Here is a 225,224-nt window from a genome sequence, read left to right on the forward strand (position 1 = left end):
GAGGCGGAGATCCGCGGCCACCGGCGTACGTACGTGGGCGCGCTCCCCGGCCGCATCGTCCGCGCGATCAAGGAGGCGGGCTCCATGAACCCCGTCGTCCTGCTCGACGAGATCGACAAGGTCGGCTCCGACTTCCGCGGCGACCCGGCCGCGGCCCTGCTGGAGGTCCTCGACCCGGCCCAGAACCACACCTTCCGCGACCACTACCTGGAGGTCGAACTCGACCTGTCCGACGTCGTCTTCCTGGCCACGGCCAACGTCCTGGAGTCCATCCCCGAGGCCCTGCTCGACCGCATGGAGCTGGTCCGCCTCGACGGCTACACCGAGGACGAGAAGGTCGTCATCGCCCGTGACCACCTGCTGCCGAGGCAGCTGGAGCGGGCGGGCCTGACGGCGGACGAGGTCGTGGTCACGGACGACGCCCTCCGCAGGCTGGCCGGCGAGTACACCCGAGAGGCGGGCGTCCGCACCCTGGAGCGCGCCCTCGCGAGGCTGCTCCGCAAGGTAGCCGCCCAGCACGAACTGGGCGCCCAGGACCTCCCGTTCACGATCGGCGCGGACGGACTCCGCCCGCTGATCGGCCGCCCGCACCACACCCCCGAGTCCGCCCAGGACCCGGCCGAGCGCCGCACGTCCGTCCCGGGCGTCGCGACGGGCCTCGCGGTCACCGGCGCCGGAGGCGACGTCCTCTTCGTCGAGGCGTCCCTCGCCGACCCGGAGACGGGCGCGGCGGGCCTGACCCTCACCGGCCAGCTCGGCGACGTGATGAAGGAGTCCGCGCAGATCGCCCTCTCCTTCCTCCGCTCCCACGGCGCCGAACTGGAGCTCCCGGTGGGCGACTTCAAGGAGCGCGGCGTCCACCTCCACGTCCCCGCGGGCGCCGTCCCCAAGGACGGCCCGAGCGCCGGCATCACGATGACCACGGCGCTCGCGTCCCTGCTCTCCGGCCGCCGGGTCCGCCCGGACGTCGCCATGACCGGCGAGGTCTCCCTGACGGGGCGCGTCCTGCCCATCGGCGGCGTCAAGCAGAAGCTCCTGGCCGCGCACCGGGCGGGCATCACCACCGTGATCATCCCCAAGCGCAACGAGCCGGACCTGGACGACGCCCCGGCGGAGGTGCTGGAGAAGCTGTCCGTCCACCCGGTGTCCGACGTGCGCCAGGTGCTGGAACTGGCGCTGGAACCGGCGGGGGTGGGGGTGGAGGTCGCGGTGGCGGCGTGAGTTCCCCTCCCGGCCCGGGCTCCGACCCCGCCGAGGGACGGGCCCGGGCCGGCACGGCTCAGTCGAGGAAGATCACTTTGCGGATGTAGACCCGTTGGGAGCGGGGGATCACCTGATAGGTGAGCACCCCCGACGCGTCGATGGGTTCGTTCTGCATGCGCGGCGAGAGGCCCTCGTACTTCGTCCCGTCGAGGTAGAGCGCGGACGCGGCGCGCACCAGTTCATCGGCTCGTTCCTCGACCTTCGCGATGAAGGCGAGGCTGTCGATGCCGCCGATGACGTACTCGGGGTCGGGGTCATACTCCCATCCCCACGCGTCAGTCATCGGTCACCGCGGCTTGTGCCTCTTCGTAGATGGCCAGGCAGTTGTCCATGGCTTCGCGCCACTTCGGGTCGTCGCGGTCGAGAGTGTTCGCGGCATCCAGGGCCGCCTGGTACCGCGCCGCCAGGTGAGGCAAGCGCTCGATCTCGATTTCCGTCGCCCACTTGATCTGGAAGAGGTGGATCGGGCGGAACGAGTTGTGCTGGGTGGCCGAGGTGAAGGCCAGGTCGCGATCCGCCTGGAACTCGGCCAGCCGGGAAGGGGCGACACGGGCGAGGGCGGCCCGCAGAGAGGGAAAGGTCTTCTCCGGACGCGGGATCACCTCGGGGGGGTGCTCGTGGTGCTGCGCGGTCATTGGTCCTCCGTCCGTGCGGCGTACTCCGGCCCGTGTCGCCTCAAGGTACCGGGTGGCGGCCTCCGCATGGCCCCGGCGGAGTGCCGGGGCCGGGTTGCCGTCAAGGCGCTTCGACGGCGCGCCACGTGCGGTGGATGACCTCGCGGTAGTCGGTGTGTTCCGGGTTTCCGGCGACGTGCCGCAGGGTCCAGTGGTGCATGGGCTCGAAGTCCGCGTCGGGTGGCGACGCGGCGTCGCAGGTCGTGCAGCGCATCGAGAAGATGACGGGCACGGCCGGGCCCAGCTCGGGCTGGATCACCCAGCTCGGGGCGGTCATACGGCGGCCCCGGCAGGGGAGTTGACGGCGGCCGTCACGTCGTGGACGGCGCCGGGGCAGGTGCAGCGCGGATGGGGGCCGCGGCGATGGATGTTGATGCCGTGGGCAGTGAAGACCACGGTTGTGGTGGGAGTTGTGTACGTGATGGGGGTGGGCGGCGGGGCAGTCGAGGCCTGGGGGACAGCTTCGGATTCGTGCCTGAAGGAGGCTCTCGTCCAGGCGAGCAGGCGGGAGATAGGGTGGCGCATGTCGTCAGCTCCTTGGGTAGCTGGTGGCCGTGCCCCCGGACCGGTTGGACGGTCGCGGGGGTCTTCTGCGCCGCCACGGTAGCGAAGGTCTTTCACACATGTCCATGGTCGTCCAAGGATCCTCAGGTCTATGAAGGCCTGAATATCAGTGCGTACAGTCACCCGGATGGAGTTCGATCCCACGCGCCCCAAGTGGGTGCAGATTGCTGATGTGATCCGTAAGCGGATCGAGAGCGGTGAGTACCCGACGCACTACCTGCTGTCCGAGGTCCTGATCGAGCAGGAATTCGGCGTTGCACGAGGGACGGTGCGCAAGGTGACTGCAGCGCTGAGGGACGAAGGGCTCATCGTCACCACCCACGGCATGGGCTCCTTCGTCGCGAAGCAGGAGCAGTAGCGGGCCTGAAACCCGTGGGGCGACATGGTGCTTGCTCGGCTCACCGTCTCGTCTCGGGCCCTCCGGGCCTCAAGAAGCGGGCCACAGCGAGGGTGGAGCACACCGGTATCCCGGGACGGGTACCTCGACCGAGCGACGAAGCGTCAGTTCGGCTTGCTCGGGGCGCCCGGATCAGCCGGATCGGCGGATCGCTTTGTCCAAGGTGAGCTCACCGGCGGCGTTCCAGCGCCTTCTCGTCATCACCCGGCCGTGCTCGTCCAGGACGACCAGCTCCGACAGGTGGCCGTTGGCGTGCCAGTACCGCCACTCACCCACGGCGGCGCCCATCCTGGTGACGCCCTCGATCCGCTTGGTCCCGTCCGGCCACCACGCCCGCTGCGGCCCGTGTTCGACGCCGTCGGCGTAGCTGAAGAGCATCACCAGCTGCCCGTTGTCCGCGTGCTTCTCGACTTCGCCGGTCAGGAGCGCGTCTTCGTAGCAGGTGCGCCCGTACTCGTCCAGGTGCACCTGATCGCCGCTGATGCGCATCGCCTGCTCCGTCACGGGGGTCATGGCCGGTCTCTCAGGTCATCACGGGTTCTCGCCCTGCCTCCAGCATCGCATGGTGGCTCCCGGGCGGCCGGGCAAGTGCCATGCCGTCCCACAGGTTTGGCGCGTCAGCCCCTCACCCCGTCGCGCCCGTGACGCGCCAGCGCCCCACCTCCCCGTACGCCGAGTCGTGGATCGCCTCCCCGTCGCCCGGAGCGAGGGCGTAGTGCCGGAGGTTTCCCGCCCAGTAGCGGAGGATCCTGCTCAGCTCGCCCGCCGCGTCGTCCGCCAACGCATCGCCCGTCATATCGACTTCGAGAACGAACTTCATGTACGTCGTCGCCTCCTCGGCTTCCCGGTCATTCAGGTATCAATGGTTTCATTGAAGTGCTTCTGGGGGCTTTTGCCGCCCATTCTCCAGGCCGGCCTTGAAGCATGCCCGAGAAGTCTCAAACGAGAGTGAAACGATGACGGCGCAGGAGCGGGTGCGGGCCGGTGTGCTGGCGCGTTCGGCCGGGATCTCGGTGCAGCAGCTGCGGAACTATGTGGAGGCCGGGGTCCTCCCGCCCGTCGAGCGGACTCCGTCCGGATACCGGGTGTTCACCCGGGCGCACGCCGATGCCCTCGTCGCCGTACGGGAGCTGGCCGTGGGGCATGGCTGGCCGGTCGCCCGCACGGTGATGCGTGCCGTCCACGCCGGCGATCTGGCGGCCGCGCTGGCCGCGATCGACGGCGGGCATGCGGAACTGGCCCGGGAGCGGGCGCAGTTGGCCGCTGTCCGTGAGGCCCTCGCGGGACGGCCCGCGACACCTGACGGCCCCCGCCGCCCCCTCCGCATCGGCGAGGCCGCCCGCGCCGTGGGCGTCCGTCCGCCCGTCCTCCGCCTCTGGGAGTCCCGAGGCTTGCTGCGGCCCGAGCGTGAACCCGGCACCGGGTACCGGCTGTACGGTCGCGCCGAGTTGCGGACGGCGCACATCGTGGCGTTGCTCCGCCGGGGCCACCAACCGCTCGCGGCCATCGGTGCCGTCCTGGACGCGCTGCGCGCCACCGGCGACCCGGACGACGTTCTGGGGGAACTCGCTGCACGAGAGAAGGAATTGGACGAACGCAGCCTGCGCCGGCTCAGGGCCTCGGCCGCGCTCCACGCCTACCTGGGCGCGGCGGGAGCGGTGCCGTCGCGGTGATCAGTCCTCTTCTCCGGGCAGCCGGAGGCCGAGTTCCTGGGCCAGCAGGGCGGCCTGGGTGCGGTTGTCGACATCCAGTTTGGTGAGCGAGCGGGAGACATAGGTCTTGACCGTGGAGATCCCCATGTGCAGGCGGGCGGCGATCTCGGAGTTGCTCAGGCCTCGCCCCAGCAGCGCGAGGACCTCGCGTTCGCGTCCGCTGAGCCTGCCGAGCAGCGCGCGGGCCCGGTCGTCCTCGGCGCGGCGGTCGCGGGACCGGGGGGCGTGGGCCAGCAGCTGTTGTGCCACCGCACCCGACAGCACCGTCCCCCCGGCGGCGACCGTCGAGACGGCGTGGATGAGCTTCTGCGGGCTGAGCTGCTTCAGCAGGAATCCCGAGGCCCCTGCGTGCAGGGCGTCGACGATGTGCTCGTCGAGACCGAACGTGGTCAGGACCAGGATCTTGGGAGGGACGGGCTCGGCGAGCAGCCGGCGTGTGGCCGCCAGCCCGTCACAGCCCGGCATGTCGAGGTCCATCAGCACCACGTCCGGGCGGTGCTGCCGGGCCTGAGCGACGGCCTCGGCGCCGTCGCCGGCCTCGCCGACGACCGTGATGCCGGGCCCGGCCTGGACGATGGCGCGGATCCCGGCGCGCACCAAGGCGTCGTCGTCCGCTATCAGTACGCGGATCACACGGTTCTCCTCGGTTGTCGGGACGGGCGTCGGGACGGTCACCGGGACAGCCGGGCTTCCAGGAGGAAGCCCCCGCCGGGCTCCGGGCCGGAGTGCAGGATGCCGCCCATGGCCTGGATCTCCTGCCGGAGCCAGGTCAGGCCGTTGCCGGTGCCGGGAAGGCGGTCGCCGTCCCGGCAGGGCGGACCGTTGCGGACGGAGACCAGCAGACCGGTGCAGGTCTGGGTGATGCGGATGTCCACGGGGGCGCGGGGGGCGTGCCGGACGGCGTTGCTCAGGCCCTCCGCCACGACCTTGTACGCGAGGTCCTGGGCGGCGGGGTCCAGGGAGGCGGAGGTGGTGTGGGCGTCCACCGTGATCTGCTGGCCGCCGTCCCGGTAGCGCCCGACCAGGGGTGCCAGATCGGCCAGGGTGCGGCGCTGCTCGCCCGGGGGTTCGTGGCCGGTGGCGGAAGGCCCCGAGCCGTGCGTGACGTTGACGATCTCCCGCAGGGCGTGGACGGCGTCCTCGCCCGCGTCGGCGATCAGTTGGCACTGTTCCTTGACGGGCTCCGAGACGTCGGGGCGGATGGCGATCGCCCCGGCCTGCAGCACCATGAGCGTGACCTGGCGTCCGACCCCGTTGTGGACGCACCTGACCAGCCGCTCGCGCTCCTCCAGCGCCTGGCGCTCGGCGGCCAGCGCGGCCTTCTGCTTGTGCGTCCTGGCCAGGAGCCCCAGCAGGACCGGGACGATGACGATCACCGCGCTGTCGGTCAGGGTCGCTCCCGGGTGCGCGGCGTGCGCCATCAGCGCTTGGGGCGCGACCAGGGCGAACATCAGGGGGAGCAGGGCGAGTGCGGTGGCCAGCGCGTAGCGGCCCTTGCGGACGGCGGTGTAGCAGGCCACGGTGGTGCTCAGCAGATGCCCGGTGATCAGGACACCGGCCGCGGAGACGACGGCGTACGGCAGCAGGAAGCGGGTCCGCCAGACCGTGGCCACGGCGATCACCACGGACACCGCGACGCCCGCGGCCTGGTCGTCGACCAGCCCCGCCTCGGGGGTGGTCACGGCGATCCCCACCAGCAGGATCCCGTAGACGACGGCCAGCAGCACATTCCGCCGCGGGCTCGCGTGCAGCGCGCCGAACCACTCCATGACCGTGTCACGGGGGCTGGCGGCGGAGGCACGGCCCCGCTCGGAATTCTGCTGGGCTATGGCCACGCTGTCGCCTTCCTCGGTGCTCTCGCTGCTCGCCGCCTTATTACTCGCTGTGCGCTCCCGGTCACGACCGGCGTGTGGGTCGTAACCATCTACTGAATTTTATCCGCGATGGGATGTAGTCCGAAGTTGATGTAGTTGTCGTCCTTCGGCCGAAAGTTCGGCCGGCGCGTGTCCGGCCTCCGGGAATTCGTAAATGATCCCGGTCCACGCAGCCGGGGCTTTGGCATGAAGTCGGCCACGAAAATGCGCAGTTGACTTCTCTTTTGAAGTTCCCGCCCAAGCGGCGGAGATCACGTCGGTGCGCCCGTCGGGCATTGCACCGGCAAATCGAGGAGAGCAAGAACTGTGAACACACCATCGCCGACCGTGAACGCGGCGGCCGCGCCGGCCCGGCCCCTCGGCGGCGGGCGTCGTCGCCTCGCCCGGACCGCGGCCTTCGTCGTCACCACCGCCGTGGGCACGGCCCTTACCTGGACCGCCGCCGCCCCGGCCTTCGCCGCCGCCCCGGCGCACCACGCCGTGGCGGCTCCCGCCGCCGACTCCGGCTCCGCGACAGTGCCGGTGAAGGGCGGCGAGCTCGTCTGGAGCGTCTATGGCCAGCTGAAGGACCCCAAGAAGGGCGACAAGGTCAAGGCCTTCGGCGGGGCCAGGCAGAGCCGGGCGGGAACCGGTCCGTTCACCTTCACCGGCGGTACGGGCGTGACCGACGCGGAAGGGAATCTTCTGCGGATGACCTTCAAGGGCACCGTAGAATTCCGGTCCGCCAAGGGCTATACATTCGGGCTCGGCAATCTCAAGATCACCCAGGGGCCCAAGGGGCCGGGAAATATTGACCGGTACCTCACGGCCGATGTCATGGCGTGGGGCAAGACCCGGAAGAATGTGCGCCTCGCCGATCTCTCCTGGGACAAGAACGGCTGGGCAACCCGCCTGACGATAGAGGGTGCACGCGCCCTGGGTCATCCCGCCTTCGAGGCGGCCGATTTCCTGGAGGACCTCACCTTCTCCTACAAGGACATGAAGCTGCCCTCCCAGCGGTGGGCGTGGCCGTCCGAGAGCAACGCCCTCAGCTGGGCCGTGCACTCCCGGTTCGACCCCCGCACAACCCAGGTCGACGGGGGAGAAGCCAGGGTCACCGACGGTGCGAAGCTGGCCGACTCTCTTGAGCGGTACGTCTTCCCGGTCGGCGAGGCGACGGCGAACGGATCGGGCTCCACCACCATCGCCTTCAAGGGCGCCGTCCGGCATGTACCGGGAAGCATGAGCGGGGCAGAGGGGCACATCACGTTCTCCAACCTCAAGGCGGTCATCCAGGGTGATACCGGCTACCTCACCGCCGATGTCACCTCCTTCGCCCGCAAGTTCACCGGGATGAAGGTCGCCAAGGTGACCAAGACGTCCCCCGGCGTCCGCCTGGCCGAGCTCGATCCGGCCAAGGCCGAGCGGCGCCCGGGCAAGGGCGGCGGGACGACGCTCCGGGACATCCCGGCGACACTGACGGCCGAGGGCGCCGAGGCCCTGGACCGCGCCGGCTTCAAGGAGGGCACGCCCCTCGCCCCGGTCACCCTCTCCTACGGGGCGCGCTGAGGAGCGCGGGCGTGGGGGGCGGGCTGAAGTCCGCGGCGGCACCGCCGCGGACGTATGGGCTGCCGATACCGGGCATGCCCACGCGAGGTCGTCCGGGCCGGGATCGCGATCCCGGCCCGGACGACCGGTTCAGTGGTTCCCCGGCCCCTTCGTAGGCATCCGGGCGCGGCCGAAGGGCGGCAGCGGCGCCCTGTACCGGGAGCCGGGCGTGTCCAGGGGCCCGTACGGATCGTTCTACTGCGCGGCCCCTCGCGCCTGCGGGCGGTGGGGAGGAGCGCACGGTGCCCGTCATGCTGACCGACAGGATCGAGCTGATCGAGATGGCCGAAGGCGACGAGCTCAGTCTGGACATGCTGTTCGACTGGCTGGAGCGGATGCCTGTCCCCGAGGGATACAAGGTGGAGATCGTCGAGGGGGCCATCTATATGGCGCCTGTCCGGGACAATCACTGGGACGTCATTATGGCCGTTGTCGAGCAGCTACGGACCAAGTACCCCAGGCAGCGGTTGAAGTCCGACGTCCGTGTCGACTACCCGGGGCATCTGAACGGCCTCTGCTCGGACGTCACTTTGGTCAAGGACGACGCCTCCAAGAACGACAAGGGCCTCTGGGAGTACCCGGACATCGAGTTCGTCGCGGAGGCCATCTCGCGGGACACCCGGAGGAACGACTTCGGGCCCAAGAAGGACGCCTACGCGGCGGCAGGCGTACCCGTGTACCTGATCGTCGATCCGTACCAGGGCGAGTGCCATCTCTACACCGACCCCAAGGACGGTTCCTACCGGCTCGCCCCCGCCATCAAGTTCGGCGACCCGATCGATCTGACCGACACCGTCGTCGGACTGACCCTGACCACGGACGAGTTCGGCCGCGACTGAACGGTTGTCGGCTGAATCACAGCCGCGAGAGACGTAGTCCGAAGTTGATGCAGGCGTCGTCCTTCGGTCGAATGCATGCCCCAGGTGTTTCCGCCCCCCGGGTATCCGCGAAGAATCCCGGGTCCACCGGCCCGGGACTTCGGCATGAAGTCGGCAGCGGACTGGTGCAGTTGACTTTTCTCCAGGAAGTCCCCGTCAAAACGACGGAGATCAGGCCGGTCCGCCCGTCGGGCGTTGCGCCGGCAACTCAAGGAGAACGACATCGTGAACGCACAACCGCCGACCCGGCCCCTCGGCCGAGGGCGCCGTCGCCTCGCCCGGACCGCGACCTTCGTGGTCACCGCCGCGGTCGGCACGGCCGTCACCTGGACGGCCGCCGCCCCGGCTTTCGCCGCCGCTCCGGTACGCTCCGCCATCATCGCTCCCCCCGAAGACTTCGCGACCGTGCCGGTGAACGACGGCAAGCTCGTCTGGGGCATCCACCCCCAGATCCAGAAGCCCGGTGAGGACGACGACCTCTATCTGCGCGGCGACGTCAAGCAGGGCCCGGACGGCGCCCTCACCTTCACCCATGGCGCGGGCAAGGTCGACGCGGACGGAAACGTCCTGTCGATGAATTTCAAGGGCGAGGCCGCCTTCTTTTCCTCCCGCGGCTACTCCCTCAAGCTGTCGAACCTCGGGATCGGCCGAGTGGGCGAGGGGCAGCAGAGCACCATGTTCCTCTACGCCGATGTCAAGACGCGTGGGGGCGTGAACAAGCACGTGGGCATCGCCCGACTCGACAAGAGCGGTGACGGCTGGACTCCGGTCGTGACGAGGGACGGGGCAACGGTGCTGGACCACGCCGCCTTCGGGAAGGGCGCGCGCCTGGAGAAGCTCACCCTCTCCCACGAGAGGACGAAGACGCCCGCCCCCAAGCCGGCGCCGTCCCCCAAGGAGGCGCCGCTGCCCGAGCGCAACGCCCTCAGCTGGGCCGTGGACGGTGGCTTCATGCCTCCTGCGATCGATCTCGGGCCCGACGGGGGAAGCGCCGAGTTCACCGGCGGCGCGAAGATGGCCGACTCCCGCAAGCAGTACGTCTTTCCCGTCGGCAAGGTGACGTCGAAGGGGTCCGGCGCCGCCGCCTCCACCACAGTCACGTTCGCGGGCACCGTCCAGTACAGGACGGGAGCCATGGTGGTGATGGGCGACCTCAAGTTGTCCGGCATCAAGGCCGTCATCCAGGGCAAGACCGGTTACCTCACGGCCGATGTCACGACCACCACGCCCAAGGTAACGGAGGAGAACGGCGTCAAGAAGGCCACCGAGGTGCACAAGACGTCCTCCGGCGTCCGTCTGGCCGCGCTCGACCTGGCGAAGGCCAAGCAGCGCTCCGGCAAGGGTGGTGGGACGGTGCTCCAGGACATCCCCGCGACGCTGACGGCCGACGGTGCCAAGGTCCTGGGCCTCTACGGGTACAAGGAGGGCAAGACCCTCGCCCCGGTCACCCTCTCCTACGGGGTGCGCTGACCGGACCTGTACCGAGGCGTTCGCTCGCCCTGACGAATGTCGGCAATATATTGCACCGGCTGAACAGGGCGAGCCTGCCCCGGTCAAGGGCCAGCAAATTTCCCGCCCCTCATTCCGCGCTGCGCCCGGCGCGGTCCCATCATGGTGTGCCACCGGTCCGGTTCCGGAGTTCACGGAACGGATACATCAACGTCGAGAGGAATTACGGTAATTGAGCATGGTCGGAGGGGCGGGTGTGGGGGATCGGGGACGCTCCGGGGGTACGGTCGGCCGAGCCGCCGCCGTGGATTCCGTGTTCCTCGGGAGCACTTCCTTCTGTGATGCCGGAGCCGAGGGCGTCGTCCGTACGGCTGCCGAGGTCACCGCCGGTGCGGAGGGTGACCGGGAGAAGGCGGTACGGCTCTTCCGGTGGGTACAGGACGAAATCCGGTACGCCATTCTGCACGACTGGACGCATAGCGCCTCGGAAACCCTGGAGTTGGGGCGCGGGACCTGTTCCAACAAGGCGAATCTGCTGTGTGCGATGCTGCGGGCGCAGCGCATTCCCGCCGGCTTCGGGATCCTGGTCGTGAACGGCAAGAAATATTTCGGGCCGGGCTGGTTCCCGGCGTTCCAGGAGAAGTGCGACGACCGGTCGCGTCACTTCTTCGGTGCCGTCCATCTCGACGGGAGATGGCTGCGTTGCGACCCGAGTGACGACGGCGAACTCTCGGCCGGTACGGCCCACTTCAACCCGCCCTCCAGGCGCGTCCGTTTCAGCGGTACCGGCCATGCCGACATGCAGTTCGATCCGGTGCATGTGCTGTCCTCCTCGTGGCCGCTGCCGGACATCGACCGTTTCCTGGAGCGGCGCACGGCGAAGCCGGAGGAGGACTTCGAACTCATGGACTCGGCGGTCCGGTTCGCCCGACTCCACGGTGCCGAATGCGCCGGACCGCGGGAGTTCGAGGACAGGTTCTGGGCGTGGCGGCGGGAGGGGGCCGCCGGGGGAGCCCCGGGCGGCGGGTGAGGGCGCGGACGTCCCCTGTGCGAGGGGTCACCTCCCGGTCACCCCCCGGCCACCGTCCGGGCCAGGAACAGCCCCGTCCGGGTGTCCAGCCGCAGACCTCCGCCGTGCGCGTCCACGGCCCGCGCGGTGTCCGCGAGGAGCGCCTCGCGCGTGGCCGGCCGCAGGGCGCGGTAGAAGGAGAGCGAGGAGAGGACGTCGACGAGGCCGGCCGTCGAGCGGTGGTGCACGGAGGGGTACTGGCGGTGTGTGACGTCCGTGAAGCCGCCGTCGGCGAGGAGTTCGCGGGGCACCCATGAGTCGCGGGCCATGACGGAGTCGCGCGGGACCTTCTCCAGGATGGAGTGCGGGGGCCGGTCGGGGAGGTGGCGGTCGTGCACGGCGGCGACGGCCTCGCGGAGGGCGTCGTCCGACACGTACCAGTCGTTCCAGAACAGGGCGATGGTCCCGCCCGGCCGCAGATTCTCCCTCGCCAGGGACCAGCGCACCTCCGGGGCCGTCCAGTGCCACGCCTGGGCGGAGAGGAGGAGATCGAAGCGGTGCCGGTCCGGCGGGCGCCAGGTCTCGAAATCCGTCTCCACGACGGTGACATGGGGGCGGCCCGCACAGGTGCGGGACAGGACGGCGGCCATGCGCGGGTCCGGTTCGAGGCACGTCAGCGTGACGCCGGGACGGGCGGCGAAGGCCCGCGTGGCCTTGCCCGTCCCGGCACCGACCTCCAGGGCCTCGACGGCGGGAAGCCCGGTGAACTCCAGTACGTCGCTGACGAGTCGGTCCGGATAGCCGGGGCGGCCGGCGTCGTACTGCTCGGCGACCTCGCCGAAGACGGTGCGGTGCCGGTCGCGCTCCAGCGGTCCGGTGGTGTCGGTCATGGAGAAACGCTAGGGCGTGGACTCCGCCCGTGCCAAGGGCCGTTGGGGCCTTGCGATCGTCCGGGGAGCACCGGGTGCGTCCGCGTCCCGTCCGGGCTGTCGAGCTCCGGGCTCTCCAGCTCCGAGCGGTCGATCAATTCCTCCAGCAGCTCCAGCGCGGAGGCGAGTTCGCCGATCGTCGACCGGATCCGGTCCCGCTCCCGGAGCACCTCCTCCGCCAGCGGGGCGCACCCCGGCAGCAGCAGTCCGTCCGCCTCGGCCGTGCACGGCAGGACCTCGGCGATCGTCGCCGTGCCCAGTCCCGCGGCGAGAAGGGTGCGGACGTTGCGGACGGTCCGTACGTCGTCCTCGCCGTACTCGCGGTAGCCGCTGGGGCGGCGTTCCGGCCGGAGCAGGCCCTGCTCCTCGTAGTAGCGCAGGGCGCGCGGCGTGACGCCCGAACGCCGGGACAGCTCTCCGATGCGCAAAGTGACCCCCGTCACGGCGAGTTGACCTTCACGTCGACGTGAAGGTTTAGCTTCGCCAGCATGACGAATTCCCTGGACAGCAGCAATCACGTTTCACCCGTCTCGCCCATCTCACCCGTCTCATCCGTCACTGTGCTCGGGCTCGGGCCCATGGGGCGGGCCCTCGCCGGCGCGCTGCTCTCGGCCGGGCACCGCGTCACCGTCTGGAACCGGTCGCCCGGGAGGGCCGACGACCTGGTCGGCCGCGGCGCCGTCCTCGCCGCGACGGTCGAGGAGGCAGTGGCCGCAAGCCCGTTGGTGATCGTGTGCGTGATCGACTACAGCGCGGTGCACGCGATCGTCCGGCCGGTGGCGGAGACGCTGCGCCGGCGGACGCTGGTGAACCTCACCGCGGACTCCCCGGACCGGGCCCGGGAGGCCGCCGCGTGGGCGGCCGCGCACGGCATCGGCTACCTCGACGGTTCGATCCTGACGCCCGCGGTGTCGATCGGGACGGACGGCGCGGTCGTCATCTACAGCGGTCCGGAGGAGGAATTCGCCGCGCACCGGGCCACGCTGGCGGCCTTCGGCGGGCGGGCCGACCACCTCGGCACGGACCCCGGCCGGGCCGCCGCCTTCGACGTGGCGGTGCTCGACTTCTGCTGGACGGCCGTGAGCGGCTACCTGCACGCGCTGGCCCTTGCCCGGACGGAGAACATCCGGGCGGCGGAACTCGCCCCGTACGCCCTGGGGATCGGCGATCTGCTGACCCATATGGTGCCCCTGTTCGCGGAGCAGGTGGACGCCGGCGAGCACCCGGGCGACCAGTCCACCGTCGTCTCGCTGGCGGCGGGCATGGAGCATGTCGTCGAGGCGTCCGAGGCGCGCGGGCTCGACACGGGCGTGATCGGCGCGGCCCTTGCCACGGCCCGGCGGGCCATCGCGGCCGGGCAGGGGAGGGACGGCATCTCCCGGCTGGTCGACGCGGTGTGACGTGATGTGACGCGGTAACGATCGTGTTGCGGGTGGTGCCGAGTCCGTCACATGGGGATCGATTCCGGGCACGGGACGGTTGCTTCTGCGGCAGAGTGATCGGGCCCGGTGGTCCGCCGGGCCGTACAGGGCGCGTCCCGCGCGCCGGAGAGCAGAGGTTCCCTTGTCCCGAGTCATAGCCCGCCTCGCCACCGCCGCCGCCTGCGGTGTCGCGCTCGCCTCCGTGGCCGTGCCCGCCTCCGCGGCCCCGAAGAACCCCGTGGTGTTCGGCAAGATCCAGTACGACAGCCCGGGCAAGGACGACCGTTCCCAGAAGAGCCTCAACGCCGAGTGGGTGACGATCACCAACACCGGCAAGAAGGCGGTGGAGCTCAACCGTTGGACGCTGAGCGACACTTCGCGGCACGTCTACACGTTCGGCAAGGTCCGCCTCGCGCCGCACGCGTCGGTGCGCGTGCACACCGGCAAGGGGAAGGACACGGCCAAGGACGTGTACCAGAACCGGCGGGCGTACGTCTGGAACAACACCAAGGACAAGGCGACGCTGAAGGACGCGGGCGGGCGGACGGTCGCCACGGCGTCGTGGGGCCGTCGTTGACGGCTGTCGGTACTGGGGACTACTTGGCGTAGCTGCACTGCCTGGTGTACTCGGCTTCCTCGCAGGTCCCCGAGGCCGTCGCGCCGCCGCGGAAGCCGTCCCGGGGGAGGCGGCGACGAGTGGAGCGGCGGCGGCCGGAGCCGTGGCGGCGAGGGGAGTCCGGCTTCCGGGGCGTCATCGGTCTTCGGTCAGCGAGGCCCGTACCAGGGCCAGGACGTCCTCGTCGGACATCCCCAGCCCCCGCGCCTCCACCACCAGATCGCGCGCATGCGCCAGCAGGCGCGTACGCCCCGGGGTCGCGGACTGCGTCACCACCGCGCCCCGGCCGCGCCGCAGTTCGATCAGGCCCTCGTCGCGCAGCTGCTGGTAGCCGCGGAGCACCGTGTGCACATTGATGCCGAGGGACTCGGCGAGGCGGCCGGCGGCGGGGAGGCGCTCGCCGGGGTGCACCGTGCCGTCGCTGATCGCGCCCCGGACGCAGGCGGCGACCTGGTCGGCCAGCGGCAGTGGGGAGTTGGGGTCCACCCGGAACAGCATCATCAGCCCTTGGCGGTGCGCTCGCGGGCGGCCAGGGTGTTGAGCAGGGCCGCGGCCGTCGCCGCGTCGTCCACGGTGACGACGAACTCGCTGCCGGTGGTGAGGCGTACGGACAGGGCCTCGCCGGAGCGCAGGATCAGTCCGCTCGCCCCGGGGACGACGCGGTAGCCCCAGCCCCCGAACTCCCGCCAGGGGTTGACCTCGCGGCGGGACGCGTCCACCACCCGCTCCAGTGGAATGGTGACGCGGAGGCGGGGGAGGGAGACCGGGGCGATGGTGATGCCTCGCCGGTCCACGGTGACCCGGGCCTTGGTCAGGGCGGTCAACGGCAGCCCGATCGCGAGCGTCAGGACGACGGAGGTCAAGCCGACGGTCAGTCCGAGCACCACGGCCAGAGCGAGCGTGCCCGCGCCCGCCAGCGGCAGCACACGGGAGCCGACAGCGTGCGTCCACACGGCCGACTCACCGTCGGCCAGCGGGAGTTGCTCCACCGGCCCGGCGGGGCCGCGCCCCACAGTGTCCGGCGCGCCCTTGCCGGACAGCAGCCAGCCGGCCGCGCCCGTGACGGCCCCGGCGCCGAGGGCGGTGAGCAGCCGCCACACGGGCAGCCGGACATCCGCGGGGTCCGTGGCGTCCGCGTTGACGAGCAGCACCGACGTGAGCCCGTAGCCGACGATCCCGGCCACCGTGCAGCCGAGGACGGTCAGTCCGCGCTGCTGCGCCGGTGTCCCGCGGAGTGCCGACACGCCGCCGAGCAGGGCGCCGAGGCCGCCCAGTGTGCCGAGGGAGGCGGCGAGGAAGGAGCCGCGGCTGGAGTAGTCGTCCGCGCTGGTGCCGTCGAAGTGCGTCGCGAGGTGGTCGGGGAGCCGGTCCCCGAGATGGAGGTAGACCGCCAGGAAGGCCGCGGCGGCCAGCAGATACATGAGCAGAGTGACGAGTGCGCGGCGTATGCCGGACATGGCCCCACCTTCTGAACTTCTCCGAACCCTCTGAACTTCTCCGAGTTGTTTGCATAGTAGTAGAAGAATGCCCACCCGTCAGTACCCCGATGGGTCCCGCTCCACACCGCCCGGCCGAAAGTAACCCCCCGGCGCGAACCCGCCGTTGAGCGCCGAGCATCACTACCGCTTGCATTGCCCTGCCCAAAGGAGCCGGTCGTCGACCGGTCGTGGAGCATGCCAAAGGCATGCCCATGGGGCATGACGTGGAGGGGATACCTTGCGCAATCCCAGTGCACGTTCCAGAAGATCCGGAGCACGGAGCGGCATCACGGGTGCGGCGGCGCTGATGGGCGCCGCCGCACTCGTCGTATCGGCCGCCCCCGCGCACGCGGCGGATCCGGCCCCCGGCGCCGGTCCCGGCCAGGTGATACCGGGGCTGAGGACCGCAACTCCCGCGCTGGTGACCGGCATCCGGGAGCCCGTCAGGGCCGACGGCAGCGCGGCCGACGCCGCGCGCGGGCACCTGGCGGCCAAGGAGGGGCGGTACCGCATCGCCGACCCCGGCCGCGACCTCAAGCCCGTACAGACGGTGAACTCCGGTGCCACCGAGACCGTCCGCCTCCAGCAGAAGCACAAGGGCGTCGAGGTCCTCGGCGGCCAGTACGTCGTGCGCATGGAGCACAAGAACGGCAAGCGCGTCGTCACCGGCACCTCCGGCAAGTACTTCACCGGGCTGACCGCCGGCACCACCCCCGAGGTCGACGAGGAACTCGCCGTCGACCGCGCCGTCGAGGCCACCGCCACCGGCCTCCGCGCCCACAGACCCGGCGCCCGCGTCCAGGCCGACGACGCGGAGTACCCGCTCGCCGGCACCGCGCGCGGGCTGGTCGTCCTGCCCAAGGGACAAGGCGTCCTCACCCAGCACGTCACCGTGCACGGCACGGACCCGGCCACCAAGCAGCCGGTGCTGAACGAGGTGTACATCGACGCGAAGTCCGGCTACCCGGTGCTCCAGTACAGCGGCATCAAGACGTTCGGCGCGCCGAAGGCCGTCGCTGTGAGCGGCGACGGCAAGCAGGCGGAGCGGAGGTCCGCGAAGGCCGCCGACGCGCCCGCCGAGCAGCCCACCGTCAACGGCTCCGGCGCCCGGCTCGACGGCAGGAACGTCGACCTCCAGCTCTCCTACCAGGAGCAGCGCAAGCAATACGTCATGGTCGACCACTCGCGCATGCGCGACAGCAGCAAGAAGGACATCGCCACCTTCGACGGCCGCAAGCTGACCGTCGCCGACGTCTCCGGGAAGTGGCCCTGGGGCGTCGAGGTGTTCGGCTCGGAGACCCCCGCCTTCGGCAAGGAGGCGACCGAGGCCGGCGCGGTGGACGCGCACTGGGCCGCGGGCAAGGTCTACGACTACTACCGCACGCAGCACGGCCGCAACAGCCTCAACGGCCACGGCGGCGAGCTCAACTCCATCGTGGGCGTGACCTTCTACGGGATGCCGTACGTCAACGCCTTCTGGGACGGCACCAAGATGGTGTACGGCAACGGGGACCAGGAGTACCGGCCGATGTCCTCGGGCCTGGACGTGGTGGGGCACGAGATGACCCACGGCGTGGTCGAGAACTCCGCCAACCTCGTCTACGCGGGCCAGTCCGGGGCCATGAACGAGGCGATAGCCGACTACTTCGGCAACGCCATCAAGACCGACACCCTCGGCATCTCCATGGACAGCCCCGACTCCGGGCTGCTCGGCGACACGCTCTGCCGCACCAAGTCCCCGCGCGAGTGCGCGTTCCGCGACCTCAACGACGGGAGGACCACCTCCAAGTCCTTCCTCGGCGTCGCCTTCGGTACCGACAACGGCGGCGTCCACCTCAACTCCACGATCTTCTCCGGCGCGCTGTGGGACATCCGCAAGGACGTCGGCCGTTCGCTCGCCGACAAGGTCGTCTACAAGGCGCTCACCGAGTACATGACCCCGCTCGACGGCTTCACCGAGGGGCGCGCCGCGGTCCTCGCCGCGGCCAAGGACCTCAAGCTCGACGCCGGGCAACTGCGCGCGGTCGAGCGGGCGTTCAACGGCCACGGCATCGTCCCGGGCTGGGAGCTCGCCCTCGGCGTGGACTCCGACCAGCTCTTCGGCCGGGTCAACACCGACTCGACCCACCCCGGCGCGGGCGGCGGCTGGTGGGCCGCGTCCAAGTCCAACGACGACGGCACCGAGGCGTACTCGGTATGGGCCGGGCGCATCGACGGCTCGGGTTCGCCCAGGCTGATCAGCCCCAACGACGGCCGCTACCACGTCAATCCGGTCACCGACGGCAAGACCGTGGTCTGGGCGGCCTACAAGGCCCGCAACGTCGAGCTCCTCGCCCGGTCGCTCTCCGGCGGTCCCATCAAGACGCTGTACTCCAACCGGTACGGCTATGGGCCGGTGAGCGTCGAGGGGAAGACGATCGCCTTCGAGGTCAACGGCCGGCGCAGCACGCGTGTGGCGTATGTGAAGCTGGGCGAGACGGACACGGTCTTCGTCGACCCCGCCGGGGCCGGCCGCTTCGCCTCCACGAGCTATCCGTCGCTCAGCAACGGCCGGATCGCCTTCGTCGACGCGTACCGGGCAGGGGCCACCGCGCCGAAGCTGGCCGTCGAGGTCCTGGACGTCGCCACCGGCAAGCGGAACGTGGTGCAGGACGTGGATCCGGACCGGTACCTCGGGCGGACCGCCGTCACCTCCAAGTACGTGTACTGGCTGGACGGCAAGGAGTGGAACGCCCCGACCGCGGTGCGCCGGGCCAACCTGGACGGTACGGGGGTCGTCGACGTCAGCCCGGCCGAGGGCAGGGACGCGCTGACCGCCGTCTCGTTGTCGGCCTCCGAGGACGCGGTGACCGTCACGGCCCAGACGCCGTCCGCCGAGCCGCGCAACGAGAGCCTGGCCAAGATCTGGCAGTTCACGCCGGACGGCGGGCAGAAGGCGCGGGTCTCCTGCAACCGCGGTGAGCAGCTGGGCGGCGTGGCCGAGAGCGGCCGGCGGGTGGTGTGGCTGGACGCCACCACCGGCTACACCGACCTGGTCACGCGGCACCGCCCGGCGGGCAACTGCGGCTGATCCCCTCCGTGTTGTGACCGTGCCCCCGGCGCCGACGGGCCGGGGGCACGGTCGTGTCCGTCATCCGTCATCCGTCATCCGTCATCCGTCGGCCAGTGCCTGGAGGCGGGACATCGAGCCGTTGAAGCGGTTGTGGTCGCCGACGGTCGGGCCGGTGTCGGTGTACTGCCAGAACGTGTGGAAGCCCCAGCCGTTGGGGAGTGTCCCGGGCGAGGAGCCGTACCGCGGGATCCACAGCGGGTTCACCGAGCCGAACGAGCCGTTGTCGCCGGTGCACTGCCGCCACCAGGCGGTGGCGGTGTAGATGACCGCGTCGCGGCCGGTGCGGGCCCGGTAGGTGGCGAAGAAGTCCTTCGTCCAGGAGACGAGGGAGCTCGCGCTCATCCCGTAACAGGTGCCGCCGTAGGGGTTGTACTCCATGTCCAGCACGCCCGGCAGGGTCTTCCCGTCGCCGGACCAGCCGCCGCCGTGGTCCACGAAGTAGTTGGCCTGCGCGGCGCCGGAGGAGTGGTCGGGCAGGGCGAAGTGGTACGCGCCGCGGATCATGCCGGCGTCGTAGGAGCCGTCGTACTGCTGGGCGAAGTAGGGGTTGGTGTAGCCGGTGCCCTCGGTGGCCTTGGTGTAGGCGAAGCGGACGCCGGAGTCCCACAGGGTGCCCCAGGGGACGTTGCCGTTGTGGCTGCTGACGTCCACGCCCTCCACGGACGCGGCCACGGGCGGCGGGAAATTGGGGCTGCGGCCGCCCTCGTGGGCGCGGACGGTCGAGCCCAGCCAGTCGCGCTCGGGGTGGGCCGGGCGGGGCGGGGCGAAGCCGGACGCCCGGGCGGTGCCGGGGAGGGCGAGGAGCAGGGCGAGGAGGGCGAGTAGGGCGATCGCGGCGGTTCGGGGTCTGGATCTGGGCATGCTGCCGCCTCCGGATTCCCGTGGGGATTTCCCGTGGGGTGGTGTGTCCATGTCATACCCGGATGGCGGTGCTGTAGCTGGTCCGAACCTGCGAAATACTGTCGGGGCCTTCAGACCCCTGCCGAGCCGGAGAGGGCCACCGTGCACCAGACCGCCGCCACACCGCCGCCAGCCGACGGCGGGGACCAGTCGTTCCTCGCCCTGGAGCGCGAGCTGTCCGTGTTCCTGCGCCGTGCGCGGGCCACCTCCGGCGAGATGGCGCGCGAGGTCCACCCCGAGCTGGAGCCGGCGGCGTACGGACTCCTCGTCCTCCTCGCCGACACGGGCCGCCAGCGGGCGACGGACCTCGCGTCGTACATCGGCGTCGGCAAGGCGACGATGAGCCGGCAGCTGCGGGCGCTGGACGAGCTCGGACTCGTGACCCGCACCCCGGATCCGGCGGACGGACGGGCGTCGCTCGTCGAACTGACGGAGGAGGGCCGGGCCCGTTTCGTACGTGTGCGGGAGGCGAGGCGGGGCGAGTACGTGCGGCGGCTGGAGGGATGGGACCGGGGGGAGATCGGGGAGCTGGCGCGGCTGTTGCATCAGCTGAATGTGAGTCTTGGGGGGTAGAGAGCCCCTGGCCCGCCCTTTCACCGTTTCTTTGCGCTCCGCGCGGGGTGCAACGCGGCTGCGCCGCGTTCGTCCTCAAACGCCGGACGGGCTGGATCGGCGCGCCATTTCAGCCCGTCCGGCGCTTGAGGACTTCGCCCGAAGGGCGAATGGGGGTCCGGGGGTCTCCCCCGGAAGAAACGGTGAAAGGGCGGGGTGGGGGACAAATCCGCCGCGAACGCGGCGGCTGCTACAACTCCACGTACACCGCCGACGCGTCGTCATGCGCCTTCCCCCGTCGGAACGCCGCACACTGCGGATCCGCCAGCTCCGCCGCCCGCACCCGGTCGATCAGGGCCGAGGGCCCGGACTTCGCGAGAAGGCCAAGGCACTGCGCCCAGTCACCGGCACGGAACACCTCCACCCACCGCGACGCCCCGTCGCTCAGCGCCGCCAACGCCCGCACCTCGGCCCGCGGCAGCACACCCGTGACCGCCCGCGAGACCACCGCCGGATCCGCCGCGGCCGTGAAGAACCCACCCTCCGCGTTGCGTTGGGCGTCGGTGACCGGCCCGCGCGCGGCGAGTCGTGCGATGCGGTCGTCCAGGACGGCGGTGACGGCCCCGTCCGCGGCCTCGACCAGGAGCACGGAGTCGGACAGCACCAGATGCTCCACCCGCGTACCGTCCCAGCGGGCCAGGACGACCGTGGCCTGCGGGGTGCGGCGGTGCGCGAGGTCGCACCCGTCGCCGTGGGCGGCCGCGGTGCGGACGATCGCCTCCGCCAGGCACGCGCGCAGGCTCATCTCCCGCCGGGCGGCGCACAGTTCCACGAGTGCGCCGCCCAGACGCGCCGTGAACCAGGCGACCGAGTGCACGCAGCCGTCGTCGCCGTCCGGCGGCGGGGTCACCCCGTCCAGCAGGACCAGCGCGCCGCCCCGCCCCGAGGAGGGCAGGACGGCGGAGACGAAGTCCTCGTTCGGCCGGGACGGGTCGCCCGGCAGCCCGGCCAGTTCGATGCGCATGGGGCCAGTGTGCCCGAGCCGCCGCACGAGCCGTGATTTCCACGGAGGTTGGCGCGCATCCTTCCGGCGTGCCGGGCGGTTTATCAGGTGGCGGTTGCCGGGGGAGGGAACGACACCGACGATCACGGCAACTTCCGGGACGGAACCCCACTCCTTCGAGTGGGCGGGCCGGTGACGGCCGCATGCCCCGCTGCCGTGCTGACAAGGTCCACTTCAGCGCCAGGGGGTGGACGGACGGGACCGACGAGACCACACAGAGCGGAATGTGAGCACCGGTGCGGAAGAAGCGGCTTCGGGGCGGACAGAGAGAGCAGCAGACCACGGGCGTGCCCGAGCGCACCGCGCGCGCCCGCAACCGGCTGGCCCTCTCCGTCGTGCTCGCCTCCCTGGCGGTCCTGGGGGCGGGGGCCCTGGGCGTGGCCGACGCGTCGCGGGACGCCGGTGACTCCGGCCGGCTGGTCCCGCTGGCCGGGGCGGCCGACGACGCGGTGCGCCTCGCCCACTCCCTGGCCGACGAGCGGGACGCGACGACGGTGTACGTGGCGGGCGGGCGCGGCGGCGTGCCCGGCGCGCTCACCGCGCGGCGGGCCGCGGTGGACCGCAGGCTGGGCGCCTTCCTGACGGCCCGTTCGTCCCGCACGGCCCTGCCCGCCGGGGTGCGCGAGCGGCTGGAGGAACTGACCCGGCAGCGGCGCACGGTGCTGACCGGCAACGCCGACGCGCTCACCGTCTTCCGCCAGTACACCGCCACCGTGCAGGCCCTGCACGGCGTCGCCGGCACCCTGGCGGCCCGGCTCCCGGCCCGGGCCGGGACGGGGGACGCGGAGGCCGTGGCCCTGCTCGGGCGCGTCGCCGAGGAGGCGTCCGCCACCCGCGGCCTGCTCCTCGCCTCCTTCGCTGCCCGCGGCGACCGGCCCGCCCTCGCCGCCGCCGCGCAGCAGACCGACACCCGGGAGCGCGCCGCCCTCGCCGACTTCGCCCAACTCGCCCCGGCCAAGGCCAGGGACGCCTACGCCCGGGCGGTGGGGACCCCCGGGGCCACCGCGGCGGAGAGCAGGCTGACCGCCCTGTTCGCCGGCCCGCAGCCGCCCTCGGCCACCCCGGCGGAGGCCGAGGCGCTGCGCACGGCGCTGACCCTCCGGCTGGAGAGGACGCGCGGCGTCGAGTCCGACCTCGCCGCCGCCGAGGCCGCCCACCTGGGGCGCGTGCACGACCGGGACGTCACCGCGCTGCGCACCCGGGCCGCCCTCGTCGGCGTGTGCTTCCTCGTCGCCCTGCTGGCCGGGGTGCGCTCCACCCGCTCCGTGACCCGGCCGCTGGCCGCCCTGCGGCTCGGCGCCCGCCGGGTCTGCGCCGACCCGGCGGCCCGCGAGCCGGTGTCCGTCAAGGGCCGCGACGACGAGTTCGCCGAGATCGCCCGGTCGGTCAACGTGCTGCACGGCACGGTCGTGCGGCAGCGCGAGCGTGTCGACCTGCTGGAGGGCGAGCGGGCCCGGCTGGACGGCGCCCGCCAGGACCTGGCCGCGGAGCGGGACGCCCTGCGCGAGCGCGACCGGCAGCGCGAGGCCGAGGCCGTCCGGAACGCCGGGCGGGCGCACAGCACCTGCGCCAGCCTGTCGCTGCGCACCCTGGGCCTCGTCGAGCGGCAGCTGACCGTCATCGAGGCCATGGAGGCCCACGAGGCGGACCCGGACCGGCTGGACGTCCTCTTCAAGCTCGACCACCTGGCCACGCGGATGCGCCGGCACAGCGAGAACCTGCTGGTCCTCGCCGGTTCCGAGCACGCCGGCGGGCACGCGGGGGCGGTGCCGCTGCTGGACGTGCTGCGCGCCTCCGTCAGCGAGATCGAGCGCTACGAGCGGGTGCGCATCCAGTCGCTGCCCGCCCGCGCCCAGCTCGCCGGCTTCGCCTCGGACGACGTCAGCCACCTGGCGGCCGAACTCCTGGAGAACGCCACGGCGTTCTCCCCGCCGGACGTCCCGGTGCAGGTTTCCGGCTGGCTCCTGGAGAACGGCGATGTGATGCTCTCCATCCAGGACGAGGGCATCGGCATGGCCCCCGACCGCCTGGAGGAGATCAACTCCCTGCTGGCGCAGGGCGATCCGGAGCCGCCGGGCGCCGTGCTCCCGGGCCACGCGGACGAGCCCGTGATGGGCCTCGGCCTGTACGTCGTCGCCCGGCTCGCCGCCCGGCACGGGGTCCGCGTCCAGCTGCGCGAGCAGCGGCCCGGCGGCATCACGGCCGTCGTGGTGCTGCCCGCCCGGCTGCTGCCCGCGGCCCCCCCGGCCGTCACCGACCCGCAGGCCGCGCCGCCGGTCCCGGGCACCTCGACCGCGCCTCCCGTCCACCTCCCGGGCGCGGCGGCCGAGGCCAACTCCCATCAGCTTCCCGGACGTTCGCGGCGCATGGCGGGCTTCTCCCCGCAGCCCGTGGCGTCCGGCCCGCCGGACGAGGCGACCATCCAGCTGATCGTCCCGCCCGGGGTGCGTCCGGCGGTGCCGGAGCAGCGCCCCGCCGGGTCCGGTCCGCAGGCGGCCGTCGGCCGGCACGCCCGGCCGCCGGCCCCGGAGCCCCCGCCGGCCCACGGTGCGGGCGGCACCACCGGCAACGGCCTGCCCAAGCGCACCCCCCGCACCGTGCCGCAGCCGCCGCCGGTGCAGCGGATGCGCCGGGGCGTGGACGCCGAGGCGCTGCGCGCCAAGCTCGCCGGCTTCCAGCAGGGGGCCCGGGAGGGACGGCGCGACGTGGCGCAGGAACTCGCCGGGCAGCGGGACAGTGATCGGCGCCGCCCCGGGGCGCCGGACCAGGGCGGCGATGTCGAGGAGGCACGCGGTTGACTGCATTTTCCGGAGGGGCGACCCCCGTCACCCCCATCGACACCGGCCCGCACGGCGGCGCCGGGTACGGGCTGAGCCACGAGGCCCGCAACCTGCACTGGCTGCTGACCGACGTGGTCGAGGAGGTGCCCGGCGTCCGGTCGGTCGCCGTCGTCTCCTCCGACGGTCTGCTGCTGCTCTCCTCCGACCCGGAGGGGCAGCGCGTCGGCGGGAGCCTGGCGGAGGGCCCCCGGCATTCCACGGCCGACCTGGCCACCATCGTCGCCGGCCTGGGCAGTCTGACCACCGGGGCCGCGGCGCTGATGGACGGCGGCACCGTCAAGCAGACGATGGTGGCCATGGAGGAGGGCAGCCTCTTCGTGATGACCATCAGCGACGGCTCGCTGCTCGGCGTCCACACCGCCCCCGACTGCGACATGAGCGTCGTCGCCTACCACATGGCGCTCTTCGTCGGCCGGGCCGGGCATGTGCTCACCCCCGAACTCCGCAGGGAGCTGCGGCAGTCGGTGGAGGCCGTACGGTGAGCGGCGCACGCACCGCGGCGCGGGTGCGGCCGTACTCGTTCACCGGCGGACGCGCCCCCTGCGGACACGTCCTCCAGCTGGAGACGTTCGTCCAGACGCCGCCCGGCGGCGAGGCGGACGCGGCGGGCCGGGGGCTTCCCGAGATCGGTGCGATCGTCGGCCTGTGCCGGAAGCTGCGCTCCGTCGCCGAGGTCTCCGCGCTGCTCAAGATGCCGCTGGGCGTGGTCCGGGTCCTCCTCGGCGACCTGGCCGACCAGGGAAGAATCCGCGTCTACGGCCCCGGTCACGGCACCGGCCGGCCCGACCGCGCGCTGCTCGAAAGGGTGCAGTGTGGACTTCGCAGGATCTGACACCATAGCGGGACCGGAACGGGGCCGGGAGAAGCCGGAGCAGCCGGAGCGGCAGCCGCCCGGCCGGACCCGGGCCCCCGCCGCCACGAAGATCGTCGTCGCGGGCGGCTTCGGGGTCGGCAAGACGACGTTCGTCGGCTCGGTCTCGGAGATCACCCCGCTGCGCACGGAGGCCGTGATGACGGTCGCCGGCGAGGAGGTGGACGACTCCGTCGCCGTCCCGGAGAAGGACACCACCACCGTCGCCATGGACTTCGGCCGGATCACCCTCGAACCGGACCTGGTCCTCTACCTGTTCGGCACCCCGGGCCAGAAGCGCTTCTGGTTCATGTGGGACGACCTGGTGCGCGGGGCCATCGGCGCGGTCGTCCTGTGCGACACCCGACGGCTGGAGGACTGCTTCCCGGCCCTCGACTACTTCGAGAGCAGCGGCCTGCCGTACATCGTCGCCGTCAACCACTTCGAGGGCACGCCCCGTTACGAGACGGAGGCGGTGCGCGAGGCGCTGTCCCTGGCCACCGGCGTACCGGTGCTGATCATGGACGCCCGGAAGCGGATCACGGTCGTGGAGTCCCTGCTGACCCTCGTCGGCCGGGCCCTCGACATCACCCCCGAACCGCGCTGAGCGGGGGCGGGACAGGGAGTCATGCGACGGATCCTCATAGTCGGGGCCGGTCAGTCCGGCCTCCAGCTCGCCCTCGGCCTCCAGGCCCGGGGGTACGACGTGACGCTCGTCTCCAGCCGCACGGCCGACGAGATGCGCTCCGGCCGGGTCACCTCGACCCAGGTCATGTTCGCCTCCGCCCTCGGGCACGAGCGCGCGCTCGGCCTCGACTTCTGGAGCGGCCGCGCCCCGCGCATCGAGGGGCTGGGCGTCTCCGTGGCCGGTCCGCCCGGACCGGGCGGGACCGGGCGGGTGCGGCGCATCGTCGACTGGGTCGGCCGGCTGGCGGGCTGTGCCCAGTCGGTGGACCAGCGGCTGAAGATGGCCGGCTGGCTGGAGACCTTCGCCGCGCGCGGCGGCCGGCTCGTCGTGCACGGGGTCTCGGCCTGCGACCTCGACTACTTCGCGCGCCGCTACGACCTGGTGCTGGTCGCCGCGGGCAAGGGCGAACTGGCCGGCCTCTTCCCCCGGGACGCGGCCCGCTCGCCGTACACCGCCCCGCAGCGCTGCCTCGCCCTGGCGTATGTGCACGGCCTGGGCCCGCGCCCGGAGCACCCGGAGTACGACGCGGTGCGCTGCAACATCGTGCCCGGCGTGGGGGAGTTGCTGGTGATACCCGCGCTCACCCTGTCCGGCCGGGCCGACATCCTCTTCTGGGAGGGCCTGCCCGGCGGGCCGCTCGACGTCTTCCGCGGGGCGGACGGGCCCGCCGAGCACCTGGCGCGGATGCTGGCCCTGGTGGAGCGGTTCACACCGTGGGAGTACGGGCGGGCCACCGAGGTCGAACTGACCGACGCGGGCGCCACGTTGGCCGGCCGCTATACGCCGGTCGTCCGCGACCCGGTCGGGCGGCTGCCGTCCGGCGGGCTCGTCCTGGGGGTCGGCGACGCCGTCGTCGTCAACGACCCGGTCACCACCCAGGGCGCCAACTCGGCGTCCCGGTGCGCCGCTTCGTATCTGGCGTCGATCGAGGAGCGCGGCGACGCCCCGTTCGACGAGGTGTGGATGCGGTCCGCCTTCGACCGCTGGTGGGCGGCGGACGCCCGGCACGCCACGCGGTGGACCAACGCGATGCTGGCGCCCGCGCCCGGCCATCTGCGGCGGCTGATCGGCGCCGCGGCCGGGCTCCAGCCGGTCGCCGACCGCTTCGCCAACGGCTTCGCGGAGCCCGCCGACTTCGAGGACTGGCTCTTCGAGGCGGAGGCCGCGGAGGCGTATCTGAGGGAGGTGGTGCGGGCGGTCAGTCCGTCCCCGGCCGGCGCGTGAGGGCGGGGGAGCCCGCCGCACCGCCGAGGAGGACGGGCAGGGGCGGGGCGAGCGGCTCGTCGCCCGCGTCCGGTCGTACGGCCCCCAGCAGGGGGTTGGCGGTGAGCGGGGAGACCTTCACCACCGTGCCCGGCCGGGGCGCCTGTATGACCCGGCCGGCGCCGACGTAGAGGGCGACATGGGTGGCGCCCTGGAAGTAGACCACCAAGTCACCGGGGCGCAGCCGGTCCAGCGGCACCTTGGGGAGGGCGCGCCACTGCTCCTGGCTGGTGCGCGGGATGGCGCTGCCCGCGTGGGCCCAGGCCTGCGAGGTGAGGCCCGAGCAGTCGAAGGAGGAGGGGCCCGCCGCGCCCCACACATAGGGCTTGCCGAGCTGCTGGTAGGCGAAGTCGACGGCCATCGCGCCGTGCTGGGTGGGCGGGGGGCTCCCGGCGAGGAGCGGTTGCGCCGGGGCGGTGTCCTTCTCCTCCAGGCGCCGCAGCTCGGCCAGTTGGCCCGGGGTGAGCGCGGCCAGCAGCTTCTCGACCTCGTCGAGCCGGTCCCGGGCGGTGTCGCGCTGCCGCTGCTTCTGCGCGGCGAGGCTCAGCTGGACGTCGAGGGCCTCGCGGGCCCGGTGGGCGAGCGCGGAGATGCGCAGCGCTCCGTCGGCGAGCCTGCCGAGCGTGCCGGCCCGGCGCCCGGCGGCGCGTCTGAGCTCGTGCCGGCGGTCCAGGGCGGGCCGCGGGTCGGCGGTGAACAGGAAGGTGACGACGGGGGAGAGGGCCTCGGTGGTGCCCCGGTACTGCTCGCGGGCCAGCCGGCCCGCCTCGTCCCGGCTGTCGGCCAGCTCGGTCCTGGCCCGGGCCAGCTCCTCCTCGGACCGGGCCACCGCCGAGCGCTGCAGCCGCAGCTTCGCGTCGGTGGCGTCGTACGCCCTGGTGGCCTCCTCGGCGGACCGGTGGAGGGTGTGCAGCCGGCCGAGCAGGGCGCTGACGGGCTGGCCGGGCGGCGGGTCGGCGTGGGTGCGGGGGACGGGGGCGGACAGGGCGACGGCGGCGGCCAGCAGCACGGCGCACGAGTGGCGCACCAGCCGTCCTGACACGGGTTCACCTCCGGGGCCCTGGTCCGGTCGGACCTCGGGAGGATCGTGTCATGCGGCAGTAGCATTATTGGTGCGTATTGGCCACGTCCGGGGCTGAAACCGCCCAATGCGGTCAATTCATAGGACGGTTGGTTGCCGGATCTTGCGCGCGCCGGATCTTGTGCGCAGGACGGTGTGCACCGGACGGCCGGTGGTCAGCCGCGCGGCCGGGACCAGGGCCACCGCGGGCCCGTGCGCCGCCCGCCCTCCGGGTCGTGCACATACTTCCAGCCCCTCGGCAGCCCGAGCCTGCGTGTCACGCCGGCCTGGACCCGGCGGTAGACCAGGACGGTGGGCGGACCGCCGTCCGCGTCGGGCACCGGCACCTCGTAGACCTTCGGCGGATGTCCCGTCGGCCCCAGCAGCACCGGCAGTACCTGGCCGTCCAGGGGCCCGCCCTCGAAGGGCACGTCTTCGCTTCGCACGCCCCGAGCCTACGGGGACCCTAGGGGGACGGAAGCAGGTGCTCCGCTTCTGTGAGCAGCTCCACCGTCCGGCGGGCCAGGGACGCCACCGCCCCCTCGGCCGGCTCCAGGGCGAGCGCCGCCGCGGCCACCCGCGCCGTCTGCCCGTCACGTGCGGCGGTCGCCAGCAGCAGCGCCACGAAGTGGTCCACGAGCCAGTCGCGCAGCTCCTCCACCGCCGGCTGCTTGCCCTCGTCCAGCCAGGTCAGCGACGCGCCCTCGACCGCGGTGATCCAGGTGCGGACCGCCATCCGCAGCCGCACCCCCGGCTCCGGCACCCGCAGGTGCGTCAGGATGTGCCCCGCGGCGCTGCGCCGCACCCCGTCCACGATCGCCCCGGTCCGGGACGTCGCCACGACGCTGCCGCTGCGCAGCAGCGCGCTGAACCCGGCGTCGTGCTCGTCCACGAAGGCCAAGTAGCGGTCGAGGGCCGCGGCCAGCCGGACGGTGAGCGGGCCCTCCTGCGGCACGGCGAAGCACTCGGTGAGCTCCGCCGCCGCGCTGCCCAGCGCCGCCTCGTACAACTGCGTCTTGCCGCCCGGGAAGTAGCGGTAGACCAGCGGCCGGGAGACCTCGGCGGCCACCGCGACGTCGTCCAGGGAGACGTCCTCGGGCGGCCGGTGCGCGAAGAGCCCGAGCGCGGCCCGGATCAGCTGGGCGCGGCGGCGGGTCACGTCGAGGCGGCGGTAGGAGGCGGTTCCGCTGTTGCTGCCGGTCATGCGGGCAGGGTAGTGGGTGGGGTCCTGCACGCGGGCGGCCGTCTACGCCAGCAACCCCGAACTGCGCCAGAGCCGCCGCCCGGCGCCCCGCAGCACCCCGATCTCGTCCAGGAAGTCCGTCAGCCGCTTCGCCCCCGCCTGCATGACCTCCCGCCGGTGGCCGCTCGCCTTCACCTGGGCCATCGCCTCCCGCCGGTCCAGCCCCACGTTCGTGTACACCGCGGGGTTGATGAACGCGACCGAGAACACCCGCGCCGCCTCCCCGCAGCTCAGCCGCGTCAGCTCCGCCTCCCACCGCGGGCAGCCGCGCATCTGCCGCCGCAGCTCCTCCCGCGCGTACCGCACGTGCCGCGCCTCCTCCACCACATGGATCCGCGTGACACCGCGCACCAGCGTCTGCACCCGCTCGTCGGGGAACGTCAGCCGCTGCATGAAGTCGAGGATCTCCTCGCCGAGCAGCGTGCAGGCGAAGGAACCCGGCGTCGTCGAGACGGTCTTGAGGATCCGTGCCAGGTTGTGGTGCAGCCGCGGGACGGGGTACGTGGGCGCGCCGCTGCGCTCGATGAGCCGGGCGAACATCTTCGAGTGCCGGCACTCGTCCGCTATCTCGGTCAGCGCGTACCGCACGTGCGCACTTGTCACGGGCTTGTCGTAGATGTGCCGGACCAGCAACTGCATCAGGATGATCTCGAACCAGATGCCCAGCGAGGCCAGCGACGCCGCCTCGTGCCGGGAGAGCTCCAGGCGCTGCTCCTCCGTCATCCGCCGTCACAGCGGCGTCCCGTAGAGGGAGACGAGCTCGGGCGGCCAGTACCACTTGCCCTCCTCGGGCGGCGCCTCCCAGTCGAGTTCGGTGTCCGGGTCGAAGGAGTGCCGGGCCGAGGACTCCAGCAGTCGCAGGGCGATCTGTTCGCGGTCCTTGAGCGGCCCGAGCGCGTCGGCGTCCGTCACGGATGTCCCGTGCGTCCGTTCTGCCATGGCCGATCCCACCTCACTTACGGGTTACCCGGGGTCAGCGCTTATGAGACTACTTGTCAGCAAGCTCGTCAATCCCTTGCGCCGGTCCAGGAGTTGTCGTCCGGCGGAATCGTGCCGTGCGTGAAGGGTGTTGCCCTGTGGGGTGGAACGGCTTCAACGGGCCTGTACGGACAAGGGAGTCCTGTGCGGGAGTTCTGTGCGGGAGTCCTGTACGGGAGTTCCGGAACCGGCGGAGGGCGGGCGCTGGAAGGGGCGGCTCCGGGGGAAGATGGAGCACGGAAGCCGGAAGAGTGAGCGCCGTACGGTGATTGAGGACTTTTCAGGCACTTGGTGCCTGCTTTGTCACTGTTTTGTGAGCGATACCGCATAAGGGAACGACTTGCGGTACAAGCACGTCTTCGCGGGCAGGGTACAGACAGGCGTGCGAGGGAGTGGATCGTTCATGACGCAATCTACCGGGCGGGGGCGGCACATCACGGTTGCGGCCGCGTCGGGACTGGCGCTCCTCGGGGTGATACTGGGCTCGGTGGCGATGGCCGGCCAGGGATCGCACGACGGGGGCGGCGGGCGGGTCGCCGCGGACGCGCCGGTCGCGAAGGTCCCCCGCGAGCGGGGCAAGGCCGCCGAACCCGACGCGGGCGGGCCGGTGTCGGAGGAGATCTCGCACGACAGCGAGAGCCCCGGCAAGGTCGTCAACATCACCATCGACGACGGCCCGGACCCCGTCTGGACCCCCAAGGTGCTCGACCTGCTCCGGCGCAGCAACGTCAAGGCGACGTTCTGCATGATAGGTCCGCGCGCCAAGGAGTACCCGTCGCTCGTGAAGAAGGTCGTCGCCGACGGCCACCGGCTCTGCGACCACTCCATGAACCACAACACCGCCATGGACAAGCGCCCCGAGTCCTACCAGGCGAGCGAGATCCTCGACGCCCAGAAGCTGATAGAGGACGCCGCCGGCGACGGGACGAAGGTCCGCTACTACCGCGCCCCCGGCGGCGCGTTCACCCCCTACAGCCGCAAGGTGGCCGCGGCCCACGGCATGCGCCCGCTCGGCTGGCAGGTGGACAGCCGCGACTGGCAGCGCCCGGGGACGGCCCGCATCGTGGCCAACGTCAAGCGGGAGGTGGCCGACGGCCCCACGATCCTCTTCCACGACGCGGGCGGCGACCGCAGCCAGTCGCTGGCCGCGCTGGAAGAAACGCTTCCCTGGCTGAAGCAGCAGGGCTACGGCTTCAGCTTCCCCAAGATCTGAACCCCGGGCACGGCGAACTCCCCCACCGTTCCGGCGCCTTCGGGCCGCGGCTCCCCCAAGCCCGGCCCGCGCGCCGTGCGTTGGCGCCTCCGGGTACGCAAAAGGCCCGCTCCGATCGGAATCGGAACGGGCCTTCACAGTGCGCTCGGCAGGATTCGAACCTGCAACCTCTTGATCCGTAGTCAAGTGCTCTATCCGTTAAGCTACGAGCGCCGGCTGCGAGAACAACTTTACATGCTCTTCTGACCTGCGATGACCACGAGCGGGGCGAGCGTGGAAGCGAATGCTGTGATTGCCGTCACAGGCGTGGATGGGTCTCAGGCGTAAGCAGTCTCAGGCATAAGCACTCAGGCATAAGCACTCAGGCATAAGCAAAAGACCCCGCATCAACCTTGCGGCTGATTGCGGGGTCTTCCGGCACTTCTTTGTTTCGAAGTGCCCCCGGCAGGATTCGAACCTGCGCACACGGCTCCGGAGGCCGTTGCTCTATCCCCTGAGCTACGGGGGCGCGTCTTCCGTTCGCGATCTCGCTCGCGGCGACAGGAAGAACAGTACCAGCTCCGGCCGGGTGATCCGTAACGGGTTGCCGGGCGGGGCCGGGGCGCTCGCCCGCGGGGGTCGGAAGTGCGGAAAAGCCGGACGCGGCGCCGGTCGCGCGCCTACTCTCGGGGTGTGCCTGGCTTGTCCGGCCGGGTCCTTGTTGTCGACGACAACAGGGTCATCCGGCAGTTGATCAGGGTCAATCTCGAGCTCGAGGGCTTCGAGGTCGTGACCGCGGCCGACGGTGCCGAGTGTCTGGAGATCGTGCACAGCGTGCGCCCGGACGTCGTGACTCTGGATTTCGTCATGCCCCGGCTCGACGGGCTGCGGACGGCCGCGCGGCTGCGGGACGACGCGCGCACACGGCACATACCCGTCGCCCTCATCAGCGCCTGCACCCAACTGGAGGTGGAGGGCGGGCGGTCGGCGGGGGTGGACGCGTTCCTGGCGAAGCCGTTCGAGCCCGCGGAGCTCGTGCGGATGGTGCGCAGACTGCGGCGCGGCCGCGGGGGAGCGGGGAAGGCGGTGCCGGCGGAGGGCGCCGCGCCGGGGGATGCGGAGCCGGTCGTACGGCCGGCGGGGTAGCCGGGCAAAAGGAGAGGAAACCGGTTGGCGGAGTGACCCACCTCCTCCCCTAGGGTGGACCCCGTGACCCCCGCCGATCTCTCCCGCACCGTGCTGCACACCGTGCGTCGCGCCGTCGAGGCCGACGAGCTGTGCGCCGTGGTGCCGGCGACGGCCGGTGTGCGGGTGCCGCCCCGGCCGGGATGCGGCGACTACGCCACCAACATCGCGCTGCGGCTGGCCAAGGACAGCGGGCGGCCCGCCCTGGACGTGGCCGAGCTGCTGCGGCGCCGCCTGGTGCGGGAGCCGGGCATCGCCCGGGTCGAGATCGCCGGGCCCGGGTTCCTCAACATCACCCTCGACGGCCCGCACGGCGGACGGATCGTACGCGAGGCGCTCGCGCGGACGGCGGGGAGCGAACCGCTGACGCTGCGCCCCCCGGACGCCCTGGTGCAACGGCTCGGTGCCGACGCCGCCCGCTGGAGCCTGCTCTGCCCCCCGGGCCTCGACCGCGACCTGCTCCTCGTCCAGCGCGAGAGCAACCCCCTCTTCCGGGTGCGGTACGCGCACTCCCGCTGCCGCGCGCTGCTGCGCAACGCGCACGACCTCGGCTTCGGCCCGCAGGTGCCGGAGGCCGCGGAGATCTACGACGACGAGGACGCCCCCCTGCTGGCCGCCCTCGCCGACCACCCCCGCATCGCCGCCGCCCGCGACCCCGAGCGGCTGGCCCGCGCCCTGGAGCGGCTGGCCGACACCGTCCTGCGCTGGCAGACGACGTGTACGCCGCTGCCCCGCGGCGACGAGAAACCCTCGGTCGTCCACCGCGCCCGGCTGGCCCTCGCCGAAGCCACGGGAACGGTGCTCGCGGACGGCCTGCACCAGCTCGGCATCACCGCACCCGCACACCTCTGAGCACCTCCGAGGGGATCGCCACCATGAGCCGCTCCGCCCACCCCGCCGGGCCCCGCTACGCCGACGTCCTGCCCGAGGGACACCACCCCGCGCCGCCCGCCGACCTCAACGCCCTGGACCCGCGCGTCTGGTCCCGCACCGTCGCCCGCGACGCCGCCGGCACCGTCACCGTCGGCGGGCTGGACGTGGGGCACCTGGCCGAGGAGTTCGGGACGCCCGCCTACTTCCTCGACGAGGACGACTTCCGGGCCCGCTGCCGCGCCTGGCGCGAGGCGTTCGGCCCGGACGCGGACGTCTTCTACGCGGGCAAGGCGTTCCTCTCCCGCGCCGTCGTGCGCTGGCTGGCCGAGGAGGAGCTCAACCTCGACGTCTGCTCCGGCGGCGAGCTCTCCACCGCGCTCGCCGCGGGCATGCCCGCCGAGCGCATCGCCCTGCACGGCAACAACAAGTCCACCGAGGAGATCGCCCGCGCCGTCGAGGCCGGCGTCGGACGGATCGTCGTCGACTCCTTCCAGGAGATCGTGCGCGTCGCCCACATCGCCCAGAAGGCCGGGAAGCGCCAGCGGGTGCAGATCCGCGTCACGGTCGGCGTCGAGGCGCACACCCACGAGTTCATCGCCACGGCCCACGAGGACCAGAAGTTCGGCCTCCCGCTGGCCGGCGGGCAGGCCGCCGAGGCCGTGCGCCGGGCGCTCAAGCTCGACGGGCTGGAGCTCGTCGGCGTCCACTCGCACATCGGCTCGCAGATCTTCGACACCTCCGGCTTCGAGGTCGCGGCCCGCCGCGTCGTCGGACTGCTGGCCGAGGTCCGCGACGAGCACGGCGTCGAGCTGCCGGAGATCGACCTCGGCGGCGGTCTGGGCATCGCCTACACCTCCGAGGACGACCCGCGCGAGCCGCACGAGATCGCGACCGCGCTGCGCGCCATCGTCGAGCGGGAGTGCGCGGCCGCCGGGCTCGCCGTGCCGCGGCTGTCCGTCGAGCCGGGGCGCGCCATCGTGGGCCCCACCGCCTTCACGCTCTACGAGGTGGGGACGGTCAAGGAGCTGCCCGGACTGCGCACCTACGTCAGCGTCGACGGCGGCATGTCCGACAACATCCGTACGGCGCTCTACGACGCGGACTACTCCGTGGCGCTGGTCTCCCGCACCTCGACGGCGGAGCCGATGCTCTCCCGCGTCGTCGGCAAGCACTGCGAGTCCGGTGACATCGTCGTGCGCGACGCCTTCCTCCCCGCGGACCTCGCCCCCGGCGACCTGATCGCCGTCCCCGCGACCGGCGCGTACTGCCGGTCGATGGCGAGCAACTACAACCACGCGCTGCGCCCGCCCGTCGTGGCGGTCAAGGACGGCACGGCGCGAGTGATCGTCCGACGCGAGACCGAAGAGGACCTGCTCCGGCTCGACGTCGGCTGACAAAGCCGCTGATGGCCGCGTCGTAAAAAGAATGGTCTCGGATGCTGGACGGGCTGGGGAACCACCCGTCCGGTGAGTGAGACTGTGTACCACCCAAGATGTATGAGAAACGAGGTCGGATGATGCGTACGCGTCCGCTGAAAGTGGCGCTGCTGGGCTGTGGAGTAGTCGGCTCCGAGGTGGCGCGCATCATGACGACGCACGCGGACGACCTCACGGCGCGGATCGGGGCCCCCGTCGAGCTGGCCGGCATCGCGGTCCGCCGCCCGAGCCGGGTGCGCGCCGGGGTCCCCGAGGAGCTGATCACCACCGATGCGACGGCCCTGGTCAAACGGGGTGACATCGACGTCGTCGTCGAGGTCATCGGTGGCTTGGAGCCGGCCCGCACGCTGATCACCACCGCCTTCGAGCACGGCGCGAGCGTCGTCTCCGCCAACAAGGCGCTGCTCGCCGAGGACGGCGCCGCGCTGCACGCCGCCGCGGAGAAGCACGGCGTGGACCTCTACTACGAGGCCGCCGTCGCCGGTGCCATCCCGCTGGTCCGGCCGCTGCGCGAGTCCCTGGCCGGCGACAAGGTCAACCGGGTGCTGGGCATCGTCAACGGCACCACCAACTTCATCCTCGACAAGATGGACACCAGCGGCGCGGGCTACTCCGAGGCGCTGGACGAGGCCACCGCGCTGGGCTACGCCGAGGCCGACCCCACCGCGGACGTCGAGGGCTTCGACGCCGCCGCCAAGGCCGCGATCCTGGCGGGCATCGCCTTCCACACCCGGGTCCGGCTGGACGATGTCCATCGCGAGGGCATGACGGAGGTCACCGCCGCGGACTTCGCCTCCGCGAAGCAGATGGGCTGCACCATCAAGCTGCTGGCGATCTGCGAGCGGGCCGCCGACGGCCGCTCCGTCACCGCCCGGGTGCACCCGGCGATGATCCCGCTGACCCATCCGCTCGCCTCGGTGCGCGAGGCGTACAACGCGGTGTTCGTCGAGGCCGAGGCGGCCGGGCAGCTGATGTTCTACGGCCCGGGCGCCGGCGGCTCGCCGACCGCCTCCGCGGTCCTCGGCGACCTGGTCGCCGTCTGCCGCAACAAGCTGGCCGGGGCCACCGGCCCGGGGGAGTCGGCGTACGCGGCGCTGCCGGTGAGCCCGATGGGCGAGGTGGTCACGCGCTACCACATCAGCCTCGACGTGGCCGACCGGCCGGGCGTCCTCGCCCAGGTCGCCACGGTCTTCGCCGAGCACGGCGTCTCCATCGACACCGTCCGCCAGCAGGGCAAGGACGGTGAGGCGGCGCTGGTCGTCGTCACCCACCGGGCCGCCGACGCCGCGCTGTCGGCCACGGTCGAGGCGCTGCGCAGGCTGGACACGGTGCGCGGGGTCGCGAGCATCATGCGCGTTGAGGGCGAGTAGGGAAGCAAGAGGAACCATGAGCGTGAACAAGCCCACCCGTCAGTGGCGGGGCATCATCGAGGAGTACCGCGACCGCCTCCCGGTCTCGGCGGACACGCCGGTGGTCACCCTGCGCGAGGGCGGTACGCCGCTGGTGCCCGCGCAGGTGCTCTCCGAGCGCACCGGCTGTGAGGTCCATCTGAAGGTGGAGGGGGCCAACCCCACCGGCTCCTTCAAGGACCGCGGCATGACGATGGCCATCTCGCGCGCCAAGGAGGAGGGCGCGAAGGCCGTCATCTGCGCCTCCACGGGCAACACCTCGGCCTCCGCGGCCGCCTACGCGGTGCGCGCGGGCATGGTGTGCGCCGTCCTGGTCCCCGAGGGCAAGATCGCGCTCGGCAAGATGGGCCAGGCGCTGGTGCACGGCGCGCGCATCCTCCAGGTCGCGGGCAACTTCGACGACTGCCTCGACCTGGCGCGCGGGCTGGCCGACAACTACCCGGTGGCACTGGTCAATTCGGTCAATCCGGTGCGTATCGAGGGCCAGAAGACGGCGGCCTTCGAGATCGTCGACGCGCTCGGCGACGCCCCCGACATCCATGTCCTGCCGGTCGGCAACGCGGGCAACATCACCGCCTATTGGCGCGGGTACCGGGAGTACGCCGCCGACGGCATCGCCTCCCGCACCCCGCGCATGTGGGGCTACCAGGCCTCCGGTTCGGCGCCGATCGTGCGCGGCGCCCCGGTGAAGGACCCGCACACCATCGCCACGGCCATTCGCATCGGCAATCCCGCCTCGTGGCAGTTCGCCGAGCAGGCGCGCGACGAGTCGGGCGGCCGGATCGACGAGGTGACGGACCGTCAGATCCTCGCCGCCTACCGGCTGTTGGCCGCGCAGGAGGGCGTCTTCGTCGAGCCCGCCTCGGCGGCGAGCGTCGCCGGCCTGCTGAAGGCGGCCGAGGCGGGCCTGGTGGACCCGGGCCAGCGCATCGTCTGCACGGTGACCGGCAACGGGCTCAAGGACCCCGACTGGGCGGTGGCCGGTGCCCCGCAGCCGGTCACGGTCCCGGTGGACGCCGCCATCGCCGCGGAGCGGCTCGGCCTCGTATAAACGAGCCGGGGCACGCGCCCCCGGCCGCCCGGACCGCCCGATGGCGGTCCGGGCAGGTCCCGCTGATACCGCCCCGCGCACAAGAAGGGGCAGGATCAGGGAAAGACCATCCCAAATCCGGCGCGCCGCAGGCGACACGCATCGCGCGCCTCCTGTGCGCCCTATGTCGCCACAGAACCTTCCTTCGATAGGCTGTCCTCACTCCGCCCCGTCGCAGAACCGAGCCGCCCCCCATGCGGTCTCGCCGTCGCGGCCCTTGCGGATGTCGCACGCCCTACCAAGGCCACACCAAGGAGAGTCATCGAGCGATGGCCGGTCCCGCCTTCCGCGCCGCCGCCGTCCGAGTGCGCACCCCCGCCACCAGCGCAAATCTCGGTCCCGGCTTCGACGCCCTCGGTCTGTCCCTGGGTCTCTACGACGACGTCGTGGTCCGGGTGGCCGAATCCGGGCTGCACATCGACATCGCCGGCGAGGGCGCCGATTCCCTCCCGCGCGACGAGAGCCACCTGCTCGTACGGTCCCTGCGCACCACCTTCGACCTGCTGGGCGGCCAGCCGCGCGGCCTCGAGGTGGTCTGCGCCAACCGCATTCCGCACGGCCGTGGCCTGGGCTCGTCGGCCGCCGCCATCTGTGCGGGCATCGTCGCCGCCCGGGCGGTGACGATAGGCGGGGCCGAGCGGCTCGACGGGACGGCGATGCTGGAGCTGGCCACCGAGATCGAGGGCCACCCCGACAACGTCGCCGCGTGTCTGCTCGGCGGCTTCACCCTGGCCTGGACGGACGGGGGAGCGGCCCGGGCCATTCGGATGGACCCCGCTAGTTCCATCGTTCCGGTGGTCTTCGTCCCCGGCCGCCCGGTGTCCACCGAGACCGCGCGGGGGCTGCTGCCGCGCCAGGTCCCCCATGTGGACGCCGCGGCCAACGCCGGACGGGCCGCACTGCTGGTCGAGGCGATGACCCGGCGCCCCGAACTGCTGCTGCCGGCCACCGAGGACCGGCTCCACCAGGAGTACCGCGCCCCGGCGATGCCGGAGAGCGTGGCCCTGGTCAACCGACTGCGGGCGGACGGCGTGCCCGCGGTCGTCTCCGGTGCGGGCCCCACGGTGCTCGCGCTGGTCGAGGACGCCGCGGCCGACAAGGTCGCGCGACTGGCGGGCGAGGGATGGGCGGCCAACCGGCTGGCCCTCGACGCCGGGGGGACGAGCGTGCTGCCGCTCGCCGCATGAGGCAGGCGGCGGCGGCCCGCGCGTGACAGAGGAAGGGCCCCGTGGAAACGCGGTTGCCGGTCTTTGAGAGGGGGAATGTTTGTGGGATCCGGTAGTGTTAACCTCAAGTCTGCACCCGAAGCCACATCGGCTCGGTGCTCTGTGTCCCGATCAGGGACCGCTTTTCTTCCGGGAGCCTCCCAGACTGCCTGAGCAGATTCGAGCACGCTCCGGAATAGGCGTGGGCGACATGAGTGAAGTGATGCGTCATGTCTTCACTGATTTCTTCACGCCGGCATCAACGCACTGATTCTTCCGCCGTACCGCGGCGGACCACCGCCCCGGCCCGGTTCGCAAGCAGGACCGCAGCCGGACAGCACAACCGGTCGCCGAGCCAGACAGGCCGACGCCCGCTCCAGGGAAGGACCCCTTCGTGAGCGACACCACCGATCTGATGGGCGTGAACGCCGCGGGCACTGACAAGAGTGCCTCCGCGCCCGCCACGGACGCTCCCGCCGCCCCGCGGCGACGCCGCTCGGGCACCGGCCTCGACGCCATGGTCCTGGCCGAGCTCCAGCAGCTCGCCTCCAGCCTCGGCATCAAGGGCACCGCGCGGATGCGCAAAGGCCAGCTGATCGAGGTCATCAAGGAGAAGCAGGCCGCCTCCGGCGGTGCCGCCAAGCCCGCGGCCGAGAAGAGTGCGGAGGCCCCGGCGGAGAAGCCCAAGCGCCGTGCCACCTCGCGGGCCCGTACGGGTGAGGCCGAGAAGGCCGCCGAGCAGGCCACCGCCCCGCAGCAGATCGAGATCCCGGGCCAGGGCGGCAGCGACGAGGCGCCGGCCGGCGAGCGCCGCCGCCGTCGGGCCACCGCGCCCGCCGGCAGCCCGGAGACCGCCGCGGCCGAGGCCGCGACCCCGGCCCGCACCGAGGTGCTGACCTCGGAGAAGCCGGAGGCCGAGGCCGACGGCGGCCGCAAGGGCGACCGTCAGGACCGCGGCCAGAAGGGCGACCGCCGGGAGCGCGGCGAGCGTGGCGAGCGCGGTCAGCGCGACCGCCGCGGCCGTGGCGAGGAGGGCGCCGGCCAGCAGGGCGCGGGCGGGCGCCAGCAGCGCGAGCGCGCCGGCCGCGCCGCTGAGGGCCCGCAGGACGAGGACGACTTCGATGGCGGCCGTCGTGGCCGGCGCGGCCGCTACCGCGACCGTCGTGGCCGTCGCGGCCGCGAGGACTTCGCGAACGAGCCGCAGGTGTCCGAGGACGACGTCCTGATCCCCGTCGCGGGCATCCTCGACATCCTGGACAACTACGCCTTCATCCGGACCTCCGGCTACCTGCCCGGTCCGAACGACGTCTACGTCTCCCTCGCCCAGGTCCGCAAGAACGGCCTGCGCAAGGGCGACCACGTCACCGGTGCGGTGCGCCAGCCCAAGGACGGCGAGCGCCGCGAGAAGTTCAACGCCCTCGTGCGCCTCGACTCGGTGAACGGCATGGCGCCCGAAACCGGCCGCGGGCGGCCCGAGTTCCACAAGCTGACCCCGCTCTACCCGCAGGACAGGCTGCGGTTGGAGACCGACCCGGGCGTTCTGACGACCCGTATCATCGACCTGGTCGCCCCCATCGGCAAGGGCCAGCGCGGTCTGATCGTGGCCCCGCCGAAGACCGGCAAGACCATGATCATGCAGGCGATCGCCAACGCGATCACCACCAACAACCCCGAGTGCCACCTGATGGTCGTCCTGGTCGACGAGCGTCCGGAAGAGGTCACCGACATGCAGCGGTCGGTCAAGGGCGAGGTCATCTCCTCGACCTTCGACCGTCCGGCCGAGGACCACACCACCGTCGCCGAGCTGGCCATCGAGCGCGCCAAGCGCCTCGTCGAGCTGGGTCACGACGTGGTCGTGCTGCTCGACTCCATCACCCGCCTGGGCCGCGCCTACAACCTGGCCGCCCCGGCCTCGGGCCGCATCCTGTCCGGTGGTGTCGACTCGACCGCGCTCTACCCGCCGAAGAAGTTCTTCGGCGCCGCGCGCAACATCGAGGACGGCGGCTCGCTGACCATCCTGGCCACCGCGCTGGTCGAGACCGGCTCGCGGATGGACGAGGTGATCTTCGAGGAGTTCAAGGGCACCGGCAACATGGAGCTCAAGCTCGACCGGAAGCTCGCCGACAAGCGCATCTTCCCCGCGGTGGACGTCGACCCGTCCAGCACCCGCAAGGAGGAGATCCTGCTCGGCGCCGACGAGCTGGCCATCGTCTGGAAGCTCCGCCGCGTGCTGCACGCCCTGGACTCGCAGCAGGCCATCGAGCTGCTCCTCGACAAGATGAAGCAGACGAAGTCCAACGCCGAGTTCCTGATGCAGATCGCCAAGACGGCGCCCGCGCCGGGCAACGGCAACGACTGACGTCCGACGGCAGGCGGAACCCCCTCTCGCACCGCGAGAGGGGGTTCCGCCTTTTTGCCGTCGTGCGCCGCGTCGCCGTTTTCGCCGTCGTGATCTTGTCGAGTCCTCCCCGTGACCTTCTGAGACTTCCGCCACAGGCACCCCGCTCCGCACACCCCTGCGCAAGTCCTGGCACAACGGGCGAAAACGCAGGTGGCAGGGGGTGCGCACGAGATCGGGACGGCGCGTCGCGCGGACCGTTCCTAAGAAAGCCCTCACACGGCGCCGTGCAACCCTGTCGCAGACCTCGCCGTCTGAGTTCCACGACGGCAGGGGGGAAGCCGAACCAGCGGAGGACTGAAAACGTATGGCGGACGAGAGCAGGGGTACGAGGGCCGGCGCACGCCGCCGGCGTCCCGGCGGGCCCCGTGGCCGCCGGCGCAAGCCCCGCGAGCGCCGCAAGGGCTGGCGAATAGCCCTCTGGACGACCACGGCCGTGGTCGTCCTGGGCGGCTCGGGCGTCGGGTACGCCTACTTCAAGCTCAACGGCAACCTGCACGGTGTCGACATCAACTCCGCCCTCGGCACCGACCGCCCCGACAACGTGGACAACGGCTCGCAGGACATCCTCGTCCTCGGTTCGGACTCGCGGGCCGGGGCCAACGGCCAGTACGGCCGCGACGAGGGCAGTGCCCGCTCCGACACCGCGATGATCGTCCACGTCTACGCGGGCCACAAGAAGGCCAGCGTCGTCAGCATCCCGCGCGACACCATGGTTCCCCGGCCCGAGTGCAGGACGCTCGACGGCAAGGTGAGCCCGGCCGTCAAACGGGCGCAGTTCAACGACGCCTACTCGGTCGGCGGCGCGGTCTGCGCGGTCAAGACCGTCGAGGCCATGACCGGGATCCGCATGGACCACTACCTGGAAGTGGACTTCGCCGGCTTCCAGAAGCTCATCGACAAGCTCGGCGGCGTCGAGGTCACCACCACCAAGCCGATCCGCGACAAGTGGAGCCACCTCAACCTCACCGCGGGCACCCACCGGCTCGACGGCGAGCAGTCCCTGGGGCTGGTGCGCACCCGGCACGGCGTCGGCGACGGCAGCGACCTGGGCCGCATCAAGCTCCAGCAGGCCTTCATCAAGGCACTGATCGACCAGGTCAAGTCCGTCGGGCTGTTCACCAGCCCGACGAAGCTCTATGGGATCGCCGACACCGCCACCAAGGCGCTCACCACCGATTCCGACCTGGCCTCGGTCGACAAGCTGCTCTCCTTCGCCAACGGCCTCAAGGGCATCGGCTCGGGCGACATGCATATGACCACGCTGCCCGTGGGGCCCGACCTGTTCGACAAGAACCGGGTCGCGCCGCTGCCCGAGGCCAAGCAGGTCTGGCAGGCGCTCCACGACGACAAGCCCATCCCCGAGTCCGCCCTCAAGGGCGGCGAGGGGACGAAGACCGACGCCGACGGCGTGGTCAAGTAGCGGCCGGGGGTCCCGGGAATACCGGGGCCCCACCCCCCGTTTTGGGGGATACGGCCAGGACTGGCAGACTGGTACGTCGGCCCCGGTTCACGGAGGGCAATCCCGCCCTGCGACCCGGTGCCCTCCCCGAACTAGGAGATCCCTTGAAGCGCGACATCCACCCGGAGTACGTCGAGACCCAGGTCAGCTGCACCTGTGGCGCCTCGTTCACCACGCGTAGCACGATCGCCGGCGGCACCATCCGTGCCGAGGTCTGCTCCGCGTGCCACCCGTTCTACACGGGCAAGCAGAAGATCCTCGACACCGGTGGCCGTGTGGCGCGGTTCGAGGCCCGCTTCGGCAAGAACGCCGGGTCCGCCAAGAAGTAGCGGCCCGCTTGCGCCGGTCGGCCCTCCTCCGGGTGCGGGGGAGGGCCGCACCGGCGCTTTGTCGTCCAGCAGGTCCGTCCGTCACTCAGCCAGGGAATCAAGATGTTCGAGGCAGTCGAGGAACTGGTCGGCGAGCACGCCGGCCTCGAGCAGCGGCTCGCCGACCCCGCCGTCCACGCGGACCAGGCGAACGCCCGCAGGCTCAACAAGCGCTACGCCGAGCTGACCCCGATCGTCGGCACCTACCGCACCTGGAAGCAGGCCGGCGAGGACATCGAGACGGCCCGCGAGTTCGCCGCCGACGACCCCGACTTCGCCGCCGAGGTCAAGGAGCTGGAGAAGCAGCGCGAGGAGCTCACCGAGAAGCTCCGCCTGCTGCTCGTCCCGCGCGACCCCAGCGACGACAAGGACGTCATCCTGGAGGTCAAGGCCGGCGCCGGCGGCGACGAGTCCGCCCTCTTCGCCGGTGACCTGCTGCGGATGTACCTGCGCTACGCCGAGCGCGTGGGCTGGAAGACCGAGATCATCGACGCCACCGAGTCCGAGCTCGGCGGCTACAAGGACGTCCAGGTCGCCGTGAAGACCAAGGGCGGCAACGGCGCCACGGAGCCCGGCCAGGGCGTCTGGGCCCGGCTGAAGTACGAGGGCGGCGTGCACCGCGTCCAGCGCGTGCCGGCCACCGAGTCCCAGGGCCGCATCCACACCTCCGCCGCCGGCGTGCTCGTCACGCCCGAGGCGGAGGAGGTCGACGTCGAGATCAACATGAACGACCTGCGGATCGACGTCTACCGCTCGTCCGGCCCCGGCGGCCAGTCCGTCAACACCACCGACTCGGCCGTGCGCATCACGCACCTGCCGACCGGCGTCGTGGCCTCCTGCCAGAACGAGAAGAGCCAGCTCCAGAACAAGGAGCAGGCCCTGCGCATCCTGCGCTCCCGGCTGCTCGCCGCGGCCCAGGAGAAGGCCGAGGCCGAGGCCGCCGACGCCCGCCGCAGCCAGGTGCGCACCGTGGACCGGTCCGAGAAGATCCGGACCTACAACTTCCCGGAAAACCGCATCTCGGACCACCGCGTCGGTTTCAAGGCGTACAACTTGGACCAGGTGCTCGACGGCGACCTCGACGCGGTCATCCAGGCGTGCGTCGACGCCGACTCGGCGGCCAAGCTCGCCGCCGCCCAGTAACCCGCGCACGGAGCGCACGGAAGCGTACGGAATTGGTCATGGAGCGCTACAGGAGGAAGGCCCAGTGAACCTGCTGCTCGCCGAGGTGGCCCAGGCCACCCAGCGGCTGGCCGACGCCGGCGTGCCCTCCCCGCGCTTCGACGCGGAGGAGCTCGCCGCCTTCGTCCACGGTGTCAAACGCGGTGAACTCCACCTCGTCGCCGACGCCGACTTCGACGCGCGCTACTGGGAGGCCGTCGCACGCCGCGAGGCCCGCGAACCGCTCCAGCACATCACCGGCCGTGCCTTCTTCCGCTACCTGGAGCTCCAGGTCGGCCCCGGCGTCTTCGTGCCCCGGCCCGAGACCGAGTCGGTCGTCGGCTGGGCCATAGACGCGGTGCGCGCCATGGACGTCGTCGAGCCGCTCATCGTCGACCTGTGCACCGGCTCCGGGGCCATCGCCCTGGCCCTCGCCCAGGAGGTGCCCCGCTCCCGGGTGCACGCCGTCGAGCTCGACGAGGACGCCCTCGCCTGGGCCCGCAAGAACGTCGAGGGCTCGCGCGTCCAGCTGCACCACGGGAATGCGCTCACCGCGCTCCCCGAGCTCGACGGCCAGGTGGACCTGGTCATCAGCAATCCGCCGTACATCCCGCTCACCGAGTGGGAGTACGTCGCCCCCGAGGCCCGCGACCACGATCCGCAGCTCGCCCTCTTCTCCGGCGAGGACGGCCTCGACACCATCCGCGGCCTGGAGCGCACCGCCCACCGGCTGCTGCGCCCCGGCGGTGTCGTCGTCATCGAGCACGCCGACACCCAGGGCGGCCAGGTGCCGTGGATCTTCACCGAGGAGCGGGGCTGGGCCGACGCGGCCGACCACCCCGACCTCAACAACCGGCCCCGGTTCGCGACGGCCCGGAAGGCGATGCCGTGACGACGGCGACGACTGACACAGATTTCCCGTTCGAGGAGGTTGGCTAATGGCTCGGCGATACGACTGCGGCGACGCGACCGACCGCAAGACCGGTCTGCGCGAAGCGGCCGCCGCGGTCCGCCGCGGAGAGCTGGTCGTGCTGCCCACCGACACCGTCTACGGCATCGGTGCGGACGCCTTCAGCCGCGAGGCCGTCGGTGACCTCCTCACGGCCAAGGGCCGCGGCCGGGGCATGCCCTCGCCCGTCCTGGTCGGCTCCCCGAACACCCTGCACGGGATCGTCACCGACTTCTCCGAGCAGGCCTGGGAGCTCGTCGACGCCTTCTGGCCCGGCGCGCTCACCCTGGTCGCCAACCACCAGCCCTCGCTGACCTGGGACCTGGGCGAGACCCGCGGCACCGTCGCCGTCCGCATGCCGCTGCACCCGGTGGCCATCGAGCTGCTGACCGAGTTCGGCCCCATGGCCGTCTCCAGCGCCAACCTCACCGGCCACCCGGCCCCGCAGACCTGCGACGCCGCCCAGGAGATGCTCGGCGACTCCGTCTCCGTCTACCTCGACGGCGGCCCCACCCCGGCCGACGTGCCGTCGTCCATCGTCGACGTCACCGGCAAGGTGCCCGTGCTGCTGCGCGCCGGCGCGATCACCGCGGACCAGCTCCGCGAGGTGGTACCCGACCTCGAGGTGGCGAATTGATCGCCCCGCAGGGGCGTGGCATAGCGGGACCGGAGACGAGCACCGACATCTTCCGCATCCTCCACGTCAGCACCGGCAACGTCTGCCGCTCGCCCATCACCGAGCGGCTGACCCGCCATGCCCTGACGGAGCGCCTCGGCGACCCGGGCGCCGGCGGCCTGGTGGTGGAGAGCGCGGGCACCTGGGGCCACGAGGGCGCGCCCATGGAGGCGCACGCGGCGACCGTGCTCGCCGACTTCGGCGCCGACGCGCACGGCTTCATGGGCCGTGAGCTGCTGGACGAGCACGTCATCCGCGCCGATCTGGTCCTCACCGCCACCCGCGACCACCGCGCCCAGGTCATCTCCATGGGCCACTCGGCGGGGCTGCGCACCTTCACGCTCAAGGAGTTCACCCGGCTGGTGCGGGCCATCGACCCGGTCACCCTCCCCGACCCCGTCGACCCCGGCGGGGTGGTCGCCCGGGCCCGCGCCCTGGTCCAGGCCGCGGCCGCGCTGCGCGGCTGGCTGCTGGCGCCGGACGCGGAGGCCGACGAGGTCCACGACCCGTACGGCGCCCCGATCACCTTCTTCCGCTCCATCGGCGACGAGATCAACCAGGCGCTCGACCCGGTCCTCACCGCGCTCACCGGCATCCCCGCCGACCGGCACCCTGCATAGCCCCGGGCACGGGCCTACATTGGGTGGTGAGCACGGCTCACCCCCCACCGCACGGAGCCCGCGATGTCCGTCACCTCCGTACCCCCCGGCGCCGCCCGGACGGCGTCCGAGGCGCTGCTGCGGCAGGATCCCGAGATGGCGGGCATCCTGCTCGCCGAGGCCGAACGCCGGGCGAGCGGCCTCCAGCTGATCGCCGCGGAGAACTTCACCTCGCCCGCGGTCCTCGCGGCGCTCGCCTCGCCGCTGGCCGACAAATACGCCGAGGGCTATCCCGGCGCCCGCCACCACGGCGGCTGCGAGGTGGCCGACCTGGCCGAACGGGTCGCCACGGACCGGGCCAAGGCGCTGTTCGGCGCCGAGCACGCCAACGTCCAGCCGCACTCCGGCTCGGCCGCCGTCCTGGCCGCCTACGCGGCGCTGCTCAGGCCCGGCGACAAGGTGCTGGCCATGGGCCTGAGGGAGGGCGGGCACCTCACCCACGGCTCCCCGGCCAACTTCTCGGGCCGCTGGTTCGACTTCACCGGCTACGGGGTCCACCCGGACACCGGGCTCCTCGACTACGACCGGCTGCGCGCCCTGGCGCTGGCGCACCGGCCCCGGGCGATCGTCTGCGGCTCGACCTCGTACCCGCGCCACCCCGACTACGCGCTCTTCCGCGAGATCGCCGACGAGGTGGACGCCCATCTCATCGTGGACGCCGCGCACCCCATCGGCCTGGTCGCCGGGGGAGCGGCGCCCAATCCGGTGCCGTACGCCGACGTGGTGTGCGCCACCACGCACAAGGTGCTGCGCGGGCCGCGCGGCGGGATGCTCCTGTGCGGGGCGCGGCTGGCGGACCGCATCGACCGGGCGGTGTTCCCGTTCGTCCAGGGCGGCGCGCTGATGCACACCGTGGCCGCCAAGGCCGTCGCCTTCGGGGAGGCGGCGACGCCGGCGTTCACCGCGTACGCCCATCAGGTGGTGGCCAACGCCCGGGCGCTCGCCGCCGCGCTGGCCGACGAGGGCCTGGCCGTCGCCACCGGGGGCACGGACACCCATCTGGTGACCGCCGACACGGGTCCGCTCGGCCTGGACGCCACGGCGGCCCGGGGCCGGCTGGCGGGCGCCGGCATTGTCCTCGACGTCTGCGGCCTGGGCCGGGGGTCGGCGCGCGGGCTGCGGCTGGGCACCGCGGCGGTCACCACCCAGGGCATGGGCGTACCGGAGATGGGCCGGATCGCGGCCCTGATGGGCGCCGCGCTGCGGGGCACGGAGCCGGCGGGCCGGCTCCGGGAGGAGGCCGCCGCACTGGCGGCGGCGTTCCCGCCCTATCCTGCGCGGGACTGATCGTTTGCAACCATCAGGGGGTGGTGAACGTCTTCCTCTCCATTCACCGATCACGACCGCACACGCATATGGTGGTGGGCTGTGATGTCCAGCGAGATCCCTGGGGCAGCCCGTGCGTGAATACCTGCTGACGCTGTGCGTCACCGTGGCGGTCACCTATCTGCTCACGGGCCCGGTGCGGAAGTTCGCGATCATGGCCGGCGCGATGCCGGAGATCCGGGCGCGCGACGTGCACCGCGAACCGACGCCGCGGCTCGGCGGGATCGCCATGTTCGGCGGCCTGTGCGCCGGCCTGCTGGTCGCCTCGCACCTGCCGAACCTCAAGCCCGTCTTCGAGACGTCCAACGAGCCCAGAGCCCTGCTCTCGGGAGCCGGGCTGATCTGGCTGCTGGGCGTGCTGGACGACAAGTGGGGCGTGGACGCCCTGGTCAAGCTGGGCGGCCAGATGATCGCGGCCGGTGTGATGGTGCTCCAGGGCCTGACCATCCTCTGGCTGCCGGTGCCCGGCATCGGCACGGTGGCGCTCACCCCCATGCAGGGCACACTGCTGACCGTCGCCCTGGTGGTCATCACCATCAACGCGGTGAACTTCGTGGACGGCCTGGACGGCCTCGCCTCGGGCATGGTCTGCCTGGCGGCGGCGGCGTTCTTCCTCTACGCCTACCGGCTCTGGTACGGGCACAACGTGGAGGCGGCCGCGCCCGCGACGCTCTTCGCGGCGGTCCTCGTCGGCATGTGCCTGGGCTTCCTGCCGCACAACATGCACCCCGCGCGGATCTTCATGGGCGACTCGGGGTCGATGCTCATCGGCCTGGTGCTGGCCGCGGGCGCGATCTCCATCACCGGCCAGGTCGACCCCGACCTGCTCGGCTCCTTCACCGGTTCGGAGAAGGCGACCGTGCAGGCCACGGTGCCGGTCTACATCCCGCTGCTGCTGCCGTTGACGATCATCGCGGTGCCGGTGGCCGACCTGCTGCTGGCGGTCGTGCGCCGGACGTGGAACGGCCAGTCGCCGTTCGCCGCCGACCGCGGCCATCTGCACCACCGGCTGCTGGAGATCGGCCACTCGCACAGCCGCGCGGTGCTGATCATGTACTTCTGGTCGGCGCTCATCGCGTTCGGCACGGTGGCGTATTCGGTCAACTCCGAGGCGAGCGGCCGGATCCTGCTGGCGGTCGTGGCGCTGAGCGCGGTGGGCCTCGTCCTGCTGCTGATGCCGCGGTTCACCCCGCGGGCGCCCCGCTGGGCCGAGCACCTGGTGCCGCCGCGCTACCGGCGCAGGGGCACCCCGCCCGTGGAGCTCCCGGCGGCCGCGAAGGAGCAGGACCGGCCGGAGGAGCGCGAGCCCGTCCCCGCGGGGCTGCACGGGGCCACGGCGATCGGCGACCGCTCGCGGTTCCGTGACGTACGGAGGACCGGCGGCCGCGGTTAGCCGGTAGCAGAGAAGAAGCCGCTCGTCAGCCCGCTGACGGGCGGCTTCACACTTGCGTGTGATGGGCAGCACACGATATAGGTAAAGGCCTCATCAAATAGTTTGTGATACCGTTCACGAAACCGGTGGCAGAGCCGAAGGACCGTAGTGCGGCGGTTCTTCACTGCGCGTGAACGCGCCGAACCCCGGGATACGCTCGTCCCCGACGAATCGTTGCTTCCGACTCCGCCGGAGAGACCCTTCATGCAGGCCAACGACGCCCGAACGCTACTTCAGTGCGCCGTACCGACCGCTGTCGCGGGGGTCGTCGCCGTTGCCGTCGCCTTCGCGCTCGCGGGGGGCAAGGGTGCCGTCGGAGCGGTCGCGGGCACCGCGCTCGCCCTGGCCAACATGTCGCTCGGCCTGTACATGCTGCAGCGCACCGCCCGGCAGTGGCCACAGCTGTTCCAGATGATGGGACTCGCGCTCTACGCCGTGCAGTTCCTCGTGATCGCCGTACTCCTGGGCCTCTTGAAGGACACCACGCTCTTCAACGTCCGGTCCTTCGCCTTCTCGGTGCTCGCCGGGACCCTCGTCTGGGTCGCCGCACAGCTGCGGGCACACATGAAGATGAAGATCTTCTACATCGATCCCGAGGCCGCCGCCGACGCGAAGAAGCCCGCGCCGGCGGAGTCTCCGTCATGACAGGTAGGGCCGGAATAAGTGCTCGTGTGCTCACCTGCTATCGTCCGGTGCCATCTGAGGTGCAGCGGACGCAGACGGCCGGAGCCCCGCTCTTCGCGGGAGCGCATCGGCGGTCCGCCCAGCTGATGCCTGCGGTGGCCACCGGCCACCGGCCGACCTGCCGCACCCCTAACCGTAAGACCAGTCCAGTGCCGTTCCGTGGCTGCTTGCCGCGCCGACACAACGAGGTTGCCGTACCTATGCGCCATGTTGAAGGAGCTCGCGGTGAGTGCTGACCAGATGCTCGCCTTCGAGACCGATTGCCACATCTTCGATGGGTGCGGCTTCCCGACTCCGGGCCTTCACTCCTTCGTCTTCGAACCGCTCTTCACGATCGGCGGCATCGAGGTCAACAAGCCGATGCTGCTGGCCGTTCTGGGCTCGGCCGTCGTGCTCGTCTTCCTCTGGGCCGCCTTCGGCCGGGCCAAGGTGGTGCCGGGCAAGCTCCAGATGGTCGGCGAGGCGGGCTACGACTTCATCCGCAAGGGGATCGTCTACGAGGCCCTGGGGAAGAAGGAGGGCGACAAGTACGTCCCCCTCATGGTCTCGCTGTTCTTCTTCATCTGGATCATGAATCTGTGGTCGATCGTCCCGGTCGCCCAGTTCCCGGTGACCTCGGTCATCGCCTACCCGGCGGGCCTCGCCCTGCTGGTGTACCTGATCTGGGTGCCCCTGACCTTTAAGCGTCACGGTTTCATCGGCGGCATCAAGAACATCAGCGGTTACAACAAGGAGCTCGGCTGGGTCCTCCCGCTGGTCATGCTCCTGGAGCTGCTCTCCAACCTGCTGATCCGCCCGTTCACCCACGCGGTCCGGCTCTTCGCCAACATGTTCGCGGGCCACGTCCTGCTGCTGATCTTCACCATCGCCAGCTGGTACCTGCTGAACGGCATCGGCATCGCCTATGCCGGCGTCTCCTTCGTGATGGTCATCCTGCTGACCGCCTTCGAGATGTTCATCCAGGCCCTTCAGGCGTACGTCTTCGTCCTCCTGGCCAGCTCCTACATCCAGGGCGCTCTCGCCGAGCACCACTGAGCAGAGCCCTCCCCCCGCAGACCCCCAGACGTCCGGTGGCCAACCCCCACCGGTCCGTGAAAGAGAAGGAAGTAACGGCATGTCCGCTGCTCTCGAAATGGTCAACCTCGCCTCCAAGGACGCCTTCACCGGCAGCGCCAGCGCGATCGGCTACGGCCTGGCCGCCATCGGCCCCGGCGTCGGCGTCGGCATCATCTTCGGTAACGGCACCCAGGCCATGGCCCGTCAGCCCGAGGCGGCCGGTCTGATCCGCGCCAACCAGATCCTGGGCTTCGTCCTCTGTGAGGCGCTGGCCCTGATCGGCCTCGTCATGGGCTTCGTCTACAGCTGATCCTGTAGACGACCACCCATCAAGCGACGAAAGGCACTGATGTGATCGCCCTGGCAGCATCGCTGGCCTCGGAGAAGGAGCCCGCGCTCCTTCCTCCGGTGCCGGAGCTTGTCATCGGTACCCTCGCCTTCCTCATCGTCCTCGTCTTCCTCGGCAAGAAGCTCCTCCCGGGTCTGAACAAGACGCTGGACGAGCGCCGGGCGGCCATCGAGGGCGGCCTGGAGAAGGCCAAGGCCGCCGAGGAGGAGGCCAAGCAGGTACTCGACGACTACCGGGCTCAGCTCGCCGAGGCACGCACCGAGGCCGCGCGACTGCGCCAGGAGGCGCAGGAGCAGGGCGCCGCGATGGTCGTCGAGATGAAGGCCGAGGGCGAGCGGCAGCGTGAGGAGATCATCGCTGCCGGTCACGCCCAGGTCGAGGCCGACCGCCAGGCCGCCGCGGCCTCGCTGCGGCAGGACGTCGGCAAGCTGGCCATCGACCTGGCCGACCGGATCGTCGGCGAGTCCGTGAAGGACGCCGCCCGGCAGGAACGGACCATCGACCGGTTCCTCGACGCGCTCGAGGCCAAGCCGGCCGACACGACGAAGGCTGAGGTCACCCGATGAACGGAGCGAGCCGCGAGGCCCTGGCCTCCGCACGCGAGAACCTCGACGCGCTGGTGGACAGCGCCTCGGCCGACGCCGCGGGGCTCGCCGAGGACCTCGCCTCCGTCACCGCGCTGCTCGACCGCGAGGTGTCGCTGCGCCGGGTCCTCACCGACCCGGCGCAGCCCGCCGAGGCCAAGGCCGAACTGGCCGGACGCCTGCTGCGCGGACAGGTCGGAAGCGACGCGACCGACCTGGTGGGCGGCCTGGTCCGCTCCCGCTGGTCGTCCTCGCGCGACCTGGTGGACGCGCTGGAGGAGCTCGCCGCGAGCGCCGACCTGGCCGCCGCCCAGCGGGCCGGCCAGCTGGACGACGTCGAGGACGAGCTGTTCCGCTTCGGCCGCATCGTCGAGTCCAACCCCGGTCTGCGCGCCGCGCTGACCGACAAGGTTGCCGCCAAGGCCGCCAAGGCCGAGCTGCTGCGCACGCTGCTGGGCGGCCGGGCCAACCCGGTCACCGAGCGGCTGGTCACCCGGCTGGTCACCGCGCCGCGAGGCCGTAGCCTGGAAGCGGGGCTCACCGCCCTCTCCAAGCTGGCCGCCGACCGCCGTGGCCGCGTCGTCGCGGAGGTCACCTCCGCGGTGCCGCTGAACGACCGGCAGAAGCAGCGCCTCGGCGACGCCCTCGCCCGGATCTACGGGAAGCACGTCCACCTCAACCTGGACGTCGACCCGGAGGTCCTCGGCGGCATCCAGGTGCGCATCGGCGACGAGGTCATCAGCGGCACCATCGCGGACCGGCTCGCCGACGCGGGCCGCCGGATGGCCGGCTGACCAGCCACCAACTCAAGAGCATGACTGACGGCCCGAGTTGGGCCGACGGTGTCCCACGGGGCAGGCCCCCTGGGGAAGAAATACTTCGGGCCCAACAAGGAGAGCAGGGAACCCAGATGGCGGAGCTCACGATCCGGCCGGAGGAGATCCGGGACGCGCTGGAGAACTTTGTCCAGGCGTACAAGCCGGACGCGGCCTCGCGCGAGGAGGTCGGTACGGTCAGCCTGGCCGGCGACGGCATCGCGAAGGTCGAGGGGCTGCCCTCGGCCATGGCGAACGAGCTGCTGAAGTTCGAGGACGGCACCCTCGGCCTCGCCCTCAACCTCGAGGAGCGCGAGATCGGCGCGATCGTCCTCGGCGAGTTCAGCGGCATCGAGGAGGGCCAGCCGGTGCAGCGCACCGGTGAGGTGCTCTCCGTCGGAGTGGGCGAGAAGTACCTCGGCCGCGTCGTCGACCCGCTGGGCAACCCGATCGACGGCCTCGGCGAGATCGAGACCGAGGGCCGCCGCGCCCTCGAACTGCAGGCCCCCGGCGTCATGGTCCGCAAGTCGGTCCACGAGCCGATGGAGACCGGCTACAAGGCCGTCGACGCCATGACCCCGGTCGGCCGTGGCCAGCGTCAGCTGATCATCGGTGACCGCCAGACCGGCAAGACCGCCCTGGCGATCGACACGATCATCAACCAGCGTGCCAACTGGCGCACCGGCGACCCGAAGAAGCAGGTCCGCTGCATCTACGTCGCCATCGGCCAGAAGGGCTCCACCATCGCGTCCGTGCGCGGCGCGCTGGAGGAGGCCGGCGCCCTGGAGTACACGACCATCGTCGCGGCCCCGGCGTCCGACCCGGCGGGCTTCAAGTACCTGGCCCCCTACACCGGTTCCGCCATCGGCCAGCACTGGATGTACCAGGGCAAGCACGTCCTGATCGTCTTCGACGACCTGTCGAAGCAGGCCGACGCCTACCGTGCCGTCTCCCTGCTGCTGCGCCGCCCGCCGGGCCGTGAGGCCTACCCGGGTGACGTCTTCTACCTGCACTCCCGTCTGCTGGAGCGCTGCGCCAAGCTCTCCGACGACATGGGCGCCGGCTCGATGACCGGTCTGCCGATCGTCGAGACCAAGGCCAACGACGTCTCGGCGTTCATCCCGACCAACGTCATCTCCATCACCGACGGCCAGTGCTTCCTGGAGTCCGACCTGTTCAACGCCGGTCAGCGCCCGGCCCTGAACGTCGGTATCTCGGTCTCCCGTGTCGGTGGCTCCGCCCAGCACAAGGCCATGCGCCAGGTGTCCGGCCGACTCCGCGTGGACCTCGCCCAGTACCGCGAGCTGGAGGCGTTCGCCGCCTTCGGTTCCGACCTGGACGCGGCCTCCAAGGCGGCGCTGGAGCGCGGCAAGCGCATGGTCGAGCTGCTGAAGCAGACCCAGTACGCGCCGTTCGCGACCGAGGACCAGGTCGTCTCCATCTGGGCCGGCACCACCGGCAAGATGGACGACGTCCCGGTGGAGGACATCCGCCGCTTCGAGCGCGAGCTCCTCGACTACCTGCACCAGGCCCACAAGGGTCTGATGACCAGCATCGTCGAGGGCGGCAAGATGTCGGACGACACGCTGCAGGCACTCGGTGACGCCGTCGCGTCCTTCAAGCAGCAGTTCCAGACCGCGGACGGCAAGCTGCTGGGCGAGGGCTGAGCATGGGTGCCCAGATCCGGGTCTACAAGAGGCGGATCAAGTCCGTCTCCGCGACCAAGAAGATCACCAAGGCGATGGAGATGATCGCCGCCTCGCGCATCGTCAAGGCACAGCGCCAGGTGGCCGCGTCCACTCCGTACGCCAGTGAGCTCACCCGGGCCGTGACCGCCGTCGCCACCGGTTCCAACACCAAGCACCCGCTGACGACCGAGGTCGAGCAGCCGGTGCGGGCCGCGGTGCTGCTCGTCACGAGCGACCGCGGTCTGGCGGGCGGTTACTCCTCCAACGCCATCAAGGCGGCGGAGCAGCTCACCGAGCGGCTCCGTGCCCAGGGCAAGGAGGTCGTCCACTACATCGTCGGCCGCAAGGGCGTCAGCTACTTCGGCTTCCGGGAGCGCCCGGTCGCCGCGTCGTGGACGGGCTTCACGGACAGCCCGACCTACGCGGACGCCAAGAAGGTGGCGGACCCGCTGATCGAGGTCGTCCTTGCGGACACGGCCGAGGGCGGCGTGGACGAGCTGCACATCGTCTTCACGGAGTTCGTGTCGATGATGACGCAGACCCCGGTGGACAAGCGGCTGCTGCCGCTGACCCTCGAGAAGACCGAGGACGAGGACGGGGCGGCGAAGGACCAGATCCTTCCGCTGTTCGAGTTCGAGCCGTCGGACGAGGCGGTGCTCGACGCGCTGATGCCGCGGTACGTCGAGTCCCGTGTCTACAACGCCCTGCTGCAGGCCGCCGCTTCCGAGCACGCGGCCCGCCGCCGGGCGATGAAGTCGGCGACCGACAACGCCGAAGACCTCATCAAGTCGCTCACGCGGCTTGCCAATGCGGCCCGACAGGCCGACATCACCCAGGAAATCAGCGAGATCGTCGGTGGCGCGAGCGCCCTGGCCGACGCGACCGCGGGGAGTGACCGATAAATGACCACCACTGTTGAGACGGCCGCCGCGACGGGCCGCGTCGCCCGGGTCATCGGCCCGGTCGTCGACGTGGAGTTCCCCGTCGACGCGATGCCGGAGATCTACAACGCCCTGACCGTCGAGGTCTCCGACCCGGCCGAGGCCGGCAAGAAGAAGACCCTGACGCTCGAGGTCGCGCAGCACCTGGGCGAGGGCATGGTCCGCGCCATCTCCATGGAGCCCACCGACGGCCTGGTCCGCCAGGCCGTGGTGACCGACACCGGCGACGGCATCACCGTCCCCGTCGGTGACGTCACCAAGGGCCGGGTGTTCAACACCCTGGGCAAGATCCTGAACGACCCCGAGGCCGAGTCCGAGGTCACCGAGCGCTGGTCCATCCACCGCAAGGCCCCGGCGTTCGACCAGCTCGAGTCGAAGACCGAGATGTTCGAGACCGGTCTGAAGGTCGTCGACCTGCTGACCCCGTACGTCAAGGGCGGCAAGATCGGTCTGTTCGGTGGTGCCGGTGTCGGCAAGACAGTTCTGATCCAGGAAATGATCATGCGTGTGGCCAAGCTGCACGATGGTGTTTCCGTGTTCGCCGGTGTCGGCGAGCGCACCCGTGAGGGCAACGACCTCATCCAGGAAATGGAAGAGTCGGGCGTTCTGGACAAGACCGCGCTGGTCTTCGGTCAGATGGACGAGCCGCCGGGCACGCGTCTCCGCGTCGCGCTGGCCGGCCTCACCATGGCCGAGTACTTCCGTGACGTCCAGAAGCAGGACGTGCTGTTCTTCATCGACAACATCTTCCGCTTCACCCAGGCCGGTTCCGAGGTCTCGACCCTGCTCGGCCGCATGCCCTCCGCGGTGGGCTACCAGCCGAACCTGGCCGACGAGATGGGCCTCCTCCAGGAGCGCATCACCTCGACCCGTGGTCACTCGATCACCTCGATGCAGGCGATCTACGTCCCCGCGGACGACCTGACCGACCCGGCCCCGGCGACCACCTTCGCCCACCTGGACGCCACGACCGTTCTGTCGCGTCCGATCTCGGAGAAGGGCATCTACCCGGCGGTCGACCCGCTGGACTCGACGTCCCGCATCCTGGACCCGCGTTACATCGCGCAGGACCACTACGACGCCGCCATGCGCGTCAAGGGCATCCTGCAGAAGTACAAGGACCTCCAGGACATCATCGCGATCCTCGGTATCGACGAGCTGGGCGAAGAGGACAAGCTGGTCGTCCACCGCGCCCGTCGCGTCGAGCGCTTCCTGTCGCAGAACACCCACGCGGCGAAGCAGTTCACCGGTGTCGACGGTTCGGACGTTCCGCTGGACGAGTCCATCGCCGCGTTCAACGCCATCTGCGACGGTGAGTTCGACCACTTCCCGGAGCAGGCGTTCTTCATGTGCGGTGGCCTTGAGGACCTCAAGAACAACGCCAAGGAGCTGGGCGTCTCCTGAGCATCCCGATGCTCGTGGTCCGGGGGCGGGGCACTCCCGCCCCCGGACCGCACGTCCCCTATTCTTTGACCCAACGCCCGCCGGACCCGGCGGGTGGAGACCCGAGGAGCCACGTTGGCTGCTGAGCTGCACGTCGAGCTGGTCGCGGCGGACCGAAGCGTCTGGTCCGGCGAGGCCACTCTGGTCATCGCGCGTACCACATCGGGTGACATCGGCGTCATGCCCGGCCACCAGCCGCTGCTCGGTGTGCTGGAGACCGGCCCGGTGACCATCAGGACCGCCGACGGCGGGACGGTCGTCGCCGCGGTGCACGGCGGCTTCATCTCCTTCGCGGACGACAAGCTGTCGCTGCTCGCGGAGATCGCCGAGCTGGCGGACGAGATCGACGTCACCCGTGCGGAGCGGGCGCTCGAGCGCGCGAAGTCGGAGGCCGACGCGGCCGCCGAGCGCCGCGCGGAAGTCCGGATGCGTGCGGCCGCGGGCCCTCACTAGGCCGCGGCCCACTGAAGTACGTCCCTCAGCCGCGGACCGCCTGGAACAAACCAGGGCGGTCCGCGGCTGAGGCAATACAGGTGCGGTTGCTCTAGATGATGCGAGGAGGTCGGTCGTGATGGTCCTCGCTCTGCTCGTGAGCGGCATCGTCGTGCTGCTGGTCCTGTTGGGGCTCTTCGTCTTCGGGCTGCGCAGGCGGCTCATCCAGCGGTCCGGGGGCACCTTCGACTGCAGCCTGCGGTGGGACGTCCCCGCCGAACGGACCGGTGAACCGGCCGGCAAGGGGTGGGTGTACGGCGTCTCCCGGTACAGCGGTGACCGGATCGAGTGGTTCCGGGTCTTCTCGTACGCGGTGCGGCCGCGTCGGCTGCTGGAGCGGGCGTCGATCGAGGTGCTGGAGCGGCGGGCTCCGCTGGGGGACGAGGAGTTGGCGCTGCTGTCGGACGCGGTGGTTCTTCTCTGTTCGCACCGGGGGACGCGGCTTGAACTGGCGATGAGCGAGGATGCGCTGACGGGGTTCCTGGCGTGGCTGGAGGCGGCGCCGCCGGGGCAGCGGGTGAATGTGGCGTAGGGGTTTGCTCCCCGCCCCGCCCTAATCCGTTTTCGCAGGGGCTGCGCCCCTGCGGGACCCCGTCTGCGCGCTGCCGCGCGCGGGTGGGCGGGGCTTCGCCCCTGCGCCCCACCGGGGGCTGCGCCCCCCTGGACCCCGCTCGGGTTGCGCCCGTCGGGCCCTGACCGGGGCTGCTCCCCTGGACCCCGTTGTCGCGGCTTCGCCGCTCGTCCTCAAGCGCCGGACGGGCTGGATAGCCCGTCCGGCGCTTCGGGGGTCCAGGGGGCGGAGCCCCCGGTGGGGTGCTGGGGCGAAGCCCCGCCCTCCCCGCGCGGAGCGCGGGCGGGGTGGCGCAGGGGCACGGCCCCTGCGGAGAAGGGGAGAGGGCGGGGCGGGGAGTGATACCGGCGAACTGCCGCGTCAGCGGAGCCCGTTGTCCAGGGCCGTCATCAGCGTGCCGCTGTCGCCGGACATCTCCCAGATCATCGCGCCGCCCAGCTTCTTGGACTTCAGCCAGGCCGTCTTCTTCCCGATCGACCAGGCGTCGTCGAAGGTCCACCACTGGCCGTTGTCACCGGTGAAGCCGTACGTCGCCACCGTCGCCTCGTCGTGGTAGATCTTCAGGCCGGAGACGGACGCCAGCAGGTTGTCGTAGCCGCGGGTGCCGGATTCCTCCGGGAACTGGCCGGGGGCCGCCCCGTTCGCCTTCTGCCAGACGCCGTTGGCGCCGCCGTCCGTGACCTGCTGCCAGCCGCGGCCGTAGAACGCCAGGCCGAGGACGATCTGCCGCGGGGCGACGCCCGCGTCGAGATACGTCTGGACGGTCTTCTCGACGCTGAACTTGGTCGAGTAGGGGTCCTTGGGGTCGGGGTAGAGGTTCCCCTGGTGACCGGTGAGCTTCGGTTCCCAGCTGTTGTCGCTGCCGGAGCCGTGGAAGTCGTAGCCCTGGACGTTCGCGTAGTCCATGTAGTCGAAGACGCTCGGCGTACCGTCCTTGGTCGTGATGTCCCAGCCCGCGTCTATCTTGGCCGGGTCGGCCGGGGTGAAGGCGGTCAGGAGGTACTTCTGGCCGCCGGAGCCGCTCAGCGCGTCCAGCTGGCGGCGGAACTCGGCGAACAGCAGCAGGTTGTTGGCCTTGTCGTCCTTGGAGACATGGTTGCCGGCGTGGCCGTCCGAGCCCGGCCACTCCCAGTCGATGTCGAAGCCGTCGAAGATCCCGGCGGCGACTCCGGCGCCACCGCGACCGTTGGTGACCGGCAGGTTCCCCTTGATGTACATGTCGATACAGGACTTCACGAACTTCTGTCGTGAGGCGTCCGTCTTCGCGACGTCGGAGAAGTACTTGCTGTAGGTCCAACCGCCGATCGACATCAGGACCTTGAGCTTGGGGTACTTGGCCTTGAGCTGCTTGACCTGGTTGAAGTTGCCGGCCAGGGGCTGGTCCCAGGTGTCGGCGGTGCCGTTCACGGACTCGCCGGCCGCGAAGCCCTTCTCGTAGTCGGCCCAGGAGTCGCCCGCCCCGTCGCCCTGGCTGGGGTCCTGGGGGTTGGACCCGGTGGCCTTGGTGACGCCATTGAGACAGGTGAGGTTGTTCGGGTCGATGTTGGAGAAGGCGTAGTTGATGTGCGTGAGCTTGGCTGCGGCGCCCGTCGTGTCCAGGGACTTCACCGTGTAGCCGCGCCCGTAGATGCCCCACTGCACGAAGTAGCCGACCTTGGCGGCGGCCGCGCCGGGCTGCGGGTCGCCGCCCCCGCCGGTGGTGCGGATGGTCAACGGGGCGCTGGCGGGGCCGGTCTGGCCCGCGGTGTCCCGGGCGACGACGGTGTACGTGTAGTCGGTGCCGGCGGTCAGCCCGGTGTCGGTGTACGCGAGCTTGGCGACGGTCGCCGCCTTCACCGTGCCGCGGTAGACGTCGTACTCCTTGATGCCCTTGTCCGAGGTCGCCGCGGTCCACTTGAGCGCGACCGATGTGTCGGTGACGGCGGTGGCCTGCGGGGTGCCGGGCGCGGACGGCGGCTTGTCCGAACCGCCCTTCGTGGTGCGGAAGGTGGCCGCGGGGCTCGCCGGTCCCGTTTTGTCGTTCACGTTGCGGGCGACGACGGTGTACGTGTACTCGGTGTCCGCGGTGAGGCCGGTGTCCGTGTACGCGAGCTTGGCCACTGTCGCGACCTTGTCCTTGCCGCGGTAGACGTCGTAGTTCTTGATGCCCTTGGCGTCCGTGGCGGCCGGCCACTTCAGCGAGATGCTGGAGGCGGTCACCCCGGTCGAGACGGGCTGCCCGGGCGCGCTGGGCGGCGTGTCGGTCGAAGAGCCGTCGCAGGCACCGCCGTTGAGCTTGCAGCCCGCCGGTGCGCCGTCGCCCGCGGCGACGAAGCCGAAGGTGACGCTGGCGCCGGGGGGAACGGAGCCGTTGTACTCACGGTTCTTGGCGGTGTAGTGCGAGCCCGAACTGGTGATCAGGGCATCCCAGTAGGCGCCGACCGTGGTGGTGGAGGGGAAGTCCCATTCGACGGTCCAGGCGTCGATCGTCGTGGTGCCGGTGTTCTTGACGGTCCACTCGCCCTGGTAGCCGCCGCCCCATTCGGAGGTCTTGGCGAAGGTCGCCGTGGCCGAAGGGCCATCTGCGGAGGCCGAGTTGGCCGAGCTGGCCGGTGCGGCGAGGCCGACGAGCGCCGCGACCGGGAGCAGCAGTGCGCCGAGCGCCGCGGTGATCCTGGTTGGCGAGAAACGCAGTAACCGGGAGGTGTGTCTGTTCAAGGGTGCTCCTCGGGTGAGGGGTGAGGTCAGGAGGGGTGGGGTGTGGGGGGTATCCGTGACCTGGGTGCAGCCGAGGTGGGCATGCGAAGTGAGGGGTGCTGGTGGGAGGTTGGGGGGTTGGGGGGTGTGTTCCGCGTGTCGCTCACCACAGCTGTGAGGGGAGCGTAAGAAGGTCCGTACCAATGGTCAAGAGGTCTGGACCAGACCCCATTCCTGGGCCAGCACCGCCGCCTGCACCCGGCTCCGCAGCTCCAACTTCCCCAGCAACCTGCTGACATGGGTCTTCGCCGTCGCCTCGGCCATGCCGAGCCGCACCGCGATCTCCGCGTTGGACAGCCCCTCGCCCAGGCACACCAGCACCTCGCGCTCACGGCGGGTGAGCGTCCCCAGGGCCGCGGTGTCCGGCGCGGGCGCGGGGGAGCGCCGGGCGAACTCCGAGATCAGGCGCCGCGTCACGGCCGGCGAGATCAGCCCCTCGCCGCGCGCCACCGTCCGTACCGCCGCGACCAGGTCGGCGGCCTCGCTGTCCTTGAGGAGGAAACCCGCCGCGCCGGCGCGCAGCGCGCCGAAGACATACTCGTCCAGGTCGAAGGTGGTCAGCACCAGGACGTCGGCCAGCCGCTCGCCGGTGATCTGCCGGGTGGCCGAGATGCCGTCCAGGCGCGGCATCTGCACGTCCATCAGGACCAGATCCGGCCGGAGTTCGCGGGTCAGCCGTACGGCCTCCTCACCGTCCGCCGCCTCGCCGACGACCTCGAAGCCGGGTGCCGAGCGGAGGATCAGCACGAGGCCGGAGCGCACAGCTGCCTGGTCCTCGGCGACGACGATCCGTACGGTGGTGGTCACTTGCCCTCCTCGTCCACGGGCAGCACCGCCCGTACGTGCCATTGCCCGCCCTCGGGGCCCGCCGCGAACTCCCCGCCGAGCAGGGCGACGCGCTCCCGCATCCCGATCAGTCCCGCGTGGGAGCCGGGGGCCCGGGGCGAGCGGTCGCCGTCCCCGAGGGGGCTGGTGACGCGTACCGTCAACGCCCTGTCGTCGCAGGTCAGTTCCACGGTCACCGCGCCGGGCGCGGCGTGTTTGGCCGCGTTGGTCAGCGACTCCTGGACGACGCGGTAGGCGGCCAGTTCGACGGGGGCGGGCAGCGTGCGGGGGCCGCGCCCGTCGTGGAGCGCGAAGCTGAGGCCGGAGCCGTGGGCGGTGGTGCGGGCCTGGTCGAGCAGGGCGTCCAGGCCGTCGAGAGTGGGCGTCGGCGCCGGTTCGTCCGCGTCGCCCGCCCTGCGGAGCAGGCCGATCAGGCGGCGCATCTCCGCGAGGCCCTGGACGCTGTTCTCCCGGATCACGCCGAGCGCCTCGCGGGACGCCCGCTCCTCGTTGATCGACAGGGCGGCCGTGGAGTGGATCGCGATGGCCGACAGATGCCCGGCGACCAGGTCGTGCAGCTCGCGCGCCATCCGGGCGCGCTCGGCGCCGACGGCCTGGCGCCGGTCCATCTCGGCCAGCAGGACGGTCCGTTCGGCCGCCAGCCGGGCGGCCTCGGCGGCGTCGCGGTGACGGCGGACGCCGACGCCGGTCCAGGCGGGGGCGATGGTGACCACGGCCAGGGCGAGGCCGAGGAGCACCGCCTCCGGCTTCCGGACGATCGCGACGAACAGCAGCGTCCCGGCCACGCTGAGCACTTCGCAGGCGCGGGGGAGGAGGCGGTACGCGGCCGGGGGCCCGTACAGCACGGCCGCGTACACCAGGTCGGTGAACATCACCGTGGTGGTGACCAGATTGCCCGAGCACAGGTCCAGCGTCAGCGCGGGCACCCCGACGGCGAGCCCGGCGAGGGGCTTCCGGCGGCGCAGCAGCTCGGCCCCGGCCATCACCGCCAGCGACAGCAGCGCCAGGCGCTGCGGCAGACCGGCCGCGACCGGCCGGCTGGCCAGCCCCAGCGCGTAGAGCGCGAGGCCGCCGGTCAGTCCGGCGGCCGCGATCAGCAGGTCGTCGCGGTGGGGGAGCAGGCGGGGCATGGGTCCATCACAGCACGTGGGACGGGGTGCGGGCGTCCACCGGCCGGGCGCCGGGCGGCGGCCGCGTACATCGAAGGATGCAGTCGGGAATCGCCGTCCGCGACGACGAAACGGCCGCCGGGCGCGGAGAGCCTGGAGGGGAGGGAAGGAGAGGTCCGTGATCGTCACGCTGGTCGTCGCCTGCGAGGTCGGCTTCTGGATCCTGCTGGCCGCCGGACTGGCCCTGCGCTACGTGGCGAAGATGCCGCGCGCGGGGGCCGCGGTGCTGCTGCTGGAACCGCTGCTGGAGGTCGTCCTGCTGATCGCCACCGCGATCGACCTGCGCAACGGGGCCGAGGCGAGCACCAAGCACGGCATCGCGGCGGTCTACATCGGCTTCTCCGTGGGCCTGGGCCACTCCACGATCAAGTGGGTCGACCAGCGGGTGGCCCACCGCTTCGCGGGCGGCCCGCCGCCGGTCAAGCCGCCGAAGTACGGCAGGGCCCGGGCCGTCCACGAGTGGCGGTCGGCGGGCAGGTGGATCCTGGCGGCGTCGGTGGCGCTCGCCCTGCTCCAGGCCGCCATCTGGTACGTCGGGGGCTCCGGGGACACGAGTTCCCTGCGGGGCTGGCAGAGCTCGATGCTGATGGTGATCGGCATCAATGTCGTCATTGCGCTGAGCTATACGCTCTGGCCGAAGCGGGGGGCGCTGCGCTAGCCCTGCCGGATGCACGGTCAGTCGGCTGCGGGCCGTCGTGGCCGGTCGCGCCCACGCGGCGGAGCCGCACATCGGAAACAGCCCCGCGCCCCTTGCGGGGCGCGGCCCCCGGGGCAGCCCGTCAGCGGTCCCCGCCCGGGACCCAGAGGACGTCGCCGATCTCCTTGTTCGCCGTCCTCGCCAGGATGAACAGCAGGTCCGACAGCCGGTTCAGATACGTCGCGGCGAGCGGGTTCATCGTCTCGCCGTGCACCTCCATCGCCTTCCAGGTGGACCGCTCCGCCCGTCGGACGACCGTGCACGCCTGGTGCAGCAGCGCCGCCCCGGGCGTACCGCCCGGCAGGATGAAGCTGCGCAGCTTCTCCAGACCGGCCAGGAAGCGGTCGCAGTCCGCCTCCAGCCGGTCGATGTAGGACTGCTCCACCCGCAGCGGCGGGTACTTGGGGGCCTCGACGACCGGCGTCGCCAGGTCGGCCCCCACGTCGAACAGATCGTTCTGCACCCGTACGAGCACCGGAACGATTTCCTCCGGCAGCTGCCCGAGGGCCAGCGCGACCCCGATCGCCGCGTTGGCCTCGTTCGCGTCCGCGTACGCCGCGATGCGCGGATCGGTCTTGGCGGTCCGGCTCATGTCGCCGAGGGCGGTGGTGCCCTTGTCTCCGGTGCGGGTGTAGATGCGCGTCAGGTTGACCATGGGTCCGAGCGTAGTCCCCGTCGGCGGGCCCGGCCCGTCCGTGACGGGCGGTGCGGAAGTGGCGTGAAGACGACGTGCGTTCCTCTCGGTAGCACTGTCCAGTGTGATGTCCGTCATTTGGGACGTGACGCGTATCTCTAACCCTCCTCCAGCGCGCGGGCGGGCGCTAAGGTCCGCCGCAGAGCCGTGTGTGAACAGCCGTAAGTGAACAGGGAGAAGGGGACACCAGTGGCCAAGAAACTCGCCGTCGTCGGGGCCGGGCTGATGGGTTCCGGCATTGCTCAGGTGTCCGCCCAAGCGGGCTGGGACGTCGTGCTGCGGGACGTGACGGACGAGGCGCTCAAGCGGGGGACCGACGGGATCCGGGCGTCCTACGACAAGTTCGTCTCGAAGGGCAGGCTGGATTCCGCGGCGGCGGATGCCGCGTTCGCGCGGATCACGGCCACCACGGACCTGGACGCGGCGGCCGACGCGGACGTCGTCGTCGAGGCGGTCTTCGAGGACGTCGAGGTCAAGCGGGACATCTTCCGGACGCTGGACGGGCTGGTGGGGGAGGGGACGGTGCTCGCCTCCAACACCTCCGCCATCCCGATCACCAAGATCGCGGCGGCCACGACCCGGCCGGAGCGGGTCGTCGGCGTCCACTTCTTCTCCCCGGTCCCGCTGATGCAGCTGTGCGAGCTGGTGCGCGGGCACAAGACGAGCGACGAAACCCTCGCCGCCGCGCGGGAGTTCGCCGAGGGCGTCGGCAAGACCTGCATCGTGGTCAACCGGGACGTGGCGGGCTTCGTGACGACGCGTCTGATCACGGCGCTGGTGGGCGAGGCGGTCAAGCTCTACGAGTCCGGGGTCGCGTCGGCCGAGGACATCGACGTCGCCTGCCGGCTCGGATTCGGCCACGCCATGGGCCCGTTGGCCACCACGGACCTCACCGGCGTGGACATCCTGCTGCACGCGATGGGCAACATCTACACCGAGACCCAGGACGAGAAGTTCGCACCGCCGGAGATCATGCGCCGCATGGTCGACGCGGGGGACCTGGGCCGGAAGAGCGGTCAGGGCTTTTACCAGTACTGACCGGTGAGCACCAAAACCTGTTCACTCCACCGTGTGAATTGGGTAATGGTTTGCTTACGGGCGGCAACTTTGTTGTGCGAGAGGCAGTCAGTTCCTTAGAGGCACCGCCACATCCCACCGCACTGCAGCACCCAGGGGAGCGCATATGCACATCAGGGGCGACCACGCCGAACTGGTCGTCGGGGGCCGCCTCGACGTCCGCAACGCGGCGGACGCCCGAACGGTCCTGCACTCCGCCCTCGACGCCGGCCGGGGCGACCTCGTCCTCGACCTGACCGAGCTCGACTCCTGGGACGCCACCGGGCTCGGGGTCATCATGGGGGCCCACCGCCGGGCCGGGCGCACCGGCCGGCGGCTGGTGCTGCGCGGGGTGCCGGACCGGATGCAGCGGGTCCTGGTGGCCACCCGGCTGCACCGCATCCTCGCCTTCGAGGACGGCGCGCAGCCGGGGCCCCCGGCCCCGCTCGCGGCGGGCGACCGCGCGCGCTGACGCCGCGTCGGGGCGAGCGCCGGGCCCGCGTCGAGACGGGATCGGCACACCTCATGAGCCCGGGGTCCGCAATCCTCACGAGACTGTGACGCCCGGGGCGCCGTGCCGCCCTTCCCGTCGGAGATACTGTCCCAAGGTCTGTTCGGTTTCCCGTCCCTCCATGAGCCCGTGGAGCCCGTGACGGAGCGCCGGACCCGAGGTCGCAGCGCCCGGACAAGGCCGGGAGATCACGACGGCACGCCACGCGACTGGGGGCTTGGACCATGGACCCGACGAACCGGGAACCCGAGGCACCGCGCACGGATGCGGACGCCCCCGATTCCGCGTCCGTTTCCGGCGAGGACGCCGCGCGCGGGCCCGTACCCGCCCGGGTCGTCCAGCTCGTCGCCGGTGACTACCTGCTGACCGTCAACCCCGTGGACGGCAGCGAGATAGAGCCCTGCCCGCCCGGCCGGCTGCCCGCCCCCGCGGAGCGCCGCGCCGCCGCCGACCGCGCCGAGCGGGACCGCGCCGCCATGCCGCCGGAGCCCGCCGGGGACTCCGGCCCCGCCCTGCCCCTCGTGGGCCGCGGCGAGGTGCGCGGGAGACTCGGCCAACTGCTGTCGCGCGGACGCTCCGTACGCCTCACCGGACCCGCGGGCATCGGGCGCACCGCACTGCTCGACGCCGTGGCCGCCGACTGCGCGGACCTGGCCCCCGACGGGGTCGTCCGGCTGAACGGCCGCCACCGCACCGCCGCGGACCTCCTGCAGGAGCTCTTCGCCGCCGTTCACCACGCGCCGCTGCACCGGCCCGACCGGGCCGGACTGCTCGCCGTCGTACGGGAGATCGGCGCCGTCGTCGTCCTCGACGACCTGGAGTTCGGCGGTGCCGCGCTCGACGAACTGCTGGACGCCACCCCCGAGTGCGCCTTCCTCCTCGCCGCGACGCCGGGCGTCGCCGCGCCCTCCGCGGAATCCCACGTGGAGGAGGTCGTCCTCGGCGGGCTCGACCGCACCGACTGCCTGGAGCTGCTGGAGGCGGCCGTCGGACGGCCGTTGACCGACGAGGAGGCCGACTGGGCCGCCGACGCGTGGGTGGAGTCCGACGGGCTGCCGCTGCGGTTCGTCCAGGCCGGTGCTGTGCTGCGGCTGCGGGAGGCGGACGTCGCCGAGGCGGGCGCCGCCACGGACGAGCGGCCGTTCAGCATCCCGGAGGACGGCGCTCCCGCGGAGGAGCCGGCCGTCGGGCTCGCCGGGCTGCCCCGGGGCGTCGACCCGGCCGTGCCGCTCGCCGCCCGGCTCGGCCCGGCCGCCCGCGCCACCCTGCGCCTCGCGCTCGCGCTCGGCGGCGAGGTGCCCCACCAGGCGCAGCTGCCGGCCCTCGTCGGGGACACCCACGCGGACGCCGCCGTGGGCGAGTTGCTCGCCGCCGGGCTGATCACCGCGGTGGGCGCGCACTACCGGCTGGCGGCCGGGGTCGCCGGACAGCTCTCCGGCGCGGGGTACGACGACGGGGACGCGGCCGGCCGTGTGCTCTCCGTCGCCCAGCACTACTCCTGGTGGGCCGGGCATCCGTCCGTCACCCCCGAGCGCGTCGCCGCCGAGGCGGACACGGTCCTCGCGGCGCTGGCGGCCCTGGTGTCCGGCGGCGCGCCCGGACAGCCGGCCGCGGCGGTGCTGCTCGCCCGCACCGCCGCACCGGCCTTCGCCGGCGCCCTGCACTGGAGCGCCTGGGAGCGGGGGCTGCGGCACGGGCAGGAGGCGGCGCGGCTGGCCGGGGAGGTCGGCGAAGAAGCGTATTTCCACCATGAGTTGGGCGTGCTGGCGCTGTGCACCGGCAACCTCGACCGGGCCCGTGCCGAGCTGGAGGCGTCCACCGGGCTGCGGGGGGTCCTGGCGGACAAGCGGGGCGCGGTCGCGAGCCGGCGGGCGCTGGCGCTGGTCGCGGACCGGTCGCGGCCGGTGGCGCCGCCGGTGGCCGCGCCGGGGCCCGTTCCTTCGCAGGGTCCTTCGGGTCCTTCGGGGCCGTCGGCGGCCCGGCCGGTGATGCCGTCCCCCCGTACCGCGCGGATGCCGCAGACGCCCGGGGGCGAGGAGGTGCCGGCCGCGCGCAGCGAGCAGTCGGCGACGCCGCCGTCCGTCGGGCGGCCCGTGGCGGCGGCCCAGGCTGCGTTCGGGGCTCCTGCCGTCGACCCGGACAGCGTGACCACGGCGGCCTTCCGCAAGGTCCCCGCGGCGGCGGTGGGCGGATCCGGCGCCGGGCGGATGGCCGGGGTGCAGTCCTGGGCGCAGAAGCTGACGTCCGGTGGTGCGCGGCGGAACCTGGTGGCGGCGGGGGCGGGTGTGGTGCTCGCGGCCGTCCTCGGCACCGTCGTCACGCTCGGTGCCACGTCCGGCAACGGGAGCCAGGGCGGCGGGGATTCGAAGGACGTCAAGCCCGGGCCGTCCGCGTCGCAGCAGGACGGCGACGGCGGGGTGGGCGCCGACCGGCCGCAGGTCGGGCACGACGGGCCCGCGCCGGTGTCCGGCGGGCGGTCGTCGGCCCGGCCGGAGCGGTCCGGAACGCCCGGGGAAACGCCGGAGCCGAGCGGGACGCCGTCCGGTACGGGGACGCCGTCGCCCTCGGGGAGCGGGACGCCGTCCGGGACGCCGTCGCAGACGCGGACGCCGGGGGACGGGGATTCGACGTCGCCGAAGCCGACGGGTGACCCGGAGCCGACGGGGAAGCCGAAGCCTTCGGACGACCCGAAGCCGCCGACTGGGGATCCCAAGCCGACCACCGACCCGAAGCCGACGGGGGACGGGCACGAGACGCCGGCTCCGCCGTCGTCGCACTCGCCCGGGGGCGGGAGTGGGTCGGCGAGTGCGGTGGGTTCGGGGGCGGGGAGGTAGTTGCCCCGGTCCCGCCCTTTCACCGTTTCTTCCGGGGCTCCGCCCCGGGGCCCGGCACCGCGGCTCCGCCGCGGTGGGCGGGGCTCCGCCCCTGCGCCCCGGCGGGGGCTGCGCCCCCTGCGCCCCTGCTTCCGGGGCTTCGCCCCTGGCCCCCGTTTGTCGCGGCTCCGCCGCTCGTCCTCAAGCGCCGGACGGGCTGATATTCAGCCCGTCCGGCGCTTGAGGACTCCGCCCGAAGGGCGGACGGGGTCCGGGGTCTCCCCGGAAGAAACGGTGAAAGGGCGGGTCCGGGGCATACACCCAGCCTGTCCGGCGTTTGAGGACAGCGCCCGGAGGGCGCTTCGGGGACCCCGGCCCCGCGCCCGCGGGGTCGCGCAGGGGCGGCAGCCCCCGCGGAAGAGGGTTGGGGCGGGACCGGGGCCAACAGCCTCAGAACAGGCGGAGCTTGTCGTCCTCGATGCCGCGGAGCGCGTCGTAGTCCAGGACGACGCAGCCGATCCCGCGATCCGTCGCCAGCACCCGCGCCTGCGGCTTGATCTCCTGGGCCGCGAAGATGCCGCGCACGGGCGCGAGATGCGGGTCGCGGTTGAGCAGCTCCAGGTAGCGCGTGAGCTGCTCGACGCCGTCGATCTCGCCGCGGCGCTTGAGCTCGACGGCCACCGTCCGCCCGTCCGCGTCACGGCAGAGGATGTCCACCGGGCCGATGGCCGTGGGGTATTCGCGGCGGATGAGGGTGTAGCCCTCGCCGAGGGTCTCGATGCGGTCCGCGAGGAGCTCCTGGAGGTGTGCTTCCACGCCGTCCTTGATGAGCCCCGGGTCCACGCCGAGTTCGTGCGAGGAGTCGTGGAGGACCTCCTCCATGGTGATGATGAGCTTCTCGCCCGCCTTGTTGATCACCGTCCAGACGTCCTCGGCCTCTTTGAGGGTGCACGGCGGCGACATCCAGTTGAGGGGCTTGTAGGCCCGGTCGTCCGCGTGGATCGAGACGCTGCCGTCGGCCTTGACCAGGATCAGACGGGGGGCGGAGGGCAGGTGGGCGGTGAGCCGGCCCGCGTAGTCCACGGAGCAACGGGCGATGACGAGACGCATGGTGGGCCACGCTACTCGACTCGCGGCACCGGACGCGATTCGCCCCGGGCCGTCCCCTTCGCCGTTGGCCAGTTGTCGGTACGTTCTCCTGGTGGGGCAGCAGTGGCCGGATTACCGTTGAAGCGGGCGGTCGTCGTACGGGCACAGGGCGTCGTCGTCCGCTCGCCCATCCCGAAGACCCCGCCCCGCGGGGTCGCGAGAGGAGACACCCATGTCGCTCGACGTCTCACCGGCCCTCCTTGAACAGGCCGAGCGAGGCGAGGTCGACGAAGCGGCCTTCGTCGACTGCGTCCGGACCTCCCTGCCCTACGCATGGGAGCTGATCAGCTCGCTCGTGGCCCGGCTCAGGGAAGACGGTGGTGAGTTCGCCGACAACCTCACCCCGCCGCCTTCCGAACTCGACCGGGGCCAGCTCCTCCGGGTCCTGGCGAGCGATGCGATCCGGGGGGCGCTGCAGCGGCACTTCGGGGTCCGCCTGGCCTTCCAGAACTGCCACCGGGTGGCGGTCTTCCCGCTCGACGCCTCGGTGGACGCCCGGCTGGAGCGCTTCACCTCGGTGCGCAGCCAGGTGCTCAACCAGTCCCCGGAGCTGCGCGACTGCTGATCGTTCGGCGTTGCTGCCGCCCCGCATGCGGGGGTCGCGACCGTACGGGAGCGGCAGCTCCCCGGAGCCTGTGAGTCCGGGGAACGGCGGGGTCGGGAGAGGGATCAGGAAAGGGGTCAGGAGAGCAGCGGGAGCACGTCGGTGCCGAGGCGGCGCAGATTCTCCTCGGTGGCGGCGAGGTCGCCCGAGCCCTCCGCCAGCAATGCGAAGCGGCTGATGCCGGTGTGCTCGGCGGTGGCCGCGAGGCGGTCGGCGCACAGCTGCGGCGGGCCGACCGGGTGGATGCGGCAGAGCAACTCGGTGTACTCCTGCGGGTCCCGCATCCGGCGCTCCCGTCCGTCGACGGTGACGTGCGCCCCCAGCCCCTGGCGCAGCCAGCCGGGCATGGCCTTCAGCAGGGTCTCCGCGGCCTCCGGCTGCCGGTCCCCGATCTGGACGATGCCGGCCGCCACATGCCCGGGGTCCGCGGCCTCCTCGGGGGAGGCGCCCGCCTCCAGGGCGCACCTGCGCCACAGGGCCACCATCCGGGCCTTCTCCTCGTCGGTGCTGTGCATGCCCAGCAGCATCGGGAGGCGGTGCCGGGCGGCCAGCCGGACGCTCGCGGGCGAGGTGCAGGCGACCATGACCGGCGGTCCGGGGTGGCCGAAGAGGTCGTCGGCGCGGGGGACGACGGGGACCTCGCGGAAGGCGAACCGCTCGCCGGCCGAGGCCACCCGGGGCTCGCGCAGCCAGCGCATCAGCAGTTCGAGGGATTCCGGAAACGCTTCTTCGTAAGCGGCGAGGCCCGCGTTGAACACTTCCAGGTCCACCCAGGGGCCGCCGCGGCCCACCCCGAGGGTGAACCTTCCTCCGGAGAGCAGGTGCAGCAGTGCCGTCTGTTCCCCGAGGGCCACGGGGTGCGCGGTGGGCAGCACGCTCACGGCGGTGCCCACCCGGATCCGCCGGGTGCGGCCCAGCAGCAGCGCGGCCAGCGTGACCGCGGACGGGCAGACGCCGTAGGGGACGAAGTGGTGCTCGGCCACCCAGACCGCGTCCAGCCCGGCCTCCTCGGCGACCTCCGCGGTCCGCACCGCCCGGTGGAGGGCCTCGCCATGGCCCTGGCCCGGGAACTGCGCGGCCAGGACGAACGCTCCAACGCGCATCGTGTGTCTGCCTCCTGGCGGTCTTGCCGATGCTCTTGCGCGGATCCGTCACGTCTCCGTCGACGGAGCCTTCGGCGAATTAACGTTTGACCGCGGCCGGAAGGTACGGGCGTTCAGGAAGTTTTCATGATGATCGGAGGTGGCGGGTGGGTAGGGGGCCGGTACGACCCGGCCGGGGCCGTGACGGTGACGCGTACCCTGGTCACGGCCCGTAGCCCGCCCCGACCTCCGAGGTGACCCGTGTCCCCGCGCCGAAACCGCCCGCGAGGCGGTGCCTTCAGCCGAGCCGCAGCACCGTCCCCGTACGAGACCGGCGCGGTGCGCTACGGCCTGGAGCAGACGGAGAGCTGGCAGGGCGAGGAGTGGTCGGTCCGCATGATCGGCGGGGGTGCCGCCGCCAAGCACTACCGCTGCCCGGGCTGCGACCAGGAGATCCCGCCCGGGGTGCCGCACCTGGTGGTGTGGCCGCAGTACGGCGCGGGCGTCGAGGACCGGCGGCACTGGCACAAGTCCTGCTGGAACGCGAGGGACCGCCGGAGCGCGAGGCTCCAGCGGTCCCGTAATGCCCCGCGTTACTGACGGGGGGCGCTATGCGTCGCGCTTGGTCATCGAGGCGTACGCGCCGCCCAGGGCGACCGCGGTGACGCCGATGACGATCCACAGCGGCGTCCAGCCGGTGGGGCCGTCGTCACCGAGCTCGGCGCCGTAGAAGACGGCGAGCTGGCTGGGGATCGAGTAGGTGATCAGCGCCTTGCCGACCGGCCGGACGGCCTCGGACATCATGAACAGCGACAGCAGCGGCGGCAGCAGCACCAGGCCCAGCATGCCGGTGATCGCGCCCGCGGAGTGCCGCAGCAGCGCGCCCACGGCCAGCGACAGCAGGCCCAGCGTCGCCACGTAGAGGCTGACGCCGAGAGTGGCCTTGATCCACTCGGAGCCGCTGATCCCGTCCGTCGTCCGGTCGCCCATCAGACCGGCGTCGAGCATGGCCACCAGCGTGGTCGCCACCAGCGTCAGCACGAAGGTCAGCCCGAAGAACACGATCGCCTTGGCGCCCAGCACCCGGCCCCGGCTGGGGCAGGCGGTGAGCGTGGTGCGGATCAGACCGGTGCCGTACTCGGAGGAGATGGTGAGCACGCCCAGGGTGAGCAGCGGGATCATGCCGAGCAGCACGCCCACGAAACCCATGCCCAGGATGTCCCCGTTGACGTCGTTGTCGTCGGTCACGTTGTAGGTGACCACCGCAATCAGCGTGCCGATGCCGATGACGACGGTGAGCATGGTGCCCAGCGTCCACATCGTGGACCGCAGCGACTTGATCTTGGTCCACTCGGCGGTGATCGCATCGCCCAGGGTGGCCTGGCGCACGGGGATCGGCGACACATAGCCGCCGGCCGGGGCCTGGCCCGGCCAGTACGGCTGCGCGGGGGCCTGGCCCTGCGGCGCGGGCGCGGCGGGCGGGGGTGTCATCGGGGCGGTCATCGGGCGTCCTCGCTGTCACGCTTGGTCAGGTCGGCGGGGGCGGGGGCGGCCGCGCCCTCGGGCGCGGCGGCGGGGGCCGGGGGAGCGGCCGGGACGGCCGGGGCCGGCGGGGCGGCGACCGGCGCCTGGTACGGCGCGGGCTGCTGCGGAGGGACGGGCGGCTGCTGCTGCGCGTACGGGTTCGGCTGCTCGCCCGGCAGCACCGGGTAGCCGCCCGGCCCGCCCCAGCCCTGCGGCGCGGGCGCGCCCGGCATCCCGTACCCCGGCGCCGGCTGCTGGAAGCCGGCGCGCATGTCCTGGGTCGAGCGGTAGTCGACGGCGGCCTGCGTCATGCGCATGTACGCCTCCTCCAGGGATGCCTGGTGCGGCGAGAGCTCCCACAGCCGGATGTCCGAGGCGTGCGCGAGGTCGCTGATGCGCGGCAGGGCGAGACCGGTGACGCGCAGCGCGCCGTCCGGCTCGGGCAGCACCTGGCCGCCCGCCTCGACCAGCGCCGAGGTGAGCTTCTCGCGCCCCTCCGGCTCGCCGTCCGGCGTACGGACCCGGGCGAAGCCGGCGGAGTTCGCGGCGATGAAGTCCTGGACGCTCATGTCGGCCAGCAGCTGTCCGCGGCCGATGACGATGAGGTGGTCGGCGGTCAGCGCCATCTCGCTCATCAGGTGCGAGGAGACGAAGACCGTGCGGCCCTCGGCGGCCAGCCGCTTCATCAGATTGCGGACCCACAGGATGCCCTCGGGGTCCAGGCCGTTGACCGGCTCGTCGAAGAGCAGCACCTGCGGGTCGCCGAGCAGCGCCGCGGCGATGCCCAGCCGCTGGCCCATGCCGAGCGAGAAGCCCTTGGAGCGCCGCTTGGCCACGTCCTGGAGGCCGACGACGCCCAGCACCTCGTCCACCCGGGTGCGCGGGATGCCGGCGAGCTGCGCGAGGGAGAGCAGGTGGTTGTAGGCGCTGCGCCCGCCGTGCACCGCCTTGGCGTCGATCAGGGCACCGACCTGCCGGGCGGCGTTGGGCAGCTCCCGGTAGGGGCGGCCGCCGATGGTGACCCGGCCCGAGGTGGGCACGTCCAGGCCGAGGATCATGCGCATGGTCGTGGACTTGCCGGAGCCGTTGGGCCCCAGGAAGCCGGTGACCGCGCCCGGCCTCACCTGGAACGTCAGGTTGTGCACGGCCGTCTTGGCGCCGTAGCGCTTCGTCAGACCGACTGCCTCGATCATTCTCCGCCCCTCGCGAGATGGTCGGGGCACGTGCCCCCGTTCGGGTTAGAGGTTAACGAGAGGGTGACGGAATCGCGGAATGTGGCGGTCGCTGCCGCGGTGCTCCCGGGGACGCCGTCGCGCCGTTCACACCGGCGCCGCCGGAAGCCCCTCCTCCGCGCGGACCCAGCCCTCCTCCGCGAAGATCCGGGCTCCCCGCTCCCGCACCGCGTCGTCGCCGCGCGCCCGCTCGGTCCAGGTCACCGGATCCGGTCCGAGCAGCGCGCGCAGCCGCGGCGAGGCGGCCAGCAGCGCCCGCAGCAGGGCGGCCTGATCGCCCCCGCCGGGCCGGGGACGGCCGGTCGCCGGGTCCAACAGGACGCCGTGGCGCGAGACGTACACCTGGGCGCCGCCCAGCCGCGCGCCGGACGGCAGCGTCATCGGGTACGCCGCCCCGGGCAGCGGCACCCTGCGGTAGTGCACCTCGGAGGCGTCCACGACGGCCAGCTGCGCCGGGTCCAGCCAGCCGACCACCAGCGGCCCCTCGGCGTCCGGGTCCGCGTACGGGGCCGCGGCCACGTACCCGGCGCGGCCGATGTGCGCCGAGCAGCCGACGCCCACGCCGCGGACCGTCACCGGGACCATGGGCACCACGGCCGGCAGCCCCGCCCCGACGAGCTTGTGCCGGATCTGGGCGGGAGAGGCGTTGGAGCCCACGGCCACCACGGGCAGGCGCCGGCCGGCGGGGGCCGCGCCGAGGGCGCCGAGCACGGCGTCGAGCGGATCCGCGCCGTCCACGACGGGCCAGGTGCCCAGGGGTCCGGCCCCCGCCCGCAGCGGCAGCAGCTCGTCGCCGAGCAGCAGACAGGGCTCCGGCGCCGGGCGGCCGGGATACTCCAGCGGCCGGAGGAACGGGACGACGTGCAGGCCGAGGTCGCGCAGCCTGCGGCCGGTCACGGCCGGTCCGGCGGACCGTGCACCCGGTGCTCCGCCGGATGCGCGGTCGGTCGGCTGCGGGCCGTCCGTGGCCGGTCGCGCAGTTCCCCGCGCCCCTTATGGGGTGCGGTACCGCACCGGACTTCCGTGAAGATCCGCCGGAGGGGCATCACGCATCGCGCCTCTTGATCACCAGATAGCCGCCCGCGAGCGCCGCGACCACCCACAGCACCATGATCCCGAGGCCGCCCCAGGGCCCGTACGGCGCCTTGTCGTCGGTCAGCACCACCTGCATGACCTTCTGCCCGGCCTTGTCCGGCAGATACTCGGCGATCTTCTCGGTCGCCGAGACGGTGGCCAGGATGCTGGAGATCAGGAAGAAGAACGGCATCAGGATGCCCAGCGAGAGCATGGGCCCGCGCAGCATCGTGGCGACGCCCATGGAGAACATCGTGATCAGCGCCATGTAGAGCCCGCCGCCGACCACGGCGCGCGCGACCCCGGGATCACCGAGGGAGGCGCTGTGCCCGTCGAGCATCGCCTGGCCGACGGAGAAGGTCAGAAAACTGGTGGCCATACCGACGACCAGGGCGAGCGCCGCGGCAATTGCGATCTTGCTGAAGAGAAAGACGCCGCGCTGCGGAACGGCGGCGAGCGAGGTGCGGATCATTCCGGTGCTGTATTCATTGGAGACCACCAGCACCCCGAAAACGATCAATGCGAGCTGGCCGAGTCCCATACCGGCGAAACTCACATACGTCGGATCGAAAGTCAGCCGCTCCTTGAGCGAGAGATCGCCGTACTTGTTGTTCACCAATGCGCTGATCAGCGCGCCGAGAGCGACCGTGACGACAAAACCGGCGCCCAGCGTCCACACCGTGGAACGCACCGATTTGATCTTCGTCCATTCCGAGTTCAGGACCTGCGCGACCACCGCCATCGTCAGCCTCCCTCGCCCCGGCCCTCGCCCCACCGGGCGGCCCGGTCCGCATGCGCGTGGTACTCCACCGAGCCCGCCGTCAGCCGCATGAACGCCTCCTCCAGCGAGGCCCGCTGCGGGCTCAGCTCGTGCAGGACGATCCGGTGCCGCGCGGCCAGCTCGCCCAGGTGCGCCGCGTCCTCACCGGTCACTTCCAGCGCGCCCTCCGCGCCCGGCACGGCCGTGATCCCCGCGCCCGACAGCACGTCCTTCAGCCGCTCCTGCTCCGGCGAGCGCATCAGCACGAAGGGCCGGGAGTTCTCCGCGATGAAGCCGGACATCGAGGTGTCCGCCAGCAGCTTCCCCTGGCCGATGACGATCAGGTGGTCGGCCGTGAGCGCCATCTCGCTCATCAGGTGCGAGGAGACGAAGACCGTACGTCCCTGTGCCGCCAGGGACTTCATCAGCGTCCGGATCCAGTGGATGCCCTCCGGGTCCAGGCCGTTGACCGGCTCGTCGAACATCAGGATCCGCGGATCGCCCAGCAACGCCGCGGCGATGCCCAGCCGCTGGCCCATGCCCAGCGAGAACCCCTTCGAGCGCTTCTTCGCCACCGACGTCAGACCCACCACGTCCAGCACCTCGGCCACCCGCGACCGCGGGATGCCATTGCTCTGCGCCAGGCACAGCAGATGGTTGTAGGCGCTGCGACCGCCGTGCACGGCCTTGGCGTCCAGCAGGGCGCCCACCGTCCGCAGGGGGTCGTGCAACTGCCGGTAGTGCTTCCCGTCGATGCGGACCGTGCCGCCGGTCGGGTTGTCGAGATCGAGCATCATCCGCATCGTCGTCGACTTGCCGGCGCCATTGGGGCCCAGAAAGCCCGTGACAATACCGGGGCGGACGGTGCAGGTGAGGTGATCGACGGCGAGCCGGTCGCCGTAGCGCTTGGTCAGATCCTCCAGCTCGATCATTCACTCACGGTACGAGGCCGGGACCCGCCCCGCCACCGGAGGCGGGCCCTCCCTCCAGGGGCGCGCCTCAGCGGCTCTGCTGAGCCGGAACACCGCGCGAGATCGGCTCGTCGTCGCCCGGCACCCCGGCCGCGGCCACCGCCGCGCCGGTCAGCGTGGCCAGCATCTCCCGGACGTTGGTCAGCTGGGCGTTGATGCTGTCGCGGCGGTTGGTCAGCGCCGCCAGCTCGCGCTCGGACTCGCTGCGGATGCGGTCCGCCTTGGCGTTGGCGTCGGCCACGATGTCCTCGGCCTGGCGCTGCGCGGTCTCCACCGTCTGGCGCGCCCGGCGCTCCGCGTCCGTGCGCAGCTTCTCGGCCTCCAGGCGCAGCTGTTCGGCCCGGTGCTCGATCTCCGCCAGCCGCTTCTCCGCCTTCGCCTGCCGCGAGGCCAGGTCGCGCTCGGACTGCTCGCGGCGCTTGGCCAGATTGGTCTCGAAGTCGGCAGCCGCCTGGGCCGCCTTGGCGCGCGTCTCCTCGAAGAGGGCGTCCGCCTCCTCGCGCTTGGACTGCGCGTCCTTCTGCGCCTCGGCCCTCAGCTGCGCGGAGTCCCCCTTCGCCTTCTCGACGATCCGCGCGCCCTCGTCCTCCGCCTTGGCCTTGCGGTCGGAGGCGAACGCCTCGGCGTCGTTGCGCACTTGCTGCGCCGCCGACTCCGCCAGCTCACGGTGCTGCTCCGCCGCCCGACGGGCCTCCTCCCGCAGGTCCTTGGCCTCTTCCTCGGCCAGCCGCAGGATCTTCTCGACCCGCGCGCCGAGCCCCGCGTACGACGGCTCCGCGTCATTGATCTGTGCCTGAGCGTTCTGCGTCTCGAGATGCAGCTCCTCGATGCGCTTTTCCAGGGAGGTGATGCGCGAGAGCGCGCTGTCACGGTCGGCGACGAGCTTGGTAATGCGGTCGTCCACCTGGCCGCGGTCGTATCCGCGCCGCACGAGCTCGAAGCCGAAGGGGGAGGAAGTGTCGCTCATGAGGTTCCTGTCGAAAGAGACCGGTGAGGTGATAAGGGAATCCTAGGGCGGTGAGCGGCGTCGTATGGTGCGGATTCGCGTACTGGGTTGGGGGATTGGGAATTTCTCCCCCCGAATGAGTGGCTACTTCCGGTCCTGCTTGCCACCCGAACGAGTAGCGCCGGCACCGGCCGTCGCCTTCACCCCGCCCTCCTTGTGAGAGCCGCCTGCCCCGGGGGACTCAAATGATTCCAACGCCTCCAACACGTCCTGGACACGGGAAATCTCCGCCTGGATGTCCTCGCGGCGCTTCACCAGTGCCTCCAACTCGCCACGGCCGCCCTCGACAAGACGCCGGGCCTCCTGCTCGGCCTCGGTGCGCAGGCGCTCCGACTCGCGTACGGCCTCGGCCCGCATCCGCTCCGCGTCGCGCACCGCCGTGGTCTTCTTCTGCTCCGCCTCCTTCAGCAGCCCCTCGGCCTTCTTCACCGCGGCGATGCGCACCTTGCTCGCCTCGCCGCTCGCGTCCGACAGCAGCTGCTTGGCCTTCGCCTCGGCCTCCGCCAGCTGCTCGGTCGCCGCCGCGACCAGCTTGTCGCAGCGCTCGCCCGCCGACTGCATCGCCTCCGACGCCTCCCGGCGCGCGCGGTCGTGCAGCTCCTCGACCTCGCTCTCGATGCGGGCCCGCAGCTCGTCCGTCCGCTCCCTTATGGCCGTCGCGTCGGCGCGGGCCTCGGCCAGCAGCGTGTCCGCGTCCGTACGGGCCTGCTCCACCAGCGCGTTGCCCTCGCCCGTGGCCTCCGCCACGATGCGCTCGGCCTCCCGGCGGGCGGCACCGACCATGGTGTCCGCCTGCTCCTCGGCCGCGGCGGCGGTCTTGACCGCCTCCTCCTGTGCCTTGCCGATCAGCGCGTCCGCCTGCTCGGCCGCCTCGGTACGCCGCTGGGCGGCCGCGTCCCGCGCCTCGTCCACCGTGCGCTCGGCCGCCTCGCGGGCCTCCGCGCGCACCCGCTCGGCCTCCAGCACCGCATCGGCCTTGACCTTCGCCGAGTCGGCGCGCGTGCTGTTGGCGTTCTCCTGCGCCGCCGCCAGGGCCGCCTGCGCCTCGGCGGCCATCCGCTCCGCCTCGGCCGTCGCCTCCGCGATCAGCTCGTCCGCCTGCTGCGCCGCCTCCCGGCGCTGCCGGTTCGCCGCGTCCCGCGCCTCGTCGGCCGTCCGCGCGGCCTCCTGACGGGCGTCCTCCAGCGCCTGGGCCGCGTCCGCCCGCAGCCGCTCGGCCTCCGCCTTCGCGTCCGCGACCGTCCGCTCCGCCTCGGCCGCGGCCCGCGCCCGGTGCTCGTCGGCCGCCAGCCGCGCCTCCTCGGCGTTGCGGGCCGACTCGGCGCGCGACTTCTCGTCCTCGGCCCGCGCCTCGGCGGCCATCCGCTCGGCCTCGGCCGTCGCCTCGGCGACCAGCTCGTCCGCCTGCCGCGCGGCCTCGGTGCGGCGCTGGTTGGCCGCCTCCCGCGCCTCGTCCACGATGCGGTCGGCGTCGTCCTGCGCCGAAGAGGTCAGCTCCGCCGCCTCGTTGACGATCCGCTCGGCCTCCGCGCGGCCGTCCGCGCGCATCTTGTTGGCGTCCTCGCGGGCCTCGGCCTTGGCGCGCTGCGCGTCCTGCTCGGCCTGCGCCAGCGCGTCGGAGGCATCGGTGCGCATCTGCTGCGCCCTCGCCGACGCGTCCGAGACCAGCCGCTCCGCCTCCGCGGTCGCCTTCGCCAGCAGCTCGTCCGCCTGCCCGGCGGCCTCGACCCGGTGCGCGTCCGCCGCGTCCCGCGCCTCGTCCACCAGGGTCCGCGCCTCGGCGCGCATCCGCTCCGCGTCCGCGGCCGCCCGGTCGCGCTCGGCCTCGGCGGTCTCCTCCGCCTCCTCCAGCGTCCGGCCCGCCTCGGCGCGCAGCCGCTCGCCCTCCGCCGTCGCCTCCGCGACCAGCGCGTCCGCCTGCTCCGCGGCGTCCGAACGGCGCTTGTTGGCCGCCTCCCGGGCCTCCTCCAGCACGCGGGCGGCCTCCGCCTCCACGCGCTCGCCCTCGGCGATCGCCTCGTTCACCGTGCGCTCGGCCAGGTCGCGCGCCGCCTCCGCGGCCGACTGGGCCTCGGCCCGGATGCGCACCGCGTCCTCGCGGGCGCCCTCGCGCTCCTCGTACGCCTCGGCGCGGACCCGGTCCGCCTCCTCCTGCGCCTCGGTGACGGTCCGCTCGGCACTGTGCTCGGCCGCCGAGCGCAGCCCGGCGATCTCCTCCTCGGCCTGCTCGTGCAGGCCCGCGACCGACTCCCGCACCTGCTGGGCCGTCTGCTCCGCCGCCGACACCAGCTCCGCGGCGCGCTGCTCGGCCTCCTCGACCAGGCGCTCGGCCTCCTCCTGCGCCTCCGCGACCCGCTTGCGCGCCGCGGCCAGCAGCTCCTCGCTCTGCTCGTGCGCCGCCGCACGCTCCGCCTGGGCCTCCTCGCGGGCGTCGCCCAGCAGCTCCTCGGCCTCGCGCCGGCGCCGCGCGGCCTCCTCCTTGGCCGCCTCCAGCGCCTCGGCGGCCTCCGCCGCCGTCCGCTCGGCCGCCGCGTTCGCCTCGGCCCGCAGCCGGTCGGCCGCCTCCTGGGCCTCGGAGCGCAGCAGCTCCGCCTCTTCCTCGGCCTCCGTACGCAGCAGCTCCGCCGCCGCCTCGGCCTCGGCCTTCACCGTGGCCGCCTCGCCCGCGGCCTCCGCGCGCTGCCGCTCGGCCTCCTCCTCGGCCTGCGCCCGCACCGCACGCGCCCGCTCGGACGCCTCCGTGCGCTGCCGCTCGGTCTCCTCGGCCGCCTCCCGGCGCAGCCGCTCGGCCTCCGTACGGGCCTCGCGCAGCGCCTCCTCGGCGGTCTCCACCCGCCGGTCGGCCTCGGTGTGCAGCCGCTCCAGTTCCTCGGCGGCCTCCGCCCGGCGCTCCTCGGCGGCCCGCTCGGCCTCCTCGCGCAGCGCCGTCGCCGCCGCGTCCGCCTCCGCGCGGACGCGCTCGGCGTGGTCCTCGGCCTCCTCGGCCATCTCCTCGGCCTCGGTACGGGCCCGCTCCAGCAGCTCCTCGGCCTGCTTGCGCAGGGCGGCGGCGCGCTCCGCGGCCTCCGCCCGCACCCGCTCGCCCTCGGCGGTGGCGCTCGACCGGGTCTCCTCCGCATCGGCCTTGGCCTCGGCCAGCAGCTCCTCGGCGGTGCCCGCCGCGGCCTCGACCTTCTGCAGCGCCTCGCGGCGCGCCTCGGAGCGCAGCCGCTCGCCCTCGGCGACCGCGTCCGCGCGCAGCTGCTCCGCCTCGCCGCGCAGCCGCCGCGCCTCCTCCTGGAGCTCGACGGTCTTGGCGCGGTACTCCTTGGTGTCGTCCTTCGCCCCGGCCTTGAGCTGCTCCGCGGACTCCTCCGCCTGTGCCCGCAGCCGCTCGGCCTCGGTCTCCGCCTCCGTGCGGATCCGCTCGGCCTCCTCGGCGGCCGCCTTGGTGACGGCCCGGGCGTCCTCCGACGCCTTGGAGAGCACCTCCTCGGCCGCCCGGGCGGCCTTCGCCAGCCGGTCCGCCGACTCCTCGGCCGCCTTGCTGCGGGCGTTCTCCGCAGCCTCGGCGACCAGCCGCTCGGCCTTCGCCGCTGCGTCGTCGCGCAGCTGCTCGGCCTCGGCCCGCAGGGCCTCGGCCTCCTTGGTCTTCTCGCTGACGGCCCGGGCGATCTCGGCGCGCGTGGTGCGGGTGCGCTGCTCGTTCTCCGCCTCGGCCTCGGCCAGCCGGCCGGCCGCGGTCCGCTCGGCGTCGGCGACCAGCTTCTCCGCCTCGGCGCGCGCCTCGCGCAGCGCCGTGTCCGCCTCCTGGATCCGCGCCTCGGCGGCCCGGGTGAGCTCGGCGGCGGCGCTGCGCGCCTGGTCGGACTCGGTGCCCGCGTCCGTGCGCAGCCGCTCGGCGTGGTCGGTGGCCTCCTGGGCCTGCTGGGACGCGGCGGTCAGCAGCCGCTCGGCGTCCGTGCGGGCCCGGCGCAGGATCGCTTCGGCTTCGGCCCGGGCCTCCTCGGCCGCGGCCGCGAGCCGGGTGCGCGCCTGCTCGGTCAGCCGCTGGGCCTCGGCGCGGGCGGCGCCGAGCGACTGCTCGGTCTCGGCCCGCGTCTCCTCCATCAGCCGGCGGGCCTGCGACTCGGTGCGCGAGCGCAGCTGCTCGGCCCAGGCCACGTTCTCGTTGACGTGCGACTCGACGGTCGCCCGGCGTTCGTTGAGCTCCTCGTCCAGCCGCTGGCGCCGGGCCACGGCCTCGGCGTGCAGCTCGGCCTCCATCCGGGCCTGCCGCTCGGCGTGCTCCTGGAGGAGGCGCTGGGTCTGCGCCCGGGCCTCGCGCAGCTCGCGCTCGGCGTCCGCGCGCAACTGGTCGGCCTGGATCTGGGCATTGCGCAGCAGCTGCTCGGCCTGGTAGTCGAGACCGGCCGCGTCGTACGCGGGACGGTGGGCCAGCGCGCGGCGCGCCTCATGGAGCTTGGCGCGCAACACCTCGACCTGGTACCCGAGGTCGTCGGCGTGCTGAACCGCCTTCTCCCGCTCCTTCTTCAGCCGCTCCATCTCGGCCTCGAATTGCGAGAGGTGGTCGGTTTCAGCCCGCTGGCTGTCCTGGCGCTCGTAGCCCCGCACTGCGCGGTCCATCCGTCCCCTGGTCGCGTCGGTGGCCGGCCCCGTGCGTGGTGGTGGAACCCGGAGCCCGCCCTTCCGAAGAAATGGTGTCAGATCATCGGCACAGCCTGGGCCGGGCCCCACCCGTACCCCGGCCGAACCTGCACTCTACCGGCCGGGGCAGGTGTGGGTCAGTGCTCCTCGGCCGGACGGGGCGCCGAGGTGACCAGTTCCGTCAGCACCCCGTGGCAGTCCTTGGGGTGCAGGAAGGTGATGCGGGATCCCATCGATCCGGTGCGCGGGGCGTCGTACAGGACGCGTACGCCCTTGTCCCGGATCGCCTCGGAGTCGCCGTCCACGTCGGCGGTGCCGAAGGCGATGTGGTGCACTCCCTCGCCGTTCTTCGCCAGCCACTTGCCGACCGGCGAGTCGTCGCGGATGGGCTGGAGGAGCTGGAGGTACGAGGCACCCCCGTCCGAGGTCTCATTGATCTTCAGCATGGCCTCGCGGACCCCCTGCTCCTCGTTGACCTCGGTGTGGAACACCTCGAAGCCGTAGGTGGCACGGTAGAACTCGACGGTGGCGTCGAGGTCGGTACAGGCGATCCCGATGTGGTCGATGCGCGTCAGCATGGAACCAGTGCACCGCCGCGCCGAGCGGTCACGCAACGTGCGCGCGATCACACCTACGGGCCGGTGACCGAGTGGAGTACCGCTCAGTACATTGACGAAACCACCCCGACACCGACGTCAACCCCCGCCCGAAGGAGCCCCGTCCATGTCTGGCACGAACGGTTCGACCGGCACCACCTCAGTGATCGTCGCGGGCGCGCGGACGCCCATGGGCCGGCTCCTCGGATCGCTGCGGACGTTCTCCGCGGCGGACCTCGGCGGCCTGGCCATCAAGGCAGCGCTGGACCGGGCGGGCATCGGCGGCGACCAGGTGCAGTACGTGATCATGGGCCAGGTCCTCACGGCCGGCGCCGGGCAGATCCCCGCCCGCCAGGCGGCAGTCAAGGGCGGCATCCCCATGAGCGTCCCGGCGCTGACCGTCAACAAGGTCTGCCTGTCCGGCCTCGACGCCATCGCGCTGGCCGACCAGCTCATCCGCGCGGGGGAGTTCGACGTCGTCGTGGCCGGCGGCCAGGAGTCGATGACCAACGCCCCGCACCTGCTGCCGAAGTCGCGCGAGGGATACAAGTACGGCGCGGTCGAGATGCTCGACGCGATGGCGTACGACGGGCTCACCGACCCCTTCGAGGGCATCGCGATGGGCGAGTCCACCGAGAAGCACAACACCCGCCTGGGCATCCGCCGGGCCGAGCAGGACGAGATCGGCGCGCGCTCCCACCAGCGGGCCGCCGCCGCCCAGAAGAACGGCCTCTTCGAGGCGGAGATCACCCCCGTCGAGATCCCGCAGCGCAAGGGCGAGCCGGTCGTCTTCAGCAAGGACGAGGGCATCCGCCCCGACACCACCGTCGAGGGCCTGGGCAAGCTCAAGCCGGCCTTCGGCCGCGAGGGCACCATCACCGCCGGCACCGCCTCGCAGATCTCCGACGGCGCCGCCGCCGTGGTCGTGATGAGCAAGGCCAAGGCGCTGGAGCTGGGCCTGGAGTGGATCGCCGAGATCGGCGCCCACGGCAACGTCGCCGGCCCCGACAACTCCCTCCAGTCCCAGCCCTCCAACGCGATCCTGCACGCCCTGCGCAAGGAGGGGCTGACCGTCGACGACCTCGATCTCATCGAGATCAACGAGGCGTTCGCGGCCGTACTGGTGCAGTCAATCAAGGATCTGGGCGTATCCCCGGAAAAGGTGAACGTCAACGGCGGCGCCATCGCGCTCGGCCACCCGATCGGCATGTCCGGCGCCCGCACCGTCCTCCACCTCGCCCTGGAGCTCAAGCGGCGCGGCGGCGGGACCGGCGCGGCGGCGCTGTGCGGCGGCGGCGGACAGGGCGACGCGCTGATCATCCGCGTCCCCGGCGCCAACGGCTCCGCCAAGTAAGGGAGGCCGCTGATGGTGGACGTCCCCGCCCTCGTCGAGCAGGCCCGAGCCGGCCGGCCGCGCGCCGTCGCCCGGCTGATCTCGCTGGTGGAGGGGGCGTCCCCGCAGCTGCGCGAGGTCATGGCGGCGCTGGCGCCGCTCACCGGCGGCGCGTACGTCGTCGGCCTCACCGGCTCGCCCGGTGTCGGCAAGTCGACCTCGACCTCGGCGCTGGTCTCCGCCTACCGGCGGCGCGGCAAGCGGGTCGGGGTCCTGGCCGTGGATCCCTCCTCGCCCTTCTCGGGCGGGGCGTTGCTGGGCGACCGCGTCCGGATGTCGGAGCACGCGTCCGACCCCGGGGTCTATATCCGCTCCATGGCCACGCGGGGGCATCTGGGCGGCCTCGCCTGGGCCGCCCCGCAGGCGATTCGCGTCCTGGACGCGGCGGGCTGCGACGTCGTCCTCGTCGAGACGGTCGGCGTCGGCCAGTCCGAGGTGGAGATCGCCTCCGAGGCCGATACGACGGTGGTGCTCCTCGCCCCCGGCATGGGCGACGGCATCCAGGCCGCGAAGGCCGGAATCCTGGAGATCGGCGACGTCTACGTCGTCAACAAGGCCGACCGGGACGGCGCGGACGCGACCGCGCGCGAGCTCAACCACATGCTCGGCCTGGGCGAGGCCCGCGCCCCCGGCGACTGGCGCCCGCCGATCGTGAAGACGGTCGCGGCGCGGGGCGAAGGGGTCGAGGAGGTCGTCGAGGCGCTGGAGAAGCACCGGGCGTGGATGGAGGAGCGGGGGGCGCTCGCGTCGCGCCGGTCCGCTCGGGCTGCGCACGAGATCGAGCGCATCGCGGTGGCGGCTCTGCGCTCGCGGATCGCGGATCTGTCCGGGGACCGGCGGTTGGGGGCGTTGGCGGCGCGGGTGGCTGAGGGTGGGCTGGATCCGTACGCGGCTGCGGACGAGTTGGTGGCCGGGCTTACGGAGGGATAGGCCCCGGTCCCGCCCTTTCACCGTTTCCCCGGGGAGACTCCGGACCCCATTCGCCCTTCGGGCGAAGTCCTCAAGCGCCGGACGGGCTGAATTAGCCCGTCCGGCGCTTGAGGACAGCGCGCGCAGCGTGCTGCTGCGTGGGGGCACCCCCTCTGGGGGAGGTGAAAGGGCGGGGCGGGGTCACTTCCCCCGCGCAGAACGCAAGTGGTCCGCCACCGGCTTCAGCGAGGCGTGCAACGCCTTGAGATCCTCGGGCGAGAGGAGATCGATGAAGTGCTCGCGCACGGAAGCGACATGGTGCGGCGCAACCTTCCGCATCGTCTCCCACCCCTGCTCCGTCAGCACCGCGAACAGCCCCCGCCGGTCCGACTCGCAGTTCTCCCGCCGGACCAGCCCGGCGTTCTCCATGCGCGTGATCTGGTGGGAGAGACGGCTCTTGGACTGGAGGGTCGCCGCGGCGAGGTCGCTCATCCGCATCCGGTGGTCCTCGGACTCGGACAGGTTGACGAGGATCTCGTAGTCGTTGTTGGTCAGGCCGAACGGCTGGAGATCCCGTTCGAGCCGGTGCATCAACAGCCGGCTGACGTCCAGATGGGTCCGCCAGGTGCGCTGTTCCTCGTCGCTGAGCCAGCGTGTGCCGTTCTCGGTGTCCATAGAGAAATTCTACCTAAGGATGTTGAAAAGCGAACCAATTGGGGTAAAGGAAGCCGGAACGAGAGGTCAAGCGTTCGACGTCACACTCCGCAGGGTACCGCTCACAGCCCGAAGCGGCGCTGGAGGTCCCCGAGCTGGCCGGGGAGACGCGGTGCACTTGGCTGGTTCGCGGGGGTTGACGGCGTTCCCCCATGCGGCACACCCGCCTCGTCCGGCGGCGTCCCCGTCGGCCGCTCCGCCATCAACTGCTCGCTGGACTGCAGCAGTACGGTCCCCGCGCCCACGAACTCGAACTGGTGCTCCTCGCCGGACGCCCCGCCGAAGCCGGTGAGCATCCGCACCCCGCCCAGCACGCCCCGCATGTACTGATGGTCGTAGTGGTGGCAGGGGGACGGGCAGTCCGCCCACCCCACCAGCGCCTGCGGGTCCACCCGGATCGGCGGCTCGACGAAGACCACCGGCCCGTTGGACGCGGCCACGAACTTGCCCGTGCCGATCAGCGTCACAAAGCCGGGGATGATCGACTGCTTGAGCGCCAGCGACGGCTCGAACGCCAGCAGGTTGCCCGAGCGGACGGTGAGGTTGCCGTCCTCCAGGTCGTAGGAGTTGACGTCGAACGCCCGGTCCGCGAGCACCATCTTGCCGTGGCCCTCGGCCACCACCCAGTCCTGCGCGTGCAGCGGGGAGTGGAAGCTGGACTGGATGATCCGGTCCAGCGGTCCGTGGCCGATGCCATGGAAGCTGATCTGCCCGAAGTAGGCGACCATCTTCCCCTTCTGCAGGAACCACTGGCCGTTCAAGTCCACGCTGAACGCATAGGCGTTGACGTTGTCGTTGACGGGCAGGGTCTGCGCGTCATGGATGACCGGGCCGTTCACAGCTTCTCCTCCGACGCCTGCACATACACCGTCCCGTTGCCCGACAGCTCCAGCTGGAACGCCTCGCCCGAGCCGCGGCCGACGAACTCCCGCCAACCGAGCGCCGTCGACAGCTTGTTGCGCACGTCGCCGCGGTGCGCGACATACGCCTGCGGGTCCACATGGACCGGCCGCCCGGGGTGGATCGGCAGCTCGATGAAGCCGCCGTGGGCCATCACCGCCACCGCGCCGTGGCCCTTGAGCGTGGTGGTGAACAGGCCCTGCCCCGTCACCTGGCCGCGCACCATGCCCATCACGCCGCCCTGCGACCCCATGAACATCGTGCCCTGCTGGAGCGAGCCGTCGAAGGCCAGCAGCCGGTCCGCCTCCACGTAGAGCGTCTCGCCGGACAGCTCGATCACATGCACATGGTGGCCGCCGTGGCCGAACATCACCGAGCCGTTGCCCTCCACCGTCATCAGCGGCGTCGCCTCGTTGGCGACGCGGCGGCCGATCATGCCCATCACGCCGCCCTGGCCGCCGGTGATGCTGGGCGTGAACGACACGTCGCCGGTGTAGGCGATCATCGCGCCGCGCTGGCTGAACAGCCGCTGCCCGGGCACCACCTGGGCCTGCACCATCCGCGAGTTCAGCAACCGGAACCCCGACATCACACGTCACCCCCGAACGTGGTCCGCTCGCTCGGCTGCACGTACACCAGCCCGTCGCCCTCGAAGCGGATCTGGAACGCCTCACCCGAACCCTCGCCGAGGAAGGTGCGGAAGTTCACCCCCGACTGGAAGTGCTGCCGGAGCCGGCCGGTGTGCGCGATATACGCGCCCGGGTCCACCGAGAGCGGCGTCTGCGGCGTCACCCGCAGCACGATCGCCGTGCCGTCGGAGAGGAGCGCCGCCTGCCCCGTGCCCTCCACGGTGGTGGTGAACAGACCGTTGCCCTGCGAGGCGCCCCGCAGGCCGGTGAACGAGGTCCCGGTGCGCAGCGTCGCCTCCGTGCACAGCAGATTGCTCGCCTCGACGTACAGCGTCTCGCCGTGGAGGTTCACCAGATTGATCTCGCTGGCCTTGTCCGCGAAGTAGCAGGTGCCGTGTCCCTTCACCTCCATCACGGTCATCTGTTCCCCCGTGAGGCGGCGGGTGACCATGCCCCGCAGGCCGTCGCCGCCACCTGTCATCTTCTTGAACGTCATGTCCCCCTCGTACGCGACCATGGACCCGTTCTTGGCCTTGACCGCGTCGCCCGTCATGTCGACGGCGAGGACTTTGCTCCCCTGGAGCCGAAACTGTGCCACGGAGCGGAACGTTAGCGAGCCCCACCGACAATCCGACAGGGCTTCCGTCCGCAGCCGCCCCCGGGGTCCCTCGGTCCACACCGGGTGCGACAATGGTCCGACTTATTTGTGAAAGCGATCACAAGTCGTGGTCGCGCCGCCACTCCCGAGCAAAGGTGTGCTTCCCCGTGGACCTCAAGACCGCCTCCGCCCTGCGCCGGCTCCGACTGGTCTCCGCCCCGGAGGCCGTTTCCTTCCTTCTGCTGATCACGTGCTCGGTCCTCAAGCGGACCACCGACTTCAACGCCGTCCCGGCGATGGGCATGATCCACGGCGTCCTGTTCGTCATCTACGTGATCTTCTGGGCCGACGCCTGGAACCGGACCAAGTGGAGCGTGAAGACGGCCGCGCTGTACATCGTCCTCTCCGTCCTGCCGACCGGCGGCTTCTTCGCCGACCGCATGCTGCGCCGTGAGGCCGAGGCCAGCGTGATGGCCGCCCGCGCCCGCAAGGAGGGTGTGGTCAACGCATGATCGCCGCCTTCTCGATCACTCCGATCGGCGTCGGCGAGGACGTCGGCGCGTACGTCGCCGAGGCGGTCCGCGTGGTCCGCGCCTCCGGCCTGCCGAACCGCACCGACGCGATGTTCACCTCCGTCGAGGGCGAGTGGGACGAGGTCATGGACGTCGTCAAGCGCGCCGTCGAGGCCGTCGAGGCCCGCTGCGGCCGGGTTTCCCTCGTCCTGAAGGCGGACATCCGGCAGGGCGTGACGGACGGGCTGACGAAGAAGGTCGAGACGGTGGAGCGCTACCTCTCCTCCTGACCCTCGCTCCGTGCCAGGTCGCCGCCCAGCCGCGTCCGCTCGTACAGCACCTGGCGCCCGTGGCGGCGCGACGTCAGCAGGCCGGCGTCGCGCAGCACGGACAGGTGCGCCGAGACCGACGACAGGGCCAGTCCGTGCCGGTGGGCGAGGGCCGTCGTGGAGGCCGGCTCGTCGAGGCCCGTGAGGAGCGCCGCGCGGTTGGTGCCCAGCAGGCGGACGAGCGCGTCGGGCGACGGGGGCCGGGGCGCGGACCACAACGCGCCGATGCCGCGCGCCGGATAGACCAGCGTCGCCTGCCACGGAGGGTCGAAACCCGCGATCATCTTCGGCCAGGTGAATGCGGACGGCACCAGCAGCACCCCCTCGCCGTCCAGCGTCCGCTCGTGGTCGGCGCGGTGGTCGACGGTGAGCGTGCCGTCCGCCCACGACAGCGACGGGTGCAGGCCGGCGAGCAGCCGTTCCAGACCGCCGTCCGCCAACTGCCGCGTGCGGAAGGCGACATCCGCCTCCAGGACGGACCGCAGCCGGGGCCATTCCGGCAACAGCAGCTCCCGCCAGGCGCGTTCCAGGAGTCCCGTCAACTCCGTCACGGCGGCGGCCGGATCGGCCAGCATCGCCCGGCCCCGCGCCGACTCCCCGGCCCCCGGGGTCTCGGCCAGCGAGCGCGCCAGCTCCGCCCGCGCCAGCCCGGGATCCGTCGCCCGCACCCGCGCCAGCTCGTCCTCGAACGATGCCAGGGGACCGGCGGGCGGCGGGCACAGGAAGTCCGGCGCGTACCCGCGGCGCGGGGTCAGCAGCCGCAGCGGCGCCAGGTCGAGCCGCGCCGCGGCCGCCCGGACGCGGCGCAGCCACGGCAGGTAGTAGCTGTGCCGGTGCGGCTGGAGCAGGATGCGCACCGCCTCCTGCGTCTCCCACAGCGGTGACACCGCGAAGCGGCAGCGGAGCAGGTCGTCCGCTCCGAAGTGCAGGTGGAACGGCACGAGGGCTCCTCACTTTCGGCTGGCGCCGAAAGATTAGAGGCGGCCCGCCCCGGCCGGGATCCTTCCGATCATGACCGCCGCAACCGACGCCCCGCCGCGTGCCCGGGGCAGCTACGCCGCCGTCCTCGCCGTCCGCGAGTTCCGTGCCGTCTTCGCCGCGCACCTCCTGTCGCTGCTCGGCGTCGTGGTCTGCGAACTCGCCCTGTCCGTCCTCGTCTTCCGGCTCACCGGCTCCCCGCTGCTCAGCGCGCTCACCTTCGCCCTCGGCTTCCTGCCGTACCTCGTCTCCGGCACGCTGCTCTCCGGCGTCGCCGACCGCTTCCCCGCGCGGCGGGTGCTCGTCGTCTGCGACCTGCTCTGCGCCACGGCCGCCGCCGTCATGGCCCTGCCCGGCATGCCCGTCCCGGCCCTGCTCGCGCTGCGCTGCGTCAGCGCGCTGGTCGCACCGGTCTTCAGCGGAACACGGGCCGCGACGCTCGGGGACGTCCTCGGCGACGGCGACCTCTTCGTCCTCGGACGGTCGCTGATCCGGCTGATCTCGCAGGGCGCGCAGCTCATCGGCTTCGCGGCCGGCGGCCTGCTGCTGACGGTGCTCGCGCCGCGCACCGCGCTCGTCCTGACCGTCACCGGCTTCCTCGCCTCGGCGGCGCTGCTGCGCCTCGGCACGCGGCGGCGGCCGGCGCGGGTCCGGCGCGCCCCGTCCGCCCCGTCCGTACCGGGCGGCCCGGGTGGCACCCGCCGGCTCCTCGCCGACCGGCGCATACGGGCGCTGACGCTGCTGGTGTGGACGCCGCCCTTCTTCCTGGTCGTCCCGGAGGCGCTGGCGGCGCCCTACGCGGACGCGGTCGGGGCCGGCTCCGTCGGCGTCGGTCTGCTGATGTGCGGGACGCCGGTCGGGGCGGTCGTCGGCGAGGTCCTCGCCGGGACGCTGCTGTCCCCGCGCGCCCGCGAACGCGTCGCCCTGCCGGCGGCGGCCCTCTGCCTCCTCCCGTTCACCGTCTTCGCCTGGCGGCCCCCGCTGCTCTGGGCGCTGCCCGCGCTGGTGCTGGTGGGCGCGGGGATGCTGTACACGCTCGGCGTCGACCGGTGGTTCGTGGACGCCGTCCCCGAGGAACTGCGCGGCCGCGCGATGACGCTCCAGGTGTCCGGGCTCATGACGGTCCAGGGGCTGGGGATGGCGGCGGGCGGGGCGGTGGCCGAGTGGGTGCCGGTGCACTGGGTGATCGCCGGGGCCGGAGCGGTGGGTGCGTTGGTGACGGGGCTGGTGGTGCGCTGGGTACGCTCGGCGCGTACATGACCGGATCAAGGGGGACGCGGGATGTTCGGCAAGGACAAGGGCAAGGGCGGGAGCACGCAGACGCAGGTCGTGGTGGTGCGCGACGCGCAGGCCGTCGCGGAGGCGATCCGGGAGGCGCTGACCACCGCGAGTCCCGAGGAACGGCCGGGGCTGGAGCGTGCCGCCGCCATCGTCGCGGAGCGGACTCCTCGTCCGGACGCGGAGGTACGGGGCGAGTGGGCGCGCGCCATCGTGACGGCCGCGGGCTTCGACCCGCGCACCCAGGAACTCCACGCGATCCGCGCCCTGCGGCGGGCCGAGCCCGGGCTCGGCCTGGCGGCGGCGGTCCAGCTGGTGCGGGAGGCCGCGGCGGTGGAGTGAGCCCGCGGCGTACGCGCTCACGCGGCCCGGCCGCGCTCCTCCTCGTGCTTGCGTGCGGCCCGCCGGACGGCTTCCTTGAGACTCCCCGGCGGCCCACCGGCGGGCTCGGCGGTGCGGGGGCGCACCTCGTCGGCGTCGGCCTTCTTCCGCCCGTCCCGCGCGCGGTCCTCGTCCCTGTCGCTCATGGCCACCTCCGGGCAGGCCGGCACGGGCTTTCCGGCCCTCACTCCTCAGTGTCCCCCTCCCCGCCCGCCCGGGCATCCGTCAGCGGGGTGCCACGGGGGCGAAGCCTCGGCGGAGACGGTGAAGGGGCGGGGCGGGGAGCGAACCCCCACCGCGCACCCGTCGCGCACCCCCACCCCACCCGTCCCGATCCCCGAGACACCCCCGACCGCGATATGACCTGACGGTACGCTCGTCCCGTGTCCAAGCCCCTCAGCCTCCCCTTCGACCCCATCGCCCGCGCCGACGAGCTGTGGCAGCAGCGCTGGGGCTCCGTGCCGTCCATGGCCGCGATCACCTCGATCATGCGGGCGCAGCAGATCCTGCTCGGCCAGGTGGACGCCGTCGTCAAGCCGTACGGGCTGACCTTCGCCCGGTACGAGGCACTCGTCCTGCTCACCTTCTCCAAGGCCGGCGAGCTCCCGATGTCCAAGATCGGCGAGCGGCTGATGGTGCACCCCACCTCCGTGACCAACACCGTCGACCGCCTGGTCACGGCCGGTCTCGTGGACAAGCGGCCCAATCCCCGCGACGGCCGCGGCACCCTCGCGTCGATCACGGAGAAGGGCCGGGAGGTGGTCGACGCGGCCACCCGCGACCTGATGGCGATGGACTTCGGCCTGGGCACGTACGACGCCGGGCAGTGCGGCGAGATCTTCGACATGCTGCGCCCGTTGCGCGTGGCCGCCGGGGATTTCACCGATCCGGAGGAGTAGGACACCCGGGGGCCGCCAAGATCGCCCCGGAACGTACCGCTACGCTCGACAGCATGAAAAAAGCCGTGCTGACCCGCTACCGCGTCCTCGCGTACATCACGGGTGTCCTGCTGATCCTCCTGACGTTGGGCATGATCGCCAAGTACGGGCTGGACATGGACGGCGTCTCGGGCCTCGTCCGGGTCGTCGCCATCGCGCACGGCTGGCTGTTCGTCGTCTATCTGGTCCTCGCCTTCGACATGGGCTCGAAGGCCAAGTGGTCCTTCGGGAAGTTGGCCTGGGTCCTGGTCGCGGGCACGATCCCCACCGCCGCGTTCATCGTCGAGCGCAAGGTCTCCCGCGAGCTGGAGCCCCTCTTCGTGGACGGCGCCGTGGCCACGGCCAAGGCCTAGGGCGGGTCCGACGGGTCGGCACAGGCCCTGGCACCGCACCACCGACAACGCCCCGGACGCAGGCAGACCCTTGTGTCCGGGGCGTTCTTGCGCGACCATTTACTAGGACGTCCTAGTAAATTCACGGTCGCGCGACGGTGCGCGGAGAGGCGGACGGCACCACCATGGACGCAGCATCCATCGACGCGGGGCGCACCCGCTGGCAGGCCCGCTACGACGCGGCCCGCAAGCGCGACGCCGACTTCAGCACCCTCTCGGGCGACCCGGTCGAGCCGCTCTACGGGCCCCGCCCGGGCGACACCTACGAGGGATTCGAGCGGATCGGCTGGCCGGGCGAGTACCCCTTCACCCGCGGCCTGTACGCGACCGGCTACCGCGGACGCACCTGGACCATCCGCCAGTTCGCCGGCTTCGGCAACGCCGAGCAGACCAACGAGCGCTACAAGATGATCCTGGCCGCCGGCGGCGGCGGCCTCTCCGTCGCCTTCGACATGCCCACCCTCATGGGCCGCGACTCCGACGACCCCCACTCCCTCGGCGAGGTCGGCCACTGCGGCGTCGCCATCGACTCCGCCGCCGACATGGAGGTCCTCTTCAAGGACATCCCGCTCGGCGACGTCACCACCTCCATGACGATCAGCGGCCCCGCCGTGCCCGTCTTCTGCATGTACCTCGTCGCCGCCGAGCGCCAGGGCGTCGACCCGTCCGTCCTCAACGGCACGCTCCAGACGGACATCTTCAAGGAGTACATCGCCCAGAAGGAGTGGCTCTTCGGCCCCGAGCCCCATCTGCGCCTGATCGGCGACCTGATGGAGCACTGCGCCCGCGACATCCCCGCCTACAAGCCCCTCTCCGTCTCCGGCTACCACATCCGCGAGGCGGGCGCGACGGCCGCGCAGGAGCTGGCGTACACGCTGGCGGACGGCTTCGGCTATGTGGAGCTGGGGTTGAGCCGGGGCCTCGACGTCGACATCTTCGCCCCCGGCCTCTCCTTCTTCTTCGACGCCCACGTCGACTTCTTCGAGGAGATCGCCAAGTTCCGCGCCGCACGCCGGATCTGGGCCCGCTGGATGAAGGAGGTCTACGGCGCGAAGACCGACAAGGCGCAGTGGCTCCGCTTCCACACCCAGACCGCCGGCGTCTCGCTCACCGCCCAGCAGCCGTACAACAACGTCGTCCGCACCGCGGTCGAGGCCCTCGCCGCGGTCCTCGGCGGCACCAACTCCCTGCACACCAACGCCCTCGACGAGACCCTCGCCCTGCCCAGCGAGCAGGCCGCCGAGATCGCGCTGCGCACCCAGCAGGTGCTCATGGAGGAGACCGGCGTCGCCAACGTCGCGGACCCGCTGGGCGGTTCGTGGTTCGTCGAGCAGCTCACCGACCGCATCGAGGCCGACGCCGAGAAGATCTTCGAGCAGATAAAGGAGCGCGGGCTCCGGGCGCACCCCGACGGGAAGCACCCCATCGGCCCCATCACCTCCGGCATCCTGCGCGGCATCGAGGACGGCTGGTTCACCGGCGAGATCGCCGAGAGCGCCTTCCGCTACCAACAGGCGCTGGAGAAGGGCGAGAAGCGGGTCGTCGGCGTCAACTGCCACGAGGGCTCGGTCACCGGCGACCTGGAGATCCTCCGCGTCAGCCACGAGGTGGAGCGCGAGCAGGTCCGCGTCCTGGCCGGCCGCAAGGCCACGCGCGACGACGCGAAGGTGGAGGCCGCCCTGGCCGCCATGCTCACCGCCGCCCGTGACGGCTCCAACATGATCGCCCCCATGCTGGACGCCGTGCGCGCCGAGGCCACCCTCGGCGAGATCTGCGACGCGCTCCGGGAGGAGTGGGGGACGTACACGGAGCCGGCGGGCTTCTGACGCCTGTCCTGTCGAACGAGTGGAGGGTTGCAGTCATCCGCACGATGTGGCGGTGACTGCAACCCTCCACTCGTGCGTCGGCCCAAATTGCGTTGCGCGGGTCCGGGGCGGGCGCCTTAGGGTGGCCCGGTTCTTGGATCTTGTTTGAGGGGGCTGGGACCCGTGCATCACAACGGATGGGTCGACGAGGGGTACGGAGCCGTAGCGGACGCGTTCGCGCGCAACTTCGCGGAGACGCCGGAGCTGGGCGCGGCCGTCACCGTCCACGTGGGCGGCCGAAAGGTCGTCGACCTTTGGGGCGGCGTCGCGGACGAGCGCACGGGCCGTGCCTGGGAGGAGCACACCCCCGTCCCGGTGATGTCCGCGACGAAGGGCGTCCTCGTCCTCTGCGTCCACCTCCTCGCCCAGGAGGGCCGCCTGGACCTCGACGCGCCCGTGGCCCGCTACTGGCCGGAGTTCGCCCGCAACGGCAAGGAGGGGATCACCACCCGTATGATCCTCGCCCACCGCGCGGGCGTCCCCGTCCTCGACGCCACCCCCGCCTTCGAGGAGATCCTCGACTGGACGCCCGTCGTCCACGCCCTGGAGGAGCAGAAGCCGCTCTGGGAGCCGGGGACGGCGCACGAGTACCACGGCCACACCATCGGCTGGCTCGCCGGCGAGATCATCCGCCGCGTCACGGGCCTGACGCCGGGCGCCTACTTCCGCTCGGCGATCGCCGACGCCCTCTCCCTCACCACCTGGATCGGCGTCCCGGCGGACCGGCTCCCGGGCCTGGCCCGCCTCGCGGCCGACGGCCCGGCGCCGCAGCTGCCGCCGGACTCCCTCTTCGCCCGCATCCTCACGATGAACGGCGAGTTCGTCTTCCCCGGCATCGACGACCCCCGCGGCTGGAACTCCCCGGCGATGCTCACCGCCGAGATCCCCGGCACGGGTGGCGTCTCCACGGCCCGCGGCCTGGCGACGCTGTACGCGGCGGCGGTGACGGGCGTCGACGGCGGCCCGCGCCTCCTCTCCTCCGACACCGTGACGGACGCGCTCCGCGTCCAGTCCTCCGGCGTCTCCTGGTCCGGCTTCCCGGACCTGGGCGTGAGCTGGGGCAGCGGCTTCCACCTCGACTCCGGCTCCCAGGTCCCGATGCTCGGCCCGCGCAGCTTCGGCCACGACGGGGCCGGCGGCCATCTCGCCTTCGGCGACGACGAGTTCGGCGTCGGGTTCGGCTACGTCGCCAACCGCATGATCGGGGCGGACGACGAGCGCGCGGTGCGTCTGGTGGCCGCGTTGAAGGGGTGTCTGGCGGGCTGAAGGACTGCTTCAATCGTGCCCGGGAGGTACTCATGGGTACGGAACAGCAGTGGGACATCGTCTCGGGAGTCGGCATCACGGCACTGGCGGTCGCCGCCGGCAGAGCCGTCGAGGCAAGCCGCCCCGAAGCCCTGGCAGTTGACCCGTACGCGGCCCGCTTCGTCGAGGAGGCCGACGCGCCGATACCCCTGGTGACGACGCTCGCCGAGGCCGAGGCCACGGACCCGACGGGGAATTGGGCGGCCTTCGCCACGTACGCGGGTGTCCGCACCCGCGCCTTCGACGAGCACTTCGAGCGGGCCGCGGCGGCCGGCGTCACCCAGGCGGTGGTGCTGGCCTCCGGCCTCGACACCCGGGCGTTCCGCCTCAACTGGCCACCGGACACGGTCCTCTACGAGATCGACCAGCCCCTCGTCCTGGACTTCAAGTCCACCGTCCTGCGCAAGCACGGCGCCGCGCCCACCGTCCCTGCCCACCACTTGTTGGGCCTGGACCTGCGGAACGACTGGCCGGCGGCGCTGGAGACCGCGGGCTTCGACCGCACCCGCCCGACGGCCTGGCTCGCGGAGGGCCTGCTGCCCTACCTCCCGCCGGAGTCCGAGGAGTCCCTGTTCGGCGAGATCCACCGGCTGTCGGCCCCCGGCAGCCTGCTCGCCGTGGAGTACTACCTCGACCTCCAACAGGCCCTGGACGGCGCGGCGGAGCGCTCCCGCGAATGGGCCGAGAACCTCGAAATCATGATCCACACCGACCGGCGGCCCACTCCGGGGGAGCGCCTGTCGGGCATCGGCTGGGAAGTGCGGGACATACCGGTGACGGAGGCGGCCCGGGGGTACGGGCGGTCGCTGGACGTTCCGGTCCCTCTCTCGGGCAACGCGGTGTTCGCGTTCGCGCGGCGGGTGTAGGTGCAGGTCAGGGAAGGGGGACGAGTTTGACGACGGTCACCGTCACCACGGACCGGCTGACCAGGTAGGTCACGAAGGCGACGTTGCCCACCGTCGCGTCCCGGCGATCGTGGTCGCCCCGGACGGGGCCGGAGCCGCAGCCGTAGGGGTCCTGCGCGAGAGCGGCCATGCCGTTCTCGAACAGCTTGCGCCGTTCGGCAGTGAGGCTCCGGCGCTCGGCCTCGGCGTTGTCGGTGTAAGCGATGCGGTAGGTCAACCGGCGCTCCGGTACTCGTCGTCCGACCCGTCGGCGAAGTGAAGGCCGGAGAGATCCCCGGCCTTCAGCCGGGCGATCAGCGCCTCCTCGTCCGGGTCGTACGCCTGCGGCGTGCGCAGCGCCCAACGGGCCAGGACCCCGCCGATCTCGTCCGCGCCCGCCTGCTCCGCCTCCTGCTCGAACTCGGCGCGCTGTTCCTCGGGCAGTACCTCACGGATGGAGCGAATGGTGCCGGGCAACTCCACTCTCCGGCCGCCGATGGTGGTGGTGAAGGTCTTCGCCATGCCCACTCCTCTGCTCGATGCCGCTGGCTGGTGGCGGTCATCTCGACTATGCCCGGTGCGGGCGAGCATGCGTCCGGATGGCCCCTCCCGAGTGCCCTGGGCGCGGCGTTCACCCGTACGTGCGACGAGATTTCGGACGTGGCTCGTTCGCGGCTTGCCCGCCCTAGCCTCCGCAAGTACCGGAAGAGGTACGGGAGGGTGAGCAGTAGTGGCGAGCGAGACGTCCCAGCCGCCGATGGCATGGCGGTTGTGCGGGAATCAGGTCAAGTTGTGGCGGCAGGACGCGGGTGTCAGCCGTGAGGAGCTCGGCCAAGAGGCCGGGTACGGGTCGGAGACCATCAGGGCGATGGAGCAGGGGCGACGGCGGCCGACCCAGCGTTTGCTCGACATTGCGGATGAAATGTGCGGGGCGCGGGGGAAGTTGCGGGCGGCTTCGGCTTATCTGCAGCCGGAGAGCGTACCGGAGCGGATCGAGGCGTTTCTGGATGCAGAAGCAAGGGCGATCGCTCAGTGTCACTACCAGACACTGCTGATTCCCGGTCTGCTTCAGACCGAAGAGTACGCACGCGCGTTGCTCAGCGCACATTGTCCTCCCGTGGACGACAGGACGGTTGAGGAACGCCTATCGCTTCGGATGAGCAGGCAGGAGCGTCTGAGGAAGCAGGATGTGCTGTTCAGCTTCGTGCTCTATGAAGCTGCTCTGCACACCGGTGTTGGCGGGCCTGAGGTTATGAACGGTCAGCTGAGCCGCCTGCTTGATGTCGGCGGGCTGCGCAACGTGTCCGTCCAGGTGCTCCTCACGGAACACGGTCGTCATGGATGGCTGGATGGCCCATTCACCCTGTTCGAGACGGATGAGCGAGAGCGGTATCTCTACATGGAGGCCCCTGGCATGAACGGCTTGTTCGAGGAGCGGGGGCACGTCGGCAACTTCTCGCAGCGGTTCGGCATGCTCCGTGCACAGGCCCTCAACTTCGAGGATTCGGCGGCGCACATCAGAAAGTTGGCGGAAGAATGGCGATCGACGAACTGACCTGGTTCAAGTCCACCTACAGCGACGGCGAAGGCATCGAGTGCGTCGAGGTCGCGACTTCGACGCACTCGGTCCTCATTCGCGACTCCAAACGCCGGAACGGGCCCTGCCTCTCTATGCCCCGTGCCGCCTGGATGGAATTCGTCGCCGACGCGGGCGAGTAGAGGGGATCGCCTGCACTCACGATGGAGGCAGTGTCCCCATCCTCAGTCGTTTCTGGGGGGTGTTCGTCAGGCGTTCAACTGTCTGCTCTGAGTGACGAACGGGCGCTCACCAGATCCATGGGGTGTCCTTTGGCGGTTCCCTTGGTCAAGTGGCCCATGCGTCTGGGCGTGCTCGGCAAGGGGTGCTCGCAGATGACAAGGAGGCGCCGCCGGGGGCGGCACTCGGGTGCTGCCGGCTAGGCGGCCAGCGGTCGACCAACACCAAGCTGCGAGGCGCTAGTTACCCCTTGTATGAGCCACTTGCCTGTGCGTAGGGTAACTCCAGTGCCTGGCGGGCCTTCAGTGATCCGTCAGTCTGCATGCCAGCTATTGGATGACCAGGCGGATAGCGTCGCCGCGGGGCAGGAACACGTCATGCCGTGACACCGGCCGTTCGTGCGCATCACCGGCCTGGGCCAGCACAGTCTTCCTTGAACTCGCTCTGAGGCAGCAGGTTCCCTCTGCCCCGCAGGACGTGCCATCCGTCCGTCCTACCGAGAACAGGGGATGCACTCTTGCGTGCCAGACAGGGGTTCCTCATACCCCCATCACGAAGATCCAGATTCATCGCTTCTGTCGTCATGGCGACGGTCCTGACCATGGCTGTTCTAGCTGCCTTGGTTGTACGACCGAGTTCGTTCCGCGGGCTTACAGACGCCCAGCTGGCAGACGACAGCTACGACGGCTTCGATGTCGGTGCAGCTGAACAGTTGAGGCAAGATCAGTGCCTGATGGCCGGCGTGTTGCGTATGGGCGGCCCAGCCATTTTCACCTATGCGCAGGACGCGCTGAATCAACCACCAGACAAACTTCACTCGGCGGCCGACCAGCAGTACTGGGAGCACACGCCGCTTTCCAAAGCGCTCGAAAAAGATAGGGGAGTTGCCGATAAGGAAGGGTCGGCTCTCTATGACCGCCTCCAAGACTGGAAGAAGCCACTGGACGGTCTGTCCACACCAGGCGGGTTCAGTGAGTCGGGGTTCCACTGGCCCCCTGGAGTACCTGCAACGGAAGACAACTTCTTTGACCGGACTGGCCTCTCGAAATGGATCGGACAGCAGTTCTGGAAGGAGGAAGGCGAGTTCTACAAGGACCCGACTCCTCGGGCTGACGACGTCACGGTCAAAGCCGTCAAGGACCTGGGCACCCCCCTCTATGATCAGGCCCCAGACCCGGGGCTTCCGGCTCCTGAATGGCAACGAGCATTCGCTGAGCATCAGGCGTGGGGGACCCTGGCGAATTGGTCGCTGCAGCCGACGGGTGCGGACAACGCTCGTATCTTCCTGTCTTCCGGTGGATTTCCGCGCACTGCGCCTGAGCCGGACAGCCTTGAGTTCCGACTTGCGGTCGAGGACCTGAAGTCCCGTTTCGCCACCTGTGCCTGGCGCAACCCACCGGATCCGAGCAAGGTTCTCGGGAAGGAGGCTGCAGCGGCAACACAGGAATGGCAGCAGGAGGTCGTCTCGCAAGCACTCCAACGCAACCAGATCCTCGATGCTAGCCGTGATTCCGCCAGAGCTCTGACCATTGGCGCAAAATCGCTTGGGGAGATGCTGGGGCAGTCCTGGATTGCTGACCATTTGGCGCGCTGGCAGGACTACTGGTCCGCTGGTGGACCTGGCTGGATCGGGGACAGCCCGGTGATTGTGCACGCGCATGGCTCTCCCGAAAAGTGTCTGGACGTCCAAGGAGGAAAGTCCTCCAATGGCACCCCGGTTCAGCTCTACACCTGCAATGGCACTGGGGCGCAGAAGTGGGTTATGCAAGATGATGCGTTGCGGAACCTGGACTCCGGTAAATGTTTGGATGTCAAAAGCTCTGGAACCGAAAATGGTACGGCGGTTCAGATATGGTCGTGCAACGGCTCCAGGGCGCAAAACTGGCGGTACTCCACGCACGGCACGACTAGCCTGCGCAATGTTGGCACGGGTAATTGCCTTGACCTGCACACCTTTGACAACGGCCGTGATGCGTGGGTCTGGGACTGCAACGGCAGCAGTGCGCAGAAGTTTGACATCGTCCCATCTGGCCACAATGGCGCCGACAACGTACTTCGCTACCCGCAGAAGGGCGAGTTCGACCAGGCGAAGAGGGGAGTGGCAGGTACTCAGGCTGAGGCGAAGAAGCAGCTGGACCTGATCAAGTCTCAGGCATCCGTTGCCAAGAAAGCCGCCGCCGACGCAGAAGCTGCCAAGCAAGCCGCCTATGCGATCGCTGACAAAGCAGGCGCTCCCAGGGGGCGCGGTCTATTGGTAGGGCAACAGAAGGCACAGGTAACCGAGGCTTCTGCTGCTGCGCTTGAGGCACTCGCGAAGGCCGGCGAGACTGCCTACGCCGCAACCCGTGCCTCTGCTGGCGACAGCGAGACCATTGCCGCCCGCGCCCTGACACAAGCCGCTGCGTCGAAGGCTGCGTTCCGTACCGCCGCCGCACAGGAAGCAAAGGTGCAGGCCAAGGCTGCCGCTGATGCCGCAGCAATGCAGGCCAAGAATGCGAAGGACGCCCGCGACACCGCCAAGGCCAAGCTTGCCGAGACAGAGAAGGCCGAGGCGGATGCGAAGGCAGCAGCCGCCACCGCACATGCCAAGCGGCTCGCGGCGGAGAAGGAAGAGGCAACGGCCCGGGCGGAGAAGGAGACCGCTGCGCAGAAACAGGCCGAGGCCGCCGAGCACAAGAAGAACGCCGAAGGGTACGCAACCACGGCCAACGAGGCCAAGGGCAGGGCGGAAGCCGCCGAATCCACCGCAACAGAGAAGCGCAAGTCGGCAGAAGAAGCGCGGGACAAGGCCAAGTCCAAGCGGGACGACGCATGGGACGCGGCGCAAAAGGCTGATGCTGCCAGGGCCAAGGCCGATGCCAAGGACGCCTACGCCCAGGCCCACGAGTCCGACGACAACGCCAAGGATGCTCGGGCGGCTGCCGATGAGGCGGACAAGGCCGCCGGCGATGCGGAGGCCGCGGCGAAGTCAGCACGCACAGAGGCGGATGCGGCAACGCAGGCTGCTGCCGACGCCGATGCCGCCGCGACACGGGCCGAGGCGGCCGCGAAGCGCGCTCGCTCCAACGCCGATGCAGCGAAGTCGGCCAAGCTGAGGGCGGACGCCGCGGTGAAGACGGCGACGAGTACGGCCGCCGACGCGATCCGGGCGTCCCAGGAGGCGTCTACGGCGGCTCGCGCTGCGGTCAAGCTGGCCGACGACGCCGAGAAGGAAGCTGTCAACGCCAGGAAGCAGGCCGATGCGGCCAAGGCGGAGGCGGCCAAGGCAGTAGCGGGCTCGGCCGAGGCCGCCGGCCATGCGCACACCACCGCGCAGGCGGCGGAGGACGCCCGCAACGCAGCCAGGCAGGTCGCTGCCCCGGCCAATGATGCGATCCAGCTCGGCTCTCCCTATGTCACCACCGACTCCGTCGCCGGTCTGGCGGTGCTGACAGGACAGTCGTCGAAGGCCATCGCGGAGCAGCAACTGGCCGTCGCCGATGCGCATGCCCAGAACGCCCAGAAGGCTGCCGAGCAGGCGCAGAGCGTTGCCAATGCCGCGACCGGCGATGCGAAGGCCGCGTATGTGCTGGCTTCCGAAGCAGCCGGATCCGCTGCGGATGCCCGCAAGTCGGCGAAGGAAGCCCTGGGTTACGCCGCGGAGGCGGCGAAGGCCGCAGCGGACGCGGCGAAGTCGCTCGCCCGCACGATCGAACACGACCGGCAGGCGGCTGAAGACGCCGATGCTGCGGACAAGGCCGCAACTCGGGCCGAGGGCCACGCGAAGGACGCCCGTAGCTCCGCCGACCAGGCAGCACTGGATGCCGAGGGCGCCCGCAGGGCGGCGAGCGAGGCGGAAGAGGCGGCGAAGGACGCCCGCGCCGCTGCCGACCGTGCCGACGCGCAGGCCACCGCGGCCGAGGAAGCCGCCAAGGATGCACAGAAGGCAGCCGAGGATGCGCAGAAGGCTGCGGAGGAAGCTGCACGGAAGCAAGCGAACAAGCAGGTCTCCACAGGAGCGGGGACCGGTATCGCACGCACCTTCTATGTGGTTGACAAGGTCACACCGAATGGCGATCCCGAGTCGACCACGTGTGTTCTGGGCATGGGCAACAGCGGCTGCGACGTCACCTTCACCCTTCGCTTCGACGCAGTCGTCAGCTTCTACTTGTGCAGCAACCCTGACGTCCCTGCTACGGAAGCCGGCTGTCCGAAGGCCGACACAGTTTTCCTCGGTACGCAGACCCAGAAGGGCCTCACCAAGCAGATCACCAAGCACTTCTCGAACTGGGACATCGTCAAGGAAGTCGACAAGGCGTTCCTCAAGGGAATCTGGACTGCGCTAACCCAGGACTTCGTCGACTGTTGGCACGGCAGTGCCTCCGGGTGCGCCTGGGCTGCCGTCGCGTTCGTACCGGGGGAGAAGATCGCGGCTGCGGTCAAGGCCATCGTCAGGCTCGACGAGGCTCTGAGGACCGGCGTTGGCATTGCTGACGCATGGAAGGCGGCGAAAGCCGCTGGCGTGAAGGGCGACGTTCTTGCCGGGGTTGGCAAGAGGGTAAACGATGCGAAGAGGACATCGGCGGGTTGCGCAGTCGTCAAGGCTGCGAGGGCCAGGCATGCTGCCATGGCCAGCAACCCGCTGGAGTGCATGCCGCCTCTCCTGGACGACGTGGGCGAGGACTATGTTCGAGGCAAGCACGTCCAGGGAGGCGCAAAAATCGACCCGTACAGAGGGGTGTTCGATGCTTCAGTCGACTTGGATGAACTGGTCGATCTGGCAGGTACAGTCAAGGCCGTCGGCCCGAACCCCTCAGGCCACTACGAGCGTTACGTCAACGTGGGCAGACTGATCGGTGTCACGTCCGAAAAGACCGGTAGTAAACCTACGTCGTGGTTCCTTCTTGCACAGGACAAGTGGGGAAGCGTCCGCACGATGTATCCGATCGAGAAGCCGGCCACGTGACGGGAAGGTACGAGAGGTGTACATCTTCCTGGAGAACCAGCAGCACGAGCGTATCTCGGAGAAGGTCGGAGATGATGCTGCGGAGAGCTTCACATCAGCATGTCAGGCAGCCCCGGAGGGCAGCATCATGCGAGGTGTGCAGCGCTACGGTGACACGATGCTGAACAAACTCCAGCTTGAGCGGTTCGTAAGAGAACTGCACCAGCTCCCCGAAGAACAGAAGACGGAAGTGATCCGTCACGTGACTGAGATGGCTCAGCAAGCAGCGGCTTGCGGCGGCTACATGTACTTCTCCGGGGACTGACAGATGACCGCAGGCGGGGAAGGAACAGACCCGCCCCGCCTGCGGTTTCCGTGAACAACACCTATGAAAAGAGATGCACTGGATGCCCCTCGTCGTATACGTGGAAGACCAGAACCATGGGCGCATGGCCAAGACTCACGACGACCGTAAGGGAACCCTGTTGGCCTTGTGTGAGGCAGCTCCGGAGGGAAGCCTCATGCGTTGCGTACAGCGCTGCGGTGACACCATGCTGAACGAGATCCAACTGGGGGAGTTTATTGATGAGTTGAACGGACTGCCCATGGAAATGAGGAGTGGTACCGTTCGAAAGCTGGCAGCTGCGGCTGAGTTTGCAATCGCCTCTCACGGCTATCTGTACTTCGTTGGCACATGAACCACGACGCTGATCCTCGTCATCTCCTCGTCCGTGCACTGGGAGAGCAGTCCCCGCTGTATGTGCCGGAGACAGAGATCCATCCGGACGTCCCTGACTTCACCTGCAACGTACGGGGCGATGATCCCGCCCTGGGGGTTCCCGAGGACTTGGTCCGTAGCCTCGCCTCCTGGGCCATGTCCCGCCCAGCCGCCGGGTTCGCCTCTCGTCCTGAGCTTCGCAAGCACGTGAAGGAGGGCAGGGAGAAGGCACAACTGCTGGCCGCGCACCTCGGGCCCGCATGGGTGGTGCGTTACTGGGACGAACAGCACGAGTCGGCGAAGTTCGTCTGCTGGGGCTGCCGGCGTCTGCACTGGACCCTCGGTGCTCATGGCGATCCACCGCATCCCCTTCACGTCATCGTCCAGGGCGAGTACCGGTGGTACCCGCTCCGTGCGGAGGGGTTCGAGGATTTCGCCCCGGACGATCCGGCTGCCGCACTCGGCCTGTCCGACAGCTTGGTCGATGACCTGTACAAGTGGTCGGCGGACGTCGACGCCAACATGGACCTGTACCTGCAGGAGCGCGAAGAGGACGAACGCGAGGCGCGAAAGGAGGAACTGGAGCGTCGGGGTGAGGCGTTGGCCGCACGTGTCGTGCAGGAAGTCGGTCCTGGAAGGACCGTTACCTATAGAGGGGTCTGGTAGCCGTCGCCGCGGCCCCTATCTCCTCGTCAGGGGGAAGCGGAGCTCCCCGCCAACCCCCCGATCAGCAACGCCGTGAACCCCCGCGCCCACTCCCCGTCCACCGGCTCCGCGCTCACCAGCGTCCGGTGGACGACCGCCCCGGCGATCACGTCGAAGATGAGGTCCGCCGTGCGGGCGGCCGCGGCCGGTTCCTCCTCGCGGGGGAGTTCGCCGCGGGCCTGGGCGCGTTCGCGGCCCAGCAGGACGAGGTCCTTCTGGCGTTCGACTATCGCGGAGCGGATGCGTTCGCGGAGGGCCTCGTCGCGGGTGGATTCGGCGACGACGGCCATCAGGGCGGTCTTCGTCTCGGGGCGGTCGAGGAGGGCCGCGAAGCGGAGGACGACGCCCTCGATGTCGGCCTGGAGGCTGCCGCGGTCGGGGAGTTCGAGATGCTCGTCGAAGAGGTCGGCGACCGCGTCGACGACGAGCGCGTTCTTGCCCGCCCAGCGGCGGTAGAGCGTGGTCTTGGCCACTCCGGCCCGTGCCGCCACATCGCCCATGGTCAACTTGGACCAGCCCAGTTCGACCAGCGCGGCCCGCGTCGCGTCCAGGATCGCGCGGTCGGCCTCGGCGCTGCGCGGCCGGCCGGTGCGCGTGCCGGGCGGGGAACCAGGGGATGGAGGGGTCATGGGGCTGACCCTACCGCCGGGTAGTCAAGCCGGTATGAGGTAGATCACGGGTGGATCGCCGGAGGCCCTCTGCCGCCGCCCGGCCCTTCCAGTTACGCTACGACGCGTAGCGAAAGACGAGTGAGCGACAACCACGGACGCCGAGTGGGGACCCGGCGTTGCCGATTTCGCTGCGTACTTTTCCGATCGCGCCGCGGAAGGGGGAGGATAGGGACCATGCAGCCACGGAACATGTCCATGAGTGGAGTGGTCGACCTCGCCGCGGTGAAGGCGGCCGGGGAGGCCAAGCAGAAGGCCGAGCAGGCGCGGGTCGAGGCCGCGCGCCGCGGTGACGCGCCGGTGAGCGGCGCGGGCCGCCTGGTCTTCGACGCAGACGAGACGAACTTCGAGGCGGAGATCCTTCAGCGCTCCGCCGAGGTGCCCGTCGTCATTCAGTTCTGGGCTGAATGGTGCGCACCCTGCAAGCAGCTGATGCCGGTGCTGGAGGGGCTGGCCGCGGAGTACGCGGGCCGGTTCGTCCTGGCGAAGGTGGACATCGACAAGAACCCGCTGCTGATGCAGCAGTTCGGGGTGCAGTCGGTGCCGACGGTCTTCGCCGTGGTGGCGGGGCAGGCGCTGCCGCTGTTCCAGGGCGCCCAGCCGAAGGCCCAGGTCCAGCAGGTGCTGGACCAGTTGGTCCAGGTGTCGGAGGAGCGCTTCGGGATCGTGGGCGCGCCGGTCGAGCCGGGCGCGGAGCGGGAGGCGGCCGAGGACGCCCCGGTCCCCGCCGGTCCGTACGACGCGGCCCTGGGCGCGGCGCACGACGCGCTGGACAAGGGCGATCTCGCCGGTGCGATCCAGGCGTACAAGAACGTGCTGTCCGACGACCCGGGCCACCCGGAGGCGAAGCTGGGCCTGGCCCAGGCGGAGCTGCTCCAGCGGGTCCAGGGCATGGACGCGCAGCAGGTGCGCAAGGCGGCGGCCGAGGCGCCGGGCGATGTGCAGGCGCAGATCGCGGCGGCCGATCTCGATCTGGTCGGCGGGCATGTCGAGGACGCCTTCGGGCGGCTGATCGATGCGATCCGGCGCACGGCGGGCGACGACCGGGACGCGGCGCGGGTCCGGTTGCTGGAGCTCTTCGAGGTGATCGGGGCGGACGATCCGCGGGTCTCGGCGGCGCGTACGGCGCTGTCGCGTGCCCTGTTCTGACCCAGGGGAAACACCGGTCGCGCTATATCAAATCTTTATAAACTCCCTCGCGGCTACCGCGAGTAAGGGAAACCCGGGCATTCGCCCGGGTTTTTCCCGTTGTTCACCCATCTCGGAGGGCGGAGGGCGGACACGCGCCGTGTCCGGCCGTCGCGGCGCCGGCGCCTCCCGGCGCTCCCCGCAATTACTCGCTAGTAATGAACCTCTTGTGCCCCGCCCCGGAATGCACCACGATCGGCGGGACCCGGTCCAGCACCGCGGCCCGGCCATCCGGCCGGGGCACGGGAGTTGGGTCCCCACCGGGCCGGCCGGCGGCTGTCCGCCGGCCGTGGGACAGGGGGGTCCCCGCCGCCAACGGCTGGGCCTGTCCCGGAGGTTGCGCGCAAGGCGTGGCCACGTGGTTGTCGCTCGGGGGTGATCGCCGGTGCACCGGTCGCGGCTTGGCGTTGGACGCCGCCGCGCGCCGCGGCGGTCCGCTTCCGAGGACGTAGCACGTCTCCCACCCCGGGCCGGGGTCTTCCCAGTCCGTGCCGGGGTGTACGTCCGAGAAGGAGGCAAGTCATGAAGTCCCAGGCACGCGGTGGGACCAGATGGAAGCGGTTCGCCGTCGTCATGGTTCCCAGCGTCGGCGCGGCGGCCGCGGTCACGATGGCGATCGCGCAGGGCGCGCTGGCGGCGTCGTTCAGCGTTTCGGGCCAGCAGTTCCAGGTGGCCGCCGACCACATCTCCGCCACCGGCTTCACCCAGTACGGCGCGGCCGAGAACCCGGAGCCCGACGCGAAGGACCACAAGCCGGTCGCGGTGGTCGGGATCAGCCACGCGAACATCACCGGCTTGTGCCAGGCGGTCAACGTCGATACGCCCTTCGGCACGATCGGCCTCAAGCTGCAGGCCGGCAACAAGGGCAAGAAGGTCGAAGCGGAGCGCCTGTACATCGACGCGAACCAAATGAACGTCAACGAGGCGACGTTCAAGGACATCGACATCGGCGTGTCATCGGACGCGACCACCAAGGGTCCGGGCAAGTCGAGCGGTGACAGGAAGAAGAGCGTCCCCGGCTCGTTCGCCCAGCAGGCCGAGTCGGTGGAGTTCGACGGTGTCAACCAGACGGCGTGGGCGACCACGGCGGCCACCTTCACTCTCCCCGACCTCGACATGGGTGTCAGCCTCGGCGCGAAGAAGTGCGAAGTGAAGCCGCGCTGACACGCCGAACGGGCGGGTACGGGCCCGGGTTTCGGCCCCGTGCCCGTGCCGTGCCCGGCTCACGTACGACCGATACGCCAGTTCCGAGGAGCTGTACATCATGAGCGCCGAGACGCAACCACGGCCGGTCAATGGATTCGGCAGCGCACGCCGTTCGTTCCGGGACTGGCGAGGGCGGCGACCGTTCTGGGGCGGGCTGTGGACCATGCTGGCCGGGGTGCCGATCATGTACATCCCGTACCAGACGATGAAGATCGGTGACTTGAGCATCCGGCTGTCCACAACGGCGGGTGCGGGGTCGCTGATCATAGGCGTTCTGCTGATCGTGCTCGGACTGACCATGTGGTTCCAGCGGCACTCGCGCGTGTTCGCCGGGGTCGCGGCGATCCTGCTGGGTGTCGTCTCGCTCGTCGTGTCCAACTTCGGCGCCTTCCTGCTGGGGCTGCTCCCCGCCATGGTCGGCGGAGGACTCGCCGTGTCCTGGGCACCCGGCAGGCCCGTGGAGGAGACGCCGGACGAAGGCCCCGCCGACCATCCGGCCGCGCCCACCGGCCCGTCGCTCGTGAAGGAATGACCGGGGGACACCGTGTCCACTGAAGAAGAACACCGGCCGAAGGCCGGTCCGCGCCATGCCGCGCCCAGAAAGCCGCTGTTGGCCCGGCTGCACATGCCCGTCGGCAAGGCGGTCGCCCTCGCGGCGATGCCCACCGCCGTCCTCATGGGCATGGGCTTCACGCCCCAACTCGCCCAGGCCAAGCCGACGGAGCCGCCGAACCCGTTCGGCGACGCGTTCTGCCTGACGACGCCGGACCAGTCGCCGTCACCGGACGCCACTCCCGGTACTCCGAGCCCGAGTGCGAGCCCGAGTCCGGATGTGAGCAGGACCGCCGACGACGAGGGCAAGGCGGACAAGCCCAAGAAGTCGAAGGAGACGGTTCCGCCTTCACCGAGCCGTACGCCGAAGCCGGAGGCGACGCCAACACCGACGCCGACTCCGTCGCCCAGTGAGGACCTTCTCGACAAACTCCGCGGCAAGCTCCCCAGGCTCCCGCTGCCCGTACCACCCGCGACCAGCTCGCCGTCCCCGACGCCCACTCCTACGCCGCCGCCGACGGATACGCCCACGCCGACCCCGAGCGCGAAGAGCGCCACCCCCACCCCGCCCACGAGCGCGGTGAAGAAGCAGTCCCCCTCGCCCACTCCGAAGGCGACGCCCCAGCCGCACAAGACCCTGGACGTTCCGGAGACGCCGGAGGCGACCGACACCGCATCGCCGTCGGCAACTCCGTCCCCCACCCCCACATCTCCTGATGAGAAGACGCCCAAGCCCTGCCCGACCCCCAAGGCCGGGGCCGACCGGAAGCAGGCGGGCTTCGCCAACAACCCCTGGTTCCTGGAGTCCAGCAAGCTCACGCTGCGCGGGCTGACCTACCAGGGGATCAAGGAGATCACCACCGTGGGCGGGCAGAAGAAGTCCGTCGTGAAGTTCACCGCGGACGGGTTGGACATCCGGGATCTCCACGCGCTCGTCAACGACCGGGGGAGGGTCTACCACCAGTCCGGTCCGGGCAAGACCTCGACGATCAGAGGTGGCGAAGTCACCCTGTACACGGAGGAGTTGAAGGGCAAACTCCTCGGTATCCCGATGACCATCAACGCTTCCCATCCTCCGCCGCTGATACCCGGCCTGAAGCTGCCGATCCCCATCAGCTACACCGACGTCAAGATCCGTCAGGGCGGCCAGTACGGCGGGACCCTCACCATCCCGAACATGAAGGTCTACATCACGGACGGGACATACCCGTAGCCCCGCCCCGCAAAGCCCGGGAGCCGCACCGGAAAAGGAAACCGGAGAAGGAAAACGGCCGGGCCGTCGCCTCTGACAGGTCAGAGGTGACGGCCCGGCCGCGCGTCAGGACAGCGGGAGGACCTAGCGGTTCTCCCCGCCCAGGTGGTGCACCCGCACCATGTTCGTGGTGCCGGGGACGCCGGGGGGCGAGCCGGCGGTGATGACCATCGTGTCGCCGTCGTTGTAGCGGTGCAGCTTCAGCAGCTCCGCGTCGACCAGGTCGACCATGGCGTCCGTGTTGTCCACGTGCGGGACGACGAACGTCTCGACGCCCCAGCTCAGGGCGAGCTGGTTGCGGGTCGCGGTGTCCGTGGTGAAGGCCAGGATCGGCTGGGCCGTGCGGTAGCGGGAGAGGCGGCGGGCCGTGTCACCGGACTTGGTGAACGCGACGAGCGCCTCGCCGCCGAGGAAGTCGGCGATCTCGCAGGCGGCGCGGGCGACCGAACCGCCCTGCGTGCGCGGCTTCTTGCCGGGGACGAGCGGCTGGAGGCCCTTGGAGAGGAGCTCCTGCTCGGCCGCCTCGACGATGCGGGACATCGTCTTGACGGTCTCGATCGGGTAGGCGCCGACCGAGGACTCCGCGGAGAGCATGACCGCGTCGGCGCCGTCGAGGATGGCGTTGGCGACGTCGGAGGCCTCGGCGCGCGTCGGGCGCGAGTTGGTGATCATCGACTCCATCATCTGGGTCGCGACGATCACCGGCTTGGCGTTGCGGCGGCACATCTCGATGAGGCGCTTCTGCACCATCGGGACCTTCTCCAGCGGGTACTCCACCGCCAGGTCGCCACGGGCCACCATCACACCGTCGAAGGCCATGACGACCTCGTGCATGTTCTCGACGGCCTGCGGCTTCTCGACCTTGGCGATCACCGGGACGCGGCGGCCGACCTCGTCCATGACGCGGTGGACGTCCTGGACGTCCTTGGCGTCGCGGACGAAGGACAGGGCGACCATGTCGCAGCCCATCGCGAGCGCGAACTTCAGGTCCTCGACGTCCTTCTCGGACAGGGCCGGGACGTTGACCGCCGCGCCGGGCAGGTTGATGCCCTTGTGGTCGGAGATGACGCCGCCCTCGATGACGATGGTCCTGACCCGCGGGCCGTCGACCTCCGTCACGCGCAGCTCGACGTTGCCGTCGTTGATCAGGATCTGGTCGCCCTTGGCGACGTCGCCCGGCAGACCCTTGTAGGTGGTGCCGCAGATCGTCTTGTCACCGGGGACGTCCTCGGCGGTGATGGTGAACTCGTCACCGCGCACCAGCTCCACCGGGCCGTCCGCGAAGGTCTCCAGGCGGATCTTCGGGCCCTGGAGGTCGGCCAGGACGCCGATCGCGCGCCCGGTCTCGTCCGCGGCCTTGCGAAGGCGGTGGTACCGCTCCTCGTGCTCCGCGTGGGAGCCGTGGCTCATGTTGAAGCGGGCCACGTTCATGCCGGCCTCGATCAGCGTCTTCAGCTTCTCGAAGGTGTCGACGGCAGGGCCCAGGGTGCAGACGATTTTGGAACGGCGCATGGGGCAGATCCTATCGGTTTGTTTCGGAGCGGAATATTCGAGCTGTGGGAAAGGACAGGGACGGAGGCCCCGATTCCGGGGGAGTCAGGCGCTGACCAGGGCGTATGCCTGGGTGGCGATCTCCAGCTCCTCGTCGGTCGGGACGACCGCGACGGCGACCCGCGCGTACTCGGGGGAGATCAGCCGCGCCGCGTCGCCCCGCTGCGCGTTGAGATCGGCGTCCACGGCCAGGCCCAGCTCCTCCAGACCGGCCACGGCGGCCTCGCGGACGGGCGCCGCGTTCTCGCCCACGCCCGCCGTGAAGGCGATCGCGTCGACCTTGCCCAGCACGGCGTAGTAGGCGCCGATGTACTTCTTCAGCCGGTGCACATACACGTCGAAGGCGAGCTTCGCCTGCTCGTCGCCCTCGTCGATGCGCCGGCGGATCTCGCGCATGTCGTTGTCGCCGCACAGTCCGATCAGACCGCTCTTCTTGTTGAGGAGCGAGTCGATCTCGTCGGTCGACATCCCGGCGGTGCGGGCCAGGTGGAAGATGACCGCCGGGTCGATGTCACCGGAGCGGGTGCCCATGACCAGGCCCTCCAGCGGGGTCAGGCCCATGGAGGTGTCCACGCAGCGGCCGCCGGCGACCGCCGAGGCGGAGGCGCCGTTGCCCAGGTGCAGGACGATCACGTTGACCTCGGACGGGTCCTTGCCCAGCAGCTTCGCCGTCTCGCGGGAGACGTAGGCGTGCGAGGTGCCGTGGAAGCCGTAGCGGCGGATCATGTTCGCGTCCGCGGTCGCGGTGTCGATCGCGTAGCGGGCGGCGTGCTCCGGCATCGTCGTGTGGAAGGCGGTGTCGAAGACCGCGACCTGCGGGAGGTCGGGGCGGAGCGCCTGGGCGGTGCGGATGCCGGTGATGTTGGCCGGGTTGTGCAGCGGGGCCACCGGGATCAGCCGCTCGATGTGCGCGATGACCTCGTCGGTGATCAGGGTCGGCTCGGTGAACTCGCTGCCGCCATGGACGACGCGGTGGCCGATCGCGGCCAGCTCGGGGGAGTCCAGGCCGAGCCCGTCGGCCGCCAGCTCGTCGGCGACGGCCTTGAGCGCGGCGGCGTGGTCGGGGATCCGCTCCGTGATCTCGCGCTTGGTGCCGCCGGTCGCCAGCGGCGTGTGGGCCAGCCGCGAGGAGTCCTCGCCGATGCGCTCGACCAGGCCGACGGCCAGCCGGGCGCCGTCCGCCATGTCGAGCAGCTGGTACTTGACCGACGAGGAGCCGGAGTTGAGGACGAGGACGCGGGTCGCGTTGGCGTTGGCAGTCATGGGGCTTTCCGTAGTGGGGGGAACGACAGGGGACATACCGGGGATCACGGCTCGACGCGGTCGCCGCGCTGCTCGCCCTGCGCCTGGATGGCGGTGATCGCGACGGTGTTGACGATGTCCTGGACCAGCGCGCCGCGCGACAGGTCGTTGACCGGCTTGCGCAGACCCTGCAGGACCGGGCCGACCGCGACCGCGCCGGCCGAGCGCTGCACGGCCTTGTAGGTGTTGTTGCCCGTGTTGAGGTCGGGGAAGACCAGGACGGTGGCCTTGCCGGCGACCTCGGAGCCCGGGAGCTTGGTCGCGGCGACGGCCGCGTCCACGGCGGCGTCGTACTGGATCGGGCCCTCGACCAGCAGGTCGGGACGGCGCTCGCGCACCAGCTCGGTGGCCCGGCGGACCTTGTCCACGTCCGCGCCGGAGCCGGAGGTGCCGGTGGAGTACGAGAGCATCGCGATCCGCGGCTCGACGCCGAACTGGGTGGCGGTCGCGGCGGACTGGATGGCGATGTCCGCGAGCTGCTCGGCGTTGGGGTCGGGGTTGACCGCGCAGTCGCCGTAGACCAGGACCCGGTCGGCGAGGCACATGAAGAAGACCGAGGAGACGATCTGGGCGCCCGGCGCGGTCTTGATGATCTCGAAGGCGGGGCGGATGGTGGCCGCGGTGGAGTGCACCGCGCCGGAGACCATGCCGTCGGCCAGGCCCTCCTGGACCATCAGCGTGCCGAAGTACGAGACGTCGGCGACGACGTCGTGCGCCAGCTCCACGGTCATGCCCTTGTGGGCCCGCGCCGCGGCGTAGATCTCGGCGAAGCGCTCGCGCAGCGGGGACTGCTGCGGGTCGATCAGCTGGGCCTCGCCCAGGTCGATGCCGAGCTCGCCGGCCCGCTTGCGGATCGCGTCCTCGTCGCCGAGCAGCGTGAGGTCGCAGACGTCGCGGCGCAGCAGCACGTCGGCGGCGCGCAGCACGCGCTCCTCGGTGCCCTCGGGCAGGACGACGCGGCGGCGGGCGGAGCGGGAGCGCTCGATGAGCGCGTGCTCGAACATCATCGGGGTGACGCGGCCGGAGCGGGCGACGGAGATGCGGTCGCCCAGCTCGGCGGTGTTGACGTGGCGCTCGAAGAGGCCGAGGGCGGTCTCGGTCTTGCGCGGGGACGAGCCGTCGAGCTTGCCGTCGATCGCGAACAGCTCGGCCGCGGTCGGGAAGGAGCCGCCGGGCACGGAGATCACCGGGGTGCCCGGGGCGAGGCGGTTGGCCAGCGCCAGGATGTCCTCGCCGGGGCGCTCGTCGAGGGTGAGCAGCACACCGGCGATGGGCGGGGCGCCGGCGCTGTGCGCGGCCAGCGCGCCGACGATCAGGTCCACGCGGTCGCCGGGGGTGACCACCAGGCAGCCCTCGGTCAGGGCGGGGAGGAAGACGGGGAGCATGGCGCCGCCGAAGACGAAGTCCTTGGCGTCGCGGTCCAGGCCGGCCTCGTCGCCGAGCAGCACATAGGCGCCCAGCCTGCGGACGATCTGCGCCACGGTCGGGGCGGAGAGCGAGGCCTCCTCGGGCAGCGCGTAGCAGGGCACCGGCAGGCCGGCGGCCAGGCCCTCGGCGACGGCCTCGCGGTCGGCGGGCGCCACGCGGTTGACGACCAGGGCGACGACGTCGCAGCCCAGCGCCTCGTAGGCGCGGAAGGCGTTGCGCGCCTCGGCGCGCACGGACTCGGCGGCCTGCCCCTGGGCGCCGACCACGGTGATCACGGAGGCGCCGAGCTCGTTGGCCAGGCGGGCGTTGAGGGCGAGCTCGTCCGGCAGGTTGCTGCCGATGAAGTCGGTGCCGAGGACGAGGACGTGCCCGTACTCCCGGGCCACGGCGTGGAAGCGCTCGACGATGGTGGAGACCAGCTCGTCCGTGCCCTTCTCGGCCTGGAGGGCGGCGGCCTCGCCGTACGTGAGGCCGTAGACGCTTTCGGGTGACTGCTCCAGCCGGTAGCGGGTCCGCAGCAGATCGAAGAGCCGGTCCGGCCCGTCGCCGTGGACGAGCGGGCGGAAGACGCCCACCTTGTCCACCTGGCGGGTCAGGAGCTCCATGACTCCCAGCTCGATGACCTGGCGCCCGTCGCCTCGATCGGTCCCGGTCACGTACACGCTGCGCGTCACGCGTGCTCTCCTTGCTCCATGCCGTGAAGTTGCCGTGGGGTAGTTGCCGTGGGGTGTCACAGACCGTTCTTCTGTTCTTCGCCCGGCCTGTGAAAATACCCGTTAGGGTGGTCTTGCCCTCTTGACAATACCTGCGCCCCTGGATAAGGCGCTCGTCAGGCGGGGCGCGGTGGACGGTGGCCGCGGAGATGGCCATGCAACGGCAGCACCGGCGGGCCCATGGAACAATCGGGTCCGGCTCACAGGTACCAGTAGCGAGCAGGAGACACAGCACGATGCGCATCGGAGTCCTCACCGCGGGCGGCGACTGCCCCGGCCTGAACGCCGTCATCCGCTCAGTGGTGCACCGTGCCATCGCGGAACACGGCGACGAGGTCATCGGCTTCGAGGACGGCTTCAAGGGCCTGCTCGACGGCCGCTTCCGCAAGCTCGACCTCGACGCGGTCAGCGGCATCCTCGCCCGCGGCGGCACCATCCTCGGCTCCGCCCGCCTGGAGCGCGCCCGGCTGCGCGAGGCGTGCGAGAACGCCAAGGACTTCTCCCGCGAGCACGGCATCGACGTCCTCATCCCGATCGGCGGCGAGGGCACCCTGACCGCCGCCCGGATGCTCTCCGACGCGGGCCTGCCCGTCGTCGGCGTTCCGAAGACGATCGACAACGACATCTCCTCCACGGACCGCACCTTCGGCTTCGACACCGCCGTCGGCGTCGCCACCGAGGCCATCGACCGCCTCAAGACCACCGCCGAGTCGCACCAGCGCGTCATGGTCGTCGAGGTCATGGGCCGCCACGCCGGCTGGATCGCCCTGGAGTCCGGCATGGCCGGCGGCGCCCACGGCATCTGCCTGCCCGAGCGCGCCTTCGACCCGGCGGACCTGGTGAAGATGGTGGAGGAGCGCTTCGCCCGCGGCAAGAAGTTCGCCGTCATCTGTGTCGCCGAGGGCGCGCATCCGGCCGAGGGCTCGATGAACTACCAGAAGGGCGCCATAGACCAGTTCGGCCACGAGCGCTTCGCCGGCATCGGCACCGCGCTCGCCCACGAGCTGGAGCACCGTCTCGGCAAGGAGGCCCGCCCGGTCATCCTCGGCCACGTCCAGCGCGGCGGCACCCCCACCGCGTACGACCGCGTCCTCGCCACCCGCTTCGGCTGGCACGCGGTCGAGGCCGCGCACCGCGGCGAGTTCGGCATGATGACCGCGCTGCGCGGTACCGACATCGAGATGGTGCCGCTGGCGGACGCGATCACCGAGCTGAAGCGGGTGCCGGAGGACCGGATGGACGAGGCGGAGTCCGTCTTCTGACCTTGCGGTCCGCTAGGGGCGGAGCCGTTCCGCGAGTTGCGCGAACAGCTCCGCCGTCGCGGCGTCCGACGCCGGCGACTGCTCGAACAGGCTGAGGAAGCCGTGGACGAGACCGTCGTACGTGCGGTGGAAGACATCCGTACCGGCGTCCGCCAGCGCCTCGGCGTACGCGCGGCCCTCGTCCCGGAGCGGGTCGTACCGCGCGGTGCCGATGACGGCCGGCGCGACGCCCGTGAAGTCCGGGGCGAGGAGCGGGGAGATCCGCCATGAGCGGAGGGCGCCGGGGTCGCCGCCCGCGTAGACCCGCTGGAGCTCCTCGATCGTCTCCGTGGTGAGGAAGTACCCCTCGCCGTTCTCGGTGCGCGACGGGTGGGACCGCGTGCCGCTGCAGTCCGTCGGGGGATAGGCCAGCAACTGGGCGTCCAGCGGCCGCCGTTCGTCCCGGAAGACGAGGGCGGTCACGGCGGCCGTGTTCGCGCCGGCGCTGTCGCCCGCGACGGCCAGCCGCCCGCCGCCGTAGTCGTCGCGGTGCTCGGCCACATGGCGTGCGGCGGCCAGGCAGTCGTCGAGCGGCGCGGGGAACGGGTGCTCCGGCGCCCGCCGGTAGTGGACGGCGACGACGACGGCGTGCACGTCCCGGCACAGACGGCGGGTGATCTGGTCGTGGGAGTCCAGGTCCCCGGCGACCCAGCCTCCGCCGTGGAAGAACACGACGGTGGGCACGGGGCCGTCGGCCCCTTCCGGCCGGTAGACGCGTACGGGGATCTCCCCGGCCGGGCCGGGCAGCGCGCCGTCCTCCACGGCGCCGACCTCGATCGGTACGAGATCTTCTGCCAACGCCCGCCCCTGCTCCCGCAGTTGCTCGACGTGCGCGCGGTCGACGGGGAGCGGCGGCAGGGGGCCGTACCGGGCGAGCAGGGCGGTGATGGCCGGTTCCACGGGCATGGGGGCCTCCGGGGTGTGAGCCTTCTCGAACCTACGGGGACCGTAGCGGTGCCGCCCGCGCGGTTGGGCCGTTCGTGCGTATCCCCGTTCGTGCATATCCCTGTCCGTGTGCATCCCCGTTCGTGCGCATCCTCATTTGTGCGCATCCCCTAGGGGCCGTAGGCCCGGAGTCTGACGCCAGGACCGTGCGTCGGGCTGACTCCTGGGCGGGGAAGGGCCCGGACACTGGAATCAGACATTCCGACCCGTCCCCGTCCCCCTCGCGGAGGCCCTCCATGAAGAAGATCATCGTCGGCGCGGTCGCGGCCGCCGCCGTCGTCGCCACCGGCGCGGCCGTCGCCCCCGCCGCCAAGGACTGGTACGAGAGCCGTCACGACGAGTCGTCCCGCTACACCACCGGTGCCGAGGCGAAGGCCGACCGCGCGACGGTGCCGCGCTGGCTGCCCGACGACGCGGCGGACGTGCGCTACGCGATGAAGACGACCGGCGGCGACCGCCTGCTCCGCGCCTCGCTGCCCGGCGGCAAGCTGCCGTCCTCCTGCGAACCGCTGTCCGGCGCGCTGTCGAAGCGCCCGGCGCTGTCGGCGTCGTGGTTCCCGTCCGGCACGACCGCCCAGGCGCGTTGCGGCCTCTACTACGCCGCGACGGACGGCGGCACGCTCTACGCCTGGCAGGACAACGAGGACTGGATCGCGGACAACAAGTCCCGTTGATCCCCGGCAGTTTCGCCGACCCGTTGCCCCCCGTCGGGCACCTCTAGGAACCGGGCGCGGGTGCCACATTCGTGAGCGACACCGCGCGGCGGAGCGAGCGCGCGAGCGCGACGCCGTCGCCCACCGCCCACAAGTGGAGGAAGAACAGCCGCGGTTCCTCCGTGAGCCCGTGGTTGTGCAGCTCGACGAGGTCGATCGAGCCGTGACGCAGGGTCGCGAGGACATCGTGCACCTCCCCGGAGACCATGGCGAAGTCGCCGCTGAGCGCGGCGCGTCCGCCGCCCAGCGGCTGGAAGGTGAAGGCCGTGGTCGCCCCGAGACCGGGCGGGAGGGCGCGGTTGTGGTCCACGATCGTCTCCCGCCGGATGAACGTGCAGGCGTGGACACCGTTGGCCGTGGTGCCCGGGACGCCCAGCGCCCGGTCGATCCCCGCGGTGTCCAGGTCGATCGGACGCGGCCGGGCGGGCGGGGGAGGGGGCGGGGTGCCGGTCGCCTCCACGACGGCGCGCAGGCCGCGGGCCATACGGACGGGGTCGCGGCCCTGTGTGTGGATATGCGTCCACCAGAGCGCCGGGGTGTGGGCCAACAGGTGCTTGTGGATCGCGGTCTGCATGAATCCGTGCGTGTGCAGGGCGTCGTTGAGCCTCTGCAGCCGGCACTCGGTGATGATCAAGTCGCCCATGACCAGCGTGTTTCCGTCGCTGTAGCGGGCGAACGACACATGGGAGCCGAGCGCGAGTCCGGGGGTGAGGGTGATGCCCCTGGAGACGACGTGGAGATCCCAGCGGGGGAACGGCGTGTGGTAGTAGAGGCCGCGGATCATGTTGCCGCTGCGGCCGAGCGTCCCGGCGACCCCGGCCCATGTCGCCGTGGTGGAGGGAACCGGGGTGGCGGGACGGCCCGTTCGGTCGTGCCCGGCGTGGGAATCGTGCCCGGCATGGGGGTCGCGTTCGGCGTGGGGGTCGCGCTCGGCGTGGGAGTCGCGGAGGGCCAGCTTCGCGGACGCGGGCGTCAGCGCGGCCACGGCCAGCAGATTCCGTCGTCGTATCCCGGTCTCGGTCCCGGTCTCGTCGGGTGGGGGCTGTGTGCTCATCCCCGGGCACCTCGTGTCTCCTGGAGAAAAGCCGACTCGCTCTCGATGGCCCGGACAGGGTTGACCGGAGCATCCACAGGTCGGCCGAGGCCCGTTGCAGTGGGCGTCCTTGTGCGGGTGCGGCTCGGAAGAGCCTGCTTTTCCCGAATGTGTTCCCGCATGCACATTCCGTAAACGGGCATGCCCCGTCGCCTGCCGTCTCCTGCCGTCGCCCGGTGGTGCGGACGATCTTCTCGAAGGCGGCTGTCCGCGGCGCTTGAGGACTGCCGGTCACCGTCCTGTCAGCCGCCTCCAGGACTCCCGGGCTACAGCCCGTGCGGAGCCCTCCTGAGGGGCGCTTGAAGCGCCGGCCGCACGCTATCGCAAACTCCGCTGGCCTGACGGCGAGTTGGCCGGGTATACGAGAGCGGTGTGCGGCGCGCAGGGGACTCTGCGCGCCGCACACCGCTCCTGCACCTACGCTCACTGCGTGCCGATGGACTCCAGCATGTTCAGCCTCGCCGCCCGGCGGGCCGGCCAGAGGGCCGCCAGGACGCCCACCGCGAGGGCCAGCAGGAGGAAGATCCCGATCCGGCCCCACGGCACGACCATCTCGTACGTGGGGAACGACGACCGCAGGATGTGGCCGCCCGACCAGGCGAGGAAGACGCCCAGGCCGACGCCCAGCACCGCGCCGAACATCGCGATCATCACGGACTCCAGGCGCACCATCTGCTTCACCCCGGAGCGCGCCAGGCCGATCGCCCGCAGCATGCCGATCTCCCGGGTCCGCTCGAAGACGGACATGGCCAGGGTGTTGACGACGCCGATCACCGCGATGACCACGGCCATGCCCAGCAGGCCGTACATCAGGAAGAGGATGTCGCCGATGCTGCCCGCGCTTTCGCGCCGCAGGTCGTCCCGGCTCTGCACCTTGATCAGCGGGTTGGCGCCGAGCGCCTTGCGGATGGTGCCGGGCAGGTCGGCGGACGCGCCGGGGGCCGCCTTCACCAGCACTTCCTGGTCGAGGACCTTGTCCAGGTGCGGGTCGACGAGGGAGGGGGCGCCGATGACGTCGCTCAGGACGTCGTTCTTCGTGTAGACGGCGGCGACGCGCGCGGTGGCCTTCTTCCCATCGTAGAACTCCATGGGCAGGGACGAACCGACGCGCAGCGCACGCTGCTTGGCGTACTCGTCGGAGACCGCGACGGACTTTCCGCGCACCGCGGCGAGCGAACCCTCGCGCACCTTGAGGTCCGTGACCTTGCCGAGCGAGGCGACGTCCGTGGCGCGGAGTCCGGCCGGGGCGTTCCCCGACTGGAAGCCGGTCATCCGGATCGGGACGGCGGCGTCGACTCCCGGCTGCCCGGCCAGCGTTCGGGCCACGTCGGGGGAGAGGCCGCCGAAGCCGGACGACGTGACCTTGTAGTCGGCGGTCAGGTCCTGGCCACCCATCCGGTCCACGCCCCGGTCGGCGGAGATCGCGACCACGGTGAAACCGGTGATGAGGGTGAGGCCGATCATCAACGCCGAGGCGGTGGCGGCCGTACGGCGTGGATTGCGGAGCGCGTTGCGGCGGGCCAGCTTGCCGCTCACGCCGGTCAGGCGGTCGGTGACCCTGCCGAAGGCGGCGACGAACGGGCGGGAGAGCAGCGGCGCCAGGACGATCACGCCGGCGAGGGTGAGGGCGGAGCCCGCCATCGCCGCCTGCAGACCGCTGGAGTCGCGGAACGTCGTGACATAGAGCATGATCGCGACGCCGAGCGCGGTGAGCACGCCGCCGAGGGTGTTGCGGAGGACCAGGCTGCGGGGGGCCGCGGGCTGGTCCACGGCGGACAGCGCCTCGACGGGGGCGATCCGCGCGGCCTTGCGGGAGGGCAGCCAGGCGGCGAGGACGGTCACGACGGTGCCGACCGCGAGGGCGGAGAGCACGGCCGTCGGCTCGATGACGAGAGGGCCGTCCGGCAGGCTCGCGCCGGTCGAATTGAGGACGGAGCGCAGGCCGACGGCGATGCCGAGGCCCAGGACGAAGCCGGCGGCGGAGGCGACGAAGCCGAGCACGCCCGCCTCGATCAGCACCGAGCGCACGACCTGGCGGCGCGAGGCGCCGACCGCGCGCAGCAGCGCGATCTCGCGGGTGCGCTGGGCGATCAGCATGGTGAAGGTGTTGGCGATGATGAAGACGCCGACGAAGAGGGCGATTCCGGCGAACACGAGGAAGGTGTTCCGGATCGACTTGGTCTCCTTGTCGATGAGCTTCGACTGCTCGGCGGCGAGGTCGGTGCCGCTCTGCGCCCGGACGCCCTTGGGGAGGACCGCGCGGACCTTGGCCGCCAGGGCGTTCTGGTCGGTGCCGGGGGCGGCGGAGACGACGAGCTCGGTGAACTCGCCCTTCTTGCCGAGGAGTTTCTGGGCGGTCGGGGTGTCGAAGAGGGCCAGGCTGCCGCCGGACTCGACGCGGGGGTCGTCGGTGTCGACGATGCCCACGAGCTTCTTGGTGATCACGGGGCCGTCGACGGCGAGGCGGACGGTGCCGCCGATCTTCGCTCCGGTCCTGTCGGCCGTGCGGGCATCGAGGGCGACCTCGCCGGCGGCGGACGGGCCGCGGCCGGTGCGGAGGGGGTAGCGGCTGTCCTTGCCGTCGCTCCTGCCGTTGTCCGGGACGTAGTTGGCGCCCTCGCTGCCCCATTCGCGGCCCGCGGGGTTGCCGTCCTTGTCGGCGACGGTGGTGGTGCCGTTGACGGACGGGCGGACACGGGTCACGCCGGGTATCGCGCGGACCTTGTCCACGGCCTTGGCGTCGAGCGCGCCGGGGCTCGGGCCGTCGGCGGTCACGGAGACGGCGACGTCGTCGAGGCTCTTCGCGGTCCTGTTGCGGAAGGCGGAGCCGACGGAGTCGCTGAAGACGAGGGTGCCGGAGACGAAGGCCGTGCCGAGGAGGACCGCGAGGGCGGTCATCAGGAGGCGGGCCTTGTGGGCGAGGAGGTTGCGGAGGGCTGTGCGCAGCACGGGTGGGTTCCTGGGGGTGGTGGTCGGCTGGCCGAATGGCCCTAGTTCGTACGGCCCTTGGCCTCGAATGCCTTCATTCGGTCGAGGACCGCGTCCGCGGTCGGGCGGTGGAGTTCGTCCACGATGCGGCCGTCCGCGAGGAAGAGCACGCGGTCCGCGTACGAGGCGGCCACCGGGTCGTGCGTCACCATGACCACCGTCTGCTCCAGGGCCTGCACCGACTCCGCGAGGAATCCCAGGAGTTCGGCGCCCGAGCGGGAGTCGAGGTTGCCGGTCGGCTCGTCCGCGAAGATGATCTCCGGCCTGGCGGTGAGCGCGCGGGCCACGGCGACGCGCTGCTGCTGGCCGCCGGAGAGCTGGTTCGGCCGGTGGCCGAGGCGGCCGGAGAGGCCCAGCGTCGTCACGATCCGGCCGAGCCACTCGGGGTCGGGCCGGCGGCCCGCGATGTCCATCGGCAGGGTGATGTTCTCCAGCGCCGTGAGCGTCGGCAGCAGGTTGAACGCCTGGAAGACGAAGCCGACCTTGTCCCGGCGCAGCCTCGTCAGCTGCCGGTCGCCGAGGGAGGCGAGCTCGGTGTCGCCGATGCGGGCGGAGCCGGAGGAGACGGTGTCCAGGCCGGCCATGCAGTGCATGAGGGTCGACTTGCCGGAACCGGACGGCCCCATGATCGCCGTGAACTCGGCCCGGCGGAACTCGGCGGAGACCGAGTCGAGCGCGGTCACCCGGGTCTCCCCGTGGCCGTAGACCTTGCTCAGGCCGGTGGCGCGGGCGACGACGGTGCCGGCGCGGGGGGTGGTCAGGGGGGCCGCTGGGGACACGGGGGCTCCTCGGGGAGGGCGGGGACGGTGAGCTTCTCCCATCCTCGGGGGCGGGGGCGGGGCGGGCGTCGGCCAGAGGACCGGAATGTGGGGTCGCACTTTTGGGAGGGGGTGGGGGGTGGCGTAGTCCTTGAGATGGATGCGGGTGCGGTTCCCGCGGGGTGGGTTTTGCCCCTGGCCCGCCCTTTCACCGTTTCTCGCCGCGCTGCCGCGCGGGGCAACGCGGCTGCGCCGCGTTCGTCCTCATGCGCCGGACGGGCTGATTTCAGCCTGTCCGGCGCATGAGGACTTCGCCCGAAGGGCGAATGGGGTCCGGGGTCTCCCCGGGAAGAAACGGTGAAAGGGCGGGCCAGGGGCAAAACCCACCCCCTACCCCTTCATCGCTCCACCCAGCGCAACCCCCCGGAGAACGGCCCCGTTGGGGGGCGGGGATGCCCCCGAAGAGCCGGTGCCGTCCGACCGGCCCCGGCGTAGGTTCTGCGGTATGGCTACTGAGCACCTGGGCGATCGTATGGGGAGGCTGCGTCGCCTCGCGGACTTGACCCAAGAGGAGCTGTCCGAACGTTCCGGCGTGTCCGTGGACGTGGTCCGCAAGCTTGAGCAACGACGGAAGCACAGCGCGCGCCTGCCGACGCTCCACTCACTCGCCAAGGGGCTTGGGGTGGAGCTGACGACGCTTCTCGGCGACCCGCCGGGCGTCCCTTCAAGCGGAGATGCCGATCCACCCCAGTTGGTCGCTGTCCGTCGCGCGATCATGCCGCCGTTGTTCGCTCCCCCCGCCGAACCAACGGGCGTTGAACAGCTGTCCCTGCCCCTCCTGCGGGCTGAACTCACGGACGGGTGGACGCTGTACCACTCCGCAGATTTCGGCCGCCTCATGGATGTTCTGCCGGACATCATCGCGGACGCTCGCCTGCTCGCCGCCGTGGGGAACGAGGAGCAGCGGGCGGCCGGTCAAGCGGCGCTCGGCAAGGCGCTGCAACTCGGAGGCCATCTGGCGATGCGCCTCGGCAAGACAGACCTGGCACTTGCCGCTCTGGAGCGGGCGCACGCGGCCGCCGAGGATTCCTCGGACCCCTTGCTCGCCCCGATGGTGTCGAACTCCGTGGCATGGGCGTACCAGCGACAAGCCCGGTTGGACGACGCGAGAAACCTCGCCGTTCATGCTGCCGACCGGGTGGAGCAGGAACACAAAGGGACGGCAGCGGGGATCCGGGTGTGGGGTGGTCTTCTGATGTCTGCGGCTACCTCGTACGCGCGGAGTGACGACTACGGGACGGCCAACGAGATGATGACGACGGCAGAGGCGGCAGCCGGCCGACTGACAACGCTTCCGCCCCCGGCCGACGGCAAGTTGGTGTCCGTGTTCAGCAGGTCGTCGGTGCGCATCGAACGGGTACGTCTCGCTGTGCAGCACGAGCGGCCGGAGGAAGGGCTGCAACTGGCCAGGGGCATGAGGCTGAGCAGAGACATCCCGCCCTCCTGGCGGACGTGGCTGCTGTTGGACGTGGCGCGCGCCTGCGCAGATGTCGGGGACGCCGCCGGGGCCGTGAAAACGCTTGAGAGGCTCCGGCGGGTGGCCCCGACCTGGATGCGACATCACACGCTGGCTGTGGCGATTGTCAGCGACTTGTGGGCCATGTCGGCCCGGCCGCCGGGGCTGCGCAGGCTTGCCGAGTTCCTGGGCGTTGCCGACTAAGGGCTCCAGAGTAGGACGTTCCGTCCCTGTGATCTCTCGCAGCGCAGCGGCACGATCACACCATGGCTGAGCAACGGGGCGCACCCCAGAACGGCACACTCGTCGTGGACGAGTGCTCTGACCGGGTCGGCGTCGTCATGGGGCACGAGGGCCCCAACGTCCAACTCCGGCCCCTGCGCGGTGGAAGGGAGTGGGAGGCGGACCCCCGCAAGCTGCGCCTGGCCACCGCCGATGAAAGACAGGAGGCGGGCGCGGGGCGGTCGCGCCCTGCGTTCGTCGGCGACCGGTACGGCGGCATCGCACGGGGGTGCCATGAGTGACCTGCGCCCCGCCTACCGGTTCCCCCGGCCCCTGATCGGCGTGACCGACCGGCCCTGGCACGCACGCCGGGAGGGCGATGCGGTCCCGGTCGGCGACCAGGACCGCATCACCCGACTCCCCGCGGAGCCGGAACAGCACGAGCACGGGGAGAACGCGCCATGATCCCCCTGCCGCACAGCAGCGGACCTCCGGCCATGCCGACCCCGATCCCCGGCTGCGCCATCTGCGCCCGACTCGACAGCGCATGGCGAGCCGCGCGGGGCAGGGGCGACCGGACGTCGGCCAAAAAGTTCGGGGATGCCCGCGTCAAACACCACACGGCCCAACACCCGGGGACCTGGTGACCAGGGGTACCCCCTCCAGAGGAAGCGAAAGGGCGGGCCAGGAGCCGCACCCGCCCACCCCCTACCCCTTCACCGCCCCACCCAGCGCGAACCCCCCGCCGATCCTCCGTGACACCAGCGCATACAGCAGCACCACCGGCGTCGAGTACAGGATCGAGAACGCGGCCAGCTGGCCGTAGGCCACCTGGCCGTAGTTTCCGAAGAAGGTGAAGACCGTCACCGACGCCGGGAGTTGGTCCGGGGAGAGCAGGAGGAGGAAGGGGACGAAGAAGTTGCCCCACATCAGTGCGAAGCAGTAGACCGCCGCCACGCCGACCCCCGGCCCCATCAGCGGCAGCACGACGCCCGTCAGTGTGCGCAGCCAGCCCGCGCCGTCGGTCCAGGCGGCCTCCTCCAGGGTGCGGGGGACGGCGTCCATGAAGTTCTTCATCAGCCAGATGACGAAGGGGAGTTGGGCCGCGGACAGGAAGAGGATCGTGCCGCCCATGGTGTCGATGAGGTTGACCCGGACGAACAGACCGTAGACCGGCACCATGATCGCTGTGATCGGCAGACAGGTGGCGAACAGGGCGGTCAGCAGATAGGGCCGGACGAGGCGGGAGCGGAAGCGGGACAGGGGGTACGCGGCGAGGGCCGCGCAGGCCACGGTCAGCGCGGTGGCGCCGCCGCACAGCACCAGGCTGTTGAGCATCGGCGTGAAGGTGATCTCGTCGGTGAGGACGGCGGAGAAGTTCTCGGACGTCACCGGTGAGGGGGTCCGTACGCTCAGCCCGGCCCCGCCGTCCACGGAGGCCAGCACCAGCCACACCAGCGGCAGGGCGAACACGGCGGCCACGGCGGTGAGCGCCGCGTCGGCGGCCAGCCGGTGGCGGGCGCGGCGGGTGCGGAACCGGGACATGGGGCGGACACCTCCGTCCCGGAGCGTAGCGAGGCGCTCAGGGTGCGGGGAAGGCGTTCATCGCGATGTCGACCGCCCGGTGCAGTTCCTCCGGCGTCGCCCCGCCCGCCGCCTGCACGGCGATGCCGTACCAGACGAGGACGGTGTAGGCGGCGAGCCCCGGGGCATCGGTGCCGGGGGCCAAATCGCCGTCCAGCAGCGCCTGTTCGAAACGGCGGCGCAGCGCGGTCTCGTTGGCCCGCCGCCGGGCGGCGGTCTCGTCGCGGACGGTGCCGGCCTGTTCGCCGGTGGCCAGCGCGCCGTGCACCATCAGGCACCCGGGGGCGTCCCCGCCCGTGGTGGAGGCGACCGTCCCGCGCAGCAGGTGCTCGGCGACAGCGCGCGCCGTGGGCTGTGCGAACGCCTCGCGCACATGGGCGCCGCGGTCCATGTAGCGGTCGAGGGCCTTGCGGTAGAGGGACTCCTTGTTGCCGTACGCGGCGTACAGGCTGGGGCGGTTGATGCCCATCGCCGCGGTGAGGTCGGAGAGCGCCGTCCCCTCGTAGCCCTGCCGCCAGAAGACGGCGACGGCGCGGTCCAGTCGTTCGTCGAGGTCGAACTCGCGTGGTCGTCCGGTCGCCATACCCGCCTCCGCCTCTTCCGCTCCTACTTCTGTACCGATCGATATGATAGCTTCTCCACGTTGCGTACCGAGCGGTACAGAATTCAGGGAGGAGCTGTCATGACGTTCGACAAGGCACTCAAGGGCAAGGTCGCGCTGGTCACCGGGGGTTCGCGGGGCATCGGCGCGGCGACGGCACGGCTGCTGGCCGAGGCGGGGGCGGACGTGGCGATCGGCTACGCGGCGTCCGCGGACCGGGCCGCGGAGGTCGTGCGGGAGCTGGAGGCGAAGGGGGTACGGGCCGCCGCGTACCGCGCCGACCTGGGCGACCCCGGACAGGTGGCCCGCCTCGTCGCCGGTGTGGCCGAGGACTTCGGCCGGCTGGACGTCCTGGTCAACAATGCGGGGGTGATGGTCCCGGCCATGGTCGGGGACGCCGACGCCGATATCGCCGCTCTGGAACGGCAGTTCGCCGTCAACACCGGTGGCGTCATCGCCGCCATACGCGCGGCGGCCGGTCTCCTGGAGGAGAACGGCCGCATCATCACCATCGGTTCGAACCTCGCCAGCCGTGCGTCGTACCCCGGCGTCGCCGACTATGCGGCGTCCAAGGCGGCCGTCGTCGGCTACAGCAAGGGCGCCGCGCGGGACCTCGGCCACCGGGGGATCACGGTCAACGTGCTCCAGGCCGGCTCCACGAACACGGACATGAACCCGCAGGACGGGCCGCGGGCGGACCTCCAGCGGTCGGTCAACGCCCTGGGGCGCTACGCGCGGCCCGAGGAGATCGCGTTCGGCGTCCTCTTCCTGGCCAGCCCGCAGGCCTCGTTCGTGACCGGGACGGTCCTCGACATCGACGGCGGCGCGCTGGCGTGATCCGGGTGCGACTCAGGTCTGCGGCGGTCCCGCGTAGACCTGTGCCGCGAACGCGTGCACCTTGTCCTCCGGCAGGCTCCGCGCCACGTCCGCCTCGCTGATCATCCCGACGAGCTTCTTGTTCTCGATCACGGGGAGCCGGCGGATGTGATGGGTGCCCATCTCCTTGACGACGTCCTCCACGCTCGCGCCGGCGTCGATCCAACGGGGCGTGCCCTCGACGATGTCGGCCGCGGTGCACTGCGACGGGTCGTGGCCCTCGGCCACGCACTTCACGACGATGTCGCGGTCGGTGATGATCCCGCACAGCCGCTCGGTCTCGTCGCTGACGGGCAGCGCGCCGACGTGGAGGCGGCGCATCCGTTGCGCGGCGTGCAGCAGCGTCTCCGTCTTGGGGATCCACTGCGCGCCCTCGTGCATGATGTCCTTGGCTGTGGTCATGGTGTCCCTCCTGCCTGCGGCCCGTTTCCTGTCCTGAGTGTCCGTTCGTGCGCGTGCCCCGCCCGGTGCGCCGTGACGCCCCCGGGCGGGGCACGCCGGCCATCCATCCCCTCCATGGTTGCTCCGCCGCCGGGGATCGGCGACCGGGCGGGGCGGGGCCGCCGGTGCCAGACTGGGAGCAGAGGCGCAGTCTCCTTCGGAGAGGGGGCGCATTCCCCGTGCTCACCACCGACTTCGTCACCGGGTCGCCCAGTTGGATCGACCTGGGGAGCCCCGACACCGGCCGGGCCGCCGGGTTCTACACGTCCGTCTTCGGCTGGGACTTCGCGTCGGCCGGTCCCGAGTCGGGCGGTTACGGCTTCTTCCGGAAGGACGGCGCCACGGTCGCCGCGCTCGGCCCGCTGACGGAGGAGGGCGCCTCGTCGGCGTGGACCGTCTACTTCCGGACGCCCGACGCGGACGCCACGGCCAAGTCCGTGGAACAGCACGGCGGTACGGTCCGGGTGGCGCCGTCCGACGTCATGGAGGCCGGGCGGATGGGCTGCTTCACCGACCCCGGCGGGGCGGAGTTCGCCGTCTGGCAGCCCGCCGCCGTGGGCGGTCTGGAGCGGGCCTCGGAGGAGGGCGCGCTGTGCTGGGTCGAGGCGCATGTGGCCGATCCGACCGCGGAATTCGCCTTCTACCGGGGCGTGTTCGGCTGGCGGTCCATCGACATGGAGGTGCCCGGGCTGGTGTACAAGGTGCTGTCCACCGCCGAGGGCGACCGGCAGGAGTCGTCCTTCGGCGGCATGGCACCGCTCCAGGAGGGCGACCGGCCGCGCTGGATCCCGTACTTCTGCGTCGCCGACCCGGACGCGGTGGTCTCGGCGGCGGAGGGCGGCGGCGGTTCGGTGCCGATGGCGCCGGCGGACATGGCCGGGGTCGGCCGGATCGCCTGGCTCGCGGATCCGTTCGGGGCGGCGTTCGCGGTCATCCGGCCCGATCAGCCGGCGGCCGCGGCGTAGGCCCTCGCCGGGCCGCTGAGTGGTTTGCTTAGAATGGGGCTTGTTTTTACCTTTACTTTGCGTTTAGATCGGCCTCGGCCTGATCGTCGCACTTGCCCCGAAGGGTTCCCCGTTTCGTGAAGCGCTCCGTCCGTCATGCCCTCTCCGCCCTGGCGCTGGCCGGTCTCGCCGTGACCGCCGCGGTCGGATGCGGCGCAGAGGAGTCCGTGAAGAAGGCCGTCGACGAGGTCGAGCAGTCGGCCTCCGCCGCGGCCGACGAGGTCGAGAAGAAGGCCAACGGCCCCTTCGAGGTGACCTATGAGGTCACCGCGGACCAGCCGCTGGACTCGGTCGAGTACGAGGAGGGCCGCGCGGCGCAGAAGTCCGTGGAGTCCCCGAAGGCTCCGTGGCGGACGACGGTGACGCTGAAGGACATGACGCCGCCGAGTGTGATGGTCACGGGTGCGGGGGAGAGCGGGTCGGTCACCTGCCGGATCCTGTACAAGGGCAAGGTGATCAAGGAGAAGACGGCGAAGGGGGAGTTCGCGAACGCGTCGTGCGTGGCGGTTGCGCCGCGGCTGTAGCGCGGCTGTGCTGCGCGGCCCCGTCGTGGCCCGGACGCGGCCGGGCGGGACGCCTCGTGGGGGAAGGCGCCGCCGGCCCGGCGGGATGTGCCCGTATCCGGCCGCTCAACCGCCCTTGCGGGCAAGGTACTTCGCGTCTGTCGCGCTGACGGGCTGTCCGGTGCCGATGGCGGGAGCGGACGGGGAGTGAGGCTCTGTTGCCGACTGATCGGAAGGTCAGTCGTCACTTCGTGAGTATGTCTTTTCAGCCAGCGGCCGCATGGCTAGCGTCGCAAGCTGTGGAGAAGGGCTCGACGTGAAGACGTAAACCCGAACGTGGCAACTGCCGCCGTATGAGCTCTGCCCATTGTCGCCATTTTCCGTCGAACGATGACCGCATCTGCCCCTCCCGTAACAACTGGGTCACTCGCAGTGGTGCGAGGGAAGGGTTCGATCACCCCCGTAGGCCGAACCCTGAGTTCGATGATGCAGGAGGGATGGGATTATTACTTCGGGGAACTTTTCCCCAGAAAAATCAACCGACGAAAGCGTCTTCCCTTCAACGGGAAGTCGTGGTAGGGGGATCCCGTGGACAAAAGGGCGCTCCAGCAGCTCTTGCGTGAGCGGAGAGCGGCCGTCACCCCGGAAGAGTACGGACTGACCCGCCCTTCGCGACAGGGTCGACGCGCTCCTGGTCTGAGCCAATCGCAGATGGACCAGCTGCTGCACCGCACCCACGGGACGTACAACCGTCTGGAGGCGGGAAACTACCCGAACCCGCCCGAGGAATTATTGCGGGACGTCGCCCGGCTGCTCGCATTCAACGAGCACGAGTGGACGCTGCTCTGGCTCTACATGATGCACCGGGACCCTCCCACCCCCCTCCATCAGAGCTCCGGCACGGAGGTGCGCGATGCGTGGGGAACCGTGGTGCAGAGCATTTCCCACATCGCCTACATCAGCGACCAGAGCTGGCAGGTCGTGACGTACAACGACGCCTTCGCGGCCATGTTCCCCGACCGGAAGGTCTGTGCGAACACCATGCGCTGGATGGTGCTCGATCCCTCCGCGCGCGATGTGCTGGCGGGCTGGGAGGACCACTGGCTGCCGATGGCCCTGCCGCAAATGCGGGCCGCCGTTGCCGCGTTGCCGCACGACGAGATTCTCGCCGAGCTCGAGGCGGACATCCTCGCCGATCCCATCGCCGGCCCGATGTACAAGGCGGGCGGTGGCGGTGCGTTCGCCCATCCGGACGGCGACGAACGGCCCCTGAACCATTCGGAGCTCGGAAAGGGCTGGGTGACGCTCTGTGCCGCTGAACCGCTGTCGCATCCCCGGGTCCGCCTGATGGTGATGATTTTCCATCCGGGCGAAGAGCGCCGGAACGCCCCCCAGACCGTTCTGCGAGCGCCGTGAACGAGAAATCTTCCACAAGCGCAGGGGACTTACCGCCCCTGCGATACCGGCCAGTTCCCCACCTCACCGATCCGTGGAGGATCCAATGTCCGCATATGTGGCGCGCCCCGCCATAGCCCTGCCCCAGCACGTGATCACGACGGACGACATCTGTGACGACATTGCCCGTCATCACTCCGGCCATCCGCAACTGGCGACCTATTTGAGGGTCGCGAAGACGGTCGGAGTACGCACCCGAAGGTTTTCCCGGCCGCTCAACTCCCCTACGGTTTCCGGCTCGGCCGGGATCGAGGAGCGGAACCTGGTGGCCTTCGAGGACTCCGCCCGCCTCGCCGAGGAAGCGGCCCGCGGGGCCATGGCCAACGCAGGCCTGGGGCCGTCCGACATCGACGCCGTCGTCACCAGCCACACCACGTCCTGGACGACACCGGGACTCGATGTCCACCTGGTCAACGCGCTGGGCCTGCGGCCCGATGTCCGCCGGACGCCGATGGCCTCGCTGGGCTGTGGCGGCGGGGCCCAGGCCCTGGCCCGCGCCGCCGACGACGTCGCCGCGCGCCCGGGCGCCCGGGTGCTCGTGGTCGCGGCCGAGACGCTGAGCACGGTGTACCGGCACGAGGACGACGGACTCGGATCCATGATCTACAAGGCGCTGTTCGGGGACGGCGCCGGGGCGTGCGTCGTCACCGATGCGCCGCTGGGCCCCGGCTTCCGCATCGACGCCTGCTGGGAGTACCTGCTGCCCGACAGCCTCGACCGCTACTGGTGCAGTGTGGACGAACGGGGCCTGCACTTCGACTCCACACGCAAGGCCGCCGACGCCACCGGCGAGGTTCTGCCGCTGCTCGTGGACTGGCTGGACGGCCTGGAGGCCCCACGCCCCGAATGGACTGTCGTCCACGCTGGCGGACCGCGCATCCTCGAGAACGCGGTCAAGTACCTCGGCGTCGAGGAGAAGGTGCTGCGGCACTCCTGGAGCAGCCTGGAGGAGTACGGGAACCTCGGCGGCGTGTCCGTCCTGGACGTGCTGGCCCGCACCTACGAGGAACCGCCGGGACCCGGTGCGCCGGGACTGCTGACGGCCTTCGGGCCGGGGTTCTTCGCGGCGGCCTGCCAGGGGGCGTGGTGCGAATGACCGGTCCGGTTCTGTGAGCGCGCCGACAGGGCGGGGAAGAAGCTCGCGGGATCGCGCCCGGCCACCGGCCAGCGGCCGGGGAGCGCCGTCGGGTGAGGTGCCCCCTCCGGCCGGAAGAGCAGATGGTACAGGCGCGTTCCACGGGATCCGACCGGCTCGCAGACCGAGACGGTGACCCATCCCGGGCCGAGTTCGGTGTGGTGCAGCGGTCGTTCCGCCCCGTCGGGATGGGCGTGTCCCGGGCGGATGCTCGTGAACAGGTCCCGGGTTCTGGGGTCGGCCAGACACTGCTCGGCCAGTGCGCGCAGAGTCCGGTTGTTCTCGTCCTGGGCGAGAGCGGCCCGCAGTTGGGGTGCGACCAGGGGAGCCCAGCTCGTCTCCCAGTCGCCGAGCACCCGGTCGCGCGCGTCGTCGCTGAACAGCATCCAGTGCATGGTGTTGTGCGGGGCGCGCCGGCCGGGGAAGATCGCGGCGAACGCCTCGTTGTAGGCGAGGACGTTCCACTCCAGGTCGCACAGATAGGAAATGCCCGAGAACGCGTTCATCATCTGTGTCCAGTGGGCAGGGACACAGATCTCCCCGTCCCTGGTGAGCGGATACGGCGGCTGTTCCCCCCGTGCGTATCCGTAGAAGACGACCCATTCCTCCTCCGTGAGCCCCAGGATTTCCGCAACGTCCCGCAGATATTCGGGAGTTGGGTTGTCCAGGACCCCGCGTTCCAGCTTTCCGTAGGTGCCCGGGGCGCGGAGGAGGAGGTCGTCCATCTGGGCCTGCGTCAGCCCTGGCGACTTTCTGCCCCGGGGGTCCAGGCGTATCAGGCCGAGACTCTCGGGTCGGATGGCCGCCCGACGCTCGGTGAGCATCTGGCGCAGTACCTCCGCGTCCATGAAGTTATCTCCTTTTCTACACCCGGGTCCCCCGGCTTTTCGAGGTGCTGGCAGTACCTCAAAAAACGCCCGAGCCGACAGTGGGGCGATGTGTCCGACGTGAGCGGAACGAGGTTGAGTGTATTCGGGGAGTGACCGCATCGGATAATTCGGTGCGGAAAAGGTGCCCCTATGGTTTTCGTCAAGCGGCGATGGCGGTAGGGGGCGCGTAGAAGGTGCCGTCGCGGAGCATGGCGAAGAGCACGTCGATGCGCCGCCGGGCGAGGCAGACGAGGGCGGCGACGTGGTGCTTTCCCTGCCGTCGCTTCTTGTCGTAGTAGGTGCGTGATTCGGGCTGGGACAGCGATGCGAACGCAGCGAGGTAGAAGGCTCGTTTGAGCTGTTTGTTGCCTCGTCGGGAGGGATGCTCGCCGCGTATGGAGGAGCCGGAGCTCCTGGTCACGGGTGCCAGTCCGGCGTAGGCGGCCAGGTGGCCGGCCGTGGGGAAAGCGCTGGCGTCGCCGACGTCGATGAGGATGCGGGCTCCGGTCCTGACCCCGATGCCGGGCATGGAGGTCAGGACCGGGGAAAGAGGGTGGGCCTCCAGCAGTTCCTCGATGCGGGCGGCGAGGAGTTTGCGCTGGTCGAGCACGGAGGTGAGTGAGCCGGCGAGGCTGGGGACGATCAGCGAGGCTGCGTCGGTGCCGGGCACGACGACGCTCTGCTCGTCGAGGGCGTCGAAGACGTCCTCGACCAGGCGCTCGGCCAGCCGCGGGGCCTTGGGTCTGAGCAGGGTCACCAGTCGGCGTCGCCCGGCTTTCCTCAACTGGGCCGGGGATCCGTGACGTTCGAGGAGTGTCAGGACGGCGGGATGATCCAGCCTGGGACCGAGGACCCGCTCCAACGACGGGTGGATCTGGGTGAGCAGGCCACGCAGACGGTTCTTGATCCGCGTGGACTCGGTAGCCAGGTCGTCGTCGAAGCCGACGATCATCTCCAGCTCGGCAATGGTCTCGTCGGACGGCGCCAGGTTTCGCAGCGTGTGCGGCATCGTCCGCGCGGCATCGGCGATGATCGCCGCGTCCCGGGCATCGGTCTTGGCCTCACCGGCGTACAGATCGGCGATCCGTCGCATCGTCAGGCCGGGCAAGTAGGCGACGCTGCAGCCCATGTCACGGGCCACCGCCAGCGGCAGAGCTCCGATCGAAGCCGGCTGGTCGACCACCACCAGCACAGTGCCGTGCTTGGCCTGGAGCTTGGCGAACACCTCACGCAGTTTCGGCTCGGTGTTGGGCAGCCGCTTGTCGAAGACCCGCTTGCCCACCGGAGTCAGGGCGGTGGCATGGTGCTCGCCCTTGCCCACGTCCAGGCCCAGGTAGACGTCGATGTCACCCGTGTCGATCACGTGCACTCTCCACAGCGGTCGCGCCCTCCCCGGCCTCACCTGCGGCATCAGCGTGCCGGCATCCACGTTACGAAGAGACTGCCTCACCCGGAACAGGATCGGCGCTCGTGCCCCTAATCAGCGGTCTGCCAATGCCTCCGGTACCCGGTGACACCACCTTTTCGATCATGATCGACAGGGGCTGCAAGTCATGCCGGGACCAGAGGCCGGGAACCCCGTTGCGGGGCCACGAAAAAGGTAACGGGGCGGTGGCCGGTTTGCGCCTCCTCTCCCCTCCCGTCGTCAGGAGGGACCGCACCCGCGCCCCCTCACCCCTCCTCACGCAACAACCGCAGATACACCACCGAGAACACCGCCCCAACCACCAGCAGCAGCAACGCCACCGCCGTCCCGTATCCGATCAGCGACTTGAGGAACGCCTGGTCGTACATGAACACGGGCAGCGTCTGGCTGCGGTTGGCCGGGCCGCCGCGGGTCATGGACCAGATGAGGCCGAAAACCGACAGGGTCTGGAGGGTGTTGAGCATGAGGTTGGTGCCGATGGAGCGGCGGAGGAGGGGGAGGGTGATGTGCCGGAAGCGGCGGAGGCCCGTCGCGCCGTCCATCAGGGCCGCCTCGTGGATGTCCTGGGGGATCTCCGCGAGCGCGGCGGAGTAGACCAGCATGGAGAACGCCGTGCCGCGCCAGACGTTGGCGAGGGAGACGGCGAGGAGGGGGAGGGTGAACAGCCAGTTCTGGGCGGGGAGATGGAGCAGGTCCAGGATCGCGTTCAGCGTGCCGCGGCGGTGGAAGAAGGTGTAGAGGAGGAAGCCCGCGACGATCTCCGGGAGGACCCAGGCCGCGACGACGACCGTTCCGGTCAGTGTGCGCACCGGACGCGAGGCCCGGCGCATCAGCGCGGCCAGCGCGAAGCCCAGGACGTTCTGGCCGACGATCGAGGACGCGAGGGTGAAGACGACCGTGAGCACCACCGCGTTGCGGAAGTTCGCGTCGGCGAACGCGTGTTGGAAGTTGGCCAGGCCCACCCAGGACGCCGACGACTGTCCGGTCAGCCGGGTGTCGGTGAAGGCGAGGAGCACGCACCACACGATCGGGCCGGCGAGGAAGAGGAGCATCAGGGTCGTCGCGGGGGCGAGGGGGAGCCAGCGAAGCGAGCGGCGGGGGGTCATGAGCCGGCCTCCGCCGTGTCGGCGAAGGAGCGCAGCGCCTCGTCGTAGTCCCGGGCCGCCTCCGCCACGGACGCGTTCCCGGTGGCGACCGCCTCCGTCGCCTCCTGGATCGCCCCGGAGACCTGGGGGTAGACGGGGAGCGCGGGGCGGTGGCGCGCGTACGGCACCAGGGCGGTGAAGAAGCCGATGCCGGGGACGTACGAGCGGTATACAGGATCCGCCGCGACGTCGTCCCGGACGGCGATCTGGCCGTCCCGCACCGTCCAGTCCAGCGCGTTGCGCCGCGACTGGAGGGTCTCGATCACCTGCCAGGCCAGGTCCGCCTTGCGCGAGCGGGCGCTGATCGCCCAGGTCCAGCCGCCGGAGAGGCTGACCCGGCCGGGGGCCGCGCCGTCCTGCGTGGGGAAGGCCGCCCGGCCCATCACCCGGTCCCAACGGGGCCACGGGTGGGCGCCGTTGCGCTCCCAGAGCTTGGGGAGCCAGTTGCCGTCGAGCGCGATGGCGAGCTTTCCCGAGGGGAGCCAGTCGGTGCCGACGCGGGTGCTGACGTTGGGGTCGAGCGCGTCGGAGGGATCGGGGCCGAGCCGTTCGGCGTAGACGGTGCGGACGAAGGCGAGCGCGTCGCGGAAACTGCGGCTCCCCGTCAGCCACTTCTTCCGCGCCGGGTCGTAGAGCGGGTCCTTCCCCGGATCCTTCCCAGGGTCCTTCCCCGGGCCCATCCCCGGGCCCTTCCCCGTCCCGTACAGCAGCATCTCGAAGCCCTGCATCGACGTCGCCTCGCCCGGCCCCTTGCCCGTGTAGAGGTGGAAGGGGATCACGCCGGGGAGGCGGCGCCCGACGGTGCGGGCCGCGTCGAGGACGTCCTGCCAGGTGCGCGGCTGCCAGTCGGCGGGCAGTCCGGCCCGGGCGAAGAGCTCCTTGTTGAACCACAGTCCCCGGGTGTCGGTGCCGTCCGGCACCCCGTACGTCCGCCCGTCCTCGGCCCGCGCGGGCTCCTTCGCGGCGGGCAGGTAGCGGGGCCAGTCCCGCCAGCCGGCCAGCTTGTCGTCCAGCGGTCTCAGATAGCCGCTGGTGACGTCCGAGTCGAGGACGGCGGAGTCCTCCCGGACGAGGTCGGGCGCCGTCCTCGGCGAGCGCATCATCTGCTGCACCTTGGTGGCGTAGTCGTTCTCGGCCGCCTGGACGGGCATCAGCCTGAGCCGCTTGCCCGGGTGCGTGCGCTCGAACTCCTTCTTCACCGCGGCCAGATAGTCGTCCATGATGCGGTACTTGTTGTCGGTGCTGCGCTGGTAGACGACCTTGACCGTGTCGGGGTCGCCGCCCGGGTCCCCGCAGCCGGCGAGCAGCGGTGCGGCGAGGACGGCGAGTGCGGCGGCCAGGCATGCGGAACGGATGGGGCGCACGGTGACCTCCCACGGGTCCGGGGCCTCGGTGGCACCCCGTTACGTTCCCCGGGCGCCGTCCCGGCGAACTCCGCTGAGCCAGCGGTACCGCAGCTCCGGCCGGCCCACCTGCCCGTACTGCGGTGCCCGCGCGGCCCGCCCCGTGCTCACCAGGTGTTCCAGATAGCGCCGGGCCGTGATGCGGGAGATGCCCACGGCGCCGCCGGCCGGGCCCGCGGCGATGCCGTCGGGGCCCGCCGCCCGGAGGGTGTCGGTGATCGCGGCGAGGGTGTCCGTGCTCAGGCCCTTGGGGAGGGCGGCGGGCTGCGGGGCGCGCAGGGCCGCGAGTGCGCGGTCCACCTCGTCCTGGCCGCTGGCCTCCCCGGCGGCGGCGCGGAACTCGGCGTAGCGCACGAGCCGTTCGCGCAGCGTGGTGAAGGTGAAGGGCTTGAGCACATACTGGACGACGCCGAGCGAGACGCCCTCGCGGACGACGGCCAGGTCGCGCGCCGAGGTCACGGCGATGACATCGGCGGTGTGCCCGGCGGAGCGCAGCGAGCGGAGCAGCCGCAGGCCGTGCCCGTCGGGGAGGTAGAGATCGAGGAGCAGGAGGTCCGCGGGGGCGCGGGCGAGGAACTTCGAGGCGTCGCCGACCGAGTGGGCCACGCCCACGGTGGTGAAGCCCGGCACCCGGCCGACGTAGAGGGCGTGCGCGTCGGCGGCCACGGGGTCGTCCTCGACGACGAGGACCCGGATCGGGGACGGGGTCATGAGATGTCCCCCCGCAGGGGGAGGCGTACGGTGAACTCGGCTCCGCCGAGGGGGGACTGACCGACGGCGACCGTGCCGCCGTTGCGCAGGGCCGCCTGCCGGACCAGGGCCAGGCCCAGCCCGCGGCCGTGCGGCGCGCCACCGGGCGGACCGGCCTCCTCGGACTCCCGGGCGCCCGCGGCGCCCTTCGTGGACCAGCCGCGCCGGAAGACCTCGTCCACGTCCTCGGGGGCGAGGCCCGGCCCCGAGTCGCCGACGCGCAGCAACAGGTCGTCGCCGTCCGGGCGGACGGTCACGGCGACCCGGGCCGCCCCGGCGGAGCGGTCGCCGTCCGGCCGCGGGCCCGCCGCGTCCACGGCGTTGTCGATGAGGTTGCCGAGCACGGTGACCAGGTCGCGGGTGGGCAGGGCCGGGGGCAGCAGGCCGTCGTCGAGGTGGGTGTCCGCGGTCAGCAGCAGCTCCACGCCGCGCTCGCCGGCGTGCGCGGCCTTGCCGAGCAGCAGGGCGGCGAGGACGGGTTCGGCGACGGCGGCCACGACCTCGTCCGTCAGGGCCTGGGCGAGCTCCAGTTCGGCCGTGGCGAAGCCGACGGCCTCGTCGGTGCGGCCCAGTTCGATCAGGGAGACGACGGTGTGCAGCCGGTTGGCGGCCTCGTGCGCCTGGGAGCGCAGGGCCTCCGCGAAGCCGCGCACGGAGTCCAGCTCACCGGAGAGCGCGGTGAGTTCGGTGTGGTCCCGGAGGGTGACCACGGTGCCGCGCCGCTCCCCGCCGGAGACGGGCGAGGTGTTGACGACCAGGGTCCGCTCGGTGGTCAGGTGCACCTCGTCCACCCGCCGCTCGGGCGCCAGCAGGGCCCGGGTGAGCGGCTCGGGCAGGCCGAGGGCGGCGACGGGGCGGCCGACGACGTCCGTGCCGTGCAGACCGAGGAGTTCACGGCCGCCGTCGTTGACGAGCGCCACCCGCCGCTGCCCGTCCAGCATCAACAGCCCCTCGCGCACCGCGTGCAGGGCGGCCTGGTGATAGTCGTGCATCCGCGCCAGCTCGGCGGCGTTCATCCCGTGGGTGTGCCGGCGCAGCCGTGCGTTGAGGAGGTACGTCCCGGCGCCGCCGACGGCGAGGACGGCCAGCGCGACGCCCAGCAGCGCCATGACCTGCCGGCGGATCTGCGCGCTGATGGTGTCCACCGTGATGCCGGCGCTGACCAGCGCGGTGACCCTGCCGTCCGGTTCCCGGACGGGGGCGACGGCGCGGACGGAGGGGCCGAGCGTGCCGGTGTAGGTCTCCGAGAAGACCTGTCCTTCGAGGGCCGGTCCGGTGTGGCCGAGGAAGGTCTCGCCGATCCGGGCCGGGTCCGGGTGCGTCCAGCGGACGCCCCGCGGGCTCATGATCGTGACGAAGTCGACGCCGGTGTCGTGCCGGACCCGCTCCGCGTACGGCTGGAGCTCGCCCGCCGGGTCCGGGCCGCGGACCGCCGAGCGGACCGCGGGGGAGGCGGCCACGGCGGTGGCGGCCGCGGTCACCTCGCGGCGGGCCGCCTTCTCGGCCTCGGCCCGGTCGGAGAGGTAGGCGAACGCCGCACACCCGGCCACGACGGCGGCCACCAGCACGATCTGCACGGCGAAGAGCTGACCGGCCAGACTGCGGGGACGGGGGAGGCGGGGTGGGCGCATGGGCGACAGTGTGCCCCGGGCCCGTTCCATGAACGTAATGCACGCAAGGGTGACCGCGGTCACAGCGCCGTGCATAGTCGCCGGGACCCCATCGCACCGGGGCCCGGCCCGTCGGGAGGGCGGGGAGACGGGCGGACGGGGTCGAGGACCGAGGAGCCGTAACCGAGGAGCCCCCCATGACCATGCAGCCGTCGACCGGACCGTCGTCGTCCCCGCCGCAGCCGTCGTCCCCGCCCGTCCGGAAGGACCGGACCCACTACCTCTATCTGGCCGTGATCGGCGCGGTGCTCGTGGGCGTCGCCGTCGGCTTCGCCGCGCCCGGGGCGGCCGTCCAGCTCAAGCCGCTGGGCACCGGCTTCGTCAACCTGATCAAGATGATGATCTCGCCCGTCATCTTCTGCACGATCGTGCTCGGCATCGGTTCGGTGCGCAAGGCCGCCAAGGTCGGCGCGGTGGGCGGGCTCGCGCTGGGCTGGTTCCTGCTGATGTCCACCGTGGCGCTGGCCCTCGGCCTGCTCGTCGGCAACGTCCTGGAGCCGGGCAGCGGTCTGCATCTGACCGAGGCCGCGCGGCACGCGGGCGAGAAGCAGGCCGAGGGGGCGCACGAGTCGACGACCGCGTTCCTGCTCGGCATCATCCCGACGACGCTGGTCTCCGCCTTCACCGGCGGGCAGGTGCTGCAGACCCTGCTGGTCGCCCTCCTCACGGGCTTCGCCCTGCAGGCGATGGGCCCGGCGGGCGAGCCGGTGCTGCGCGGCATCGGACACCTCCAGAAGCTCGTCTTCCGCATCCTGTCCATGATCATGTGGGTGGCGCCGGTGGGTGCCTTCGGCGCCATCGCGGCGCTCGTGGGGGCGACGGGCGTCGACGCGCTGAAGTCGCTGGCCGTCATCATGATCGGCTTCTATACGACCTGTCTGCTGTTCGTGGTCGTGGTGCTGGGCGGACTGCTGCGGCTGGTGGCCGGGGTGAACATCTTCTCGCTGCTGAAGTACCTGGGGCGGGAGTTCCTGCTGATCCTCTCCACGTCCTCGTCGGAGTCCGCGCTGCCCCGGCTCATCGCGAAGATGGAGCACCTGGGCGTCAGCCGCCCCGTCGTCGGCATCACGGTGCCGACGGGCTACTCGTTCAACCTGGACGGCACGGCCATCTATCTGACCATGTCCTCGATCTTCATCGCCGAGGCGCTGGGCAAGCCGCTCGACCTGGGTCAGCAGGTGTCGCTGCTGCTGTTCATGGTCGTCGCGTCGAAGGGCGCGGCGGGGGTGACCGGCGCCGGGCTGGCGACGCTCGCCGGCGGCCTCCAGTCCCACCGGCCCGAACTCGTCGACGGCGTCGGGCTGATCGTCGGCATCGACCGCTTCATGAGCGAGGCGCGCGCGATGACCAACTTCGCGGGGAACGCGGTGGCGACGGTGCTCATCGGCACCTGGACGAAGGAGGTCGACGCGGCGCGCATGGACGAAGTGCTGGCCGGGCGGCTGCCGTTCGACGAGTCGACGCTGGCGGCGGACGGCGGGCACGGGGCGGAGGAGGCGCCGGTGCTCGCCCGGTGAGGAGTACGCCGACGGGGCGGCGCACGCCGACGTGGTGTCGGAGTGCGCCGCCCTCGTCGCGGGGCATCTTGCTGATACCGGCTACTTCGGGTCGCGGTCGAAGGCCGACTTCGACCAGAAGTAGCCGAGCGCGGAGAGCGCCAGGCACCAACCGACGGCGAGCCAGCCGTTGTTGCCGATCCCGGTGCCGAGCAGCAGGCCGCGCAGGGTCTCGATGGCCGGGGTGAACGGCTGGTACTGGGCGACCGGCTGGAACCAGCCCGGCATCGCGTCGACCGGGACGAAGGCGCTGGAGATGAGCGGCAGGACGATCAGCGGCATCGCGTTGTTGCTGGCGGCCTCGGCGTTCGGGCTGACCATGCCCATCCCGACCGCGATCCAGGTGAGCGCCAGCGAGACCAGGGCGAGCAGCCCGAACGCCGCCAGCCACTCCAGGGCCGTGGCATCGGAGCGGAAGCCGATGGCCAGGGCGACGGCCCCCACGAGGACCACGCTGAGGACCGACTGCAGCACGCTGCCGATGACGTGCCCGACGAGCACCGAGCCGCGGTGGATCGCCATCGTGCGGAAGCGGGCCATGATGCCCTCGGTCATGTCGGTGGAGACGGACACCGCGGTCCCGACCGTGGTGCCGCCGATGGTCATCATCAGGATGCCCGGCACGACGTAGGCGATGTACGCGGAGCGGTCGGCGCCGCCGCCCATGCCCGCGCTCATCACGTCGCCGAAGACATAGACGAAGAGCAGCAGCAGGATGACCGGTGTCAGCAGCAGGTTGAGGGTCATGGACGGGTAGCGGCGCGCGTGCAGGAGGTTGCGGCGCAGCATCGTGGACGTGTCGCGCACGGCGAGGGAGAGCGAGCTCATCGGACAGCCTCCTCGGGCTGGTTCGGCTGGTTCGGCCGGTGGGAGCCGGTCAGGGCGAAGAAGACGTCGTCGAGGTCGGGGGTGTGCACGGTGAGTTCGTCCGCCTCGATGCCGGCGGAGTCCAGCCAGTCGAGGATGGAGCGCAGCTCGCGCTGGCTGCCGTCGCTGGGGATCTGCAGCGACAGCGCCTCGTCGTCCCCGGTGACTTCGCGCAGAGCTGCGGCGGCGCTCCGGTAGGCGGCCGGGTCGGAGAAGCGGAGCCGGACGTGCCCGCCGGGGACCAGCCGCTTCAGCTCCTCGGCGGTGCCCTCGGCCGCGATCCTGCCGCCGTTGAGCACGGCGATGCGGTCGGCGAGCTCGTCGGCCTCGTCCAGGTACTGCGTGGTGAGGAAGACGGTGACGCCGCCGGAGACCAACTCCCGGATGATCTGCCACATGTTGTGGCGGCTGCGCGGGTCGAGGCCGGTGGTCGGCTCGTCGAGGAAGATGATCCGCGGGTTGCCGACCAGCGTCATGGCGATGTCGAGACGGCGCTTCATGCCGCCGGAGTAGCTCTGGGCGGGCTTCTTCGCGGCATCGACGAGGTCGAACCGCTCCAGCAGTTCGGCGGTGACCCGCCGCCCCTCGCGCCTGGACAGGTGGTGCAGGTCGGCCATGAGGAGCATGTTCTCCTCGCCGGTGATCAGGCCGTCGACGGCGGAGAACTGTCCGGTGACGCCGATCGCGGCGCGCACCCGGTCCGGTGCCGCGGCGAGGTCGTGGCCCGCGACCCGGGCCTGTCCGCCGTCGGCGGCGATCAGGGTGGACAGGATCTTCACGGTGGTGGTCTTGCCGGCGCCGTTGGGCCCGAGCAGTGCGAACACGGACCCGGCCGGGATGTCCAGGTCGATGCCGTCGAGGACGGTCCTGTCGCCGTAGGACTTGCGCAGACCGGTGGCGGAGACGGCGGCGGGCGGCCGTAGGTCGTTGGGCGTGGACATGACAGACGAAGGCATGGAGCCCCCCGTTCGAAGGCTGAAGTGACCGGATTGAGTGGTGAGTTGGTGGCGCGGGTGCTCAGGCCCGGGCGCGGCGGATGTCGATGTTGCCGTACCGGGTGCGGGCGCGGACCGTGACGGTGTCCTCGGTCCTCTCCGGGTCCTCGGACGCGGTGAGCGCGTTGCGCACCTGGCCGGCGCCGGAGTTGACGTCGAGCCAGGCGGCCGTGCCCTCGCGGACGCCGACCTCGACGGCGCCGTAGGAGGTCTCCAGGTGGATGGTGCCGCGGGCGACCTCGCCCACGCGCAGGGTGCCATGGGCGGTGGTGGCGGTGACCGACCCCTCGGCGCGGTCGATGCTGATGTCGCCGTTGGCGTTGCTCACCCGCAGTTCGCCGGTCGCGGCGCCGACGGTCGTGGTGCCGTGCGAGTTCTTCAGGACGGCGGGACCGTCGACGAGTCCGACGCGCAGGCTGCCGGTGCTGGTGGTGATCTCGGCCGTGCCCTCGACCCGGTCCACGCTGATCGAGCCGTGCGACGCCTTCAGGTGCAGCGGCCCGGTGGTGTCCAGGCGTACGTCGCCGGACGAGGTCTTCACCCGGACCTCGCCGAGCCGGCCCTCGCCCAGCACCTGGGTCCAGGCGCCGGCCATGTCGATCCGCGAGCCCGTGGGCAGTTGGACCGTCACGTCGACGACGCCGCAGCGGCCGAACGGACCGGCCTTGGGTGTCCTGACGGTCAGGACGCCGCCCGCGTACGTGACCTCGGTCTGCTTCGCCGTCCGCACGTCCCGGTCCTTCTCCGGGTCGCGGGGCCGTACCTCGACGACGGTGTCGGGGCGGTCGCCCGCGGTGAACTGGATGGAACCGGCCTCCACATGTGCGGTGGCGGAGATCGCTTCGGGGGTGTCGAAAGAAGGCATGGCTGTCCCGTCCTCGTGAGTCCTGGGGCGTCCCCGCCGAGGGGGACGTGATGGGGGTGAAGCGGTGCGGTCGGGGCGCGGCTTGCTAGCGCACCCAGCCCGTGAAGCTCTGTCCGACGGTCCGGGCCGTCTCCGTCGTGCGGGGCCGCGCGCCGCCGTCGACCGCGGCCGAAACGGCCCGCACCAGCCACGCGTTGACCGACAGGCCCTCGCGGTTCGCGGCCTCCTCGGCGCGCGCCTTGAGGTGGGCCGGCAGGCGCAGATTGACGCGGGCGGTGCCGCCCTCGTCGCCCTCGGCGGGCACCGGGGGCCTGAACTGCTCGACGGGCGCGGCCGGTGCCGGGGCCACGGGGCCGCTGTCGGCGGGCGGCGGCGTCACCACGAAGTCGGGGTCGAGCCCGCGCAGCCGTACGTCGACCGAGCCGGGGGCGAGTTCGCGGGTGATCTCGTCCATCGCGGCGGAGAGCACATTGAGCATGGTCAGCCGGGTCGCCGACTCCAGGGGAGCGGTGAGCCTCTCGGCCAGCTCGCGGGCTTCTTCGCCGCCGGCCTCGGCGGCCACCGCGAGTTCGCGGCGGAGGGTGTCGACATACGGGGTGAGGTCCATGGCGTTATCTTGGCACCACTTTGGCGCCATGCGCAAGCCTGGGTGGCGTCTTATGGGTGACGGATGCGGGGGTGGTGGCTTTGACCTGCGGAAATGTGGGTGGGGGTGGTTCGGGGTGTGGTGGCGCCACGTGTGCCCTCGCGCCCTCAGGGGTGCTGAGTGGTGCCGTGTGGCACCTTGTGGCGCCGAATGGTGCCGGGTGGCGTCGAGTGGTGCCATTCGGTGCCACGGGGTGCCGCGAGGTGCCACACGGCACCCAAGGGGGCGGCCCGGGCGCTACTCCCCCCGCAGCCGCTCGACCAGTTCCCCCGCCCCCTCCGCCGGCACCCCCGCCGCCGTCAACGCCGTGATCGCCGCCGAGCGCCCCGCCTCCTCCGCCGTCAGCACGCTGTCGTTCACCGCGTGCATCAGGCCGAAGAGCACCTGCTCGTGGACGTACGCCAGGGCCGCCGCCGGGAGGGGAGAGGTGAAACGGCCCGAATCCAGGCCGCGTTGGATCACCGCCTCGCACTCCAGCCGCACCGGCTCCAGGCGGCGCAGGATGCCCTCCACCGTCACGCTGCGCTGCGCCAGCGAGACCAGCAGCCGGTAGCGGTCGGCGATCTCCCACATCGCGAGGACGCCGCGGGCGAGCTCCTCGCGGGGGTCGTCCGGGTCGGCCATGGCCCGCAGCGCCGCGGCGCGCGCCGCGCCGACGGCCTCGGCCGCGTCGTCGACCAGGGCGGCGACGAGCGCGTCCCGGCCGGGGAAGTGGCCGTAGACCGTGCGCCGCACGACGCCCGCCGCGCGGGCGATCCGGTCCATGCTCGCCTCGGGGTCGCGCAGCAGCTCCGCGAGGGCGACGTCCAGGATGCGGCGGCGATTGGCGTCCGCTCTGCCGGTCATCGGTTGTTCTCTCCTCGGGCCGGGACGGCGGGCGAGCGGCCCACGCCCCCGGCCTCATTCTGCACATCGCTCTCCGGGTCCCCGCAGGCGCACGGCAGTGGGCCCGTTCCTACGGCCGTGGCGGCCGGACGCGCCGTACGTACGCCCCCGGCGCGAACCGGCGGCCGAGGACGGGCGCCCGCACGGGCACCAGAGCGGTCGCCAGATCCATGGCGGCGGACAACTGTCCGCCGTCCGTCGTGGACCCCGTCCCCGGTACCGGCTCCGGAGTCGGCACCGGTACGCGGCCGCTCTCCTCCAGCTTGTCCAGCAGGAGTTCGGCGGCCTCGCCCTCCCCGGCCCGGCGCAGGATCTCCGCCAGGGCCCGGGCCTCGGTCGGCGACCGGTCGCGTCCGGCGGACTGCATGAGCCAGGAGATGTCGTCGAGGCGCCCCTCCTCCCGCAGGACCTTCACCAGCGGGGGGATGTCCGCGACGGGCCGCATCCGGCCGGCGGCCGACAGGATCTGGTACGCGTCGGTGTACTTCATGTCGTCCCGCAGCGCGGTCAGCACATCCAGGACGCGCTGCGCGGGCCGGACCCGGGCGAGGGAGGTGCGCAGCCGGGTGGCGTCCAGGTCCCGGTGGGCCTTGCCGAACGCCGTCAGCACGGCGGGCACCAGAGGCGCGGGCCGTTCGCGGACCACCGCGGACAGCACCAGGTCGAACTCCTCGGGCCGGCCGTCCGCGTCCAGCAGGGCCAGGACCCGCTGCACATAGCCCGGGGTGCTGTCCCGTCCGACGGCGAGCGCGCCGCGCTGCGCCTCCTCGTCCCGGCGGTGGTCACGGGCCTCGGTCAGCGAAAGGGCCGCCGCCAGCGGGGACTTGCGCGGACTGTACGGCGTGCAGTCGGTGGCCCTGTCCCGGCTGTCCGGGCCGTCCGCCCGGACGGGAGCGGGAACTGTCCGGCCGTCCGGCCGGGTACGGGTCCGTCGCAGCTCCGCGGCCAGCCGCTCCCGCTCCGCCTCGCTGCGCTCCAGCTCCCGGCGGGCCCAGCGCGGCAGGCACTCCCCGCCCCGCCCGGCGCCCGCCCCGGACGCCCCCTCGCGCAGCGCCGCCAGATCGCGCTCCAGGGTGCCGACTCTGGACAGCAGCACCACGCTCATCTGGTGCCACTCGCCCCGCTCCCGTTCCGCCACGGCGGCCCGGGCCAGCGCCCGGCGGAGCGGGTCCGGGGCGGCCTCTTCCCGGTCCTCGCCCCGTGCCGTGCAGAGGCGTTCCCATGCCGGGCGCGCTTCGTCCAGCATCCGGCTGCGTTCGGCGCCGTTCCGCGAGCAGACGTCCGCGACCGCCTCGACGAAGTCCCACTGCGGATTCGCACCGGCGAGGCGCTGCGAGATCGTGGTCCGGCTCGGGACGTGTTTGTCCCGGAAGTGCTCGGGCTGGAGCGCGCCCACCAGTTCGCGCAGGCTCAGCCCCGCCCGGTCCAGCCAGGAGCGCAGCAGGCGGGCGAGTGTGTTGGCGTCCTCCGAGGCGCCGTACAGCGGCCCCCAGGACCGTGTCCGCCTCCGTCCCTCGGCCAACGTCCCTCTCCTGTCTTCGCGATGGCAATCGATCTTGTCCATGCTTGTCCGGCCGGATGCCCGGACCGGTGGACCAGCGGATTCCGGCGGGGCGAACCTCGCATCGGAGGTGGATCCGCCGGAGGACACCGGTGGATCTCCTACTCAAGCACGCCCCGCTCCTCCGGCGCACGGGTCACGGACCAACTCCGGGACGAATCAGGGATGTACGCCGGTGTTGCGCACGAGTGAACGAAGTGGTGCGGCGAGGAAGCCGTGTTCCCCGCCGCCCGCGCCCCGCAAGAGCAACGGAGAAGAACGTGTCTCACATGGACCCGGCGCACTGGCTCGAAACCGCCATCGGCCTGCGGGTGTTCGGCCCGGACGTGTTCCGGATGCTGCGCCGGCTGCTCGCCGCCGCCGTACGGGTCGGCATCGCCGGCCTCGTCGGCGGCGGACGGCACTCGATGGCGCCGCCGGCGCGGCACTCCGCCGCTCCGCCCCCGCCGCCCTGCCGGCACGAGGGCGGCCATGGCTGACCGCGGCGACGGGACGGCGCCCCGCCGGCCGGACGCGGAACGGCTCTCGTACCGGGCCTTCCGCCTCGACCGCCGGGAGGACTACCTGCGCTTCGCCCGCGCCCGGCTGGGCTCGGACGCCGCGGCGGACCGGGCCGTGGAGCGGGCCTTCGAGGCCATCCGGGACGACTGGCCCGGCATGCTGCGCAAGGCCCATCTGGAGCGCTGCGCCTGGGAGTTGCTCGTCCGGTGCGTCGACGACCGCCGCGCCGACGACCGCCGCACCGGCGAACGGGACGGGGGCGAACCGGGCGGCCGCTGAAGGGTCCTTCGGCGCCGCCCGGTCGTGGACCGCCGTCTCACACCGGCCGCAGCCACACCGTCGCCAGCGGCGGCAGCGTCAGCTCCACGCTCGCCGGCTGTCCGTGCTGCCGCACCGGACGGGCCTTGAGCGGGTCCTGGTCGGCGACCCCGCCGCCCCCGTAGCGCACCGCGTCCGTGTTGAGGCACTCCTCCCAGACGGCGTGCCCGCCGGGCACGCCGAGCCGGTAGGCGTGCCGGACGACGGGGGAGAAGTTGCTCACCGCCAGCAGCGGCGGCCCGTCGTCGGCGAACCGCAGGAAGGCCAGGACGTTGTCCTCGGCCGCGTCGCCGACGACCCAGGAGAAGCCGTCGGGGCGGGTGTCCCGCTCCCACAGGGCGGGGGTGGCGCGGTAGACCGCGTTGAGGTCGCGCACCAGGTCCCGTACGCCCCGGTGGTCGGCCTCGGCCGCGTACGAGGGGTCCAGCAGCCACCAGTCCGGGCCGTGCCCCTCGGACCACTCCGCCCCCTGGGCGAACTCCTGCCCCATGAAGAGCAGTTGCTTGCCCGGGTGGGCCCACATGAAGCCCAGGAAGGCCCGGTGATCGGCCCGCTGCTGCCACCAGTCGCCCGGCATCTTGGAGACCAGCGACCGCTTGCCGTGCACCACCTCGTCGTGCGAGATCGGCAGGACGTAGTTCTCGCTGTACGCGTAGACCATGGCGAAGGTCATCGTGCCGTGGTGGTACTTGCGGTGGACCGGCTCCCTGGCCATGTACTCCAGCGAGTCGTGCATCCAGCCCATGTTCCACTTCAGCCCGAACCCCAGCCCGCCGAAGCCGCCGGGGCCCTCGTGGTGGGTGGCCCGGGTGACCCCGTCCCAGGCGGTGGACTCCTCGGCGACGGTCACGACGCCCGGGCAGCGGCGGTAGACGGTGGCGTTCATCTCCTGGAGGAAGGCCACCGCGTCCAGGTTCTCCCGCCCGCCGTGCGCGTTGGGCGACCACTGGCCGGGCCCGCGCGAGTAGTCGAGGTAGAGCATCGAGGCCACCGCGTCCACCCGCAGGCCGTCGACGTGGTACTCCTCGCACCAGTACACGGCGTTCGCCACCAGGAAGTTGCGGACCTCCTTGCGGCCGTAGTCGAACTCCAGCGTCCCCCAGTCCGGATGGGCCGCCCGCAGCGGGTCCGCCGGCTCGTACAGCGGCCGCCCGTCGAACTCGGCCAGCGCCCAGTCGTCCCGCGGGAAGTGCGCCGGCACCCAGTCCACCAGCACCCCGATGCCCGCCCGGTGCAGGGCGTCCACCAGGTACTTGAAGTCGTCCGGCGTGCCCAGCCGGGCGGTCGGCGCGTAGAAGCCGGTGACCTGGTAGCCCCACGAGCCCCCGAAGGGGTGCTCCGCCACCGGCAGGAGCTCGACGTGCGTGAAGCCCAGATCGGCGACGTACGCGGGGAGTTGGTCGGCCAGCTGCCGGTAGCCCAGCCCCGGGCGCCAGGACGGCAGGTGCACCTCGTAGACGGAGAAGGGCGCCGCGTGCACCGGCCGCGCGCCCCGCCGGGCCATCCACGCGCCGTCCCGCCAGACGTGGTGCGAGGCGTGCACCACCGAGGCGGTGGCGGGCGGCGCCTCGGTGCGCCGGGCCATCGGGTCCGCGCGCAGCGTGTGCGAGCCGTCCGGGCGCGTGAGGTCGAACTTGTACAGCTCGCCCTCGCCCAGCCCCGGGACGAACAGCTCCCACACCCCCGTCGCGCCCAGCGAGCGCATCGGATGGGCCGTGCCGTCCCAGTAGTTGAAGTCCCCGGCCACCCGCACCCCGAGCGCGTTCGGCGCCCACACGGTGAACCGCGTCCCGGCGACGCCCTGGTGGGTCATCGGGACCGCCCCGAGCGCCCGCCACAGCTCCTCGTGCCGCCCCTCGCCGATCAGGTGCAGGTCCAGCTCGCCCAGGGCGGGCAGGAAGCGGTACGGGTCCTCGGTCTCCACCTCCGCGTCCTCGTAGACCACGTGCAGCCGGTACGCCGGGACGTCACCGATCGGCAGCAGCCCGGCGAAGAACCCGTCCCCCTCGGGCAGCAGCGCGGCCCGCAGCCCCTCGGCGACGACCGTCACCGACCGGGCGTGCGGCCGCAGCGCCCGGATCGCGATGCCGCCCACCGTCGGATGCGCGCCCAGCAGGGCGTGCGGATCGTGGTGCGCGCCGCTGAGCAGCCGCGCGCGCTCGTCCTCCTCGGGGCGCGGGGCGGGCCGCACGCCCCGAGGGCCGGCCGGCGCGGGCGGGATGCCGGCACGCCGGCTGCCGGGCAGGAAGGTGGCGGGGACGAAGCCGGGCCGGGGGTCGCGGGACGGCGGTCGTGCGGTCACGGGGAGGTCCTCCAGGGGGAGTTCGGAAAGGGCTGGGGGCTGGGGGCGGAGGTCAGGGGTGCCGCGCCGTGCCGTCGGCCCGGGCGGCGAGGCGGGCGATCGCGGCGAGCGGGACGGGCAGCCAGTCCGGGCGGTGCCGGGCCTCGTACACCACCTCGTAGACCGCCTTGTCGGTCTCGTGCGCCCGCAGCAGCCACGGGTCCTCGCCGGTGCCGGGCCGCCCGGCGGCGTACCCCTCGCGGAACGCCTCCCGGGCGCGCGCCGCCCAGGTGCCGCCCGCGCGGCCGACCGCGGCGGCGTAGTCGAACGAGCGGAGCATGCCCGCGACGTCCTGCTCCACGGGCTGCGGCCGGCGCCGCTCGGCGAGCGGCCGGGCCGGTTCGCCCTCGAAGTCGATCAGCGACCAGCGGCCGTCGGCGGCCGTGCGCAGGGCCTGCCCCAGGTGCAGGTCGCCGTGGACCCGTTGGGCGCGCCGGGTGGTCACGGAGGCGTGGTGCGCGGTCAGTTCGTCGTACGCGGTCCGCAGCGCGTGGCGGTAGGGGCGCAGGGCGGGGACGGCCTCGGCGGCGGCGTCGAGGCGGTGGTGCATGGCGTCCGCGAGGCGCGCGAGGCGCTCGTGGTGCAGGACGGTGGTGGGCAGCGCGGTGGCGAGGGCGTGGTGGACCTCGGCGGTGGCGTGGCCGAGGGCGCGGGCGGAGGCGGTGAAGTCGGCCCGGACGGCGAGGGCGCCGAGGGCGAGCTGCCAGCCGTCGGCGGAGCCGGGCAGATAGGGCTGGAGGATGCCCAGCGTCATCGGCTCGCCGCCCTCGGGGGTGTCGGCCTCGAACCAGGCGGCGGGGGCGGGGACCCGGGTGCAGCCGGTACGGGCGAGGGCCCGGGGGAGTTCGAGGTCGGGGTTGATGCCGGGACCGACGCGGCGGAAGAGCTTGAGGATGAACGTATCGCCGTACACGACCGAGGAGTTGGACTGCTCGGCGTCCAGCGGCCGGGGGACGAGCCCGGTGGGGATCTCGGCGTCCGGCTCGCGGCCGAAGCTCAGGGGTCCCAGCCGTCCCGGGACGCGCAGCCGTTCCAGCAGGAGGGCGGCGAGACGGGGGTCGGCGAGCCCCTCGTAGACGGCGCGGCCACGCAGCGGGCCGTCCTCGGGGCGGCCGATGAGGGCGGGGGCGAGCCGGTGCGGCAGCAGGTCCTGGACGCCGAGCAGCAGTTGGTAGCAGTCGTCGGTGCCGGCGGCGGGCTGGTGGGCGCGCACCAGCAGATGGAGCAGGCCGGGGGCGGCGCCGGCGGGCGGCAGGATCTCGGCCGCGGTGACGAGGGTGAAGCCGGTGACCGGGCTGCCCTTGCCGGCGAACCAGCGCTGCCGGGGCAGCCAGTGGGCGAGCAGCGGGGCCAGCGAGGGCAGCAGCCCCGGGCCGGACGGTGGTGGCCCCGGGCTCGCCGTGCGGTGGAGGGCCTCGTGGCGGGGTGGTGCAGCGTCCGACATGGCGTCGCGTCCTTTCCCCGGGGCACACGACGGAGGGGCACGGTGTCCCGGATTGCGGCTTTGGCCAGTGTGCGGGGCGTAGGGGGTTCCCCCGCCGGAGGCGGCGGGAGTGTCTCGCCAGGATCGTCCGTGCGGCACTGCGTCTTCCCGGGGGCACCGCGTCCCGCAGCGGTTTCGCTGCGGGCCGGGCCTCCGTCCGGCCGCGTCCTCCGGGGGCCGATCCCCGGACCCCCGGCCGGCCGCGTTCTCCCGGGGGCAACCCCCGGACCCCCGGCCGACTGCATTTTCCCGGGGGCAACCCCCGGACCCCCGGCCGGAGTCGGGGACCGTCGGATGCGCCGGACCGCGGGCCCACCGGAGGCGCGGACCGGAAACCCGGGCGAGCCATAGTAGGGAGGGTGCCCCGGGCCGGGGCGGGGAAACCGGCGTGCGCGGTGGCCCGGCCCCCGCGCACGGGGCGGTCGTTCAGGCTCCGGGGGGTGGCACCGTGCGGCGCAGCCGGAACCAGTAGAAGCCGTGGCCCGCCAGGGTCAGCAGGTACGGCAGTTCGCCGATGGCCGGGAAGCGGACGCCGCCGATGAGTTCCACCGGGTGGCGGCCGTTGAAGGCCCGCAGATCGAGCTCGGTCGGCTGTGCGAAGCGGGAGAAGTTGTTCACGCACAGGACGAGATCGTCCGTCCCGTCCCGCTGCGGCGCCTCCCGCAGGAAGGCCAGCACCGCCGGGTTGCTCGACTGGAGTTCGGTGTACGAGCCCACCCCGAACGCGTGGTTCTGCTTGCGGATCTCGATCATCCGGCGGGTCCAGTGCAGCAGCGACGACGGACTGCTCATCGCCGCCTCGACATTGGTCACTTGGTAGCCGTAGACCGGGTCCATGATGGTCGGCAGGAACAGCCGGCCCGGATCGCAGGAGGAGAAGCCGGCGTTGCGGTCGGGCGTCCACTGCATCGGCGTGCGTACCCCGTCGCGGTCGCCGAGCCAGATGTTGTCGCCCATGCCGATCTCGTCCCCGTAGTAGAGGATCGGCGAGCCGGGCAGCGACAGCAGCAGCGCGGTGAACAGCTCGATCTGGTTGCGGTCGTTGTCCAGCAGCGGGGCCAGCCTGCGCCGGATGCCGATGTTGGCGCGCATCCGCGGATCCTTGGCGTACTCCGCGTACATGTAGTCGCGTTCCTCGTCGGTCACCATCTCCAGCGTCAGCTCGTCGTGGTTGCGCAGGAAGATGCCCCACTGGCAGCCGGACGGGATGGCCGGGGTCTTGGCGAGGACCTCGGAGACCGGGTAGCGCGACTCGCGGCGCACGGCCATGAAGATCCGCGGCATGACGGGGAAGTGGAACGCCATATGGCATTCGTCGCCGTTCTGGGCGTAGTCGCCGAAGTAGTCGACCACGTCCTCCGGCCACTGGTTGGCCTCGGCCAGCAGCACCGTGTCCGGGTAGTGGGCGTCGATCTCGGCGCGGACGCGCTTGAGGAAGGCGTGCGAGCGGGGCAGGTTCTCGCAGTTGGTGCCCTCCTCGGCGAAGAGGTAGGGCACGGCGTCCAGCCGGAACCCGTCGATGCCCAGGTCCAGCCAGAACCGCAGGGCCGCGAGGATCTCCTCCTGGACCGCCGGGTTCTCGTAGTTGAGATCGGGCTGGTGGGAGAAGAAGCGGTGCCAGTAGTACTGCTTGCGGACCGGGTCGAAGGTCCAGTTGGACGTCTCGGTGTCGATGAAGATGATCCGCGCGTCCTGGTACTGCTTGTCGTCGTCGGCCCAGACGTAGTAGTCGCCGTAGGGGCCTTCGGGGTCGGTGCGGGACTGCTGGAACCAGTCGTGCTGATCGCTCGTATGGTTCATGACAAAGTCGATGATGACGCGCATCCCGCGCTGGTGGGCCGCGTCCACGAACTCCACGAAGTCCGCCAGGTCGCCGAACTCGGGCAGGACGGAGGTGTAGTCCGACACGTCGTAGCCGCCGTCGCGCAGCGGCGACTGGAAGAACGGCGGCAGCCATAGGCAGTCGACGCCGAGCCACTGCAGATAGTCCAGCTTCGCCGTCAGCCCTTTGAGGTCCCCGATGCCGTCGCCGTCGCTGTCCTGGAAGGACCGTACGAGGACCTCGTAGAACACCGCGCGCTTGAACCATTCGGGATCCCGGTCCTTCGCGGGAGTGTCCTCGAATGTGTCCGGTACGGGCTCATTGACGATCATGGTGTGGGTGACCCTCCGATCGGTGAGGACGGTCGCAGCGAGAACACATGCGCAGGCGCGATCGAACGGCCCGGCTCAAGGCGCACATAGTTGTCCCTGCCCCAGTGATAGGTCTCGCCGGTGAGCTCGTCGCGCACCGGGACGGACTCGTGCCAGTCGAGGCCGAGCTCCGGCATGTCCAACGAGACCGTCGCCTCCTGGGTGTGGTGGGGGTCGAGGTTCACGACCGTGAGGACACAGTCGCCGCAGGGGCCGCCGGTGCGCTTGGAATAGGCGATCACCATGTCGTTGTCGGCGTGGTGGAACCGCAGATTGCGCAGGCGGCGCAGAGCCGGGTGCCGTCGCCGCAGCCGGTTGAGCGCGGTGATCAGGGGAGCCAGGCTGCGCCCTTCGCGCTCGGCCGACTCCCAGTCGCGCGGCCGCAGTTGGTATTTCTCGGAGTCCAGGTACTCCTCGCTCCCCGGGTGGGCGGGGGCGTTCTCGCACAGTTCGTACCCGGCGTAGACGCCCCACGAGGGGGAGAGCGTGGCGGCGAGCACGGCCCGGATCTCGAAGGCCGCCCGGCCGCCGTCCTGGAGGTAGGCGTGCAGGATGTCGGGGGTGTTGACGAAGAGGTTGGGGCGCATCACCGCCGCCGCGTCGCGCGACAGCTCCGTGAGGTAATCGGTCAGCTCCTGCTTGGTGTTGCGCCAAGTGAAGTAGGTGTACGACTGCTGGAAGCCGACGGCGCCGAGCGTGCGCATCATCGCGGGCCGGGTGAACGCCTCGGCCAGGAACACCACATCGGGATCGGTGCGGCCGATGTCCGCGATGACCTTCTCCCAGAAGGCCACCGGCTTGGTGTGCGGATTGTCCACCCGGAAGATCCGCACACCGTGGCCCATCCAGAGCCGCAGCAGCCGCAGCGTCTCCCGGACCAGGCCGTCGAAGTCGGCGTCGAAGGCGAGGGGATAGATGTCCTGGTACTTCTTGGGCGGGTTCTCCGCGTACGCGATGGAGCCGTCCGCCCGGTGGTGGAACCACTCCGGGTGCTTGTCCACCCAGGGGTGGTCCGGGGAGCACTGGAGGGCGAAGTCGAGGGCGACCTCCATCCGCAGCTCGCGCGCCCGCGCCACGAAGTGGTCGAAGTCCTCGAATGTGCCCAGGTCCGGGTGGATCGCGTCGTGCCCGCCCTCCGCCGAGCCGATCGCCCAGGGGCTGCCCACGTCGTACGGGCCCGCGCTCAGCGCGTTGTTGGGGCCCTTGCGGAAGGCGGTGCCGATGGGGTGGACCGGGGGGAGGTAGACGACGTCGAAGCCCATCGCCGCGACGGCCGGCAGCCGCCCTGCGGCCGTACGGAACGTTCCGCTGCGCGGCGGGCGCCCCTCCTCGACGACCGCGCCCTCCGAGCGCGGGAACAGCTCGTACCACGAGCCGAACAGCGCCCGTTCGCGCTCCACCAGCACCGGCACCGGCCGCGTCGTCGTCACCAGCTCGCGCAGCGGATGGTCCGCCAGGGCCGTGGAGACGGCGGGGGCGAGTGCCGCGGCGAGGCGGTCGGCGACCGGGCGGTGCGCGTCCCGCAGGGCGTCGACGGCGGCCAGGACGGCCTCGCGGCCCCCGTTCTTGGGCACCCCGGAGGCCGCCCGCTCGTACAGCCGGGCGCCCTCCTCCAGCACCAGGTCCGTGTCGATGCCCGCCGGGATCTTGATCCGTGCGGCGTTGCGCCAGGTGGTGACCGGGTCGCTCCACGCCTCCACGGCGTACGTCCAGCGGCCCTCGGCGTCCGGGGTCACCTCGGCGCCCCAGCGGTCGGTGCCCGGCTCCCGTTCGCGCATCGGCGTCCAGGGACCGCACCGGCCCGTCGCGTCCCGCAGCACCACATTGGCACCCACCGCGTCATGGCCTTCGCGGAAGACCGTCGCGGTGACCTCGAAGGACTCGCCGGCCACGGCCTTCGCCGGTCTGCGGCCGCAGTCCACGAGCGGGGCGAGGTCCAGGACGGGGATGCGACCGATCATGCAATCACCTGGGGTCCGAAAAAACCGGAGGCAAGGCCCGGAAGCTGACGGGGGATCTGGCGCGTTCTGTTCTTTCTATCCGCTGCCCCGGCACCCGGCCGGACGCGGGAGGGAATCCCTCTGCCCGCGTTCACCCGGGTGGGCGGCGGAAAACCTGACGAGCGGAAAAAGCGGAATCACATGAGAGGTCTGTCGAGATCTGTCCAGGGTCGCGCGGGCAGAGGAGAGGTTCCCGTACACCCGGGGAGCTTTCCCACCCGGCCCTGGCGGGCATGCCAGCAACGCCCGGCCTACCGGTGCGTAGTTCCCCCGGCACCGCCCGGCGCAGGCGGCGGGACCTCCGTCACTCGTAGGGAGTCTCCCCGCTGGGCCGATCGTGTGCAATGTGACGAAAGGGGGTAGCCGACGGCCGGATGGGGGAACGGCGTCGCGGCCCGGCGTTCGAAGGCCGTAGCGACTTCTGGCCTTCGAACACCCTGGTGTAGGCGGGGCGTATTTCTCCCTCGTACCGGCGCATCAGCGCACGGTCGGCCCCTGGCGGTCGTGTTCCACGCGCGGCGCCGGTGCCGCCGTCGTGAGGTCCGAGGCCAGCAGCCGCAGCGCCGCCTCCGACGGCGAACCCGGCTCGGCGCTGTACGCCAGCACCGACTGCTGTGCCGCCCCCTCCGCGCCCGGCGCCCGCAGCATCTCGTACGACAGCGTCAGGGAGCCCACCACCGGATGGTGGAAGTCCTTCGTCCCGCTCGTGCACGACAGCACCTTGTGCCGCGCCCACAACGCCGTGAACTCCTTGCTCTTCATGGACAGTTCGCCGATCAGCTCGGCCAGCGCCCGGTCCTCCGGATGCTCGCCCGCCTCCAGCCGCAGCGCCGCCACCGCCCGCCGGGCCTCCAGCTCCCACCGCGGGTACAGCTCCCGCGCGTGCGGGTCCAGGAACAGCAGCCGCTGGGCGTTGGGCCGTTCCGCCGGCCGCGCCGGGGCGTCCGCCGCCAGGTGCCCGGCCGTCAGCGCGTGCCCCAGCGGGTTCCAGTGCAGGACGTCGTAGCGGTGGTCCAGGACGACCACCGGGACCTCGCCCATCGCCTCCGCGAGCTGCCGCACCCCGGGCCGCACGCTCGCCGCGCGGGGAGCGGGCCGCCGGGCCGCCCGCCCGGGCCGGGCCAGGTTCCGCAGGTGCGCGTGCTCGTCCGCGTCCAGCCGCAGCGCCCGCGCCAGCGCGTCCAGCACCCCGTCCGAGGCGTTGGCCGACTGCCCCTGCTCCAGCCGGGTGTAGTACGCCGCGCTCACCCCCGCCAGCATCGCCAGCTCCTCCCGGCGCAGACCCGGCACCCTGCGCTGCCCTCCGTAGGACGGCAGTCCGACGTCCTCGGGGCGCAGCAAGGCGCGCCGGGTGCGCAGGAAGTTCCCCAGTTCGTTCCCGGGTCCGTTCCCCGGTCCGGAAGGTGTGTCCATGGGGCACAGTCAACCCCGGACGGGCCCGCTCCCGCCTGCCCCTGCCGGGGTCAGGCAGAAGGAGGCACTTGGCGTCTTGGGCCGCGACCGCGGGCCCCGCGCCGCTACCGTCGTGCACGTGAAGGCCATTCGTCGATTCAGCGTGCGCCCCGTCCTTCCGGAGCCCCTACGACCGCTCAGCGAGCTGGCGCGCAATCTGCGCTGGTCCTGGCATCCCGAGACCCGTGAGCTGTTCCAGAACCTCGACCCCGAGGGGTGGCGGGCCGCCGACGGCGATCCGCTGCGGCTGCTGGGCGCCGTGCCCGCCGCCCGGCTCGCCGCCCTCGCCGAGGACCGCCGCTTCCGCCGGCGCCTCGCGGCCGCGGCCGACGACCTGCACGACTACCTCACCGGGAACCGCTGGTACCAGGAGCAGCCCGCCGGGCTGCCCGCCGCGATCGCCTACTTCTCGCCGGAGTTCGGCATCACCGCCGCCCTGCCGCAGTACAGCGGCGGCCTCGGCATCCTCGCCGGAGACCACCTGAAATCCGCCAGCGACCTGGGCGTCCCGCTGATCGGCGTCGGACTGCTCTACCGCCACGGCTACTTCCGCCAGTCCCTCTCCCGCGAGGGCTGGCAGCAGGAGCACTATCCGCTGCTCGACCCCAACGAGCTCCCGCTGAGCCTGCTGCGCGAGGCCGACGGCAGCCCCAGCGTCATCGCCCTCGCCCTGCCCGGCGGCCGTGCCCTGCGCGCCCAGGTCTGGAAGGCCGAGGTCGGCCGGGTCCCGCTGCTGCTGCTCGACTCCGACGTCGAGGAGAACGCCGGCGGCGAGCGCGACGTCACCGACCGCCTCTACGGCGGGGGCAGCGAGCACCGGCTGCTCCAGGAGATGCTGCTGGGCATCGGCGGCGTCCGCGCCGTGCGCGCCTACTGCCGGCTCACCGGCCACCCGGCGCCCGAGGTCTTCCACACCAACGAGGGCCACGCCGGCTTCCTCGGCCTGGAACGCATCCGCGAACTCGCCTCGGACGGAGTGGAGTTCGACGCCGCGCTGGAGAGCGTCCGGGCCGGGGCCGTCTTCACCACCCACACCCCCGTGCCCGCCGGCATCGACCGCTTCGACCGCGGTCTGGTCGCCCGCCACTTCGCGGACGACGCCGAACTCCCCGGCATCGACCCGGACCGCGTCCTCGCCCTCGGCGCCGAGGACTACCCCGGCGGCGACCCGGCCCTGTTCAACATGGCCGTCATGGGCCTGCGCCTGGCCCAGCGGGCCAATGGCGTCTCCACCCTCCACGGCCAGGTCAGCCGGGAGATGTTCGCCGGCCTCTGGCCCGGGTTCGACGCCGACGAGGTGCCGATCACCTCCATCACCAACGGCGTCCACGCCCCCACCTGGGTCGCCCCCGAGGTCTTCCGCCTCGGGGCCCGCCGGGTCGGCGCCGGGCGCACGGAGGACGCGCTCGCCCTCGGCGGCTCCGACCGCTGGGACTCGATCGCGGAGATCTCCGACGCCGACGTCTGGGAGCTCCGCCGCACCCTGCGCGAGCAGCTCGTCGAGGAGGTGCGCGAGCGGCTGCGCGCCTCCTGGCGCGAGCGCGGCGCCGGCACGGCCGAACTCGGCTGGATCGACGGGGTCCTCGACCCCGACGTCCTCACCATCGGCTTCGCCCGCCGGGTCCCCTCCTACAAGCGCCTGACGCTGATGCTCCGCGACCGCGAACGCCTCACCCGGCTGCTCCTGGACCCCGAACGTCCCCTCCAGATCGTCGTCGCGGGCAAGGCCCACCCCGCGGACGACGGCGGCAAGCGTCTCGTCCAGGAGCTGGTGAGGTTCGCCGACGACCCGGCCGTCCGCCACCGCATCGTCTTCCTGCCCGACTACGGCATGGCCATGGCGCAGAAGCTCTACCCGGGGTGCGACGTCTGGCTCAACAACCCCCTCCGCCCCCTGGAGGCGTGCGGCACCTCCGGCATGAAGGCCGCGCTCAACGGCTGCCTCAACCTCTCGGTCCTGGACGGCTGGTGGGACGAGTGGTACGAGCCGGACTTCGGCTGGGCCATCCCCACCGCCGACGGCTCCGGCACGGACGAGGATCGCCGCGACGACCTGGAGGCGGCGGCCCTCTACGACCTGCTCGCCGAGCGGGTGGCCCCGCGCTTCTACGACCGGGGCCCGGACGGACTGCCCGGCCGCTGGATCGAGATGGTCCGCTCCACGCTGGCCTCCCTCGGCCCGAAGGTGCTGGCCGGCCGCATGGTCCGCGAATACGTCGGCCGCCTCTACCACCCCGCGGCCGAGGCCCAGCGCGCCCTCGCCCCCGACGCGGCCCGCGAGCTCGCCGCCTGGAAGGCGCGGGTGCGGGCCGCGTGGCCGGGGGTGGCCGTGGACCACGTCGAGACCGTCTCCGAGGGCCCGTTGAACGGCACGGCCGAGCTCGGCTCCACCGCCGCCCTCCGCGTCTCCGTCGCCCTGGGCGGCCTCGACCCGTCCGACGTCGAGGTCCAGGCCCTGGCGGGCCGCGTGGACACCGCCGACCGCCTCACCGGCACCTCGGCCTTCCCCCTCAAGCCCGCCGCGTCCCCCGCCCTCGACGGCCGCCTCCTCTACGAGGGCTCCCTCACCTTCGACCGCACGGGCCCCTTCGGCTACACGGTCCGTATCCTCCCCGCACACCGACTGCTCGCCCAGGGCACGGAGATGGGCCTGGTGGCGGCACCGGCGGAGGCTTCGGGGGAGGCGGCGGGGGTGCTGATGCGCTGAGCCGCCGACGCGGTGACAGGGAACGGCCGTGGGGCAGTCAAGGCTTGGCCATTGACTGCCCCGTGGCCGTCGGCGCTGCTTCGTCCCGCCCGCTCAGCGGTCCTGCGCCACCAGTGCCGCGACCGTGGGGATCGCCGCGAAGGCTTCGTGCATGTGCCGGACGAGTGCCGCGCGGTCCTGCTGTGCGGCGTCCGACGAGGTCCATGCCTCCAGCGCGCAGTGCCAGGCGGCCAGCATGAGGTCGAGCAGCAGGCGCAGTTCGGTGTGGCCGGGGGACTGCCCGGCCAGCCGGTCCGCCAGGATCCGGACGACGTTCGCGGAGACCTCCGAGCAGTGGCGCAGGCTGTGCGCGGTCAGCGCGGGGGTGCGGTCGGCCAGGCTGCGGCTGGCCAGGAAGCGCCGCTCCCACCCGTCCGTCATCTGCTCCAGTGCCGTGAACAGCGCGTCCTCGCAGGCGCCGAGCAGGTGCCCGGTCAGAGGCCGGGTCCCGATGTCCGTGAGGTAGGCGGCCCACAGCTCCTTCTCCGGGGCCAGGGCCACGTCTTCCTTCGAGGTGAACGTACGGAAGAAGGTGCGCTTGGAGATCTCCACCGCATCGACGATCTCGTCCAGCGTCACCGAGGTGAAGTCCCGCGCGGTGAACAGCTCGAGGGCCGTATCGACCAGAGCTTGACGGGTCCGCAGCTTCTTGCGCTCACGCAGCGGCAGTTCCTCGGGGTTCTTCTGCATAGGCGCAGCCTACCAGCCGCGTTTGCCCCTTGTAGGCTTACGCCACTCAGTGGCACTATCTCTCGTCATGAAGGCACTGACGATTGATCACACGGCACCCGGACACCTCGCTCTCGCCACGGTGGCCGACCCCGAACCCGCCGCCCACCAGGCCCTGGTGCGGGTCTGCTCCTTCTCCCTCAACGCCGGCGAGGTCCACCACGCGGTTCCCGGGGGCGAAGCCGGCACGGTGCCCGGCTGGGACGCCGCGGGCGTGGTGGTCCGGGCGGCCGCCGACGGCTCCGGCCCCGCGGTCGGCACCCCCGTCGTCACGCTGGGGCCGGACGGCGCCTGGGCCGAACTGCGCGCCGTGGACACCGATTTGATCGGTGTCGCGCCCGAGGGGGCCGACCTCGGCCCGATCAGCACGCTGCCGGTCGCGGCGGGCACGGCCCTGCGCGCCCTGCGCCGCATCGGCCCGATCCTGGGGCGGCGGGTCCTGGTGACCGGAGCGGGCGGCGGCGTGGGCCGGTTCGCCCTGCAACTCGCGGTCCGGGGCGGCGCACATGTCACCGCGGTGACCGGCGATCCGGCGAAGGCGGACGCGCTGCGGGCACTCGGCGCCCACGAGATCGTCACCGGCCCGGCCGCGCTCCGGCACCTGGAACCGGTGCACGGCGTGGTCGAACTGGTCGGCGGTGCCCATCTGGTCGCCGCGCACGGCTGCCTGGCCGACCACGGTGTGCTGGTCGCCGCGGGCCATATATCCGGCGACGGCGAGCAGTTCCCCTACGGAGCCCTCTTCGGCAACGACCGCCGTCACAACCGTCAGATCGTCACCTACTACCTGCTGGACGACGCCGCAGGACTGGGCGCCGACCTCACCTGGCTCGCCGAACTCATCGCCCGCGGCGAGCTGGACCCGCAGGTCGCCCTGCGCACCGACTGGACTCGGGTGGCGTGGGCGGCCGCCGAACTGGCGGGCCGCCGGGTGCCGGGCAAGGCCGTCATCGACGTCCGGTAAGGCGTCCGCCGCCTTCAGCCGGCCGGCTTCTTCCGCGCCGCCACCGTCTGCGCCATCCCCGGCAGGAAGTCCGTGAACAGCTCGTGCACCTCGTGGACGAGCGGGCGCAGTACGCGGAAGCGGGCCAGCGAGACGCCGCGGGCGGTGAGCCGGGCGCCGCGGGTGGTGAGGCGGCGGCTGCGCTCGCGGCCGGGGGAGCGGTCGAAGACCCAGTAGAGGACGAGGCCCATCTGGGAGAGCCACATCAGCTCGGGCAGCACCTCGGCCAGTTCGGCCGGGACCTTCGCCTTCGAGCCCGCCAGGACCTCGCGGTACACGCCGATGGATTCCTCCCGGGCGTGTTCGGACTCGGCGGAGAACGGGCTGAGCGGGCTGTCCGGGTCGGCGGCGTTCTTGAAGAACTGGGCCGCGAACTCGTGGTACGGATCGGCGATGTCCAGCCACGTCCCCAGCACCCCGGCCAGCCGGGCCTCCAGGTCCGTCTCCCGGTCCAGGATGTCGCGGACCGCCGCCTGGTGTTCCCGGGCGATCCGGTCGTAGAACCCCTGGATCAGGTGCTCCTTGCCCGCGAAGTAGTAGTAGGCGTTCCCGACGGAGACCCCGGCCTCCTGGGCGATGGCCCGCATCGTGGTCCTGTCGTAGCCCCGCTCCTGGAACAGCCGCATCGCCGTCTCCAGGATCAGGGCGCGGGTCTGCTCGCTCTTGGCCTTCGGCTGGGGCGCGGGATCGTTCTCTGCTGGCACGGCTCAGAGCCTAATCGGGCACGGCGCAGGTGCTGTCGCAGGCAGGGGGCGTGATCGGGGCCCAGTTGGTCAGGGGGCGGTACTCCTCCCAGCCGCCGGGCTGCCGCTGCTGTTGAGCCCGGCGGTACTTCGCCGCGGCCAGCACCGCGTTGCGCGCGAGGCGCATCCCCGACGGGGTGCCGAGCCGGTGGGACAGCGGCCGGTACGCGTTCAGGGCCCAGAGGCAGGTGACCCAGGCGGCCGCCCCCGTATAGACCTGCCCGCCGTCCCCGACCACGGTGATCTCCTCCAGCGTGGCGGAGTGGTCGAGGCCCGGCAGGCGCCGCCGGGCCTCCTGCGACCCGGCGGGCACCAGGTCCAGCGGTACGAGCTGCCGCTGGCGGACGAGCCAGTCGCGTACGAAGACGCACAGCCGGCACCGCGCGTCATACAGCACGGTCAGTCGGCGGACGGCCGGGACGTCCCCTCCAACGCCCCGGTCGCCCCCGGCGACGGCGGTCGCCGTCATCCCTGCGCCTGCGGGTACGTGTACGCCTGCGGCAGCACCGGCGGGTTCTGCTCCCGCTCCAGCAGCCCGCGCCGACGGATCTTGTTGAGCGCGAAGACGTTGCCCAGGTGCATCAGGCCGAGGACCAGCAGCACCACCCCGAGCTGCCGCGACAGCGCCTCGAACACCCCGCGGGTGTCGGTGATCGTGCCGTCGTCCCGCAGATACAGCGCGATGAAGCCGAGGTTGACGAGGTAGAAGCCGACCACGAGCAGGTGGTTGACGGCGTCCGCCAGCTTCTCGTTCCCGTGCAGCACGTCGGCGAGGAAGACCCGCCCGTTCCGGCTGAGGGTGCGGGCCACCCAGACGGTGAGGCCGATGCTGACGGCGAGGTAGATGGCGTAGGAGACGACGGTGAGGTCCAAGGTCCTCACTCCTTCTTGAACGTGTTCAAAAGCTGTTGACGGCTGTGACTGTAGACCTGTTTTTGAACGCGTTCAAGTGAGGTTGTGGTGGCGTGCGGAGCCTCCGTCGGGGCGACGTGCCGTGACGAGGGTGATGTGAACCCCCAGGTGATGCGGGACCTTTCGGGCGGTGCGGTCAGTGTGTGGACCTGTCCGGCCGTGGCGAGTGCTTCGTCCCGTTCCGGGGCGGGCAGCAGCCAGAACGCGCCGGGGCCCTCCCGCCGCCCCGGATGGGGAACGCGCAGGTAGCGCAGATGGTCGTCGACTCCGACGGCACTTGTGCCGGGCGCGTCCCAGGTCCGGGCCGTGCCCGCCCGTACGAGGACGCTGTGGACGTCCCGTTGCCGCGAGACGATGACGCCTTGCCCGATGCCGACGGCGCGGAACGCCCCCTCGATCGCTTCATCGGTGCGGGTGCCGAGGATCCGGTCTTCAACTGCCTTGGCGGACAAGTGAATGACGTCGAACCGCCGTCCGACCTCGATGCTGGGTGTCCGTCCCATGGCCCACGCCTCATGGATCTCCCGGGGGCGGACGGCCCGGGAGACGAGCCACCGGGCCCCGGGGTGATCGAGCGTCGAGTAGCGCCCGCTCATGGCTTGGGACCGGCTCATGGGCGGCCTCCATGCGGGTGTCGGCGCAACTCGACGTTGCAGTCGACGACGCGGGAGAAGTCGCCGGACCACTGCGCCTCCTTGCGCTGCCGGTCCAGGGCGACGCAGACGTCGCACCCGGCGGCGGGTTCCGGATCGTGCTCGGCCCCTGCTGCGGCGTCGGCGAGCCGGGCCCGACGGGCCCGTTCCTGCGGGGTTCGGCGTAGGGGCATGTGCGACTCCATGCACTGTCGGCGTGCGGGTCGTCACATCGTGCTGACGGAATGGTGCCGGAACTATCAGAGCCCCCTGACAGCCCCGGCCATGGATTCACATTCCGCTATGAGGCCAGCCAGGCACCGTAGTTGATGAAGTCATCCGGCATGCGCCGTTTCGCCGACTCGAGACCGGCGTACGTCTCACGGACGGTCGGGTGGTATCGCGTCTGCTGGGGCGCGAGCCTGCGGGCCTCCAGCAGGTTGCGGAAAGCCGCTTCCGTACGTCCGGTCCACAACTGGGCGCGGGCCACCTCGGCGTAATGGTGGGCTGTCCGGGACGGCGGCCAGCCGCCGGGCAGTTTGAGTTCCTCCGCCTGCTCGACGGCCTCGCCGTACCGGTCCAGTTCGGCGAGGATGCTCACGCGGTGCACCGCGACGTTGGCCGGACCGAAGGACAGCCAGTGCACCTTCTCGGCCGGTCCGGTGCGCCCGGCGATCCGCCCGGCTTCGGCGAGGTGCCCTTCCGCGGTCTCCCCGTCCTTGTCGCGGCCCGCCAGCACCGCGGCCCCCAGATGCAACTGGCCCGTCACTACGTCGCGTTCGCGCCCGGATTCCGCCTGCTCCAGCCGGGACATCCCGAGCCCGACCAGCCGCTTCCCGGTGCGATAGTCGCTGGCCCGCAGGTAGGCCAACGCCCGTAGGTACTGCCGCATGCCGCCCAGCACCGGGTCGGAGGCCCGTTGGGCCGCCCACTCCAGACGGTCCAGGGCGATGGCCGACAGGTCGATGAACCCCAGCTTGGTGGCCACGTCGTATGCGGTCCGGTAGCCGGAGGCGAGCATCCGCCATGCCTCGGTCGTGCCGTCCGTGTGTGCGACCGTGGTCGCCTCACGGATCAGGGACGGCAGCTCGGCGGCCACCCGCCTGATGTCGGTCGCCCGCACCAGCGCGCACAGTTCGTCCGCCTCCTGGGTCAACTCGCCGAGCCCGCGCGGAACGAGCTCCGGATCGGCTCCCAGGTCATACAGGTCGAGCGCCTCACGGATCGGTTGGATCAGCCCGTCCAACTGGTCCTGACGCAGCTCCGCCAGGTAGGGCTGCCCGGTCAGTTCGGTCACGGGAAGCGACAGGGCGCGCGCGAGCGCGCCGATCACGGAGGGACTCGCGGGCAGGTACCCCTGCTCCACCTTCGTCAGGGTGCTGTACGAGACGTGGCTCCTGTCGGCCAGCTCGCGCTGAGTGAGACGGCGCCGCTTGCGCGCCCTCGCGATCCGTGCCCCGGCGTTCTCTTCGATGCGACCTGGCATGCTGAACTCCGTTCTGCTCGTCACCAGGACGGTACTCCCGCCGGAGACGGCTTCCGGCACCAACTGCCTACCCGCATGGGGCCCATGCGCATCAATGGGTTGGTCGGCGCCAGTGCGCACACCTGATCGGAGGGAACTCGTGATCGAAGCAGAGCTGAAGGCCCGCGTACATGCGCCGGAGGCGGTCATGCGACAACTCGACGATCGCGCCCCGGCCCGCATCGAGGAGTACAAGGACACCTACTACGACCGGCCGGACATGGCGTTGGAGAAGGCAGGTCAGGAACTTCGTGTCCGTACGGTCCGCAGCGACAGTTCCGTCCGGACCGTGCTCACCTTCAAGGAAGCCTCTGTGGGCGAGGAGTCCGGCTCCAAGCCGGAGCACGAGACGGCGGTGGCATCGGCCGAGGCAGCCCATGCCATCCTGCACGGCCTGGGTCATGTTCCGGTCATCGCCTTCAAGAAGCACTGCCGGAACCACGAGTTCGAGGCTCATGGCAGGAGAATGCTCGCAACCCTGGTAACGGTGGCCGAGCTCGACGGAACTTTTCTGGAACTGGAGACCTTGGTGAACGAGAGCGAAGTCGCCGACGCACTCGACGACCTGCGTACCGTTCTGTGCGAACTGGGAGTCGACCTGGAGGATTTGACCAGGGAGCTCTACACCGACGCTGTGGCGGCCAAGCGAGCCTCGGGGCAGAGCCCCGAGGAGGGCCCCGCCGTACGGCAGGGCCCTCCGAAGTTTCCGGGCCCTACTTGACGTTCACGCCGTCCCACGCCGCCTGAACCGTCTTGTACTGCACGCTCTTCGTCCCGTACAGGTCACGGGCCGCCTTCAGGGTCGCCGAGCGCGCGCCCTTGTAGTTGGTCGTCGAAGTCATGTACGCGGTCACCGCCTTGTACCAGATCTTCTCGGCCGCGCCCCGGCCTATGCCGGTGACCTTCTTGCCGTTCTTGGTGGGGCTGTTGTACTTGACGCCGTTGATGGTCTTGGCGCCGCTGCCCTCGGCGAGCAGGTAGTAGAAGTGGTTGCCGACGCCCGAGGAGAGGTGCGGGTCGAGGTCGTCGAGGCCCTTGAACCAGTAGTCGGCCGAGTGGCCGTCCTTGCTCGGCTTGTCCATGTAGCGCTCGGGCTTCGCGCCGAGCTTCTCCATGAACAGGTAGTCGGCCGGGTCCTTGGGGTTCTTGGCGTGGAACTCGACCATGGCGGCGAAGATGTCGGACGTCGCCTCGTCGAGGCCGCCGGACTCGCCGTAGTAGTAGAGGCCGGCCGTGGCGCCGGTGACGCCGTGGCTCATCTCGTGGGCGGCGACGTCCAGGGAGGTGAACGGGCGCTTGTTGCCCGGGCCGTCGCCGTAGGCCATGAAGAAGTTGTCGTTGTCCCAGAAGGCGTTGTCCATGTTGTCGTCGTAGTGGACGTACGACGGGGCGCCCTTGCCGTCGTTGCGGATGCCCTTGCGGCCGTGCACGGACTTGAAGTAGTCCCACGTCGCGGCGGCACCGTACTGGGCGTCGACGGCGGCGGTCTGGGGCATGGACCCCTTGCCGTTGCCCCAGGTGTCGGTGGGGTTGCTGAAGGCGGGGAACGTGCCCTGGCCGATCACCTTGTGGCGGGCGTTGAACACCTGGTTGCCGCCGCGGGCCGTGTCCTTGAGGACGAAGTTCTTGCCGGACTTCACGGAGTTGACCTTGACCTTGCCGCTCCACTGGCTGTTGCCGGTGCCGCTGCGGACGGCCTCGTAGGCGAACAGCCGCTTGCCGCTGTTGGCGTCGGTGACGACGTGCAGGCGGCTGGGCGTGCCGTCCTTCTGGCGGCCGGTGACGACGGTCTCGTACGCGAGGACGGGCTTGCCCCTGGCAGCCCAGATCACCTTGCGCGGCTCCTGGCCGGCGGGCGCGTCGGCGGTCGCCGCCGCGACGGCGGAGCGGCGGGCCGCAGGGGCGGGGATCTTCGCCCGGGTGGTGGGGACCTTGATGGTCTCCTCGGTGGCCTTGGTGACGTCCTCGACCTTGCCGTTCCCGGTCCTGTGGACGACCAGGTCGCCGCCGAGGACCGGCAGGCCCTCGTAGGTGCGCTCGTAGCGGGTGTGGACGGACCCGTCGGGGTCCGTGACGGTGCCGCGCGGGATCAGCTTCTCCTTGGCGCCCAGGCGCAGGGCATCGGCCGGGTCCCCGGCGGAGGCGGGGGTGGCGGCGACGCCCGTGGCGAGGAGGGCGGCGGCGACGGCGGCCGCACTGGCGGCGAGGGCGGGACGGGGCACGCGGGGGCTCCAGATCGTAAGAGGGAACAAAAAGAGGGAGCAAAAAAGAGAGCGGCGAGCGGGTGCCCCGGAAGGGGGCAACCGCTCGCCGCGGGGCACTACTTGACGTTCACGCCGTCCCAGGCCGCCTGGACCGACTTGTACTGGCCGCTCTTGGTGCCGTACAGGTCACGGGCCGCCTTCAGGGTCGCGGAGCGCGCGCCCTTGAAGTTGGTGGTGGAGGTCATGTAGCGGGTCAGCGCCCGGTACCAGATCTTCTCGGCGGCGCCGCGGCCGATGCCGCGGACCTTCTTGCCGCCCCAGGTCGGGCTGTTGTAGGCGACGCCGTTGATGGTCTTCTTGCCGTTGCCCTCGGCGAGCAGGTAGAAGAAGTGGTTGGCGATGCCGGAGGAGTAGTGGACGTCGAGCCGGCCGACGTTCGGGCTCCAGTAGTCGGCCGAACGGCCGTCCTTGCTGGGCTTGTCCATGTAGCGCAGCGGCTTGCCGAGCTTCTCGCCCATCAGGTAGTCGCCCTTGTCCTGGCCGTTCTTGGCGTAGAACTCGACGGCGGTACCGAAGATGTCGGAGGTGGCCTCGTTGAGGCCGCCGGACTCGCCTTCGTAGCGCAGGCGCGCGGTGGCCGAGGTGACGCCGTGCGTCATCTCGTGGCCGGCCACGTCCAGGGAGGTCAGCGGCTTCTTGTCGCCCTTGCCGTCGCCGTAGACCATGGCGAAGGCCTCGTCCGACCAGAACGCGTTGTTGTAGTTCTTGCCGAAGTGGACGAAGGAGTTGGCGGCGCGGCCGTCGCCCCGGATGCCCCTGCGCTTGTGGACGTTGAGGTAGTAGTCCCAGGTCTTGGCGGCGCCGTACTGGGCGTCCACCGCGGCGCTCTGGCCGTTGGACTGCTTCCCGTTGCCCCAGACGTCACGGGAGTTGGCGAAGGCCGGGAAGCTGTTGCCGCCGTTCTTGTTCTTCGCGTGGTAGGTGACGTGGCCGCCGCGGGACTTGTCCTGCATGTAGAACTTGCCGCCGGCCTTCACGGAGCCCACGGGCACCTTGCCGTTGTAGATGCCGGTGCCGGAGCCGGTCTCGATGGCCTGGTACTCGTCCAGCTTCTTGCCGGTGGTCGCGTCGGTGACCACGTGCAGCTCGCTGGGGGTGCCGTCGTGCTGGACGCCGCCGACGACGCTCTCGTAGGCCAGGACGGGCTTGCCCCCGGCGGCCCAGATGACCTTGCGCGGGGCCTGGTTGCGGACGAACGCGCCGGCGCCGTCGTCCTTCTTCGCCGCCGCGAGCGCGGTGCGGCCGGCGGCCGGGGCGGGGATCTTCGCCCGGGTGGTGGGGACCTTGATGGTCTCCTCGGTGGCCTTGGTGACGTCCTCGACCTTGCCGTTCGCCGACTGCTGGACGACCACGTCGCCGCCGAGGACCGGCAGGCCCTCGTAGGTGCGCTCGTAGCGGGTGTGGACGGTGCCGTCCTCGTCGGTGATCGTGCCGCGCTCGACGAGCTTCTCCTTGGCGCCGAGGCGCAGGGCCTTGGCGGGGTCCTCGGCGCCGGCGGCCTGGGCCGGAACCGCGGTGAAGCCGGTGGCTATCAGGGCAGCGGCGATGGTGGCCGCGCTCGCCGCGACGGCGGGACGACGGGCTGTACGGGTGTGGCGCACACAAGCTCCTGGCAGGTGAAGAGTGCCGGTCGCGGAGGTCACGACCGAGCGTCAGTTTGCTCGAACCCGCGTGCGCTTTCCTGTGAATATCGAGGCGCCTGTGGCTGCGGTTTGGTAAAGATTCGGCGAAGTTTTCGGATTTGGCGGGCAATTGGGGCGAATTGCCTATTCCGCTTGTTTCCCCGGGTACGCACGGAGGCGCCGCCCGGGGGAGTCGTGCCCACCCCGGACGGCGCCCGGTCCAGCGGCGTGCGGCCGTCGGATCAGGACCGGATCAGAACCGATCAGGACCGGATCAGAACCGGATCAGAAGGTCAGCCGCCACTTGTCGATACGGCCCGAGTCGCCCGAGTAGACGTCCTGGACCTGGAGCTTCCAGGTGCCGTTGGCCGTCACCGCGGAGGCGTCCACGGTGTACGTCTCGTTGACGTCCGCGCCCGAGTCCCAGGCGTCGGAGTCCTTCAGGCGCCAGGTCTTCCCGTCCGGGGCCACCAGGTCGATCGCCAGGTCACCGCGGTAGGAGTGGGTGATGTTGACGTCCACCTTCAGCGCCGACGGACCGTTTCCGCTGCGGGTGACGACGATGGGCGAGGCGACGGCCGGGCCGGCGTCCGGGATGTCCACCGGGGTGCCGTTCTCGAAGACGCTGCCGCCGCCCGTGGTGTTGACGGTCCACTTGAAGGACGCCGAAGCGGTCTTGCCGGAGCCGTCCTTGACCGTCACTGTCACATTGCTGGTGCCGGTGGTGGTCGGGGTGCCGGAGATCAGGCCGGTCGAGGAGTTGATGGTGAGCCCGGCCGGCAGCCCACTGGCGGACCAGGTCAGCGAGCCGGTGGTGCCGCTCGCCTTCACCTGGAGCGAGACGGCCTGGTTGACGACGCTCGTCTGGTCGCCGGGGCTGGTCACCGAGACGCCGGTGGAGGCGCGGCTGCCGACGTTGATGGCGGCCCAGGCGTTGGCCACGTTGTTGTACGTCTCGCTGCCCACGCCGAACAGCTCGCCGGCCGCCCAGAGCGTGGCGTCGCGCGCGCCCGCGTAGTTGGTGTTGGAGCGCATGCGCTCGCTCAGGGCCTTGTACCAGACCTTCGCGGCGTTCTCGCGGCCGATGCCGGTGACCGGCAGGCCGTCGGAGGTCGGGCTGTCGTAGTGGACGTTGTTGATGTCCTTGGGCCCGCTGCCCTCGGAGGCCAGGTAGAACCAGTGGTTGGCCGGGCCCGAGGAGTAGTGGACGTCGATGCCGCCGAGGCCGGAGTACCAGGCGTCCTTGGACGAGCCATCCTTGCTGGGCTTGTCCATGTAGCGCAGCGGCTTGCCGTTGCCGAAGATGTCGATCTTCTCGCCGATCAGGTAGTCGCCGGGGTCGCTGGGGTTGTTGGCCCAGAACTCGACCGCGGTGGCCATGATGTCGGAGGTGGCCTCGTTGAGGCCGCCGGACTCCCCGCTGTAGGTGAGGTTGGCGGTGGCGGAGGTGACGCCGTGGGTCATCTCGTGCGCCGCGACGTCGATCGCCGTCAGCGGCTTGGCGTTGTTCTGGCCGTCGCCGTACGTCATGCAGAAGCAGCTGTCGTCCCAGAACGCGTTGACGTAGTTGTTGCCGTAGTGGACCCGGCTGTAGGCGCCGACGCCGTCGCCGCGTATGCCGCTGCGGCCGTAGACGTTCTTGTAGTAGTCCCAGGTGAGCTGGGCGCCGTAGTGCGCGTCGGCGCCGGCCGTGGCCGGGTCGCTGTTGGTGCCGTTGCCGAACGTGTCGTTGGGCGAGGTGACGATCGAACCCGTGCCGGACGAACCGTGGTTGAGGTTGTACGTCTTGTGGCCGCCGCGGGCCTGGTCCCACAGCTGGTAGGTGCTGCCCGACTTGCTGGTGCCGAGGGTCACCTGGCCGCTGTACTGGGTGTTCCCGGTGCCGGTCTTGACGTCCTGGAACTCGAAGAGCTTCTTCCCGGACGCCGCGTCGGTGATCACGTGCAGCCGGCTGGGGGTGCCGTCGTGCTGGACGCCGCCGACCACGGTCTCGTAGGCGAGGACGGGCCTGCCCTGGGCGGCCCAGACGACCTTGCGGGGCGCCTTGTCGGCCTTGGACGCCTTGGAGCCCTGGGCGCCCGCGGCCTTGAGTGCGGACTTCTCGGCGGCCGCGGGGGCCAGGGACGGTGTCGTCGTGGCGAGCGCCAGCCGCTGCTTGGTCGCCTTGGCGACGGTGGAGACCTTGCCGGCCTTCGTGGAGTCGACGACCAGGTCGCCGCCGAGGACGGGCAGACCGTCGTAGGTCCGCTCGTAACGGGTGTGCAGGGCGCCGTTGTTGTCCTTGACGACGTCCTTGACGACCAGCTTCTCCTTCTTGCCGAGGCCCAGGGTCCGCGCGGTCTCCGCCTTGGTCGCGTCGGCGTGGCGCACCAGCTCGGCGCGCTGTGCGGGCGACAGCTTGGCGGGCTGGGCGCCCGGGTCGGCCTTCTGGATCTTCTGGCGGGGGGCCGGCTTCGCGGTGTCCGTGCCGGTGGTGGCGGAGCTCGTCTGGACGCCGACGGTGAGCATGGCTCCGGCGGCGACGAGGGCTCCGATGGCGACGGCACGTCTATGGGGGGTGGATCTCACGCTGACTCCTTCTGCGGTGACCACACGGGTGGTGGTGGCCGATGGGAGAGGGGGCGGCTCGGGGGCCGTCCGCTGTTCACGGCAGAACCAGTGGAGAAAAGGAAGTGAGGGGGAGAAAAGAGGGAGTTCGACCGGTGTGGGGGGGGCTGAACCTGTGGGGGTGTTCCAGCGCTGGTCGTGGGAAGAGTGCCACGGCGCCAGGTACATGTCAGGAGTGCATCGACAAGTTGGCCGGAAAGCGTCCGTTGGCCAAAGATCGCTGTCCGCATAGCGGGCGGATCCCGGTCAAGGTTTGTCCGGATGCGGTCGATGGCGTCACCTGGTGGGGGCGTTCGTGTTGAGTCTCTCCGCAGGGCTGCCTGCCGGGACTGCCTGCCGGGGCCGCCTGACGAGAGAGAGGAACGACACTCACCCATGAACCTCAGCCGCACTGTTTCACGGGCCGTGACCGCCGCCGCCATGGCCGCGGCGCTCGGCATGGGCGCCGTCCATACGGCCGCCGCGACCTCCCCGGCCGGCGGAGCGGGCAGCGCCTCCACGGTCAACCGGACGGGGGACGACGGTGGTTGGCACGGCGACGGCCTGTCGCTGAGCCCCGCCGACAACGCCACGGTCGACTCCTTCCTCGACCGGGCCAGGAAGGCCGAGCGCTCCATCAGCCCCCAGGTGCGGGCGGCCGCCCGGATCGGCCATGCCGAGCTGATCGGCTTCGACCACCGCCTCAAGTCGCCCGACTCGCTCAAGCGCAAGGTCGCCACCTCGATGAAGGAGCACCCGGGCGAAGGGGTGAACGAGGCGCTGGCCGGGATCCGGGACTCGGTGCGCTACACCCTCCAGTGGCCCGACGGCCGCTACACCGCCGGCGTTGTCGCGGCCTCCGCCGTGCTGTCCGCCTGGGGCAACGACAGCAGCCGGTGGTCGAACACCTGGGAGCGCCCCAAGGGCTACAAGGCGATCAACTCGGCGTGGAGCGCGCCGCGTTCGCACCACCTCTTCGAGGTCCAGTTCCACACCCCGGCGAGCAAGCACGCCCAGGAGGTCACGCACAAGCTGTACGAGGAGCAGCGCCTGCCCACCACCACCCCCGAGCGGGCCCGGGAGCTCCAGGCGCAGCAGGACGCGATCTTCGCTGCCGTCCCCGTCCCGCTGGGTGCGGACCGGCTCACCGCACCCGTGTCCCTGCCCGTGGGGCGGTAAGGGTCAGACCAGGCTCTCCCGCCACGCCCGGTGCAGCTCGGCGAACCAGCCGTCGTCCGCCACGAGTTCGGCCGGGGTGCCGTCCTCGACGATCCGGCCGCCCTCCATGACCAGCACCCGGTCGGCGATCTCCACGGTGGACAGCCGGTGCGCGATGACCACCGCGGTCCGCCCGCGCAGCACCGTGCGCAGGGCGCGCTGCACCGCCCGCTCGCCCGGGATGTCCAGGGAGGACGTGGCCTCGTCGAGGACGATGACGGCCGGGTCGGCCAGCAGCGCGCGGGCGAAGGACACCAGTTGGCGCTGGCCCGCGGAGATGCGGCCGCCGCGCTTGCGGACGTCCGTGTCGTAGCCGTCGGGCAGGGCGGCGATGAAGTCGTGGGCGCCGATGTCCTTCGCGGCCCGCTCGATCTCCGCCCGGGTGGCGCCGGGACGGCCGACGGCGATGTTGTCGGCGACCGTCCCGGAGAAGAGGAACGCCTCCTGCGTCACCATCACCACGTTCCGCCGCAGTTCGGCGGCCGACAGGTCGCCCAGCGGGACGCCGTCGAGGAGGACCCGGCCCTCGGTCGGGTCGTAGAAGCGGGCGAGGAGCTTGGCGAGGGTGGACTTGCCGGCGCCCGTCGAGCCGACGACCGCCACCGTCCGCCCGGCGGCGAGCGCGAGACCGAAGCGGGGGAGGACCTCGCCGCCCGTGCGGTAGGCGAAGCGCGTCGCCTCGAAGACCACCTCGCGGCCCGGGGACCCGGCCGGACGCTCCGGGAGGGACACCGGGGCGGCGGGCTCCGGCACGGAGGGCCGCTGGGCCAGCAGCCCGGCGATCTTCTCCAGCGAAGCGGCCGCGGCCTGGTACGAGTTGAGGAACATGCCGAGCTGGTCCAGCGGGTCGTACAGGCGCCGCAGATAGAGCACGGCGGCCGCCAGGACGCCGAGCTCCAGCGAGCCGGCGGCGACCCGGTGGGCGCCCCAGACCACGATCACCGCCAGGGCGGTGTTGGCCAGGGCCCGGGTCGTCAGCACATAGCGGCCCATGGCGATCATCGCGTCCGCGTTGGTCCGCCGGTGGCGCCGGTTGAGCTCGTCGAAGTGCGTCTCGTTGGCGGCCTCGCGGCGGAACGCCTGCACCGGCCGGATGCCGTTCATGGTCTCGGTGAACTTCACGATCACCGCCGCCGTCGCCGTGGACCGGCGCCGGTGCACGTCCAGGGAACGGCGCCGGTAGGCACGGACGGCCAGGGCGAGGGGGACGAAGGAGAGAACGGCCGCGGCCCCCGTGCCCGGGTCCAGCCACAGCAGCGTCGCCGAGACGAGCAGCACCGACGCGACGATGCCCAGCAGTTCCTGGAGGCCGTCGTTGAGCAGCTCGCGCAGGTTCTCCACGTCCGTGGTGGCGCGGGAGACCATCCGGCCGGAGGTGTAGCGCTCGTGGAAGTCGACGCTGAGGGCCTGGGCGTGGCGGAAGATGCGGCCGCGCAGGTCGAGCAGGACGTCCTGGCCGGCGCGGGCCGACACCCGGATGAAGGCCAGCTGGAGCAGGCCCGAGGCCAGGGCGCACCCCAGATAGGCGGCGCCGACGGCGGTGAGCGGCCCGTAGTCGTGGCGGCGGACGGCGGGCACGCCCCGGTCGATCGCATACGCCACGAGCAGCGGGCCGGTCTGCACGGCGGCCTGCTGGAGCAGCAGCAGGAGCAGGGTGAGCCGGACGCGCCCCCGGACCGGGGCGAGCAGGGAGCGCAGCAGCGCGAGGGAGGCGCCCTTCGGGGCGGGCAGCGCGTCCCGGGCGACGGGGTCCTCGCCGGGGCCGGGCCGCCGCCCGTCCTCGGTCTCCGGCGGGCCGGTGACGGTGGAGGTCATCGGGGCGCGTCTCCTTCCGCGGGCCGCCCCGGGAGCGGGCCCGTCATCAGCGCGGCGTACTCCTCGTTGGTGCGCAGCAGTTGGTGATGGGTGCCGACCGCGGCGATCCGGCCGCCGGAGAGGAGCGCGACCCGGTCCGCGAGGAGCACGGTGGAGGGCCGGTGGGCGACGACGAGGGCGGTCGTGGTCGCCAGCACCTCGCGCAGCGCCCGCTCGACGAGGGCCTCGGTGTGCACGTCGAGGGCGGACAGCGGGTCGTCCAGGACGAGGAAGCGGGGGCTGCCGATCACGGCCCGGGCCAGGGCGAGCCGCTGCCGCTGCCCTCCGGAGAGGCTCAGGCCCTGCTCGCCGACCTGGGTGCGGTGGCCCTGGGGCAGCGCGGCGACGAACCCGTCCGCCCGGGCCACGGCCAACGCCCGCGCCAGCTCGGCCTCCTGCGCGTCCGCAGCCCCCATCAGCACATTCTCCCCGGCGCTCGCGGAGAACAGGGTGGGCTCCTCGAAGGCCATCGACACCAGCTCGCGCAGCCGCTCGCGGGGCATCGCGGTGATGTCCCGCCCGTCGAGGGTGATCCGCCCGGAGGTGGCCTCGTGGAGCCGGGGGACGAGCGCGGTCAGCGTGGTCTTGCCGCTGCCGGTGGCCCCGACGAGGGCCATGGTCTCCCCGGGCCGCACATGCAGGTCGACTCCGTCGAGGACGGGCGGGGACCCGGGCGGGGCGTCGGGGTAGCGGAACACGACGCGCTCCAGGCGGAGTCCGCCGTCGGCGGCGGCGCGCCCCACGAGAGTCGCGCCGGCGCCCGGTCTGCCGCGCCCGCCGTCAACGGCGGTACAGGTGGCGGAGATTGCCGCACCGGGCGTCCCGCGCGGCCCGGGCGCGGCCGTGTCCGGCACGGGCCCCGCCGCCCGGGGCTCCGCGCCCGCGCCGGGCACCGGCACATCCAGCACCTCGAAGTACCGCTCCGTCGCCGTCGCCGACTCGTTCGCCACCGCCAGCAGGAAGCCCATCGACTCCACCGGCCAGCGCAGGGCCAGGGCCGTCGACAGGAAGGCCACCAGCGCACCGGCCGTCAGGGCGCCGTCGGCCACCTGCCGGACGCCGAGGACCAGGGCCGCGCCGATCGCCAGCTCCGGCAGGATCATGATCAGGGCCCAGAGCGCGCCCAGCAGACCGGCCTTGTGGAGCTCCGTCGTCCGCAGCCGGGCGGAGAGCGCGGCGAAGGCGCGCTCCTGTGCGCGGTGCCGGCCGAAGCCCTTGGTGACGCGGATGCCGAGGACGCTCTCCTCCACCACCGTGGTCAGGTCGCCGACCTGGTCCTGGGCGGTGCGCGCCGCCAAGGAGTAGCGCTCCTCGAAGTAGTGGCAGAGGACGACGAGGGGGACGACCGGGGCGAGCAGCACCAGCCCCAGCGTCCACTGCTGGAGCAGCAGGATGACGAAACCGATGCAGATCGTCAGCCCGTTGACCGTCAGGAACGTCAGCACGAAGGCCAGGAAGATCCGCAGCAGCATCAGGTCGGTGGTGGCGCGGGAGAGCAACTGGCCCGAGGGCCAGCGGTCGTGGAAGGAGACGGGCAGCCGCTGGAGGTGCCGGTAGAGCGCGGACCGCATGGCCGCCTCGACCTCGGCGAGCGGCTGCGCCAGCAGCAGCCGCCGCAGCCCGATCAGACCGGCCTCCAGCAGGCCCAGGACCAGGATCGCCAGGCCCCCCAGCCACACCCCCGACGGATCGCGGGCGGCGATCGGGCCGTCCACGATCTGCTTGAGGGCGAGCGGGACGACCAGGCTCATCGACGAGGCCACCAGGGCCACGGCCATGCCCATGAGCAGCTTGCCGCGCGCCGGGCGGACGAACGGCGCGAGGCGCAGCAGCGAGCGCACGGTGGAGCGGTGCGCGGCGGATCCCGAGGGTTCACGGTGTGCGGTCATCAGGAGCGAGCGTACGGTTCGCCACTGACACCTCTCACTCGGTTTTCCGTCCTGGTCCGCCGGACGGATCCCCTTTCTCCGTCTTCCGTCCCGGCAGCACCTTCCACACCGCAACGGAGCGCTCGGCCAGGGAAATTGACGCCCCCGCCGCGCTCCGCGCGCCCGGTGCCGCGTCCTGCTCCTCCAGGGCGGTGTCGACGAGGAGCTCGTACGCGGCCGCCCACGGCGGGCCCGGCAGGGTGACGTCGATGGGGCGGTCCCCGGCGTGCAGGACGACCAGGAAGCTGTCGTCGGTCACGGGCCCGCCGTCCGGCCCGCGCCGGGGGATGTCCCCGCCGGAGAGGTACATGCCGAGCGTGGCGGCGGGCGCGTACCAGTCGGCCTCGGTCATCTCCGTGCCGCACGGCGTGAACCAGGCGAGGTCCCGCAGCCCGTCGGCCGACCGGGGGCGGCCGGAGAAGAACGCCCGGCTGCGCAGGACGGGGTGGGCGCGGCGCAGGGCCAGCAGCCGGGCGGCGAGGGCGGCCAGAGCGCGCCAGCCGGGGTCCTCCAGGAGCGACCAGTCGACCCAACTCACCTCGCCGTCCTGGCAGTAGGCGTTGTTGTTGCCGCCCTGGGTGCGGCCCATCTCGTCGCCGGCCACCAGCATCGGCACCCCGGTGGAGAGCAGGAGCGTGGTCAGGAGGTTGCGGATCTGGCGGCGGCGCAGGGCCAGGACGCCGGGGTCGTCCGTGGGGCCCTCGGCGCCGCAGTTCCAGGAGCGGTTGTCGTCGGTGCCGTCCCGGTTGCCCTCCCCGTTGGCCTCGTTGTGCTTGCGCCCGTAGCTGACCAGGTCGCGCAGGGTGAAACCGTCGTGCGCCGTCACGAAGTTGACGGAGGCGTACGGCCGCCGGCCGCCCCAGGCGTAGAGGTCGCTGGAGCCCGAGAGCCGGTAGCCCAGGTCGCGGACGTCCGGCAGGGCGCCGCGCCAGAAGTCGCGGACGGCGTCGCGGTAGCGGTCGTTCCACTCGGTCCACAGCGGGGGGAAGGCCCCGACCTGGTAGCCGCCGGAGCCCACGTCCCAGGGCTCGGCGATGAGCTTGACCCGGCGCAGCACGGGGTCCTGGGCGACGACGGCGAGGAAGGGCGAGAGCATGTCCGGCCCGTCGACGGCGCGCATGGTCCGGGCGAGCGCCGCCGCCAGGTCGAAGCGGAAGCCGTCCACCCCCATCTCGGTGACCCAGTAGCGCAGCGAATCGGTGATCAGGCGCAGCACGTTGGGCTGGACGACATGCAGGGTGTTGCCGCAGCCGGTGTAGTCGGCGTAGCGGCGGGGGTCGTCCGCCAGGCGGTAGTAGCGCCGGTTGTCGATGCCGCGCAGCGACAGGGTCGGTCCGAGCTCGCCGCCCTCGGCGCTGTGGTTGTAGACGACGTCGAGGATGACCTCGATGCCGGCCGCGTGCAGGGCCCGGACCATCCGCTTGAACTCGCCCACCTGCTGCCCGCGGGTCCCGGTGGCCGCGTAGCCGGCGTGCGGGGCGAAGTAGCCGATGGAGTTGTAGCCCCAGTAGTTGCGCAGCCCCCGGCGCAGCAGGTGGTCCTCGTGCGCGAACTGGTGCACCGGGAGCAGCTCCACGGCGGTGATGCCGAGGCGGGCCAGGTGCTCGACGGCCGCCGGGTGGGCCAGCCCGGCGTAGGTGCCGCGCAGCCGCTCGGGGACGCCGGGGTGGCGCATGGTGAAGCCGCGCACGTGCAGCTCGTAGATGACGGTGTCGGCCCAGGGGGTCTTGGGGCGGCGGTCGTCGGACCAGTCGTCGTCGTCGGCGACGACGACGCCCTTGGGGACGTACGGTGCCGAGTCGCGCTCGTCGCGGACCGTGTCGGCCACGTGCTGCTGGGGCCAGTCGCGGACGTGGCCGTACACCTCCGGCGGCAGCGCGAAGTCGCCGTCGACCGCGCGGGCGCAGGGGTCGAGGAGGAGTTTGGCGGGGTTCCAGCGGGCGCCCGTCCAGGGGTCCCAGTGGCCGTGGACGCGGTAGCCGTAGCGCTGGCCGGGCCGGACGCCGGGCAGGAAGCCGTGCCATATCTCGTGCGTCAACTCGGCCAGGAAACATCGGGTTTCGCGCTGTCCGCCGGAGCCGGAGCCGTCGCCGGAGCCGTCGCCGTCGTCGTCGAAGAGACAGACCTCCACGGCCTCCGCCCCGCCGGCCCACAGGGCGAAGTTGGTCCCCGCGACCCCGCCGGCGTCCACCCGGAACCGGGCGCCCAGCGGCTCGGGGCTGCCCGGCCACACCGCCTGCCGGCGGGCGGCGGCGACCGGACGGCCGTTGACCGCGGCGGGTGCCGTCGGGGCCTTGGCCTCGAAGTGAACGCCGTATGCCGTCTCTTGCTCGGGTGTGCTCGACACGTGTTCGCCTCCGGCGGCTCTCGGACGGCGCGCCGGGCACCCGGCTTCCCGTTCCCGGTGTCTGGCGGTGCGGCCTCGCCCCTTGTCGCCCTTCGGCCAGGGGCCTCTCGGGTTGCTGTCAGGGATTCCTTCCGTGGTTTCCTTCCCACTCCTGCCCGGTTCCGCGCATGCGCTCACACGTGTGATCGGGGGCAGCAAGCGAGTGCCCTGTCGTTTCCCGGGAGGAACCGTGTCGTTGGGACGGGTGTGACAGGATTTGCCCTCTCGCGTCCCCTCCTGCGTGCCCTCCGCGGACTGTGCGCGCTCACCGTCCTCGCCGTCCTCGGCGGCTGTGCCGCGGACGCCCCGCGGGCCGTGCCGCCGCGCGCGACGCCTCCGGACGACCCGCGCCCGGCGCCCGTGCTGATCCGCGTCACCCCGCGCAACGGCGCGCGCGACGTCCGCACGGCGGACCGGTTCGAGGTGCGGGTGCGGGAGGGGAAGCTGGAGAAGGTGCGCGCGGTGCGGGTCCGGGACGGCGTCCGCAAGCCGGTCAGGGGGCGCATCTCCCCGGACGGGCACAGCTGGTACCCGAAGGGGCCGGTGACGCTCGCCGCCCGCTACACCGTCGACGCCGTGGCCCGGGATGCGAAGGGCCACCGCACCAGCCGGCACAGCGAGTTCAGGACGTACGTGCCGGAGCACCGCTTCACCGCGTCCTTCGTCCCGGCCCCCGGGTCCACGGTCGGCACGGGCATGATCGTCTCGTTCGCCTTCAGCCGCCCGGTGGCCGACCGGGCCGCCGTGGAGCGGGCCATCCGCGTCAGCGCGCGGCCGAGCACGGAGGTCTCCGGGCACTGGTTCGGCCCCTCGCGGCTGGACTTCCGGCCGCGCCGGCGCTGGGCGCCGGGCAGCGAGGTCAGCGTCGACCTGCGCCTGCGCGACGTGCGCGGGGCGCCCGGCGTCTACGGGCTCCAGCGGCGGAGGACCACCTTCGCCGTGGGCCGCGACCAGGTGAGCACCGTGGACGCCGCGGCGCACACCCTGCGGGTGGTGCGCGGCGGCCGGACGCTGCGAACGCTGCCCGTCACGGCCGGCGGCCCGGGCCGGGAGACCTACGCGGGCGCGATGGTCATCAGCGAGAAGTCCGAGGTGACGCGGATGAACGGCGGCACGGTGGGCTTCGGCGGCGAGTACGACATCACGGACGTGCCGCACGCGATGCGGCTGACCGACAGCGGGACGTTCCTGCACGGCAACTACTGGGCGCCGCCCGCGGTGTTCGGGGTCCGCAACATCAGCCACGGCTGCGTCGGGCTGCGGGACACCGACCCCGGCGGCGTCACCACCCCGGCGGGCTGGTTCTACGGCGCCTCCCTGGTCGGGGACCTGGTGCGGGTGATCAACTCCGGGGAGCGCAGGGCCCTCGCGGACAACGGTCTGGGTGGCTGGAACCTGACGTGGGAGCAGTGGCGCGCGGGCTCCGCGCTGGGGGTGGATTGACCCGGTCGGCGCGGTATGCCCCCGGGGGTGCCGGGCACTTGGAATGCAACGGTGACCATCACGAGGCCGGACGTGTCCGATGCGTATGGTTATCTATCGCCATGCGCGGATGCCGCGCTTCGGGGGCGCCGCAGGGCGGCGGGTGCGATAGGAGAAAACCGATAGTGAACGTGCAGCCGATATCCGGGAGAACCAGGACAAGGGGTCGCCGGAATGTGCTGTCCGCCGTGCTGTTGGGCACGGTGCTGACCGTCACCACCGCGTGCGGCGGTGGCGGCGGAGGAGCCGACGCCGGCGGCAAGAAGGGCAAGAAGGCCGCCGACGGACCGTCGCAGGCCGTCGTGTCGATCGCCGTCAAGGACGGCGCGACCGAGGTGAAGACCAGCGGCGCCCTCAAGGTCACCGCCGACAAGGGGAGTCTGACCTCGGTCAAGGTCTCCGACGGCAAGGGAAAGCCCGTCGAGGGCCGGATATCCAGCGGAGGGTCCGCCTGGGAGCCCTCCACCCACCTCGCCGCCGCCACCAAGTACACGGTGGACGCGATAGCCAAGGACGAGGAAGGCCGCGAGTCCGCGAAGCACGCCAGCTTCACCACCCTCACTCCGCAGAACACCTTCGCCGCCTACTTCACGCCCGAGGACGGCAGCACCGTCGGCGTGGGCATGCCGGTCTCGCTCAACTTCAGCCGGGGCATCACCGACCCCAAGGCCGTCGAGCGCGCGGTCAAGGTGACCGCCGAACCGGCCGTCGACATCAAGCCCCACTGGTTCGGCAACGATCGCCTCGACCTCCGCCCCGAGAAGTACTGGGCCGCGGGCACCAAGGTGACGCTGAGCCTCAACCTCGACGGCGTCGAGGGCCGTCCGGGCGTCTACGGCACGCAGAACAAGAGCGTGAAGTTCACCGTCGGCCGCAGCCAGGTCAGCACCGTGGACGCCAAGACGCACACCATGAAGGTCGAGCGCGACGGCAAGCTCTTCAAGACCATCCCGATATCCGCCGGCGCCCCCGGCCACTCGACGTACAACGGCCAGATGGTCATCAGCGAGAAGTACGAAGTGACGCGGATGAACGGCGACACGGTCGGCTTCGGCGGCGAGTACGACATCAAGGACGTGCCGCACGCGATGCGCCTGTCCACCTCCGGCACCTTCATCCACGGCAACTACTGGTCGGGCTCGGACACCTTCGGCTCGGCCAACGCCAGCCACGGCTGCGTCGGCCTGGAGGACCAGCGCGGCGGCGGCGACCCGTCCGCGCCCGGCGCCTGGTTCTTCAACAACTCCATGGTCGGCGACGTCGTCGTGGTCAAGAACTCGGATGACAAAACGATCCAGCCCGAGAACGGCCTCAACGGCTGGAACATGCCGTGGTCGGAGTGGACGAAGAGCAGCTGACGTCCCCCCGCCCCCTGCGGCCCGGTGCGTGTGACCAGACGCACCGGGCCGTTGGCGTTCCCCCGCGTCTAACCTGGCGCCATGACTGTGCATTGTGAGGTCGCGGAGGGCGTCGGCACCGTCCGGCTCGACCGTCCGCCGATGAACGCGCTGGACATCGCCACCCAGGACCGGCTGCGCGAGCTGGCCGACGAACTGACCCGCCGCACGGACGTGCGCGCGGTCGTCATCTGGGGCGGGGAGAAGGTGTTCGCGGCCGGCGCGGACATCAAGGAGATGCGGGACATGGACCACGCGGGCATGGTCGCCCGGTCCCGTGCCCTGCAGGACGCCTTCACCGCCGTGGCACGCATCCCCAAGCCCGTCGTCGCGGCCGTCACCGGCTATGCCCTGGGCGGCGGCTGCGAGCTGGCGCTCTGCGCGGACTTCCGCATCGCCGCCGACAACGCCCGGCTCGGGCAGCCCGAGATCCTGCTCGGTCTGATCCCGGGCGCGGGCGGCACCCAGCGCCTCGCCCGGCTCATCGGCCCCTCCCGGGCCAAGGACCTCATCTTCACCGGCCGTCAGGTGAAGGCGGACGAGGCGCTCGCGCTCGGTCTCGTGGACCGCGTCGTCCCCGCCGCCGAGGTGTACGAGCAGGCGCACGCCTGGGCGGCGAAGCTGGCCGCCGGCCCGGCGATCGCGCTGCGGGCCGCCAAGGAGGCGGTGGACACCGGGCTGGAGACGGACATCGACACCGGACTGGCCATCGAACGCAACTGGTTTGCGGGCTTGTTCGCCACCGAGGACCGGGAGATCGGCATGCGCAGCTTCGTCGAGGACGGCCCCGGCAAGGCCAAGTTCGTCTGATCCATGCCCTAAGTCGGGTAAGGAAGGGGCGAATTGGCGGAGGGCGGGCGGAGCGGCCCCGGAGGGGGGCGTTCTGCCCGTTGCCACTTGTGGGGGAATTCCGAAGGAAGCGTGGACCCGGTCGGGTGACCCCTTCCCGGCCGTCCGGCGACCGCCCGGGACCCCGTGGTCGCCGCAGGTCAGTTGGGGTTTGCCAGGGGTGGGGGAGCCGCTGGCATATGTCGCCGCGGGGCCTCGGAGGGATCTCTTCCGGAAAGTCGAATCCGAAGGTTCCACTCCCCGGCGGCCATTCGGCGGCCATCATGGGGGCATGGCGGGTCTGGAGGGAACGGAGCAGCCACGGCGCGGGGCGGCCACGGCTGCGGTGCAGTGGGCCCCGGCCGTTGACGACGAACTGGCGCTCAAGGTGCTCGAGCTGTACGGCGATCCCACCCTCGGCGAGGTCCGGCTGCCCTCCTGCCCGGAGTCCACGGTCGCGGCCCGGAGGCTGACGCACTGCGTCGTGGTGAGCCACTGGGGCCTCTCGGCACAACTGGCCGAGCACGCCGTGCTGCTGGTCTCCGAGCTCGTGGGCAACGCCGTCCGGCACACCGGGGCCCGGCACTTCGGGCTGCGGATGTGGCGCCGGCGCGGCTGGGTGCGCATGGAGGTGCGCGACCCCTCGCGCGGGCTGCCCTGCCTGCTGCCGGTGCGCGAGACGGACACCAACGGCCGGGGGCTGTTCCTCGTCGACCGGCTCTCCGACCGGTGGGGCGTGGATCTGCTGGCGCGGGGCAAGACGGCCTGGTTCGAGATGCGCGTCGCCGACCGCTGACCGGGTCTCCGCACGGCCCCGGTACGCCGAGAGGCCCCGGTCCGCCGGAGTGCGGCGATGGGGGCCTCTTCATGGCGCCGCGGAGAAATGGGGTGTGTTCCGCGGCGGATCGACGACCGAGCCCGGGTCAATGGGGGTCGTGCCACCGACTATGGCAGACGGGACGCGCCGGAGCCAAAGCGGATTTGCGGGCATATTCGGGCAACTCGCTCATTAACCGAGGGTAATCAAAGGTGAGATGTGCCACGCGCCTTGCATTCCATGAATAAAACCGTGGGGTCACTTATCTTTATGCGCCTTATGGAGGGAGTGGCGCGCCGGTGCTTGCGGGCCGGCCCCGATTGTGAGTGTCATGTCCCCGTCTGAGTGTTCCCGACGTCCGGACCCGGGAGGCCCCATGGACGAGACGCCTTTGGACGACATGCCCTCGGACGAGACCCCTGCGCCCGCCCTGCCCCGCCGGATCGCCCTCGGCGGCGTCGTGACCCTTCTGGGAGCCGCGGCCCTGGGCGCGGCCTCCGCCTTCAGCATCGGCCGGCCGGCCGCCTCCGCCGAGTCCCGGCCGCCCGACTCCCCCTATCCGCCCACCCACTGGATACCGGCCAACGCCGCCAACTACACGGCCTCCGGCAGACCGGACGCCTATCCCGTCGAGTACGTGGTCATCCACGTCACCCAGGAGACCTTCCCGAACACGGTGAAGATCTTCCAGAATCCCGCGGCCAAGGTCTCGGCGCACTACCTGGTCGCGTCCGCCGACGGCTACACCGCACAGTTCGTCCGCGAACGGGACGTCGCCTGGCACGCGGGCAACTGGAACTACAACACCCGCAGCATCGGCATCGAGCACGAGGGGTGGGTGGACCGCCCCGAGTACTTCACCGACGCCCTCTACCGCGCCTCCGCCCGCCTCACTGCCGCCGTCTGCGACCGCTACGGGATCCCCCGCACCCGCGAGCGCATCATCGGCCACGTCGAGGTGCCGGGCTCCACCCACACCGACCCCGGCCCGTACTGGGACTGGGCGCGCTACATGGATCTGGTGGCCGGTCAGCCCCCGGCCGTCCGGGCCCCGCGGGGCCGCTAATCTGTGCCGGACATTCGCACGCGGCGCACACAGCACGCAGCACCACAAGGGGAGGCCCACATGGCTGACATCGAGGAAGCCCGCAGGATATTCGCCACGTTCGACGCCGACGGGGACGGTTTCATCACCGCGGCCGAATACAAGAGCGCGATGGCGAAGCTCGGCGACCCGTTCGTCACCGAGACCGTGGCCCAGGCCGTCATCAACGCCAAGGACGCCAACGGCGACGGCCTGATGTCCTTCGACGAGTTCTGGGCGTCCCAGAACAAGGGCCAGAACTAAGGGCCGGAACTAAGGCCGGAACCAGGGCCGATCCCGACGCGGCCGCCGCTCCGGGTCAGCGCGAGCCCCTGCGCTGCGCGTTCGCCCGGCGGCGGCCGTCGTTGCACAGCAGACAGCGGCCCCAGCCCGGCGGCAGCGGGTCGTACTTGTCCCCGTAGAGGGGATCCACGGCGCCCTTGGGATGCGTCGAGCAGCCCGTGGCGCCGTGCGCGGCGCCCAGGGCGCGCGCCGCGTCCAGCGCCCGGCGCAGGGCGTCCAGGATCTGCTCGGTCTCCTGGGCCGAGGGCGTGGACTCAAGGCTATAGGCGATGTCCGTGGCGGTGTTGAGCGCGCTGTGGAGCTCGCGCAGGTCTGCGTAACCCATGCCCGCGAGCGTACGCGGGACCACTGACAACGCGGCCCGGACGGCCTGCGGTACGGTCGGCGCCATGCACGGGACCCCGTACCTCACGGTGACGACCACCGCGCCCGGCGAGGACGTCGCCCGGCGCATCGCCGCGGGCGCGGTCGAGCGCCGGCTCGCCGCCTGCGCCCAGATCGACGGCCCGGTCACCAGCGTCTACCGGTGGCAGGGACGGATCGAGACCGACGCCGAGTGGCGCGTCGTGTTCAAGACCACCGGCGAGCGGTACGCGGAGCTGGAGGCCCACATCCGCGAGGGACACCCCTACGACGTCCCCGAGATCATCGCCACTCCCGTCACCGCGGGCGGCGCGGACTACCTCGCCTGGCTCCGCTCGGAGACCGGCCCGTAGGCGGACGGCCAGACGCCCGACGGCTCCCCTCCTTGTGCCGTCGGTCGCATGACGCGAGGGAGCGCGAGCCGGACCCCCGTACCCGCCCGCACTCCGTTCCACCGGCCGCGGGCGGCGGATCCGCGCCCGGGACCGCTCCAGGATGTGACACCGGACGCGCCCCGGCATAGGACGCGGTGTGCCAGCCGTGGCACACGACGCGCCACGGCTGGCCGAAGATGGGGGCATGGCAGACGCGCACACAGCTTCCGAGACCCATGGCGAGCAGGACTCGATCGTCCTGTCGAAGTTCCTGCTGACGGCCGCCGGGTCGGACGGGGCCGACCCGGACCGCATAGCCCGCGAGGCGGGGCTGCCGGGCTGGGCGCTGACCGAGGACGAGGTGATGATCCCGGCCCGCGTCACCATGCGCGTGTGGGAGCTGGTCGAGCGGGCCCTGGGCACGCCCGACTCGCCCGTGTCCATCGCCGGCTGGTACGACCTGGGCGCCCTGGGCCTGTTCGACTACCTCTTCGCCAACGCCCGTACGCTGGGCGAGGCGTTCGAGAGCAGCACCCGCTATCTGCACTTCGTCACCACCAACGGCCGCCTGGCGACGGTCTCCGAGGACGAGCAGGAGACGACGTTCTCGTTCCACTACCGGGAGGGCGAACCGCGCCAGATGGAACTGGCCGAGCAGTTCGCCATGGCCGTGCTCTGCTCCCGCGCCCGGGGCGTCACCGGCGAACCGGTGCACCCCCTGCACGTCGGCTTCGCCCAGTCCGCACCGCGCCACCACGCCACGCTCGCCGAGGCCCTCGGCGCCGAACGGGGCATCGACTTCGGCCAGGCCCGCGGCTCGGTCACCTTCCGCACCGCCGACCTGTGCCGGCCCATCCCCGCCGCCGACCCGCGCCTGGCCGCCATCCTGCGCCGCTACGCCGAGCTGCTGCCCCCGCCGCCGGGCGCGGACTGGCGGGAGAAGTTCGAGCGGGAGCTGGACGCCTGCCTCGCCGAGGGCACGGCGGCCCTCGACCACGTCGCCCAGCGGCTGGTGACGAGCCGTCGCACCCTGCAGCGCCGGCTCGCCGACGCCGGCACCACCTGGCGCGCCGAACTGGACGCCGCCCGCCGCCGCCGAGCCGACCGCGCCCGCCGCACCGGCGGCCACGCCACCTCCGCACTCGCCGGCCAGCTCGGCTACTCCGACCCGCGCTCGCTGCGCCGCGCCATGCGCCGGTGGACGGCGGAGGGGTGAAAACGGGCGGGCCCCGGGGCAGTTGCGCCCCGGGGCCCGCTCACGACCGGTTCCCCGTCAGCACTCGATGACGTTGACCGCGAGGCCGCCCCGCGCCGTCTCCTTGTACTTGACCTTCATGTCCGCGCCGGTCTCCTTCATGGTCTTGATGACCTTGTCCAGGGAGACGTGGTGGCGGCCGTCGCCGCGCAGGGCCATGCGGGCGGCGGTGACGGCCTTGGCGGCGGCCATGCCGTTGCGCTCGATGCACGGGATCTGGACCAGGCCGCCGACCGGGTCGCAGGTCAGGCCCAGGTTGTGCTCCATGCCGATCTCGGCCGCGTTCTCCACCTGCTCCGGGGTGCCGCCGAGGACCTCGGCGAGGCCGCCCGAGGCCATCGAGCAGGCCGAGCCGACCTCGCCCTGGCAGCCGACCTCGGCGCCGGAGATCGAGGCGTTCTCCTTGAAGAGCATGCCGATCGCGCCCGCGGCGAGGAGGAAGCGGACGATGCCGTCCTCGTCCGCGCCGGGCACGAAGTTCATGTAGTAGTGCAGCACGGCCGGGATGATGCCCGCGGCGCCGTTGGTGGGGGCGGTGACGACGCGGCCGCCGGCGGCGTTCTCCTCGTTGACCGCCATGGCGTAGACCGTGATCCACTCCATCGCGCGGGCCTGCGGGTCGCCCTCGGCGCGCAGCTGGCGGGCGGTGGAGGCGGCGCGGCGGCGGACCCGGAGGCCGCCGGGGAGGATGCCCTCGCGGGACATGCCGCGCGAGACGCACGCCTGCATCACGCGCCAGATCTCCAGGAGGCCCTCGCGGATCTCCTCCTCGGTGCGCCAGGCCTTCTCGTTCTCCAGCATCAGCGCGGAGATCGACAGCCCGGTCTCGTGGGAGAGGCGCAGCAGCTCGTCGCCGGTGCGGAAGGGGTACTTCAGGACGGTGTCGTCGAGGACGATCCGGTCCGCGCCCACCGCGTCCTCGTCCACGACGAAGCCGCCGCCGACCGAGTAGTAGGTCTTCTCCAGCAGGGGCGCGCCGCTCTCGTCGTAGGCGAAGAGCGTCATGCCGTTGGCGTGGTACGGCAGCGAGCGGCGGCGGTGGAGGATCAGCTGGGTCGACTCGTCGAAGTCGATCTCGTGGGCGTCGCCGATCTCCGCACCCATGAGGCGCAGGCGCTTGGTGACGCGGATGCGCTCGACCTCGTCGTCGGCGATCTCGACGTCGACCGTGCGCGGGGAGTGTCCCTCCAGACCGAGGAGGACGGCCTTGGGGGTGCCATGGCCGTGGCCGGTGGCGCCGAGGGAGCCAAAGAGCTCGGCGCGCACGGACGTGGTCTGCGCGAGCACGCCGTCCTTCTTCAGACGGCCCACGAACATCCGGGCGGCGCGCATCGGGCCGACCGTGTGGGAGCTGGACGGGCCTATGCCGATCGAGAAGAGATCGAAGACGGAGATGGCCACGGTGGCAGCTCCTTGGGTCGGGGGTGGTACGAGGGTGGTACGAGGGGGCGCGAGCCGTCGCGCACACTCCAGTGTGCGGGACGTTCCGCGCTTACCGGGCGGTACTGTGCGCCCGGTCACGGACCGCTCGGCGCCGCGGGGCGGTTCCATGGGCCCGCGTGGTCCGGGGCACCCGCCACTGTGCAGTGTGCGTGGTGCCCCGGACCGGCGGATGAAGCGGTGTTTGCCGGACTACTTCAGGCCGGGGTACAGCGGGTACTTCGCGGCCAGGGCCGTGACGCGGCCGCGCAGGGCGGCGGCGTCGTACTCCGGCTTGAGGGCCTCGGCGATGACGTCGGCGACCTCGCGGAAGTCCTCGGCCTGGAAGCCGCGGGTGGCCAGCGCCGGGGTGCCGATCCGCAGGCCCGAGGTGACCATCGGGGGCCGCGGGTCGTTCGGGATGGCGTTGCGGTTGACCGTGATGCCGACCTCGTGGAGGCGCTCCTCGGCCTGCTGGCCGTCCAGCTCGGAGTTGCGCAGGTCCACCAGGACCAGGTGCACGTCCGTGCCGCCGGACAGGACGGAGACGCCGGCCTTCTTGACGTCGTCCTGCAGCAGGCGCTCGGCGAGGATCTTCGCGCCCTCCAGCGTGCGCTGCTGGCGCTCCTTGAACTCCTCGGTCGCCGCGACCTTGAAGGAGACCGCCTTGGCCGCGATCACATGCTCCAGCGGGCCGCCCTGCTGACCGGGGAAGACCGCCGAGTTGATCTTCTTGGCGAGCTCGGCCGTGGACAGGATCACACCGCCGCGCGGACCGCCGAGGGTCTTGTGCGTGGTGGTGGTCACCACGTGCGCGTGCGGCACCGGGGAGGGGTGCAGACCGGCGGCGACCAGGCCCGCGAAGTGGGCCATGTCGACCATCAGGTACGCGCCGACCTCGTCGGCGATCCGGCGGAAGGCCGCGAAGTCCAGCTGGCGCGGGTAGGCGGACCAGCCGGCGACGATCAGCTTGGGGCGGTGCTCCTTGGCGAGGCGCTCGACCTCCTCCATGTCGACCAGGTTGGTCTGCTCGTCGACGTGGTAGGCGACCACGTTGTAGAGCTTGCCGGAGAAGTTGATCTTCATGCCGTGGGTGAGGTGACCACCGTGGGCTAGGTTGAGGCCCAGGATGGTGTCGCCCGGCTTCAGCAGCGCGAACATGGCCGCGGCGTTGGCCTGGGCGCCCGAGTGCGGCTGCACGTTGGCGGCCTCGGCGCCGAACAGCGCCTTGATCCGGTCGATGGCGATCTGCTCGACGACGTCCACGTGCTCGCAGCCGCCGTAGTAGCGGCGGCCCGGGTAGCCCTCGGCGTACTTGTTGGTGAGGACCGAGCCCTGGGCCTCCATGACCGCGACCGGAGCGAAGTTCTCCGAGGCGATCATCTCGAGGGTGGACTGCTGGCGGTGGAGTTCGGCGTCGACTGCGGCGGCGACGTCGGGGTCGAGCTCATGGAGGGAGCTGTTCAGAAGCGACATGAGTTCTTCCTGGACGAGGAGGAGGGGGGCGGGGTCAGCCGGCGAAGTCGGTGTACGCGTCGGCGGTCAGCAGGTCCGCCGGCTCGTCCGTGATCTTCACCTTGAACAGCCAGCCGCCCTCGAACGGGGCGGAGTTCACCAGCGACGGGTCGTCCACGACATCCTGGTTGGCCTCGACGACGTCGCCCGTGACGGGGGCGAAGAGGTCGCTGACCGACTTGGTGGACTCCAGCTCACCGCAGGTCTCGCCGGCGGTGATCGTGTCACCGACCGCCGGGAGCTGGGCGTAGACGACATCGCCGAGCGCGTTGGCCGCGAACTCGGTGATACCGACCGTCGCCACACCGTTCTCGTCGGTGGCCGACAGCCACTCGTGCTCCTTGGTGTAGCGCAGCTGCTGGGGGTTGCTCATGGGTCGATTCTCCTGTACGCGGGACAGTGCTTTTGACTGGGCCCCTGGCGAAGCCAGGGAGGGTCTTGACAGGTGAGACGGAAGAGGAAACCGAAGGGAAAGTGGATCAGCGCTCGCGCTTGTAGAAGGGGAGCGCCACGACCTCGTACTCCTCGTGGCTGCCCCGGATGTCCACGGCGACGCCGGGCGTCCCGGGCGCGGCGTGGGCCGCGTCCACGTAGGCGATGGCGAGCGGCTTGCCGAGGGTGGGGGAGGGGGCGCCGGAGGTGACCTCGCCGATCACCGTTCCGGAGCCGGTCTCGACCACCGGGTAGCCGGCGCGCGGCACCCGGCGGCCGGCGGCCACCAGGCCCACGAGCTTGCGGGGCGGGGCGCTCGCGGCGCGCTCGGCGGCGGCCTCCAGTGCCGCGCGCCCCACGAAGTCGCCCGGCTTGTCGAACTTGACGACCCGGCCGAGCCCGGCGTCGAAGGGCGTCGTGTCCGTGGTGAGCTCGTGCCCGTAGAGCGGCATGCCCGCCTCCAGGCGCAGGGTGTCGCGGCAGGACAGGCCGCAGGGCACCAGGCCGGCCTCCGCGCCCGCCGCGGTGAGCGCCTGCCACAGCTTCTCGGCGTCGGCGGGGGCGACGAACAGCTCGAAGCCGTCCTCGCCGGTGTAGCCCGTACGGGCGATCAGGGCCGGGACGCCCGCGACGGTGCCGGGCAGGCCCGCGTAGTACTTGAGGCCGTCCAGGTCGGCGTCGGTGACGGACTTCAGGATGCCGGGGGAGGCCGGGCCCTGGACGGCGAGCAGCGCGTAGTTCTCGCGGTCGTCGCGGACGTCCGCCCCGAAGCCCGCCGCCCGCTCGGTGAGCGCGTCCAGCACCACCTGGGCGTTGGAGGCGTTGGCGACGACCATGAACTCCTCGTCGCCCAGCCGGTAGACGATCAGGTCGTCGAGGATGCCGCCGCGCTCGTCGCAGATCATCGTGTACCGGGCGCGGCCCACGGCCAGCGCGGACAGATTGCCCACCAGGGCGAAGTCCAGGGCCTTGCCCGCCTCCGGGCCGGTGAGGGTGATCTCGCCCATGTGGGAGAGGTCGAAGAGGCCGGCGCGGGTGCGGACGGCGAGGTGCTCGTCGCGCTCGCTCCCGTAGCGCAGCGGCATGTCCCAGCCGGCGAAGTCGGTCATCGTCGCGCCGAGGCCGCGGTGCAGGGCGTCGAGCGCGGTCAGGCGGGGGGCTGCGTTCTCAGGGGGCATAGCGGGAACTCCCGGGCAGGCGGTCGCGAGGCGTCGAACAGTGAAGCCTCCCCATCTGTCATCGGAACCTGAGAGGTTCACCGGGACCCCCTGGAGGGCGCTCGGCTTGCACCTTGGGTGGGGCCGCCCATGGCGGCCCGCTTTTCAGATCTGCCTCGCCCGTGCGGTATCGGGGCCTGAGAGATTCAAGGGAGGAACTTGCTCCTTCGGCGCCCGGCACACGACGTGCCGGAACTCTCCCGCGCGGATTCGAGCGGCCGGTATGCAGTTGGTCGTGCAGTTGGCGCGCACATCATTGCACGTACGGACGTGCGATGGGCCGTTCGGAGACCATCGCATTGCATTACTTTTCTTTTACCCGGTTCGGGTACACCGACGGCGACGGGCGGGTGACGAGAGGGCGGGGACCGTGCGAACGGACGTCGAGGCGGAGGTTTCCGGGGCCGGGGCCCCGGTGCGGGACATGCGCGCGGGGCCCGCCCTCCGCGAACTGCGGTACCGCACCGGCGATCTGCTGGTGGTCTCCGGGCTGCCCGGCAGCGGCAAGTCCACCCTCATCCGGCGGCTGGCGCCCGCGCTCGACGGCCGGGGCGAGCCGGTGCGCCGCGTCGACTCCCAGGACACCCGCGCCCGCCTGGAGCGCCGGCTCCCCGCCCGCCTCCCGTACGGCCTCTACCGGCCCCTCGTCCGGGCCGTCCACTACGTGGGACTGCGCGGCGCCCTGCGCTCCGGCGCGAGCGTCGTCGTGCACGACTGCGGACGGGCCGGCTGGGTGCGCCGCTGGCTCGCCCGCGAGGCCCGCCGCCGCGGTACGGATCTGCACGTCCTGCTGCTCGCCGTGGCCCCGGGGACCGCGCTCGCCGGTCAGCGGGCCCGCGGCCGGACCGTCTCCGCGCCCGCCTTCGCCCGGCACCGCGGCGCCATGGAGCGCCTGGTCGCCGCGGCCGCCGGGGGCCGGGCGCCGGCGGGCGCCGCCTCCGTCGTCCTCCTGGACCGCGCCTCGGCCGACGCGCTGGGGTCCGTGGTCTTCGGCGGCCCCGGCCCGGGCACTTCCTGACGGTGGGCAGCGTCTGACGGGGGGACAGCGGCTAAGGTGCGGATGCGGTTGCGCCGGTGACGCGAGGCGAACCCCAGTGACACGAGACGGCGGTTGGAACGGATGAGCATCCCCGAGCAGTACGGGCACGACTGGCCCGCGAACGACCTGGAGCGCACCCTCGCCTCCGCCACGGGCGACCCCGCCGCCGGTGCCCGCATCGTGGAGGCGCTCGGCCGCAGCAGCGTGTGGATCCCCCTGCCCAACGGCGGCGGGCCCGACAGCGCCGACCTCGACCTGCCCACCGTGGAGCTCGACGGCGGCGCGTTCGTCCCCGTCTTCAGCTCCCACGCGGAGTTCCTGCGCGGCGCCGGAGACCGGATGCCGTTCGCCGTGGCCCCCGCCGTCGAGTTCGCCCGCGGACTGCCCCCGCAGGCCGGCATCGTGCTCAACCCCGGTGGCACGGTGGGCGCACCGCTGCCCCCGGCGGCCGTCGCCGAGCTGTGCCGCGCGGGACAGCTGCGGCTGGCGGGGGAGCCCACCGGCGGCCGGGTGCGCCTCTTCGAGCCCGACTGGCAGGACGAGCCGACGGCCTTCCTGGCCGCCGCCGGGCTGGAGTTCACCGCCGCCCGCGGCGTCCGCACCGGCCGCCGCGCGCTGGCCAGCGTCGAGGGCGGCGCCCCCGAGCTGTTCGTCGGCGTCGAGCTCGACCTCCCCGACGACGACAGCCGCGCCGCCGCCCTGGACGCCCTCGGCCGCGCCCTCGGGCAGGTGCCCGTGCCCTGGCCCGTGCGCCTCGTCCTCCTCGACGTCGCCCGGGACCCCGTCGCCGACTGGCTCCGCGACCGCGTCGGACCGTTCTACGACCGTGACCGCTGACTGCTCTCCTGCATGCCGCCGCGGCCTCGTAAGCTGGTTGGACGACCGTACGGGAGGCGCGACCGCGCCGTGAGGCAACGGGCGGGCGCGGGGTGCGCGTCTGCCCGCAGAAGGGGCGGGGTCAGGTGAGCGCGGGCGCGGAGAGCGGCGTGGAGCAGGTGCTGCGCCAAGTGGCGCCCGGACGCTACGACGTCTACGAGGCGCTGCTGCGCGCGGTCGCCGACGGCCGCCTGTGGATGCTGCTCTGGCACGGGCAGGCGGGCTCGCCCGACGCCCAGTACGGGAACATGGAGGTCGACGGCCTCGGCTACGCCCCCTGCGTCACCTCCGACCGGGAGCTCGCCGCCAGCGGCTGGAACCGGGCCCACGAGGTCGTCCCCGGCCGCTCCCTGGCCGCGTCCCTCTACCCCGGCCGCTGGGGCCTGTGGCTCAACCCCCACGCGCCCGGCGGCGGCGTCGGCATCCCCTGGCTCGACCTGCGCCGCATCGCCGGCGGACTCGACCGGCTGCCGGCCGGCCCGCTGCGCATCACCGAACCGGTCCTGGAGATCCCCCAGTTCTACGCCCTGCTCGCACAGCACGCGGCGCGGACGCCGGCGGTGCGGGCGCTGCGGCGCGCGTGGGTCCAGCCGGCGGTGGGCGCGGCGTATCTGGCGATCGGGCTCGACCTGTACGACACGTCCCAAGCGGCCGTGGAATCGGTGCGGTTGATGATGCGGCAGGCGATCGGGGCGGCGCCGGAGGGGCTGCCGGTCTCGACGGTCGCGCTGTCGGACGAGTACGACCCGGTGGGGATGTGGATGCGGGTGCATGCGCGGCCGTTCTACGGCCAGGAGGCGGCGCGGCAGGCGCCGTTGGCGGGGTACGGGTACCCGCACTAGGGCGGCCGCGCCGCATCGTTCTCAGGCGCCGGACGGGCTGAGCCGGCGCCGGCGCACGTCCGTATAACGGAACCCCTCATCGCACATCACGGTTGCGCATCCTTTGCGGACCAGGTCTGGCGGGTGATCGCGAACGCGTTGAAGACTCCCGCTCCAAGGACCCGCCGGTGGACCCGTCGGGGGTCCGCGGCACGACCGTACGTCCTGCTCCGCGAGTACCTTCCCGTACTTCCCGCACCACAGCGCCACTTTCCCCAGTGATGTCAACCATGCCGCCTCCCGGGCGGCCTGTGCGTGGGCCGGTGCCCCGGCCGAGAGGGGTCCGCAGACGATGACGGCACCACTTCCCGATACCAGCGCGGCCGGGGCCGTGGACGTCGTCGCCGACGCCCCCGTGAAGGCCATCGAGGGCCGTTCTCCCTGGCGCATCGCCTGGAACCGGCTCAAACGCGACAGACTCGCCCTCGCCGGCGGCATCGTCGTCCTGCTGCTGATCCTGGTCGCGGTCTTCGCCCCGCTGATCGTCGACCTCCTGGGCCACCCGCCGAACGAGTACCACGAGGACCAGATCGACCCGCTGCTCGGCACGCCCAAGGAGGCGTGGGGCGGGATGAACGGCGACTTCCTCTTCGGCGTGGAGCCCGTCAACGGCCGGGACGTCTTCAGCCGCGTCGTCTACGGCGCCCGCGTCTCGCTGCTCGTCGCCTTCCTCGCCGCCGTCGTGGCCGTGGCCATCGGCACCGTCCTCGGCATCGTGGCCGGCTACTTCGGCGGCTGGGTGGACACCCTGGTCAGCCGGGTCATGGACGCCCTGCTCGCCTTCCCGCAGCTGCTCTTCATCATCGCCCTCGTCTCCGTCGTCCCCAACGAGCTGTGGGGACTGAGCGGTTCGGGGGTGCGGATGGCCGTGCTCATCGCGGTGATCGGCTTCTTCGGCTGGCCCTACGTCGGACGCATCGTGCGCGGACAGACGCTCTCGCTCAGGGAGCGCGAGTACGTCGAGGCGGCCCGCAGCCTGGGCGCCGGGCGCACCTACATCCTCTTCCGCGAGCTGCTGCCCAACCTGGTCGCGCCGATCACCGTCTACGCCACGCTGATGATCCCGACCAACGTCCTCACCGAGGCGGCGCTCAGCTTCCTCGGGGCCGGCGTCAAGTCGCCGACCTCCTCCTGGGGGCAGATGCTCTCCAAGGCCGTCAACACCTATGAGAGCGACCCGATGTTCATGGTGTTCCCCGGCCTCGCCATCTTCGTCACCGTCCTCGCCTTCAACCTCTTCGGCGACGGCGTACGGGACGCGCTGGACCCCAAGGGCTCGCGCTGAGCGCGCGGCAACCCCAACCCCAGACCACGGAGGTCGCGACATCTTGGCTACGCAAGGGACTTCGAGGATTCCGAGGCGCAGAATGGCCGCCGGCGCGACGCTGGCCGTCGCGACGCTCGTCGCCGTCACCGCCTGCGGCGGCGGTGGCGGGAGCAAGGGCGGCGGCGGAGGCGGCGGCAAGGGGGCCGGTTTCAACGCCGGTGTCGAGAAGGTCGCCGGCCCGTCCGACAAGAAGGGCGGCGAGCTGAAGTACATCGCCACCCAGGACGCCGACTCCTGGGACCCGCAGCGCGGTTACTACGGCTTCGCCTGGGACTTCATGCGCTACTACACCCGCACCCTCGTCACCCCCAAACCCGGCCCCGGCGCGGAGAGCAGAACCGTCGTGCCGGACCTGGCCACCGACACCGGGAAGATGTCGGCCGACAAGAAGACCTACACCTTCACCCTGCGCCCCGGGATCACCTGGGAGGACGGCAAGCCCGTCACCAGCCAGGACGTCAAGTACGGCATCGAGCGCACCTGGGCCCAGGACAAGATCTCCGGCGGTCCGACCTGGGTGATGCAGGTCCTGGACCCGGACAAGAAGTACAAGGGACCCTACAAGGACGAGAGCAAGGACAAGCTCGGGCTGGCGCAGATCGAGACGCCCGACGCGAAGACCATCAGCTTCCATCTGGCCAAACCCAACGGCGACTTCCTCCAGATGCTGGCCATCCCCGCCGCCGCCCCGGTGCGCCAGGACATGGACAAGGCGGAGAAGTACGCGCTGCGCCCGTTCTCCAACGGCCCGTACAAGTTCGAGTCGTACGCCCCCAACAAGAGCCTGGTGCTCGTCCGCAACGACAAGTGGAACAAGGACTCGGACGCCGTCCGCAAGGCGCTGCCGGACAAGATCTCCGTCAAGTTCACCACCAACGCCGACGCGATGGACAGCGACCTGATCGCCGGCAACTACGACCTCGACCTCAACGCCACGGGCATGGGCTCGGCCGGCCGGCAGAAGGCGCTGCAGTCCGCCAAGGCCAACGTCGACAACCCGCTGACGGGCTTCATCCGTTACGCCGCCTTCCCGCAGTCCGTCGCGCCGTTCGACAACATCCACTGCCGCAAGGCCGCCATCCTCGGCGCCGACCACACCTCGCTGCAGACCGCGCGCGGCGGCCCCGAGGCGGGCGGCGACATCGGCACCGGCATGCTGCCGCCGGCCATCCAGGGCTTCGAGAAGAGCTTCGACCCGTACGGCATCGCGCAGGGCAAGGCGGACGAGGCCAAGGCCAAGGAGGAGCTGAAGGCCTGCGGCAAGCCGGACGGCTTCAAGACCACCATCGCGGTCCGCAACAACAAGCCGCAGGAGATCGCCACCGCGGAGTCGCTCCAGGCGTCCCTGAAGAAGATCGGCATCGACGCCCAGGTCGACCCGTACGACGGCGCCCAGTACTCGACCGTCATCGGCGCTCCCAAGAACGTCAAGGCCAAGGGCTACGGGATCATCGTCATGGGCTGGGGCGCCGACTTCCCCAGCGGCCAGGGCTACCTCCAGCCCGTCGTGGACGGGCGGTTCATCCAGGAGTCGGCCAACCAGAACTACCCGGAGATCAACGACCCCGCGATCAACAAGCTGATGGACGACGCCATCGCGGAGACCGACCCCGTCAAGGCGGGGAAGATCTACCAGGAGGCCAACAAGAAGGTCATGGAGGGCGCCTACTACCTGCCCTTCACCTACGAGAAGAACATCATCTGGCGCAGCTCCCGGCTGACCAACGTCTACACGACCGACGCCTACAACGGCCGCTACGACTACTCCGCCCTGGGTGTCGTGAAGTGACCTTTCTACGACGGTCGTTGACCGTCGTTCCGCTCAGCCGGCGCAACCGCCGCCAGGCCCCGAAGGGCAGGTGAGGGCCGAGCGCGGCGGTCCGGGGACGCAGCTCCCCGGACCGCCGCCGGGCCGACCGCAGTGTTCGCTTACCTCGTCAGGCGGCTGTTCGCCGTCATCGTGATGTTGCTCGTGGTCACGCTGGTGACCTTCCTCATCTTCTTCACCATCCCCAAGCTCACCGGGGCCGATCCCGCCGCCATGTACGTCGGCAAGCAGGCGGACCCCGCGACGATCGAGGGCATCCGGCAGAAGCTCGGGCTCAGCGATCCGGTGCTGGTGCAGTTCTGGCACTTCGTCAGCGGGCTGTTCACCGGCCGCGACTACACCGGCGGCGGGACCACCGACCACTGCCCGGCGCCCTGCTTCGGCTACTCCTTCCGCACCGAGCAGCCGGTCTGGCCGATCCTCACGGACCGGCTGCCCCCGACCCTCTCCCTCGCCGGCGGGGCCTGCGTGGTGTGGCTGGTGCTCGGCGTCTCGGCCGGGGTGGTCTCCGCGCTCAAGCGGGGCACCAAGATCGACCGGGCCGCGATGACGACCGCCCTCGCCGGGGTCTCGCTGCCGATCTACTTCACCGCGCTGCTGCTGCTGGCGCTCTTCAAGTTCCAACTCGGCTGGACCACGGCCGAGTACGTGCCCCTCACCGAGGACCCGGCGGGCTGGTTCAACGGGATGATCCTGCCCTGGGTCGCGCTGGCCTTCCTCTTCGCGGCGATGTACGCCCGGCTCACCCGGGCCACCATGATGGAGGTCCTCGGCGAGGACTACATCCGCACCGCGCGCGCCAAGGGTCTCACCGAGCGCGCCGTCATCGGCAAGCACGCCATGCGCTCGACGATGACGCCCATCGCCACCATCCTCGGCATGGACCTCGGCGCCCTCGTCGGCAGCGCGATCCTCACCGAGAGCGCCTTCAACCTGCCCGGTCTCGGCCAGGCGGCGGTCACCGCCATCAACAACAAGGACCTGCCGGTCATCCTCGGCGTGGTCCTCATCGCGGCCTCCGCGGTCGTCCTCGCCAACCTCGTGGTGGACCTGCTGTACGCCGTGATCGACCCCCGAGTGAGGCTCTCGTGACGTCCCCCGCTTACCTCGACGTGCGCGACCTGCGCATCCACTTCCCCACCGACGACGGCCTGGTGAAGTCCGTGGACGGGCTCTCCTTCTCGCTGGAGAAGGGCCGGACGCTGGGCATCGTGGGGGAGTCCGGCTCCGGCAAGTCCGTCAGCTCGCTGGGGATCATGGGCCTGCACACGGTCGGCCAGTACGGCCGCCGCAAGGCGCGGATCTCCGGCGAGATCTGGCTGGACGGCACCGAACTGCTCTCCGCCGACCCCGAGAAGGTGCGGAGGCTGCGCGGCCGCGAGATGGCGATGATCTTCCAGGACCCGCTGTCGGCCATGCACCCCTACTTCACGGTGGGTTCGCAGATCGCCGAGGCGTACCGCATCCACCATCCCGGCACCGACAAGAAGACCGCCCGCCGGCGCGCCGTCGACCTGCTGGACCGCGTCGGCATCCCGCAGCCCGACCGGCGGGTGGACGACTACCCGCACCAGTTCTCCGGCGGCATGCGCCAGCGCGCGATGATCGCCATGGCGCTGGTCAACAACCCGGCCCTGCTGATCGCCGACGAGCCGACCACCGCCCTCGACGTCACCGTCCAGGCGCAGATCCTCGACCTCATCCGCGACCTCCAGAAGGAGTTCGGCTCGGCGGTCGTCATCATCACCCACGACCTGGGCGTCGTCGCCGAACTCGCCGACGACATCCTCGTCATGTACGGCGGGCGGTGCGTCGAGCAGGGACCGGCCGAGCAGGTCTTCACCGCGCCCCAACACCCCTACACCTGGGGCCTGCTGGGATCCATGCCGCGCATCGACCGCGAACAGAGCGAGCGGCTCATCCCGGTCAAGGGCTCCCCGCCCAGTCTGATCAATGTGCCCCCCGGCTGTGCCTTCAGCCCCCGCTGCCCCTACGCCGATGTGCCCCCCGGCGGTGTCACCCGTACCGAACGGCCCGAGCTCCGTCCGGTCTCCGGCGCCGAACGGCACTCCTCCGCCTGCCACTTGGCACAGGAGGAACGGACCCGGATCTGGACCGAGGAGATTGCGCCCAAGCTATGACGGAGACGTTGCTCAAGGTCGAGGGGCTGACCAAACACTTCCCCATCACCAAGGGGCTGCTGCGCCGGCAGGTCGGCGCCGTCCACGCCGTGGACGGCATCGGCTTCGACGTGCGCGCCGGGGAGACGCTCGGCGTCGTCGGCGAGTCCGGCTGCGGCAAGTCCACCATGGGGCGCCTGGTGACGCGGCTGCTCGAACCCACCGCCGGGACGATCGAGTTCGAGGGGCGGGACATCTCCCACCTGGGGGTCGCCGGGATGCGGCCGCTCCGCCGGGACGTCCAGATGATCTTCCAGGACCCCTACTCGTCCCTGAACCCCCGGCACACGGTCGGCACCATCGTCGGCGCCCCGTTCCGGCTCCAGGGCATCACGCCCGGGGGCGGGGTGAAGAAGGAGGTGCAGCGGCTGCTCGAACTCGTCGGCCTCAACCCCGAGCACTACAACCGCTATCCGCACGAATTCTCCGGCGGGCAGCGGCAGCGCATCGGCATCGCACGGGCGCTGGCCCTCAAGCCGAAGCTGGTCGTCGCGGACGAGCCGGTGTCCGCGCTGGACGTGTCCATCCAGGCGCAGGTGGTCAACCTGCTGGACGACCTCCAGGACGAGCTCGGGCTGACGTACATCATCATCGCCCACGACCTGTCCGTCATCCGGCACGTCTCGGACCGGATCGCGGTGATGTACCTGGGGAAGCTGGTGGAGCTGACCGATCGTGCGTCGCTCTACGCGAACCCTCTGCACCCGTACACGAAGGCGTTGCTGTCCGCCGTGCCCGTGCCCGACCCCCGGCGGCGCGCCCGGCGCGAACGGATCCTGCTGAAGGGCGACGTGCCGTCGCCGATCTCGCCGCCGGCGGGGTGCCGGTTCCATACGCGGTGCTGGAAGGCGACGGAGGTGTGCGGGAGGGAGGAGCCGGGGTTGCGGGTGTTGGGGGTGGGGCATGAGGTGGCGTGCCATCATCCGGAGGTGCCGGAGGTGGGGGAGGGGTGAGTTCTGCCCCGGTCCCGCCCTTTCACCGTTTCTTCCGGGGCTCCGCCCCGGGGCCCGGTACCGCGGCTCCGCCGCGGTGGGGCGGGGGCTGCGCCCCCTGCACCCCTGCTTCCGGGGCTTCGCCCCTGGCCCCCGTTGTCGCGGCTTCGCCGCTCGTCCTCAAGCGCCGGACGGGCTGGATCGGCGCGCCACTTCAGCCCGTCCGGCGTTTGAGGACTCCGCCCGGAGGGCGGATGGGGTCCGGGGTTTCCCCGGAAGAAACGGTGAAAGGGCGGGACCGGGGCAAGCATCCAGCCTGTCCGGCGTTTGAGGACAGCGCCCGCAGGGCGCTTCAGGGGGCCAGGGGGCGCAGCGCCCGGTGGGGCGCAGGGGCGAAGCCCCGCCCACCGCGCGGCAGCGCGGGACCTCCCCCACCGCGCGGCAGCGCGGGCCCGGCTCCCGCGCGCGGCAGCGCGCCAGCGAGGTGCCGCAGGGGCGCCGCCCCTGCGAAAACGGATTAGGGCGGGGCAGTGGCAAGCCTCCCGACCGGTAAGAATGTCGCGTGCTCACCGACCTGTTCACCCCCTCCGTCCAGCATTGGCTGGACATCGCCGGAATCTTCGTCTTCGCCATCTCCGGCGCCCTCCTCGGCGTCCGCAAGAACTTCGACGTCTTCGGCATGGCCGTGCTGGCGGAGGTCACGGCCCTGGGCGGCGGACTCTTCCGGGATCTGGTCATCGGCGCCGTGCCCCCGGCCGCCTTCACCGACCTGGGTTACTTCCTCACCCCGCTCATCGCCACGCTCATCGTCTTCTTCCTCCACCCGGAGGTGGAGCGGATCACCGCCGCGGTGAACGCCTTCGACGCCGCCGGCCTCGGCCTGTTCTGCGTCACGGGCACGGTCAAGGCGTACGGGCACGGCCTGGGGCTGACCCAGTCGGCCACCCTCGGCCTGGCGACGGCCGTCGGCGGCGGAGTGCTGCGCGACGTCCTGGCGCACGAGGTGCCGTCGCTGTTGCGCTGGGACCGCGACCTGTACGCCGTCCCCGCCATGGTCGGCGCCGCACTCGCCGCGCTGCTCCTGCGCGAGGACGCCCTCCACGGGCCCACCATCGCGATTCCGGTGGTCACGGCCTGCGGCCTGCGGCTGCTCGCGATGCACTTCCACTGGCGCGCCCCGCGCGCCTGGCACCGCCGGTCCGCGGCCGCCGAAGAAGAAGCTACCCGTGGGTAACTTTCCGGTGTAGCGTGCGCCCATGGCACAGGCACCCATCGGCAGCAGCGAGTTCGACAGGGACACCGCGGTCGTCCCCCGGGCCGCCGGCACCCACGACGTCCGCGTCTGTGCGGGCTGGACCCTCTTCGGCGCCGCCAACGGCGGCTACCTCCTCGCCACCGCGGCCCGCGCGCTGGGCGACACCCTCCCGCACCCACACCCGTTCACCATCACCGCCCACTACCTGAGCGTCACCCGCCCCGGCCCCGCGGTCGTCCGCAGCCAGGTCGTCCGCACCGGCCGGACGCTCTCCACCGGCCAGGCGAGTCTCTTCCAGACCGCCCCGGACGGCACCGAGACCGAGCGGCTGCGCGTCCTGGCCACCTACGGGGACCTGGACGCGCTCGACGGCGACATCCGCACCACGGCCAAACCGCCGTCCATACCGCCGTACGAACACTGCGTCGGCGGCACGCCCGAAGGCTTCGGCGACGACGGCTTCCTCTCCCGCATCGACCTGCGGCTCGACCCGGCCACGGCCGGCTGGGCGGTGGGCCGGCCCGGCGGCGGGTCGGAGATGCGCGGCTGGTTCGGCTTCGCCGACGGCCGCGACCCCGACCCGTACTCCCTGCTCCTGGCCGCCGACGCGCTGCCGCCCACCCCCTTCGACCTGGGGATGTCCGGCTGGGTGCCCACGGTGGAACTCACCGTGCACCTCCGCCGGCGCCCCGCCCCGGGCCCGCTGCGGATCTCGGTCGTCACCCGCAACCTGGCGAGCGGCTTCCTGGAGGAGGACGGCGAGATCTGGGACGCCGAGGACCGGCTCGTCGCCCAGTCCCGGCAGCTCGCGCGGCTGCGGGACCGCACCTGAGCCAGGGGCTACTTCACCTCGCGCCCGGTCCGGGCCGCCAGCCGGGTGTGCACGTCCGCGCCCTCGGGGGCGGGCCGGGCCGGCTCGAAGGCGCCCTTCCGGCCCTCGGCCGGGACCGCGGCCTCGGCCGTGGCGAGCGCGAAGGCGGACAGCTCCGGGTCGAGCGCGGCCGGGCGGCCCAGGGCCTCGTTGAGGTCCCAGGTGTGCGTGACGGTCTCCAGGACGAAGAAGGCGACCGCGCCGTACGCGGGGGACGTGCCCCACGGAGCGCTGAACGGGCCGGCGAGCCGGGCCTCGTCCTCCCACTCCGCGACGAGCCGGGCACCGGCCGCGGCGAGCGTGTCCGCCCAGCCGTCGTCGGCGATCTCCGGGAGGGCGGGCGCACCCGGCTGGATCCCGCCGGCGGCGGCCCCCTCCGCGAACTTGGTCCAGGCGCCGAGGAGGTGCCGCAGCAGCCCCCGTATGTCGAAGTCGCCGCAGGGGGTCCGCTCGCCGAGGCGGCCGGTCCCCACGGCCGCCACGAGGGCGTTCATCTGCTCGACTGCGCCCCGCAGCTGGGGGCGCGGGTCGGTAACAGGCTGGGCGTCGGTCACGGGCGGCTCTCCTCGTGGATGGCGGACGGTACGGCCGGAGGAGAGCCTGCCTGCGCGGATGCCGCCGTGCCCAGTCGTTTCCGGCCAAATGTCAGGTCGGCCGCCGGGCCGGACGCATGGTCCGCACCACCGGGTACGGCACCCGGCGGCGGCTCGTAGAATCGTGCCCACCATGGCCTACCTCGACCACGCCGCCACCACTCCGATGCTTCCCGAGGCGGTGCAGGCGATGACCGCCCAGTTCGCCGTCGCCGGGAACGCCTCCTCGCTGCACGCCGCGGGGCGCCGCGCGCGCCGCGCCGTCGAGGAGTCCCGCGAGGCCCTCGCCGCCTCCCTCGGCGCCCGCCCCAGCGAGGTCGTCTTCACCGCGGGCGGCACGGAGGCCGACAACCTCGCGGTCAAGGGGATGTACTGGGCCCGCCGGGCCGCCGACCCCGCGCGCACCCGCGTCCTCGCCAGCCCCGTCGAGCACCACGCCGTCCTCGACGCGGTGGACTGGCTCGCCGCGCACGAGGGCGCCACCGTCGAGTACCTGCCGGTGGACGCGTACGGGCGGGTGCACCCCGACGCGCTGCGCGAGGCGATAGAACGCAACCCCGCGGACGTGGCGCTGGCCACCGTCATGTGGGCCAACAACGAGATCGGCACCATCATGCCGGTCCGCGAACTCGCCGGTGTCGCCGCGGAGTTCGGCATCCCGCTGCATGCCGACGCCGTGCAGGCCGTCGGCCAGCTGGACGTCGGCTTCGCCGACTCCGGGCTGGCCGCGATGACGGTCAGCGCCCACAAGATCGGCGGCCCGTACGGCGTCGGCGCCCTGCTGCTGGGCCGCCGCCACGCCCCCGTACCGCTGCTGCACGGCGGCGGCCAGGAGCGGCACGTGCGCTCCGGCACGCTGGACGTCCCCGGCATCGCGGCCTTCGCCGTGGCCGGCACGCTCGCCGCCGAGCGCCGCCCGGACTTCGCCCGGGAGGTCGGCGCCCTCCGCGACCGGCTGATCGCCGGGGTCCTGGCCGCCGTCCCGGACGCGGTCCTCGGCGGCGACCCCGACCCGGCGGGCCGGCTGCCCGCCAACGCCCACTTCTCCTTCCCCGGCTGCGAGGGCGACTCCCTGCTGCTGCTCCTGGACGCCCAGGGCATCGAGTGCTCCACCGGCTCCGCCTGCACGGCCGGCGTCGCCCAGCCCAGCCACGTCGTCCTGGCCACCGGCACCGATCCGGAGCTGGCCCGGGGCACGCTGCGCTTCTCCCTGGGGCACACCTCGACGGAGGCGGACGTGGACGCGGTCGTGGCGGCGATCGGCCCGGTGGTGAAGCGGGCGAGGAGCGCGGGCCTGAGCTGACCCCCGGGAAACCCGTTTACCCGGCGCGGGCGGGCCCCCGTACTCTGGAGGGGCTATGACTGACTTCCCGGGTGCACCCGACCTCAACGCCCCCCGCAAGGGGCTCCGCGTCCTGGCCGCCATGTCCGGCGGCGTCGACTCCGCCGTCGCGGCGGCCCGCGCGGTCGAAGCCGGCCACGACGTGACCGGGGTGCACCTGGCGCTCTCCGCGAACCCGCAGTCCTTCCGCACCGGCGCCCGCGGCTGCTGCACGATCGAGGACTCCCGCGACGCCCGCCGCGCCGCCGACGTCATCGGCATCCCCTTCTACTGCTGGGACCTGGCCGAGCGCTTCCGCGAGGACGTCGTCGAGGACTTCGTCGCCGAGTACGAGGCCGGCCGCACCCCCAACCCCTGCCTGCGCTGCAACGAGAAGATCAAGTTCGCGGCGCTGCTGGACAAGGCCCTCGCCCTCGGCTTCGACGCCGTCTGCACCGGCCACTACGCCACGGTCGTGCTGAACGAGGACGGCACCCGCGAGCTGCACCGCGCGAGCGACATGGCCAAGGACCAGTCGTACGTCCTCGGCGTCCTCGACGAGCGCCAGCTCGCCCACGCCATGTTCCCGCTCGGCGACACCCTCACCACCAAGGACGAGATCCGCGCCGAGGCGGAGCGGCGCGGCCTGGCCGTGGCCAAGAAGCCGGACAGCCACGACATCTGCTTCATCGCCGACGGCGACACCCGCGGCTTCCTCGCCGCCCGCCTCGGCCGGGCCGAGGGCGACATCGTCGACGAGACGGGCGCCAAGGTCGGCACCCACGAGGGCGCCTACGGCTACACCATCGGCCAGCGCAAGGGCCTGCGCATCGGCCACCCGGCGCCCGACGGCAAGCCGCGCTACGTCCTCGACATCTCCCCGGTGAACAACACGGTCACGGTCGGCCCGGTGGAGGCGCTGGACGTCTCCGCCCTGACCGCGATCAAGCCGCGCTGGTGCGGCACCGCCCCGTCCGGCCCCGGCACCTACACCGCCCAGCTCCGCGCCCACGGCGGGGAGACGGAGGTCACGGCGGAGCTGATCGGCGACGAGCTCCAGGTGCGCTTCGAGGAGCCGGTGCGGGGCGTGGCCCCGGGCCAGGCGATCGTCCTCTACGACGGCACGCGCGTCGTCGGCTCGGCGACGATCGCGACGACGGAGCGGGCGGTGGCCGCGCGGTAGACGCCGCCGCTACGGGGCGCCCAGCCCGTGCCCGGTGGTCACGTCGATGTGGCCGGGTATCGCCTCGTGCCGGTCGCCGACCGTCGGCGTCCCGGCGGGCTCGAACATCAGGATCGACGCGCCGTCGGGTGCGGACGGCCGGTGCTCCGTGCCCCGGGGCACGGTGAAGACCGAGCCGCGCGGCAGACGTACCGTGCGCTCCCCGCCCGCCTCGCGCAGCGAGATGAGCAACTCCCCCTCCAGGACCAGGAAGAACTCGTCGGTGTCGTCATGGGCGTGCCAGATGTGCTCGCCGCCGACCTTGGCGACGCGGACGTCGTAGTCGTTGACGCGGGTCACGATGCGCGGGCTCCACAGGGCGTCGAAGGAGGCCAGGGCGGTGTCGAGGGAGAGGGGTCCGTTGCTCATGGAGTGATCCTCGGCCTGGGGGAACACCTCGCGTGAGTGCTAGGAATCGCATATGCCGCAAGAATCCTCGCACCGTGTCGTGCACCGCGTCGTGGTCGTCGTCGACGAGAACTCCAACCCCTTCGAACTCGGCTGCGCCAGCGAGGTGTTCGGCCTCCGCCGCCCCGAGCTCGGCCGTGACCTCTACGACTTCCGGCTCTGCTCGCCGGCGCCGCGCACCCCGATGCGGGACGGCTTCTTCACCCTGACCGGGGTCGCGGGACTCGAAGCGGCCGACACGGCGGACACCCTGATCGTCCCCAACCGCCCCGACGCGGACGTCCCCCGCCGCCCCGCCGTCCTCGACGCGATCCGGCGGGCGCACGCGCGCGGCGCGCGGCTGGTCGGCTTCTGCAGCGGCGCGTTCACCCTCGCCGAGGCCGGGGTCCTCGACGGCCGCCGGGCCACCGCGCACTGGCAGTGGGCGGACGCCTTCCGGGCCCGCTTCCCCGCCGTCCGCCTGGAGGAGAACGTCCTCTTCGTCGACGACGGGGACATCCTCACCGCCGCGGGCAGCGCGGCCGCGCTCGACCTCGGGCTGCACATCGTCCGCCGCGACCACGGCGCGGACGTCGCCAACTCCGTCAGCCGGCGGCTGGTCTTCGCGGCCCACCGCGACGGCGGCCAGCGCCAGTTCGTCGAACGTCCCGTGCCCACCGCGCCGGACGAGTCCCTCGCACCGGTCACCGCCTGGGCGCAGGAACGCCTGGACGCCCCCCTGACGGTCGCGGACCTGGCGGCCCGCGCCGCCGTCAGCCCGGCGACCCTGCACCGCCGCTTCCGCGCCCAGCTGGGCACGACCCCGCTGGCCTGGCTCACCCGCGAACGCCTCGCCCTGGCCTGCCGGATGATCGAACGCGGCGAGTCCCGCTTCGACCTCGTGGCCCGCCGCAGCGGGCTGGGCACCGCGGCCAATCTGCGCGCCCTGATGCGCCGCGAGACGGGGCTGACGCCGTCGGCGTACCGGGGGAGGTTCGGGCCGGGGGCGGCGGCTCGTCCCTGAGCCGCTCCGCGCCGTCTACGCCCGGGCGGCCACCGCTCCGCCCGCGCCCGGCAGGACCGCCCGGACGCGGAAGCCGCCGTCGTCCGCCGGGCCCGCCTCGAACGCGCCGCCGAGCTGTTCGGCGCGTTCGCGCAGGCCCGTCAGGCCGTGGCCGCCGGAGGGGAGGAGGGCTTCGGGGGAGCTCTCCCCGGCCGCGCTGTGGATGTCGACGATCAGGGCCGGGCGGCCGGCGCGGTCGGCCGTCTCCACGGTGACCGTGACCTTCGCCCCCGCGGCGTGCTTCCGCGCGTTCGTCAGGGCCTCCTGGACCGTGCGGTAGGCGGCCTCCTCCACGGCGGGGGGCCATTTCACCGAGGTGACGGCCGGCAGGTCGGCGTGGAGGACGGTCTCCAGGGCGCTGGAGGAGAGGAGAGCGGGCAGGCCCGTCAGCCGGGGGGTTTCGGCGGGGACGGAGCGCAGGACGCCGACCAGGCCGCGGAGTTCGCTCAGGGCCGTGGCGCCCAGTTCGCGGATGATGCCCGCCGTCTCGCGGGCCGCCGGCTCGGACGCCGTGCGCTGGAGCGCGCCGGCCTGCACGGTCAGCAGGCTGACCTGGTAGGAGACGACGTCGTGCATCTCCCGTGCCAGACGGGTGCGTTCGGCGACGGCCGCGCGCTCGGCGATGAGCTCGGCCTCGCGCCGGTGGGCGCGGCGGAGCTCGTCGATGTGGCGGGCGAGCTCGCGGCGGGCGCGGTTGAGGCGGCCCACGGCCGTGGGTCCCGCCGTCATGAGGGCGGAGGAGACCGCCCCGTAGAGGATGCCGCCGGCCAGCGGGTGGCCGGTGAACAGCGAGGGCCACCAGGGGCCCAGGGAGGCGAGGAAGAAGACGAGGGCCCAGGCGGCGGCCGTTCGCCGCTGCCGCGTCCGCGCCACCTCGTACAACGCCACCATGGGGGCGATGAGGAGGTGTCCGGTGAAGGTGACGGGAAGGGCGGCCGCGAGGACGGTGACGGGGAAGCGGCGGCGGAGGAAGAGGGCGCCGACCGTCGCCGCGTAGAGGACGGTCTCACCGGTGCCCACCAGCGGGCGCATGGCCATGACTTCGGCGGCCGCGACCGGGAGGAGGGCCAGGTCGCGGAGTAAGGAGGAGCGGGGGAAGGACCGGGGGACGGACCGGGGGAGTCTCACGGGGCGGGCTCCGGGTCCATGCGGACGAGCCCGTAGTGGTGGGCGAGGACCGCGGCCTGGACGCGGTTGGCCGTGCCGAGCTTGGCGAGGATCGCGCTGACGTGGTCCTTGGCGGTCGCCGTGCCCATCAGCAGGGCGGTGCCGATCTCGGCGTTGGACCGGCCCTGGGCGAGGAGGGCGAGCACGTCGCGCTCCCGGTCGGTGAGGGAGGCGAGGCGGGAGGCCAGCGGGCCGTGGCCGTTGGCCCGCAGATAGCCCCCGACGACACTGTCGGCGACGGCGGGGGACAGGATCGTCCCGCCGGACGCCAGGACGCGCACGGCGCTGGCGAGTTCGTCGGGGACAGTGTCCTTGACCAGGAAGCCGGAGGCCCCGGCGCGCAGGGCGGGGGCGATGTCCTCGTCGGCGGCGAAGGTGGTGAGCATCGCCACCACCGGCGGGTCCGGGAGGGCGAGGAGGGAGGAGAGCACGGAGATCCCGTCGGCCTCGGGCATGCGGATGTCCAGCAGGACGACGTCGGGGCGGTGACGGACCGCCATCTCCACGGCCTGCGGGCCCTCGCATGTGACCGGAACCTCGATATCCGGTTCCGCTTGCAGGATGCTGCGTATCCCGGCGCGCAGCAGCCTCTCGTCGTCAACGACCATGACGCGGATCACTATCACCACTCCTGCGCTGATTCTGGCGAGGAAATATAACAACCGCCCGGCTTGGTCCGGACCACACCCCCGCCGACCGGCGGTCGGGAACCGACGGTCGGCGGGTGCCGCCGGGGTGGTGCGGGAGGGCAGGATGGGGCGAGGGGGAAGAACGGGGGGAGTCCGCGCGCCTGACGGGGGGTTGCGCGCGGATGCGTCGGGGGCGGGTCAGCTGTACGGCCGGAGGGGGGTGTACAGACGGCCCGCCTCCCCGGCGGTACGTGTCCCCGTCGTACGTGTTCCCCGGCGCCCGCGCGCCCGCGTTCCCGCCCGTGTTCCCGCGCGCGTCCCCGGCGCGCCGCCGCGTAGGGCAAGCTGGAGCCCATGGCAACACATGTGATCACCGGTGCCGGATCGGGCATCGGCGCGGTCGTGGCCGAGCGGCTGCACGCGCGCGGGGACGAGTTGTACCTGTTCGCCCGGGACGCGGGGCGGGCCAAGGAGCTCGCGGCGCGCTTCCCCGGGGCCCGTACGCTCGTCGGCGACCTCGCCAACCCCGACCGGCTGTCCTGGGCGCTGAGCCACCAGGCCCTGCCCGAACGCGTCGATTCGCTGCTGCACATCGCCGGCGTCGTCGACCTCGGCCCGGTCGGCGAGCTGACCCCGAAGACGTGGACGCACCAGCTGGCCGTCAACCTCGTCTCCCCGGCCGAGCTGACCCGGCTGCTGCTGCCGCAGCTGCGCGTCTCCAAGGGCAACGTGGTCTTCGTCAACTCCGGCGCCGGGCTCAACGCCGGCCCGCAGTGGAGCGCGTACGCCGCGAGCAAGCACGGCCTCAAGGCGCTCGCCGACTCGCTGCGCGGCGAGGAGCAGGCCAACGGGGTGCGGGTGACGAGCGTCTACCCGGGGCGCACGGCCACCGCGATGCAGGCGAAGGTGCACCAGCAGGAGGGCAAGGAGTACGAGGCCGAGCGCTGGATCGACCCGGCCTCGGTCGCCACCACCGTGCTGATGGCCGTCGACCTGCCCCGGGACGCGGCCATCAACGACATCACGGTCCGGCCGGGGTTCTGAGCGTGACGGCCGCGGCCTCGGCCAGGGACATACGGTTCCTGGTCGTCGAGCTCGGCAGGCGGATGGACGCGCACCGGCGCACCCGCATCGCCGAGTTCGGGCTCACCCTGACCCAGGCCAAGGCCCTGGAGGAGCTGGGCGATCCCAGGACGGCGCGTGAGCTGGCCGCGGTGCTCGGCTGCGAGCCGCCCAACGTCACCTACATCGTGGACAAACTGGAGGGGCGCGGGCTGGTCGTCCGCGCGCCGCACCCGCAGGACCGGCGGGCCAAGCGGCTCGTCCTCACCGGGGCGGGGCGGGAGATGCGGCTGAAGCTGCTGCTGCGGATGGGGCAGGACTCGCCGCTGGACCACCTCGCGCAGGAGGAGCTGGACGAGCTGCGGGACCGGTTGTCCCGGGCGCTGGAGGGCCCTCGGGGCGAGGGGTCTCGTACCCTGCCTGCGTGAGTGAGAAGAGCAGTATCGAGGTCGGGCCCGGGACCGCCACCGGCGTGGGGTCCATGCCCGGGACGGACGCCCGGGAGGCGGCCAAAACGGTCACGGGGTCGCTGGAGACCCTTCCGTATCTGCCGGAGCTGCCCGCGCGCGGGCCCGGGGCGGACATGATCGGCCGGACGGCCGGGCTGCTGGTGGAGGTCTTCGCCCAGGTCGAGCCCAGCGGCTGGCGGATCGCCGACCGGCCGGGCCGCGACACCCGGCGGGCGCACTCCTGGCTGCGCGAGGACCTGGACGCCCTGGAGGAGTTCACCCAGGGGTACGAGGGCGCGCTCAAGGTGTCGGCCGTCGGCCCGTGGACGCTGGCGGCGGCGCTCCAACTGCGCGGCGGAGAAGCCGCGTTGGCCGACCCGGGGGCCTGCCGGGAGCTGACCGCCTCGCTCGCGGAGGGGCTGCGCGGGCACCTCGCCGAGCTGCGCCGCCGGGTGCCCGGGGCCCGGCTCGTGCTCCAGCTCGACGAGCCGTCGCTGCCGGCCGTGCTGCGCGGCCAGGTGCGCACGGCCAGCGGCTACCGGACCCACCGGGCCGTCGACCGGGCCGTCGTCGAGGGCGCGCTGCGGGACATCGCCGCGGTCGCGCACGGGGCGGAGGGCTCCCTCGTCGTCCACTCGTGCGCCCCCGGTGTGCCCTTCGCGCTGCTCCGGCGGGCCGGTGCGGCCGGAGTCTCGTTCGATTTCTCGTTGATCACCGAGCGTGAGGACGAGGCGCTCGGCGAGGCCGTGGAGGCCGGGACGAAGCTCTTCGCGGGCGTCGTGCCCGGCGTCGACGGCCCGTTGTCCGACCCTGCCGGTAGCGTCATGGGGGTCAGGACGCTGTGGCGCAGGCTGGGGCTGTCACCGGAGGCTCTCGCGGAGTCCGTGGTGGTCACCCCGTCGTGCGGACTCGCGGGCGCTTCGCCCGCATATGCCCGTACGGCCCTCGCCCACTGCGTCCGGGCGGCACGATCACTCGCGGACAACCCGGAGTGACGGCGCGCATGGAGCAACGGGAGGACGAGACGGTGGCTGTCGAACAGGGCGGCGGACTCACGGCGGAGGTGCGGGAGCGGCACGCCCTTCTCGCCGAGCAGATCGAGGAGCACCGCTTCCGGTACTACGTGAACAACGCCCCGGTCATCAGCGACGCCGAGTTCGACGTGCTGATGCGCTCCCTGGAGGCCCTGGAGGAGGAGCATCCGGAGCTGCGCACGCCCGACTCGCCGACCCAGAAGGTCGCCGGTTCGTACGAGACGGAGTTCACGGCCGTCGAGCACCGCGAGCGCATGCTGTCCCTGGACAACGCCTTCGACGACGAGGAGCTGGCGGCCTGGGCCGAGCGCATCGCCAAGGACATCGGCGAGGGCTCGCGCTACCACTTCCTCTGCGAGCTCAAGGTGGACGGCCTCGCCGTCAACCTCACCTACGAGCACGGCCGGCTCACCCGCGCCGCCACCCGCGGCGACGGCCGCACCGGCGAGGACATCACGCCCAACATCCGCACCATTTCCGAGATCCCGCACCGCCTGCGGGGCGACCGGATCCCGGCCCTGGTCGAGGTGCGCGGCGAGGTCTACTTCCCGATGGAGAAGTTCGAGGAGCTCAACGCCCGCCTGGTGGAGGCCGGAAAGCCGCCCTTCGCCAACCCGCGCAACGCGGCGGCCGGTTCGCTGCGCCAGAAGGACCCGCGCGTCACCGCCACCCGCCCGCTGCACATGGTGGTGCACGGCGTCGGCGCCCGCGAGGGCTTCGACATCGACTGCCAGTCCCACGCCTACGAGCTGCTCAGCGAATGGGGCCTGCCGACCGCCGCCCACGCCGAGGTCGTCGACTCCCTCGACGGCGTGCGGAAGTTCATCGCGCACTACGGCAAGCCCAAGGTGCGCCACTCCATGGAGCACGAGATCGACGGCGTCGTCGTCAAGCTCGACGAGGTGCCCCTCCAGGGCCGCCTGGGCTCCACGGCCCGCGCCCCGCGCTGGGCCATCGCCTGGAAGTACCCGCCCGAGGAGGTCAACACCAAGCTCCTCGACATCCGCGTCGGCGTCGGCCGCACCGGCCGCGTCACCCCGCAGGCCGTCGTCGAGCCCGTCACCGTCGCCGGCTCCGAGGTCGAGTTCGCCACCCTGCACAACCAGGACGTCGTCAAGGCCAAGGGCGTCCTCATCGGCGACACGGTGGTGCTGCGCAAGGCCGGCGACGTCATCCCCGAGATCCTCGGCCCCGTCGTCGACCTCCGGGACGGCACCGAGCGGGAGTTCGTGATGCCCGCCGAGTGCCCCGAGTGCGGGACGGGGCTGCGCCCCATGAAGGAGGGCGACATCGACCTCCGCTGTCCCAACGCCCGCTCCTGCCCGGGCCAGATCCGCGAGCGCGTCTACTACCTCGTCGGCCGCGAGTGCCTCGACATCGAGAACTTCGGCTACGTGGCCGCCTCCGCCCTCACCCAGCCCCTGGAACCGGCCACTCCGCCGATGCTGAACGAGGGGGATCTGTTCGATCTGACGATCGAAGAGCTGCTGCCCATTCGGTCATATGTGCGGGATCCGGACAGCGGCCTGCCCAAGCGCGACCCCAAGACCGGCGAGGAGAAGATCGTCCCCTACTTCGCCACCAAGGAGGGCAACCCCAAGAAGAACACGGTCGCGATGCTGGAGAACATCGAGGCCGCGAAGCAGCGCCCGCTGGCCCGGATCATCAACGGGCTGTCCATCCGCCACGTCGGCCCCGTCGCCGCCGCCGCGCTGGCCCGCGAGTTCCGGTCACTGGACCGGCTCGCCGAGGCCACCGAGGAGGAACTCGCCGCCGTGGACGGCGTGTCCGGCACCATCGCCACCGCCGTCCGCGAGTGGTTCGCCGAGGACTGGCACCGCGAGATCATCGAGAAGTGGCGGGCCGCCGGCGTCCGGATGGAGGAGGAGGCCGCCGCCGACGAGGGCCCGCGCCCGCTGGCCGGCCTGACCGTCGTCGTCACCGGCACCCTCGCCTCGTACACCCGCGACGCGGCCAAGGAGGCGCTCCAGCAGCAGGGCGCCAAGGTGACCGGATCGGTTTCGAAGAAGACCGACTTCGTGGTCGTCGGTGACAACCCCGGCTCCAAGTACGACAAGGCGATGCAGCTGAAGGTGCCCGTGCTGGAGGAGGACGGCTTCGCCGTGCTGCTCGCGGAGGGCCCCGAGGCCGCCCGCGCGGCCGCCGTTCCCCAGGAGGCCGCCCCGGCGGGCTGAGCCCTCCGGGGACAACCCCCGTACCCCCGGCCGGACGCGTCCTCCCGGGGGTACCCCCGCCAGGGGCGGGCACACCGGTGGCCCGCCCCGGCAACGCGGGGCGAATCCCGGTAATGCCCGCAGGGCCAGTGGGCATTACCCCTACAGCGCTTACCAGATGGCTGCGCCAGGCCGGATCCCGTTCGGGCAACCGCTGCCGATCGCTGCCCGTCGTAGCCTTCTGCGGCCTACTGTTGAGATGTGCGCCTGCCGTGGCGCGGGCACCGCCGGCTGTGAGAGGGACGGGCATGAAACCCACCACCGACAGCGCCGAACCGGCATCGCGACTGCGCCGGGACCCTCCGCCCGCGCTTCCGGTGGTCTGCGTTCCGCTCGCGCTGCTGGTCCTCGCCCTCGGGATCCGGCACGCCGCCGCCGAGGACCGCGCGCTCTTCCCCGGACAGACCGTCGGCTGGTCCCTGGCCACGCTGACCGCGCTCATCGTCGCCCACCTGGTCGCGCTCGGCCGCGACCGCTGGTGGGGCGGCACCGGCTCCGGCGCCGCCCTCACCCTGGCGGTCCTGCTGCTCTACGGCTGGCTGCCCGCCGCCCTGATCAGCATCGCCGTCGTCACCTTCGTCGGCACCGCCCGCCGGCACCGCTGGCGCCAGGCGTTACTCCACTGCGCCGTCGACGTCCTCGGGGTCGCCGCGGGCGGCTTCGCGCTCACCGCGTGGGGCGTCCACGCCTCCGTCGAACAGCCCTGGCTGCCCGACCGCTGGGAGCTCGACGACCTCCCCCGGATCTCCCTCGCGGCCTTCCTCTACCTGGCCGTCACCCGCGCCCTGCTCTGGCGCCACCTCGCCCCGCCGCACGCCCGGCTCACCGGCGCCATGGCCCGCCTCGCCCTGCTGCGGCAGGCGCTCGTCGGCGGCGCCCTGCTCGGCATCGCCCCGCTGATCGCGGTCGTCGCCGACCACGCCCCGCTGCTGCTGCCGCTGTTCGCCGTTCCGCTCATAGCCCTCGACTCCACCCTCTGGATCGCCCACGCCCGGGCCGAGGAGCAGCTCCGCGACCCCCTCACCGGACTCCCCAACCGGCTCTGTCTGCTGGAGCGGACCTGGGCCGCGATCGACGAGGCCGAGCAGACCGGCGAGCGCGCGGCCCTCGTCCTGATCGACCTCGACCGCTTCCGGTCCGTCAACGACACGCTCGGCCACCTCGCCGGGGACCGGCTGCTCCTCCAGATCGCCGCCCGGCTGCGGCAGGCGCTGCCCCGCGACGCGGAGGCCGCCCGCCTCGGCGGCGACGAGTTCGCCGTCCTGCTCCCCGTCGCCGACTCCCTGACGAGTGCTCAGCGCGTCGCCCGCGGTCTGGTGGCGGCCCTCGGCTCGCCCCTCGACCTCGACGGCCTCACCCTCGTCCTGGAGGCCAGCGCCGGCGTCGCCGTCTACCCCGACCACGCCACCGACGCCGAAGGGCTGCTGCGCCGCGCCGACGTGGCGATGTACCAGGCCAAGCGGGACCGCAGCGGCGTCGAGGTCTACGAGGCCCGGCGCGACGGCAACACCCCCGACCGGCTGGGCCTGTTGGGCGATCTGCGCCGGGCGCTCGACGCCGGCGAGGTGGAGCTGCACTACCAGCCGAAGGTCCGCTTCGACGGGCACGTCGAGGGCCTGGAGGCGCTGGTGCGCTGGGTCCACCCCGAGCGCGGCCGGGTCTCCCCGGACGAGTTCATCGCCATCGCCGAGTCCTCCGGGCTGATGCCCCGGCTCACGGAGTATGTGCTGGAGACGGCTCTCGGGCAGGTCGCGCGCTGGCGGGCGATGGGGCTGGAGGTGCCGGTCGCCGTCAACGTCTCGCCGCGCGACGTCCACACGCCCGGCTTCGCGGGGGCGGTCGCCGCCCGGCTGGCCCGGCACGGCGTCCCGCCGGGGGCGCTCCAGCTGGAGATAACCGAGCACGTCCTGCTGGAGGACCCGCAGCGGGCCGCCGACACGCTCGCCGGGCTCACCGGGCACGGCGTGAAGATGTCCCTGGACGACTTCGGCACGGGCTATTCGTCGCTGGTCCACCTGCGGCGGCTCCCGGTCAGCGAGCTCAAGATCGACCGCTCCTTCGTGGCCCGGCTGGCGATCGACAACGAGGACGCGGAGATCGTCCGCTGCACGCTGGACCTGGCGCACTCCCTGGGACTGCTCGTCGTTGCGGAGGGCGTCGAGGACGACGAGACCTGGGAGCGCCTGCGCGACCTGGGCTGCGACGCGGTGCAGGGGTGGCTGGTGGCGGCGGCGATGCCGCCGGAGGAGACGACGGCGTGGCTGCGGCTGCGGGAGGGGACGGCGGTGTCCGCGCCGGCGGCGGCTCCGGCGGCGCCGGCGGCGGGGGCGGACCAGCCGGTCACCTAAGGGTTTTCTCCCCGCCCCGCCCTTTCACCGTTTCTCGCGCGCTGCCGCGCGGGGCAACGCGGCTGCGCCGCGTTCGTCCTCAAACGCCGGACGGGCTGATTTTTCAGCCTGTCCGGCGCTTGAGGACAATGCGGCGAAGCCGCATTGCGGGGCCGTGGCACAGCGCCCGAGCGAATACGTTTCGCGCCCCGCGCGGCCCGCCCCATAGGATTGGGCGGAAACCACCACACTCACCCTGAGGATCGCTGCATGCCTGGCATCACGCGCGAGGAGGTCGCTCACCTCGCCCGGCTGGCACGTCTTGAGCTGAAGGACGAAGAGCTCGACCACTTCGCCACCCAGCTCGACGACATCATCGGCGCGGTCGCCCGCGTCTCCGAAGTCGCCGAACAGGACGTCCCGCCGACCTCCCACCCGCTGCCGCTGACCAACGTCATGCGCGCCGACGAGGTCCGTCCGTCGCTGAGCCCCCAGCAGGCGCTCTCCGGCGCCCCGGCCCAGGAGCAGCAGCGTTTCAAGGTGCCGCAGATCCTGGGGGAGGACTAACACCTCATGACGGACATGATCATCAAGCTCACGGCCGCGGAGATCGCCGAGAAGATCGCCTCCGGCGAGCTCACGGCCGTCGAGGTCACCGAGGCCCACCTGGCCCGCATCGACGCGATCGACGAGAAGGTGCACGCCTTCCTGCACGTCGACCGCGAGGGCGCCCTCGCCCAGGCCCGTGCCGTGGACGAGAAGCGCGCCCGCGGCGAGAAGCTCGGCCCGCTGGCCGGCGTCCCGCTCGCGCTGAAGGACATCTTCACCACCGAGGGCGTGCCGACCACGGTCGGCTCCAAGATCCTCGAAGGCTGGATCCCGCCGTACGACGCGACGCTCACCAAGCGCCTCAAGGACGCGGACGTCGTCATCCTCGGCAAGACGAACATGGACGAGTTCGCCATGGGCTCGTCCACCGAGAACAGCGCCTACGGCCCGACCGGCAACCCCTGGGACCTGACCAAGATCCCCGGCGGCTCGGGTGGCGGTTCCTCCGCCGCGCTCGCCTCCTTCGAGGCCCCGCTCGCCATCGGCACGGACACCGGCGGTTCCATCCGCCAGCCCGCCGCCGTCACCGGCACGGTCGGCGTCAAGCCGACCTACGGCGCGGTCTCCCGCTACGGCATGGTGGCGTTCTCCTCCTCCCTCGACCAGGGCGGCCCCTGTGCCCGCACGGTCCTGGACGCGGCCCTGCTGCACGAGGTCATCGCCGGCCACGACCCGCTGGACTCGACGTCCATCGACGCCCCGGTCCCGCCGGTCGTCGAGGCCGCGCGCAACGGCGACGTCAAGGGCATGCGCGTCGGCGTCGTCAAGCAGTTCCGCGGCGAGGGCTACCAGGCCGGTGTCCTGCAGCGGTTCGACGAGTCCGTCGAGCTGCTCAAGGAGCTCGGTGCCGAGGTCGTCGAGGTGGACTGCCCGTCCTTCGACCTCGCGCTGGCCGCGTACTACCTGATCGCGCCGTCCGAGTGCTCCTCGAACCTCGCCCGCTTCGACGGCCTGCGCTACGGCCGCCGCGCCGGCGACGACGGCACCCGGTCCGCCGAGGACGTCACGGCGCTCACCCGCGAGGCCGGCTTCGGCCCCGAGGTCAAGCGCCGTGTGATGCTCGGCACGTACGCGCTCAGCTCCGGCTACTACGACGCGTACTACGGCTCCGCCCAGAAGGTCCGCACCCTGATCACGCGGGACTTCGAGAAGGCCTTCGAGCAGGTGGACGTCATGGTCTCGCCGACCACGCCGACCACCGCCTTCGCGATCGGCGAGCGCGCCGACGACCCGATGGCGATGTACCTCGCGGACCTGTGCACCATCCCGACCAACCTGGCGGGCAACGCGGCCATGTCGCTGCCGTGCGGCCTCGCCCCGGAGGACGGGCTCCCGGTGGGGCTCCAGATCATCGCCCCGGCCATGAAGGACGACCGGCTCTACAAGGTCGGCGCCGCCGTCGAGGCCGCGTTCAACGACCGCTGGGGCCACCCGCTGCTGGAGGAGGCACCGTCGCTGTGAGCACCGAGACCAAGAGCAGTGCGCTGAAGAAGGCCAAGGGCTTCAAGAAGTCCAAGGCCGGCACGTATCTGTCCATCGGCACCACGCTGTTCGGCGCGGTGAGCATCGCCAAGCAGGCCAAGAAGGCGCGCCACGAGCAGGACACGCTCCAGCTCGTCGACGCGGTCGTCTCGGCCGCCGCCATCGTCACCGGCGTCGCCCTGCTCGTGCGGGAGCTGCGCCGTATGAACAGCGACGACGTCCTCGCGGGCTGAGCCGGGACTTGAGAGGTTAGTTTCGTGACCGTCACCGAACTGGTGCCCTACGAGGACGCGTTGGCGTCCTACGACCCCGTCATGGGCCTGGAGGTCCATGTCGAGCTCGGCACCAAGACCAAGATGTTCTGCGGGTGCTCCACGGAGCTGGGCGCCGACGCCAACTCGCAGACCTGCCCCACCTGCCTCGGCCTGCCCGGCGCGCTCCCGGTCGTCAACGCCATCGGCGTCGAGTCCGCGATCAAGATCGGTCTCGCGCTGAACTGCGAGATCGCCGAGTGGTGCCGCTTCGCCCGGAAGAACTACTTCTATCCGGACATGCCGAAGAACTTCCAGACCTCCCAGTACGACGAGCCGATCGCCTTCAACGGCTACCTCGACGTGCAGCTGGAGGACGGCGAGATCTTCCGCGTGCAGATCGAGCGCGCCCACATGGAGGAGGACACCGGCAAGTCCACGCACGTGGGCGGCGCCACCGGCCGTATCCACGGCGCGTCCCACTCCCTGCTCGACTACAACCGGGCCGGCATCCCGCTCATCGAGATCGTCACCAAGCCGATCGAGGGCGCGGGCGAGCGGGCCCCCGAGGTCGCCAAGGCGTACGTCGCCGAGCTGCGCGAGCTCATCAAGGCGCTCGGCGTCTCCGAGGCCCGCATGGAGATGGGCCAGATGCGCTGCGACGTCAACCTGTCGCTGCGCCCGCACGGCACCGAGAAGTTCGGCACCCGCTCGGAGACGAAGAACGTCAACTCCCTGCGGTCCGTCGAGCGCGCCGTGCGCTACGAGATCGGCCGCCACGCCGGCGTGCTGAACGCGGGCGCGAAGGTGGTGCAGGAGACCCGTCACTTCCACGAGGAGGACGGCTCCACCACCGCCGGCCGCATCAAGGAAGAGGCCGAGGACTACCGCTACTTCCCCGAGCCGGACCTGGTCCCGGTGGCCCCCTCCCGCGAGTGGGTCGAGGAACTGCGCGCCGCCCTGCCGGAGTTGCCGCGCGTGCGCCGCAACCGGCTCCGCGAGGAGTGGGGCGTCTCCGAGCACGACATGCAGTCGATCCTCAACGCGGGCGCGGTCGACCTGATCGTCGCCACCATCGAGGCCGGCGCGGACTCCGCCGCCGCCCGCAAGTGGTGGATGGGCGAGCTGGCCCGCAGCGCCAACGAGGCCGGTACGGACCTCGCGGCGCTGCCGATCACCCCGGCGCAGGTCGCCCGGGTCGCGGCGCTGGTCGCCGAGGGCTCGCTCAACGACAAGCTGGCCCGCCAGGTCATCGAGGGCGTGCTCGCGGGCGAGGGCGACCCCGACGCGGTCGTCGAGAGCCGCGGCCTGAAGGTCGTCTCGGACGACAGCGCGCTGGGCGCGGCCGTGGACGAGGCCATCGCGGCCAACGCGGCGATCGCGGACAAGATCCGCGCGGGCAAGGTCGCGGCGGCGGGTGCGCTGGTCGGCGCGGTCATGAAGGCCACGCGCGGCCAGGCGGACGCGGCGCGGGTGCGCGAGCTGATTCTTGAGCGGTTGGGCGTCGAGGGCTGACGCTTCGGCTTCGGCTTCGGTGAAAGGGCCGTTCCCCTCCGGGGGAGCGGCCCTTTCCCTATGGCGTGATTAGTCGCACTTGGCTGGAATCGCTCGCTCTGTTCCTTGGGTGGTGGAACGGTCCGGCATGATCCCGCCTGGAACGGGCCGGACCGCGCGCCCGTACTCGATGGCTGGGGGTAGCAATGCGACGGTTGAGGACCGCACTGGCCACGCTCGTGCTGGCGGGCGCCGGGCTGGCGGCGGCCACGGGGGCTGTCGCGTCGGAGACGGCGAAGGGTGCCGGTGACGCGACGGGCGCCAGCTGCCGCATCGGCTGGGGCAGCCGCACCAAGGCCCGCACCGACTCCGAGTACCACCCGCTGACGGACGTCCGGGCCGGCCGTCACCGCTGCTTCGACCGCATGGTCTTCGACGTCCACACGACCGACGGTCACCCGATCGGGTACCGGGTGGGGTATGTGGGGAGGCTGTATCAGGACGGTTCCGGGAGCGCGGTGCCGGTGACCGGCGGGGCGATCCTGGAGATCCGGGTGGCGGCGCCGAGCCACGACCCCGAGACGGGCGGCCCGAGATACCCGGCCCGGCCGGGGCGTCCGCTGCCCGGGGTGGACCTCACGGGATACCGGACGTTCCGGGATGCGCGGTTCGGGGGGAGTTTTGAGGGGGAGACGTTGGTGGGGTTGGGGGTGCGGTCGCGGTTGCCGTTCCGGGCGTTTCAGACGGGGAATCATGTGGTGGTGGATGTTGCCCATACGTGGCATACGTTCCGCTGAGGTGGGGGTTTGCTCCCCGCCCCGCCCTAATCCGTTTTCGTAGGGGCTGCGCCCCTGCGGTACCCCGCGCCCGCGCTTCGCGCGGGTGGGCGGGGCTTCGCCCCTGCGCCCCACCGGGGGCTGCGCCCCCTGGCCCCTGAAGCGCCCTGCGGGCGCTGTCCTCAAGCGCCGGACGGGCTGGTTTGTGCGCCCGGGCCGGATTTCCCGCGTGGGGATTTCAGGCGTGAGGTTTTCAGGCGCGGGCGCGCACTCCAGCCTGTCCGGCGCTTGAGGACGAGCGGCGGAGCCGCGACAACGGGGTCCGGGGCGGAGCCCCGAAAAGGGGGCCAGGGGCGAAGCCCCGGGAGCAGGGGTGCAGGGGGCGCAGCCCCCGCCGGGGAGCAGGGGCGGAGCCCCGCCCACCGCGGCTGCGCCGCGGTGCCGGGCCCCGGGGCGGAGCCCCGGAGGAAACGGTGAAAGGGCGGGGCCGGGGCAAACCCCTCTCCCGCCACCACCCTGTGGCCTCCGCCACAAAAGGGACAAAAGATCTCCCCCGCCTGCCACAGTGGACCGCCAAAGCCCCGCGCACGTGCCACCCGGCGTGATCGGCGCGACCACGACACCCGGGAACCAGGGAATGACCTCACTCGCCCGGTGGTGCCTGCGCCGCCGCCTCGTCGTCATCGTCATGTGGCTCGCCGTCCTCGCGGGGACCACCGTCGCCGCCACCCTCGCCGGTTCCGCCTACTCCGACGACTACCGGATGCCGGACACCGAATCCGGCCGGGCCACCGCCCTGTTGGAGCGCGACTTCCCGGTGCACGGAAGCGACGACACGATCGTCTGGCACACCGACCGCGAGACCGTCCGCACCCCGGCCGTCGAACAGCGCATGACCGCCGCCCTCCGCGAGGTCGCCGCGCTCCCGGGCGTCGCCGCGGTCGGCAGCCCGTACAAGAGCGGCGGCGGCGGTGCGATCAGCCCGGACGGGCACACCGCCTACGCCACGCTGACCTTCGCGAACACCACCGGTGACCCCGACCCCGCCCAGGTCCGCAAGGTCGTCGACACCGCCCGCGCCGCCACCGGGAACGGCCTCGACGTCGCCCTCGGCGGCAGCTCGATCGCCGTCACCGAGGGCTCGGACGGCCACCTCAGCGAGATCATCGGCGTCGCCGTCGCCGCCGTCGTCCTCCTCGTCGTCTTCGGTTCGCTCGCCGCCAGCCTGCTGCCGATCGCGACCGCCCTCGTCAGCGTCGGTACGGCCGCCATGGGCACCGTCCTGCTGAGCCATGTCATGACGGTCGCCGGTTTCGCGCCCATGCTGGGCACCCTCATCGGGCTCGGGGTGGGCATCGACTACGCCCTGTTCATCGTCACCCGGCACCGCAAGGGGCTGCGGCAGGGCCTGCCGGTCCCGCTCGCCGCCGAACGGGCCGTGGCCACCACCGGGCGGGCCGTCGTCTTCGCCGGCGGCACGGTCTGCGTGGCGCTGCTGGGGATGCTGATCCTGGGGCTGGACTTCCTGGTCGGCGTCGCCCTCGCTGCCTCGCTCACCGTCGTCCTCACGGTGGCCGCGTCCGTCACCCTGCTCCCGGCCCTGCTCGGCCTCATCGGCCACCGCGCGCTGGGCCGCCGCGAGCGCCGCCGGCTGGCGCACGACGGCCCCCTCCGGGAGGAGGCCCCCACGGGCCCGGCCGCCCGCTGGTCCGCCTTTGTGGAGCGCCACCCCAAGGCGCTCGGCGCGCTGGCCGCCGTCGTGATGCTCGTCCTCGCCCTGCCCACGCTCTCGCTCCGCCTCGGCACCTCCGACCAGGGCACCAACCCCGCGTCCGCCACCACCCGGCAGGCCTACGACATGATCGCCGAAGGCTTCGGCCCCGGCGTCAACGGCCCGCTGCTGCTCGTCGCCGAACTCGACGGCGCCGCCGACCGCGTGGCCTTCGACCGGCTCCCCGACCGCCTCCGCCGCACCGACGGCGTCGCCTCCGTCGGCCGCGCACAGCTGAACGGCGGCGGCTCCACCGGCGTCATCACCGTCGTCCCCACCACCTCCCCGCAGTCCCGCGCCACGAGCGACCTCGTCGACCGGCTGCGTTCGGAGGTGCTGCCCAAGGCCGGGCTGCCGGTCCACGTCGGCGGGCCGACCGCCGGCTACGACGACTTCGCCCGCGTCGTCCTCGGCAAACTCCCGCTGTTCGTGGGCACGGTGGTGGGCCTGGGCTGTCTGCTCCTGCTGTTCGCCTTCCGCAGCGTCGGCATACCGCTGAAGGCCGCGGCCATGAACATCGCCGCCGTGGCCGCCTCGTTCGGACTGATCGTCGCGGTCTTCCAGTGGGGCTGGGGCAGCGAACTCCTCGGCCTGGGACGGGCGGGGCCCATAGAACCCTTCCTCCCCGTCGTCATGATCTCCGTCCTCTTCGGACTCTCCATGGACTACCAGGTCTTCCTGGTCAGCCGGATGTACGAGGAGTGGCTCGCCACCCGCGACAACTGCCGCGCCGTACGCGTCGGCCTGGCCGAGACGAGCAGGGTCATCAACTCGGCCGCCATCATCATGATCTCGGTCTTCCTCGCCTTCGTCCTCAGCGGCGACCGGGTGATCGCGATGTTCGGCATCGGCCTGGCGGCGGCGGTCGCCCTGGACGCGTTCGTCCTGCGCACCCTGCTCGTCCCCGCGCTGATGCACCTGCTCGGCGGCGCCAACTGGTGGCTGCCGCGCCGCCTGGAGCGATGGCTCCCGCGGTTCAGCATCGAACCGCGGGAGCCCGTGACGCCGCCGGAACGCGTACCGGTCTAGGCCGCGGGCACGAGCCGCGCGTGCTCCACCGCGGCCTCCGCCAGCGCCCGGACGACCGGGTGCGCCCGCGTCCCGTCGCCCGCCAGCTCCGGCTGGAACAGCGTCGCCAGGAAGAACGGGTGTCCCGGCAGCTCCGCGATCCGGATGCCGCCCTCCTCGTCGTGACCGCTGAACCGCAGCCCGGCGGCGGTCAGTTCGGCCGCGCGGGCGGGGTCCAGGGCGTACGCGCAGTGGTAGCGCTCGACGGTGCGCCCCGCCCCGATCACCCGCCCGGCCAGGCTGTCCGGCGTCACGACGACCGGCCCCTCGTGCCCGACCAGCGAACAGGCCAGCGGCACGATCAACGCGTCCTCGGCCGCCGGGTCGTTCTCCGCGTGGGACACCGCCAGCCCGCACACGTCCCGCGCGAACTCCAGCACCGCGTGCTGGAATCCGCCGCACGTCCCCAGGAACGGGATGCCCCGCTCGCGCGCGGTGCGGACGGCCGCGACCGCCCCCGCCTCGCTCCGGTACGGACTGCCCGGCAGCAGCCAGACGGCGTCGAACCCGTCGAGCGCGCCCGGGACTTCGGCCTCCTCGGTCGGGATCCAGTAGGCGTCCAGCGTCAACCGGTCGCGCCGGTCGAGGGATTCGAGGAGGCCGGGGACGCGGGCGTGGGAACGGACGGCGGGCGAACGGTCGCCGACGAGGGCGAGGCGTGGTGTGGTGGTCATGGCCCCATCCTGGCCGGGCGGGACCGATCACCGCCAACGATGATTTCTACAGGCTCCATTAGCGATACTGATGTCCATGGATCCCCATCTCCTCCGGACGTTCGTCGCCGTGGCGCGCCACGGCTCGTTCTCGGCGGCGGCCCGTGAACTCGGCTATACGCAGTCGGCCGTCTCCCAGCACATCGCCGCGCTGGAGTCCGACCTCGGGACGGCCCTGCTGGGCCGCCGCCCGGTGGCGCCCACGGAGGCGGGGGAGCGGCTCCTCGAACACGCCGGGCCGCTGCTGCTGCGGCTCGACGCGGCGCGGGCGGACATCGCCCGGCTCGGCGCGGCGCCGTCGGCCCGGCTGACCGTCGGCGTCTCGCCCCTGGCCACAGGGGCTCTGGATCGACTGCCCGCCGACCGGACCGGCTTGATACGGGTGCTGGACCGCGCGGCGATCCCCGCCGCCGTCTCGTCCGGCGAACTCGACCTCGGTCTGGTCGACGGCATGACGGGTCCCAGCGACCCGCTTCCCCTCCCGGAGACCGGCCCTCTGACCGCCACGGTCGTCGAGGAGTCCCCCCTGTGCGTGGCCCTGCCCGCCGGGCATCCCCTGGCCCGCCGCACGGGCCTGTGCCTGCCCGACCTCGCCGACGCGCTGTGGATCGACGCTCCCGGCACGGCCGTTCCGCTGGACCGGCTGCGCGCGGTGTGCGGCCCCGGGGCGTACCGGGCGCGGCTGCGCTACGAGGGGACGGATGTGCGGGGCCTGCTCGCGCTGGTGGCC

210 protein-coding genes, 2 tRNA genes, 1 pseudogene and 1 riboswitch (2 of these 214 running past the window's edge) are annotated in these 225,224 nt (G+C 71.8%); of the genes and pseudogenes, 119 read left to right on the forward strand and 94 right to left on the reverse strand.

Translation table 11 applies throughout. The annotated features are described in order from the left end of the window. On the forward strand, window positions 1-1,221 hold the 3' portion of the coding sequence (gene lon, locus AB8735_RS25305; RefSeq protein ID WP_372409566.1) for an endopeptidase La. It extends 1,182 nt beyond the left edge of the window; 1,221 of the gene's 2,403 nt are visible here — the last part of the coding sequence; its start codon lies beyond the left edge, outside the window; it ends in the stop codon at window positions 1,219-1,221. A gap of 58 nt (window positions 1,222-1,279) precedes the next feature. Here the strand turns inward: lon and AB8735_RS25310 are convergent, their stop codons facing one another. The 4 genes from AB8735_RS25310 to AB8735_RS25325 all read right to left on the reverse strand — a co-directional run bounded on the left by AB8735_RS25310 (window position 1,280) and on the right by AB8735_RS25325 (window position 2,333). Beyond that, entirely contained in the window at window positions 1,280-1,546 is a 267-nt protein-coding gene (locus AB8735_RS25310; protein WP_344024274.1) for a hypothetical protein, read from the reverse strand. Next, window positions 1,539-1,898, reverse strand: coding sequence for a hypothetical protein (locus AB8735_RS25315; RefSeq protein WP_372409568.1), 360 nt, complete (start codon window positions 1,896-1,898; stop codon window positions 1,539-1,541). The genes AB8735_RS25310 and AB8735_RS25315 overlap by 8 nt, the downstream gene beginning before the upstream one ends. 100 nt (window positions 1,899-1,998) lie before the next feature. Continuing rightward, window positions 1,999-2,214 carry a hypothetical protein gene (locus tag AB8735_RS25320; RefSeq protein WP_372409570.1) on the reverse strand — a complete coding sequence of 72 codons (216 nt, stop codon included), beginning with the start codon at window positions 2,212-2,214 and terminating at the stop codon, window positions 1,999-2,001. After that, window positions 2,211-2,333, reverse strand: coding sequence for a hypothetical protein (locus tag AB8735_RS25325; RefSeq protein ID WP_372409572.1), 123 nt, complete (start codon window positions 2,331-2,333; stop codon window positions 2,211-2,213). Before AB8735_RS25325 ends, AB8735_RS25320 begins: the two co-directional genes overlap by 4 nt. Before the next feature lie 295 nt (window positions 2,334-2,628). Here AB8735_RS25325 and AB8735_RS25330 point away from each other — a divergent pair, with 295 nt between their 5' ends. Beyond that, complete coding sequence (locus AB8735_RS25330) at window positions 2,629-2,859, forward strand: GntR family transcriptional regulator (protein WP_344024266.1); 231 nt, start codon at window positions 2,629-2,631, stop codon at window positions 2,857-2,859. A gap of 171 nt (window positions 2,860-3,030) precedes the next feature. Here the strand turns inward: AB8735_RS25330 and AB8735_RS25335 are convergent, their stop codons facing one another. Further along, entirely contained in the window at window positions 3,031-3,411 is a 381-nt protein-coding gene (locus tag AB8735_RS25335) for a toxin-antitoxin system YwqK family antitoxin (RefSeq protein ID WP_372409573.1), read from the reverse strand. A gap of 112 nt (window positions 3,412-3,523) precedes the next feature. Beyond that, window positions 3,524-3,718 carry a hypothetical protein gene (locus tag AB8735_RS25340; RefSeq protein WP_344024261.1) on the reverse strand — a complete coding sequence of 65 codons (195 nt, stop codon included), beginning with the start codon at window positions 3,716-3,718 and terminating at the stop codon, window positions 3,524-3,526. Window positions 3,719-3,854: 136 nt separating this feature from the next. Between AB8735_RS25340 and AB8735_RS25345 the strand changes: the two genes are divergently transcribed. Further along, window positions 3,855-4,571 (forward strand): MerR family transcriptional regulator, encoded by a 717-nt coding sequence (locus tag AB8735_RS25345; protein WP_372409575.1) that lies wholly within the window; start codon window positions 3,855-3,857, stop codon window positions 4,569-4,571. On the opposite strand, the gene AB8735_RS25350 is transcribed toward AB8735_RS25345, so the two are convergent. Further along, complete coding sequence (locus tag AB8735_RS25350; protein ID WP_344024256.1) at window positions 4,572-5,243, reverse strand: response regulator transcription factor; 672 nt, start codon at window positions 5,241-5,243, stop codon at window positions 4,572-4,574. It abuts the gene before it with no gap. A 38-nt stretch (window positions 5,244-5,281) separates the two neighbouring features. Continuing rightward, window positions 5,282-6,445, reverse strand: a complete 1,164-nt coding sequence (locus tag AB8735_RS25355; protein ID WP_372409577.1) for a sensor histidine kinase — start codon at window positions 6,443-6,445, stop codon at window positions 5,282-5,284. A 345-nt stretch (window positions 6,446-6,790) separates the two neighbouring features. Here AB8735_RS25355 and AB8735_RS25360 point away from each other — a divergent pair, with 345 nt between their 5' ends. The 4 genes from AB8735_RS25360 to AB8735_RS25375 all read left to right on the forward strand — a co-directional run bounded on the left by AB8735_RS25360 (window position 6,791) and on the right by AB8735_RS25375 (window position 11,428). Beyond that, the gene (locus AB8735_RS25360; RefSeq protein WP_372409580.1) at window positions 6,791-8,032 is read left to right on the forward strand and encodes an HtaA domain-containing protein; all 1,242 of its coding nucleotides are present in this window, start codon (window positions 6,791-6,793) and stop codon (window positions 8,030-8,032) included. Between the two features lie 290 nt (window positions 8,033-8,322). Beyond that, entirely contained in the window at window positions 8,323-8,910 is a 588-nt protein-coding gene (locus tag AB8735_RS25365) for a Uma2 family endonuclease (RefSeq protein WP_372409583.1), read from the forward strand. Between the two features lie 264 nt (window positions 8,911-9,174). Then, a complete protein-coding gene (locus tag AB8735_RS25370) occupies window positions 9,175-10,419 on the forward strand; it encodes an HtaA domain-containing protein (protein ID WP_372409585.1) in 1,245 nt (414 codons plus the stop codon). A gap of 292 nt (window positions 10,420-10,711) precedes the next feature. Then, window positions 10,712-11,428: a transglutaminase family protein gene (locus AB8735_RS25375; RefSeq protein WP_372409587.1), complete on the forward strand. Its 717-nt coding sequence runs from the start codon at window positions 10,712-10,714 to the stop codon at window positions 11,426-11,428. Window positions 11,429-11,466: 38 nt separating this feature from the next. On the opposite strand, the gene AB8735_RS25380 is transcribed toward AB8735_RS25375, so the two are convergent. Then, on the reverse strand, window positions 11,467-12,297 hold the full coding sequence (locus tag AB8735_RS25380; protein WP_372409589.1) for a trans-aconitate 2-methyltransferase: 831 nt from the start codon (window positions 12,295-12,297) through the stop codon (window positions 11,467-11,469). Continuing rightward, the gene (locus AB8735_RS25385; RefSeq protein WP_372409591.1) at window positions 12,294-12,779 is read right to left on the reverse strand and encodes a MerR family transcriptional regulator; all 486 of its coding nucleotides are present in this window, start codon (window positions 12,777-12,779) and stop codon (window positions 12,294-12,296) included. Before AB8735_RS25385 ends, AB8735_RS25380 begins: the two co-directional genes overlap by 4 nt. A gap of 45 nt (window positions 12,780-12,824) precedes the next feature. Here AB8735_RS25385 and AB8735_RS25390 point away from each other — a divergent pair, with 45 nt between their 5' ends. Further along, window positions 12,825-13,736, forward strand: a complete 912-nt coding sequence (locus AB8735_RS25390) for an NAD(P)-dependent oxidoreductase (protein WP_372409592.1) — start codon at window positions 12,825-12,827, stop codon at window positions 13,734-13,736. 163 nt (window positions 13,737-13,899) lie between these two features. Next, the gene (locus tag AB8735_RS25395) at window positions 13,900-14,334 is read left to right on the forward strand and encodes a lamin tail domain-containing protein (protein ID WP_344024241.1); all 435 of its coding nucleotides are present in this window, start codon (window positions 13,900-13,902) and stop codon (window positions 14,332-14,334) included. A 19-nt stretch (window positions 14,335-14,353) separates the two neighbouring features. Here the strand turns inward: AB8735_RS25395 and AB8735_RS25400 are convergent, their stop codons facing one another. The 3 genes from AB8735_RS25400 to AB8735_RS25410 are packed head-to-tail and all read right to left on the reverse strand — an operon-like array spanning window position 14,354 to window position 15,830. Further along, complete coding sequence (locus AB8735_RS25400; protein ID WP_372409595.1) at window positions 14,354-14,512, reverse strand: hypothetical protein; 159 nt, start codon at window positions 14,510-14,512, stop codon at window positions 14,354-14,356. Further along, window positions 14,509-14,871, reverse strand: a complete 363-nt coding sequence (locus tag AB8735_RS25405; protein ID WP_344024300.1) for a GntR family transcriptional regulator — start codon at window positions 14,869-14,871, stop codon at window positions 14,509-14,511. The genes AB8735_RS25400 and AB8735_RS25405 overlap by 4 nt, the downstream gene beginning before the upstream one ends. A gap of 2 nt (window positions 14,872-14,873) precedes the next feature. Continuing rightward, window positions 14,874-15,830 carry a hypothetical protein gene (locus AB8735_RS25410; protein WP_372409597.1) on the reverse strand — a complete coding sequence of 319 codons (957 nt, stop codon included), beginning with the start codon at window positions 15,828-15,830 and terminating at the stop codon, window positions 14,874-14,876. 328 nt (window positions 15,831-16,158) lie between these two features. Here AB8735_RS25410 and AB8735_RS25415 point away from each other — a divergent pair, with 328 nt between their 5' ends. Then, the gene (locus AB8735_RS25415; protein WP_372409598.1) at window positions 16,159-18,921 is read left to right on the forward strand and encodes a M4 family metallopeptidase; all 2,763 of its coding nucleotides are present in this window, start codon (window positions 16,159-16,161) and stop codon (window positions 18,919-18,921) included. 81 nt (window positions 18,922-19,002) lie between these two features. On the opposite strand, the gene AB8735_RS25420 is transcribed toward AB8735_RS25415, so the two are convergent. Then, window positions 19,003-19,824, reverse strand: coding sequence for a lysozyme (locus AB8735_RS25420; protein WP_372409599.1), 822 nt, complete (start codon window positions 19,822-19,824; stop codon window positions 19,003-19,005). A gap of 141 nt (window positions 19,825-19,965) precedes the next feature. Between AB8735_RS25420 and AB8735_RS25425 the strand changes: the two genes are divergently transcribed. After that, the gene (locus AB8735_RS25425; RefSeq protein WP_372409601.1) at window positions 19,966-20,436 is read left to right on the forward strand and encodes a MarR family winged helix-turn-helix transcriptional regulator; all 471 of its coding nucleotides are present in this window, start codon (window positions 19,966-19,968) and stop codon (window positions 20,434-20,436) included. A 229-nt stretch (window positions 20,437-20,665) separates the two neighbouring features. Here AB8735_RS25425 and AB8735_RS25430 read toward each other — a convergent pair whose 3' ends face one another. Then, window positions 20,666-21,439, reverse strand: a complete 774-nt coding sequence (locus AB8735_RS25430; RefSeq protein ID WP_372409603.1) for a hypothetical protein — start codon at window positions 21,437-21,439, stop codon at window positions 20,666-20,668. Window positions 21,440-21,765: 326 nt separating this feature from the next. On the opposite strand from AB8735_RS25430, the gene AB8735_RS25435 reads away from it, so the two are divergent. The 5 genes from AB8735_RS25435 to AB8735_RS25455 are packed head-to-tail and all read left to right on the forward strand — an operon-like array spanning window position 21,766 to window position 27,080. Then, a complete protein-coding gene (locus tag AB8735_RS25435) occupies window positions 21,766-24,276 on the forward strand; it encodes a nitrate- and nitrite sensing domain-containing protein (protein WP_372409604.1) in 2,511 nt (836 codons plus the stop codon). 35 nt (window positions 24,277-24,311) lie between these two features. Continuing rightward, entirely contained in the window at window positions 24,312-24,800 is a 489-nt protein-coding gene (locus tag AB8735_RS25440) for a roadblock/LC7 domain-containing protein (RefSeq protein ID WP_372411913.1), read from the forward strand. Beyond that, window positions 24,797-25,150 carry a DUF742 domain-containing protein gene (locus tag AB8735_RS25445; protein ID WP_372409605.1) on the forward strand — a complete coding sequence of 118 codons (354 nt, stop codon included), beginning with the start codon at window positions 24,797-24,799 and terminating at the stop codon, window positions 25,148-25,150. The genes AB8735_RS25440 and AB8735_RS25445 overlap by 4 nt, the downstream gene beginning before the upstream one ends. Before the next feature lie 4 nt (window positions 25,151-25,154). Then, window positions 25,155-25,775: an ATP/GTP-binding protein gene (locus tag AB8735_RS25450; protein WP_372411914.1), complete on the forward strand. Its 621-nt coding sequence runs from the start codon at window positions 25,155-25,157 to the stop codon at window positions 25,773-25,775. A gap of 21 nt (window positions 25,776-25,796) precedes the next feature. After that, a complete protein-coding gene (locus AB8735_RS25455) occupies window positions 25,797-27,080 on the forward strand; it encodes a styrene monooxygenase/indole monooxygenase family protein (RefSeq protein ID WP_372409607.1) in 1,284 nt (427 codons plus the stop codon). Here AB8735_RS25455 and AB8735_RS25460 read toward each other — a convergent pair. The 4 genes and pseudogenes from AB8735_RS25460 to AB8735_RS25475 form a co-directional block, all read right to left on the reverse strand. Further along, window positions 27,055-28,161: an NlpC/P60 family protein gene (locus AB8735_RS25460; protein ID WP_372409608.1), complete on the reverse strand. Its 1,107-nt coding sequence runs from the start codon at window positions 28,159-28,161 to the stop codon at window positions 27,055-27,057. The two genes, AB8735_RS25455 and AB8735_RS25460, sit on opposite strands and share 26 nt — an antisense overlap. Before the next feature lie 194 nt (window positions 28,162-28,355). Continuing rightward, window positions 28,356-28,625, reverse strand: coding sequence for a hypothetical protein (locus tag AB8735_RS25465; protein ID WP_372409610.1), 270 nt, complete (start codon window positions 28,623-28,625; stop codon window positions 28,356-28,358). Between the two features lie 20 nt (window positions 28,626-28,645). Beyond that, window positions 28,646-29,383, reverse strand: coding sequence for a TetR/AcrR family transcriptional regulator (locus AB8735_RS25470; RefSeq protein WP_344024216.1), 738 nt, complete (start codon window positions 29,381-29,383; stop codon window positions 28,646-28,648). A 42-nt stretch (window positions 29,384-29,425) separates the two neighbouring features. Beyond that, window positions 29,426-30,361, reverse strand: a pseudogene (locus AB8735_RS25475) (diiron oxygenase). Between the two features lie 442 nt (window positions 30,362-30,803). On the opposite strand from AB8735_RS25475, the gene AB8735_RS25480 reads away from it, so the two are divergent. After that, the gene (locus AB8735_RS25480) at window positions 30,804-31,613 is read left to right on the forward strand and encodes a polysaccharide deacetylase family protein (RefSeq protein WP_372409611.1); all 810 of its coding nucleotides are present in this window, start codon (window positions 30,804-30,806) and stop codon (window positions 31,611-31,613) included. Between the two features lie 140 nt (window positions 31,614-31,753). Here the strand turns inward: AB8735_RS25480 and AB8735_RS25485 are convergent. Together AB8735_RS25485 and AB8735_RS25490 are read right to left on the reverse strand one after the other, a co-directional pair. Further along, window positions 31,754-31,826, reverse strand: a tRNA-Arg gene (locus tag AB8735_RS25485). Between the two features lie 223 nt (window positions 31,827-32,049). Then, window positions 32,050-32,121: transfer RNA gene (locus AB8735_RS25490), tRNA-Arg, on the reverse strand. A gap of 173 nt (window positions 32,122-32,294) precedes the next feature. Here AB8735_RS25490 and AB8735_RS25495 point away from each other — a divergent pair. The 25 genes from AB8735_RS25495 (at window position 32,295) to AB8735_RS25615 (ending at window position 57,805) form a co-directional block, all read left to right on the forward strand. After that, entirely contained in the window at window positions 32,295-32,738 is a 444-nt protein-coding gene (locus AB8735_RS25495) for a PleD family two-component system response regulator (protein WP_372411915.1), read from the forward strand. Between the two features lie 63 nt (window positions 32,739-32,801). Then, entirely contained in the window at window positions 32,802-33,629 is an 828-nt protein-coding gene (gene nrtL / locus AB8735_RS25500) for an ArgS-related anticodon-binding protein NrtL (RefSeq protein ID WP_372409612.1), read from the forward strand. Between the two features lie 23 nt (window positions 33,630-33,652). After that, entirely contained in the window at window positions 33,653-35,044 is a 1,392-nt protein-coding gene (lysA, locus tag AB8735_RS25505) for a diaminopimelate decarboxylase (RefSeq protein ID WP_372409614.1), read from the forward strand. A 119-nt stretch (window positions 35,045-35,163) separates the two neighbouring features. Next, window positions 35,164-36,456: a homoserine dehydrogenase gene (locus tag AB8735_RS25510; protein WP_344024206.1), complete on the forward strand. Its 1,293-nt coding sequence runs from the start codon at window positions 35,164-35,166 to the stop codon at window positions 36,454-36,456. Window positions 36,457-36,472: 16 nt separating this feature from the next. Beyond that, window positions 36,473-37,546, forward strand: coding sequence for a threonine synthase (gene thrC / locus AB8735_RS25515; protein WP_344024204.1), 1,074 nt, complete (start codon window positions 36,473-36,475; stop codon window positions 37,544-37,546). A 308-nt stretch (window positions 37,547-37,854) separates the two neighbouring features. Next, window positions 37,855-38,772: a homoserine kinase gene (thrB, locus tag AB8735_RS25520; RefSeq protein ID WP_372409616.1), complete on the forward strand. Its 918-nt coding sequence runs from the start codon at window positions 37,855-37,857 to the stop codon at window positions 38,770-38,772. A gap of 412 nt (window positions 38,773-39,184) precedes the next feature. After that, the gene (rho, locus tag AB8735_RS25525; RefSeq protein WP_344024200.1) at window positions 39,185-41,149 is read left to right on the forward strand and encodes a transcription termination factor Rho; all 1,965 of its coding nucleotides are present in this window, start codon (window positions 39,185-39,187) and stop codon (window positions 41,147-41,149) included. Between the two features lie 346 nt (window positions 41,150-41,495). Continuing rightward, entirely contained in the window at window positions 41,496-42,611 is a 1,116-nt protein-coding gene (locus AB8735_RS25530; RefSeq protein WP_372409619.1) for an LCP family protein, read from the forward strand. A gap of 143 nt (window positions 42,612-42,754) precedes the next feature. Further along, window positions 42,755-42,979 (forward strand): 50S ribosomal protein L31, encoded by a 225-nt coding sequence (gene rpmE, locus AB8735_RS25535; protein WP_344024196.1) that lies wholly within the window; start codon window positions 42,755-42,757, stop codon window positions 42,977-42,979. Between the two features lie 102 nt (window positions 42,980-43,081). Next, the gene (prfA, locus tag AB8735_RS25540; RefSeq protein ID WP_344024194.1) at window positions 43,082-44,161 is read left to right on the forward strand and encodes a peptide chain release factor 1; all 1,080 of its coding nucleotides are present in this window, start codon (window positions 43,082-43,084) and stop codon (window positions 44,159-44,161) included. A gap of 64 nt (window positions 44,162-44,225) precedes the next feature. Further along, window positions 44,226-45,071 carry a peptide chain release factor N(5)-glutamine methyltransferase gene (gene prmC / locus AB8735_RS25545; RefSeq protein ID WP_372409621.1) on the forward strand — a complete coding sequence of 282 codons (846 nt, stop codon included), beginning with the start codon at window positions 44,226-44,228 and terminating at the stop codon, window positions 45,069-45,071. 46 nt (window positions 45,072-45,117) lie between these two features. Continuing rightward, window positions 45,118-45,765 (forward strand): L-threonylcarbamoyladenylate synthase, encoded by a 648-nt coding sequence (locus AB8735_RS25550; protein WP_344024190.1) that lies wholly within the window; start codon window positions 45,118-45,120, stop codon window positions 45,763-45,765. Beyond that, window positions 45,762-46,424 (forward strand): protein-tyrosine-phosphatase, encoded by a 663-nt coding sequence (locus AB8735_RS25555; protein ID WP_344024188.1) that lies wholly within the window; start codon window positions 45,762-45,764, stop codon window positions 46,422-46,424. Before AB8735_RS25550 ends, AB8735_RS25555 begins: the two co-directional genes overlap by 4 nt. A gap of 63 nt (window positions 46,425-46,487) precedes the next feature. Beyond that, window positions 46,488-47,750 carry a serine hydroxymethyltransferase gene (gene glyA / locus AB8735_RS25560; RefSeq protein WP_344024186.1) on the forward strand — a complete coding sequence of 421 codons (1,263 nt, stop codon included), beginning with the start codon at window positions 46,488-46,490 and terminating at the stop codon, window positions 47,748-47,750. Window positions 47,751-47,862: 112 nt separating this feature from the next. Continuing rightward, the gene (locus AB8735_RS25565; protein ID WP_372409623.1) at window positions 47,863-49,182 is read left to right on the forward strand and encodes an MraY family glycosyltransferase; all 1,320 of its coding nucleotides are present in this window, start codon (window positions 47,863-47,865) and stop codon (window positions 49,180-49,182) included. Window positions 49,183-49,425: 243 nt separating this feature from the next. Beyond that, on the forward strand, window positions 49,426-49,866 hold the full coding sequence (locus tag AB8735_RS25570; protein WP_344024182.1) for a hypothetical protein: 441 nt from the start codon (window positions 49,426-49,428) through the stop codon (window positions 49,864-49,866). Window positions 49,867-50,145: 279 nt separating this feature from the next. Beyond that, entirely contained in the window at window positions 50,146-50,940 is a 795-nt protein-coding gene (gene atpB / locus AB8735_RS25575; RefSeq protein ID WP_344024294.1) for a F0F1 ATP synthase subunit A, read from the forward strand. A 79-nt stretch (window positions 50,941-51,019) separates the two neighbouring features. Beyond that, entirely contained in the window at window positions 51,020-51,271 is a 252-nt protein-coding gene (gene atpE, locus AB8735_RS25580) for an ATP synthase F0 subunit C (RefSeq protein ID WP_344024180.1), read from the forward strand. 41 nt (window positions 51,272-51,312) lie between these two features. Next, window positions 51,313-51,876 carry a F0F1 ATP synthase subunit B gene (locus AB8735_RS25585; RefSeq protein WP_344024178.1) on the forward strand — a complete coding sequence of 188 codons (564 nt, stop codon included), beginning with the start codon at window positions 51,313-51,315 and terminating at the stop codon, window positions 51,874-51,876. Next, window positions 51,873-52,688 carry a F0F1 ATP synthase subunit delta gene (locus AB8735_RS25590; protein WP_344024176.1) on the forward strand — a complete coding sequence of 272 codons (816 nt, stop codon included), beginning with the start codon at window positions 51,873-51,875 and terminating at the stop codon, window positions 52,686-52,688. Before AB8735_RS25585 ends, AB8735_RS25590 begins: the two co-directional genes overlap by 4 nt. Before the next feature lie 116 nt (window positions 52,689-52,804). Further along, on the forward strand, window positions 52,805-54,376 hold the full coding sequence (gene atpA, locus AB8735_RS25595; RefSeq protein WP_344024174.1) for a F0F1 ATP synthase subunit alpha: 1,572 nt from the start codon (window positions 52,805-52,807) through the stop codon (window positions 54,374-54,376). A 2-nt stretch (window positions 54,377-54,378) separates the two neighbouring features. After that, window positions 54,379-55,299 carry a F0F1 ATP synthase subunit gamma gene (locus AB8735_RS25600; protein WP_344024172.1) on the forward strand — a complete coding sequence of 307 codons (921 nt, stop codon included), beginning with the start codon at window positions 54,379-54,381 and terminating at the stop codon, window positions 55,297-55,299. Beyond that, the gene (atpD, locus tag AB8735_RS25605; RefSeq protein ID WP_344024170.1) at window positions 55,300-56,742 is read left to right on the forward strand and encodes a F0F1 ATP synthase subunit beta; all 1,443 of its coding nucleotides are present in this window, start codon (window positions 55,300-55,302) and stop codon (window positions 56,740-56,742) included. It abuts the gene before it with no gap. 114 nt (window positions 56,743-56,856) lie between these two features. Further along, window positions 56,857-57,234, forward strand: coding sequence for a F0F1 ATP synthase subunit epsilon (locus AB8735_RS25610; protein ID WP_344024168.1), 378 nt, complete (start codon window positions 56,857-56,859; stop codon window positions 57,232-57,234). Window positions 57,235-57,352: 118 nt separating this feature from the next. After that, complete coding sequence (locus AB8735_RS25615; RefSeq protein ID WP_344024292.1) at window positions 57,353-57,805, forward strand: DUF2550 domain-containing protein; 453 nt, start codon at window positions 57,353-57,355, stop codon at window positions 57,803-57,805. A 399-nt stretch (window positions 57,806-58,204) separates the two neighbouring features. Here the strand turns inward: AB8735_RS25615 and AB8735_RS25620 are convergent, their stop codons facing one another. From AB8735_RS25620 to AB8735_RS25630, 3 genes are all read right to left on the reverse strand, one after another. Continuing rightward, window positions 58,205-60,541, reverse strand: a complete 2,337-nt coding sequence (locus tag AB8735_RS25620; RefSeq protein ID WP_372409625.1) for a glycosyl hydrolase family 18 protein — start codon at window positions 60,539-60,541, stop codon at window positions 58,205-58,207. Between the two features lie 186 nt (window positions 60,542-60,727). Continuing rightward, the gene (locus tag AB8735_RS25625; protein ID WP_372409627.1) at window positions 60,728-61,429 is read right to left on the reverse strand and encodes a response regulator; all 702 of its coding nucleotides are present in this window, start codon (window positions 61,427-61,429) and stop codon (window positions 60,728-60,730) included. Next, on the reverse strand, window positions 61,384-62,556 hold the full coding sequence (locus tag AB8735_RS25630; protein WP_372409629.1) for a sensor histidine kinase: 1,173 nt from the start codon (window positions 62,554-62,556) through the stop codon (window positions 61,384-61,386). The genes AB8735_RS25625 and AB8735_RS25630 overlap by 46 nt, the downstream gene beginning before the upstream one ends. Before the next feature lie 157 nt (window positions 62,557-62,713). Between AB8735_RS25630 and AB8735_RS25635 the strand changes: the two genes are divergently transcribed. Further along, on the forward strand, window positions 62,714-63,253 hold the full coding sequence (locus AB8735_RS25635) for a hypothetical protein (protein WP_372409631.1): 540 nt from the start codon (window positions 62,714-62,716) through the stop codon (window positions 63,251-63,253). Between the two features lie 121 nt (window positions 63,254-63,374). Here AB8735_RS25635 and AB8735_RS25640 read toward each other — a convergent pair whose 3' ends face one another. After that, entirely contained in the window at window positions 63,375-63,947 is a 573-nt protein-coding gene (locus tag AB8735_RS25640; protein ID WP_344024158.1) for a cob(I)yrinic acid a,c-diamide adenosyltransferase, read from the reverse strand. 228 nt (window positions 63,948-64,175) lie between these two features. On the opposite strand from AB8735_RS25640, the gene AB8735_RS25645 reads away from it, so the two are divergent. The 3 genes from AB8735_RS25645 (at window position 64,176) to AB8735_RS25655 (ending at window position 68,387) form a co-directional block, all read left to right on the forward strand. After that, window positions 64,176-65,024 (forward strand): 3-hydroxyacyl-CoA dehydrogenase family protein, encoded by an 849-nt coding sequence (locus AB8735_RS25645; protein WP_344024156.1) that lies wholly within the window; start codon window positions 64,176-64,178, stop codon window positions 65,022-65,024. Between the two features lie 145 nt (window positions 65,025-65,169). Then, entirely contained in the window at window positions 65,170-65,514 is a 345-nt protein-coding gene (locus AB8735_RS25650) for an STAS domain-containing protein (RefSeq protein WP_344024154.1), read from the forward strand. Window positions 65,515-65,777: 263 nt separating this feature from the next. After that, window positions 65,778-68,387, forward strand: coding sequence for an ATP-binding protein (locus AB8735_RS25655; protein WP_372409632.1), 2,610 nt, complete (start codon window positions 65,778-65,780; stop codon window positions 68,385-68,387). 429 nt (window positions 68,388-68,816) lie between these two features. On the opposite strand, the gene nucS is transcribed toward AB8735_RS25655, so the two are convergent. Then, window positions 68,817-69,476, reverse strand: a complete 660-nt coding sequence (gene nucS / locus AB8735_RS25660) for an endonuclease NucS (protein ID WP_344019252.1) — start codon at window positions 69,474-69,476, stop codon at window positions 68,817-68,819. A 211-nt stretch (window positions 69,477-69,687) separates the two neighbouring features. On the opposite strand from nucS, the gene AB8735_RS25665 reads away from it, so the two are divergent. Further along, window positions 69,688-70,080 (forward strand): SCO5389 family protein, encoded by a 393-nt coding sequence (locus AB8735_RS25665; protein ID WP_372409634.1) that lies wholly within the window; start codon window positions 69,688-69,690, stop codon window positions 70,078-70,080. Between the two features lie 116 nt (window positions 70,081-70,196). Here AB8735_RS25665 and AB8735_RS25670 read toward each other — a convergent pair whose 3' ends face one another. After that, entirely contained in the window at window positions 70,197-71,222 is a 1,026-nt protein-coding gene (locus AB8735_RS25670) for an LLM class flavin-dependent oxidoreductase (protein WP_372409636.1), read from the reverse strand. Window positions 71,223-71,462: 240 nt separating this feature from the next. On the opposite strand from AB8735_RS25670, the gene AB8735_RS25675 reads away from it, so the two are divergent. Continuing rightward, window positions 71,463-71,801 (forward strand): ATP/GTP-binding protein, encoded by a 339-nt coding sequence (locus AB8735_RS25675; RefSeq protein ID WP_344019259.1) that lies wholly within the window; start codon window positions 71,463-71,465, stop codon window positions 71,799-71,801. Between the two features lie 9 nt (window positions 71,802-71,810). Here AB8735_RS25675 and AB8735_RS25680 read toward each other — a convergent pair whose 3' ends face one another. The 8 genes from AB8735_RS25680 to mce form a co-directional block, all read right to left on the reverse strand. Further along, on the reverse strand, window positions 71,811-72,704 hold the full coding sequence (locus AB8735_RS25680; RefSeq protein ID WP_372409638.1) for an ABC transporter permease: 894 nt from the start codon (window positions 72,702-72,704) through the stop codon (window positions 71,811-71,813). Further along, window positions 72,701-73,918, reverse strand: coding sequence for an ABC transporter ATP-binding protein (locus AB8735_RS25685; RefSeq protein ID WP_372409639.1), 1,218 nt, complete (start codon window positions 73,916-73,918; stop codon window positions 72,701-72,703). The genes AB8735_RS25680 and AB8735_RS25685 overlap by 4 nt, the downstream gene beginning before the upstream one ends. Before the next feature lie 126 nt (window positions 73,919-74,044). Next, complete coding sequence (locus AB8735_RS25690) at window positions 74,045-74,854, reverse strand: hypothetical protein (protein WP_372409641.1); 810 nt, start codon at window positions 74,852-74,854, stop codon at window positions 74,045-74,047. A gap of 148 nt (window positions 74,855-75,002) precedes the next feature. Next, window positions 75,003-75,773 (reverse strand): ABC transporter permease, encoded by a 771-nt coding sequence (locus tag AB8735_RS25695; RefSeq protein ID WP_372409643.1) that lies wholly within the window; start codon window positions 75,771-75,773, stop codon window positions 75,003-75,005. Window positions 75,774-75,775: 2 nt separating this feature from the next. Beyond that, window positions 75,776-76,723: an ATP-binding cassette domain-containing protein gene (locus AB8735_RS25700; RefSeq protein ID WP_372409644.1), complete on the reverse strand. Its 948-nt coding sequence runs from the start codon at window positions 76,721-76,723 to the stop codon at window positions 75,776-75,778. A 67-nt stretch (window positions 76,724-76,790) separates the two neighbouring features. Continuing rightward, on the reverse strand, window positions 76,791-77,729 hold the full coding sequence (locus tag AB8735_RS25705) for a cellulose-binding protein (RefSeq protein ID WP_344019285.1): 939 nt from the start codon (window positions 77,727-77,729) through the stop codon (window positions 76,791-76,793). A 123-nt stretch (window positions 77,730-77,852) separates the two neighbouring features. After that, window positions 77,853-82,361 carry a polarized growth protein Scy gene (gene scy / locus AB8735_RS25710; protein WP_372411916.1) on the reverse strand — a complete coding sequence of 1,503 codons (4,509 nt, stop codon included), beginning with the start codon at window positions 82,359-82,361 and terminating at the stop codon, window positions 77,853-77,855. A gap of 170 nt (window positions 82,362-82,531) precedes the next feature. Continuing rightward, entirely contained in the window at window positions 82,532-82,972 is a 441-nt protein-coding gene (mce, locus tag AB8735_RS25715; protein WP_344019288.1) for a methylmalonyl-CoA epimerase, read from the reverse strand. A 145-nt stretch (window positions 82,973-83,117) separates the two neighbouring features. On the opposite strand from mce, the gene AB8735_RS25720 reads away from it, so the two are divergent. Continuing rightward, a complete protein-coding gene (locus AB8735_RS25720) occupies window positions 83,118-84,344 on the forward strand; it encodes an acetyl-CoA C-acetyltransferase (protein WP_344019290.1) in 1,227 nt (408 codons plus the stop codon). 12 nt (window positions 84,345-84,356) lie between these two features. After that, complete coding sequence (meaB, locus tag AB8735_RS25725; protein WP_372409646.1) at window positions 84,357-85,313, forward strand: methylmalonyl Co-A mutase-associated GTPase MeaB; 957 nt, start codon at window positions 84,357-84,359, stop codon at window positions 85,311-85,313. A 180-nt stretch (window positions 85,314-85,493) separates the two neighbouring features. Here meaB and AB8735_RS25730 read toward each other — a convergent pair whose 3' ends face one another. The 4 genes from AB8735_RS25730 to AB8735_RS25745 all read right to left on the reverse strand — a co-directional run bounded on the left by AB8735_RS25730 (window position 85,494) and on the right by AB8735_RS25745 (window position 88,133). Further along, on the reverse strand, window positions 85,494-85,967 hold the full coding sequence (locus AB8735_RS25730; protein WP_344019295.1) for a MarR family transcriptional regulator: 474 nt from the start codon (window positions 85,965-85,967) through the stop codon (window positions 85,494-85,496). Window positions 85,968-86,068: 101 nt separating this feature from the next. Beyond that, a complete protein-coding gene (locus AB8735_RS25735) occupies window positions 86,069-86,845 on the reverse strand; it encodes an AIM24 family protein (protein WP_344019297.1) in 777 nt (258 codons plus the stop codon). Beyond that, window positions 86,842-87,495, reverse strand: coding sequence for an AIM24 family protein (locus AB8735_RS25740; RefSeq protein WP_344019299.1), 654 nt, complete (start codon window positions 87,493-87,495; stop codon window positions 86,842-86,844). The genes AB8735_RS25735 and AB8735_RS25740 overlap by 4 nt, the downstream gene beginning before the upstream one ends. Continuing rightward, window positions 87,495-88,133 carry an AIM24 family protein gene (locus AB8735_RS25745; RefSeq protein WP_344019302.1) on the reverse strand — a complete coding sequence of 213 codons (639 nt, stop codon included), beginning with the start codon at window positions 88,131-88,133 and terminating at the stop codon, window positions 87,495-87,497. Before AB8735_RS25745 ends, AB8735_RS25740 begins: the two co-directional genes overlap by 1 nt. Window positions 88,134-88,300: 167 nt before the next feature. Here AB8735_RS25745 and AB8735_RS25750 point away from each other — a divergent pair, with 167 nt between their 5' ends. After that, window positions 88,301-88,645, forward strand: a complete 345-nt coding sequence (locus tag AB8735_RS25750) for a DUF3817 domain-containing protein (protein WP_372409649.1) — start codon at window positions 88,301-88,303, stop codon at window positions 88,643-88,645. Continuing rightward, entirely contained in the window at window positions 88,642-88,935 is a 294-nt protein-coding gene (locus AB8735_RS25755) for an MTH1187 family thiamine-binding protein (RefSeq protein ID WP_344019308.1), read from the forward strand. The genes AB8735_RS25750 and AB8735_RS25755 overlap by 4 nt, the downstream gene beginning before the upstream one ends. Here the strand turns inward: AB8735_RS25755 and AB8735_RS25760 are convergent. Continuing rightward, window positions 88,920-89,915 carry a DUF5937 family protein gene (locus AB8735_RS25760; RefSeq protein WP_372409652.1) on the reverse strand — a complete coding sequence of 332 codons (996 nt, stop codon included), beginning with the start codon at window positions 89,913-89,915 and terminating at the stop codon, window positions 88,920-88,922. The two genes, AB8735_RS25755 and AB8735_RS25760, sit on opposite strands and share 16 nt — an antisense overlap. 70 nt (window positions 89,916-89,985) lie before the next feature. Between AB8735_RS25760 and AB8735_RS25765 the strand changes: the two genes are divergently transcribed. Both AB8735_RS25765 and AB8735_RS25770 read left to right on the forward strand, forming a co-directional pair. Further along, window positions 89,986-91,212: an MFS transporter gene (locus AB8735_RS25765; protein WP_372409654.1), complete on the forward strand. Its 1,227-nt coding sequence runs from the start codon at window positions 89,986-89,988 to the stop codon at window positions 91,210-91,212. 21 nt (window positions 91,213-91,233) lie between these two features. Then, on the forward strand, window positions 91,234-91,572 hold the full coding sequence (locus AB8735_RS25770) for a hypothetical protein (RefSeq protein WP_344019317.1): 339 nt from the start codon (window positions 91,234-91,236) through the stop codon (window positions 91,570-91,572). A gap of 17 nt (window positions 91,573-91,589) precedes the next feature. Here AB8735_RS25770 and AB8735_RS25775 read toward each other — a convergent pair whose 3' ends face one another. Then, window positions 91,590-91,757, reverse strand: coding sequence for a hypothetical protein (locus tag AB8735_RS25775; protein ID WP_372409655.1), 168 nt, complete (start codon window positions 91,755-91,757; stop codon window positions 91,590-91,592). Window positions 91,758-91,994: 237 nt separating this feature from the next. Here AB8735_RS25775 and AB8735_RS25780 point away from each other — a divergent pair, with 237 nt between their 5' ends. The 5 genes from AB8735_RS25780 (at window position 91,995) to AB8735_RS25800 (ending at window position 96,977) form a co-directional block, all read left to right on the forward strand. After that, entirely contained in the window at window positions 91,995-92,510 is a 516-nt protein-coding gene (locus AB8735_RS25780; protein WP_344019321.1) for a MarR family transcriptional regulator, read from the forward strand. Window positions 92,511-92,563: 53 nt separating this feature from the next. Further along, window positions 92,564-92,902, forward strand: a complete 339-nt coding sequence (locus tag AB8735_RS25785; RefSeq protein WP_372409657.1) for a DUF3817 domain-containing protein — start codon at window positions 92,564-92,566, stop codon at window positions 92,900-92,902. Between the two features lie 164 nt (window positions 92,903-93,066). Further along, window positions 93,067-94,767 (forward strand): methylmalonyl-CoA mutase, encoded by a 1,701-nt coding sequence (locus AB8735_RS25790; RefSeq protein WP_372409658.1) that lies wholly within the window; start codon window positions 93,067-93,069, stop codon window positions 94,765-94,767. 162 nt (window positions 94,768-94,929) lie between these two features. Further along, complete coding sequence (locus AB8735_RS25795; RefSeq protein ID WP_372409659.1) at window positions 94,930-96,072, forward strand: serine hydrolase domain-containing protein; 1,143 nt, start codon at window positions 94,930-94,932, stop codon at window positions 96,070-96,072. A gap of 32 nt (window positions 96,073-96,104) precedes the next feature. After that, window positions 96,105-96,977, forward strand: coding sequence for an SAM-dependent methyltransferase (locus AB8735_RS25800; RefSeq protein WP_372409661.1), 873 nt, complete (start codon window positions 96,105-96,107; stop codon window positions 96,975-96,977). Window positions 96,978-96,984: 7 nt separating this feature from the next. Here the strand turns inward: AB8735_RS25800 and AB8735_RS25805 are convergent, their stop codons facing one another. Next, window positions 96,985-97,233 carry a hypothetical protein gene (locus AB8735_RS25805; protein WP_372409662.1) on the reverse strand — a complete coding sequence of 83 codons (249 nt, stop codon included), beginning with the start codon at window positions 97,231-97,233 and terminating at the stop codon, window positions 96,985-96,987. Next, window positions 97,230-97,517, reverse strand: a complete 288-nt coding sequence (locus AB8735_RS25810) for a hypothetical protein (protein ID WP_372409663.1) — start codon at window positions 97,515-97,517, stop codon at window positions 97,230-97,232. The genes AB8735_RS25805 and AB8735_RS25810 overlap by 4 nt, the downstream gene beginning before the upstream one ends. A gap of 208 nt (window positions 97,518-97,725) precedes the next feature. Between AB8735_RS25810 and AB8735_RS25815 the strand changes: the two genes are divergently transcribed. The 6 genes from AB8735_RS25815 (at window position 97,726) to AB8735_RS25840 (ending at window position 105,059) form a co-directional block, all read left to right on the forward strand. Next, on the forward strand, window positions 97,726-98,550 hold the full coding sequence (locus AB8735_RS25815; protein ID WP_372409664.1) for a helix-turn-helix domain-containing protein: 825 nt from the start codon (window positions 97,726-97,728) through the stop codon (window positions 98,548-98,550). Continuing rightward, window positions 98,532-98,714 carry a DUF397 domain-containing protein gene (locus AB8735_RS25820; RefSeq protein ID WP_372409665.1) on the forward strand — a complete coding sequence of 61 codons (183 nt, stop codon included), beginning with the start codon at window positions 98,532-98,534 and terminating at the stop codon, window positions 98,712-98,714. Before AB8735_RS25815 ends, AB8735_RS25820 begins: the two co-directional genes overlap by 19 nt. Window positions 98,715-99,334: 620 nt before the next feature. Beyond that, window positions 99,335-103,696, forward strand: a complete 4,362-nt coding sequence (locus AB8735_RS25825; protein ID WP_372409666.1) for an RICIN domain-containing protein — start codon at window positions 99,335-99,337, stop codon at window positions 103,694-103,696. Between the two features lie 16 nt (window positions 103,697-103,712). Next, window positions 103,713-104,000 carry a hypothetical protein gene (locus tag AB8735_RS25830; RefSeq protein WP_372409668.1) on the forward strand — a complete coding sequence of 96 codons (288 nt, stop codon included), beginning with the start codon at window positions 103,713-103,715 and terminating at the stop codon, window positions 103,998-104,000. A 124-nt stretch (window positions 104,001-104,124) separates the two neighbouring features. Continuing rightward, window positions 104,125-104,373, forward strand: a complete 249-nt coding sequence (locus tag AB8735_RS25835) for a hypothetical protein (protein ID WP_372409669.1) — start codon at window positions 104,125-104,127, stop codon at window positions 104,371-104,373. Continuing rightward, on the forward strand, window positions 104,370-105,059 hold the full coding sequence (locus AB8735_RS25840; protein WP_372409670.1) for a hypothetical protein: 690 nt from the start codon (window positions 104,370-104,372) through the stop codon (window positions 105,057-105,059). The genes AB8735_RS25835 and AB8735_RS25840 overlap by 4 nt, the downstream gene beginning before the upstream one ends. Before the next feature lie 26 nt (window positions 105,060-105,085). On the opposite strand, the gene AB8735_RS25845 is transcribed toward AB8735_RS25840, so the two are convergent. Beyond that, entirely contained in the window at window positions 105,086-105,727 is a 642-nt protein-coding gene (locus AB8735_RS25845) for a TetR/AcrR family transcriptional regulator (protein ID WP_372409671.1), read from the reverse strand. Between the two features lie 216 nt (window positions 105,728-105,943). On the opposite strand from AB8735_RS25845, the gene AB8735_RS25850 reads away from it, so the two are divergent. The 4 genes from AB8735_RS25850 to AB8735_RS25865 all read left to right on the forward strand — a co-directional run bounded on the left by AB8735_RS25850 (window position 105,944) and on the right by AB8735_RS25865 (window position 109,925). After that, a complete protein-coding gene (locus AB8735_RS25850) occupies window positions 105,944-106,915 on the forward strand; it encodes a tetratricopeptide repeat protein (RefSeq protein WP_344019348.1) in 972 nt (323 codons plus the stop codon). A gap of 561 nt (window positions 106,916-107,476) precedes the next feature. Continuing rightward, window positions 107,477-108,118 carry a DUF6230 family protein gene (locus AB8735_RS25855; protein ID WP_372409674.1) on the forward strand — a complete coding sequence of 214 codons (642 nt, stop codon included), beginning with the start codon at window positions 107,477-107,479 and terminating at the stop codon, window positions 108,116-108,118. 100 nt (window positions 108,119-108,218) lie between these two features. Then, complete coding sequence (locus AB8735_RS25860) at window positions 108,219-108,692, forward strand: DUF6114 domain-containing protein (RefSeq protein WP_372409676.1); 474 nt, start codon at window positions 108,219-108,221, stop codon at window positions 108,690-108,692. Between the two features lie 12 nt (window positions 108,693-108,704). Next, complete coding sequence (locus AB8735_RS25865) at window positions 108,705-109,925, forward strand: hypothetical protein (protein WP_372409678.1); 1,221 nt, start codon at window positions 108,705-108,707, stop codon at window positions 109,923-109,925. 123 nt (window positions 109,926-110,048) lie between these two features. Here the strand turns inward: AB8735_RS25865 and pyk are convergent, their stop codons facing one another. The 3 genes from pyk to pta form a co-directional block, all read right to left on the reverse strand. Next, window positions 110,049-111,476 carry a pyruvate kinase gene (gene pyk / locus AB8735_RS25870; protein ID WP_344019354.1) on the reverse strand — a complete coding sequence of 476 codons (1,428 nt, stop codon included), beginning with the start codon at window positions 111,474-111,476 and terminating at the stop codon, window positions 110,049-110,051. Between the two features lie 84 nt (window positions 111,477-111,560). Next, window positions 111,561-112,778: an acetate kinase gene (locus AB8735_RS25875; protein ID WP_372409680.1), complete on the reverse strand. Its 1,218-nt coding sequence runs from the start codon at window positions 112,776-112,778 to the stop codon at window positions 111,561-111,563. 44 nt (window positions 112,779-112,822) lie between these two features. Then, on the reverse strand, window positions 112,823-114,919 hold the full coding sequence (gene pta / locus AB8735_RS25880; protein WP_344019358.1) for a phosphate acetyltransferase: 2,097 nt from the start codon (window positions 114,917-114,919) through the stop codon (window positions 112,823-112,825). Between the two features lie 275 nt (window positions 114,920-115,194). Between pta and AB8735_RS25885 the strand changes: the two genes are divergently transcribed. Beyond that, window positions 115,195-116,220, forward strand: coding sequence for an ATP-dependent 6-phosphofructokinase (locus tag AB8735_RS25885; protein WP_344019360.1), 1,026 nt, complete (start codon window positions 115,195-115,197; stop codon window positions 116,218-116,220). Between the two features lie 12 nt (window positions 116,221-116,232). On the opposite strand, the gene AB8735_RS25890 is transcribed toward AB8735_RS25885, so the two are convergent. After that, a complete protein-coding gene (locus AB8735_RS25890) occupies window positions 116,233-117,165 on the reverse strand; it encodes an alpha/beta hydrolase (protein ID WP_372409682.1) in 933 nt (310 codons plus the stop codon). A gap of 275 nt (window positions 117,166-117,440) precedes the next feature. On the opposite strand from AB8735_RS25890, the gene AB8735_RS25895 reads away from it, so the two are divergent. Then, the gene (locus tag AB8735_RS25895; RefSeq protein WP_372409683.1) at window positions 117,441-117,878 is read left to right on the forward strand and encodes a hypothetical protein; all 438 of its coding nucleotides are present in this window, start codon (window positions 117,441-117,443) and stop codon (window positions 117,876-117,878) included. A gap of 43 nt (window positions 117,879-117,921) precedes the next feature. Here AB8735_RS25895 and AB8735_RS25900 read toward each other — a convergent pair whose 3' ends face one another. The 3 genes from AB8735_RS25900 to AB8735_RS25910 form a co-directional block, all read right to left on the reverse strand. Continuing rightward, on the reverse strand, window positions 117,922-118,971 hold the full coding sequence (locus tag AB8735_RS25900; RefSeq protein WP_372409684.1) for a DUF1259 domain-containing protein: 1,050 nt from the start codon (window positions 118,969-118,971) through the stop codon (window positions 117,922-117,924). A 462-nt stretch (window positions 118,972-119,433) separates the two neighbouring features. Next, entirely contained in the window at window positions 119,434-121,959 is a 2,526-nt protein-coding gene (locus tag AB8735_RS25905) for an ABC transporter permease (protein WP_372409687.1), read from the reverse strand. A 41-nt stretch (window positions 121,960-122,000) separates the two neighbouring features. Continuing rightward, window positions 122,001-122,819, reverse strand: a complete 819-nt coding sequence (locus AB8735_RS25910) for an ABC transporter ATP-binding protein (protein ID WP_372409690.1) — start codon at window positions 122,817-122,819, stop codon at window positions 122,001-122,003. A 442-nt stretch (window positions 122,820-123,261) separates the two neighbouring features. Between AB8735_RS25910 and AB8735_RS25915 the strand changes: the two genes are divergently transcribed. The 3 genes from AB8735_RS25915 (at window position 123,262) to AB8735_RS25925 (ending at window position 124,959) form a co-directional block, all read left to right on the forward strand. Beyond that, window positions 123,262-124,476, forward strand: coding sequence for a helix-turn-helix domain-containing protein (locus AB8735_RS25915; RefSeq protein WP_372409693.1), 1,215 nt, complete (start codon window positions 123,262-123,264; stop codon window positions 124,474-124,476). A gap of 62 nt (window positions 124,477-124,538) precedes the next feature. Further along, on the forward strand, window positions 124,539-124,796 hold the full coding sequence (locus AB8735_RS25920) for a hypothetical protein (protein WP_372409695.1): 258 nt from the start codon (window positions 124,539-124,541) through the stop codon (window positions 124,794-124,796). After that, window positions 124,789-124,959: a hypothetical protein gene (locus AB8735_RS25925; protein WP_372409698.1), complete on the forward strand. Its 171-nt coding sequence runs from the start codon at window positions 124,789-124,791 to the stop codon at window positions 124,957-124,959. Before AB8735_RS25920 ends, AB8735_RS25925 begins: the two co-directional genes overlap by 8 nt. A 243-nt stretch (window positions 124,960-125,202) precedes the next feature. Here the strand turns inward: AB8735_RS25925 and AB8735_RS25930 are convergent, their stop codons facing one another. Both AB8735_RS25930 and AB8735_RS25935 read right to left on the reverse strand, forming a co-directional pair. After that, window positions 125,203-126,039 (reverse strand): carbohydrate ABC transporter permease, encoded by an 837-nt coding sequence (locus AB8735_RS25930; RefSeq protein ID WP_372409699.1) that lies wholly within the window; start codon window positions 126,037-126,039, stop codon window positions 125,203-125,205. Window positions 126,040-126,076: 37 nt separating this feature from the next. Next, window positions 126,077-126,661, reverse strand: coding sequence for a TetR/AcrR family transcriptional regulator (locus AB8735_RS25935; RefSeq protein ID WP_344019376.1), 585 nt, complete (start codon window positions 126,659-126,661; stop codon window positions 126,077-126,079). A 99-nt stretch (window positions 126,662-126,760) separates the two neighbouring features. Between AB8735_RS25935 and AB8735_RS25940 the strand changes: the two genes are divergently transcribed. Next, entirely contained in the window at window positions 126,761-127,516 is a 756-nt protein-coding gene (locus AB8735_RS25940; protein ID WP_372409701.1) for an SDR family NAD(P)-dependent oxidoreductase, read from the forward strand. 12 nt (window positions 127,517-127,528) lie between these two features. On the opposite strand, the gene AB8735_RS25945 is transcribed toward AB8735_RS25940, so the two are convergent. Continuing rightward, the gene (locus AB8735_RS25945) at window positions 127,529-127,957 is read right to left on the reverse strand and encodes a CBS domain-containing protein (protein ID WP_344019380.1); all 429 of its coding nucleotides are present in this window, start codon (window positions 127,955-127,957) and stop codon (window positions 127,529-127,531) included. 218 nt (window positions 127,958-128,175) lie between these two features. Here AB8735_RS25945 and AB8735_RS25950 point away from each other — a divergent pair, with 218 nt between their 5' ends. From AB8735_RS25950 to AB8735_RS25965, 4 genes are all read left to right on the forward strand, one after another. Then, window positions 128,176-128,961 (forward strand): VOC family protein, encoded by a 786-nt coding sequence (locus AB8735_RS25950; protein ID WP_372409703.1) that lies wholly within the window; start codon window positions 128,176-128,178, stop codon window positions 128,959-128,961. 116 nt (window positions 128,962-129,077) lie between these two features. After that, window positions 129,078-129,524: an MmpS family transport accessory protein gene (locus tag AB8735_RS25955; protein WP_372409704.1), complete on the forward strand. Its 447-nt coding sequence runs from the start codon at window positions 129,078-129,080 to the stop codon at window positions 129,522-129,524. 567 nt (window positions 129,525-130,091) lie between these two features. Then, window positions 130,092-130,919, forward strand: a complete 828-nt coding sequence (locus AB8735_RS25960) for a helix-turn-helix domain-containing protein (protein ID WP_372409705.1) — start codon at window positions 130,092-130,094, stop codon at window positions 130,917-130,919. Window positions 130,920-131,004: 85 nt separating this feature from the next. After that, window positions 131,005-132,054, forward strand: a complete 1,050-nt coding sequence (locus AB8735_RS25965) for a type III polyketide synthase (protein WP_372409707.1) — start codon at window positions 131,005-131,007, stop codon at window positions 132,052-132,054. On the opposite strand, the gene AB8735_RS25970 is transcribed toward AB8735_RS25965, so the two are convergent. The 6 genes from AB8735_RS25970 to AB8735_RS25995 form a co-directional block, all read right to left on the reverse strand. After that, entirely contained in the window at window positions 131,958-132,941 is a 984-nt protein-coding gene (locus tag AB8735_RS25970; RefSeq protein ID WP_372409708.1) for a helix-turn-helix domain-containing protein, read from the reverse strand. The two genes, AB8735_RS25965 and AB8735_RS25970, sit on opposite strands and share 97 nt — an antisense overlap. Before the next feature lie 181 nt (window positions 132,942-133,122). Beyond that, window positions 133,123-134,373: an IS110 family transposase gene (locus tag AB8735_RS25975; RefSeq protein ID WP_372411747.1), complete on the reverse strand. Its 1,251-nt coding sequence runs from the start codon at window positions 134,371-134,373 to the stop codon at window positions 133,123-133,125. A 260-nt stretch (window positions 134,374-134,633) separates the two neighbouring features. Then, a complete protein-coding gene (locus tag AB8735_RS25980) occupies window positions 134,634-135,494 on the reverse strand; it encodes a carbohydrate ABC transporter permease (RefSeq protein ID WP_372409709.1) in 861 nt (286 codons plus the stop codon). After that, entirely contained in the window at window positions 135,491-136,897 is a 1,407-nt protein-coding gene (locus AB8735_RS25985) for an extracellular solute-binding protein (RefSeq protein ID WP_372409710.1), read from the reverse strand. The genes AB8735_RS25980 and AB8735_RS25985 overlap by 4 nt, the downstream gene beginning before the upstream one ends. A 39-nt stretch (window positions 136,898-136,936) precedes the next feature. Beyond that, window positions 136,937-137,647, reverse strand: a complete 711-nt coding sequence (locus AB8735_RS25990; RefSeq protein ID WP_372409711.1) for a response regulator — start codon at window positions 137,645-137,647, stop codon at window positions 136,937-136,939. Further along, window positions 137,644-139,317 (reverse strand): ATP-binding protein, encoded by a 1,674-nt coding sequence (locus AB8735_RS25995; protein WP_372409712.1) that lies wholly within the window; start codon window positions 139,315-139,317, stop codon window positions 137,644-137,646. The genes AB8735_RS25990 and AB8735_RS25995 overlap by 4 nt, the downstream gene beginning before the upstream one ends. A 182-nt stretch (window positions 139,318-139,499) precedes the next feature. Here AB8735_RS25995 and AB8735_RS26000 point away from each other — a divergent pair, with 182 nt between their 5' ends. Beyond that, window positions 139,500-140,873, forward strand: coding sequence for a cation:dicarboxylate symporter family transporter (locus AB8735_RS26000; RefSeq protein WP_372411917.1), 1,374 nt, complete (start codon window positions 139,500-139,502; stop codon window positions 140,871-140,873). A gap of 81 nt (window positions 140,874-140,954) precedes the next feature. On the opposite strand, the gene AB8735_RS26005 is transcribed toward AB8735_RS26000, so the two are convergent. The 6 genes from AB8735_RS26005 to AB8735_RS26030 form a co-directional block, all read right to left on the reverse strand. Further along, the gene (locus AB8735_RS26005; protein ID WP_344019400.1) at window positions 140,955-141,740 is read right to left on the reverse strand and encodes an ABC transporter permease; all 786 of its coding nucleotides are present in this window, start codon (window positions 141,738-141,740) and stop codon (window positions 140,955-140,957) included. After that, window positions 141,737-142,735, reverse strand: coding sequence for an ATP-binding cassette domain-containing protein (locus AB8735_RS26010; RefSeq protein WP_372409714.1), 999 nt, complete (start codon window positions 142,733-142,735; stop codon window positions 141,737-141,739). The genes AB8735_RS26005 and AB8735_RS26010 overlap by 4 nt, the downstream gene beginning before the upstream one ends. Before the next feature lie 61 nt (window positions 142,736-142,796). Next, window positions 142,797-143,639, reverse strand: coding sequence for a DUF4097 family beta strand repeat-containing protein (locus AB8735_RS26015; RefSeq protein WP_344019404.1), 843 nt, complete (start codon window positions 143,637-143,639; stop codon window positions 142,797-142,799). An 85-nt stretch (window positions 143,640-143,724) separates the two neighbouring features. Further along, complete coding sequence (locus AB8735_RS26020; RefSeq protein ID WP_344019406.1) at window positions 143,725-144,246, reverse strand: hypothetical protein; 522 nt, start codon at window positions 144,244-144,246, stop codon at window positions 143,725-143,727. Between the two features lie 276 nt (window positions 144,247-144,522). Continuing rightward, on the reverse strand, window positions 144,523-145,131 hold the full coding sequence (locus AB8735_RS26025; protein WP_372409716.1) for a TetR/AcrR family transcriptional regulator: 609 nt from the start codon (window positions 145,129-145,131) through the stop codon (window positions 144,523-144,525). Window positions 145,132-145,240: 109 nt separating this feature from the next. Continuing rightward, the gene (locus tag AB8735_RS26030; protein ID WP_372409718.1) at window positions 145,241-146,692 is read right to left on the reverse strand and encodes a hypothetical protein; all 1,452 of its coding nucleotides are present in this window, start codon (window positions 146,690-146,692) and stop codon (window positions 145,241-145,243) included. 308 nt (window positions 146,693-147,000) lie between these two features. Between AB8735_RS26030 and AB8735_RS26035 the strand changes: the two genes are divergently transcribed. Beyond that, window positions 147,001-147,210 carry a hypothetical protein gene (locus AB8735_RS26035; RefSeq protein ID WP_372409719.1) on the forward strand — a complete coding sequence of 70 codons (210 nt, stop codon included), beginning with the start codon at window positions 147,001-147,003 and terminating at the stop codon, window positions 147,208-147,210. Next, window positions 147,203-147,511: a hypothetical protein gene (locus tag AB8735_RS26040; RefSeq protein WP_372409721.1), complete on the forward strand. Its 309-nt coding sequence runs from the start codon at window positions 147,203-147,205 to the stop codon at window positions 147,509-147,511. The genes AB8735_RS26035 and AB8735_RS26040 overlap by 8 nt, the downstream gene beginning before the upstream one ends. A gap of 37 nt (window positions 147,512-147,548) precedes the next feature. Here the strand turns inward: AB8735_RS26040 and glgB are convergent, their stop codons facing one another. The 5 genes from glgB to AB8735_RS26065 form a co-directional block, all read right to left on the reverse strand. Then, window positions 147,549-149,852 (reverse strand): 1,4-alpha-glucan branching enzyme, encoded by a 2,304-nt coding sequence (gene glgB, locus AB8735_RS26045; protein WP_372409723.1) that lies wholly within the window; start codon window positions 149,850-149,852, stop codon window positions 147,549-147,551. 52 nt (window positions 149,853-149,904) lie between these two features. After that, entirely contained in the window at window positions 149,905-151,335 is a 1,431-nt protein-coding gene (locus AB8735_RS26050; protein ID WP_372409726.1) for a maltokinase, read from the reverse strand. Between the two features lie 465 nt (window positions 151,336-151,800). Then, window positions 151,801-153,528, reverse strand: a complete 1,728-nt coding sequence (treS, locus tag AB8735_RS26055) for a maltose alpha-D-glucosyltransferase (RefSeq protein WP_344019418.1) — start codon at window positions 153,526-153,528, stop codon at window positions 151,801-151,803. Then, entirely contained in the window at window positions 153,525-155,528 is a 2,004-nt protein-coding gene (locus AB8735_RS26060) for an alpha-1,4-glucan--maltose-1-phosphate maltosyltransferase (RefSeq protein WP_344019420.1), read from the reverse strand. Before AB8735_RS26060 ends, treS begins: the two co-directional genes overlap by 4 nt. A gap of 516 nt (window positions 155,529-156,044) precedes the next feature. Continuing rightward, window positions 156,045-156,980 carry a helix-turn-helix domain-containing protein gene (locus AB8735_RS26065; RefSeq protein ID WP_372409729.1) on the reverse strand — a complete coding sequence of 312 codons (936 nt, stop codon included), beginning with the start codon at window positions 156,978-156,980 and terminating at the stop codon, window positions 156,045-156,047. A 118-nt stretch (window positions 156,981-157,098) separates the two neighbouring features. Between AB8735_RS26065 and glgP the strand changes: the two genes are divergently transcribed. Next, on the forward strand, window positions 157,099-159,726 hold the full coding sequence (gene glgP, locus AB8735_RS26070) for an alpha-glucan family phosphorylase (protein ID WP_372409730.1): 2,628 nt from the start codon (window positions 157,099-157,101) through the stop codon (window positions 159,724-159,726). A 93-nt stretch (window positions 159,727-159,819) separates the two neighbouring features. Here the strand turns inward: glgP and AB8735_RS26075 are convergent, their stop codons facing one another. Next, complete coding sequence (locus AB8735_RS26075) at window positions 159,820-160,455, reverse strand: TetR/AcrR family transcriptional regulator (protein ID WP_372409732.1); 636 nt, start codon at window positions 160,453-160,455, stop codon at window positions 159,820-159,822. A gap of 67 nt (window positions 160,456-160,522) precedes the next feature. Here AB8735_RS26075 and AB8735_RS26080 point away from each other — a divergent pair, with 67 nt between their 5' ends. After that, entirely contained in the window at window positions 160,523-161,458 is a 936-nt protein-coding gene (locus AB8735_RS26080) for a zinc-binding dehydrogenase (RefSeq protein ID WP_372409733.1), read from the forward strand. A gap of 14 nt (window positions 161,459-161,472) precedes the next feature. Here AB8735_RS26080 and AB8735_RS26085 read toward each other — a convergent pair whose 3' ends face one another. From AB8735_RS26085 to AB8735_RS26110, 6 genes are all read right to left on the reverse strand, one after another. Then, a complete protein-coding gene (locus AB8735_RS26085) occupies window positions 161,473-162,201 on the reverse strand; it encodes a TetR family transcriptional regulator (protein WP_372409735.1) in 729 nt (242 codons plus the stop codon). A gap of 10 nt (window positions 162,202-162,211) precedes the next feature. Next, window positions 162,212-162,709: a thiol-disulfide oxidoreductase DCC family protein gene (locus AB8735_RS26090; RefSeq protein ID WP_372409737.1), complete on the reverse strand. Its 498-nt coding sequence runs from the start codon at window positions 162,707-162,709 to the stop codon at window positions 162,212-162,214. Then, window positions 162,706-163,113, reverse strand: a complete 408-nt coding sequence (locus tag AB8735_RS26095; RefSeq protein ID WP_372409738.1) for a hypothetical protein — start codon at window positions 163,111-163,113, stop codon at window positions 162,706-162,708. The genes AB8735_RS26090 and AB8735_RS26095 overlap by 4 nt, the downstream gene beginning before the upstream one ends. 5 nt (window positions 163,114-163,118) lie before the next feature. Further along, window positions 163,119-163,766 (reverse strand): hypothetical protein, encoded by a 648-nt coding sequence (locus AB8735_RS26100; RefSeq protein ID WP_372409740.1) that lies wholly within the window; start codon window positions 163,764-163,766, stop codon window positions 163,119-163,121. Further along, window positions 163,763-163,978, reverse strand: coding sequence for a hypothetical protein (locus AB8735_RS26105; protein WP_344019438.1), 216 nt, complete (start codon window positions 163,976-163,978; stop codon window positions 163,763-163,765). The genes AB8735_RS26100 and AB8735_RS26105 overlap by 4 nt, the downstream gene beginning before the upstream one ends. Before the next feature lie 107 nt (window positions 163,979-164,085). Further along, window positions 164,086-165,270, reverse strand: a complete 1,185-nt coding sequence (locus AB8735_RS26110; protein WP_372409742.1) for a helix-turn-helix domain-containing protein — start codon at window positions 165,268-165,270, stop codon at window positions 164,086-164,088. Between the two features lie 139 nt (window positions 165,271-165,409). On the opposite strand from AB8735_RS26110, the gene cyaB reads away from it, so the two are divergent. Further along, on the forward strand, window positions 165,410-166,030 hold the full coding sequence (gene cyaB, locus AB8735_RS26115) for a class IV adenylate cyclase (RefSeq protein WP_372409744.1): 621 nt from the start codon (window positions 165,410-165,412) through the stop codon (window positions 166,028-166,030). On the opposite strand, the gene AB8735_RS26120 is transcribed toward cyaB, so the two are convergent. The 3 genes from AB8735_RS26120 to AB8735_RS26130 all read right to left on the reverse strand — a co-directional run bounded on the left by AB8735_RS26120 (window position 166,023) and on the right by AB8735_RS26130 (window position 171,703). Then, window positions 166,023-167,531, reverse strand: a complete 1,509-nt coding sequence (locus AB8735_RS26120) for a M4 family metallopeptidase (protein ID WP_372409746.1) — start codon at window positions 167,529-167,531, stop codon at window positions 166,023-166,025. The genes cyaB and AB8735_RS26120 overlap by 8 nt on opposite strands. Window positions 167,532-167,629: 98 nt before the next feature. Further along, window positions 167,630-169,174, reverse strand: coding sequence for a M4 family metallopeptidase (locus AB8735_RS26125; protein WP_372409748.1), 1,545 nt, complete (start codon window positions 169,172-169,174; stop codon window positions 167,630-167,632). Between the two features lie 306 nt (window positions 169,175-169,480). After that, window positions 169,481-171,703 carry a M4 family metallopeptidase gene (locus AB8735_RS26130; protein ID WP_372409750.1) on the reverse strand — a complete coding sequence of 741 codons (2,223 nt, stop codon included), beginning with the start codon at window positions 171,701-171,703 and terminating at the stop codon, window positions 169,481-169,483. Between the two features lie 474 nt (window positions 171,704-172,177). Here AB8735_RS26130 and AB8735_RS26135 point away from each other — a divergent pair, with 474 nt between their 5' ends. After that, on the forward strand, window positions 172,178-172,960 hold the full coding sequence (locus AB8735_RS26135) for an ATP nucleotide 3'-pyrophosphokinase (RefSeq protein ID WP_372409751.1): 783 nt from the start codon (window positions 172,178-172,180) through the stop codon (window positions 172,958-172,960). 3 nt (window positions 172,961-172,963) lie between these two features. Here AB8735_RS26135 and AB8735_RS26140 read toward each other — a convergent pair whose 3' ends face one another. Genes AB8735_RS26140 through glgX form a run of 3 tightly spaced genes read right to left on the reverse strand, consistent with a single transcriptional unit; the run spans window position 172,964 to window position 179,128 of the window. Next, the gene (locus tag AB8735_RS26140; protein ID WP_372409753.1) at window positions 172,964-174,814 is read right to left on the reverse strand and encodes an ABC transporter ATP-binding protein; all 1,851 of its coding nucleotides are present in this window, start codon (window positions 174,812-174,814) and stop codon (window positions 172,964-172,966) included. Then, entirely contained in the window at window positions 174,811-176,742 is a 1,932-nt protein-coding gene (locus AB8735_RS26145) for an ABC transporter ATP-binding protein (RefSeq protein WP_372409755.1), read from the reverse strand. Before AB8735_RS26145 ends, AB8735_RS26140 begins: the two co-directional genes overlap by 4 nt. 34 nt (window positions 176,743-176,776) lie before the next feature. Beyond that, the gene (glgX, locus tag AB8735_RS26150) at window positions 176,777-179,128 is read right to left on the reverse strand and encodes a glycogen debranching protein GlgX (RefSeq protein WP_372409758.1); all 2,352 of its coding nucleotides are present in this window, start codon (window positions 179,126-179,128) and stop codon (window positions 176,777-176,779) included. A gap of 246 nt (window positions 179,129-179,374) precedes the next feature. Between glgX and AB8735_RS26155 the strand changes: the two genes are divergently transcribed. The 6 genes from AB8735_RS26155 to AB8735_RS26180 all read left to right on the forward strand — a co-directional run bounded on the left by AB8735_RS26155 (window position 179,375) and on the right by AB8735_RS26180 (window position 185,039). Beyond that, window positions 179,375-180,610 carry an Ig-like domain-containing protein gene (locus AB8735_RS26155; protein ID WP_372409759.1) on the forward strand — a complete coding sequence of 412 codons (1,236 nt, stop codon included), beginning with the start codon at window positions 179,375-179,377 and terminating at the stop codon, window positions 180,608-180,610. A 164-nt stretch (window positions 180,611-180,774) separates the two neighbouring features. After that, complete coding sequence (locus AB8735_RS26160) at window positions 180,775-182,007, forward strand: Ig-like domain-containing protein (protein ID WP_372409761.1); 1,233 nt, start codon at window positions 180,775-180,777, stop codon at window positions 182,005-182,007. 81 nt (window positions 182,008-182,088) lie between these two features. Continuing rightward, complete coding sequence (locus AB8735_RS26165; RefSeq protein WP_344019458.1) at window positions 182,089-182,856, forward strand: enoyl-CoA hydratase-related protein; 768 nt, start codon at window positions 182,089-182,091, stop codon at window positions 182,854-182,856. Window positions 182,857-183,166: 310 nt separating this feature from the next. Further along, a complete protein-coding gene (locus tag AB8735_RS26170) occupies window positions 183,167-183,670 on the forward strand; it encodes an ATP-binding protein (protein ID WP_344019460.1) in 504 nt (167 codons plus the stop codon). A gap of 397 nt (window positions 183,671-184,067) precedes the next feature. Further along, window positions 184,068-184,757 (forward strand): N-acetylmuramoyl-L-alanine amidase, encoded by a 690-nt coding sequence (locus AB8735_RS26175; RefSeq protein WP_372409764.1) that lies wholly within the window; start codon window positions 184,068-184,070, stop codon window positions 184,755-184,757. A 60-nt stretch (window positions 184,758-184,817) separates the two neighbouring features. Then, the gene (locus AB8735_RS26180) at window positions 184,818-185,039 is read left to right on the forward strand and encodes an EF-hand domain-containing protein (RefSeq protein WP_344019464.1); all 222 of its coding nucleotides are present in this window, start codon (window positions 184,818-184,820) and stop codon (window positions 185,037-185,039) included. Window positions 185,040-185,094: 55 nt separating this feature from the next. On the opposite strand, the gene AB8735_RS26185 is transcribed toward AB8735_RS26180, so the two are convergent. Then, a complete protein-coding gene (locus AB8735_RS26185) occupies window positions 185,095-185,403 on the reverse strand; it encodes a hypothetical protein (RefSeq protein WP_344019466.1) in 309 nt (102 codons plus the stop codon). Window positions 185,404-185,467: 64 nt separating this feature from the next. Between AB8735_RS26185 and cutA the strand changes: the two genes are divergently transcribed. Together cutA and AB8735_RS26195 are read left to right on the forward strand one after the other, a co-directional pair. Further along, window positions 185,468-185,794 carry a divalent-cation tolerance protein CutA gene (gene cutA / locus AB8735_RS26190; RefSeq protein ID WP_344019468.1) on the forward strand — a complete coding sequence of 109 codons (327 nt, stop codon included), beginning with the start codon at window positions 185,468-185,470 and terminating at the stop codon, window positions 185,792-185,794. Between the two features lie 226 nt (window positions 185,795-186,020). After that, window positions 186,021-187,031 (forward strand): AraC family transcriptional regulator ligand-binding domain-containing protein, encoded by a 1,011-nt coding sequence (locus AB8735_RS26195; RefSeq protein WP_372409767.1) that lies wholly within the window; start codon window positions 186,021-186,023, stop codon window positions 187,029-187,031. A 57-nt stretch (window positions 187,032-187,088) separates the two neighbouring features. Here AB8735_RS26195 and AB8735_RS26200 read toward each other — a convergent pair whose 3' ends face one another. The 4 genes from AB8735_RS26200 to gcvT form a co-directional block, all read right to left on the reverse strand. Continuing rightward, window positions 187,089-188,471 carry an L-serine ammonia-lyase gene (locus AB8735_RS26200; RefSeq protein WP_372409769.1) on the reverse strand — a complete coding sequence of 461 codons (1,383 nt, stop codon included), beginning with the start codon at window positions 188,469-188,471 and terminating at the stop codon, window positions 187,089-187,091. Window positions 188,472-188,702: 231 nt separating this feature from the next. Continuing rightward, entirely contained in the window at window positions 188,703-189,965 is a 1,263-nt protein-coding gene (gene glyA / locus AB8735_RS26205) for a serine hydroxymethyltransferase (RefSeq protein WP_372409771.1), read from the reverse strand. Between the two features lie 34 nt (window positions 189,966-189,999). Then, window positions 190,000-190,377, reverse strand: coding sequence for a glycine cleavage system protein GcvH (gcvH, locus tag AB8735_RS26210; protein ID WP_372409772.1), 378 nt, complete (start codon window positions 190,375-190,377; stop codon window positions 190,000-190,002). 106 nt (window positions 190,378-190,483) lie between these two features. Next, window positions 190,484-191,614, reverse strand: coding sequence for a glycine cleavage system aminomethyltransferase GcvT (gcvT, locus tag AB8735_RS26215; protein ID WP_372409774.1), 1,131 nt, complete (start codon window positions 191,612-191,614; stop codon window positions 190,484-190,486). Between the two features lie 154 nt (window positions 191,615-191,768). Then, window positions 191,769-191,866: riboswitch (glycine riboswitch) on the reverse strand. Window positions 191,867-192,023: 157 nt separating this feature from the next. On the opposite strand from gcvT, the gene AB8735_RS26220 reads away from it, so the two are divergent. The 10 genes from AB8735_RS26220 to AB8735_RS26265 all read left to right on the forward strand — a co-directional run bounded on the left by AB8735_RS26220 (window position 192,024) and on the right by AB8735_RS26265 (window position 202,803). Then, window positions 192,024-192,671, forward strand: coding sequence for an AAA family ATPase (locus tag AB8735_RS26220; RefSeq protein WP_372409776.1), 648 nt, complete (start codon window positions 192,024-192,026; stop codon window positions 192,669-192,671). Between the two features lie 102 nt (window positions 192,672-192,773). Continuing rightward, window positions 192,774-193,529: an enhanced serine sensitivity protein SseB gene (locus AB8735_RS26225; protein ID WP_372409778.1), complete on the forward strand. Its 756-nt coding sequence runs from the start codon at window positions 192,774-192,776 to the stop codon at window positions 193,527-193,529. Between the two features lie 125 nt (window positions 193,530-193,654). Further along, window positions 193,655-194,410 carry an enhanced serine sensitivity protein SseB C-terminal domain-containing protein gene (locus tag AB8735_RS26230; RefSeq protein WP_372409779.1) on the forward strand — a complete coding sequence of 252 codons (756 nt, stop codon included), beginning with the start codon at window positions 193,655-193,657 and terminating at the stop codon, window positions 194,408-194,410. Between the two features lie 331 nt (window positions 194,411-194,741). Beyond that, complete coding sequence (locus tag AB8735_RS26235) at window positions 194,742-195,734, forward strand: ABC transporter permease (RefSeq protein ID WP_344019484.1); 993 nt, start codon at window positions 194,742-194,744, stop codon at window positions 195,732-195,734. Between the two features lie 82 nt (window positions 195,735-195,816). Next, the gene (locus tag AB8735_RS26240; RefSeq protein ID WP_344019486.1) at window positions 195,817-197,565 is read left to right on the forward strand and encodes an ABC transporter substrate-binding protein; all 1,749 of its coding nucleotides are present in this window, start codon (window positions 195,817-195,819) and stop codon (window positions 197,563-197,565) included. Window positions 197,566-197,697: 132 nt separating this feature from the next. Next, window positions 197,698-198,696 carry an ABC transporter permease gene (locus AB8735_RS26245; protein ID WP_344019488.1) on the forward strand — a complete coding sequence of 333 codons (999 nt, stop codon included), beginning with the start codon at window positions 197,698-197,700 and terminating at the stop codon, window positions 198,694-198,696. After that, entirely contained in the window at window positions 198,693-199,745 is a 1,053-nt protein-coding gene (locus tag AB8735_RS26250) for an ABC transporter ATP-binding protein (protein WP_344019490.1), read from the forward strand. The genes AB8735_RS26245 and AB8735_RS26250 overlap by 4 nt, the downstream gene beginning before the upstream one ends. After that, window positions 199,742-200,737, forward strand: a complete 996-nt coding sequence (locus AB8735_RS26255) for a dipeptide ABC transporter ATP-binding protein (RefSeq protein WP_344019492.1) — start codon at window positions 199,742-199,744, stop codon at window positions 200,735-200,737. Before AB8735_RS26250 ends, AB8735_RS26255 begins: the two co-directional genes overlap by 4 nt. Before the next feature lie 541 nt (window positions 200,738-201,278). Next, window positions 201,279-201,950, forward strand: a complete 672-nt coding sequence (locus tag AB8735_RS26260) for a trimeric intracellular cation channel family protein (RefSeq protein WP_372409782.1) — start codon at window positions 201,279-201,281, stop codon at window positions 201,948-201,950. A gap of 22 nt (window positions 201,951-201,972) precedes the next feature. After that, window positions 201,973-202,803, forward strand: coding sequence for a thioesterase family protein (locus AB8735_RS26265; protein ID WP_372409783.1), 831 nt, complete (start codon window positions 201,973-201,975; stop codon window positions 202,801-202,803). Between the two features lie 8 nt (window positions 202,804-202,811). On the opposite strand, the gene AB8735_RS26270 is transcribed toward AB8735_RS26265, so the two are convergent. After that, window positions 202,812-203,396 carry a TIGR03086 family metal-binding protein gene (locus AB8735_RS26270; protein WP_372409785.1) on the reverse strand — a complete coding sequence of 195 codons (585 nt, stop codon included), beginning with the start codon at window positions 203,394-203,396 and terminating at the stop codon, window positions 202,812-202,814. A 172-nt stretch (window positions 203,397-203,568) separates the two neighbouring features. On the opposite strand from AB8735_RS26270, the gene AB8735_RS26275 reads away from it, so the two are divergent. Both AB8735_RS26275 and mnmA read left to right on the forward strand, forming a co-directional pair. Next, window positions 203,569-204,738 carry a cysteine desulfurase family protein gene (locus AB8735_RS26275; RefSeq protein ID WP_344019500.1) on the forward strand — a complete coding sequence of 390 codons (1,170 nt, stop codon included), beginning with the start codon at window positions 203,569-203,571 and terminating at the stop codon, window positions 204,736-204,738. A 55-nt stretch (window positions 204,739-204,793) separates the two neighbouring features. Next, window positions 204,794-205,939, forward strand: a complete 1,146-nt coding sequence (gene mnmA, locus AB8735_RS26280; protein ID WP_344019502.1) for a tRNA 2-thiouridine(34) synthase MnmA — start codon at window positions 204,794-204,796, stop codon at window positions 205,937-205,939. 9 nt (window positions 205,940-205,948) lie between these two features. Here the strand turns inward: mnmA and AB8735_RS26285 are convergent, their stop codons facing one another. Beyond that, complete coding sequence (locus AB8735_RS26285; protein ID WP_372409787.1) at window positions 205,949-206,347, reverse strand: cupin domain-containing protein; 399 nt, start codon at window positions 206,345-206,347, stop codon at window positions 205,949-205,951. A gap of 52 nt (window positions 206,348-206,399) precedes the next feature. Here AB8735_RS26285 and AB8735_RS26290 point away from each other — a divergent pair, with 52 nt between their 5' ends. Beyond that, window positions 206,400-207,389, forward strand: coding sequence for a GlxA family transcriptional regulator (locus AB8735_RS26290; RefSeq protein ID WP_372409789.1), 990 nt, complete (start codon window positions 206,400-206,402; stop codon window positions 207,387-207,389). Window positions 207,390-207,404: 15 nt separating this feature from the next. Here AB8735_RS26290 and AB8735_RS26295 read toward each other — a convergent pair whose 3' ends face one another. Together AB8735_RS26295 and AB8735_RS26300 are read right to left on the reverse strand one after the other, a co-directional pair. After that, window positions 207,405-208,556 (reverse strand): histidine kinase, encoded by a 1,152-nt coding sequence (locus tag AB8735_RS26295; RefSeq protein ID WP_344019508.1) that lies wholly within the window; start codon window positions 208,554-208,556, stop codon window positions 207,405-207,407. Further along, complete coding sequence (locus AB8735_RS26300) at window positions 208,553-209,221, reverse strand: response regulator (RefSeq protein WP_372409791.1); 669 nt, start codon at window positions 209,219-209,221, stop codon at window positions 208,553-208,555. The genes AB8735_RS26295 and AB8735_RS26300 overlap by 4 nt, the downstream gene beginning before the upstream one ends. A gap of 357 nt (window positions 209,222-209,578) precedes the next feature. Between AB8735_RS26300 and AB8735_RS26305 the strand changes: the two genes are divergently transcribed. The 11 genes from AB8735_RS26305 (at window position 209,579) to AB8735_RS26355 (ending at window position 223,742) form a co-directional block, all read left to right on the forward strand. After that, window positions 209,579-210,268, forward strand: coding sequence for an SDR family oxidoreductase (locus AB8735_RS26305; protein WP_344019512.1), 690 nt, complete (start codon window positions 209,579-209,581; stop codon window positions 210,266-210,268). A gap of 2 nt (window positions 210,269-210,270) precedes the next feature. Continuing rightward, on the forward strand, window positions 210,271-210,714 hold the full coding sequence (locus AB8735_RS26310) for a MarR family transcriptional regulator (protein ID WP_344019514.1): 444 nt from the start codon (window positions 210,271-210,273) through the stop codon (window positions 210,712-210,714). Next, window positions 210,711-211,730 carry a methionine synthase gene (locus AB8735_RS26315; RefSeq protein WP_372409793.1) on the forward strand — a complete coding sequence of 340 codons (1,020 nt, stop codon included), beginning with the start codon at window positions 210,711-210,713 and terminating at the stop codon, window positions 211,728-211,730. Before AB8735_RS26310 ends, AB8735_RS26315 begins: the two co-directional genes overlap by 4 nt. A gap of 8 nt (window positions 211,731-211,738) precedes the next feature. After that, window positions 211,739-213,964, forward strand: a complete 2,226-nt coding sequence (gene ligA / locus AB8735_RS26320) for an NAD-dependent DNA ligase LigA (protein WP_344019518.1) — start codon at window positions 211,739-211,741, stop codon at window positions 213,962-213,964. A 287-nt stretch (window positions 213,965-214,251) separates the two neighbouring features. Next, a complete protein-coding gene (locus AB8735_RS26325; protein WP_372409795.1) occupies window positions 214,252-216,351 on the forward strand; it encodes a putative bifunctional diguanylate cyclase/phosphodiesterase in 2,100 nt (699 codons plus the stop codon). Window positions 216,352-216,600: 249 nt separating this feature from the next. Then, window positions 216,601-216,897 carry an Asp-tRNA(Asn)/Glu-tRNA(Gln) amidotransferase subunit GatC gene (gatC, locus tag AB8735_RS26330; RefSeq protein WP_372409797.1) on the forward strand — a complete coding sequence of 99 codons (297 nt, stop codon included), beginning with the start codon at window positions 216,601-216,603 and terminating at the stop codon, window positions 216,895-216,897. 6 nt (window positions 216,898-216,903) lie between these two features. After that, window positions 216,904-218,400, forward strand: coding sequence for an Asp-tRNA(Asn)/Glu-tRNA(Gln) amidotransferase subunit GatA (gatA, locus tag AB8735_RS26335; RefSeq protein ID WP_344019524.1), 1,497 nt, complete (start codon window positions 216,904-216,906; stop codon window positions 218,398-218,400). Continuing rightward, entirely contained in the window at window positions 218,397-218,654 is a 258-nt protein-coding gene (locus AB8735_RS26340; protein ID WP_344019526.1) for a hypothetical protein, read from the forward strand. Before gatA ends, AB8735_RS26340 begins: the two co-directional genes overlap by 4 nt. Before the next feature lie 24 nt (window positions 218,655-218,678). Continuing rightward, window positions 218,679-220,187 (forward strand): Asp-tRNA(Asn)/Glu-tRNA(Gln) amidotransferase subunit GatB, encoded by a 1,509-nt coding sequence (gene gatB / locus AB8735_RS26345; protein ID WP_344019528.1) that lies wholly within the window; start codon window positions 218,679-218,681, stop codon window positions 220,185-220,187. A gap of 185 nt (window positions 220,188-220,372) precedes the next feature. Beyond that, window positions 220,373-220,963: a hypothetical protein gene (locus AB8735_RS26350; RefSeq protein WP_344019530.1), complete on the forward strand. Its 591-nt coding sequence runs from the start codon at window positions 220,373-220,375 to the stop codon at window positions 220,961-220,963. Window positions 220,964-221,579: 616 nt separating this feature from the next. Then, on the forward strand, window positions 221,580-223,742 hold the full coding sequence (locus tag AB8735_RS26355; RefSeq protein WP_372409799.1) for an MMPL family transporter: 2,163 nt from the start codon (window positions 221,580-221,582) through the stop codon (window positions 223,740-223,742). On the opposite strand, the gene AB8735_RS26360 is transcribed toward AB8735_RS26355, so the two are convergent. Further along, complete coding sequence (locus tag AB8735_RS26360) at window positions 223,739-224,455, reverse strand: hypothetical protein (RefSeq protein ID WP_344019534.1); 717 nt, start codon at window positions 224,453-224,455, stop codon at window positions 223,739-223,741. The two genes, AB8735_RS26355 and AB8735_RS26360, sit on opposite strands and share 4 nt — an antisense overlap. Before the next feature lie 76 nt (window positions 224,456-224,531). On the opposite strand from AB8735_RS26360, the gene AB8735_RS26365 reads away from it, so the two are divergent. Continuing rightward, window positions 224,532-225,224: the 5' portion of a LysR family transcriptional regulator gene (locus AB8735_RS26365; protein ID WP_372409801.1), read on the forward strand. Its footprint extends 138 nt past the window's final position; 693 of the gene's 831 nt are visible here — the first part of the coding sequence; the start codon lies at window positions 224,532-224,534; its stop codon lies off the right edge, out of view.

The organism is Streptomyces luteireticuli, assembly GCF_041519305.1.
Taxonomy (GTDB): domain Bacteria; phylum Actinomycetota; class Actinomycetes; order Streptomycetales; family Streptomycetaceae; genus Streptomyces; species Streptomyces luteireticuli.

Excerpts from the sequence above, each read along its gene's own strand:
- AB8735_RS25695 (WP_372409643.1), bottom strand. The coding sequence starts at position 75,773 with ATGGCGGTGGTCGCGCAGGTCCTGAACTCGGAATGGACGAAGATCAAA.
- AB8735_RS26255 (WP_344019492.1), top strand. The coding sequence starts at position 199,742 with ATGACGGAGACGTTGCTCAAGGTCGAGGGGCTGACCAAACACTTCCCC.
- AB8735_RS25845 (WP_372409671.1), bottom strand. The coding sequence starts at position 105,727 with ATGACCCCTCCATCCCCTGGTTCCCCGCCCGGCACGCGCACCGGCCGG.
- glyA (WP_372409771.1), bottom strand. The coding sequence starts at position 189,965 with ATGTCGCTTCTGAACAGCTCCCTCCATGAGCTCGACCCCGACGTCGCC.
- AB8735_RS25855 (WP_372409674.1), top strand. The coding sequence starts at position 107,477 with ATGAAGTCCCAGGCACGCGGTGGGACCAGATGGAAGCGGTTCGCCGTC.
- AB8735_RS25665 (WP_372409634.1), top strand. The coding sequence starts at position 69,688 with ATGTCGCTCGACGTCTCACCGGCCCTCCTTGAACAGGCCGAGCGAGGC.
- AB8735_RS25740 (WP_344019299.1), bottom strand. The coding sequence starts at position 87,495 with ATGTCGGGGTTCCGGTTGCTGAACTCGCGGATGGTGCAGGCCCAGGTG.
- AB8735_RS25530 (WP_372409619.1), top strand. The coding sequence starts at position 41,496 with ATGGCGGACGAGAGCAGGGGTACGAGGGCCGGCGCACGCCGCCGGCGT.
- AB8735_RS25510 (WP_344024206.1), top strand. The coding sequence starts at position 35,164 with ATGATGCGTACGCGTCCGCTGAAAGTGGCGCTGCTGGGCTGTGGAGTA.
- AB8735_RS25940 (WP_372409701.1), top strand. The coding sequence starts at position 126,761 with ATGACGTTCGACAAGGCACTCAAGGGCAAGGTCGCGCTGGTCACCGGG.
- AB8735_RS26290 (WP_372409789.1), top strand. The coding sequence starts at position 206,400 with ATGCCGCAAGAATCCTCGCACCGTGTCGTGCACCGCGTCGTGGTCGTC.
- meaB (WP_372409646.1), top strand. The coding sequence starts at position 84,357 with ATGGTGGACGTCCCCGCCCTCGTCGAGCAGGCCCGAGCCGGCCGGCCG.
- AB8735_RS26075 (WP_372409732.1), bottom strand. The coding sequence starts at position 160,455 with ATGCAGAAGAACCCCGAGGAACTGCCGCTGCGTGAGCGCAAGAAGCTG.
- AB8735_RS25755 (WP_344019308.1), top strand. The coding sequence starts at position 88,642 with ATGATCGCCGCCTTCTCGATCACTCCGATCGGCGTCGGCGAGGACGTC.
- AB8735_RS25365 (WP_372409583.1), top strand. The coding sequence starts at position 8,323 with ATGCTGACCGACAGGATCGAGCTGATCGAGATGGCCGAAGGCGACGAG.
- AB8735_RS26185 (WP_344019466.1), bottom strand. The coding sequence starts at position 185,403 with ATGGGTTACGCAGACCTGCGCGAGCTCCACAGCGCGCTCAACACCGCC.
- atpB (WP_344024294.1), top strand. The coding sequence starts at position 50,146 with ATGCTCGCCTTCGAGACCGATTGCCACATCTTCGATGGGTGCGGCTTC.
- AB8735_RS26035 (WP_372409719.1), top strand. The coding sequence starts at position 147,001 with ATGGACCCGGCGCACTGGCTCGAAACCGCCATCGGCCTGCGGGTGTTC.
- AB8735_RS25650 (WP_344024154.1), top strand. The coding sequence starts at position 65,170 with ATGCACATCAGGGGCGACCACGCCGAACTGGTCGTCGGGGGCCGCCTC.
- AB8735_RS25825 (WP_372409666.1), top strand. The coding sequence starts at position 99,335 with ATGGCGACGGTCCTGACCATGGCTGTTCTAGCTGCCTTGGTTGTACGA.
- AB8735_RS25975 (WP_372411747.1), bottom strand. The coding sequence starts at position 134,373 with ATGCCGCAGGTGAGGCCGGGGAGGGCGCGACCGCTGTGGAGAGTGCAC.
- AB8735_RS26140 (WP_372409753.1), bottom strand. The coding sequence starts at position 174,814 with ATGACCTCCACCGTCACCGGCCCGCCGGAGACCGAGGACGGGCGGCGG.
- AB8735_RS25705 (WP_344019285.1), bottom strand. The coding sequence starts at position 77,729 with ATGAGCGACACTTCCTCCCCCTTCGGCTTCGAGCTCGTGCGGCGCGGA.
- AB8735_RS25390 (WP_372409592.1), top strand. The coding sequence starts at position 12,825 with ATGACGAATTCCCTGGACAGCAGCAATCACGTTTCACCCGTCTCGCCC.
- AB8735_RS25630 (WP_372409629.1), bottom strand. The coding sequence starts at position 62,556 with ATGCCCCGCCTGCTCCCCCACCGCGACGACCTGCTGATCGCGGCCGCC.
- AB8735_RS26025 (WP_372409716.1), bottom strand. The coding sequence starts at position 145,131 with ATGACCGGCAGAGCGGACGCCAATCGCCGCCGCATCCTGGACGTCGCC.
- AB8735_RS26100 (WP_372409740.1), bottom strand. The coding sequence starts at position 163,766 with ATGAGCCGGTCCCAAGCCATGAGCGGGCGCTACTCGACGCTCGATCAC.
- AB8735_RS25765 (WP_372409654.1), top strand. The coding sequence starts at position 89,986 with ATGACCGCCGCAACCGACGCCCCGCCGCGTGCCCGGGGCAGCTACGCC.
- AB8735_RS26050 (WP_372409726.1), bottom strand. The coding sequence starts at position 151,335 with ATGTCGGACGCTGCACCACCCCGCCACGAGGCCCTCCACCGCACGGCG.
- AB8735_RS25310 (WP_344024274.1), bottom strand. The coding sequence starts at position 1,546 with ATGACTGACGCGTGGGGATGGGAGTATGACCCCGACCCCGAGTACGTC.
- AB8735_RS25720 (WP_344019290.1), top strand. The coding sequence starts at position 83,118 with ATGTCTGGCACGAACGGTTCGACCGGCACCACCTCAGTGATCGTCGCG.
- AB8735_RS26285 (WP_372409787.1), bottom strand. The coding sequence starts at position 206,347 with ATGAGCAACGGACCCCTCTCCCTCGACACCGCCCTGGCCTCCTTCGAC.
- AB8735_RS25775 (WP_372409655.1), bottom strand. The coding sequence starts at position 91,757 with ATGAGCGACAGGGACGAGGACCGCGCGCGGGACGGGCGGAAGAAGGCC.
- AB8735_RS25945 (WP_344019380.1), bottom strand. The coding sequence starts at position 127,957 with ATGACCACAGCCAAGGACATCATGCACGAGGGCGCGCAGTGGATCCCC.
- lysA (WP_372409614.1), top strand. The coding sequence starts at position 33,653 with ATGAGCCGCTCCGCCCACCCCGCCGGGCCCCGCTACGCCGACGTCCTG.
- AB8735_RS25655 (WP_372409632.1), top strand. The coding sequence starts at position 65,778 with ATGGACCCGACGAACCGGGAACCCGAGGCACCGCGCACGGATGCGGAC.
- glyA (WP_344024186.1), top strand. The coding sequence starts at position 46,488 with ATGTCCGTCACCTCCGTACCCCCCGGCGCCGCCCGGACGGCGTCCGAG.
- AB8735_RS25455 (WP_372409607.1), top strand. The coding sequence starts at position 25,797 with ATGCGACGGATCCTCATAGTCGGGGCCGGTCAGTCCGGCCTCCAGCTC.
- AB8735_RS25320 (WP_372409570.1), bottom strand. The coding sequence starts at position 2,214 with ATGACCGCCCCGAGCTGGGTGATCCAGCCCGAGCTGGGCCCGGCCGTG.
- gcvH (WP_372409772.1), bottom strand. The coding sequence starts at position 190,377 with ATGAGCAACCCCCAGCAGCTGCGCTACACCAAGGAGCACGAGTGGCTG.
- AB8735_RS26110 (WP_372409742.1), bottom strand. The coding sequence starts at position 165,270 with ATGCCAGGTCGCATCGAAGAGAACGCCGGGGCACGGATCGCGAGGGCG.
- AB8735_RS25430 (WP_372409603.1), bottom strand. The coding sequence starts at position 21,439 with ATGCGCATCGAACTGGCCGGGCTGCCGGGCGACCCGTCCCGGCCGAAC.
- AB8735_RS25930 (WP_372409699.1), bottom strand. The coding sequence starts at position 126,039 with ATGTCCCGGTTCCGCACCCGCCGCGCCCGCCACCGGCTGGCCGCCGAC.
- prfA (WP_344024194.1), top strand. The coding sequence starts at position 43,082 with ATGTTCGAGGCAGTCGAGGAACTGGTCGGCGAGCACGCCGGCCTCGAG.
- AB8735_RS26135 (WP_372409751.1), top strand. The coding sequence starts at position 172,178 with ATGAACCTCAGCCGCACTGTTTCACGGGCCGTGACCGCCGCCGCCATG.
- AB8735_RS25470 (WP_344024216.1), bottom strand. The coding sequence starts at position 29,383 with ATGACCGGCAGCAACAGCGGAACCGCCTCCTACCGCCGCCTCGACGTG.
- AB8735_RS25335 (WP_372409573.1), bottom strand. The coding sequence starts at position 3,411 with ATGACCCCCGTGACGGAGCAGGCGATGCGCATCAGCGGCGATCAGGTG.
- AB8735_RS26325 (WP_372409795.1), top strand. The coding sequence starts at position 214,252 with ATGAAACCCACCACCGACAGCGCCGAACCGGCATCGCGACTGCGCCGG.
- AB8735_RS26175 (WP_372409764.1), top strand. The coding sequence starts at position 184,068 with ATGGACGAGACGCCTTTGGACGACATGCCCTCGGACGAGACCCCTGCG.
- AB8735_RS25400 (WP_372409595.1), bottom strand. The coding sequence starts at position 14,512 with ATGACGCCCCGGAAGCCGGACTCCCCTCGCCGCCACGGCTCCGGCCGC.
- AB8735_RS25965 (WP_372409707.1), top strand. The coding sequence starts at position 131,005 with ATGTCCGCATATGTGGCGCGCCCCGCCATAGCCCTGCCCCAGCACGTG.
- AB8735_RS25770 (WP_344019317.1), top strand. The coding sequence starts at position 91,234 with ATGTTCGGCAAGGACAAGGGCAAGGGCGGGAGCACGCAGACGCAGGTC.
- AB8735_RS25785 (WP_372409657.1), top strand. The coding sequence starts at position 92,564 with ATGAAAAAAGCCGTGCTGACCCGCTACCGCGTCCTCGCGTACATCACG.
- AB8735_RS25600 (WP_344024172.1), top strand. The coding sequence starts at position 54,379 with ATGGGTGCCCAGATCCGGGTCTACAAGAGGCGGATCAAGTCCGTCTCC.
- AB8735_RS26170 (WP_344019460.1), top strand. The coding sequence starts at position 183,167 with ATGGCGGGTCTGGAGGGAACGGAGCAGCCACGGCGCGGGGCGGCCACG.
- treS (WP_344019418.1), bottom strand. The coding sequence starts at position 153,528 with ATGATCGTCAATGAGCCCGTACCGGACACATTCGAGGACACTCCCGCG.
- mce (WP_344019288.1), bottom strand. The coding sequence starts at position 82,972 with ATGCTGACGCGCATCGACCACATCGGGATCGCCTGTACCGACCTCGAC.
- AB8735_RS26265 (WP_372409783.1), top strand. The coding sequence starts at position 201,973 with ATGGCACAGGCACCCATCGGCAGCAGCGAGTTCGACAGGGACACCGCG.
- AB8735_RS25820 (WP_372409665.1), top strand. The coding sequence starts at position 98,532 with ATGGCGATCGACGAACTGACCTGGTTCAAGTCCACCTACAGCGACGGC.
- AB8735_RS25990 (WP_372409711.1), bottom strand. The coding sequence starts at position 137,647 with ATGACCCCGTCCCCGATCCGGGTCCTCGTCGTCGAGGACGACCCCGTG.
- AB8735_RS26305 (WP_344019512.1), top strand. The coding sequence starts at position 209,579 with ATGGCAACACATGTGATCACCGGTGCCGGATCGGGCATCGGCGCGGTC.
- AB8735_RS26130 (WP_372409750.1), bottom strand. The coding sequence starts at position 171,703 with ATGCTCACCGTCGGCGTCCAGACGAGCTCCGCCACCACCGGCACGGAC.
- ligA (WP_344019518.1), top strand. The coding sequence starts at position 211,739 with ATGGAGCAACGGGAGGACGAGACGGTGGCTGTCGAACAGGGCGGCGGA.
- cutA (WP_344019468.1), top strand. The coding sequence starts at position 185,468 with ATGCACGGGACCCCGTACCTCACGGTGACGACCACCGCGCCCGGCGAG.
- AB8735_RS25850 (WP_344019348.1), top strand. The coding sequence starts at position 105,944 with ATGCAGCCACGGAACATGTCCATGAGTGGAGTGGTCGACCTCGCCGCG.
- AB8735_RS25640 (WP_344024158.1), bottom strand. The coding sequence starts at position 63,947 with ATGGTCAACCTGACGCGCATCTACACCCGCACCGGAGACAAGGGCACC.
- AB8735_RS25925 (WP_372409698.1), top strand. The coding sequence starts at position 124,789 with ATGAGTGACCTGCGCCCCGCCTACCGGTTCCCCCGGCCCCTGATCGGC.
- AB8735_RS26355 (WP_372409799.1), top strand. The coding sequence starts at position 221,580 with ATGACCTCACTCGCCCGGTGGTGCCTGCGCCGCCGCCTCGTCGTCATC.
- AB8735_RS25875 (WP_372409680.1), bottom strand. The coding sequence starts at position 112,778 with ATGACTGCCAACGCCAACGCGACCCGCGTCCTCGTCCTCAACTCCGGC.
- AB8735_RS25895 (WP_372409683.1), top strand. The coding sequence starts at position 117,441 with ATGAAGAAGATCATCGTCGGCGCGGTCGCGGCCGCCGCCGTCGTCGCC.
- AB8735_RS25790 (WP_372409658.1), top strand. The coding sequence starts at position 93,067 with ATGGACGCAGCATCCATCGACGCGGGGCGCACCCGCTGGCAGGCCCGC.
- AB8735_RS26010 (WP_372409714.1), bottom strand. The coding sequence starts at position 142,735 with ATGCCTTCGTCTGTCATGTCCACGCCCAACGACCTACGGCCGCCCGCC.
- AB8735_RS25550 (WP_344024190.1), top strand. The coding sequence starts at position 45,118 with ATGGCTCGGCGATACGACTGCGGCGACGCGACCGACCGCAAGACCGGT.
- AB8735_RS26195 (WP_372409767.1), top strand. The coding sequence starts at position 186,021 with ATGGCAGACGCGCACACAGCTTCCGAGACCCATGGCGAGCAGGACTCG.
- AB8735_RS25980 (WP_372409709.1), bottom strand. The coding sequence starts at position 135,494 with ATGACCCCCCGCCGCTCGCTTCGCTGGCTCCCCCTCGCCCCCGCGACG.
- AB8735_RS25680 (WP_372409638.1), bottom strand. The coding sequence starts at position 72,704 with ATGACCGCCCCGATGACACCCCCGCCCGCCGCGCCCGCGCCGCAGGGC.
- AB8735_RS25840 (WP_372409670.1), top strand. The coding sequence starts at position 104,370 with ATGAACCACGACGCTGATCCTCGTCATCTCCTCGTCCGTGCACTGGGA.
- AB8735_RS25920 (WP_372409695.1), top strand. The coding sequence starts at position 124,539 with ATGGCTGAGCAACGGGGCGCACCCCAGAACGGCACACTCGTCGTGGAC.
- AB8735_RS25590 (WP_344024176.1), top strand. The coding sequence starts at position 51,873 with ATGAACGGAGCGAGCCGCGAGGCCCTGGCCTCCGCACGCGAGAACCTC.
- AB8735_RS26080 (WP_372409733.1), top strand. The coding sequence starts at position 160,523 with ATGAAGGCACTGACGATTGATCACACGGCACCCGGACACCTCGCTCTC.
- gcvT (WP_372409774.1), bottom strand. The coding sequence starts at position 191,614 with ATGCCCCCTGAGAACGCAGCCCCCCGCCTGACCGCGCTCGACGCCCTG.
- AB8735_RS25405 (WP_344024300.1), bottom strand. The coding sequence starts at position 14,871 with ATGCTGTTCCGGGTGGACCCCAACTCCCCACTGCCGCTGGCCGACCAG.
- AB8735_RS25415 (WP_372409598.1), top strand. The coding sequence starts at position 16,159 with ATGGGCGCCGCCGCACTCGTCGTATCGGCCGCCCCCGCGCACGCGGCG.
- AB8735_RS25345 (WP_372409575.1), top strand. The coding sequence starts at position 3,855 with ATGACGGCGCAGGAGCGGGTGCGGGCCGGTGTGCTGGCGCGTTCGGCC.
- AB8735_RS25340 (WP_344024261.1), bottom strand. The coding sequence starts at position 3,718 with ATGAAGTTCGTTCTCGAAGTCGATATGACGGGCGATGCGTTGGCGGAC.
- AB8735_RS25890 (WP_372409682.1), bottom strand. The coding sequence starts at position 117,165 with ATGCCCGTGGAACCGGCCATCACCGCCCTGCTCGCCCGGTACGGCCCC.
- AB8735_RS26350 (WP_344019530.1), top strand. The coding sequence starts at position 220,373 with ATGCGACGGTTGAGGACCGCACTGGCCACGCTCGTGCTGGCGGGCGCC.
- AB8735_RS25410 (WP_372409597.1), bottom strand. The coding sequence starts at position 15,830 with ATGTCCGGCATACGCCGCGCACTCGTCACTCTGCTCATGTATCTGCTG.
- atpA (WP_344024174.1), top strand. The coding sequence starts at position 52,805 with ATGGCGGAGCTCACGATCCGGCCGGAGGAGATCCGGGACGCGCTGGAG.
- AB8735_RS25315 (WP_372409568.1), bottom strand. The coding sequence starts at position 1,898 with ATGACCGCGCAGCACCACGAGCACCCCCCCGAGGTGATCCCGCGTCCG.
- thrB (WP_372409616.1), top strand. The coding sequence starts at position 37,855 with ATGGCCGGTCCCGCCTTCCGCGCCGCCGCCGTCCGAGTGCGCACCCCC.
- gatA (WP_344019524.1), top strand. The coding sequence starts at position 216,904 with ATGACGGACATGATCATCAAGCTCACGGCCGCGGAGATCGCCGAGAAG.
- AB8735_RS25970 (WP_372409708.1), bottom strand. The coding sequence starts at position 132,941 with ATGGACGCGGAGGTACTGCGCCAGATGCTCACCGAGCGTCGGGCGGCC.
- AB8735_RS26165 (WP_344019458.1), top strand. The coding sequence starts at position 182,089 with ATGACTGTGCATTGTGAGGTCGCGGAGGGCGTCGGCACCGTCCGGCTC.
- pyk (WP_344019354.1), bottom strand. The coding sequence starts at position 111,476 with ATGCGCCGTTCCAAAATCGTCTGCACCCTGGGCCCTGCCGTCGACACC.
- AB8735_RS26060 (WP_344019420.1), bottom strand. The coding sequence starts at position 155,528 with ATGATCGGTCGCATCCCCGTCCTGGACCTCGCCCCGCTCGTGGACTGC.
- AB8735_RS26005 (WP_344019400.1), bottom strand. The coding sequence starts at position 141,740 with ATGAGCTCGCTCTCCCTCGCCGTGCGCGACACGTCCACGATGCTGCGC.
- AB8735_RS25730 (WP_344019295.1), bottom strand. The coding sequence starts at position 85,967 with ATGGACACCGAGAACGGCACACGCTGGCTCAGCGACGAGGAACAGCGC.
- AB8735_RS25860 (WP_372409676.1), top strand. The coding sequence starts at position 108,219 with ATGAGCGCCGAGACGCAACCACGGCCGGTCAATGGATTCGGCAGCGCA.
- AB8735_RS26105 (WP_344019438.1), bottom strand. The coding sequence starts at position 163,978 with ATGCCCCTACGCCGAACCCCGCAGGAACGGGCCCGTCGGGCCCGGCTC.
- AB8735_RS26145 (WP_372409755.1), bottom strand. The coding sequence starts at position 176,742 with ATGACCGCACACCGTGAACCCTCGGGATCCGCCGCGCACCGCTCCACC.
- AB8735_RS25670 (WP_372409636.1), bottom strand. The coding sequence starts at position 71,222 with ATGCGCGTTGGAGCGTTCGTCCTGGCCGCGCAGTTCCCGGGCCAGGGC.
- AB8735_RS26065 (WP_372409729.1), bottom strand. The coding sequence starts at position 156,980 with ATGGACACACCTTCCGGACCGGGGAACGGACCCGGGAACGAACTGGGG.
- AB8735_RS25480 (WP_372409611.1), top strand. The coding sequence starts at position 30,804 with ATGACGCAATCTACCGGGCGGGGGCGGCACATCACGGTTGCGGCCGCG.
- atpD (WP_344024170.1), top strand. The coding sequence starts at position 55,300 with ATGACCACCACTGTTGAGACGGCCGCCGCGACGGGCCGCGTCGCCCGG.
- AB8735_RS26235 (WP_344019484.1), top strand. The coding sequence starts at position 194,742 with ATGACGGCACCACTTCCCGATACCAGCGCGGCCGGGGCCGTGGACGTC.
- gatC (WP_372409797.1), top strand. The coding sequence starts at position 216,601 with ATGCCTGGCATCACGCGCGAGGAGGTCGCTCACCTCGCCCGGCTGGCA.
- AB8735_RS25915 (WP_372409693.1), top strand. The coding sequence starts at position 123,262 with ATGGCTACTGAGCACCTGGGCGATCGTATGGGGAGGCTGCGTCGCCTC.
- AB8735_RS26275 (WP_344019500.1), top strand. The coding sequence starts at position 203,569 with ATGGCCTACCTCGACCACGCCGCCACCACTCCGATGCTTCCCGAGGCG.
- atpE (WP_344024180.1), top strand. The coding sequence starts at position 51,020 with ATGTCCGCTGCTCTCGAAATGGTCAACCTCGCCTCCAAGGACGCCTTC.
- thrC (WP_344024204.1), top strand. The coding sequence starts at position 36,473 with ATGAGCGTGAACAAGCCCACCCGTCAGTGGCGGGGCATCATCGAGGAG.
- AB8735_RS25910 (WP_372409690.1), bottom strand. The coding sequence starts at position 122,819 with ATGGGAGAAGCTCACCGTCCCCGCCCTCCCCGAGGAGCCCCCGTGTCC.
- AB8735_RS25625 (WP_372409627.1), bottom strand. The coding sequence starts at position 61,429 with ATGGCACGTACGGGCGGTGCTGCCCGTGGACGAGGAGGGCAAGTGACC.
- AB8735_RS25420 (WP_372409599.1), bottom strand. The coding sequence starts at position 19,824 with ATGCCCAGATCCAGACCCCGAACCGCCGCGATCGCCCTACTCGCCCTC.
- AB8735_RS26015 (WP_344019404.1), bottom strand. The coding sequence starts at position 143,639 with ATGCCTTCTTTCGACACCCCCGAAGCGATCTCCGCCACCGCACATGTG.
- AB8735_RS25380 (WP_372409589.1), bottom strand. The coding sequence starts at position 12,297 with ATGACCGACACCACCGGACCGCTGGAGCGCGACCGGCACCGCACCGTC.
- AB8735_RS25995 (WP_372409712.1), bottom strand. The coding sequence starts at position 139,317 with ATGCGCCCACCCCGCCTCCCCCGTCCCCGCAGTCTGGCCGGTCAGCTC.
- AB8735_RS26090 (WP_372409737.1), bottom strand. The coding sequence starts at position 162,709 with ATGACGGCGACCGCCGTCGCCGGGGGCGACCGGGGCGTTGGAGGGGAC.
- AB8735_RS25935 (WP_344019376.1), bottom strand. The coding sequence starts at position 126,661 with ATGGCGACCGGACGACCACGCGAGTTCGACCTCGACGAACGACTGGAC.
- mnmA (WP_344019502.1), top strand. The coding sequence starts at position 204,794 with ATGACTGACTTCCCGGGTGCACCCGACCTCAACGCCCCCCGCAAGGGG.
- AB8735_RS26000 (WP_372411917.1), top strand. The coding sequence starts at position 139,500 with ATGCAGCCGTCGACCGGACCGTCGTCGTCCCCGCCGCAGCCGTCGTCC.
- AB8735_RS25810 (WP_372409663.1), bottom strand. The coding sequence starts at position 97,517 with ATGGCGAAGACCTTCACCACCACCATCGGCGGCCGGAGAGTGGAGTTG.
- AB8735_RS25835 (WP_372409669.1), top strand. The coding sequence starts at position 104,125 with ATGGCCAAGACTCACGACGACCGTAAGGGAACCCTGTTGGCCTTGTGT.
- AB8735_RS26240 (WP_344019486.1), top strand. The coding sequence starts at position 195,817 with ATGGCCGCCGGCGCGACGCTGGCCGTCGCGACGCTCGTCGCCGTCACC.
- AB8735_RS25570 (WP_344024182.1), top strand. The coding sequence starts at position 49,426 with ATGCAGGCCAACGACGCCCGAACGCTACTTCAGTGCGCCGTACCGACC.
- AB8735_RS26040 (WP_372409721.1), top strand. The coding sequence starts at position 147,203 with ATGGCTGACCGCGGCGACGGGACGGCGCCCCGCCGGCCGGACGCGGAA.
- AB8735_RS26180 (WP_344019464.1), top strand. The coding sequence starts at position 184,818 with ATGGCTGACATCGAGGAAGCCCGCAGGATATTCGCCACGTTCGACGCC.
- AB8735_RS25330 (WP_344024266.1), top strand. The coding sequence starts at position 2,629 with ATGGAGTTCGATCCCACGCGCCCCAAGTGGGTGCAGATTGCTGATGTG.
- AB8735_RS26360 (WP_344019534.1), bottom strand. The coding sequence starts at position 224,455 with ATGACCACCACACCACGCCTCGCCCTCGTCGGCGACCGTTCGCCCGCC.
- nucS (WP_344019252.1), bottom strand. The coding sequence starts at position 69,476 with ATGCGTCTCGTCATCGCCCGTTGCTCCGTGGACTACGCGGGCCGGCTC.
- AB8735_RS25800 (WP_372409661.1), top strand. The coding sequence starts at position 96,105 with ATGGGTACGGAACAGCAGTGGGACATCGTCTCGGGAGTCGGCATCACG.
- AB8735_RS25885 (WP_344019360.1), top strand. The coding sequence starts at position 115,195 with ATGCGCATCGGAGTCCTCACCGCGGGCGGCGACTGCCCCGGCCTGAAC.
- AB8735_RS26225 (WP_372409778.1), top strand. The coding sequence starts at position 192,774 with ATGAGCATCCCCGAGCAGTACGGGCACGACTGGCCCGCGAACGACCTG.
- AB8735_RS25615 (WP_344024292.1), top strand. The coding sequence starts at position 57,353 with ATGGTCCTCGCTCTGCTCGTGAGCGGCATCGTCGTGCTGCTGGTCCTG.
- AB8735_RS25900 (WP_372409684.1), bottom strand. The coding sequence starts at position 118,971 with ATGAGCACACAGCCCCCACCCGACGAGACCGGGACCGAGACCGGGATA.
- AB8735_RS26020 (WP_344019406.1), bottom strand. The coding sequence starts at position 144,246 with ATGGACCTCACCCCGTATGTCGACACCCTCCGCCGCGAACTCGCGGTG.
- AB8735_RS25700 (WP_372409644.1), bottom strand. The coding sequence starts at position 76,723 with ATGATCGAGCTGGAGGATCTGACCAAGCGCTACGGCGACCGGCTCGCC.
- AB8735_RS25685 (WP_372409639.1), bottom strand. The coding sequence starts at position 73,918 with ATGATCGAGGCAGTCGGTCTGACGAAGCGCTACGGCGCCAAGACGGCC.